Annotated in this window: 175 protein-coding genes, 3 tRNA genes and 1 pseudogene; 86 read left to right on the top strand and 93 right to left on the bottom strand. The window is 72.6% G+C overall.

Features of this window, described 5'->3' with window-relative positions; all coding sequences use genetic code 11:
• Positions 1-393 precede the first annotated feature (393 nt).
• From BCD49_RS14700 to glgB, 4 genes are all read left to right on the top strand, one after another.
• Positions 394-2,379 (top strand): alpha-1,4-glucan--maltose-1-phosphate maltosyltransferase, encoded by a 1,986-nt coding sequence (locus BCD49_RS14700; protein WP_198939438.1) that lies wholly within the window; start codon positions 394-396, stop codon positions 2,377-2,379.
• Complete coding sequence (gene treS, locus BCD49_RS14695) at positions 2,376-4,091, top strand: maltose alpha-D-glucosyltransferase (protein ID WP_007514760.1); 1,716 nt, start codon at positions 2,376-2,378, stop codon at positions 4,089-4,091. The genes BCD49_RS14700 and treS overlap by 4 nt, the downstream gene beginning before the upstream one ends.
• A gap of 690 nt (positions 4,092-4,781) precedes the next feature.
• Positions 4,782-6,290 carry a maltokinase N-terminal cap-like domain-containing protein gene (locus BCD49_RS14690; protein ID WP_051466227.1) on the top strand — a complete coding sequence of 503 codons (1,509 nt, stop codon included), beginning with the start codon at positions 4,782-4,784 and terminating at the stop codon, positions 6,288-6,290.
• A gap of 166 nt (positions 6,291-6,456) precedes the next feature.
• Entirely contained in the window at positions 6,457-8,838 is a 2,382-nt protein-coding gene (gene glgB, locus BCD49_RS14685; RefSeq protein ID WP_083401453.1) for a 1,4-alpha-glucan branching protein GlgB, read from the top strand.
• Positions 8,839-9,183: 345 nt separating this feature from the next.
• On the opposite strand, the gene BCD49_RS14680 is transcribed toward glgB, so the two are convergent.
• A complete protein-coding gene (locus BCD49_RS14680) occupies positions 9,184-10,218 on the bottom strand; it encodes a tetratricopeptide repeat protein (protein WP_007514757.1) in 1,035 nt (344 codons plus the stop codon).
• A gap of 181 nt (positions 10,219-10,399) precedes the next feature.
• Positions 10,400-10,693 (bottom strand): MTH1187 family thiamine-binding protein, encoded by a 294-nt coding sequence (locus BCD49_RS14675; RefSeq protein WP_027140470.1) that lies wholly within the window; start codon positions 10,691-10,693, stop codon positions 10,400-10,402.
• A 487-nt stretch (positions 10,694-11,180) separates the two neighbouring features.
• On the opposite strand from BCD49_RS14675, the gene BCD49_RS14670 reads away from it, so the two are divergent.
• The gene (locus BCD49_RS14670; protein WP_007514755.1) at positions 11,181-12,704 is read left to right on the top strand and encodes an ATP-binding response regulator; all 1,524 of its coding nucleotides are present in this window, start codon (positions 11,181-11,183) and stop codon (positions 12,702-12,704) included.
• Between the two features lie 234 nt (positions 12,705-12,938).
• On the opposite strand, the pseudogene BCD49_RS14665 reads toward BCD49_RS14670, so the two are convergent.
• The 5 genes and pseudogenes from BCD49_RS14665 to BCD49_RS14645 all read right to left on the bottom strand — a co-directional run.
• Positions 12,939-13,391, bottom strand: a pseudogene (locus BCD49_RS14665) (cupin domain-containing protein); the annotation flags it as partial.
• Positions 13,388-14,446: a methylmalonyl Co-A mutase-associated GTPase MeaB gene (gene meaB, locus BCD49_RS14660; protein ID WP_007514753.1), complete on the bottom strand. Its 1,059-nt coding sequence runs from the start codon at positions 14,444-14,446 to the stop codon at positions 13,388-13,390. The pseudogene BCD49_RS14665 and the gene meaB, both read right to left, overlap by 4 nt.
• A gap of 19 nt (positions 14,447-14,465) precedes the next feature.
• The gene (locus BCD49_RS14655; protein WP_007514752.1) at positions 14,466-15,656 is read right to left on the bottom strand and encodes an acetyl-CoA C-acetyltransferase; all 1,191 of its coding nucleotides are present in this window, start codon (positions 15,654-15,656) and stop codon (positions 14,466-14,468) included.
• A gap of 293 nt (positions 15,657-15,949) precedes the next feature.
• A complete protein-coding gene (locus tag BCD49_RS14650; protein ID WP_071041573.1) occupies positions 15,950-16,951 on the bottom strand; it encodes an FG-GAP repeat domain-containing protein in 1,002 nt (333 codons plus the stop codon).
• Positions 16,948-17,505 (bottom strand): SigE family RNA polymerase sigma factor, encoded by a 558-nt coding sequence (locus BCD49_RS14645; protein ID WP_007514750.1) that lies wholly within the window; start codon positions 17,503-17,505, stop codon positions 16,948-16,950. Before BCD49_RS14645 ends, BCD49_RS14650 begins: the two co-directional genes overlap by 4 nt.
• A 279-nt stretch (positions 17,506-17,784) precedes the next feature.
• On the opposite strand from BCD49_RS14645, the gene ccrA reads away from it, so the two are divergent.
• Together ccrA and BCD49_RS14635 are read left to right on the top strand one after the other, a co-directional pair.
• The gene (gene ccrA / locus BCD49_RS14640) at positions 17,785-19,134 is read left to right on the top strand and encodes a crotonyl-CoA carboxylase/reductase (RefSeq protein ID WP_007514748.1); all 1,350 of its coding nucleotides are present in this window, start codon (positions 17,785-17,787) and stop codon (positions 19,132-19,134) included.
• A gap of 289 nt (positions 19,135-19,423) precedes the next feature.
• Entirely contained in the window at positions 19,424-20,113 is a 690-nt protein-coding gene (locus BCD49_RS14635) for a hypothetical protein (RefSeq protein WP_007514747.1), read from the top strand.
• Between the two features lie 94 nt (positions 20,114-20,207).
• On the opposite strand, the gene BCD49_RS14630 is transcribed toward BCD49_RS14635, so the two are convergent.
• Entirely contained in the window at positions 20,208-20,525 is a 318-nt protein-coding gene (locus BCD49_RS14630; RefSeq protein ID WP_007514746.1) for a hypothetical protein, read from the bottom strand.
• 49 nt (positions 20,526-20,574) lie between these two features.
• Positions 20,575-21,117, bottom strand: a complete 543-nt coding sequence (locus tag BCD49_RS14625) for a YkvA family protein (protein ID WP_007514745.1) — start codon at positions 21,115-21,117, stop codon at positions 20,575-20,577.
• A gap of 552 nt (positions 21,118-21,669) precedes the next feature.
• Here BCD49_RS14625 and BCD49_RS14620 point away from each other — a divergent pair.
• On the top strand, positions 21,670-23,442 hold the full coding sequence (locus BCD49_RS14620; RefSeq protein ID WP_007514744.1) for a 3-hydroxyacyl-CoA dehydrogenase family protein: 1,773 nt from the start codon (positions 21,670-21,672) through the stop codon (positions 23,440-23,442).
• Between the two features lie 37 nt (positions 23,443-23,479).
• Here BCD49_RS14620 and nucS read toward each other — a convergent pair whose 3' ends face one another.
• Complete coding sequence (gene nucS, locus BCD49_RS14615; RefSeq protein WP_007514743.1) at positions 23,480-24,142, bottom strand: endonuclease NucS; 663 nt, start codon at positions 24,140-24,142, stop codon at positions 23,480-23,482.
• A 4-nt stretch (positions 24,143-24,146) separates the two neighbouring features.
• Positions 24,147-24,746: an HD domain-containing protein gene (locus BCD49_RS14610; RefSeq protein ID WP_007514742.1), complete on the bottom strand. Its 600-nt coding sequence runs from the start codon at positions 24,744-24,746 to the stop codon at positions 24,147-24,149.
• Between the two features lie 284 nt (positions 24,747-25,030).
• Between BCD49_RS14610 and murA the strand changes: the two genes are divergently transcribed.
• From murA to BCD49_RS14590, 4 genes are all read left to right on the top strand, one after another.
• Positions 25,031-26,305, top strand: a complete 1,275-nt coding sequence (gene murA, locus BCD49_RS14605; RefSeq protein WP_007514741.1) for a UDP-N-acetylglucosamine 1-carboxyvinyltransferase — start codon at positions 25,031-25,033, stop codon at positions 26,303-26,305.
• Between the two features lie 348 nt (positions 26,306-26,653).
• On the top strand, positions 26,654-27,343 hold the full coding sequence (locus tag BCD49_RS14600) for a hypothetical protein (protein ID WP_131803459.1): 690 nt from the start codon (positions 26,654-26,656) through the stop codon (positions 27,341-27,343).
• 220 nt (positions 27,344-27,563) lie between these two features.
• Complete coding sequence (locus tag BCD49_RS14595; protein ID WP_007514739.1) at positions 27,564-29,597, top strand: protein meaA; 2,034 nt, start codon at positions 27,564-27,566, stop codon at positions 29,595-29,597.
• Positions 29,598-29,693: 96 nt separating this feature from the next.
• The gene (locus BCD49_RS14590; RefSeq protein WP_007514738.1) at positions 29,694-31,451 is read left to right on the top strand and encodes an ATP-binding protein; all 1,758 of its coding nucleotides are present in this window, start codon (positions 29,694-29,696) and stop codon (positions 31,449-31,451) included.
• A gap of 269 nt (positions 31,452-31,720) precedes the next feature.
• On the opposite strand, the gene BCD49_RS14580 is transcribed toward BCD49_RS14590, so the two are convergent.
• On the bottom strand, positions 31,721-33,034 hold the full coding sequence (locus tag BCD49_RS14580; protein WP_063630153.1) for an ABC transporter substrate-binding protein: 1,314 nt from the start codon (positions 33,032-33,034) through the stop codon (positions 31,721-31,723).
• Between the two features lie 127 nt (positions 33,035-33,161).
• Here BCD49_RS14580 and BCD49_RS43530 point away from each other — a divergent pair, with 127 nt between their 5' ends.
• Together BCD49_RS43530 and BCD49_RS14575 are read left to right on the top strand one after the other, a co-directional pair.
• A complete protein-coding gene (locus BCD49_RS43530) occupies positions 33,162-33,326 on the top strand; it encodes a hypothetical protein (protein WP_157845202.1) in 165 nt (54 codons plus the stop codon).
• Between the two features lie 53 nt (positions 33,327-33,379).
• On the top strand, positions 33,380-33,952 hold the full coding sequence (locus BCD49_RS14575) for a cob(I)yrinic acid a,c-diamide adenosyltransferase (RefSeq protein WP_071041572.1): 573 nt from the start codon (positions 33,380-33,382) through the stop codon (positions 33,950-33,952).
• A gap of 129 nt (positions 33,953-34,081) precedes the next feature.
• Here the strand turns inward: BCD49_RS14575 and BCD49_RS14570 are convergent, their stop codons facing one another.
• The 22 genes from BCD49_RS14570 to BCD49_RS14465 form a co-directional block, all read right to left on the bottom strand.
• Positions 34,082-34,345: a F0F1 ATP synthase subunit epsilon gene (locus tag BCD49_RS14570; RefSeq protein ID WP_007514733.1), complete on the bottom strand. Its 264-nt coding sequence runs from the start codon at positions 34,343-34,345 to the stop codon at positions 34,082-34,084.
• Positions 34,345-35,760, bottom strand: coding sequence for a F0F1 ATP synthase subunit beta (atpD, locus tag BCD49_RS14565; protein WP_071041590.1), 1,416 nt, complete (start codon positions 35,758-35,760; stop codon positions 34,345-34,347). The genes BCD49_RS14570 and atpD overlap by 1 nt, the downstream gene beginning before the upstream one ends.
• 503 nt (positions 35,761-36,263) lie before the next feature.
• Complete coding sequence (locus tag BCD49_RS14560) at positions 36,264-37,160, bottom strand: F0F1 ATP synthase subunit gamma (RefSeq protein WP_007514731.1); 897 nt, start codon at positions 37,158-37,160, stop codon at positions 36,264-36,266.
• A gap of 4 nt (positions 37,161-37,164) precedes the next feature.
• Positions 37,165-38,817: a F0F1 ATP synthase subunit alpha gene (gene atpA / locus BCD49_RS14555; RefSeq protein ID WP_071041571.1), complete on the bottom strand. Its 1,653-nt coding sequence runs from the start codon at positions 38,815-38,817 to the stop codon at positions 37,165-37,167.
• A gap of 202 nt (positions 38,818-39,019) precedes the next feature.
• Positions 39,020-39,868 carry a F0F1 ATP synthase subunit delta gene (locus tag BCD49_RS14550; RefSeq protein WP_007514729.1) on the bottom strand — a complete coding sequence of 283 codons (849 nt, stop codon included), beginning with the start codon at positions 39,866-39,868 and terminating at the stop codon, positions 39,020-39,022.
• A gap of 2 nt (positions 39,869-39,870) precedes the next feature.
• The gene (locus BCD49_RS14545) at positions 39,871-40,458 is read right to left on the bottom strand and encodes a F0F1 ATP synthase subunit B (RefSeq protein ID WP_007514726.1); all 588 of its coding nucleotides are present in this window, start codon (positions 40,456-40,458) and stop codon (positions 39,871-39,873) included.
• 13 nt (positions 40,459-40,471) lie between these two features.
• Positions 40,472-40,714 carry an ATP synthase subunit C gene (locus BCD49_RS14540; RefSeq protein ID WP_007514724.1) on the bottom strand — a complete coding sequence of 81 codons (243 nt, stop codon included), beginning with the start codon at positions 40,712-40,714 and terminating at the stop codon, positions 40,472-40,474.
• A 64-nt stretch (positions 40,715-40,778) separates the two neighbouring features.
• Positions 40,779-41,672, bottom strand: coding sequence for a F0F1 ATP synthase subunit A (atpB, locus tag BCD49_RS14535; RefSeq protein ID WP_035924632.1), 894 nt, complete (start codon positions 41,670-41,672; stop codon positions 40,779-40,781).
• A 512-nt stretch (positions 41,673-42,184) separates the two neighbouring features.
• Positions 42,185-42,490, bottom strand: a complete 306-nt coding sequence (locus tag BCD49_RS45000; RefSeq protein WP_007514721.1) for an AtpZ/AtpI family protein — start codon at positions 42,488-42,490, stop codon at positions 42,185-42,187.
• 10 nt (positions 42,491-42,500) lie between these two features.
• On the bottom strand, positions 42,501-43,070 hold the full coding sequence (locus tag BCD49_RS44090) for a hypothetical protein (protein ID WP_198939437.1): 570 nt from the start codon (positions 43,068-43,070) through the stop codon (positions 42,501-42,503).
• Positions 43,071-43,249: 179 nt separating this feature from the next.
• Entirely contained in the window at positions 43,250-44,389 is a 1,140-nt protein-coding gene (locus BCD49_RS14520) for an MraY family glycosyltransferase (RefSeq protein WP_007514717.1), read from the bottom strand.
• Positions 44,390-44,413: 24 nt separating this feature from the next.
• Positions 44,414-45,070 (bottom strand): L-threonylcarbamoyladenylate synthase, encoded by a 657-nt coding sequence (locus tag BCD49_RS14515; RefSeq protein WP_007514715.1) that lies wholly within the window; start codon positions 45,068-45,070, stop codon positions 44,414-44,416.
• A 167-nt stretch (positions 45,071-45,237) separates the two neighbouring features.
• Complete coding sequence (prmC, locus tag BCD49_RS14510) at positions 45,238-46,308, bottom strand: peptide chain release factor N(5)-glutamine methyltransferase (RefSeq protein ID WP_083401451.1); 1,071 nt, start codon at positions 46,306-46,308, stop codon at positions 45,238-45,240.
• A complete protein-coding gene (gene prfA, locus BCD49_RS14505) occupies positions 46,309-47,394 on the bottom strand; it encodes a peptide chain release factor 1 (RefSeq protein WP_007514712.1) in 1,086 nt (361 codons plus the stop codon).
• Between the two features lie 161 nt (positions 47,395-47,555).
• A complete protein-coding gene (rpmE, locus tag BCD49_RS14500; protein ID WP_007514710.1) occupies positions 47,556-47,792 on the bottom strand; it encodes a 50S ribosomal protein L31 in 237 nt (78 codons plus the stop codon).
• 164 nt (positions 47,793-47,956) lie between these two features.
• Entirely contained in the window at positions 47,957-50,266 is a 2,310-nt protein-coding gene (rho, locus tag BCD49_RS14495; protein ID WP_071041570.1) for a transcription termination factor Rho, read from the bottom strand.
• 666 nt (positions 50,267-50,932) lie between these two features.
• Entirely contained in the window at positions 50,933-52,126 is a 1,194-nt protein-coding gene (locus BCD49_RS14490) for a homoserine kinase (protein WP_007514706.1), read from the bottom strand.
• Positions 52,123-53,337, bottom strand: a complete 1,215-nt coding sequence (thrC, locus tag BCD49_RS14485; protein ID WP_007514704.1) for a threonine synthase — start codon at positions 53,335-53,337, stop codon at positions 52,123-52,125. The genes BCD49_RS14490 and thrC overlap by 4 nt, the downstream gene beginning before the upstream one ends.
• Positions 53,334-54,617 carry a homoserine dehydrogenase gene (locus BCD49_RS14480; RefSeq protein WP_007514702.1) on the bottom strand — a complete coding sequence of 428 codons (1,284 nt, stop codon included), beginning with the start codon at positions 54,615-54,617 and terminating at the stop codon, positions 53,334-53,336. Before BCD49_RS14480 ends, thrC begins: the two co-directional genes overlap by 4 nt.
• The gene (gene lysA, locus BCD49_RS14475) at positions 54,614-56,080 is read right to left on the bottom strand and encodes a diaminopimelate decarboxylase (RefSeq protein WP_051466225.1); all 1,467 of its coding nucleotides are present in this window, start codon (positions 56,078-56,080) and stop codon (positions 54,614-54,616) included. The genes BCD49_RS14480 and lysA overlap by 4 nt, the downstream gene beginning before the upstream one ends.
• A 102-nt stretch (positions 56,081-56,182) precedes the next feature.
• A complete protein-coding gene (locus BCD49_RS14470) occupies positions 56,183-57,226 on the bottom strand; it encodes a DALR anticodon-binding domain-containing protein (protein WP_071041569.1) in 1,044 nt (347 codons plus the stop codon).
• Positions 57,227-57,418: 192 nt separating this feature from the next.
• On the bottom strand, positions 57,419-57,805 hold the full coding sequence (locus BCD49_RS14465; RefSeq protein ID WP_007514697.1) for a response regulator transcription factor: 387 nt from the start codon (positions 57,803-57,805) through the stop codon (positions 57,419-57,421).
• Between the two features lie 121 nt (positions 57,806-57,926).
• Here BCD49_RS14465 and BCD49_RS14460 point away from each other — a divergent pair.
• Positions 57,927-57,998: transfer RNA gene (locus BCD49_RS14460), tRNA-Arg, on the top strand.
• Between the two features lie 640 nt (positions 57,999-58,638).
• A complete protein-coding gene (locus tag BCD49_RS14455; RefSeq protein ID WP_007514696.1) occupies positions 58,639-60,768 on the top strand; it encodes a WD40 repeat domain-containing serine/threonine protein kinase in 2,130 nt (709 codons plus the stop codon).
• Between the two features lie 1,002 nt (positions 60,769-61,770).
• Here the strand turns inward: BCD49_RS14455 and BCD49_RS14450 are convergent.
• Both BCD49_RS14450 and BCD49_RS14445 read right to left on the bottom strand, forming a co-directional pair.
• The gene (locus tag BCD49_RS14450; RefSeq protein WP_116439395.1) at positions 61,771-62,628 is read right to left on the bottom strand and encodes an ABC transporter permease; all 858 of its coding nucleotides are present in this window, start codon (positions 62,626-62,628) and stop codon (positions 61,771-61,773) included.
• On the bottom strand, positions 62,625-63,371 hold the full coding sequence (locus BCD49_RS14445; RefSeq protein WP_007514693.1) for an ABC transporter ATP-binding protein: 747 nt from the start codon (positions 63,369-63,371) through the stop codon (positions 62,625-62,627). Before BCD49_RS14445 ends, BCD49_RS14450 begins: the two co-directional genes overlap by 4 nt.
• 270 nt (positions 63,372-63,641) lie before the next feature.
• Here BCD49_RS14445 and BCD49_RS14440 point away from each other — a divergent pair, with 270 nt between their 5' ends.
• The gene (locus BCD49_RS14440; RefSeq protein WP_007514692.1) at positions 63,642-64,520 is read left to right on the top strand and encodes a helix-turn-helix domain-containing protein; all 879 of its coding nucleotides are present in this window, start codon (positions 63,642-63,644) and stop codon (positions 64,518-64,520) included.
• A gap of 26 nt (positions 64,521-64,546) precedes the next feature.
• Here BCD49_RS14440 and BCD49_RS14435 read toward each other — a convergent pair whose 3' ends face one another.
• Both BCD49_RS14435 and BCD49_RS14430 read right to left on the bottom strand, forming a co-directional pair.
• On the bottom strand, positions 64,547-65,344 hold the full coding sequence (locus BCD49_RS14435; protein WP_007514691.1) for an SAM-dependent methyltransferase: 798 nt from the start codon (positions 65,342-65,344) through the stop codon (positions 64,547-64,549).
• Between the two features lie 211 nt (positions 65,345-65,555).
• Positions 65,556-66,737: a hypothetical protein gene (locus BCD49_RS14430; protein WP_007514690.1), complete on the bottom strand. Its 1,182-nt coding sequence runs from the start codon at positions 66,735-66,737 to the stop codon at positions 65,556-65,558.
• 605 nt (positions 66,738-67,342) lie between these two features.
• On the opposite strand from BCD49_RS14430, the gene BCD49_RS40615 reads away from it, so the two are divergent.
• Positions 67,343-67,702: an NPCBM/NEW2 domain-containing protein gene (locus BCD49_RS40615; RefSeq protein WP_083401450.1), complete on the top strand. Its 360-nt coding sequence runs from the start codon at positions 67,343-67,345 to the stop codon at positions 67,700-67,702.
• 120 nt (positions 67,703-67,822) lie between these two features.
• On the opposite strand, the gene argS is transcribed toward BCD49_RS40615, so the two are convergent.
• Positions 67,823-69,589 (bottom strand): arginine--tRNA ligase, encoded by a 1,767-nt coding sequence (argS, locus tag BCD49_RS14425; RefSeq protein WP_051466224.1) that lies wholly within the window; start codon positions 69,587-69,589, stop codon positions 67,823-67,825.
• 213 nt (positions 69,590-69,802) lie between these two features.
• Between argS and BCD49_RS14420 the strand changes: the two genes are divergently transcribed.
• From BCD49_RS14420 to BCD49_RS14400, 5 genes are all read left to right on the top strand, one after another.
• Complete coding sequence (locus tag BCD49_RS14420; RefSeq protein WP_007514687.1) at positions 69,803-71,587, top strand: N-acyl-D-amino-acid deacylase family protein; 1,785 nt, start codon at positions 69,803-69,805, stop codon at positions 71,585-71,587.
• Between the two features lie 290 nt (positions 71,588-71,877).
• Positions 71,878-72,462: a pyridoxamine 5'-phosphate oxidase family protein gene (locus BCD49_RS14415; RefSeq protein WP_083401449.1), complete on the top strand. Its 585-nt coding sequence runs from the start codon at positions 71,878-71,880 to the stop codon at positions 72,460-72,462.
• A gap of 193 nt (positions 72,463-72,655) precedes the next feature.
• Positions 72,656-73,600, top strand: a complete 945-nt coding sequence (locus BCD49_RS14410) for a polysaccharide deacetylase family protein (protein ID WP_106410431.1) — start codon at positions 72,656-72,658, stop codon at positions 73,598-73,600.
• A 44-nt stretch (positions 73,601-73,644) separates the two neighbouring features.
• Complete coding sequence (locus BCD49_RS14405) at positions 73,645-74,112, top strand: DUF4326 domain-containing protein (RefSeq protein ID WP_083401448.1); 468 nt, start codon at positions 73,645-73,647, stop codon at positions 74,110-74,112.
• A gap of 9 nt (positions 74,113-74,121) precedes the next feature.
• On the top strand, positions 74,122-76,395 hold the full coding sequence (locus BCD49_RS14400) for an ATP-binding cassette domain-containing protein (RefSeq protein WP_007514683.1): 2,274 nt from the start codon (positions 74,122-74,124) through the stop codon (positions 76,393-76,395).
• A gap of 42 nt (positions 76,396-76,437) precedes the next feature.
• On the opposite strand, the gene BCD49_RS14395 is transcribed toward BCD49_RS14400, so the two are convergent.
• Entirely contained in the window at positions 76,438-79,512 is a 3,075-nt protein-coding gene (locus BCD49_RS14395; RefSeq protein ID WP_035927375.1) for an AfsR/SARP family transcriptional regulator, read from the bottom strand.
• Positions 79,513-79,851: 339 nt separating this feature from the next.
• Here BCD49_RS14395 and BCD49_RS14390 point away from each other — a divergent pair, with 339 nt between their 5' ends.
• The 5 genes from BCD49_RS14390 to BCD49_RS14370 all read left to right on the top strand — a co-directional run bounded on the left by BCD49_RS14390 (position 79,852) and on the right by BCD49_RS14370 (position 89,029).
• Positions 79,852-80,898: a class I SAM-dependent methyltransferase gene (locus BCD49_RS14390; protein ID WP_007514681.1), complete on the top strand. Its 1,047-nt coding sequence runs from the start codon at positions 79,852-79,854 to the stop codon at positions 80,896-80,898.
• Between the two features lie 357 nt (positions 80,899-81,255).
• Positions 81,256-83,118, top strand: coding sequence for an ATP-binding protein (locus tag BCD49_RS14385; RefSeq protein ID WP_116439397.1), 1,863 nt, complete (start codon positions 81,256-81,258; stop codon positions 83,116-83,118).
• 113 nt (positions 83,119-83,231) lie between these two features.
• Positions 83,232-84,407 carry a metallophosphoesterase family protein gene (locus tag BCD49_RS14380; protein ID WP_071041567.1) on the top strand — a complete coding sequence of 392 codons (1,176 nt, stop codon included), beginning with the start codon at positions 83,232-83,234 and terminating at the stop codon, positions 84,405-84,407.
• 72 nt (positions 84,408-84,479) lie between these two features.
• Positions 84,480-87,848: an AAA family ATPase gene (locus BCD49_RS14375; RefSeq protein WP_071041566.1), complete on the top strand. Its 3,369-nt coding sequence runs from the start codon at positions 84,480-84,482 to the stop codon at positions 87,846-87,848.
• A complete protein-coding gene (locus tag BCD49_RS14370; RefSeq protein WP_007517029.1) occupies positions 87,845-89,029 on the top strand; it encodes a hypothetical protein in 1,185 nt (394 codons plus the stop codon). Before BCD49_RS14375 ends, BCD49_RS14370 begins: the two co-directional genes overlap by 4 nt.
• 47 nt (positions 89,030-89,076) lie before the next feature.
• Here BCD49_RS14370 and BCD49_RS14365 read toward each other — a convergent pair whose 3' ends face one another.
• The 6 genes from BCD49_RS14365 to BCD49_RS14340 form a co-directional block, all read right to left on the bottom strand.
• Positions 89,077-90,048 carry a TAXI family TRAP transporter solute-binding subunit gene (locus BCD49_RS14365; RefSeq protein ID WP_232794006.1) on the bottom strand — a complete coding sequence of 324 codons (972 nt, stop codon included), beginning with the start codon at positions 90,046-90,048 and terminating at the stop codon, positions 89,077-89,079.
• Between the two features lie 149 nt (positions 90,049-90,197).
• Entirely contained in the window at positions 90,198-91,823 is a 1,626-nt protein-coding gene (locus tag BCD49_RS14360; protein WP_007517032.1) for an esterase-like activity of phytase family protein, read from the bottom strand.
• Between the two features lie 230 nt (positions 91,824-92,053).
• Complete coding sequence (locus BCD49_RS14355) at positions 92,054-93,472, bottom strand: sensor histidine kinase (protein ID WP_027140463.1); 1,419 nt, start codon at positions 93,470-93,472, stop codon at positions 92,054-92,056.
• 7 nt (positions 93,473-93,479) lie between these two features.
• Positions 93,480-94,439: a response regulator transcription factor gene (locus BCD49_RS14350; protein ID WP_071041565.1), complete on the bottom strand. Its 960-nt coding sequence runs from the start codon at positions 94,437-94,439 to the stop codon at positions 93,480-93,482.
• Between the two features lie 395 nt (positions 94,440-94,834).
• Positions 94,835-96,160: an MFS transporter gene (locus BCD49_RS14345; RefSeq protein WP_007517037.1), complete on the bottom strand. Its 1,326-nt coding sequence runs from the start codon at positions 96,158-96,160 to the stop codon at positions 94,835-94,837.
• A 181-nt stretch (positions 96,161-96,341) separates the two neighbouring features.
• Positions 96,342-97,214: an LLM class F420-dependent oxidoreductase gene (locus BCD49_RS14340; RefSeq protein WP_071041564.1), complete on the bottom strand. Its 873-nt coding sequence runs from the start codon at positions 97,212-97,214 to the stop codon at positions 96,342-96,344.
• Between the two features lie 755 nt (positions 97,215-97,969).
• On the opposite strand from BCD49_RS14340, the gene BCD49_RS14335 reads away from it, so the two are divergent.
• Both BCD49_RS14335 and aat read left to right on the top strand, forming a co-directional pair.
• Positions 97,970-100,264 (top strand): putative bifunctional diguanylate cyclase/phosphodiesterase, encoded by a 2,295-nt coding sequence (locus BCD49_RS14335; RefSeq protein WP_007517042.1) that lies wholly within the window; start codon positions 97,970-97,972, stop codon positions 100,262-100,264.
• Entirely contained in the window at positions 100,261-101,121 is an 861-nt protein-coding gene (gene aat, locus BCD49_RS14330; RefSeq protein WP_071041563.1) for a leucyl/phenylalanyl-tRNA--protein transferase, read from the top strand. Before BCD49_RS14335 ends, aat begins: the two co-directional genes overlap by 4 nt.
• Positions 101,122-101,187: 66 nt before the next feature.
• On the opposite strand, the gene BCD49_RS14325 is transcribed toward aat, so the two are convergent.
• The gene (locus tag BCD49_RS14325) at positions 101,188-102,489 is read right to left on the bottom strand and encodes an aminotransferase class I/II-fold pyridoxal phosphate-dependent enzyme (protein WP_051466810.1); all 1,302 of its coding nucleotides are present in this window, start codon (positions 102,487-102,489) and stop codon (positions 101,188-101,190) included.
• A gap of 484 nt (positions 102,490-102,973) precedes the next feature.
• On the opposite strand from BCD49_RS14325, the gene BCD49_RS14320 reads away from it, so the two are divergent.
• A complete protein-coding gene (locus BCD49_RS14320) occupies positions 102,974-103,801 on the top strand; it encodes a methyltransferase domain-containing protein (protein ID WP_007517047.1) in 828 nt (275 codons plus the stop codon).
• A gap of 111 nt (positions 103,802-103,912) precedes the next feature.
• Here the strand turns inward: BCD49_RS14320 and BCD49_RS14315 are convergent, their stop codons facing one another.
• The 5 genes from BCD49_RS14315 to BCD49_RS14295 form a co-directional block, all read right to left on the bottom strand.
• Positions 103,913-105,616 carry a hypothetical protein gene (locus BCD49_RS14315; protein WP_232794004.1) on the bottom strand — a complete coding sequence of 568 codons (1,704 nt, stop codon included), beginning with the start codon at positions 105,614-105,616 and terminating at the stop codon, positions 103,913-103,915.
• Between the two features lie 30 nt (positions 105,617-105,646).
• Positions 105,647-106,405: an FkbM family methyltransferase gene (locus BCD49_RS14310; protein ID WP_007517051.1), complete on the bottom strand. Its 759-nt coding sequence runs from the start codon at positions 106,403-106,405 to the stop codon at positions 105,647-105,649.
• Positions 106,406-106,513: 108 nt separating this feature from the next.
• Positions 106,514-107,908, bottom strand: a complete 1,395-nt coding sequence (locus BCD49_RS14305) for a chromosome condensation protein (protein WP_158072944.1) — start codon at positions 107,906-107,908, stop codon at positions 106,514-106,516.
• Positions 107,909-107,958: 50 nt separating this feature from the next.
• A complete protein-coding gene (locus tag BCD49_RS14300; protein WP_232794003.1) occupies positions 107,959-112,170 on the bottom strand; it encodes an alpha-(1->3)-arabinofuranosyltransferase domain-containing protein in 4,212 nt (1,403 codons plus the stop codon).
• A gap of 213 nt (positions 112,171-112,383) precedes the next feature.
• Positions 112,384-115,896, bottom strand: coding sequence for a UvrD-helicase domain-containing protein (locus tag BCD49_RS14295; RefSeq protein ID WP_051466808.1), 3,513 nt, complete (start codon positions 115,894-115,896; stop codon positions 112,384-112,386).
• Between the two features lie 451 nt (positions 115,897-116,347).
• Between BCD49_RS14295 and BCD49_RS14290 the strand changes: the two genes are divergently transcribed.
• Positions 116,348-121,408 (top strand): AAA domain-containing protein, encoded by a 5,061-nt coding sequence (locus BCD49_RS14290; RefSeq protein ID WP_007517059.1) that lies wholly within the window; start codon positions 116,348-116,350, stop codon positions 121,406-121,408.
• Positions 121,409-121,452: 44 nt separating this feature from the next.
• Here BCD49_RS14290 and BCD49_RS44995 read toward each other — a convergent pair whose 3' ends face one another.
• Positions 121,453-123,363 carry an acetamidase/formamidase family protein gene (locus tag BCD49_RS44995; RefSeq protein ID WP_007517061.1) on the bottom strand — a complete coding sequence of 637 codons (1,911 nt, stop codon included), beginning with the start codon at positions 123,361-123,363 and terminating at the stop codon, positions 121,453-121,455.
• A gap of 900 nt (positions 123,364-124,263) precedes the next feature.
• Between BCD49_RS44995 and BCD49_RS14280 the strand changes: the two genes are divergently transcribed.
• A complete protein-coding gene (locus BCD49_RS14280; protein WP_007517063.1) occupies positions 124,264-125,214 on the top strand; it encodes a thiamine-phosphate kinase in 951 nt (316 codons plus the stop codon).
• A 302-nt stretch (positions 125,215-125,516) separates the two neighbouring features.
• Here the strand turns inward: BCD49_RS14280 and BCD49_RS14275 are convergent, their stop codons facing one another.
• The gene (locus tag BCD49_RS14275; RefSeq protein WP_007517065.1) at positions 125,517-127,784 is read right to left on the bottom strand and encodes a hydantoinase/oxoprolinase family protein; all 2,268 of its coding nucleotides are present in this window, start codon (positions 127,782-127,784) and stop codon (positions 125,517-125,519) included.
• 436 nt (positions 127,785-128,220) lie between these two features.
• Between BCD49_RS14275 and BCD49_RS14270 the strand changes: the two genes are divergently transcribed.
• The 3 genes from BCD49_RS14270 (at position 128,221) to BCD49_RS14260 (ending at position 133,044) form a co-directional block, all read left to right on the top strand.
• Positions 128,221-131,991: a multifunctional oxoglutarate decarboxylase/oxoglutarate dehydrogenase thiamine pyrophosphate-binding subunit/dihydrolipoyllysine-residue succinyltransferase subunit gene (locus tag BCD49_RS14270; protein ID WP_071041562.1), complete on the top strand. Its 3,771-nt coding sequence runs from the start codon at positions 128,221-128,223 to the stop codon at positions 131,989-131,991.
• Positions 131,992-132,185: 194 nt separating this feature from the next.
• Positions 132,186-132,365, top strand: coding sequence for a DUF6104 family protein (locus tag BCD49_RS14265; RefSeq protein ID WP_007518567.1), 180 nt, complete (start codon positions 132,186-132,188; stop codon positions 132,363-132,365).
• 139 nt (positions 132,366-132,504) lie between these two features.
• On the top strand, positions 132,505-133,044 hold the full coding sequence (locus BCD49_RS14260) for a hypothetical protein (RefSeq protein ID WP_071041561.1): 540 nt from the start codon (positions 132,505-132,507) through the stop codon (positions 133,042-133,044).
• 205 nt (positions 133,045-133,249) lie between these two features.
• Here BCD49_RS14260 and BCD49_RS14255 read toward each other — a convergent pair whose 3' ends face one another.
• Complete coding sequence (locus BCD49_RS14255; RefSeq protein ID WP_071041560.1) at positions 133,250-134,383, bottom strand: fibronectin type III domain-containing protein; 1,134 nt, start codon at positions 134,381-134,383, stop codon at positions 133,250-133,252.
• A gap of 156 nt (positions 134,384-134,539) precedes the next feature.
• Between BCD49_RS14255 and BCD49_RS14250 the strand changes: the two genes are divergently transcribed.
• Positions 134,540-135,631, top strand: a complete 1,092-nt coding sequence (locus tag BCD49_RS14250) for a serine/threonine-protein kinase (protein WP_007518561.1) — start codon at positions 134,540-134,542, stop codon at positions 135,629-135,631.
• On the opposite strand, the gene BCD49_RS14245 is transcribed toward BCD49_RS14250, so the two are convergent.
• Positions 135,621-136,592, bottom strand: coding sequence for a zinc-binding dehydrogenase (locus tag BCD49_RS14245; RefSeq protein WP_027140458.1), 972 nt, complete (start codon positions 136,590-136,592; stop codon positions 135,621-135,623). The two genes, BCD49_RS14250 and BCD49_RS14245, sit on opposite strands and share 11 nt — an antisense overlap.
• 131 nt (positions 136,593-136,723) lie before the next feature.
• Between BCD49_RS14245 and BCD49_RS43525 the strand changes: the two genes are divergently transcribed.
• On the top strand, positions 136,724-137,020 hold the full coding sequence (locus BCD49_RS43525; RefSeq protein ID WP_007518558.1) for a hypothetical protein: 297 nt from the start codon (positions 136,724-136,726) through the stop codon (positions 137,018-137,020).
• 51 nt (positions 137,021-137,071) lie between these two features.
• Here the strand turns inward: BCD49_RS43525 and BCD49_RS14235 are convergent, their stop codons facing one another.
• Positions 137,072-138,307, bottom strand: coding sequence for an NAD(P)-dependent malic enzyme (locus BCD49_RS14235; protein ID WP_007518555.1), 1,236 nt, complete (start codon positions 138,305-138,307; stop codon positions 137,072-137,074).
• A 715-nt stretch (positions 138,308-139,022) separates the two neighbouring features.
• On the opposite strand from BCD49_RS14235, the gene BCD49_RS14230 reads away from it, so the two are divergent.
• The 4 genes from BCD49_RS14230 (at position 139,023) to rfbC (ending at position 142,691) form a co-directional block, all read left to right on the top strand.
• Positions 139,023-139,961 (top strand): ABC transporter substrate-binding protein, encoded by a 939-nt coding sequence (locus tag BCD49_RS14230; protein ID WP_007518554.1) that lies wholly within the window; start codon positions 139,023-139,025, stop codon positions 139,959-139,961.
• Positions 139,945-140,928 (top strand): amino acid ABC transporter permease, encoded by a 984-nt coding sequence (locus BCD49_RS14225; protein ID WP_083401446.1) that lies wholly within the window; start codon positions 139,945-139,947, stop codon positions 140,926-140,928. The genes BCD49_RS14230 and BCD49_RS14225 overlap by 17 nt, the downstream gene beginning before the upstream one ends.
• 38 nt (positions 140,929-140,966) lie before the next feature.
• Positions 140,967-141,719, top strand: coding sequence for an amino acid ABC transporter ATP-binding protein (locus tag BCD49_RS14220; protein ID WP_007518550.1), 753 nt, complete (start codon positions 140,967-140,969; stop codon positions 141,717-141,719).
• A 354-nt stretch (positions 141,720-142,073) separates the two neighbouring features.
• A complete protein-coding gene (gene rfbC / locus BCD49_RS14215; RefSeq protein WP_027140455.1) occupies positions 142,074-142,691 on the top strand; it encodes a dTDP-4-dehydrorhamnose 3,5-epimerase in 618 nt (205 codons plus the stop codon).
• Here rfbC and BCD49_RS14210 read toward each other — a convergent pair.
• Positions 142,652-143,119 carry a S24/S26 family peptidase gene (locus BCD49_RS14210; protein WP_269799819.1) on the bottom strand — a complete coding sequence of 156 codons (468 nt, stop codon included), beginning with the start codon at positions 143,117-143,119 and terminating at the stop codon, positions 142,652-142,654. The two genes, rfbC and BCD49_RS14210, sit on opposite strands and share 40 nt — an antisense overlap.
• On the opposite strand from BCD49_RS14210, the gene sodN reads away from it, so the two are divergent.
• The 4 genes from sodN to BCD49_RS14190 all read left to right on the top strand — a co-directional run bounded on the left by sodN (position 143,118) and on the right by BCD49_RS14190 (position 146,352).
• Positions 143,118-143,516, top strand: a complete 399-nt coding sequence (gene sodN / locus BCD49_RS14205; RefSeq protein WP_007518544.1) for a superoxide dismutase, Ni — start codon at positions 143,118-143,120, stop codon at positions 143,514-143,516. The two genes, BCD49_RS14210 and sodN, sit on opposite strands and share 2 nt — an antisense overlap.
• 96 nt (positions 143,517-143,612) lie before the next feature.
• A complete protein-coding gene (locus BCD49_RS14200) occupies positions 143,613-144,098 on the top strand; it encodes a GNAT family N-acetyltransferase (protein ID WP_007518542.1) in 486 nt (161 codons plus the stop codon).
• A 581-nt stretch (positions 144,099-144,679) separates the two neighbouring features.
• The gene (locus BCD49_RS14195; RefSeq protein ID WP_071041559.1) at positions 144,680-145,210 is read left to right on the top strand and encodes an anti-sigma factor; all 531 of its coding nucleotides are present in this window, start codon (positions 144,680-144,682) and stop codon (positions 145,208-145,210) included.
• Positions 145,207-146,352, top strand: a complete 1,146-nt coding sequence (locus BCD49_RS14190) for an RNA polymerase sigma factor SigF (RefSeq protein ID WP_007518539.1) — start codon at positions 145,207-145,209, stop codon at positions 146,350-146,352. The genes BCD49_RS14195 and BCD49_RS14190 overlap by 4 nt, the downstream gene beginning before the upstream one ends.
• Before the next feature lie 61 nt (positions 146,353-146,413).
• On the opposite strand, the gene BCD49_RS14185 is transcribed toward BCD49_RS14190, so the two are convergent.
• On the bottom strand, positions 146,414-146,863 hold the full coding sequence (locus BCD49_RS14185) for a hypothetical protein (protein ID WP_007518537.1): 450 nt from the start codon (positions 146,861-146,863) through the stop codon (positions 146,414-146,416).
• 244 nt (positions 146,864-147,107) lie between these two features.
• Between BCD49_RS14185 and BCD49_RS14180 the strand changes: the two genes are divergently transcribed.
• Complete coding sequence (locus tag BCD49_RS14180) at positions 147,108-148,103, top strand: diacylglycerol/lipid kinase family protein (RefSeq protein WP_007518536.1); 996 nt, start codon at positions 147,108-147,110, stop codon at positions 148,101-148,103.
• A gap of 337 nt (positions 148,104-148,440) precedes the next feature.
• Here the strand turns inward: BCD49_RS14180 and BCD49_RS14175 are convergent, their stop codons facing one another.
• On the bottom strand, positions 148,441-149,166 hold the full coding sequence (locus BCD49_RS14175; RefSeq protein WP_071041558.1) for a glycerophosphodiester phosphodiesterase: 726 nt from the start codon (positions 149,164-149,166) through the stop codon (positions 148,441-148,443).
• Positions 149,167-149,881: 715 nt separating this feature from the next.
• Between BCD49_RS14175 and BCD49_RS14170 the strand changes: the two genes are divergently transcribed.
• On the top strand, positions 149,882-150,127 hold the full coding sequence (locus BCD49_RS14170) for a WhiB family transcriptional regulator (RefSeq protein ID WP_071041557.1): 246 nt from the start codon (positions 149,882-149,884) through the stop codon (positions 150,125-150,127).
• A gap of 477 nt (positions 150,128-150,604) precedes the next feature.
• On the opposite strand, the gene BCD49_RS14165 is transcribed toward BCD49_RS14170, so the two are convergent.
• A complete protein-coding gene (locus BCD49_RS14165) occupies positions 150,605-152,062 on the bottom strand; it encodes a histidine kinase N-terminal domain-containing protein (RefSeq protein WP_007518530.1) in 1,458 nt (485 codons plus the stop codon).
• A 324-nt stretch (positions 152,063-152,386) separates the two neighbouring features.
• Between BCD49_RS14165 and BCD49_RS14160 the strand changes: the two genes are divergently transcribed.
• From BCD49_RS14160 to bsaP, 4 genes are all read left to right on the top strand, one after another.
• Positions 152,387-153,598: an 8-amino-7-oxononanoate synthase gene (locus tag BCD49_RS14160; protein ID WP_241832327.1), complete on the top strand. Its 1,212-nt coding sequence runs from the start codon at positions 152,387-152,389 to the stop codon at positions 153,596-153,598.
• On the top strand, positions 153,595-154,356 hold the full coding sequence (bioD, locus tag BCD49_RS14155) for a dethiobiotin synthase (RefSeq protein WP_007515961.1): 762 nt from the start codon (positions 153,595-153,597) through the stop codon (positions 154,354-154,356). The genes BCD49_RS14160 and bioD overlap by 4 nt, the downstream gene beginning before the upstream one ends.
• Before the next feature lie 139 nt (positions 154,357-154,495).
• A complete protein-coding gene (gene bioB / locus BCD49_RS14150; protein WP_083401461.1) occupies positions 154,496-155,566 on the top strand; it encodes a biotin synthase BioB in 1,071 nt (356 codons plus the stop codon).
• 97 nt (positions 155,567-155,663) lie between these two features.
• Entirely contained in the window at positions 155,664-155,918 is a 255-nt protein-coding gene (gene bsaP / locus BCD49_RS14145; RefSeq protein WP_232794001.1) for a biotin synthase auxiliary protein BsaP, read from the top strand.
• Positions 155,919-155,974: 56 nt separating this feature from the next.
• On the opposite strand, the gene BCD49_RS14140 is transcribed toward bsaP, so the two are convergent.
• Positions 155,975-156,202, bottom strand: a complete 228-nt coding sequence (locus BCD49_RS14140) for a biotin/lipoyl-binding carrier protein (protein ID WP_007515964.1) — start codon at positions 156,200-156,202, stop codon at positions 155,975-155,977.
• Positions 156,203-156,424: 222 nt separating this feature from the next.
• Between BCD49_RS14140 and BCD49_RS14135 the strand changes: the two genes are divergently transcribed.
• Together BCD49_RS14135 and BCD49_RS46385 are read left to right on the top strand one after the other, a co-directional pair.
• Complete coding sequence (locus BCD49_RS14135; protein ID WP_241832326.1) at positions 156,425-157,204, top strand: DUF5317 family protein; 780 nt, start codon at positions 156,425-156,427, stop codon at positions 157,202-157,204.
• Positions 157,205-157,325: 121 nt separating this feature from the next.
• Positions 157,326-157,400: a 50S ribosomal protein bL37 gene (locus BCD49_RS46385; RefSeq protein WP_369299096.1), complete on the top strand. Its 75-nt coding sequence runs from the start codon at positions 157,326-157,328 to the stop codon at positions 157,398-157,400.
• A gap of 131 nt (positions 157,401-157,531) precedes the next feature.
• On the opposite strand, the gene rsrA is transcribed toward BCD49_RS46385, so the two are convergent.
• From rsrA to BCD49_RS14120, 3 genes are all read right to left on the bottom strand, one after another.
• Positions 157,532-157,819 (bottom strand): mycothiol system anti-sigma-R factor, encoded by a 288-nt coding sequence (rsrA, locus tag BCD49_RS14130; protein ID WP_007515966.1) that lies wholly within the window; start codon positions 157,817-157,819, stop codon positions 157,532-157,534.
• The gene (locus tag BCD49_RS14125; RefSeq protein WP_274535046.1) at positions 157,816-158,634 is read right to left on the bottom strand and encodes a sigma-70 family RNA polymerase sigma factor; all 819 of its coding nucleotides are present in this window, start codon (positions 158,632-158,634) and stop codon (positions 157,816-157,818) included. Before BCD49_RS14125 ends, rsrA begins: the two co-directional genes overlap by 4 nt.
• A 208-nt stretch (positions 158,635-158,842) precedes the next feature.
• On the bottom strand, positions 158,843-159,631 hold the full coding sequence (locus tag BCD49_RS14120; protein ID WP_007515968.1) for an alpha/beta hydrolase family protein: 789 nt from the start codon (positions 159,629-159,631) through the stop codon (positions 158,843-158,845).
• Between the two features lie 405 nt (positions 159,632-160,036).
• Here BCD49_RS14120 and BCD49_RS14115 point away from each other — a divergent pair, with 405 nt between their 5' ends.
• The 5 genes from BCD49_RS14115 (at position 160,037) to BCD49_RS14095 (ending at position 165,435) form a co-directional block, all read left to right on the top strand.
• A complete protein-coding gene (locus tag BCD49_RS14115; protein ID WP_007515969.1) occupies positions 160,037-160,909 on the top strand; it encodes a class I SAM-dependent methyltransferase in 873 nt (290 codons plus the stop codon).
• Between the two features lie 101 nt (positions 160,910-161,010).
• Entirely contained in the window at positions 161,011-162,372 is a 1,362-nt protein-coding gene (gene aroA / locus BCD49_RS14110; protein ID WP_051466221.1) for a 3-phosphoshikimate 1-carboxyvinyltransferase, read from the top strand.
• Positions 162,369-163,385, top strand: a complete 1,017-nt coding sequence (gene rsgA, locus BCD49_RS14105) for a ribosome small subunit-dependent GTPase A (protein ID WP_007515971.1) — start codon at positions 162,369-162,371, stop codon at positions 163,383-163,385. Before aroA ends, rsgA begins: the two co-directional genes overlap by 4 nt.
• Before the next feature lie 388 nt (positions 163,386-163,773).
• Complete coding sequence (hisN, locus tag BCD49_RS14100) at positions 163,774-164,607, top strand: histidinol-phosphatase (protein ID WP_035927320.1); 834 nt, start codon at positions 163,774-163,776, stop codon at positions 164,605-164,607.
• Positions 164,608-164,670: 63 nt separating this feature from the next.
• Positions 164,671-165,435 carry a glycerophosphodiester phosphodiesterase gene (locus BCD49_RS14095; RefSeq protein ID WP_007515973.1) on the top strand — a complete coding sequence of 255 codons (765 nt, stop codon included), beginning with the start codon at positions 164,671-164,673 and terminating at the stop codon, positions 165,433-165,435.
• A 407-nt stretch (positions 165,436-165,842) separates the two neighbouring features.
• Here the strand turns inward: BCD49_RS14095 and BCD49_RS14090 are convergent, their stop codons facing one another.
• From BCD49_RS14090 to BCD49_RS14080, 3 genes are all read right to left on the bottom strand, one after another.
• Positions 165,843-165,986 carry a hypothetical protein gene (locus BCD49_RS14090; RefSeq protein ID WP_232793999.1) on the bottom strand — a complete coding sequence of 48 codons (144 nt, stop codon included), beginning with the start codon at positions 165,984-165,986 and terminating at the stop codon, positions 165,843-165,845.
• Between the two features lie 501 nt (positions 165,987-166,487).
• The gene (locus BCD49_RS14085; RefSeq protein ID WP_007515974.1) at positions 166,488-167,564 is read right to left on the bottom strand and encodes an alpha/beta fold hydrolase; all 1,077 of its coding nucleotides are present in this window, start codon (positions 167,562-167,564) and stop codon (positions 166,488-166,490) included.
• Between the two features lie 121 nt (positions 167,565-167,685).
• Positions 167,686-169,116 carry a gamma-aminobutyraldehyde dehydrogenase gene (locus tag BCD49_RS14080; RefSeq protein ID WP_007515975.1) on the bottom strand — a complete coding sequence of 477 codons (1,431 nt, stop codon included), beginning with the start codon at positions 169,114-169,116 and terminating at the stop codon, positions 167,686-167,688.
• Positions 169,117-169,545: 429 nt separating this feature from the next.
• Here BCD49_RS14080 and BCD49_RS14075 point away from each other — a divergent pair, with 429 nt between their 5' ends.
• Together BCD49_RS14075 and BCD49_RS14070 are read left to right on the top strand one after the other, a co-directional pair.
• Entirely contained in the window at positions 169,546-170,907 is a 1,362-nt protein-coding gene (locus BCD49_RS14075; protein WP_007515976.1) for an NAD(P)/FAD-dependent oxidoreductase, read from the top strand.
• A gap of 152 nt (positions 170,908-171,059) precedes the next feature.
• The gene (locus tag BCD49_RS14070; protein ID WP_007515977.1) at positions 171,060-171,329 is read left to right on the top strand and encodes a hypothetical protein; all 270 of its coding nucleotides are present in this window, start codon (positions 171,060-171,062) and stop codon (positions 171,327-171,329) included.
• 121 nt (positions 171,330-171,450) lie between these two features.
• Here BCD49_RS14070 and BCD49_RS14065 read toward each other — a convergent pair whose 3' ends face one another.
• The gene (locus tag BCD49_RS14065) at positions 171,451-171,933 is read right to left on the bottom strand and encodes an Lrp/AsnC family transcriptional regulator (protein WP_106410173.1); all 483 of its coding nucleotides are present in this window, start codon (positions 171,931-171,933) and stop codon (positions 171,451-171,453) included.
• Positions 171,934-172,136: 203 nt separating this feature from the next.
• Between BCD49_RS14065 and BCD49_RS14060 the strand changes: the two genes are divergently transcribed.
• Positions 172,137-173,519, top strand: coding sequence for an aspartate aminotransferase family protein (locus tag BCD49_RS14060; protein ID WP_232794279.1), 1,383 nt, complete (start codon positions 172,137-172,139; stop codon positions 173,517-173,519).
• A 97-nt stretch (positions 173,520-173,616) separates the two neighbouring features.
• Here the strand turns inward: BCD49_RS14060 and BCD49_RS14055 are convergent.
• Positions 173,617-173,693, bottom strand: a tRNA-Met gene (locus tag BCD49_RS14055).
• A gap of 274 nt (positions 173,694-173,967) precedes the next feature.
• Positions 173,968-174,990, bottom strand: a complete 1,023-nt coding sequence (locus BCD49_RS14050; RefSeq protein ID WP_007515981.1) for a LacI family DNA-binding transcriptional regulator — start codon at positions 174,988-174,990, stop codon at positions 173,968-173,970.
• Positions 174,991-175,162: 172 nt separating this feature from the next.
• Here BCD49_RS14050 and BCD49_RS14045 point away from each other — a divergent pair, with 172 nt between their 5' ends.
• Genes BCD49_RS14045 through BCD49_RS14030 form a run of 4 tightly spaced genes read left to right on the top strand, consistent with a single transcriptional unit; the run spans position 175,163 to position 179,150 of the window.
• Positions 175,163-176,275 (top strand): substrate-binding domain-containing protein, encoded by a 1,113-nt coding sequence (locus BCD49_RS14045; protein WP_007515982.1) that lies wholly within the window; start codon positions 175,163-175,165, stop codon positions 176,273-176,275.
• Positions 176,276-176,324: 49 nt separating this feature from the next.
• The gene (locus BCD49_RS14040; protein ID WP_051466220.1) at positions 176,325-177,329 is read left to right on the top strand and encodes an ABC transporter permease; all 1,005 of its coding nucleotides are present in this window, start codon (positions 176,325-176,327) and stop codon (positions 177,327-177,329) included.
• Positions 177,326-178,150 (top strand): ATP-binding cassette domain-containing protein, encoded by an 825-nt coding sequence (locus BCD49_RS14035; RefSeq protein WP_007515984.1) that lies wholly within the window; start codon positions 177,326-177,328, stop codon positions 178,148-178,150. Before BCD49_RS14040 ends, BCD49_RS14035 begins: the two co-directional genes overlap by 4 nt.
• 58 nt (positions 178,151-178,208) lie before the next feature.
• Positions 178,209-179,150, top strand: a complete 942-nt coding sequence (locus tag BCD49_RS14030) for a carbohydrate kinase family protein (protein WP_007515985.1) — start codon at positions 178,209-178,211, stop codon at positions 179,148-179,150.
• 51 nt (positions 179,151-179,201) lie between these two features.
• Here BCD49_RS14030 and BCD49_RS14025 read toward each other — a convergent pair.
• Both BCD49_RS14025 and BCD49_RS14020 read right to left on the bottom strand, forming a co-directional pair.
• Positions 179,202-179,275: transfer RNA gene (locus BCD49_RS14025), tRNA-Met, on the bottom strand.
• An 83-nt stretch (positions 179,276-179,358) separates the two neighbouring features.
• Positions 179,359-182,403 (bottom strand): UPF0182 family membrane protein, encoded by a 3,045-nt coding sequence (locus BCD49_RS14020; RefSeq protein WP_007515986.1) that lies wholly within the window; start codon positions 182,401-182,403, stop codon positions 179,359-179,361.
• 143 nt (positions 182,404-182,546) lie between these two features.
• Between BCD49_RS14020 and BCD49_RS14015 the strand changes: the two genes are divergently transcribed.
• Positions 182,547-183,056, top strand: coding sequence for a PPA1309 family protein (locus tag BCD49_RS14015; protein ID WP_007515987.1), 510 nt, complete (start codon positions 182,547-182,549; stop codon positions 183,054-183,056).
• Between the two features lie 257 nt (positions 183,057-183,313).
• On the opposite strand, the gene BCD49_RS14010 is transcribed toward BCD49_RS14015, so the two are convergent.
• The 3 genes from BCD49_RS14010 to BCD49_RS14000 all read right to left on the bottom strand — a co-directional run bounded on the left by BCD49_RS14010 (position 183,314) and on the right by BCD49_RS14000 (position 185,564).
• Positions 183,314-184,390, bottom strand: coding sequence for a YlbL family protein (locus tag BCD49_RS14010; protein ID WP_007515988.1), 1,077 nt, complete (start codon positions 184,388-184,390; stop codon positions 183,314-183,316).
• Between the two features lie 105 nt (positions 184,391-184,495).
• Positions 184,496-184,951 carry a hypothetical protein gene (locus BCD49_RS14005; protein ID WP_007515989.1) on the bottom strand — a complete coding sequence of 152 codons (456 nt, stop codon included), beginning with the start codon at positions 184,949-184,951 and terminating at the stop codon, positions 184,496-184,498.
• 100 nt (positions 184,952-185,051) lie between these two features.
• The gene (locus BCD49_RS14000; protein WP_007515990.1) at positions 185,052-185,564 is read right to left on the bottom strand and encodes a molybdenum cofactor biosynthesis protein MoaE; all 513 of its coding nucleotides are present in this window, start codon (positions 185,562-185,564) and stop codon (positions 185,052-185,054) included.
• Between the two features lie 172 nt (positions 185,565-185,736).
• Between BCD49_RS14000 and BCD49_RS13995 the strand changes: the two genes are divergently transcribed.
• The 4 genes from BCD49_RS13995 (at position 185,737) to BCD49_RS13985 (ending at position 191,148) form a co-directional block, all read left to right on the top strand.
• Positions 185,737-187,110 (top strand): zinc-dependent metalloprotease, encoded by a 1,374-nt coding sequence (locus BCD49_RS13995; RefSeq protein WP_007515991.1) that lies wholly within the window; start codon positions 185,737-185,739, stop codon positions 187,108-187,110.
• A 765-nt stretch (positions 187,111-187,875) separates the two neighbouring features.
• Positions 187,876-188,028, top strand: a complete 153-nt coding sequence (locus BCD49_RS43520) for a DUF5679 domain-containing protein (protein WP_007515992.1) — start codon at positions 187,876-187,878, stop codon at positions 188,026-188,028.
• Between the two features lie 239 nt (positions 188,029-188,267).
• On the top strand, positions 188,268-189,359 hold the full coding sequence (locus tag BCD49_RS13990; protein ID WP_007515993.1) for a hypothetical protein: 1,092 nt from the start codon (positions 188,268-188,270) through the stop codon (positions 189,357-189,359).
• Positions 189,360-189,504: 145 nt separating this feature from the next.
• A complete protein-coding gene (locus BCD49_RS13985; protein WP_007515994.1) occupies positions 189,505-191,148 on the top strand; it encodes an ABC1 kinase family protein in 1,644 nt (547 codons plus the stop codon).
• Positions 191,149-191,151: 3 nt separating this feature from the next.
• On the opposite strand, the gene BCD49_RS13980 is transcribed toward BCD49_RS13985, so the two are convergent.
• From BCD49_RS13980 to BCD49_RS13965, 4 genes are all read right to left on the bottom strand, one after another.
• Complete coding sequence (locus BCD49_RS13980) at positions 191,152-192,759, bottom strand: alkaline phosphatase family protein (protein ID WP_106410428.1); 1,608 nt, start codon at positions 192,757-192,759, stop codon at positions 191,152-191,154.
• 219 nt (positions 192,760-192,978) lie between these two features.
• On the bottom strand, positions 192,979-193,272 hold the full coding sequence (locus tag BCD49_RS13975; protein WP_035924614.1) for a WhiB family transcriptional regulator: 294 nt from the start codon (positions 193,270-193,272) through the stop codon (positions 192,979-192,981).
• 91 nt (positions 193,273-193,363) lie between these two features.
• On the bottom strand, positions 193,364-193,687 hold the full coding sequence (locus BCD49_RS43130) for a hypothetical protein (protein WP_131803457.1): 324 nt from the start codon (positions 193,685-193,687) through the stop codon (positions 193,364-193,366).
• Positions 193,688-194,264: 577 nt separating this feature from the next.
• Positions 194,265-196,595 (bottom strand): ATP-dependent DNA helicase UvrD2, encoded by a 2,331-nt coding sequence (locus BCD49_RS13965; RefSeq protein WP_083401444.1) that lies wholly within the window; start codon positions 196,593-196,595, stop codon positions 194,265-194,267.
• Positions 196,596-196,789: 194 nt separating this feature from the next.
• Here BCD49_RS13965 and BCD49_RS13960 point away from each other — a divergent pair, with 194 nt between their 5' ends.
• Both BCD49_RS13960 and BCD49_RS46140 read left to right on the top strand, forming a co-directional pair.
• The gene (locus tag BCD49_RS13960) at positions 196,790-197,029 is read left to right on the top strand and encodes a mycoredoxin (protein WP_007515999.1); all 240 of its coding nucleotides are present in this window, start codon (positions 196,790-196,792) and stop codon (positions 197,027-197,029) included.
• Positions 197,030-198,031: 1,002 nt separating this feature from the next.
• Complete coding sequence (locus BCD49_RS46140; protein ID WP_335341691.1) at positions 198,032-198,457, top strand: ANTAR domain-containing protein; 426 nt, start codon at positions 198,032-198,034, stop codon at positions 198,455-198,457.
• 123 nt (positions 198,458-198,580) lie between these two features.
• On the opposite strand, the gene BCD49_RS13950 is transcribed toward BCD49_RS46140, so the two are convergent.
• The 4 genes from BCD49_RS13950 to BCD49_RS13935 form a co-directional block, all read right to left on the bottom strand.
• The gene (locus tag BCD49_RS13950; RefSeq protein WP_071041554.1) at positions 198,581-199,942 is read right to left on the bottom strand and encodes a M16 family metallopeptidase; all 1,362 of its coding nucleotides are present in this window, start codon (positions 199,940-199,942) and stop codon (positions 198,581-198,583) included.
• Positions 199,943-200,000: 58 nt separating this feature from the next.
• A complete protein-coding gene (locus BCD49_RS13945) occupies positions 200,001-201,302 on the bottom strand; it encodes a M16 family metallopeptidase (protein ID WP_007516003.1) in 1,302 nt (433 codons plus the stop codon).
• Positions 201,303-201,478: 176 nt separating this feature from the next.
• Complete coding sequence (locus tag BCD49_RS13940) at positions 201,479-202,225, bottom strand: DUF4386 family protein (RefSeq protein WP_007516004.1); 747 nt, start codon at positions 202,223-202,225, stop codon at positions 201,479-201,481.
• A gap of 194 nt (positions 202,226-202,419) precedes the next feature.
• Positions 202,420-203,292: a hypothetical protein gene (locus BCD49_RS13935; RefSeq protein ID WP_007516005.1), complete on the bottom strand. Its 873-nt coding sequence runs from the start codon at positions 203,290-203,292 to the stop codon at positions 202,420-202,422.
• 224 nt (positions 203,293-203,516) lie between these two features.
• On the opposite strand from BCD49_RS13935, the gene BCD49_RS13930 reads away from it, so the two are divergent.
• The 5 genes from BCD49_RS13930 (at position 203,517) to BCD49_RS13910 (ending at position 208,898) form a co-directional block, all read left to right on the top strand.
• On the top strand, positions 203,517-205,721 hold the full coding sequence (locus BCD49_RS13930; protein ID WP_007516006.1) for a sensor histidine kinase: 2,205 nt from the start codon (positions 203,517-203,519) through the stop codon (positions 205,719-205,721).
• A complete protein-coding gene (locus BCD49_RS13925; protein WP_007516007.1) occupies positions 205,718-206,431 on the top strand; it encodes a response regulator in 714 nt (237 codons plus the stop codon). Before BCD49_RS13930 ends, BCD49_RS13925 begins: the two co-directional genes overlap by 4 nt.
• Before the next feature lie 252 nt (positions 206,432-206,683).
• The gene (locus tag BCD49_RS13920) at positions 206,684-206,920 is read left to right on the top strand and encodes a hypothetical protein (RefSeq protein ID WP_007516008.1); all 237 of its coding nucleotides are present in this window, start codon (positions 206,684-206,686) and stop codon (positions 206,918-206,920) included.
• 202 nt (positions 206,921-207,122) lie between these two features.
• Positions 207,123-207,566: a hypothetical protein gene (locus tag BCD49_RS13915; RefSeq protein ID WP_051466217.1), complete on the top strand. Its 444-nt coding sequence runs from the start codon at positions 207,123-207,125 to the stop codon at positions 207,564-207,566.
• Between the two features lie 72 nt (positions 207,567-207,638).
• Positions 207,639-208,898: a helix-turn-helix domain-containing protein gene (locus tag BCD49_RS13910; RefSeq protein ID WP_442960490.1), complete on the top strand. Its 1,260-nt coding sequence runs from the start codon at positions 207,639-207,641 to the stop codon at positions 208,896-208,898.
• A 1-nt stretch (position 208,899) separates the two neighbouring features.
• On the opposite strand, the gene BCD49_RS13905 is transcribed toward BCD49_RS13910, so the two are convergent.
• Positions 208,900-209,922, bottom strand: a complete 1,023-nt coding sequence (locus BCD49_RS13905; protein ID WP_007516011.1) for a nucleoside hydrolase — start codon at positions 209,920-209,922, stop codon at positions 208,900-208,902.
• Between the two features lie 124 nt (positions 209,923-210,046).
• Here BCD49_RS13905 and BCD49_RS13900 point away from each other — a divergent pair, with 124 nt between their 5' ends.
• On the top strand, positions 210,047-210,862 hold the full coding sequence (locus BCD49_RS13900) for an endonuclease/exonuclease/phosphatase family protein (protein WP_027140444.1): 816 nt from the start codon (positions 210,047-210,049) through the stop codon (positions 210,860-210,862).
• 43 nt (positions 210,863-210,905) lie between these two features.
• On the opposite strand, the gene BCD49_RS13895 is transcribed toward BCD49_RS13900, so the two are convergent.
• Positions 210,906-214,592 (bottom strand): ATP-dependent helicase, encoded by a 3,687-nt coding sequence (locus BCD49_RS13895; protein ID WP_007516013.1) that lies wholly within the window; start codon positions 214,590-214,592, stop codon positions 210,906-210,908.
• Positions 214,592-218,059 (bottom strand): ATP-dependent helicase, encoded by a 3,468-nt coding sequence (locus BCD49_RS13890; RefSeq protein ID WP_241832325.1) that lies wholly within the window; start codon positions 218,057-218,059, stop codon positions 214,592-214,594. The genes BCD49_RS13895 and BCD49_RS13890 overlap by 1 nt, the downstream gene beginning before the upstream one ends.
• Before the next feature lie 157 nt (positions 218,060-218,216).
• On the opposite strand from BCD49_RS13890, the gene BCD49_RS13885 reads away from it, so the two are divergent.
• Positions 218,217-218,966 (top strand): SDR family NAD(P)-dependent oxidoreductase, encoded by a 750-nt coding sequence (locus BCD49_RS13885; protein ID WP_071041553.1) that lies wholly within the window; start codon positions 218,217-218,219, stop codon positions 218,964-218,966.
• A 47-nt stretch (positions 218,967-219,013) separates the two neighbouring features.
• On the opposite strand, the gene BCD49_RS13880 is transcribed toward BCD49_RS13885, so the two are convergent.
• From BCD49_RS13880 to ku, 3 genes are all read right to left on the bottom strand, one after another.
• A complete protein-coding gene (locus BCD49_RS13880; RefSeq protein WP_007519737.1) occupies positions 219,014-219,367 on the bottom strand; it encodes an MGMT family protein in 354 nt (117 codons plus the stop codon).
• 153 nt (positions 219,368-219,520) lie between these two features.
• Positions 219,521-220,696 carry an adenylyltransferase/sulfurtransferase MoeZ gene (moeZ, locus tag BCD49_RS13875; RefSeq protein ID WP_007519739.1) on the bottom strand — a complete coding sequence of 392 codons (1,176 nt, stop codon included), beginning with the start codon at positions 220,694-220,696 and terminating at the stop codon, positions 219,521-219,523.
• A 158-nt stretch (positions 220,697-220,854) separates the two neighbouring features.
• Positions 220,855-221,922, bottom strand: coding sequence for a non-homologous end joining protein Ku (gene ku, locus BCD49_RS13870; protein WP_007519741.1), 1,068 nt, complete (start codon positions 221,920-221,922; stop codon positions 220,855-220,857).
• 364 nt (positions 221,923-222,286) lie between these two features.
• On the opposite strand from ku, the gene ligD reads away from it, so the two are divergent.
• The 4 genes from ligD (at position 222,287) to BCD49_RS13850 (ending at position 224,897) form a co-directional block, all read left to right on the top strand.
• On the top strand, positions 222,287-223,171 hold the full coding sequence (gene ligD, locus BCD49_RS13865; RefSeq protein WP_071041552.1) for a non-homologous end-joining DNA ligase: 885 nt from the start codon (positions 222,287-222,289) through the stop codon (positions 223,169-223,171).
• 183 nt (positions 223,172-223,354) lie between these two features.
• On the top strand, positions 223,355-223,543 hold the full coding sequence (locus tag BCD49_RS13860; protein ID WP_007519744.1) for a hypothetical protein: 189 nt from the start codon (positions 223,355-223,357) through the stop codon (positions 223,541-223,543).
• A gap of 97 nt (positions 223,544-223,640) precedes the next feature.
• Complete coding sequence (locus tag BCD49_RS13855) at positions 223,641-224,333, top strand: TetR/AcrR family transcriptional regulator (protein WP_007519745.1); 693 nt, start codon at positions 223,641-223,643, stop codon at positions 224,331-224,333.
• A 336-nt stretch (positions 224,334-224,669) separates the two neighbouring features.
• Complete coding sequence (locus BCD49_RS13850) at positions 224,670-224,897, top strand: DUF3107 domain-containing protein (protein ID WP_007519746.1); 228 nt, start codon at positions 224,670-224,672, stop codon at positions 224,895-224,897.
• A 207-nt stretch (positions 224,898-225,104) separates the two neighbouring features.
• Here BCD49_RS13850 and BCD49_RS13845 read toward each other — a convergent pair whose 3' ends face one another.
• Positions 225,105-225,776, bottom strand: a complete 672-nt coding sequence (locus BCD49_RS13845) for a ferritin-like fold-containing protein (protein ID WP_071041551.1) — start codon at positions 225,774-225,776, stop codon at positions 225,105-225,107.
• Between the two features lie 747 nt (positions 225,777-226,523).
• Between BCD49_RS13845 and BCD49_RS13840 the strand changes: the two genes are divergently transcribed.
• Positions 226,524-228,161, top strand: coding sequence for a DEAD/DEAH box helicase (locus BCD49_RS13840; protein WP_116439394.1), 1,638 nt, complete (start codon positions 226,524-226,526; stop codon positions 228,159-228,161).
• A 164-nt stretch (positions 228,162-228,325) separates the two neighbouring features.
• On the opposite strand, the gene BCD49_RS13835 is transcribed toward BCD49_RS13840, so the two are convergent.
• Positions 228,326-228,706 carry a hypothetical protein gene (locus BCD49_RS13835; RefSeq protein WP_027140442.1) on the bottom strand — a complete coding sequence of 127 codons (381 nt, stop codon included), beginning with the start codon at positions 228,704-228,706 and terminating at the stop codon, positions 228,326-228,328.
• Between the two features lie 38 nt (positions 228,707-228,744).
• A complete protein-coding gene (locus BCD49_RS13830) occupies positions 228,745-229,671 on the bottom strand; it encodes a ParA family protein (RefSeq protein ID WP_083401441.1) in 927 nt (308 codons plus the stop codon).
• 145 nt (positions 229,672-229,816) lie between these two features.
• On the opposite strand from BCD49_RS13830, the gene BCD49_RS13825 reads away from it, so the two are divergent.
• On the top strand, positions 229,817-230,605 hold the full coding sequence (locus tag BCD49_RS13825) for a hypothetical protein (RefSeq protein ID WP_007519892.1): 789 nt from the start codon (positions 229,817-229,819) through the stop codon (positions 230,603-230,605).
• The last annotated feature ends 81 nt before the right edge of the window (positions 230,606-230,686 follow it).

Raw genomic sequence — 230,686 nt, 5'->3', positions numbered from 1 at the left:
AGCGAAGCGAGTACGGGGCCGGARCGCCGTGCCCGCACGGAGCGAACCAGAAACACAGCTACCCGAACGTGCCATCGGCCTGGGGCGATTCGCGGCGGCTCGGGGCCTGACCAGCGGCGACGAGGCCGTGGTGGGCGKGGATGGCCGTGAGGGCGGCGACTTCGGGCGAGCGCTGCGCACATCTGGTGGCAGATACGCGGTTTCGTYGGCCCAACCTGGGAACATCAAGCACGGGCCGACCGACCCCTTGGCGCGAACGCACCCAGGGTACGCCCTCCCGGCCCACCACATTGGGGCATCCGGTGGTCTCACGCAGTTCACGTTGGGGTGTCGCCATTTGCCATCTGGGAGGCGGATCATTGGGGCGTGGTCCGCCTGGATAAGGTCGATGTGATGATCGGACGTTCAGTAGGCCGGGTCGTCATCTCCGACGTCACCCCGGCCGTCTCGTGTGGCCGTTGGCCCTCGCGCGCGGTGATCGGCGAAACCATCACCGTAGGCGCTACCGTGTTTCGGGAAGGTCACGACCTCATCGGGGTGAACGCGGTGCTGTCCGGCCCAGACGGGCTCGGCGCACCGTTCACTCGGATGCGGCTCGTCGCGGCCGGAACCGATCGTTATGAAGCCGATCTCACCGTCACCGCGCAGGGGCTGTGGGGCTTCCGGATCGAGGCGTGGGCAGATCCCGTCGCGACCTGGGTGCACGGCATCGAGCTGAAAGTGGGTGCCGGGCAGACCACCGACGAGCTCGCCGTCGACTTCGAGGACGGTGCGCGCCTGCTGCTGCGCGCGCTGCCCGGAGTACCCGAAAGCGACCGGGCGGCTGTCGCGCGCGCCGCCGCGGCGCTGCGGGACGACTCCGTCGACGACCCCTATGCACGTATCGACCCGGCGTGTGACCCGGAGCTCACCGACCTGCTGGCCCGCTACCCGATGCGGGAGCTGGTGACCCGCTCGCCGCTGCACCGGGTCTGGGTGGACCGCGAGCGCGCGCTCTATGGGAGCTGGTACGAGCTCTTCCCCCGGTCTGAGGGCGCCTCGCTGGACCCGCCCCGCTCGGGCACCTTCCGCAGCGCGGCGGAGCGGCTGCCCGCGGTCGCCGAGATGGGCTTCGACGTGGTCTACCTGCCGCCGATCCACCCGATCGGCGAGGTGAACCGCAAGGGTCCGAACAACACCCTCGTCCCCGGGCCGGACGACCCGGGCTCGCCCTGGGCGATCGGCAGCGAGCACGGCGGCCACGACGCCGTGCACCCCGACCTGGGGACGCTCGAGGACTTCGACGAGTTCGTCGCGCGGGCCCGCTCGCTGGGCATGGAGGTGGCGCTCGACCTGGCGCTCCAGTGCGCTCCCGACCACCCGTGGGCCAAACGGCACCCGGAATGGTTCACGGTGCGCTCCGACGGTTCGATCGCGTACGCCGAGAACCCGCCGAAGAAGTACCAGGACATATATCCGCTTAACTTCGACATGGATCCGGCGGGTATCTACCAGGAGATTCTGCGGGTGGTCCGGCACTGGACCGCGCATGGTGTGCGTATATTCCGGGTGGACAACCCGCACACGAAGCCGGTGGAGTTCTGGGAGTGGCTCATACGCGAGGTGAAGGCGACGGAGCCGGACGTGCTCTTCCTCGCCGAGGCCTTCACCCGGYCGGCGATGATGCAGACGCTGGCGAAGGTGGGATTCACCCAGTCGTACACCTATTTCACCTGGCGCAATGCGAAGTGGGAGCTCGAGGAGTACGCCCGCGAACTCGTCGAGGGCGCGTACTACATGCGGCCCAACTTCTTCGTGAACACMCCGGACATCCTGAGCGAGTACCTGCAGCACGGCGGCCCGGCGGCGTTCAAAATCCGCGCGGCGCTGGCGGCGACCCTCTCCCCCACCTGGGGCGTGTACGCCGGGTACGAGCTCTACGAGCGCGTGCCGGTACGGCCGGGCAGCGAGGAGTACCTCGACTCGGAGAAGTACCAGTACCGCCCGCGCGACTGGGCCGGCGCCGAACGCGCCGGGGCGTCGCTCGCGCCTTACCTGCGCAGGCTCAACGCCGTCCGGCGTGCCCACCCGGCGCTGCACTGGCTGAGCAACCTGCATCTCCACCATGCGGACGGCGACGAGATCATCGTGTACTCGAAACGATCCGGGACCGGACCGGACGCCGACGTCGTGCTAGTCGTCGTCAACCTCGACCCGCATGCTGCCCGGGAGACGACCGTGCGACTTGACATGCCCGCCCTCGGCCTCGAGTGGTGGGACACCTTCGACGTCCGGGACGAGATCACCGGTGCCACCTACACGTGGGGCAGGGAGAACTACGTCAGGCTCGACCCGTTCGTCGAGCCGGCACATGTGCTGACGCTGGCGCGACGCTCGTGACTGGCGACGGGGAGGCGGGGGCCGGCCCGGAGACCGGCGCCGAGCCGCTGCTCGGCGACCGGCTTTCGAGCGACCCCCTCTGGTACAAGCGGGCGGTCTTCTACGAGGTGCTGATCCGGGGCTTCGCCGACTCCAACGGCGACGGCACCGGTGACATCCGCGGGCTCATCAGCAAGCTGGACTATCTGCAGTGGCTCGGCGTCGACTGCCTCTGGCTGCTGCCCATCTACGAGTCGCCCCTGAAGGACGGCGGCTACGACATCTCCGACTACTTCCAGATCCTGCCGGAGTTCGGAGACCTCGGGGACTTCGTCGAGCTGGTCGACCAGGCGCACAGGCGGGGCATCCGGATCATCGCCGACCTGGTGATGAACCACACGTCCGACCAGCACCCCTGGTTCCAGGCGTCGCGGGCGGACCCGGCGGGCCCTTACGGCGACTTCTACGTCTGGTCGGACACCGACGACCGGTACCCGGACGCCCGGATCATCTTCGTCGACACGGAGAAGTCCAACTGGACGTGGGACCCGGTGCGCGGCCAGTACTACTGGCACCGGTTCTTCGCCCACCAGCCGGACCTGAACTTCGACAACCCCGACGTCCAGGACGCCATGCTGGAGGTCCTGCGCTTCTGGCTGGACCTGGGGATCGACGGGTTCCGCCTCGACGCGGTGCCCTACCTGTACGTGCGGGACGGGACGAACGGCGAGAACCTGCCGGAGACCCACGACTACCTGCGCCGGGTCCGCAAGGAGATCGACGCCAAGTACGCGGACCGGGTCATGCTCGCCGAGGCGAACCAGTGGCCGTCGGACGTCGTGCAGTACTTCGGCAACGACGACGAGTGCCACATGGCGTTCCACTTCCCGCTGATGCCGCGCATCTTCATGGCGGTGCGCCGCGAGTCGCGCTACCCGATCTCCGAGATCCTCGCGCAGACGCCGGCGATCCCGCCGAACTGCCAGTGGGGCATCTTCCTGCGCAACCACGACGAGCTCACCCTGGAGATGGTGACCGACGAAGAGCGCGACTACATGTACACCGAGTACGCGAAGGACCCGCGTATGAAGGCGAACATCGGCATTCGCCGTCGGCTCGCCCCGCTGCTGGACAACAGCCGCGACCAGATGGAGCTGTTCACCTCGCTGCTGCTCTCGCTGCCCGGCTCCCCGGTGATCTACTACGGCGACGAGATCGGCATGGGCGACAACATCTACCTGGGCGACCGGGACGGTGTGCGTACCCCGATGCAGTGGTCGCCGGACCGCAATGGCGGCTTTTCGAAGGCCGACCCGGCGCGGCTTTACCTCCCACCGATCATGGACCCGGTCTACGGCTACCAGGGCCTCAACGTCGAGGCGGGGCAGCGGCTGTCCACGTCGTTCCTGGCCTGGACGAAGCGGATGATCGAGGTGCGCAAGCGGCACCATGTCTTCGGCCTCGGCGGCTTCGAGGAACTGGCCGCGTCGAACCCGTCCGTGTTCGCCTATGTGCGCACCCTCGGCGACGACCGGGTGCTGTGCGTCGCGAACCTCTCCCGGTTCGCCCAGCCGGTCGAGCTGGACCTGCGGAGATTCGAGGGAATGGTCCCGGTGGAGCTGCTCGGCCGCGTGCATTTCCCGCCGATCGGCGAGCTTCCCTACCTGCTCACCCTGCCCGGCCACGGCCACTACTGGTTCGCGCTCACGGCGGCCGGGGAATTCACCCCCTGAACGAAGGGCGCGTTGCGCCCGGTCCATCGGGCCGCGCGGCCGGTGGCCGCGCCGGATCGCTGGTGCCGGGAGAACTCGATGGGTTCTGGTTGAGTCAGAGCCGACCGTAGGCTGCGCTTGCCTACGGTCGGGCACGGCCGGCCATCCCCGGGAAAATCAGTTGAACAAGTGCTGTCTCCCGGCYGGCATGTCCGTTAGGTTGACTGACAGGCAGCATGCCCGTTCCGGTAGGGCCCACCACRGCCGCTGGCGAAGGCCGGCTCCTGGTGGGCCGCCGCATATGTCGGCAGAAGGCGACCCTGTGCGCCCCGGGCGGCTGCCGGCCATCGACGTCGAGTTCGACTCCAGCTGGACCGAGAGTGGGCAGCCGGAACGGTCGCCGCAAGGTCACCGGTCTTGGTTGGCCTATCGGGGGAACCACTGAACTGAACAGCGCTTACATCCGATGCATGCGGGGAGTACCTCCTATACCGATCCGCCCGCTCTGAGATCGGTTCGTTCGGGTTCGCCCGGTCGACGGGGCGGATCGTGGACCCGGCGGATCGGCCTGGCCGATCCGGCGGAGCCCGGACCCGCGGCGCCGGGGACGACGGCTCTCCGGTGGTGCGACCAGCGCGGCATCCGGTCGCGCCGCCCCTGGACCTGTGACATCGCGTAGGCCTCCGGCAGTGCGACGAATCCGTGATCGCAATGCCTCGGGCCAAAGGGAGGTCGACCGTGCGAGACCATTCCGAGCTGGGGTCTCTGCTGGCAGAGTGGCTGCCCAAACAGCGCTGGTTCGCGGGCAAGGGCCGCCCCGGTCCGCGGCTGGAGATCCGTCAGGACATCGGGATCTCGGACCGGCTGCGCCACCTGGTCGTCGAGGTCCGGTACGAGGACGGCGGCCCGGCCGACACCTACCAGGTCCCGCTGGTGATCCGGCCAGACGCACCGCACGGGCACACCGGCTTCCTGCTGGGTGAGTCGTCGGGCGGGCTGGTCTACGACGGGTTGCACGACCCGGACGGCAGCGCCGCGCTGCTCGACTTCCTCGCCGCCCAGTGCGACCGCGACGGGCTGTCGGCGCATGCCGTGACTCAGCTGACCGCGCTGCCCGCGCACTCCGTCGGGGCCGAGCAGTCGAACACGTCGATCGTCTATGGCGAGGCCTACATCCTGAAGGTGTTCCGCCGGCTCTGGCCTGGCGTGAACCCGGACCTCGAGGTGACCAGGGCGCTGGCCGCCGCGGGCAGCCCACACGTAGCCCGCCCGCTCGCCTGGCTCGAAGGGCGCCTACCCGGCCCCGCCGCCGCGACCTCCGAGGTCGCGACCTCCGAGGTCGACAGCGCCACCGCCGAGGGCACGGCGGCGGGCACCGAGACCGCCGTGACCGGCGGTCAGCCGGAGGAGTTGACCACCTTCGCGTTCATGCAGGACTTCCTGCGAAGCGGCACCGAGGGCTGGAAGCTCGCACAGACGAGCGTGCGGGATCTCTACGCCGAGGGCGACCTGCACGCCGACGAGGTCGGCGGCGACTTCGCCGGCGAGTCCGAGCGGCTGGGCCAGGCCACCGCCGAGGTGCACACGCTGCTCGCCCGCTGCTTCCCCGTCGTCGAGGTCGACCAGGCGGCGTTGCGCGCCACGGCCAGCCACCTGCATTCCCGCCTCGACGTGGCGCTCGAGGGCGTCCCGCGGCTCGCCCCCTACGAGGCCGGCGCGCGCGCCGCCTTCGAGGCGCTGGCCGCCGAGACGTCGGCGCCGCCGTTCCAGCGGATTCACGGCGACCTGCACCTCGGCCAGGCGCTGCGCACCGACGCCGGCTGGGTGCTGTTCGACTTCGAGGGCGAGCCGGCCCGGCCAGTGCCGGAGCGGCGCCGGCTGGCCTCACCGCTTCGCGACGTCGCGGGCATGCTCCGCTCGTTCGACTACGCGGCCCAGTCCATGTTGCTGGAGCGCCAGGGCGAGCAGGGGCTCGGCCAGAGCGCCCGTGAGTGGGCCGACCGCAACCGGGGGGCGTTCCTCGCCGGCTACCAGGCAGGCAGCGGTCTCGACCTGGCGGCGTTCGAGGTCGTGCTACGGGCGTTCGAGCTGGACAAGGCGATCTACGAGGTGCTGTACGAGGCGCGGCACCGGCCGACCTGGATTGAGATCCCACTCGGCGCGGTGCGCCGACTGACCTCGCTGCACCCGCCGCTGGCGACGAAATCGGCCGGGGTATGAGATCCGCATCAGCCTCGCGTGGCGGCCCCGTTCCGGGGGCATGCCACGCGGAACCGCCAGGGGACGGGCTGGCAGGCCCGGTCGGGCCCGCAGGCCCGGTCGCGCGGCCCACGGCCGCCGCGACGAGAGATTTGGTCACGTAAGCCGCACAAGCTTGGGAGAAGTAGTGATCGACACCGACGACGGTCGCCCCAGGCCATCGGCCGCCGGGCCGGCCCGCGAGAAGGTATCGGCAACGGCCGGGCAGGCCGCCGGCCCAGACAGGCAGGCAGGCCAGTCGCCGGCCCCCGAGAGCCGCCCGCCGGCCTCGTTCGCCGCGCCGGCGGTCCTCGCCCCGCCACCCAGTGTCGACGTGCCCCGCGCCGAGCTCGATCGCCTGGTCAATGGGCGCAACCACGACCCGCATGGCGTGCTGGGCGCCCACCCGGCCGGCGACTGGACGATCGTGCGGGCCCTGCGCCCGGACGCGGTGGGCGTCTGGGTGCTCGTCGGCGACGAGCGGTACGAGGCGACGCGGCTGCACAGCGGCGGCGTCTTCGCCGTCGCCGTCCCCGGGCGGGAAGTGCCGAGCTACCAGCTCGAGGTCAGCTACCCCAACGCGCGCTACGTCGTCGATGACCCCTACCGGTACCTGCCGACGGTCGGCGAGATCGACCTGCACCTGATCGGCGAGGGCCGCCATGAGCGGCTGTGGACCGTGCTGGGCGCGCAGGTGCGCCGTTACCCGTCCGAGGACGGCCGGGTGGTCACCGGGGTCAGTTTCGCCGTCTGGGCGCCCAACGCCCGCGGTGTGCGGGTGGTCGGCGACTTCGACTTCTGGGACGGCCGGGCCTTCCCGATGCGCTCGCTGGGCCACACCGGCATCTGGGAGCTGTTCGTGCCCGGCATCTCGGCCGGCACCCGTTACAAGTACGAGATCCTCGGCTTCGACGGGGTCTGGCGGCAGAAGGCCGACCCGATGGCTATGCACACCGAGACTCCACCGGCGACGGCCAGCGTGGTGTACGAGTCCGACTACTCCTGGTCGGACGAGACGTGGATGGCCGAACGCGCCGGCACGCCGTGGCACGCGGCGCCCGTATCCGCGTACGAGGTGCACCTCGGCTCGTGGCGCCGTGGCCTGTCCTACCGGCAGCTGGCCACCGAGCTGGTCGACTACGTCAAAGAGGCCGGGTTCACCCACGTCGAGCTCCTCCCGGTCGCCGAGCACCCGTTCGGCGGCTCCTGGGGCTACCAGGTCTCCGCGTATTACGCGCCGACGTCCCGGTTCGGCAGCCCCGACGACTTCCGCTACCTGGTGGACGCGCTGCACCAGGCGGGCATCGGCGTGCTCGTCGACTGGGTGCCCGCGCACTTCCCCCGGGACAACTGGGCCCTCGGCCGGTTCGACGGCACACCGCTGTACGAGCACGGCGACCMGCGCCGCGGCGAGCACCCGGACTGGGGCACCTTCGTCTTCGACTTCGGCCGCTCCGAGGTGCGCAACTTCCTGGTCGCGAACGCCCTGTACTGGTTCGAGGAGTTCCACATCGACGGGCTGCGGGTGGACGCCGTCGCCTCGATGCTCTACCTCGACTACTCCCGGCCGGACGGCCAGTGGCTGCCGAACATCCACGGCGGCCGGGAGAACCTGGACGCGGTGGCGTTCCTGCAGGAGGTCAACGCGACGGTCTACCGCAAGGCGCCCGGCGCGATGATGATCGCCGAGGAGTCGACGGCCTGGCCAGGCGTGACCCGCCCGACGCACCTCGGCGGGCTCGGGTTCGGCTTCAAATGGAACATGGGCTGGATGCACGACACGCTCGACTACATGACCAAGGCACCCGTCTACCGGATGTACCACCACCACCAGGTCACGTTCTCGATGGTCTACGCCTACTCCGAGAACTACATGCTGCCGTTCAGCCATGACGAGGTCGTGCACGGCAAGGGCTCGCTGCTCAACAAGATGCCCGGCGACCGCTGGCAGCAGCTGGCGAACCTGCGCGCGCTCTATGCGTACATGTGGGCGCACCCCGGCAAGCAGCTGCTGTTCATGGGCAGCGAGTTCGCCCAGGAGCGGGAGTGGGACGAGGCGACGACGCTCGACTGGTACCGCCTCGACGACCCGGGCCACCGGGGCGTGCACCGCCTGGTCGCCGACCTCAACCGCGCCTACCGCGCCACGCCGGCGCTGTGGACCCGCGACAACGACCCGAGCGGCTTCGGCTGGATCGACGCGAACGACGCCGAGAACAACGTCCTGTCGTTCCTGCGTCTCGGCGACCAGCCCGCCACCGGCCAGAGCGACGGCGACGGGGCGACCTTGCTCGCCTGCGTGACCAACTTCTCCGGCGCCCCGCACTACGGCTACCGGCTCGGACTGCCCCGCGCCGGGCGCTGGCAGGAGGTGGTGAACACCGACGCCATCACCTACGGCGGCGCCGGCCAGGGCAACCTCGGCGCCGTGTACGCCACCGAGGAGCCCCACCACGGCCAGCCCGCCTCGGCCCCCCTCACCCTCCCCGCCCTGTCAACCATCTGGTTCGCCTACGACGGCGAGGAGTAGGGGCCGCCGCGCCAGAGACGCCTGTCCCGTCCGGCTGTGGACCGGCCCGTTTCAAGCGCAGAGCAACCGAGCTGGCGCGGAGGTGCGCCTCCGCGCCAGCTCGGTTGCGTCACGCTTGGACGTTGTGAGACCACGGCAGGCCGTGCGGGCGGCATTCAGTGGTGGGTGACCGTGCGGCGCGGAGGCGCGCCTCCGCGGAGGCCTGCCTACGAGCGCAGCGAAGTAGGCGGGCCGCAGCGGAGGTCGCCGGAGCGCACGTGAGCGGAGGAGGACGCGGCGCGTAGGTCCCTTGGGAGCGAAGCGAGTAAGGGACCGTAGCGCCGTGCCCGGACGGAGCGAACCAGGCTAGAACAGCGCTGCGGCGAGTGCCCGGCGGGCAGGGGCTACGGCCGGGTCGGCGTCGCCGAGGGCCTGGAACAGACCGACGAGGTGCGCGCGGGCCTTCTCGCGCTCGTCGCCCGAGGCGCGCCGGACGAACGCGACGAGCTCGCTGAACGCCTCCTCGACCTGCCCCTGCGCGATCATCAGGTCGGCCGCGGCGAGAGCCGCGTCGACGTCGTCGGGGTTGGCGGCGAGCCGGCGGCGCACGTCCGCCGGGTCGAGCCCGCCGACCCGCTCGAGCAGGGACACCCGGGCGAGACCGAGGACCGCCTCCGGGTCCGCCGGCGCCTCGGCGAGCCGGGCGCGGAACGCCGTGGCGGCCGCCGGCAGGTCGCCGCGTTCGAGCGCCTCGTCGGCGGCGGCCAGGTTCGGCTCGCGCTCGGGGCCCGCGCCGCTGGCGCCCGGCACGCCGCCGAGCGCCTCGGCGACGAGCTCCAGCAGCTGGTCGAGCCAGCCGCGCACCTCCCGCTCTGGCAGCGCCCCGGTGAACTCGCCGATGATGCGGCCGCCGACGACGGCCTTCACCGCCGGGATGCCCTGGACACCGGCGGCCTGCGCGAGGCCGGGGTTGGCGTCCACGTCGATCCTGGCGAGCACCCACCGCCCGCCGTCCGCCTCGGCCAGGCGCTCCAGCACCGGGCTCAGCTGCTTGCAGGGGCCGCACCACGACGCCCAGAAGTCCAGCACCACCGGCACCTGCATCGACCGGTTGACGACGTCCTGCGCGAAGGTCGCCTCGGTCACGTCGATGACGACCGGACCGCCGGGTACCTCGCCGCCCGGGGCGCCGGGAGCCGGCGCGCCGGGAGCGGCCTGGCGCGCCGCCGGTGGAGGTGGCGGCGACGCCGGCTTCGGGTCGAGCGGCACCGCGCCAGCCAGCCGCAGCCCGCCGAGCCGGTCCGGGAGCGGGCCGGCCTGGGCACGCGAGGACTGGGCACGCGAGGGCTGTGCGCCTGGCGGGCGTCCGGGGACAGGAGGCCTACGTTGCATACCTACCATCGTGACATCTCCCACGGCGCGTTGGCCGCGGCGCCCGCGAGAGTTTTCTCCGCGTCCAGCCGGCCATCGCCCGCCGGTCAGCCTCGCGCCGCCGCCCGTGGCACCCGGGCGCCACACGAAATGATCACTATTCCCGCCCCGGGGACGGAATCGCCCCGGCCGGGACGGCGCCGAGCGGTACTCAGCGCTCCAGGTAGCGCTCGACGGTTGCCACCTTGGCATGAAGTGCGTCGACGACGCCGGGGCGGATGTCGGCCTTGAGGACGAGGCTCACCCGGCCGCCGCCGGCGGCGACCGCCTCCGTCGCCCTGCGCACGACGTCCATGACCTCGTCCCACTCGCCCTCGATGGTCGTGAACATCGAGGTCGTCTCGTTCGGCAGGCCACTGGCCCGCACCACCCGGACGGCCTCGGCCACCAGGGCGCCGACGTCCTCGCCCGCGCCGATCGGGGTCACGCTGAATGCCACAAGCATGGTCCCGGCTTACCATGCCCGCGTCGCCACGGGTTCCCGTTGTGGGCGCCCGTGGTTTCGACGCCGGCACTGGCTCGCCGCGGGCTGGACCGGTCCGGCGGCGGGTACGGAAGGTGGACCACATAGCGGGGACTACGATAAGTACCCGCCACCGGCCGCCTCGCCGTCGCCGGACACGCTTCGAACACACCCGGCGGCGGAGACGATCCAGCACGTGACATAAGCGTCAGGCCGAGCTGGCGACGGTAACGAATGGTCGCGCATCGGTCCCCGATGAAGCTACGGCTGGCCTTGCTACGCAAACCCGCCACAACACCGGATGAAGGCACGCCCTACCATTGGCCGCCGTGGGGCGGATACAGGCAGCACTGACCCGCCGAGGGGTCTCGGCTAACACTGCCGTGTCCCTCCGTCCAGCCACACCGCACCGCCGCGGCCGGTCCTACGGGATCACACGMCACGGGCAGCCCAACGGGATGTGGTCCAGGTGAGCACCCGCACGCTGTTGGACGCGCTGAACGACCTAGTGGTTGTAGTCAGCACCGACGGTCGGATCCTCGACGTCGGCGCGGCGGCGCGCGCCTTCCTCGGCGACCGGCTGGTGGGCGTCACCTGCCTGCGCGAGCTCGCCGGCGTCGTCGAGCCCTCCGTCGAGGCGGGCCCCGATGCCGTCCTGGACGCGCTTGGACGCGCGGGCGAGTGGCGCGGCTCGGCGAACCTGCTGGACATGGCCGGCAACCCCGTGCCCTTCGACGTCACGGTCCGGGCCGACCGGGCCGGCTGGGTGGTCTTCGTGGCCAAGGAGACCACCGACCGGCGGGCCCGGATCGCCGCCGAGCGGGACTCCCGGGCCAAGGACGAGTTCATGGCCCGCCTTGGGCACGAGCTGCGCACCCCGCTGAACGCCATGCTCGGCTTCGCGCAGCTGCTCGAGCTCGAGCGGCTGCCCGACGGCGTGCTCGACGACGTCCAACGGATCATCACCGGCGGCCGGCACATGCAGGCGATCATCGACGACGTGCTCGACCTCGCCAGGCTGCGCGCCGGCCGCGGCGACATCACCAAGGCGCCGGTCAACGTCCTCGACATCGTCGAGGGCGTCGTCGAGCTGGTCGAGCCGCTCGCCCAGCGGCGCGGCATCCGCCGGATCGTCCACCCCTGCGAGCCGCTGGTCGCCGACGCCGACCGACGCCGGCTCTGGCAGGTGCTGCTCAACCTGCTCGGCAACGCGATCAAGTACGGGCGCGACGGCGGCACCGTCCGGGTCGGGATCGTCCCGGTCACCGGCGGCCGGCTGCGCATCGAGGTCGAGGACGACGGGCAGGGCCTCCCCCCCGACGCCATGAACCGGCTCTTCCGCCCCTTCGAGCGGCTCGGCGCCGAGCACACCCGCACCGAGGGCAGCGGGCTCGGCCTCGCGCTCTCGCACGCGCTGGTGACGGCGATGGGCGGCGTGCTCACCGCCGCCAGCCGCCACGGCGTCGGCAGCGTGTTCGCCGTGGTACTCGACGCCGTCGACGTCCGCTACCCACACCCGGACCCGGAGCTGGACATGTTCCCGCCCGGCATCGGCGGCCGGATCCCCACCGACGCCACCATGCGCGTCGTCCACGTGAGCGGCGACCCGGCGACCCGCGCCCAGGTCAGCCAGACGCTCACCCGCACCTTCGCGGCGGACACCGTCAGCGTGCCGCGCGGTGTGCTCGCGCTCGACGCCGTCCACCGCGCCCGGCCCGACCTCATCATGATCGACCAGCAGCTCCCCGACACCACCGCGGCCGACCTGCTCGCCCATCTCGCGGCCGACCCGACGGCCAGCGCCATCCCGACGGTCGTGCTGTCCGCCGCCGACGACCCGGTCGAGGTCCTGCGCCTGCGCCAGGCCGGCGCCCGTGACGTCGTCCCCTCCCCGATGGACACCGGCGCCCTCGTCATCGCCGTCAAGGGCGCCGCGGGCACCGCCACCCACCGGGTCCTCGACCACCAGTCGGTCACCCAGTACCCCGCCTGAGACTCAGGCTGGGCCTCTACTCGCCTTCTTCTGCATCGACCCTTCCCCGGGGTCCCCCGGGGTCCCTGCCGGATCGGTGGAGCTTGCGGACGGGTCCCTGCCGGATCGGCGAAGCCGATCTGGGAGGTCGTGATCTGGGAGGTCCGGATTGGCTCCCAGTTGGGATGGGTCGGGCATGCGCGTGGGCACCGAGTCGGGGCTTGGCCGATCAGTGGGGGAGGTCCATTCGTTGTGAAGCTCGAAGTCGGCGAAGTCGAAACCGGGAGCCACGACGCAGCCGACCAGAACAGCATCGCCGGCGTCGCCGGCATCGCCGGCATCGCCGGCCATGGGCTCGGCCGTCTGCCAGTGGCCGGCGGGGACGACGGCCTGGAGGGCGTCGCCAGCCGCCGGGTCGGGGCCCAGGACGATCCAGCTGGCCGCGACGGGGCCAGGGCCCGGGCCGCCGAGGGTGAGGGTGAGCCGGCCGCCGCCCTGCCAGAGCCAGATCTCCGCCGAGGCGACCCGGTGCCAGGCGGACACCTCGCCCGGCTGGAGCAGAAAGAGGATCGAGGTGGCGACCGGGCGGGTGCCGCCGTGCGCGGGGATCTCGTCGGGGCTCGCCCAGGTACGCCGGTACCAGCCGCCTTCCGGGTGCGGGGCCAGTCCCAGCGCGTCGATCAGTGGATGACGGCCGATCGCGCTCACCGGCGCGTCCCGTCCGTCAGGGTGGCGAGCAGGTCGTCGGCGGCGGTCCAGGAGTCCAGGCGGCCCGCCACGACCTCCCGGGCGAGGGCGCCGAGGTGGCGGGTGCCGCGCGGGTCGCCGAAGCGGGCCCGCAGCGCTCCCAGGGCGATCTGCTCGATCTCGTCGGCCGCGCGCCGCTCGCGCCGGCGGACCAGCTCGCCGGTGGCCGCGAGCCAGCCGCGGTGGGCGGTGACCGCCTCGACCACCTCGGCGATGCCGCTTCCCTCGGCGGCGACGGTGCGCACCACCCGCGGCACCCAGTGGCCCGCGTCATCCGCGGCGGCGGCACCCCGGTCACGGCCGCCGTGCCCGGTGCGCCGTGACAGCGCGACCATGTTCCTCAGGTCGCGGTAGGTGTCGTCGGCGCCGGGACGGTCGGCCTTGTTGACGACCAGGACGTCGGCGATCTCCAGAATGCCGGCCTTGGCCGCCTGGATGCCGTCGCCCATCCCGGGTGCCAGCAGCACGAGGGTGGTGTCGGCCAGCGAGGCGATGTCCACCTCGGCCTGGCCGACCCCCACCGTCTCGATGAGCACGACGTCGTACCCGGCCGCGTCGAGCACCCGGACCGCCTGCGGCGTCGCCCAGGACAGGCCGCCGAGGTGGCCGCGGGAGGCCAGCGAGCGGATGTAGACGTCCGGGTCGGTCGTGTGCGCCGTCATCCGCACCCGATCGCCGAGCAGCGCTCCGCCGGTGAACGGCGAGGACGGGTCGACGGCCAGCACTCCGACCCGCCGGCCGGCCGCCCGGAAGGCGGCCACCAGCGCCGACGTCGACGTCGACTTGCCGACCCCGGGCGCGCCGGTGACGCCGACGATCTCGGCGCGCCCGGACCGCGGCGCGAGCAGCCGCGAGATCTCCCGCAGCCACGGCGAGCTGTCCTCGACCAGCGAGATCAGCCGGGCGACCGCGCGCGGCGACCGGTCCTCGACCGCCGCGGCGACCAGCTCGGCCGGGCTCCCGTATGGCGCCGACCTTCCGGCGCCCGGGCCGGGCGTGACCAACCTGGACGTCACCTGGGAACGAGCCTGGGTGTCAGGAGGCCGCCGGCACCCGCAGGATCAGCGCGTCGCCCTGGCCACCGCCGCCGCACAGCCCGGCCGCGCCGACGCCACCGCCGCGGCGACGAAGCTCCAGCGCCAGCGTCAGGGCGATGCGGGCGCCGGACATGCCGACCGGGTGGCCGAGCGCGATCGCGCCACCATTGACGTTGGTGACCTCGGAGGAGATGCCCAGCTCACGCATCGACTGGACGCCGACCGAGGCGAACGCCTCGTTGATCTCGTACAGGTCGACGTCGGCCGGGGTGAGGCCTTCCTTGGCGAGCGCCGCCTTGATGGCGTTCGCCGGCTGCGACTGCAGCGAGGTGTCCGGGCCGGCGACGAAGCCGTGGTGGCCGACCTCGGCGAGGATGGGCAGGCCCAGCTCCTCGGCCTTCGCCCTGCTCATCACGACGACGGCGCAGGCACCGTCGGAGATCTGCGAGGACGAGCCGGCGGTGATCGTGCCGTCCTTGCTGAACGCCGGGCGCAGCCGCGCGAGCGTCTCGGCGGTGGTGTCGGCGCGCACGCCCTCGTCGTCCTTGACGACGATCGGGTCGCCCTTGCGCTGCGGCACCTCGACCGGGGCGATCTCCTCGTCGAACAGGCCGTTCTTGATCGCGGCCGCGGCCCGCTGGTGCGACAGCGCCGAGAACTCGTCCTGCTCGGCGCGGCTGATGTTCAGCGGCACGTTGAAGCGCTCGGTGGACACGCCCATGCCGACCTGGTCGAAGGCGCAGGTCAGCGCGTCGTACTCGGTGGCGTCGACCAGCGGCGCGCTGCCGTACCGGATCCCGGCGCGGCCGTTCAGCAGCATGTGCGGGGTGTTCGTCATCGACTCCATGCCCCCGGCGACGACGACGTCGTACTCACCGCTGGAGATGTAGGTGTCGGCGAGCGAGATCGCGTTCAGCCCCGACAGGCACACCTTGTTGATCGTGATCGACGGCACGTCCAGCGGGATGCCGCCCTTGGCGGCCGCCTGACGCGCGGCCGCCTGGCCGGAGCCGGCCTGGATGACCTGGCCGAAGATGACGTACTGGACGGCGTCACCGGCGATGCCGGCGCGCTCGAGCGCGCCCTTGATCGCGATCCCGCCCAGCTCGGTCGCGGAGAAGCCCTTGAGCGCCCCGGAGAGCTTGCCGATCGGGGTCCGCGCGCCGGCCACGATGACCGAACCAGGCATGGCTGCCTCCCTGGAGAAAAGGATGCTGGAAGGGAAGGACGTTGTTCGCTGTGCTTGAAACCATAACGTGATCTTGGCCGACGTGCCGCCGGAGCGTGGCCAGCACCACCCCCGCCGGTCACCCGTCACCGCCGCCCGGCGAGGCCGGGCCCGCGGTCATCGCCCTCCCGCGACACGCCTGCCACCAGCGTCAACGACCTGGGTCCCGCGGGCCATCCCGTTCCCGCGCCGCGTCCGGCCGGGTGGTCCCGAGGCGCTCACGGCCTCGGCGCCCCCGTGCCTCGGTCCCAGCCTCAGGGGTTCCAGGTGCCGCAGCGCGCGTCGAAGGACGGGGTCGCGGTGGCCGCGGGCAGCGTGCTCCTCGACGGCGTGCCGACCTTGGTCAGCCCGTCGATCGTCGCGGCGACGGTGGTCGTGGTGACGTCGTAGTTCGCGCCGCCGTCCGGCGACGTGCCGACGACCAGACGCAGCCCGCTGGTCGAGCAGCTGAACCCGGTGCTCATTGTCGTGGAACCGGTCGACATGGTGCCGGCGACAACCGGCTGCGACGCGGCGTCCGCCAGCACGGAGATCTGGCCGAGCRCCATGAACCGCAGCACCGCGAACTGGTCGAGGCCGCCCGAGGAGCCGATCTGCACGACCAGCTCGGAGAAGCCGTCCCCGTCGAGGTCGGAGCCGGCCCACCGGCTGGCCGTCGCCCCGTCCGGCAGGGTGACCCTCGCGGGCGCGCCACCACGGCTCAGGGTCACCTCGACGGTGGCGCCGCTCAGCCGGACCGTGTCGGCCTTGCCATCGCCGTCGACGTCGCCCGGCATGGCCGGGCGGTCACCGGTCAGCGGCGGCCGGGTCGGGCTGTTCTGGTCGCCGGTCCCGGTGGCGTTGGGGCTCACCGGGGGCGTCGTCAGCGGGTTGATGGGTGGCGTGATGACCGGCAGGGTCGCGGACTGGCTTGGGTCCGACCCCCCGGACGTGCCACGGGGGGTCGTGCCGGAGCCGCTCGTCCCGACGCTCGGGTCGGACTGCGAGGCGACCCCAGGTGTCAGGCTCAGGCGAGCCGCCGGTTCGACGACCTGGGACGACGGCCCGGGCCGCATCAGGAGCACGGCCAGCACCACCAGCCCGGCGACCACGGCGCCACCGGCCGCGTACAGCGGCAGCCGCCAGCGGCCTCGCCGCTCGACGCCGGCCTTGATCCGCTGGTAGGCCTCCGGCGACGGCCGGATCGGGTCGACGGCGGCATGCAGTAGCCTGCTCAGCTCCTGGGGGTCGAGCTGGGACTGCTCCGAGCCGTTCACCGTAGGTCCGCCAGCTTGGTCGACAGGGCGGCCAGCCCCCGGGACGTGTAGGCCTTGACCGAGCCCACGCTGCACCCCATCACGGCGGCGGCATCGGCCTCGGACATGTCCGCGTAGTAGCGCAGGACGACGGCCTCCCGTTGGCGGCGGGGCAGCTCCCGCAGCGCCTGGATGACCGCGGCCCGTTCGACCAGAGAGTAGGCCCCCTCCTCGGCGCTGGCGGCGTCGGGCATCGGCTTGGGGGCGTGCTTGAGCGCGACGAGTCGGCGCCGCAGCGTCGAGCGGGCGAGGTTGACGACCGTCTGGCGGAGGTAGGCGAGCGCCTTGTCCTTGTCCTGGAGGCGGCCCCAGGCGGCGTGGACGCGGATGTAGGCGTCCTGGACGACCTCCTCGCAGAGGCCGATGTCGTCGAGCAGGAGGGCGGCGAGGCGGACCAGCGAGCGGTAGTGYTCCGAGTACAGGGCGGTGAGAGCCTGGTCCGCGTCCCTGGCAACGGCGCTACGGGCGGCGTCGCTCCGCGCAGGCACGGGCCGCCACCCTTCCACCAGGGTCATGGGCGCAGTCACGACATTTCTGACGCTGACCGAGCCGTGTGGGTTGTCCCCACCGTTCTACCGCTTTGCACCCAGGGGAGACAGCCTTCTCACGGAAGCCGTGCCTGTCGGCCAGTCGACCTTGTCCGGGTAGTGCTTCTGGCGGACAACCGACCGGCGCACGGGGGCGGTGTCGCCGGCCACACCTTCACCTGGACGTGGCACTTCCGCGCGACCGAGCGGCCCTCAATCGATGACACTTGCGGTGCCGCTCGCCCGCCCGACTGCCGGAGGTAGACCGTGAAGGACATCCTCGACGCCATCCTCGCCGAGGCGGCCCCAACCGAGACCCGGGAGAAGGAGTTCGGCGCGCTGGCCGTTCCCGAGTCATACCGGGGCATGGTCGTCCGCAAGGACGAGACGGGCATGTTCGAGGGCCTGACGTCCCGCGACAAGGACCCTCGCCGGTCGTTGCACCTCGACGAGGTCCCCACGCCCGAGCTGGGGCCGGGTGAGGCGCTGATCGCGGTGATGGCGTCGTCGATCAACTACAACACGGTGTGGACGTCGATCTTCGAGCCACTCTCGACGTTCGGTTTCCTGGAGCGCTACGGCCGCACGTCGCCATTGGCGAAGCGGCACGACCTGCCGTACCACGTGGTCGGCTCGGACCTGGCCGGCGTGGTCCTGCGCGCCGGCGCCGGGGTACACGCCTGGAAGCCGGGCGACGAGGTCGTCGCGCACTGCCTGTCGGTCGAGCTGGAGCGGCCCGAGGGTCACGACGACACCATGCTCGACCCGGAGCAGCGGATCTGGGGGTTCGAGACGAACTTCGGCGGCCTGGCCGAGCTCGCGCTGGTGAAGGCCAACCAGCTGATGCCGAAGCCCGGTCACCTGAGCTGGGAGGAGGCGGCGAGCCCAGGGCTGGTGAACTCGACGGCCTACCGCCAGCTCGTGTCCCGCAACGGGGCGGCGATGAAGCAGGGCGACATCGTCCTGATCTGGGGCGCCTCCGGCGGGCTGGGCTCGTATGCCACCCAGATGGCGCTGAACGGCGGCGGGATCCCGGTGTGCGTCGTGTCGTCGCCGGAGAAGGCCGACATCTGCCGCTCGCTCGGCGCGGAGCTGGTCATCGACCGCAGCGCCGAGGGCTATCGATTCTGGAGCGACGACCAGACGCAGAACCCGAAGGAGTGGCAGCGCTTCGGTAAGCGGATCCGCGAGCTCACCGGCGGTGAGGACCCGGACATCGTGTTCGAGCACCCGGGCCGCGAGACGTTCGGCGCCTCGGTCTACGTCGCCCGGCGTGGYGGTCAGATCGTCACCTGCGCCTCGACCAGCGGATTTATGCACAGCTACGACAACCGTTATCTATGGATGAACCTCAAGCGCATCATTGGGTCACATTTCGCGAACTATCGGGAGGCATGGGAAGCAAACCGGCTTATCGCCCGCGGCTTGATCCACCCGACCCTGTCCCGGGTCTACCCCCTGGAGCAGACGGGCCAGGCGGCATACGACGTGCACCGCAACGCCCACCAGGGCAAGGTCGGCGTGCTCTGCCTGTCCCCCCGCGAAGGCCTCGGCGTCCGTGACCAGGCCATGCGCGACCGCCACCTGAGTGCGATCAACCGCTTCCGCGACGCCTGAACAACTCCTCATCCCCACATCGCCAGGCTGGGCGGGGCCAGCCGAACACGACGGGCAACGACCAGGTATCCCAACGAACGCGGGACCTACGTCGAACCCGTGGGAAGGCCCTGCCCGGCGCGTCACGACCAGTACGGAAAGCGACGGTCGGAGCGAGCCTCCGGATCATCGGAAAGCGCGCTTCCGGAGAGTCCCGGCGAAGGGGTAGGGGCGATGCACGTGATGGAAGGGGGAGCGGTAGGGTGACGGCTGTGACTAGCCACGCCACCGTCTGGAATGCAGGTCTCGTATGACCGAGCACTCCGATCTCATCCCGATGGCCGGCGAGGGCGAGGGCTCCCCCGGCTTCGACCTGGTTCGCCGCGGCTATGACCCGCACCAGGTCAACTCCCACGTCGCCTGGCTGATGGAACAGCTCCGTGAGGCCGAGGCGCACCGGGCCGCCGCCGAGGCGGCCGCGTCCGAGGCCGCCGCCGAGGCCGCGCGCATCCGTGACGACCTGGCCTCGGGCCGCCCCGCCTGGGACGACTTCGGTGGTCGTATCACCCAGATCCTCATGCTCGCCGAGGAAGAGGCCGCCACTGTGCGGTCCGAGCGGACCAGGGACGCCGAGGCACAGCTCGACGAGGCCCGGCGGATCGTCTCCGACGCCGAGCACACCCGCGACCGCACCCTGCGCGAGGCGGACGAGCAGGCCGCCGGGATCGTGTCGACCGCGCGTGGCGAGGCGGAGCACATCATCGAGACCTCCCGCAGCAAGGCACACAAGCTGGAGGGTGAGTCGCAGCAGCGGCTGACCGAGCTGGAGCGCCAGCGCGACCAGGTCACCTCACAGCTCGGCGCGCTGCGCGACCAGGTCACCTCACAGCTGTCCGCGCTGCGCAACCAGCTGGCCGCCGCCACCGCCGCGATCGAGCTCCCCGGCGTGGACGAGGCCAAGGCGGTCGGCTCCAACTCCAAGGCCGGCTCCCGCATCTGAGCCCGCTCCCCCCATCGCCCGCCTGGATGGGGGCTCGGTACCCAGCCTCGTGGCCGGACGTCCGCCGGCCGGCCACGAGGGGTTCCGCCAGCGGTCAGTACGGCGCGCGGTAGGGCCGGGCGCCGGCTCGACGCCGGTTCCAGCAGGGCGTGTGCCAGTGGCGGCGGTTCTCCATCCGCCCGCTCGGCCAGGCGACCACGTGCGGGACGCCCGACGAGATCTCGTGGTCGCAGCCCGGGCACCGGTAGGCCTTCGTGCTGGCCGCCCCGGTCACCGGGCGGACCGCCCAGTCCTCGCCGTCCACCGTCACGGCGTCGACCAGCCAGTACGGCCGCCGCTCGTCCTCGCCGCCGTCGCCGGCCTTCCCGGAACGCCGGGACCCGCGCTCGGGCCGGGTGCGTCGCGGGCTCACCGCCGCCGCCTGATCACTGGATGCCTGGCCACCGGCCGCCTGCCCGGACCTACTTGCGCAGACGATCGCCGCGGGCATCCTTGCCCGGCGCCGAGGCGCCGGGGGCGGCTTCGTCCACGCGGCCGATCACCTCGCCGTCGACGACGCGGTCGGAACCGCCAGACCGGCCCCAGCCACCGACCCCGCCCACGCGCCCGAACGCGGCGGTGGCGATCGTGGTCGCGACCTTCGCCCTGCGCAGCACTCCCGCCGGGCTCGCGAGCGCGGACGACGCCCCGATGAGCGCGTGGAAGGCCCGGTCGCTCCCGCGCCAGTGCTCGCGCAGGATCGGCTCGCCGGCCCCGACCACCAGCCGGCGGAACGCGAACGCGACCACCGCGACGTCGTCCAGCTGCCCGATGAGGGGCACCAGGTTGGTGATCTTGTTCTTCGGGGACACGAGGTAGGCGAGCGCGGCCCCCGCCTCGAGCTTGGCCTGCTGCGGCACGCGCGGGTCAGCCACCACTCCGCGCAGCATGAACACCAGGTCCGGCAGGAATGTCGCGACCTCTCGGCCGAACGTGCGCAACGCGTCCTTGTCCAGCGAGGCCATCGGCCGACCTTCCTCCCCGTCCGGCCCGCCGCGCCAGCGCGCGCGGGCTCCGCCCACCATGACGCCGCGGCGAGAGCAAGCCACTGACACTCGGCCAGGCTGGTACCAGCCCGGCGCCACCTGCCGACCCATCCTAGAACGGGCGTACGACCACACAGCCCCCGGCGAACACTCGCCCTGGCCCGGGCGAGGCACCGGGAGGCGTGACGACGGGCGGCCTCGCGCCCGCGCCGCTCCTCCCCCGGCCGCGGCGGGCCTCCGGGGAGGCGCGCGTCCGGCTGGCCCACGTCCGGTTGGCGCGCCACCGCGCTCCGTGGGGACACTCCGTCGACGGCACGGGGCGACGGCACGGCCACGACGACGACCGGGCCCGTGCCGCGAGGCGGGAGGCGAGAGGCGAGCCACGGAGAGCCACGGAGAGCCGGCCATAGAAGGCACTCTGCTTGGCGATCACAAGCTTGTTCGTCACCAATCTGGGAGGATCCGGTCAGCGGCAGACTCTTCTGGCGCGCGGGCCGGGGACGCGGGCACAACTCGACACAGGGGGCTGGCATGGGTCTCGACCAGACGACGGTGGCGGTGGTCGGTCTCGGCACGATGGGCGCCGGCATCGCCGAGGTGCTCGCCAGGGCCGGCATCGAGGTGATCGGCGTCGAGAAGGACGACGCGGGCCTCGATCGCGGGCGCGGTCACCTGGCGCACTCGACAGACCGGGCGGTGCGTGGCGGCAAGCTGACCGAGCCGGAGCGCGACGCGGTGCTCGGCCGGATCCGGACGGGCACCGACCTGAGCGCCGTCGCGCCGGCGCGGCTCGTCATCGAGGCGATCGATGAGGACCTCGACGAGAAGAAGGCACTGTTCGCGCGGCTGGACGAGCTCTGCTCCGCCGAGACCATCTTCGCCACCAACACCAGCTCGCTGTCGGTCACCGAGCTCGCGGCCGCGACCGGCCGGCCGGGGCGCGTGGTGGGCACGCACTGGTTCAACCCCGCCCCGGTGATGGGCCTCGTCGAGATCATCAGCACCGTCGTCACCGACCCGACCGTGCTGGTCGACGTCACCGCCCTCGTCGAGCGGGTCGGCAAGAGCGCGGTGACCGCCGGCGACCGGGCCGGGTTCATCGTCGACGCGCTGCTGTTCGGCTACCTCAACAACGCGGTACGGATGCTGGAGGCGCGCTACGCCAGCCGCGAGGACATCGACGCGGCGATGCGCTTCGGCTGCGGCCACCCGATGGGCCCGCTCGCGTTGCTCGACCTCATCGGCCTGGACACCGCCTACGCGATCCTCGACTCGATCTACCACACGTCGCGCGACCACCTGCACGCGCCGGCACCGCTGCTCAAGCAACTGATCACGGCGGGGATGCTGGGCCGCAAGACCGGCCGGGGCATCTACACCTACGCCGCGCCCGACTCACCCGAGGTCGTGGACCAGGCGGCGCCCGGGACCGTCGCCGGCGTCGAGGCCCGCGCGGTGCGCACCGTCGGCGTCGTCGGCACCGGGACCATGGCGGCCGGCATCGTCGAGGTGCTGACGAAATCCGGCTACGACGTCATCGTCCGGGCCCGCGGCGAGGAGAAGGTCGCGGCGGTGCGCAAGCGGGTCGAGTCCTCGCTGGAGAAGTCGGTCGCGAAGGGCCGGATGTCCTCGGACGACCGGGACGCCACGCTTTCCCGGCTGCGCGGCACCACCGACCTCGGCGACCTCGCCGAGGCCGATCTGATCATCGAGGCGGTCGTCGAGGACCTCGACGTCAAGCGGGAGCTGTTCACCGAGCTGGACAAGGTCGCGAAGCCGGGCGCGGTGCTCGCCACGACCACCTCGTCGCTGCCCGTCGTCGAGTGCGCGGCGGCGACGTCCCGGCCGGCCGACGTCATCGGCATGCACTGGTTCAACCCGGCGCCGGCGATGAAGCTGGTCGAGGTGGTTCCGACGGTCCTCACCGCGCCCGACGTCGTCGCGACCGTGCTCGCCGTCGCCAGGGCCGCGCGCAAGCACCCGGTGACCTGCGCGGACCGCGCCGGATTCATCGTGAACGCGCTGCTGTTCCCGTACCTCAACGACGCGGTGCGGATGCTGGAGGCGCACTACGCCACCGTCGAGGACATCGACACCGCGATGAAGGTCGGCTGTGGGCACCCGATGGGCCCGTTCGAGCTCGCCGACGTCGTCGGGCTGGACGTGACGCTGGCGATCCAGCGCACCCTCTACCTGGAGTTCCGCGAGCCGGGCTACGCGCCCGCGCCGCTCATCGAGCACCTGGTGCGAGCCGGCTACCTCGGCCGCAAGACCGGCCGAGGCTTCCACAACCACGCGCGGTGACATTGGTTCGCTCCGTGCGGGCGCGGCGGCCTAGAAGCTAGAACAGGGTGGGGATGGAGGGTTCCAGGCCTCGTAGGGCGTCGTAGTTCACGGTGACGGCCGACAGGCCGCGGTCGGTGGCCAGCCGGCGAGCCTGGGGCGTGATCGACTGGGCGACCAGAATGCCGTGTACCGGGTGCGACAGACCCGGATCCTCGGTCATCCTGGCCACGTAGCGGGTCAGCTGCTCCACGCCGTCGATCTCACCGCGCCGCTTGATCTCGACGGCCACGGTCGAGCCGTCGCCGGCGCGGCAGAGCAGGTCGACCGGCCCGATCCCGGTCTCGTACTCGCGGCGCACCAGCGTCAGGTCGTCGCGGATCGCGTCCGGCCGGTCGGCCAGTAGCACCTGCAGGTGCGCCTCGACGCCGTCCTTCTGCAGGCCCGGGTCGCGACCGAGCTCATGGGACGAGTCGTGCATCACCTCTTCGATGGTGATCAACAAGGACTCGTCGGCCTTGTTGGTGACGCGCCAGCCGCCCTCTTCCTCAGTGAGGACACACGGCGGGCTCATCCAGTTGAGCGGCTTGTAGGCGCGGCCATCGGCGTGGATCGATACGGACCCGTCGGCTTTGACCAGCAGCAGCCGCACCGCGCTGGGCAGGTGGGCGTTGAGCCTGCCGACGTAGTCCACGCTGCACCGAGCGATCACGAGGCGCATTGGCTCACGTTATCGCGGAGTCCCCCGTCTTCCCGGTTTGGGTGACGGCAACGCCAGGTCGCCGAGGATCGTCGCCCGCCGAGGCGGCGGACTCGGGGGACTCGGGGGACGACGACGCCGAGGCGCCCGCTGCCGCCACCAGGTCGTCGAGCAGTACCTTGCGCCCGACGTAGCGGGTGGCCAGCCGATCGGCCTGCTCCGCCGGCAGGCGGCCGAGGCGCACCGGATCGCTGTTGTCCGCCATGTCGGCGCGCTTCACCACGACCGCGAGCGGGTTCGCCGCGACCCTGGCCAGGTAGACCTCGGTGGCCTCACCCGGACGCTTCGACAGGGCGTCCACGGCCGCGACGACCCCCGATGGGTATCCGCGGGCCCTGAGCTCGTCGAGGGTCACGGGCGTGTCCTCGACGACGTCGTGCAGCAGCGCCGCGAGCTGCGCGTGCACCGGGTCCACCCCGGCGGCCGGCGCGGTGCGTTCCACCGTGGCCCGGACCCGCATCGGGTGGCCGATGTACTCCTCGCCGGCCTTGTCCAGCTGCCCGGCGTGCATCTCGGACGCGAACGCGACCGTCTCCTCGAGCGTTGGCGTAGCGGGCGAATCCACGTCGGTGCCCTTCTGGCCGGTCGGTTGGGATCTACCGTCCCGTCTGACGGTCTCATCGACGGTGGCGCTCGGTGCGCTCCGGGTGCCCCAGGACCCCGGTCGCCCGGTCGGCACGGGCTCATGGACCCTTATCCTGTGGCCCCTAGGCACGCATGAGGGCCTTGCCGGCAGGGAAGGTGCGGGGAATGCCGGAGGCGACGGACGAACCCCTATCGGGTGATGGACAGCCGATGCTCTCCCCTAGGGCAGGAAGACCATGCAGACAGGCCCTAGCATCGCCTTCCGTGGAGCGCTTCGTCGTAACCGGTGGATCGAGGCTTGCCGGCCAGATCCATATTCCTGGGGCGAAGAACTCCGTCCTCAAGCTGATGGCCGCCAGCCTGCTCGCGCCTGGCACGACGACGCTGTCGGCGGTGCCGGACATCCTCGATGTCGGCGTCATGGCGGACGTGCTGACCGCGCTCGGCGCGACGGTCCACCGGGACCTGGCCGCCGGGTCGATGGCCATCGACACCCCTGCGATGCCGGGAGCGGCGGCCGACCCCGCGCTGGTGCGCCGGATCCGCGCCTCGGTCGCCATCCTCGGCCCACTGGTCGGCCGGCGCGGTGAGGCACGGGTGGCGCTGCCCGGTGGGGACGCGATCGGTTCCCGGGCGCTCGACATGCATGTCAACGGCCTGCGACGCCTCGGCGCGGTGGTGGACATCGAGGACGGCGCGCTCGTCGCCCGCTCGTCCGGCCGACTGCAGGGCGCGGCGATCTGGCTGGACTTCCCGAGCGTCGGCGCCACCGAGAACCTGCTGATGGCCGGCGTGGTCGCCAAGGGAACAACGGTCATCGACAACGCCGCCCGCGAGCCAGAGATCGCCGACCTGTGCGAGTTCCTGACGGAGATGGGCGCGCGTATCGAGGGAATCGGTGGGTCGACGCTCGTCATCGAGGGCGTGGACGAGCTGCGTCCGGTGGCACACGAGACCGTGCCAGACCGGATCGTCGCCGGGACCTACGCCATCGGCGCGGTGATGACCCGCGGGGACGTGATGATCCGCAACGGGCGCGCTGAGCACCTTGGGATCGTGTTGGAGAAGCTGACGGCCGCTGGGGCCAGCGTCGAGATCGGCGTCGACGGTTTCCGGGTAAGCGCCACGGACCAGCCGCGCTCGATCGACGTCGTCACCCTGCCGTACCCCGGCTTCCCGACGGACCTGCTTCCCCAGATCATCGCCCTGGAGGCCGTCAGCCAGGGCATCTCCCTGATCACCGAGAACGTCTTCGACAGCCGGTTCGTGTTCTGCCGAGAGCTGCTGCGCCTGGGCGCCCAGCTACGCACCGACGGTCATCACGTCGTCGTCCGGCCGTCCCCTCAGCTGGTCGGCACGTCGGTGGTCGCCTCCGACGTGCGGGCCGGAGCGGGCCTGGTGCTCGCGGGCCTGGTCGCCGAGGGGATGACCGAGGTGCATGAGGTCCACCACATCGACCGTGGCTACGCGGGCTTCGTGGAGAACCTTCGGGCCCTCGGCGCCGACATCCGCCGCGATCAGGTCACCGCGGCGGCATGAGGTGAGTGCCAAGGGGATCCGGGTCGCCAGCCGGTGGTTCCGCGCTACCCGGCCTGGCCGCCTGACGGGCGAACGGCACACCGCCGCTCTCGCCACGTAGCTTGGCGGGATACGGGAGCAACCGTCCGGCGGGCGTTGGCCTCGCCACGGCGCCCGCGAACGTCGAGGGCTACCCGGGGGGAGCCGCACCGCGACGCGGGCGCGCTACCGACCCCGGAGGCGCCGGTGGACGCGTGCCTGTGCGATCCTGCCTTTCGATTGCACAGGCCTGAGGCCTACGTCCCCGGGGTAACGACGGGGGAAGGTGTCGAGGCCGAACGGAGGCACGTGCTGGAGATGGACGTACCGATGCCGGCGGGGTCCGACGGCGGGGCCCGCGCCGCCAGCGCGCCCTGGATGACCTGGGTGGAGGATCGGCGCCGGCTCGTGATCGGCGCCGCGTTCGGCCTGGCGGTCGTGCTCGGCATAGTCATCGGCCTGGCCACCGCGCCAGACGGGAACACCTCGGCCGAGCCCGACAGCGCTGGCGCCGCCGCCGCGGCGCGGAGCCCACAGCTGCCCCCGCTCGACTGGGAGGGCAAGCGCTCCCCGGGAACCGCGGTGAACATGAAGGTCGGCGACGAGCTGCGCCCGGCCCTGACCTGGGCAACAGCGGACGCCGCGCTCGCCAAGGCCGGCAAGACCACCTTGTCTGCGGCAGTCCAGGCATCTGGCTCCACGAGCCCGGCAGGCTCGGCGGGTGCCCAGTCAGCCACGGGCGGCGCGGAGCTGACCGCCGACTCCATCACGATCCGACAGGGCGACCTCTACTACGGCGCCGTCGAGGGCTCGAGTGCGGCCACCGACGAGTTCTGGGCCGCCGGTCTCACCGAGACATCGAACACCGCCGTGTCAGTCGCCAAGCTGCACGTCTGGAAGCGGGTCGGTGCCGGGCCGTGGACCGAGGTGGCGAGCGGAGCCGGTGCCTGCGGCAGAGTAGTGCCCAAAACCCTGCTCACCATCTGGGGTCCACCGGCGCTGTGCGCCAGTCAAAGCTGAGCCTCGCACCCTCCCGGCCACCATTCCTATGGGCTCGGGGTCCGCCTACCTAGCATGAGCCGCACCACGGTCCCAGATCGCCCAGGTCAGCGGTGATTGGTGACAGTTCACTTAGCGGGCGCGCGACAGGGTGGCGCCGGTACGCTTTCGCCGTTGGCCACGATCTGGGAGGTGGCGCTTCGCCGGCGCGGCCTCCCCCAGGGTGAGGGGATGGCTGGCGATGGTTGACCAAGCCGGTCAGAGCACGGACAGCGCGGGCACCCGCCCGGAGCGGGATCGGCCGTGGATCGTCCGGACGTACGCGGGCCACTCCAGCGCGGCCGAGAGCAACACGCTCTACCGGCGCAACCTCGCCAAGGGCCAGACCGGGTTGTCGGTCGCCTTCGACCTGCCGACGCAGACCGGCTACGACCCCGACCACGTGCTCGCCCGCGGCGAGGTCGGCAAGGTCGGCGTACCCGTCGCGCACGTGGGCGACATGCGAGCGCTCTTCGAGGGCATCCCGCTCGACCGGATGAACACCTCCATGACGATCAATGCCACCGCGATGTGGCTGTTGGCTCTCTACCAGGTCGTCGCGGAGGAGCAGGGCGTCGGCCCGGCCGCGCTCAACGGGACCACCCAGAACGACATCATCAAGGAGTACCTGTCCCGCGGGACCTACGTCTTCCCGCCGGGGCCGTCGCTTCGGCTGATCACCGACCTCATCGCCTACACGGTGACCGAGATCCCTAAGTGGAACCCGATCAATGTCTGCAGCTACCACCTGCAGGAGGCCGGCGCCACGCCGGTRCAGGAGCTGGCCTACTCGATCTGCACGGTGATCGCGGTGCTGGACGCCGTGGTCGCCTCCGGACAGGTRCCGACGGAGCGGATGGGTGACGTCTGCGCCCGGATCTCCTTCTTCGTCAACGCCGGGGTGCGCTTTGTCGAGGAGATGTGCAAGATGCGCGCCTTCGGGGCGCTGTGGGATGACCTGCTGCGCACCCGCTACGGCGTCGAGAACCCCAAGCACCGCCGGTTCCGCTACGGCGTGCAGGTCAACTCGCTCGGCCTGACCGAGGCGCAGCCGGAGAACAACGTGATCCGGATCGTTCTCGAGGCACTCGGCGTCACCCTGTCGAAGGACGCTCGCTGCCGGGCGCTGCAACTGCCGGCCTGGAACGAGGCGCTCGGCCTGCCGCGGCCGTGGGACCAGCAGTGGTCGCTGCGCATCCAGCAGATCCTGGCCTACGAGACGGACCTGCTGGAGTACGAGGACATCTTCGAGGGCTCGGTCGTCATCGAGAAGCGGGTCGCCGAGCTGGTCGAGGCGGCACGGGCCGAGATCGACCGCGTGCAGGCGATGGGCGGCGCGGTCGCCGCCGTCGAGTCCGGCTACATGAAGTCCCAGCTCGTCGCCTCGCAGGCGGCCCGCCGCGGCCGGATCGAGAGTGGCGAGGACGTCGTCGTCGGCGTGAACCGGTTCACCGAGACCGAGCCGAACCCGCTGATCGCCGACCTGGACGCCGCGATCCAGACGGTCAACCCGGCGGTCGAGGCGGCGGCGAAGGAGGCACTGGCCTCCTGGCGGGCGAAGCGCGACCCGGCCGCCGTCGACGAGGCGCTGCTGGCGCTGCGCGAGGCGGCCAAGTCCGACACCAACCTGGTCCCGGCGACGCTCGCCTGCGCCCGCGTCGGTGTCACCACCGGCGAGTGGTCCGAGGTGCTGCGCGAGGTCTTCGGCGAGTACCGGGCGCCCACCGGAGTGTCCGGCGTGACCGTCGGCGCGTCGGCCGGCACCGCCGCGGGCGACGAGCTGGCCGCCGTCCGGGAGCGGGTCGCCGAGACCGGCCGCGAGCTGGGCCGCCGGGTGAAGGTCCTCATCGGCAAACCCGGCCTGGACGGGCACTCCAACGGCGCCGAGCAGATAGCGGTGCGCGCCCGCGACGCCGGTTTCGAGGTCGTCTACCAGGGCATCCGCCTGACGCCAGAGCAGATCGTCGCCGCCGCCGTCCAGGAGGACGTCCACCTCGTCGGCCTGTCGATCCTGTCCGGCTCGCACCTCGAGCTGGTTCCTCAGGTGCTCCACGGCCTGCGCGCCGCCGGCCTCGACGACCTCCCGGTCGTCGTCGGCGGCATCATCCCCGACCGCGACGCCGAGACCCTGCGCTCCGCCGGCGTCGCCGCCGTCTACACCCCCAAGGACTACGGCCTGACCGCGATCATGTCCGGCTTCGTCGACATCATCCGCCACGCGGGCGGCCTGTCCTGACACCCCCGCGCGCAACGACCGCTCACGCTCGCCCCGCCTGCAAATCGGCGCAGTTTTATATCACCCTGTCTTGACAGGGTGATATAAAACTAGTCCATGGCAGCCAGCCGCCAGAGCCTCACTCGCGAGATCGACCGAGCGCTCCAGGAGGTGCTCGGCGGGCGCAGGGCGTCCGAGCTGGAGTCGCTGACTCTGGACTTCAAGGAGCTCAAGCGGCCCGCGGCCAATGACCGCGACCCGCTCAAGGCCGCGGCCACGGACCTGGCCGAAGCTGTCGCCTGCCTGTCGAACAGCCGAGGTGGCACAGTCATCGTCGGCATTTCGGACGCCAGCTCCGGACAGGCAGCCGTAGTCGGCGTTCCGGACAATCTCGATGCCGACGAACTGCGGCGACGGATCTGGCAGCTGACCTCACCGCCACTCGTTGTCGATCTCGAGGACCGGCAGGTCAGCGGCCATCGCATCCTGTTGCTAGCTGTAGAACCCGGGTTCGACCTTGTCCGCGTGGGCGGCAAACTGCGGGAACGAATCGGCACCTCCTGCGAGCCGCTGACAGCCGCGCGAGAAGCCGCCATGCGGGAGGACCGACGGGGCTACGACTGGTCCGCCGAGCGAACGCACCTGCGTGTGGAGGATGTCTCCGCCCGTGCCGAAGAGGAGGCGCGGCGCCTTCTCGTCGAGGCAGGTGACGCGCAGAGCCGCCGACGGGCCGAGTTGAGCACCGCGGATCTGCTTCGTGAATGCGGGGTGCTGCTGGACGACGGGCACCTGACACGAGCGGGTGCATTGCTGTTCTGCGCAGCCACGGGGTTGGCCGCCGAACCATCCCTGCACTACCTGCGGCGGCGCACGCCGGCCGGTTCCCTCGCTCGTCCGCCGTCTGTCCACGACACTCCGTTGATCGTCGCGGTCGTCGACGTACTGCGTGGCATCGACGCAATCAACGAAACTACGTCCGTGACGCTGCCGACTGGCGTCCAACAGCAGTTGGAGACGATCCCCGGTCCGGCCGTTCGGGAAGCGGTCGTGAACGCGGTCGCGCACCGCGACTACCGTCACCCAGAACCGATCGTGCTCGAGCACAGCCCGAGCCGCCTCGTCGTCACCTCGCCGGGTGACCTGGTGTTCGGAGTGACCGAGGAGAACATCCTCACGCACGTGTCGAAGCCGAGGAACCGCTGCCTGATCGACGCGCTACGGGTCCTTCGCCTCGCGGAGCGAGCCGGTACCGGAGTCGACGTCATGGTCCGCGCGATGGTGCGCGCCGGGCACACCCCTCCGGTGTTTCACAGCGGCGGAGGCAGCGTCCGGGTCGTGCTCGACGGCGGCGCGCCGGCCGCCCGGCTCTCCGTCATGATCGCCAGCCTGCCGTCCGAGATCCAGGACGACACAGACGCCATCCTGGTCATCCACTACCTGCGCTCCCACCCGACCGTCGATGCCCCGACGATCGCTCCGGTCCTGCAGAAGAGCGTCGAGGAGGCCAGCGAGGCGCTCCGGCGGCTGTCCGACGACGCCTACGACCTCCTCGAGCCAGCACGCGAGACCCGCCGTTACCGGCTACCGACCTACCGGTTCCGGGAACGGGTCCGCGCCGAGCTCGGCGCCCTGCTCCCGTACCACCGCAACTCCTCGGACGAATCCGAACGACGAATAGTCGCCCACCTGCGTGAGTACGGGACCATCTCCAACCAGACCGTCCAGAACCTCCTGCTCGTGGGCAGCCAACGCGCCAGTGTCATCCTGCGCTCCCTCGCGGAGCGAGGCGTCATCGAGCGAACCGCCGACTCCCCAACCCGCGGCCCAAGCGTCCGCTACCAACCCGGTCCAGCCTTTCCCACCAAGAAGCGCTGACGGCCGCCCTGCCCTGTCCGCCGCATCAGGCTGGGCCGCCGCGACGGTGTTCCAGCTCGGCCCGAACCTCGTCGAGCGTGGACGTCTCGCCAACGGCGATGTCCTCCCGAGCTACCTCCGGTACCACGTGATGCTCGCGCGCGTCCGCACCCTACGTGGCGACTTCCACACCATCGAAAGTACGCACAGAGCCGTCCCTGGGACAGTCCGGTTCGTCCGCCACACCGTGGTATAGCGGACGAACCCCACACGGTTTGCCGAGCTACCGGTCAGGGCTGCTGGTTCAGGTTGGCCATCTGCTCCGGGGTGATGACGTCTCCGCAGGTGGCCGTGGAACTGGCCGGCTGGAACTTCGACCCGTCCAGGCTGATCTTGATGGTGTAGTAGCAGGTGGAGGTCTGGCGGAAGTTCGTCGACAGGTCGTTGCTGGCGTCGGGCGTCAAACCCGCTCCGTCGTAGTCCTTGACGGCGCGTAGGCCGGAGATGAACGACTCCCTGGTGGGGCATTTTCCGGCGGCTTCGAGGCCGCGGAGGAACAGGTCGGCGGAGATCCAGCCGTCCACCGCGATGTCCTGGGTCGGTGGTTGGATCTCCGGGGCGTACTTGTTCATCGCCTGCTCGAACTTCTGCTGCGCCGGAGTGTTGAGCTCGAAGGGCTGGGTGGTGGTGGAGATGGACACGCCGGCGAGTGCGCGGCCGTACTGGGCGAGGACGCTGTTGTCGTAGCCCAGCGGCATCAGCGCGACTTTGAGGCTGCCACCCAGGGCCACGCCGATCCTGGCGAGTTCCGGCAGCAGCTTGGCGGCATCGGCCGGCATCAGCACGCCCGCGAGGGCGTCGATGTTGTTTTCCTTGATCTGCTGGGCGACGGTCTGGAAGCTCGTGATCTCGCTGGTGTAGAACGTCTTGACGACCTTGACGTTGCTTGCCTTCAGGCTCGCCACGACCTGCTGCGTGTAGTCCCCGCCCGTGGCGCTCCCGTCGATCGCGAAGAGGGCCGCACGGGTGCCGCCCTGGTCGTGGATGTACTTGCCCAAGGTCGTGCTGGAGCCCTTCCCGAGGTAGAACCACGAGAACATGTTGTCCATCCCCAACCAGACCGGCTCGCTGGCGATGCCCGTTACCGGGACGTTGCGCTCCTGCAAAAGCTTGGCCGAGTCCGCGCCGGTGCCGCCGGGCGCATGGATGAGCCCGAAGATCTTCTCACGGTCGAGGAGCTCCTGGGTCACGGACAGGCTGAGCGCCGTGTCGCCTCCGTTGTCCCGCCAGGCGTAAGTGACCTTGCGGCCGTAGACGCCGCCGTCCTCCTCGTTGGCGGCGTGGAAGCGGGCGTCCACGCCGGCCCGGAAGGCACGCATGGAGTCGGCCCCCGGGCCGGTGTCACTCCAGACCATGCCGGCCTTGACCTCGGTGGGCGTGATGCCGGGCGCCGTCGCCGAGCACGCCCCGCCCGCCCCGCTCGCACCCGCGCCGCCGCAGGCGACCAGGGAAGCGGCCAGGCCGCTGGCACCAATCGCGAGCGCAGCCACTCTCAGTAATCGCTCGCTGGCTAGCAATAACACTTGTGGCTCCTTCGGTGTCATGGCGGCGGTACGCGCCCGAGTGGGCAAGCGTCCACCGTGCGGGAGAGAGTCGCACGTCAACACGGCCGCGGTCTCGCGCTGGGGATGGCAAATCCGGCACCTTGGTGCGTCGGCTCTGGCGTGGCCGGTGCCTCCCACGACGGCCGCGAACATCGCCTCCGGGCAGTCGGCCCGTGCCGCCGCCGACCTGCTCCAAGCGCTCAGATCCGCCGCGTCCGCCGACCCGGACTGCACCCGGTTCCCACGCTTCGGCGCGCACGACGACGCGACTCTCGTCTGGGCTCAGGTGTGATCTCGGKTGATCGAGTTAGGCGCCCGTACGCGCCTCGGCCATAGGGTCGCTCCATGGCTGTCCATCTGACGCGCATCTACACGAGGACTGGTGACGACGGGACGACCGCGTTGGGGGATATGTCGCGGACGGTGAAGACGGATCCGCGCCTGGGGGCGTACGCGGATACCGACGAGACGAACGCGGCGATCGRCGTGGCGCTGGCGCTCGGTGGGTTGTCGGACGAGGTGCGCGAGGTGCTCCAGCAGATCCAGAACGACCTGTTCGACGTCGGCGCCGATCTGTCGACGCCGGTCGTGCCGGACCCCAAGTACCCACCGCTGCGGGTGACACAGGCGTATGTCGACCGGTTGGAGGCGGCCTGCGACCGGTTCAACGAGGACCTGCCGAAGCTCGACTCGTTCATCCTGCCKGGCGGCACAGCGGGGGCCGCGCTGCTGCACGTGGCCCGGACGGTCTCGCGGCGCGCGGAGCGCAGCGTCTGGACGCTCCTCGCGGTCGACGGGGAGCGGACGAACCCGCTGACGGCCCGCTACCTCAACCGCCTCTCCGACCTGCTGTTCATCCTGAGCCGCGTCGCCAACCCCGGCGGTGACGTCAAGTGGCGCCCAGGCGGCAACGCCTGACCGGAGCTGTGAGCGGATCGCGCCACACAGCGCGCTCTCGTTGACAAGTCAGGAAACAACAGCGGCGGGGCGCGTTCGTGGTGAACGCGCCCCGCCGTGGAGTTCAGCGTGGGACCTGGCCAGCGGCCGTCAGGACTTCAGCGCCGCCGTCTCGGCGAGGATGCTGACGCCGTCCTTGGTGACGGAGATGAACCCGCCGCCGACGGTGTAGAGGAAGTCGCCCCCGTCGGTCTCCACCTTGACGTCGCCGCCGTCCCTCAGCACGCCCAGCAACGGGACGTGCCGTGGCCAGACACCGAGGTCGCCGTCGGTGGTCGTGGCGAGGACGAAGTTCGCCTCGCCGGACCAGATCTCCTCCTCCGGGGAGACGATCGCGACCCGCATCGTCGCCACTACAGGTTCTCCGCGTTCTTCTGCGCGTCCTCGATCCCGCCGCACATGAAGAAGGCCTGCTCCGGCAGATGGTCGAACTCGCCGAGGGTCATCCGCTTGAACGAGTCGATCGTCTCGGCGACCGGGACGAACTTGCCGGGAATGCCGGTGAACTGCTCGGCGACGAAGAACGGCTGCGACAGGAACCGCTGGATGCGCCGGGCCCGCCGGACGAGGACCTTGTCCTCCTCGGAGAGCTCGTCGATGCCGAGGATGGCGATGATGTCCTGCAGGTCCTTGTAACGCTGCAGGATCCGCTGCACCTCGCGCGCGGTGTCGTAGTGCTCCTGGCCGACATACCGGGCGTCCAGGATCCGGGACGTCGACTCCAGCGGGCTCACCGCTGGGTAGATGCCGAGGTCGGAGATCGACCGGTCGAGCACGGTCTGGGCGTCGAGGTGGGTGAACGTGGTCGCCGGCGCCGGGTCGGTCAGGTCGTCGGCGGGCACGTAGATGGCCTGCAGCGACGTGATGGAGTGGCCTCGGGTCGAGGTGATCCGCTCCTGCAGCACGCCCATCTCGTCGGCCAGGGTCGGCTGGTAGCCCACGGCCGACGGCATACGGCCGAGCAGCGTGGACACCTCGGAGCCGGCCTGGGTGAACCGGAAGATGTTGTCGATGAACAGCAGCACGTCCTGCTTCTGGACGTCGCGGAAGTACTCGGCCATGGTCAGCGCGGCCAGCGCGACCCGCAGCCGGGTGCCCGGAGGCTCGTCCATCTGGCCGAAGACCAGCGCGGTGTCGTCGATGACGCCGGCCTCGGTCATCTCCAGGAACAGGTCGTTACCCTCGCGGGTGCGCTCGCCGACGCCGGCGAACACCGAGACGCCACCGAACTCCTTGGCGACTCGACGGATCATCTCCTGGATGATGACGGTCTTGCCGACGCCGGCGCCGCCGAACAGGCCGATCTTGCCACCGCGGACGTACGGGGCCAGCAGGTCGATGACCTTGATGCCCGTCTCGAACATCGYGGTCTTGGACTCGAGCTGGTCGAACRCCGGGGCGGACGCGTGGATCGGCATGTAGGTCTCGGCGTCGACGGACTCGACGTCGAGCGGCTGGCCGAGCACGTTGAACACGTGCCCCTTGGTCGCGTTGCCGACCGGGACCGAGATCGGCGCGCCGGTGGCCTTGACCGGGGCACCGCGGACCAGGCCGTCGGTCTGCTGCATGGAGATCGCCCGGACGGTGTTGTCCCCGATGTGCTGGGCGACCTCAAGGGTAAGGGTGGCGGTCTCGTCGCCGAGCGTGCGCTCGACGTGCAGGGCGTGGTAGATCTCCGGGAGCTCCTCGGGAGCGAACTCCACGTCGACAACCGGGCCGATGACTCGGGCGACCCGGCCGATCCCCGTTGAGCTGGTGGTGACGGTCATGGCGTCCTCGATCTTCACTAGAGCGCCGAAGGGGGCGCGTACTGCGATTTCTCCGCGCCCCCGGAGGCCCACGTGCTACCGATGGGACCCCTAAGGGCTGGCTTGGCGCCCTCGGCCACCCACGGCGTCAGGCAGTCTCTTCTGTTCGGCAGTGCTGCGGTACCGCGTCTGTCGAGCGGTGCTGCGGTGCTGAAGTGCTGCGATATCGCGGTGATACGTGATCTTTCGGATGATGCTTGGTCTTACGGGTGGTGCCACGTCTTTCAGGTGGTGCCACGTCTTTCGGACCACATCAGCGGCGTCCGACGGGCCGAGTTCCGGGCCTCCGTCGGGCGCGTCGCCACCGGCTCGATCAGACCGCCCGCCAAACTGCCTGGCCGACGGTCCGATCGCGAACCTTTGACCTCGCTGTGGTAGTTGTCCCCACCTACCATGCCTTACGGATCCGATCCCGGCACCCCACCCGCCATCAGACGGGAGCCGACTACTACCCGCGCCGTTCGCTACCCGGCGTCCGCCAGCGCGTTCGCGCCGCCGACGATCTCCGAGATCTCCTGGGTGATCGCCTCCTGGCGGGCCCGGTTGGCCAGCCGGGTGTAGGTGCGGATGAGCTCCTCGGCGTTGTCCGTCGCCGACTTCATCGCCCGTTGCCGGGAGGCCGACTCCGAGGCGGCCGCCTCGAGCAGCGCGACGTAGAGACGGCTCTCGACGTAGCGGGGCAGCAGCGCGTCGAGCACCCCCTCCGCCGACGGCTCGAACTCGTACACCGGCAGCGGACCGCCCACCGGCGCCTCGGTCGTCTCCTCCAGCACCATCGGCAGCAGCCGGTGCGCCTCGGGCGTCTGCGTCAGCGCGCTGACGTACTCGGTGTAGACGATGTGGATCTCGCCCACGCCGCCGTCAGCCTCGTCGGTGACGAACGCCCCGAGCAGCTCGTCCGCGATCGCCTTCGCGTCCGCGTACGACGGCTGCTCGGTGAACCCGGTGAACTCGCTCGCGAGCTCCCGGCCACGGAACCGGTAGTACGTGACGGCTTTGCGGCCGACCGCGTACAGGGCCACGGACTTGCCCTCGTCGTCGAGCAGCTCCATGAGCTCGCCCGCCCGCCGCAGTGCGTTGGAGCTGTAGCCGCCCGCGAGGCCGCGGTCGGAGGTCACGACCACCACCGCGGCCCGGGTGACCCCGGACCGCTCGGTGGTCAGCGGGTGGTTGACGGTCGACTGCGACGCCACCGCGCTGATCACCCGGGTGATCTCGGCCGCGTACGGCCGGGACGCCGCGACCCGCGCGCGGGCCTTGGCGATCCGGGACGCCGCGATGAGCTCCATCGCGCGGGTGATCTTCTTCGTCGACTGGACCGTGCGGACACGCCGCCGATACTCGCGAAGCTGGCCGGCCACTGGATCAGACCTTCTCGACCGGCTTCGGGCGGTGCACCCGGATCGCTTCCTGCTCGATCTCCTCGGGCTCCAGCGCGTCGGGGGCCGCCTCGTTGACCAGCGGCTGGCCGGACGAAAGCGTGAACTGCCCCTTGAACTCGCCGATCGCCTTCTCCAGGTCGGCCACCGTCGAGTCGTCGAGCTTGCCCGTGGCCGAGATGACCTCGTAGATGCCGGCGTACGACCGGCTGAGGAAGTCGAGGAACTCGGTCTCGAACCGGCGGATCTCCCCGACCGGGATCTCGTCGAGCTTCCCGGTGGTGCCGGCCCAGACCGACGCGACCTGGCGCTCGACCGGGAACGGCTGGTTCTGCGGCTGCTTGAGCAGCTCGACGAGCCGCGAACCACGGGCGAGCTGGTCGCGCGAGGCCTTGTCCAGGTCGGAGCCGAACGACGCGAACGACTCCAGCTCGCGGTACTGGGCGAGGTCGAGGCGCAGGCGGCCGGCGACCGACTTCATCGCCTTGACCTGCGCGCTGCCGCCGACCCGGGACACCGAGGTACCGACGTTGATGGCCGGCCGCACACCCTGGTTGAACAGGTCCGACTCCAGGAAGATCTGGCCGTCGGTGATGGAGATGACGTTCGTCGGGATGTACGCCGAGATGTCGTTGCCCTTGGTCTCGATGATCGGCAGGCCGGTCATCGAGCCGCCACCCAGCTCGTCGGACAGCTTCGCGCAGCGCTCCAGCAGGCGGGAGTGCAGGTAGAAGACGTCTCCCGGGTAGGCCTCACGGCCCGGCGGGCGGCGCAGCAGCAGCGAGATCGCGCGGTACGCCTCGGCCTGCTTCGAGAGGTCGTCGAAGACGATCAGCGCGTGCTGGCCGTTGTACATCCAGTGCTGGCCGATGGCCGAGCCGGTGTACGGGGCGATGTACTTGAAGCCGGCCGGCTCGTCAGCGGGAGCCGCGACGATCGTGGTGTACGCCAGCGCGCCGGCCTCTTCCAGCGTGTTGACGACCTCACGGATGGTCGACTTCTTCTGGCCGATGGCGACGTAGACGCACTTGACCTGCTTCTTCGGGTCGCCGCTCTCCCAGTTCGCGCGCTGGTTGATGATCGCGTCGATGGCGACGGTGGTCTTGCCCGTCTGCCGGTCACCGATGATCAGCTGCCGCTGGCCGCGACCGATGGCGGTCATCGCGTCGATGGCCTTGATGCCGGTCTGCAGTGGCTCCTTGACCGGCTGGCGCTGCACGACCGTGGGCGCCTGCAGCTCCAGGGCACGCTCGCCCTCGGTCTCGAGCGGGCCGAGGCCGTCGATCGGCCGGCCCAGCGGGTCGACGACTCGCCCGAGGAAGCCGTCGCCGACCGGGGCCGCCAGGATGCGCCCGGTCCGGCGGACCTCCTGGYCCTCCTCGATGTGCGAGCCCTCACCGAGGATGACGCAGCCGATCTCGCCGACCTCTAGGTTGAGCGCGAGGCCGAGCACGCCGCCGGAGAACTCCAGCAGCTCGTTGGTCATGGTGTGCGGGAGGCCCTCGACCCGGGCGATCCCGTCACCGGTCAGGATGACGCGGCCCACCTCCTCCCGGTCGGCGGAGGTGGCCTGGAACGATTCGACGTAGTCCCGGAGGGCGTCGCGAATCTCCTCCGGCCGGATGGTCAGCTCTGTCATCGCTTCGGTCCTTCATTGCGGGGCATGGGAATCGGTCGCCCAGCATGGGTATGTCCGGCCTCGAAGAGGACGGCAAGTACGGAGTCGGCCTTTGTCGGGACCGGAACCTTCAGTTCGGAGCAGGCGAGGGACGCGAGGCCGCGCCGTCGGCGGTGACCGCCGGCGGCGTGGCCTCGTACCTGGGTCGTCATGCTCACCGGCGCTACCGCGCCAGAGCCTGGCGGGCGGCGGCGAGCCGGCGCAGCACGGACCCGTCGACGAGCTCGTCGCCGACCCGCACGACGACACCGCCGAGCACGGCGGGGTCGAGGTCGGTCTGCACCTGGATCTCGCGGCCGAAGTACCGGGACAGCGCCGTGCGCAGCCGGGTGAGCTGGTCGCCGTCGAGTGGCACGGCGGTGCGCACGACGGCGACCACGCGGTCGCGGCGCGCGGCGGCGATCCGGCTGAACTGCTCGATCCGCCGGGAGAGGTCGCCGAACTCCCGGTCGGCCACGGCCTGCTTGGCCAGCCGCACCGTCACCGGGTGCGCCTTGCCGGCCAGCAGCCGCTCGACGAGCGTCTCCTTGAGCGCCCCGGGCGCGGCCGGGTCGGTGAGCGCGAGCGAGAGCTGCGGGTTGCGGTCGAGGATCCGGCCGAACCTGAACAGCTCGTCCTCGACCTCGTCCAGCGCGCCCGCGGTTTCGGCGTCGACGAGCAGCGCCTCCACGGACAGCTCGATCAGGCCGAGCCGCAGGTCGAGCGGACGCGTCCAACGGCGCGCGACGGCCGACTTGACGACGGTGAGCGAGTCCTCGCCGAGCTGGGCCGCGAACAGCCGTTCAGCGAGGATCTCGCGGGCACCGGCGGGCACGCTCGAGTCAGCGAACGCGCGCCGCAGGGTCAGATCCTCACCGAGCAGGTCGGCGACGGCGCGCAGATCGGCACCGATCCGCCCCGCGTCCGGCCGTCTCGCCTGACCGGCCACGGCCCCGCCACCCGGCGGGACCGCGGTGATCTGGTCAAGGGTCGCCCGCGCCGCGACGAGAGCCGCCCGGCTGGGTCCCTCCACCGTCAGCCTCCCGACCCGGCGGGCGCGGCCGCGGCAGCGTCACCGGAAGCGTCGAGCGCCGCGATGAAGTCGTCGATCAGGTGGGCGTGCTCCTCCGGCCGAGCCAGCTCGTGCCCGACGATCTTGGTGGCGAGCTCGAGAGCCACCCCACCCAGCTCGGCGCGCAGCGAGTTGACGATCTGCGATCGCTCCGCCGCGAGCTGCGTCTCGCCGCGGGCCCGGATCTCAGCGACCTCGCGGTCGGCCTGGGCCCGCAGGTCCGCCACGATCTGACGGCCCTGCACGGCCGCCTCGTCGCGGATTCGCGACGCCTCGGCGCGTGCCTCGGCGAGCTGCGCGCGGTACTGCTCCAGCAGTGCCTGCGCCTCCACCTGAGCGGCCTCGGCCCGAGCCAGGCCGCCCTCGATGCGCTCGGTCCGGTCCGCGTAGAACTTCTGGATCTGGGGCTTGACCTTCCAGAAGAAGAACGCGACGAGCAGCCCGAACGAAACAATGCCGATGATGAGTTCGCCCACCGGCGGAACCAGGACGTTTTCGTCCGAGTGATCCGTGGTGGTGGCGGCGAGCAGGATTGTCGACGTGGCGCTCACGCTCGTCCTCGGATTACTTGAAGACGAACGGAACGACGAAACCGATCAGGGCGAGCGCCTCGACCAGGGCGAATCCGATCAGCATGTACCGGAAGGCGACCTGCTCTGCCTCCGGCTGGCGGGCGATGGCCTGCACGCCCAGACCGAAGATGAGACCAATGCCGATACCCGGGCCGATGGCGGCGAGGCCGTAGGCGACGGCGCCGAGGTTACCGCTGACGGCGTCGGTGGCCGCCAGAACGACGGGTGAAGCCATGTGAGGTGTTCCTTATCCTGTCGGGCACCGGGACTCACCGGTGCGGGTCGTGGTGTCCGAAAAATCAGGAGTGCGCCGCGACGGCCGCGACGGGCGCGGACTCGGGCTCGGGCGCTTCGGTGCCGTGCTCCGCGTTCGGGTCGTCGTGGCCGCCGCCGTGGGCGGCCAGCGCGCCACCGATGTACGCGGCGGTGAGCACGGTGATGATGTAGGCCTGCAGCAGGTCGATGACCAGCTCGAACCCGGTCATGATGACCGTCATCAGGAACGAGAAGGCGCCGAACACGTACGGCGGCCGCTGGATCATGTACTCCGCGCCGAGGCTGAAGATGAGGAGCAGCATGTGGCCGGCGAACATGTTCGCGAAGAGCCGGACCGCGAGCGTGAAGGGCCGCACGATCAGCGTCGACAGGATCTCGATCGGCGCGAGGATGAGCCGGATCGGCAGCATCGCCTGCGGCGCCGGGTCGACCATCTCCTTGAAGTACGCACCCGCGCCGTTGGCCCTCATACCGACCCAGTTGAAGATCACCCAGGTGATGATCGCCAGCACCATCGGGATGGCGATGCGCGACGTGGCCGGGAACTGCGCCACCGGAATGATGGCAAGCAGGTTGCAGACCGCGACGAAGCAGAACAGCACCATCAGGTAGGGGGTGTACCGTGGGCCGGTCTTCCCGATGATCTCGCGCGAGATCTGGCCGTCGATGAAGTCGTAAATCGACTCGGCGAAGTTCTGCAGCCCACGAGGGACGATCGAGGCGCGACGGTACGCGAGCCAGAACAGGACACCGACGAACAGCGCCGAGAAGATCACCAGCGCGGTGGCCTTGTTCAGGTAGAAGTTGAAGGGACCCAGGTCCACGTCAAACCAATGCGGCGGGTTGAAGACCGCGGTCGTAGGACCCTCGAAGCCCTCGTCACTAGCGGCGAGGACGGGCACGCAACACACCTCCATGATCTAAATTTCAACGCAGTGTCACCAGGCGAACCAGGCCCGCCCCACGTAGGAGGGGACCCCACCCTACCGGCACCGCAGGCTCAACCGCCCGAGTTGTACGCATCGTGAGCGCCGCCCGAGCTTAGAGACTAACGATGCCCATGGCCCATGGACATGCGTGGACCGCATGATCGCATGTCCTTCGGCCAGGCGCGTGGCCCAGCGGCAGACCGTCTCCGGCGGGGCCGACGTGTCGGCGCCCGGTACCGCGAATACTATCCACACCTCCGCCATCGCGGCACGCGCTGCGATCCGCCCCGCGTCGGGTTCATCTACACGTTGCCGCCGCTTTTCGGTCTGTTGTGCGCCCCTTGGCGTTACGGGGGCGCGCGGACACGCGGAGCGACATTTCGGACAGCGGACGATTCACCCGATCGCGCTGCGCACCGAACCGGCCGAGGCCCCCGGCTACGCACCGCCACCGACCACGCGGTCCAGCCATGGGACTCGCCCCGCGACCAGGACCCGGCCTACCGGCGCAGCGCCTGGTAGATCACCAGGTAGAGGGCCGCGGCGAGGCCGAGCACGATCCCGATCGGCAGGAACACGTTGTGCAGGCCGGTGAGCCGGTCGATGCCCCACCCGACCAGGCCCCAGAAGGCGATGCCGGCGCCGAGCGTGCCGACCGCGTTCCAGGCCTCACCCGGGGTGCGCTCCCGGTTCGGCGGCCGGCTTCCGCCCCCCGCTGGTCCGCCGCCGCCCCGCCGGGCTTTCCCGGCGCGACGGTCACCGTCGCCGCTGGGCTCCCGGCCCACGCCCCTGTTCGTCGAGCTCATCGCCTGCCCGCTACCCGCGCGAGCCGGGCGCCGACGCGCCGCGCGCCGAGGACCGGGTGGCGTGGCCGTCCGGCCGGCCGGCGGCGTCGGGGTGGYGGGCGGCGAACGTGGTCGGGTCGAAGAACGGCACCCGGGTGCGGGTGGCGGCCCACACCTCGGCACCGACCCACCCGAACACGCCAGCGAGCACCGTCCAGGCCAGCGTCGAGAGGTTCACCGCCTCCACCCCGTCCAGTGCCACCAGCAGCACCCCGAGCAGGAGGATCTTGAAGCCGTAGATGCCGAGCGCGGCCGGCAGCAGCAGCTGCGGCGCCCGGCGAGCCACGAAACCGACCGCGATCTTGCTGGCGGAGAAGAAGATCACGACGATTCCGACGCCGAGAAGCGCCGCCGCGACACCCGGCCAGCCCCGCAGGCCCGCACCGAGCGCGACAGCGCCGACGGCGATCACCGCGCTGACCATCAACCCGAGCCTGATGATCGGCGCGCTGCTCAGCGGCTGCCGAGGAGCGGCGCCCACGGGCGGCTTCGTCTCGGTCGCGCGGCCGTCGGCGGGCGCGTCGCCCACTCTTCCTGTCACCAACAGGCTCTCCTTCGTGACCGCCGGGCCTTCGTGACCGTTCAGGCCCCGCCCACTGGCGCGGACACCACCTCCACGGTATCGGCCGGCGGCCCACGCCAGCTCGGCCAAGGCGACCCCGACCACATTGGCCCCCGGCGGGACGGGCCAGGGCCGTCCCGCCCAGCCCGGACCGGGCGTCAGGGTGAGGTCGACACGCCCGCGGCGTTGGCCGCGCGCCGCGCGGTGCGTTGGCCGAGCAGGAGCAGCACCACGAGGCCAAGCAGGCCAAACCCGAGGGTCGCGAGCAGGATCGGCAGCGGCGCGGACGAGAACGACGCCGCCACCCCGCCGAACCCGATGAGCGCGGCCCAGAAGTACATGAACAGCACGGCCCTGACCTGCGACTTGCCAATCTCCAGCATGCGGTGGTGCAGGTGCATCTTGTCCGGCGCGAACGGCGAGCGGCCGGCCCTCGTCCGGCGGATGACCGCGAGGCCGAGATCGAGGAACGGCACCATCAGCACGGCGATCGGGATCGCGAGCGGGATCAGCGACGGCAGCGAGCGGGACGGGCCGGCGTAGCCGCCGTAGGCGACCTGGCCCGTCACCGAGATCATCGACGAGGCCGACAGCAGGCCGATGAGCATCGACCCGGAGTCGCCCATGAACAGCTTGGCCGGGTTGAAGTTGTGGGGCAGGAAGCCGATGCAGACACCCGCCGTGACGGCGGCCAGCAGCGCCGCCGGCGCGGCCCGCTCGAAACCGTTGAGGACGGCGAGCGAGTAGGCGAAGTAGAACGTCGCCCCGGCGGCGATCGCGGCGACGCCGGCGGCCAGCCCGTCCAGACCGTCGATGAAGTTCATCGCGTTGACGAGGACGACGACGGCGAGGATCGAGATCGGTACGGCGGTCTCCGGGCCGAGGCTGAGCGTCGTCTCGCTGTCCCAGTTGATGGCGAACGAGAACTGCACCCCGAGCTGCACCATCACGGCGGCGGCCACCATCTGGCCGGCCAGCTTGGTCAGCGAGTCCAGCTCCCACTTGTCGTCGGCGACGCCGAGCAGGCAGATCAGGGTCGCCGCGATGAGCACGGCGCGCGGCTCGGACCAGTCGCGCGAGACCTGCGACAGGAACGGCAGCCGGTCGGCGACCGCGAGCCCGGCGTAGAGGCCTGCCAGCATCGCGAGCCCGCCGAGCCGCGCCGTCGGCATGACATGTACGTCTCGGGCCCGCACCCCGGCGACGGCGCCGATGCGTAGCGCCAGCGCCCTCGCGACCGGCGTCGTCAGGTAGGTGACAGCCGCCGCGACGACGAAGACGAGCGCGTACTCACGCACGGCGCCGCTCCCCACCGCCGCAGGTCATGAGGAGACTCCCGCCGGCGCCTCGACCAGAGGCAGCACCGCGCGCAACGTCGCCAGGTCGATCGCGCCGAGCCGGACCACCCGGGGAATCTCGGTGGTGCAGTCGACGATCGTGGACGCGATGCCCACCGTCACGGGTCCGGCGTCGAGGTAGACCTCCACCTGTTCGCCGAGCTGGGCCACGGCCTCGTCCGCGGTGGTCGCGGCCGGCCTGCCGGACCGGTTCGCGCTGGAGACGGCCATCGGCCCCGTCCGGCCGAGAAGGTCGATCGCGACCGGGTGGAGAGGCATCCGCACCGCCACCGTGCCACGGCTGTCACCGAGATCCCAGCGCAGCGAAGGAGCCTGCTGCACGATGACGGTCAGGCCGCCGGGCCAGAACGCCCTGGTGAGCTCGCGTACGGGCATGGTGACGTTGTTGACCAGGCCCTCGAGCGTCCGCCACGAGCCGATCAGGACGGGCACCGGCATATCCCGGCCGCGTCCCTTCGCGGCGAGCAACGCCCGCACCGCGGAGGCGTCGAACGCGTCCGCGCCGATCCCGTACACCGTGTCGGTGGGCAGGACGACGAGGTCGCCCCGCCCGACCGCGCCCGCGGCCGCCTCCAGGCCAGTCCGCCTGGCCGCCTCGTCCGTGCAGTCGAACCGCCGCATGATCCCTCGCCGAACCTCCGTCGTGCGACCGTCTGGGCCGCCTGGACGGCGCCCAGGCGTGAAGCCGCCTGTTCCAGGGCCGGCCTGCCCCTTGGGGCACAAACCTACGCCGGGCCCGGCGCGGCGCGGCGCTCCGCCCCGCTAGATCGCCCGGCCTGTCRCCTCCCTCAGACAGCGCCTTCGGCGCGATCTGAGGACTTCAGCAGACGGCCCGTGACGAAACGATCTCGTCCCAGGAGATCGCGGTGGGTGGCGATCTCGGACCAGCCGCCGGCGGCGGCCAGCAGCTCCCGCGCGGCCGGGCCCTGGCCGTCGGCGTGCTCCATCGCGAACACCCCGCCTGGACGCAGCAGGCCCATCGCGGTCGAGACCACGGCGCGTGGGCCCGCGAGCCCGTCCGCGCCGCCGCCCCACAACGCCCAGGGCGGGTCGTGGTCGCCCACCTCGGGACTGACGACGGCCCGGTCCGCGTCCGGCAGGTACGGCGGGTTCGAGACGACGGCGTCCACCCGCCCGGCCAACCGGGCGAGCGCGCTCAGCGCGGGCACGTGCGCCCAGCCCTCGGGTGCCGGTACACCCGCCGCCGCCGGCGTGCCGGCACCCGCGACGTCGGCGGCGTGCACCGAGACGGGCAGGCCCGTCGCGGTGACGTTGTGCCGCAGCCAGCGCAGCGCCAGAGGGTCGGCCTCGACCGCGTGTACCTCCGCGCCAGGCACCTCGTCGGCGAGCGCGAGCGCGATCGCCCCCGACCCGGCGCACAGGTCCACGCAGACGAAGCGCGCCGCACCGTCCGCGGGGACGCCCGCGCCCGCCTCGCCCCCGCGGGTGGCGGCGGCAGCGGCGGCGGCCTTCAACGCGTCGATCACCCAGCCGGCGACCGTCTCGGTCTCCGGCCGGGGCACGAAGACCCCGGGTCCGACGGCGAGCGTGAGGTGACGGAAGTAGGCCTCGCCGGTGAGGTGCTGCAACGGCACCCGCCGTGTCCGGCTCGTGACCAGGTCGCGCAGCCGCTCGGCGGCGTCCGGCGCGATCTCCCGAACCAGCGGCAGCCGCCCGCGCGCGACCCCCAGCGCGTGCGCGGCGAGCAGCTCGGCGTCGTTGCGCGGGCTCGCCACACCCGCTTCGGCGAGCCGCCGCGCCGCCGAGGCGAGCTCGGCCGCGAGCGGGACGTCAGCGGCCGCGGAGCGGGCCGGCGTCGCCGGGACCGCCGGCATCGCCGGGACCGCCGGGCCGCTCACTCAGCCGTCCTCGCCGGGGTTTTCCGCGAGCCTCTCGGCGAGGTCCGCCGCGATGAGCGCGTCGAGCACGTCGTCGAGCTCGCCGTCGAGGACCTGCTCCAGGTTGTGCGCCTTGTACCCGACCCGGTGATCGGCGATCCGGTTCTCCGGAAAGTTGTACGTCCGCACCTTGTCCGAACGGTCCAGGGTGCGGACCTGGCTGGCCCTCGCCGCGGACTTCTCCGACTCGGCCTTCTCCCTCGCCATCGCCAGCAGCCGGGCGCGCAGGATCCGCAGCGCCGACTCCTTGTTCTGCAGCTGGCTCTTCTCGTTCTGGCAGGAGACGACGACCCCGGTGGGCAGGTGGGTGATACGCACCGCCGAGTCGGTGGTGTTGACGCTCTGGCCGCCAGGCCCGGACGAGCGGAAGACGTCGATGCGCAGGTCGTTCGGGTCGATCTCGACGTCGACCTCCTCTGCCTCCGGCATGACCAGCACGCCCGCCGCGGACGTGTGGATGCGCCCGGCCGACTCGGTCACCGGCACCCGCTGGACGCGGTGCACACCGCCCTCGAAGCGCAGCCGGCCGAACACACCGGGCTGGCCGGGGGGGACCTGGCCGCGGTACTTCACCGCGACGCTGACGTCGCGGTAGCCGCCCAGGTCGCTGGGGTTGGCGTCGAGGATCTCGGTCTTCCAGCCGCGCCGCTCGGCGTAGCGCAGGTACATCCGCAGCAGGTCGCCGGCGAACAGCGCTGACTCCTCGCCGCCCGCTCCGGCCTTCACCTCGAGAATGGCGTCCCGGCTGTCGTCCGGGTCGACCGGCACCAGCAGGCTCCGCAGCCGCTGGCGCAGCTCGCCGACGACGACCTCCAGGTCGGCCACCTCGGAACGGAACGACGCGTCCTCGGCGGCCAGCTCCCGGGCCGTCTCCAGGTCGCCGTTCGCCTCCTCGATCTCACGCGCGAGCTCGACGACGGGCGAAAGCTCCGCGTACCGCCGCCCCAGCGAGCGAGCCTGGGCCGCATCGTTGTGCACGGCGGGGTCGGCGAGCCGCTTCTCGATGTCGGCGTGCTCGACGAGCAGCTTCTCCAGCGCGGACGCCATCAGTAAACCTCTTCAACAAATCGGTGGTGTGAAACGGGAACGGCGCCCGCCCGGTCCATACCGGACGAGCGCCGCACCGCCGCTACACCAACCGCGGTCCCCTGCCCGATCCGGCAGGTCGGCGATCAGGGAGGTCCGGGGCGGACGCCCCGACGCCCCGCCTACTGGTTGCCGGAGACCTTCTGGCCAGGCTGGCGCTTGCCGAACCGGCGCTCGAACTTCTCCACTCGGCCGCCGACGTCCATGATCTTCTGCTTGCCGGTGTAGAACGGGTGGCACTGCGCGCACACCTCGACGTTGATCGAGCCGTTCTCCTTGGTGCTGCGCGTGGTGAACGTGTTCCCGCACGTACAGACCACGGAGGTCTCGTGGTACGTCGGGTGGATGTCAGCCTTCATGTTCCCTCTTCTCACCTGGCCGCCGGGTCGCCGTCGCAGCCGCGACGACGTGAACCGGAGCCTCCAACCGGCCCAAGTCTGCCAGACCTGGTGACTGGGTCACGGTGCCAGTGCCGTAACGCCACCGGCACCGCGCCTAATCCCATCCCAATCCGACAGCCGCCCTAGTCCTGCGACGGGGTGGACTTGGCGATCTGCATGAGGAACTCGTAGTTGGTCCTGGTCTGCTTGAGCTGGCCGAGCAGCAGCTCGATCGCCTGCTGCGGTTCGCGAGTGTGCAGGACGCGGCGCAGCTTGTGCATGATCGCCAGCTCGTCKGGGGCGAGCAGGATCTCCTCCTTGCGGGTGCTGGACGAGTCCACGTCCACCGCCGGGAAGGTCCGCTTGTCGGCGATCTTGCGGTCGAGCTTCAGCTCCGCGTTACCGGTGCCCTTGAACTCCTCGAAGATGACCGTGTCCATCGTCGAACCGGTCTCGACGAGAGCGGTGGCGATGATGGTCAGGGAGCCGCCGTTCTCGATGTTGCGGGCGGCGCCGAGGAAACGCTTCGGCGGGTAGAGCGCCGTCGAGTCGACACCACCGGACAGGATTCGCCCGGACGCCGGGGCCGCCAGGTTGTAGGCGCGGCCGAGCCGGGTGATGGAGTCCAGCAGCACGACGACGTCCTGGCCCAGCTCGACGAGCCGCTTGGCCCGCTCGATGGACAGCTCCGCCACGTTCGTGTGGTCCGACGGCGGACGGTCGAACGTCGAGGCGATGACCTCGCCCTTCACCGACCGCTGCATGTCGGTGACCTCCTCCGGCCGCTCGTCGACGAGCACGACCATGAGGTGGACTTCCGGGTTGTTCGTCGTGATCGCGTTCGCGATCGACTGCAGCACCATCGTCTTGCCGGCCTTCGGCGGGCTGACGATCAGTGCCCGCTGGCCCTTGCCGATCGGCATCACCAGGTCGATGACACGGGTGGTCAGCACGTGCGGCTCGGTCTCCATCCGCAGGCGGTCCTGCGGGTAGAGCGGGGTGAGCTTGGTGAACTCGGGGCGGCCGCGGGCCTCCTCCGGGTCCATTCCGTTGATGGTGTCCAGCCGGACGAGCGCGTTGTACTTGTCGCGGCGCGGCTCGCCCTCCTGCKGAGCACGCACGACGCCGGTGATGGCGTCGCCACGACGCAGCCCGTGCCGGCGGACCTGGGCGAGGCTGACGTACACGTCGGCCGGGCCCGTCAGGTAGCCGCTGGTCCGGACGAACGCATAGTTGTCCAGAACATCCAGGATGCCGGCGACCGGGACGAGGACGTCGTCCTCGCGCAGCACCGGCTCGTTTTCGGTTGTACCGCCCTGACCACGGCGGTTGCGGCCACGCTCGCGGAAGCGGCCCCGCCTGCGGCTGCTGTCATCGTCGTCGTCCTGGACGGCGCGGCCGCCCTGGCGGTCGGTCCGGTCAGTCTGACGATCGGTCCGGTCGGTCTGACGATCGGTCCGGTCAGCTCGGTCGGTCCGATCCGGGCGGTCGGTCCGGTCAGCCCGGTCCGAGCGGTCAGTCCGGTCGGTCCGGTCCGCTCGGTCGGTCCGATCCGGGCGGTCAGACCGGTCAGCCCGGTCCGAGCGATCGGTCCGATCGGTCCGGTCAGGGCGGTCACTCTGGCGAGCGTTCTGACGGTCCGTCTGCCGACCGTTCGAGCGGTCGGCCCGCTCGTGCCGCTCGCCCTGCGTCCGCTCGGCGCGCTCCGGACGTTCGGCGCGGTCCGGGCGTTCGGCGCGGTCCGGACGTTCGGCGCGGTCCGGGCGCTCGGCGCGGTCGGGACGCTCCCCACGCTCGGGACGCTCGCGGCCCTCCCGAACCCGCGGGGCGGCGTTCTCCTCACGGGCCACGATCGGCGCCGGCGGCTCCTCCGCCCGGGCGGGCCGCTCGGCGGCGGGCTCCGCCGGCTCCGTCTCACGGACGGGTGGCTGAACAAGCTCAGCCTGCGCGGGGCTTCCGGTGGCACGCACCACCCGCCGCCCGCGGGTACGCGGCGGGGCGTCGGTGGTGGCGGTCGGCGGGTCGCCGGCCGGCGCGGTGCCGGTGGCGGCCGGCTGCTCGCTCGCTGCCACGCCGTTCGGCGTGAGCGGCGGGCCGCCGTTCTGCGCGTTCTGGATGGCCGCGATCAGCTGGCCCTTGCGCAGCCGGCCGGTGCCCTGGATTCCCAGCGAGCTGGCGAGGGTCTGCAGCTCCGGCAGAAGCATCGCCTGCAGGCCGGTACCGCTGCGGCGGCGGCGAGGACCGGCCGAACCGCCGGCCTCCGCGTCGGCCGCGTCGGCCATGTCGGCCGCGTCCGCGGACGGCGCGCTGCCGGCCCCGGATACACCGCTGTCCATCGGCGCCGTCACCGGCGCCGGCCCTGCCGGCGCGGCCGGCTGGCTGACGGGAAGCGGTGCGGGGGGCGCCGCGGACTCACGTGCGCTCTCAGGCAGCACGTCGGTGGTGTCGCTCAAGGTTTTCCTTCCCTGAAGGAACCGGCTCCTCTCGAGCCGGGTGATGCGTATAGGCCTCCGACCATCCGATCCACCACCTACGTGGATGACAGATGAAGGAGATGTCGCCGCTGGCCGGGCCGAATGACGCGCCCGTCGGCGATGTGGAGGGCTCTGACCTCCCAGCGAACCTCCCGGCAGACCTCCTGGATCGGCTTCACCAATCCAGCAGGGACCCGGCTTCGCCGATCCGGCACCAACTCCGAGCCGCGAACGAACCCGAAATCCCCGCACCGGGGTCCGGGGCCGCCCCCGGTGAGACATCGCGGGCCAGCAGGGAAGCTGACCGGAGGTCAGCGACCAAGCTCGCCMACCACATCGCCGGTGTCGAGCCGAGGCAACGACGGCGAGGCGGGGCACCGGAATCCTGTGCCAGGACGGACTAGAGAAAGCTCCAGCCAGACCGGCGGGGCGAGCACGCGCCGCGGCGCGGCGGGTGCAGCCATCAGACTATCCAGACGGAGACACCTCGGCAACAACCTGGGGTTGCGCAGGCTTCCCGATCTGGGGTCCCCGTACTCCTACGGTACTCGCCATCCACTGCGACGCAATGGCCGTCACCCAACGTCATCAGGATCACGGCGCAAACGGTAAAAATAGGGTGCAACCACCCAACGGCCAGGTGACCTAGAGGTTCGCCACCCGGACACCGTCCCGGTCGACGGCCAACGGGAGCACGGCGAATCCCGGTGCGGCGACGCCGACCGCGCCCGCTGCCTGCTCGCCGCCGACCGCGAGCGCGAGCACGGTGGGACCGGAACCGGACAGAACGGCCGCCACCCCGGCGGCCCGCAGCCGGTCCACGAGAGCGGCCGATTCCGGGACCACCGGTAGCCGGTACGGCTGGTGCAGCCGGTCCTCGGTGGCCGCGAGCAGCAGCCGGGCGCGGGCGGCTCGCGCCGAGCGGGCGCCGGCCGCGGCGTCGACACCACCGGGCGTCCCGCCGGCCGCGACGGCGGCGGCGAGATCGGTCTGGGTGAGCGCGAGCGCCAGCAGGCCGGCGCGGCCGGCCGAGAACGCCGCGTCGCCGTGGGCGAGCCGATCCGGCAGTCGACCGCGGGAGTCGGCCGTCGAGGTGCGTGCCGAGGGCACGAAGGCGACCGGGCGCAGGTCCGCGACCGGCTCGGCCCGGTGCGCGACGGGACCGGCCGGCCCGGTCCAGGCCACGGTGAAACCGCCGAACAGGGCGGCGGCGACGTTGTCGGGGTGTCCCTCGATCGCTGTCGCCACCCGCAGCGCGGCGGCCCGGTCGAACCCGACCGCGTCCGCGGTTCGCCCGCCGGGCGCACCAGGACGCGCGGGACCGGCCCGGTGCGAGCCGTCCGTGCGGCCGGCGGCGGCGCCGTCGAGGTAGGCGGCGGTGTCGAGGACCCAGGCGGCGGCGACGCCCGCGACGATCGCCGCGGCGGACGAGCCGAGCCCGCGCCCATGCGGCACCCGGTTGACGCAGCGAACGACGAGCCCCGGCTGTGGGCGGCCCAGTTCGTCGAAGGTCGCACGAATCGCCCGTACGACCAGGTTGTCCTCGCCCTTGGACACGTTTTCGGCGCCCTCGACGGTCACCGCGAGGCCCTCCGGGCGCAGCGTCACCTCGACGTCGTCGTAGAAGCCCAGCGCGAGCCCGAACGCGTCAAAACCCGGCCCGAGATTGGCGCTGGTCGCCGGCACCCGAACCCGCACCCCAACCACTGGCGCGTCGGCACCCGGCCCGGTGCCGGCCACCGCCGGCGCGCCAGCAGTCCCGGCAGCCCCGGCCGTCCCGGTGCTGGCGGCCGCGCCGACAGCATCAGCACCGGAGACCCCGACCGAGGGCAGCGTCACGACCGCCGTAGCCCGAGCGCCTCGGCCGCGCCGGCGACCGTCGGCCGGATCGTCTCCGGCTTGGCCGCGCCGCTGATTGCCCAGTCCGGGTCCTTCAGGCCGTTACCGGTCACGGTGCAGACGATCCGCTGACCGGGGTCGACCTTGCCCTCGGCGTGCGCCGCGAGCAGGCCGGCCACGCTCGCGGCGCTCGACGGCTCGACGAACACGCCCTCCCTGCGGGCGAGCATCCGGTAGGCGGCCAGGATCTGACGGTCGTTGACCGCGTCGATCAGCCCGCCGGAAGCGTCCCTGGCCTCGACCGCGAACTGCCAGGACGCCGGGTTGCCGATCCGGATGGCCGTCGCGATCGTCTGCGGCGAGGTGACGACGCTGCCGCGCACGATCGGCGCCGCCCCCGCGGCCTGGAAGCCGAACATCCGCGGCCGTCCGGTGCCCTCGCCCGCGTCCGCCTCGAGGTAGCCGCGCCAGTAGGCAGTGATGTTCCCGGCGTTGCCCACCGGCAGGCAGTGGATGTCCGGAGCCACGCCGAGCGTCTCGACGATCTCGAACGACGCGGTCTTCTGGCCCTCCAGCCGGTACGGGTTGACCGAGTTGACCAGCGTCACCGGGTACGTGTCGGCCAGCTCGCGCGCCACCCGCAGGCAGTCGTCGAAGGAACCGTCGAGCTGCAGCAGCCGGGCCCCGTGCACCAGCGCCTGCGCCATCTTGCCCAGCGCGATCTTGCCGCTGGGCACGAGCACCGCGCAGACGAGCCCGGCGCGGGCCGCGTAGGCGGCGGCCGAGGCGCTGGTGTTGCCGGTCGAGGCGCAGATGACGGCCCTGGAGCCCTCGCCGACGGCCGCGCTGATCGCCACGGTCATGCCGCGGTCCTTGAACGAGCCGGTCGGGTTCGCGCCCTCGACCTTGAGGTGGACCTCGCAGCCGGTCAGCTCCGACAGGTGCGCGGCCGGCACGAGAGGCGTGCCGCCCTCGAGCAGGGTCACCACCGGGGTGCCGGCGTCCAGCGGCAGCCGGTCGCGGTACTCCTCGATGATCCCCCGCCAGCCGCGGCGGGCCGAGCCGGCTCGCCCGGCCGGGCCGCCCAGCGGCGGCGGGCCGGGCGTGGCCCCCAGGTCGGAGCCCCCGTTCGCGCCCGCCACCCCGGCCGGGCCGGGCTGGTCGCCGGCCGCGCCCGGCGGCCATGCCGATGACGTGGTCGTGGTGGTCATGGCTCACCTCCCTCGACCCGCAGCACCCCGGCCACCGCGCGCACGATGTCCAGACCGCGCAGGTCCTCAACAGTCGCCGCCAGCGCCGCGTCGGTGGCGGGGTGCGAGACCAGCACCAGGCTGGCATCGTCTCCCCGGCCGTCCTGGCGCACGCTGCGGATGGACACGCCGTGCCTGGCGAACGCGCCGGCGACGGTCGCCAGCACGCCGGTCTTGTCGGTCACGTCCAGGTTGACGTGGTAGCTGGTGATGGTCTCGCCCATCGGCAGGACCGGGAGCTGCGCGTAGGCCGACTCCCCGGGGCCGCGCCGGCCGGCGACCCGGTTGCGGGCGACGGCGACGAGATCACCGAGCACCGCCGAGGCGGTCGGCGAGCCACCGGCGCCGCGGCCGTAGAACATCAGCTGCCCGGCGGCCTCCGCCTCGATGAACACCGCGTTGAACGCCTCGCGCACCGAGGCCAGCGGGTGCGAGCGAGGCACCATCGCCGGGTGCACCCGCACGCTCACCCCCGGGCGTTCCGAGGAGCGCTCGGCGATCGCGAGGGCCTTGACGGTGCAGCCCATCGCGCGGGCACTGGCGATGTCGGCAGCGGTGACCGCCCCGATGCCCTCGCGGTACACGTCGTCGAGCGTCACCCGCGTGTGGAAGGCCAGCTGGGCGAGGATCGCCGCCTTGGCCGCGGCGTCGTAGCCGTCGATGTCGGCGCTCGGGTCGGCCTCGGCGTAGCCGAGCGCGCCCGCCTCCTCGAGTGCCTCGGTGAACGACGCGCCGGTCTCGTCCATCCGGGTGAGGATGTAGTTCGTGGTGCCGTTGACGATGCCGAGCACCCTGCGCACCCGGTCACCGGCCAGGCTCTCGCGCAGGGGACGCAGCAGCGGGATCGCGCCGGCGACCGCCGCCTCGTAGTACAGGTCGACGTCGGCCGCCGCGGCGGCGTCGTGCAGCGCCGATCCGTCGGAGGCGAGCAGCGCCTTGTTCGCGCTGACCACGGATTTGCCGGAGTTCAGCGCACCGAGCAGCCAGCTGCGCGCGGGCTCGATGCCGCCGACCACCTCGACCACGATGTCCACGTCGTCGCGGGCCACCAGGCCCGCCGCGTCCGTCGTGAACAGCGAGGCGTCAATGGGCACGTCCCGCTCGCGGCCGAGCCGGCGGACCGCGACGCCCACGAGCTCCAACGGCTCGCCGACCCTCGCGGTCATGTCGGCGGCCTGCTCGTGGAGCAGCCGGACGACCTCGGAGCCGACCACGCCGCAGCCCAGCAGCGCGACCCTCATCTCCCGGCCTCCCCAGGTTTCGAGCCCTCGCCCGCGGCGCCGTCGGTGTCGTCGACGTCGACGTCGAGGCGCAGCAGGTCGTCCTCGGTCTCGCGGCGGACGATCACCCGCGCCGCGCCGGCGCGCACCGCGACCACCGGCGGGCGGCCCACGTGGTTGTAGTTGCTGGCCATGGAGCGGTGATACGCGCCCGTGGCCGGGACGGCGACCAGGTCGCCGGGGGCGACATCGGCTGGCAGTGGCACGTCGTGCGCCACCACGTCGCCGGACTCGCAGTGCCGGCCCACCAGCGTGACGACATGGTGCTCGGCGTGGCCCGGCCGGGAGACCAGCCGGGCGGTGTAGCGGGCGTCGTAGAGCGCCGTGCGGATGTTGTCGCTCATCCCCCCGTCGACGCTGACATAGGTGCGAAGCCCGGGCAGCTCCTTCACGGTGCCGACCCGGTACAGCGTGACCGTCGTCGGCCCGACCATCGCCCGGCCGGGCTCCACGGCCAGGCGCGGCACCCCAAGCCCCGCGCCGGCGCACTCCTTGCCGACGATGGTGTGCAGCCGGTCGGCGACCTCCGCGACGGCCAGCGGCGCGTCCTCGCCGGTGTAGGCGATGCCGAGGCCGCCCCCGAGGTCCAGCTCGGGCAGCTCCACGCCGTGCTCGTCACGCACGGCCGCGAGCAGGCCGACCATCCGGTGCGCGGCCAGCCCGAAGCCGGCCGTGTCGAAGATCTGCGAGCCGATGTGGGCGTGCAGGCCGACCAGCTCCAGCGCGTCCGCCGCCCCCAGCACCCGGCCGACCGCGGCCATGGCGGCGCCGCTGGCCAGCGAGAACCCGAACTTCTGGTCCTCCTGACCGGTGGCGATGTACTCGTGGGTGTGCGCCTCCACGCCCGGGGTGACGCGGATGAGCACACGCTGGCGGGCGCCGGCGGCGCGGGCGATCTCGGCGAGCCGGTCGATCTCGGCGAACGAGTCGAGGACGATCCTCCCGACGCCGTGGGCGACGGCCCGGCGCAGCTCCTCGACCGACTTGTTGTTGCCGTGGAAGAGCAGCCGCTCCGGCGGGAAGGCGACCGAGGCCGCGACGGCCAGCTCACCGCCGGTGCAGACGTCGAGGCTCAGACCCTCGTCCGCCACCCAGCGGGCGACCGCCCGGCACAGGAACGCCTTGCCCGCGTAGTACACCTCGCCATCCGGGAATCCGGCCCGCCAGGCCCGGGCGCGGGCGCGGAAGTCGTCCTCGTCCAGGAAGAACGTCGGCGTGCCGAACCGGTCGGCCAGCTCGTCGACGCGCAGCCCGCCGAGCCGCAGCACCCCGTCCTCGTCGAGCGCGGCCGTCGCCGGCCACACCTGTTCCTCCAGGGGTGTCCCCGCCGAAGACGCCCCCCCGGGGATGGCGGAGCCCCGCGTGGCCGCGGGCCCGTCCGCCGGCATGGCGGGGGCGGCGGCGCCGGGAGAGGGTCGCGACATCGGGCTCACACTCACATCCGTTCCGGGGGGGCCAGCAGATTCGTCCGGGGCGACGGCCCCATGCGCTCCAGGGCGACAGTCACACGTGCTCCGGGGCGGCTGTCACAGTCGCTCCGGGGCGCGGACGCAGAGCAGCCGTAGCCCGTTCGCGAGAACGACCTTCGTCGCCTCGACCAGCAGCAGCCGGGCGCGGGTCAGCGGCGTCGGCTCCTCGTCCCCCCGCGGGAGTACCCGGCAGGCGTCGTAGAAACGGTGATAGGTCCCGGCCAGCTCCTCGAGGTAGCGGGCCAGCCGGTGCGGCGCGCGCGACGACGCGGCCGCCGCGAGCACACTCGGCAGCTCGCCGAGCGCCCGCAGCAGGTCGACCTCCCGGGGGTCACCCAGCAGCGACACGTCCACGCCGCCCGGCACCGGGACGTCACCGCCCGCCGCCGGGATACCCAGCTGGGTCGCATGGCGCAGCAGCCGACAGGTCTCGGCGTGCGCGTACCGCACGTCGAAGGCCGGGTTCTCCGGCACCTGCCGGCCGACCAGGGCCAGATCGAGGTCGAGTGGCGCGTCCAGCGGCTGCCGCGCCAGCGAGTACCGCGCGGCATCCGTCCCGACGACTCCGGCGAGATCCGCCAGCGCCGCGGCACCGGCCTGGTCGGCGGGACCCGCCGGGCTCACGTCGAAGCCCGCGGCGTCGAGCAGCCGGGCGAGGGCAGCGGCGGCCACCAGCCGCCTGGCCGGGGCGAACGGCGACCTGTCTGCACAGGAGGCGGCGGCGAACGCGGCGTCGGCCTGGATGCCGCGGCGCGTCTCGGCCCGGCCGTAGGCGTCGCCCGCCCGCACGACCGTGCGAGCGAGCTCACCGAGCGCGGCCGGCGCCAGCCGGATGTTGAGAAACCCCGGACCAGCCACCTCGACACTGGCGATCCCGCGACCCCGGCACAGCCTGGCGGCGAGCAGATCCGCGACCTCGCGCGCCGGGCGCCGGGCGGCCCTGGCGATCTCCAGCGCCGCGACCGAGGCGTAGTCGCCATGCTCCGAATTCTTCGGACGACGCACCGGGACCGTCRCCGGCACCGCGACGTCGATCGCGCCGTCCGCCACGGCGTCGCGGACGGCCGACACGATCGCGTCGGCGACGTCGGCGGGGGTCATGCCCGCGATGCTATCGGCGCGTCCGGACAGTCGGTGCGAACACAGAATCCGACAAGATCACAACGGCACTGTCGGGCGGCCGCTGGACCGCCGCCCGACAGCTTCTCACTTAGGCCAGATTGTCAGACGGGACAGCCAGTTCGCCCGGCCGATTCACCGGACCGGCCCACCCGACCCGCGACGCGCGACGCGTCAGACCGGCTGGCCGGCCGCGAGCCGTTGCACGACACCGATCAGTTCGTCGGGGTCGAAGGGCTTCGTGAGGTAGCAGTCGACGCCGACGCGGGCGCCACGGCGCAGGTCCGCCTCCCGGGCGCGAGCGGTGAGCACGACCACCTTGATGCCCGCCGTCGCCGGGTCGGCCCGCAGCCGGCTCGCCACCTCCCAGCCATCCACCTTGGGCATCATGAGATCCAAGGTGATCACTGCCGGGTCGATCTCACGGATCCGCTCCAGGCAGTCCTGCCCGTCCACGGCGGTGTGGACCTCGAACCCTTCCAGCTCCAGGTTGACGACCACGAGCTGGCGGATCACCGGGTCGTCGTCGACGACCAGGACACGTGGAGGTTCGTAGTGCACGCCGGAAGCTTACGGCGCGGCCGCTTCCCGGTCCGCCGTTCAGACCTGGTACGGTATGCCTCGTTGCCAAGGCGATCCGGCAACCGCGCGGGGCCTCACCGCCCCGCCCCGTAACCGGTCCGCCCCCGTAGCTCAGGGGATAGAGCACTGCCCTCCGGAGGCAGGTGCGCAGGTTCGAATCCTGCCGGGGGCACGCGATCGGCCTTGCCTGTTCGTAAACCCCTTTGGGGTTTACTCCCGGGCTCCCGCGTCATGTTGCTCCGGGGCCGAGCCCCGGACCCCGCGCCAGGGAGGCTTCGCCCCYTGGACCCCCGTTTTGGGTCGGGGAGGCTTCATCCTCTGGGTCAGGGAGGCTTCGCCCCCTGCACCCCCATTTTGGGTTGGGGAGGCTTCGCTCTTTGGGGCAGGGAGGCTTCGGCCCTGGAGCCCATTGTGGGGTGGGGCGCCTTGGGCGTGGGGGTGGCGTGGTGCGCATTTTTCCTGCCGGGTACGGATGAGGTGGCCGGGTCGACTGTGCGCAGACCTTCGGTTGGCTCTCGGCGTTATTTGCTCTTGGCCGGGTTGTGGAGCTCGCGCCGGGTGAGCTTCGCCCCCTGAGCACCCTTTTGGGGTGGACTGCGTCTGGCTTTACGGCAGCGACGCAGGGCAGACGGACGACTCACGTCTGAACTACCGCTTGGCTGGTCGGGTGGCCGACGGTTGCTCTCCCCTATCTGTGGCGCCGCTACGATCGCAAGCCACATAGGGGACATCGGGGAGCTCGCAATGGTGAACAGCGGTCGCCGGAGTCGGCGTGTGACGGCTTCCACACGTTGATCGTCAACGAGACACGGGTGGCCGCGGCGTTGCCGGGCTACGAGCTGGGCGCCCAGCTCGGGCAGGGCGCGTTCGGGCTGGTGCTGGCGGGCCGGCACCAGGAGCTGCACCGCGACGTCGCCATCAAGGTCCTGCCGGCCGGGCCGGACGGGACCATCGAGCGCGGCCGTGCCGAGGCTCGGCTGCTCGCCGCCCTGGACCACCCGCACATCGTCCGGGTCTACGACGCCGTCGCGACGGACGATCTGCACCTGATCGTGATGGAGCTGCTGGCCGGGGGGACCCTGTCCCGCCGCCGCAAGGGCATGGCGGCCGAGACCGCGTGCGCCGTGGGGCTGGCCGTCGCCGACGCGCTCGGCTGCGCGCACCGGGCCGGGGTGCTGCACCGCGACATCAAGCCGGACAACATCCTGTTCGACGCCGCCGACCTGCTCAAGGTCACCGACTTCGGCATCGCGAAGATCGTGGAGGGGGCGTCGACCACCGCCAGCGCGGTCATCGGCACGCCGCGGTACATGGCGCCCGAACAGCTGCTGGGCGCCCGGCTGAGCCCGGCCACCGACCTGTACGCCCTGGGCGTGCTGCTCTACGAGCTGCTCACCGGCACGTCGCTGTTCGGCCCGGCCGTGTCCGGCCAGGCGCTGGCCCACCACCATCTCCACGTCGCCCCCGCGCCGCCGGCCGGGGTGCCAGGCCCGGTGGCCGACGTGGTGATGCGCACCCTGGCCAAGGACCCCGCCGACCGACCGCAGACCGCCCACGCCTTCGCTCTCGCCCTTGCCCAGGCCGCCGCCGAGGTGCACGGCCCGGGGTGGACCAGCCGCGCCGGTATTCGGCTGCGCCTCGACGAGGACATCCGCGCCGCCACCGAATCGCCCACCGCCCCCGTCGCCGTGGCGCCGCTCGCCATGGCGATCTCCCCGCCGGGGTCCGGCAACACCGTCGTACTCCCCACCCAGCGCGCCGAACGCCCGCTGTCGGATGGGACATCGAACAGCCCGCCCACCCGGCGATCCGGCCGCTCGTGGAGCCGGCTACACCGTCACCGCCTGCCCTTGGCCGCCGCGGCCGTCCTCCTGGCCATCACCGGCACCGTCCTGGGTCTCACCATCCCCAAGGACGCGGATTCCGTCATCCCCCTCAAGACGACCAGCACCCTCCCCTCGGTGCGGCCCACGTCTCGTCCCACTCTCAGCCCGCTGGGCTCCCCCCTGATCGGCCACACGGGCGACGTGCGGTCGGTGGCGTTCGCGCCAGGCGGGCGCACTCTGGTCAGCTCCAGCGACGACGGCACGGTGCGGCTGTGGGACATCTCCAAGCGGAACGCGCCCGAGGCACTGGGCGCCCCCCTTACCGAACACGCCGACAACGTGTACGGCGTGGCGTTCGCACCGGACGGGCGCACCATCGCCAGCGCCAGCGCCGACAACACGGTGCGGCTCTGGGACGTCTCCAATCTCAGCGCGCCCAAGCCACTGGGCGCGCCCCTCACCGGCCACACCGGCTATGTGTATTCGGTGGCGTTCGCGCCGGATGGGCGAACCCTGGCCAGCGCCAGCTTCGACACCACGGTGCGGCTGTGGGACGTCTCCGACCTCAGCGCGCCCAGGCCACTGGGCGCGCCCCTGACCGGCCACACTCACTGGGTGTTCTCGGTGGCGTTCGCGCCGGACGGGCGCACCCTGGCCAGCGCCAGCGACGACGGCACGGTGCGGCTGTGGGACATCTCCGACCTCAGTGCGCCCCAGCCACTGGGCGCCCCGCTCACCGGCCATGCCGGCCACGCGTACTCGGTGGCATTCGCGCCCGATGGCCGGACCCTCGCCAGCGCCAGCAACGACGGCACGGTACGGCTGTGGGACGTCTCCGACCTCAGCGCGCCCAGGCCACTGGGGGTCCCCCTGATCGGCCACACCAGCTGGGCGACCTCGGTGGCATTCGCGCCGGACGGCCGGACCCTCGCCAGCGCCAGCGACGACACCACGGTGCGGCTGTGGGACATCTCCAAGCGAAGCGCGCCCCAGCCACTGGAACTCTCCATCACCGGCCACACCAGCCATGTGAATGCGGTGGCGTTCGCACCGGACGGCCGAACGCTCGCCAGCGCCAGCAACGACTACACGATTCGGCTCTGGGAGGTGCGCTGACGCGAAACCGGGCCTCCTCGCCGGAACCCCTTTGGGCGGAGGCCGAGCGCGGAGGCGGTTCAGGTAGCTGTCCGCGGATACCCGCGGCTCGGGGTCACAGCCCGTCTCGGGCAGGGGCTCAGTTGAGGGAAACTATTTACATGGGGCGTCTCGTCCGTACGGCCGTATTGGCTTCGCTTGCCATATGGCTGTTCTGTCTCGCCGTACTGATCATCATGCTCGCGAGCGAGGCTGTGTTGGGCTGCCCGCCCCTCCTGCATGACTCCGACTACGGCGAGACGCACTGGATCTGGACGCCGCCAGGAAACCGGTGCACCTGGTCACTTCCTGAGGGCACACATGTCGAGTACCCATCGACGGCAAGGTACGGAACGCTCGCGCTGTTCGTTCTCTGGCCAGTGGGCACCCTCGCGGTGGCCGTTGCCGCACGGCGCCATCGCCAGGACACCGCTCCGTAACAACTGAGCACGGGACGGTCGGATGACGGCCGGCGCACTGTTCCACCTGCCCGATTCCCACCGAACGTCTACTCGGGCCGCCGATGTGTCTGGAGTGGGTCCTCGGGCCGCAACGTCGTGGCCGGGTTGACAGCCAAGCCGGTGGGCAACAGCGGACAAGCACAGACGCCTGGGGCCGTCCTCAGACCCGTGGCCTGCACCGGTGGACGGTGGTGGACGTGGGCGCATGGAGCACTGAAGATCTCACAATCCCCCGGTTGCGTGGTGACCGTTCCCCGGCGGGGCGCCAGAGGGTCTGGCGGGAAGCCCTGAGCTAGACCGCCTTCCGCCCTTCGCGCATGTACCGCTCCATCACGGCACGTCCCTCGTCATACCGCTCCCGCATCAATCGTCGGTATCTTGCCGAGGCGCGCTGATCCGCCGAGCGCGACGCCACCGCTCGTAGTACTCGCCGAACGTCGTCTCCCGCTGTTCCCGCGCCACGTGCGTCCCGCGCCGAAGGTCACGTCGACCTCGCCGGGGTCCGGTCAGCCAAACCCTGTGGTCACGAACGGCGGCGGGGGGTGTACCAGGTGCCGACGGCTATGCGGGCGGCCAGCCCGAACAGCCAGWACACCGCCAGGCCGAACAGGGAGGACACCATGATCGCGGCGAACAGCGGGGCGGATTGCAGGCGCTGGGTGTAGTCGTCGATGAGGCTGCCGATGCCCGGCTGCCCCTGCCGGAAGAAGAAGTCGCCGACGATCGCGCCGATGACCGACAGCCCGGCAGAGATGCGCAGCCCTGTGAACACCGCGGGCAGGGCGCTAGGGAGCTCGAGGTGGACGAGCCTTGCCCACCGGCCGGCCTGGCGCAGCGTGAACAGGTCGTGCTGCCCGGCGTCCGTCGACTGGAGCCCGAACAGGGTGTTGGTGGTGATGGGGAACAGAGCGACCAGGACACACACGACGGTGCGGGACCAGAATCCGTACCCCAGCCAGAACCCGATCAGCGGCACGATCGCGAGGATCGGGATCGTCTGGAGGACCACCGCCCAGGGGTAGAAGGACCGCTCGACCCAGCCCGCCTGGCTCATCAGCACAGCAAAGATCACTCCGAGGGCGGCGGCGATGGCGAGCCCGACGAACGCGACCTTCGCCGTCGCGCCCAGTCCCCTCAGGGTCTCGTGGAAGGTGGTCCAGTCCCCGAACCCGTCGGTGACGACCTCGTGCGGCGGCGGCAGCAGGAAGCGGCGGCGGGGGGCCAGCGCGAGGTAGCTCACGGCGTACCAGACGCCGACGACGGCGGCCAGCACCGCCAGCGGCGGCCCGGCCGCGCGGGCCACGCGGCGCGGGCGGCCGGGCGGGCGGCGGGGGTTCTCGGCCGCAGGGAGCGCGAGCGGTGCCTGGGCGGTCGCGGTCACGTGAACGACTCCTGTAGCGCGGCCGAGACGGTCCGGGCGACGGTGCCGAAGGCGGCGTCGAAACGCAGGTCGGCGGGCCGCGGGTAGGCGAACGGGACGTCGACCTGCGCGATCACCCGCCCCGGCCGGGCCGACAGGACGACAACCCGGCCCGCGAGCCAGACCGCCTCCACGACCGAGTGGGTGACGAACAGGCCCGCGAACCGCTCGCGGGCGTGCAGCCGCTGCACCTCCTCGCCGAGCCGCTGCCGGGTGATCTCGTCGACCGCACCGAACGGCTCGTCGAAGAGGAACAGCGACGGCCGCACCGTGAGCGCCCGGGCGAGCGAGACCCGCATCCGCATGCCCCCGGACAGCGCAGTCGGCCGGTGGCGCTCGAACCCCTCGAGCCCGGTGAGGGAGATGGACGCGGCCACGAGTTCGCGCCGCCGCTTCTTCGGCACGCGGTCGAGTTGGGCGAGCAGGCCGACATTGCCCTCGACGGTGCGCCACGGCAACAGCGTGGAATCCTGAAAAACGTAGCCGGGAGGGTTGGGCCCGACGGCAACGGTCCCGCTGGAGGGCTCGGTCAACCCCGACGCGATCCGCAATAGCGTGGACTTCCCCGCGCCCGAAGGCCCGACCACCGCCACGAACTCGCCGTCGGCTACCGTCAGCGACACCCCCCGCAACGCGTCGGTGCCATCGGGAAAGGTCTTTCCCACGTCGTCGAACGCCAACGCGATCCCCGGGGCAGCGGGCATCGTCACTCCCCTCTGGCCACGGGGTCGGGCTGCCGGCGGCATGCCGACGTCCTTCCCGGACGAATCGTAGCCCCCGATGCKGGACGCTACCGGCACACCCTGGCGCCGCCCCCGGGTCACGGCCGCGAAACAATCCCGGAGCGCGGGCCGCCCGGCCTGCGCGGGCACTCCCAGGCCGGATTGTCCCGGCGCTGTTGGTGAACCCGGCCACATGGACTGCCATCATCATCCGGTACGCTGCCAGCAATGTGGCCGGATGAAGGCGGAGGAATGACGCTGCAACGGGCGAGCGGGCCGATCGTACGCCGCGTTGTACTGGGCACGCAGCTACGGCGACTCCGGGAAGCGAAGGGCATTAGCCGGGCGGACGCTGGCTACACCATTCGGGCGTCCGAGTCAAAGATCAGCCGGTTGGAGCTGGGCCGGGTCAGTTTCAAGGAACGCGATGTCGCCGACTTGCTGACCCTGTATGGCGTCACAGACGAGAAGGACCGCTCGCCGCTGCTCGAACTCGCCCGTGAGGCTAACGAGCCCGGTTGGTGGCAGGGTTTCGCCGACGTGATGCCGGGGTGGTTTCAGCCATACCTGGGCCTGGAGGAAGCCGCGATCCTGATCCGGACCTACGAGCTTCAGTTCATCCCCGGCCTGTTCCAGACCGAGGACTACGCCCGCGCCGTCATATCCGGAGGTCACCAGGCGGACAACGCCGACATCGTCGAACGCCGGGTCCAGGCACGGATGAGCCGGCAGGCCATTCTCGACCGGCCAGACCCGCCCCGGGCATGGGCGGTGATCGACGAGGCGGCACTGCGGCGCTCGGTCGCCGGGCCGGCCGTCATGCAAGGCCAGCTCGAACACCTGATCGCTCTGAACGCGAACCCGAACATCATCATCCAGGTGATTCCGTTCGGCGTCAGCCCCCACCCCGCCGAGGGAGGCGCATTCAGCATTCTACGATTCGGCGAGCCGGACATCGCCGACGTCGTCTACGTGGAGCACCTCACGGGCGCCATCTACCTCGACAAACCGGAAGACGTCATCCGCTACATGCTCGCCATGGACAACCTGGCGCTCAAAAGCACGACGCCCGACGACACGATAAAAGTTATCCAAAAAATCGCCACACTCCACTCACAGCACGCCGTGTGACACCCGTTCCGACTGGACGGCGGACGTCAGGGCTTCCGGCCGACGCCGCACAGGTCGTCGATCGGCAGAGGCGGTTCGGCCGAAGGGGCGGGCCGCCACAACGGCGTCGAGACCAGACCCGGCTCGATGAGTTCGAAACCGTCGAGGAAACGGGCCACCTGCTCGGGAGTGCGCATGTGGTACGGGAATTTCTCGTGCTCGTGGAGATCGTGGATGGTGTCGGCGCGGTCCTCGCCCATGATGGCGTAGGTGCCGTCCTTGAACACGAGGTAGCTGCCGGAGGGAAGGGCGTCGCGCAGTTCGCGCACGATCGCGTACGCCTCGTCGAGGTCGGCCACGTTTCCCATGATCCCGAGCATGATCAACCCAATTGGTTGGGTGAAGTCCAGGGTCTCACGGGCAGCCCTGAGGATCTTCTTCGGCTCGCGGACGTCGGCGTCCACGTAGTTCGTGGCCCCCTCGGGCGCGCCGACCAGCAGGGCCCGCGCGTGCACCAGGACCAGCGGATCGTGGTCGACGTAGACGATCCGTGACTCGGGGGCGATCCGCTGCGCCACTTCATGGGTGTTGTCGGCCGTCGGCAGGCCGGTGCCGACGTCGAGGAACTGCCGGATACCCACCTCTCCGGCCAGGTAGGTGACCGCGCGGCCGAGAAAGGCCCGAGCCTGCCGGGCGATCTGCACAATCTCGGGAAGCAGCTCGTAGAGCCGGTCGCCGAACTCACGGTCGACCGGATAGAAATCCTTCCCGCCGAGCCAGTAGTTCCACACTCGCGCCGAGTGCGGCACGGTGATGTCGACGCCGGGTGACGAACCTTCGTTCATGGGTGACGTTCCCTTCGCAGCCTTATCAGGGGAGGCCACAAGACCCCGATACTCATCATACGGATCGTCCGAGGCGGCCCTGCCCGGACGTCGCCTTTCTTCCGTCGCCATTCCGGCCGGTCACCCGGCTCACCGCCTCGCCAGGCAGGAGTGACGGGCGGGGGCCGTCCCGGCCGGGACGGCCCCCGCCCGTCACTTACGTCAACGTCCCTTACTTCAACGTCACTGTCTTGTCGAGGAACTCGTTGGTAACCAGGTCCGAAGGAGCCAGCCCCGGCTTCGGCTCGCTACCCTTCGCGGTGAAGACCGGGACCAGCCGGCCGATCAGCGTCTGTACCCGGGCCGTGTCGAAGCTACCCAACACTCCGTCACTGCCGTCGGCGATCAACCCGAGTTGCTTCTGCGTGGCGTTCCCGTACGCGAGCAGCTCCGGCGAAAGGGTGAACCCACCCGTGTGCAGCGTGCCGACGACCTTCAGCAGGAGCTGATTCACCGGCGCCGGATTGGCGACGTAGTCCCGCTGCGCCTGTTGCAACAGCGGCACCAGCTTGGCCAGGCAGGCGTGCTGGGCCGACACCTTGTCCGGCCGAACGGCCAGCGCGGAGATGTACGCCGGGTATTCGTCCTGCAGAAGCAGGTGCTTCACCGGCTTGCCCCACGCCTTGACATCGTGCTGGAGCAGATAGGGCTCGTTGGTCACGAACGCCTGCTGCACGATCTTGCCATCGGCGGCGACGAACCGGTCCGGAGATCCCTGATAGGAGGTGTCGACCTGGGACTTGGCCAGCGACCCCTCCCGGATGAAGACGTCGGGAAAGGACGTCCCGCTCGCGCTGGCCAGCACCGTCGCGCCCGACTGGCGGATCTCGGCAACGCTGGTGAAGTTCCACTCCGGGTTGCCCCAGATCAGCGCCAGCGGAGACTTCTCGTAGGGCGCGAAGACGGCGACCGTCGGCTGCCCCCCGGAAGCCTGCACTGCCTCGTCCGTTCCCACATAGCCGGCCAGGATGCTGTCGTCCTGAGCCAGTAGCGAGGTCACCGGCTGGAAGCCCGTCGCCGGCCCGCCGGCGCGCACCTGGAGCCTCACGCCGGTAGCGCCCAGCGCTCCCTCGACCCGGTTCTTGCTCACGTCGATCGTCGGGTTCGGGCCGAGAAGCTGGTACAGGTACCCGTCAGGAAGGCCGGGCCACCAGTTCGCCTGAATGACGACTGTGGACGGGCAGATCCCCTTCAGCGGCGTCGTGTAACGCGACGCGGCGGCGGACCCCGTGGCGGACGGGCTCACCCCACCGGGCCCGCTCGACGAGTCGGAACAGGCGGTCAAGCCGAACGCAAGCGCCGCGACGCATCCGCCGACCGCCACCCAACGGCGGCGAAACCTCGAAACTCGCACCGGTCCAGAGCTCCTCAACACTGTGAAACATGCGAACACCGGCGGTGAGAACACCAGGCTTTCGATGCTCCCGACTTCGTGGCGGGCCGTCTCGGCCCACCGTCAGGATTCCACACCGGCGAGGACAGGACGGCACGAGGTATCAATTTTCCGAGATTCGCAGACAAGGGCGATAGCACGCCTCCGTCACCCCGCCCAACCGGGCGTCGGCGAGGGGTTGGTCACTTATCGGCTGCCGCCCTTCTCGTCCCTCGGCCGGCGGCTGCCCACCACAACCGCCGACCATGGCGGTCTCGTCGTCGCCGCCGCCCGGCGACACCGTCGAACTGCTCACCAAGCGGGGCGAACACCCATCGTCGGGTGGGTATTGAACAGCCCGCCCGCCCGTCGGTCCCCGAGCCGGCTACGGCGCTTCCCGCCTCTGGCCGCCGCCGGCCACGTACTCGGTGGCGTTCGCGCCGGCTGGAACTCCGGGGCACGGCCGGGCACCGCGGCGACGGATGGGGCGCCGACGGTCCACGAACCACAGGGACGGCTGGAGCCGAATCTGGTCAACTCTCGCCGACAGGTGACGCCCGTTCTCAGGATCTGGGGCATCCCCGTGCCTGTCGACCGCCCATACCGGAAGCGTCCTGGTCCCCTCAAAGTACGGATACAGCGGCGATACCTCGACGTACGCTAAATACGATCTTGGGCGGGATGCTCACCGCCTCCAGGCGACGGTCGGCCTTTCGGACGACGCGACCAGCGGCACCACTTACCTGATCGAGATATTTGGTGACGGCCGCCGGCTGGCCTCGAACACGGTCAAGTTGGGCAACTCGGTTCCCCTCGACATCGACGTCACAGGTGTCCTGCGGCTGCGGCTCATGACGACAAAGGTCCAGGCTGACTACTGGGACCAGTCGGTGTCGGTGTTCGGAGATGCTCGTATCACCGGTATCCAGGGTGACGCGCCGAGCTGATCAAACGGCCGTCCAGGTACGGTCGCCCACGCCGCGGGGCCGACCTTGGACAGCCGACCCGCACGGCCGGGCACCCGCGTCACATCCGGGCGCCCGGCCGTCCTGGCACGGGCTCCGGCGTCACATGCGTTCGGGGGCCGTGATGCCGAGGAGTGACAGGCCGTGGCCGAGGGTGCGGGCCGTCAGCTGGCAGAGAGCCAGCCGGTTGGAGCGGACGGGCTCCTCGGCGTCGAGGACGCGGCAGGACTCGTAGAAGGCCGTGAAGTCCCGCGCGAGCTCGTACAGATACCCAGCCAGGCGATGTGGCTCCAGGGTCGTACCGACCTCGGTCAGCGTGGCGCCGTAACCGTCGAGCTCGAGCGCCAGCGCACGTTCCGCGGGTTCCAGGGCCACGCCGGAGTCGACGCTGGCCTCCGGATCACCCGCCTTGCGCAGGATCGACCGGATCCGGGCGTGCGCGTACTGCAGGTAGACGCCGGTGTTTCCGGTCAGCGCGACCATGCGATCGGGGTCGAAGACATAGTCCTTGAGCCGCGACGTCGACAGGTCGGCGTATTTGACCGCCCCGACGCCAGCCAGCTCGGCGATCTGGTCGAGGTCGGCGGCCGCCAGCTCCGGGTTCTTCTCCGCGACGACGGCACGGGCATGCGCGACCGCCTCRTCGAGAAGGTCCATGAGCCGCACGGTGCCGCCCGCCCTCGTCTTGAACGGCCGGCCATCCTTGCCGAGCACGGTGCCGAACGGGACGTGCTCGGCGTCGATGGCGTCGGTGAGCCAGCCCATCCTGCGGGCGGCCTCGAAGATCATCTTGAAGTGCAGGGCCTGCCGGGAGTCGGTGACGTACAACAGGCGGGTCGCCTTGAGGTCATGAACGCGGTAGCGGATCGTCGCCAGATCCGTGGTGTCATAGCCATAGCCACCGTCGCGTTTGCGAACCATCAGCGGCACCGGGGTGCCGTCCGGACCGGTGACCTCCTCGGAGAAGATCACCAGGGCGTCGTCGCTCTCCACGGCGAGCCCGGCCTTGACCAGTTCGTCGATGGTCTCCGCGAGCATGGGGTTGTAGAACGACTCGCCCACCGAGTCCTCGGGGCGTAGCAGGACGCCCAGGCGGTCGTAGATGACCCGGAAGGCCTTCTCGGACTCGGCGACGATCTCCTTCCACTTGGCGAGGGTGGCCGGATCGCCGGACTGAAGGCCGACCACCCGTTGCCGGGAGCGGTCCGCGAAGGCCGGGTCGGCGTCGAACTCCTTGCGGGCGGCCTTGTACAGCTCGTCCAGGGCCGACACGGCCGAGGTGCCGGCGGACAGCTCGTCCTGGTGCCAGGCGGACTCGGGATGCTCGTCGAGGTACTGGATCAGCATCCCGAACTGGGTGCCCCAGTCCCCGAGATGGTTCTGCCGGACCAGGTCCGCGCCCAGGAAACCCAGGACCCGGACGAGGCTGTCGCCGATGATCGTCGTCCGCAGATGCCCGACGTGCATCTCCTTGGCGATGTTCGGCCCGGAATAGTCGACCACGGTCCGCCGGCCCTCGTCCGGCAGGCCGACGCCCAGGCGAGCGCTCCCCAGCCGCGCCGCCACCTGCCCCCAGACCGCGGCGTCGGGAACCCTGATGTTGAGGAAGCCCGGGCCAGAGACCTCGACCGTGCCGATCGGCCCGTCGGCGAGCGCCGCGACCAGCTCGGCCGCGAGGTCCGCGGGCCTGATCCGAGCCCGTTTGGCGAGAGCGAGCGCGGCGTTGGCCTGGAAGTCCGCGTGCTCCGACCGGCGTACCACGGGGTCCGCTCCCGCGAGCTCGGGGCGCGCTCGGCCGATCGCGCCGGACACGGCGTCGGCGACCTGACCGAGCAGCGGCAGCACCTCGTGGTTGCTCACAGAGAACATCCTTCCTTCGTCGCCTCCCATTGTTCCAGCCAGGTCCATCGGTTAAGGACGGCGACGAAGCGACGGCCATCCGCGCCACCACCCAACGGCGCCACTTCCGTTGAGCTGTGATGTGGGTCATACTGTGGATATTGTATAAATCTGCCTGGCGACGGTCCGGTCGCGCGCCGACATCGCCCCAGGTCAGCTGGATCCGAAGCGGAGCTKCCCGAGATGCTGGATTCCAAGATCGTTGGCGGCCTGGTGGTGGACGGGACGGGGACGGCGCCGTTCCGGGCCGATGTCGGCGTCAAGGACGGGCAGATCGTCGATGTCCACCGGGTGGCCGGCGCCGGCGCCGGTGCCGGCGGGATCGAGACCGAGGCCGCCGAGACGATCGACGCGACCGGCAGGTACGTACTTCCAGGGTTCGTGGACATCCACACCCATTACGACGGACAGGTCACCTGGGACTCGCTGCTGGAGCCGAGCAGCTCGCACGGGGTCACCACCGTGGTGTCCGGCAACTGCGGCGTCGGCTTCGCGCCGGTGACCCCCGGCCGCGAGCCATGGCTGATCGAGCTGATGGAGGGCGTCGAGGACATCCCGGGCACGGCGCTCACGGAGGGGATGACCTGGGGCTGGGAGTCCTTCCCCGGCTACCTCGACCGGCTCGCCGACCGGGAGCTCGCCGTGGACTTCGGCGTCCAGGTCGCGCACGGGCCGGTCCGGGCCTACGTCATGGGCGACCGCGGCGCCCGCAACGAGGCCGCCACCGCCGACGACATCGCCGCCATGGCGCGTCTCGTCCAGGAGGCGGTCGAGGCCGGCGCGCTCGGCTTCTCGACGTCGCGGACGGTCGCCCACCGGGCGATGAACGGCGAGCCCGTCCCGGGCACCTATGCCGCCGAGGACGAGCTGTTCGGGCTTGGCCGGGCGATGGCGCGCGGCGGGCGGGCCGTCTTCGAGCTGGCGCCGACCGGCTCCGCCGGCGAGGACCTCGTCGCCCCGGCCCGCGAGCTCGACTGGATGCGCCGTCTCGCCAAGGAGATCGACCGCCCGGTCTCCTACGCGCTGCTCCAGGTCGATGCCGCCCCGACCATGTGGCGTGAGCTGATGGAGTCCTCCGCCGCCGCGTTCCAAGCGGGATCGCCGCTGTACCCGCAGATCGCCGCTCGCCCGTTCGGGATGCTCATCGGTTTCGCCGGCCACCACGCCTTTACCCACCGGCCGTCGTTCCGCGCGCTCGCGCACCTGTCTCCGGCGGAGCGCGGCTTCGAGCTGGCGAAGCCGGCGGTCAGGAAGGCGATCCTGGCCGAGGAGGACCTGCCGGTCGACCGCGCGAGGCAGTTCGACGGCATGAAGGACCTGATCGCCTTCAGCCTGGACCGGCTCTACGCGATGGGCGATCCGCCCGACTACGAGCCGACCCGCGAGCAGACGGTCGCCGCCATCGCCGAGCGGCGCGGGGTCGGCGGCCTCGAGGCCCTCTACGACCTGATGCTGGAGCAGGCCGCCGGCACCGACCATCCGGCGACGTCCATGCTGATGATCCCGTTCTTCAACTACGCCGAGGCCAACCACGACGTGATCCGCGAGATGCTCACGCACCCGGCCGGCGTCTCCGGCCTGTCCGACGCCGGCGCCCACTGCGGCATGATCTGCGACGCCTCCTACCCGACGTTCCTGCTCACCCACTGGGTCCGCGACCGCCACCGCGGCGCCCGGCTACCGCTGGAGCACGTCGTCAAGAAGCAGACCTCCGACACCGCCGCCCTGTTCGGCCTCGGTGACCGCGGCGTCCTCGCCCCCGGCAAGCGGGCCGACCTCAACGTCGTCGACCTCGACCGGTTGACCCTGCACACCCCGCGGATGGCCTACGACCTGCCCGCCGGCGGCCGCCGCCTGGTCCAGGACGCCTCCGGCTACGACCTCACCATGGTCGCGGGCACGGTCACCCGCCGCGACGGTCTTGACACCGGCGCCCGCCCCGGCCGGCTGATCCGCGGCGCCCGCTGATACCCCGACGACCACCCCGACGACGCGGAGGGCGTCGGGGTTGGTAGGTCGCTCCTGGGGCGTTCATCAAACGGGTCTTTCGACCCCCGTGCCGAGCATCAGTGGGCCTTTCGCTGCGCGAAAGGCCATGGCCGGCCGCGCCGAACTCCCCTACCCGGAGTCGGCGGGCAGGTGTTCGCTGGTGGAAGCGAGGTGGAGCACCTCGGCCCGCCGACGCGCCGAACGCGACGGCAGGCGGTCAGTCGAGGACGGTTACCCACGAGGACACGCGGGCAACAGGCGGGACAGACATGGAAACGACAACCAGGGCCCCTCTGGAATCCGTCACGGACAAGGTCGTCAGAGCACGGGACAAGGTCGTCAGAGCACGGGACAAGGTCGTCAGAGCACACCCCACAGGGCGGCGGCTCACGCCTGACATGATCTGGCGCGCGCTCGGCAAGGCGTCGTTCGCGACCGTCTCGCACGTCACCCCATCCGGGCAGCCGCGCTCGAGCGGAGTCCTGTACACGGTCACCGACCGGCGCCTCTACGTGGTCACCGGCGTGGAGAGCTGGAAGGCGAAGCACATCGCGGCCACCGGGCACGTCGCGGTGACGGTGCCGGTACGCAGGGGCGGGCTCCTGTCGCTGCTGGCGCCGATTCCGCCGGCGACGATCAGCTTCCACGGCCGGGCGGTCGTGCATCCCGCCTGTTCCCTGGACGACGRCTCGCCGGCCGCGAAGCTGGTCTCCAGGGTGCCGCCGGAGCGCAGGGCGGAAAGCCGCGTCATCGAGATCGCCCCCGAAGGCGACTTCGTCTGCTACGGCATCGGCGTGCCGTTGCTCCGGATGCGCGACCCGGCCCAGTCCCGCGCGCGGGTGGCTGTCTCCTGACGTCCACGGAAGCTCAGGACGCGTTCACCAGGCAGGTGGCTGACAGGTGGGCGAGCGCCCGATCGGCCGGCGGCCGACACACGGCTGGGAGACGGTCATGCCGGCACGGACAGCTCAGGCGGACGGGGCCGCCGCCAGGCGCGAAGGCGCCGGGACGCGCAACCCCGTGGCCAGGTACAGCGTCGGATCCACCATGACGCGCGGACGCCGTGTCACCGCTCTGTGCGCGTTCGCCGCGTGCCTGGCCGTGCTCCCGGCCTGCGGCGGGGACGGGAAGGGCCAACCGGCGGGCACGACGTCCAGCCCCACTGGCGGCCTGGCCACCGCCACCGCCACGGCTTCGCCGGGTGGCACCGGCCAGGCGACGGCTTCGCCGACTGGGCCGACCCCGAGCGGGCCCGCGAGCCAGCAGCCGTCCCGGCCCGCGACGCCACAGCCAGGCACAACGAAGCCAGGCACGGCGGGGCCGCCGCCGACGACGACGCAGGGGACCGCGCTGCCGGCGCGGCTGCTCGGGAAGGACTGGGAGCGGATCCCGACGGACCGCAAGATCGTCGCGTTGACCTTCGATGCCGGCGCCAACGCGGACGGCGTCGCCCCGATCCTCGCGACGCTCGCGCGCGAGCATGTTCCGGGCACGTTCTTCCTCACCGGGCAGTTCGCCAACAGCTACTCGTCGAAGGTGCGCGACATCGCGGCGTCCGGCGGCCGGATCGGCAACCACTCGTCGACCCACCCGTACTTCACGAAGCTCGACGACGCCGCGCTGCGCAGCGAGGTGCTGGGCGCCCAGCACGACATCCAGGCGGCGAGCGGCCGGGATCCGCGGCCATTGTTCCGCTTCCCCTTCGGCGACCGGAACGCCCACGACATCGCCGCTGTGAACGCCCTCGGCTACGTGCCGGTCCGCTGGACGGTCGACACCCTCGGCTGGCAGGGCACGTCCGGTGGCCGCAGCGCCGCGTCCGTCACCGCCCGCGTCGTCGACGCGCTCCAGCCCGGCGAGATCGTTCTCATGCACCTGGGCTCCCACCCGCAGGACCACTCGACACTCGACGCCGACGCACTGCCCGGCATCATCAGCGCCCTGCGCGACCGCGGCTACGGCTTCGTCACCCTCGACACCCTCCTCGGATAGCCCCCGAACTGCCTGGAGCGGCCGGAGCCGGGAAGAAGACCGTCATGGACATCCAGCGACGATCAGACGGCCCGCGACGATCAGACGGCCCGCCGACGCGCGTCCGGCTTTCGCGCGCGCCAGGCTGGCGCATGCCCACGGGCGCTGTCAAGGTCGACCGCACCACCCCCTGGGGCAACCCGTTCGACCATCGCGGTCCCGGCCGGGACCGCACCGTCGCCATCCGCGAGTACGCCGCCTGGCTCGGCGGCGAGGGCCCCGACGAGCTGCCCGCCGGCCACCGCGCCGTCTCGCGTTCCTGGGTCCTCGCCCACCTCGACGAGCTCGCCGGTCACCCGCTCGCCTGCTGGTGCCCCCTCGACGGCCCCTGCCACGCCGACGTCCTCGCCGCGCACGCCCCCACCAGCGGGCCCGCACGACCTCCACCAGCCGCCACTGAGGTCGTGGCCGGCAGGCCGCGCTCGTCGCCGAGGGGTGAATTGCGGTCACGATTTGTCCGGACCGGTGGATAGCTTGGCCTTATGCACGCCGCCGACAGTCACGACCTCATCCGTGTCCACGGCGCTCGCGAGAACAACCTGAAGAACGTGAGCGTCGACATTCCCAAGCGCCGGCTGACCGTTTTCACCGGCGTGTCGGGCTCCGGTAAGAGCTCGCTCGTCTTCGGCACGATCGCGGCCGAGTCACAGCGGCTCATCAACGAGACCTACAGCGCCTTCGTGCAGGGCTTCATGCCGAGCCTGGCCCGCCCCGACGTCGACCTGCTCGAGGGGCTCACCACCGCGATCATCATCGACCAGGAACGCATGGGCACGAACTCCCGGTCGACGGTGGGAACCGCCACGGACACGAACGCGCTGCTGCGGATCGTGTTCAGCCGGCTGGGTGTGCCAAGCGCCGGACCAGCGTTCCACTACAGCTTCAACCTGCCCGCCGGCGCCTGCCCGCGGTGCGAGGGCATGGGCTCGGTGACCGACATCGACCTCGACGAGCTGTTCGACCGGGAGAAGTCCCTCGCTGCGGGCGCAATCACCATCCCCGGTTACACCGTCGACGGCTGGCAGGTCCGCGTCTTCACCGCCTCCGGGTTTCTCGACCCGGACAAGCCGATCCGGGACTACAGCGAGCGGGAGCTACGGGACTTTCTCTACAAGGAGCCCGTCAAGGTCAAGGTCGAGAGCATGAACCTGACCTACGAGGGTCTCGTCCCGCGAGTCCAGAAGGCGTTTCTTCAGAAGGACAAGGAGGCGTTGCGGCCACACGTCCGGGCTTTCGTGGAACGGGCGGTCACGTTCACCGCCTGCCCGGAGTGCGGGGGCGCCCGGCTGAACCAGGCCGCGCTCGCCTCCCGCATCGGCGGCGTCAACATCGCGGACGCCTGCGCGATGCAGATCAGCGACCTCGCCGACTGGGTGCGCGCGCTCGACGGGTCATCGGTCGCGCCGCTGCTGGCGACCCTGCGGGCGACTCTCGACTCGTTCGTCGAGATCGGGCTCGGCTACCTCGGCCTCGACCGCCCGTCCGGGACGCTGTCCGGCGGCGAGGCGCAGCGGACCAAGATGATCCGCCACCTCGGGTCGAGCCTGACCGACGTCACCTACGTCTTCGACGAGCCGACCATCGGGCTGCACCCGCACGACATCCAACGCATGAACGACCTGCTGCTGCGCCTGCGCGACAAGGGCAACACCGTGCTGGTCGTCGAGCACAAACCGGAGACCATCGCGATCGCCGACCACGTCGTCGACCTCGGCCCCGGCGCCGGGAACACGGGCGGGACGGTGTGTTTCGAGGGCACCGTCGCCGGGCTGCGGGCGAGCGGCACCCGCACCGGCCGCCACCTCGACGACCGGGCGGCGCCGCGGACCGTGACCCGCGCGCCCACCGGGAAGCTGGCGATCCGCGGCGCGAACCGGCACAACCTGCGCGACGTCGACGTCGACATCCCGCTCGGCGTCCTGGTCGTCGTCACCGGGGTCGCGGGGTCGGGCAAGAGCTCCCTCATCCACGGCTCGATCCCGAAGAGCGCCGGTGTCGTCTCGGTGGACCAGGCCCCCATCCGAGGCTCACGGCGCAGCAACCCGGCGACCTACACCGGCCTGCTCGACCCGATCCGGAAGGCCTTCGCGAAGGCGAACGGGGTCAGGCCCGCCCTGTTCAGCGCCAACTCGGCGGGCGCCTGCCCGAACTGCAACGGCAACGGCGTCGTCTACACGGACCTCGCGATGATGGCCGGGGTCTCGACCGTGTGCGAGGAATGCGAGGGACGGCGCTTCCAGGCCGAGGTGCTCACGTACCGGCTCGGCGGCCTGGACATCAGCGAGGTGCTCGCCCTGTCGGTCGACGAGGCGGCGGAGTTCTTCGCGAGCGGGCCGGCGAGGACGCCGGCGGCGCACGCCGTCCTCGCCCGGCTGGCCGACGTCGGCCTCGGCTACCTGCGCCTCGGCCAGCCGCTCACGACCTTGTCCGGCGGGGAGCGCCAGCGGCTCAAGCTGGCGATCCACCTGGCCGAGACCGGCGGCGTCTACGTGCTCGACGAGCCGACCACGGGTCTGCACCTCGCCGACGTCGCGCAGCTGCTGGGGCTGCTGGACCGGCTCGTCGACGCGGGCGCGTCGGCGATCGTGATCGAGCACCATCAGGCGGTCATGGCACACGCCGACTGGATCATCGACCTCGGCCCGGGCGCAGGCCATGACGGCGGGCGGGTCGTGTTCGAGGGAACCCCGGCCGCCCTGGTCGCGGCCCGCTCCACGCTCACCGGCCAGCACCTCGCCCAGTACGTCGACGCGTAGCCGTCCCCAGCCGCCGAGGCTACGGCTACGGCTGGCCAGGGCTCAGGTCCGGCCGAGGTTGCGGGTGATCGCCTGCCGGGCGGCGGCGAGGACCTCGGCCCGGCCGGGACTCGCGGCAGGGGACGGCATCGTGCCGCGCGGCTCCTCGTCGCCATCGGCCACCCGGGCTGGGAGGTCCTGGTCGGCGACGGCCGAGTGGTCGGCGACGGCCGAGGCGTCCGGAGCGTGGTCGGCGGCGGCGGCGAGCAGGGCCGCGGGGGCGTGGTCCCCGAGGCGGCGCAGCAGGTCGGCGAGGTTGCGCAGGGTAGTCCACAGGTGTATCCAGTTCCCGGTGCGGGCGAAGTAGTCGATCACTTCGCGGTAGCCGGCCAGCGCCTCGTCGACCCGGCCGGCACGGGCTCGCACGGTCAGCAGCCCCACGGCCGCGATCCCGACGAGGAAGGTGGCACCGGAGCCGCGGGCCAGGTCGATGGCGGCGGTGTACCGCTCCTCGGCGCTCTCGTCGCGGCCCGCGTGGTTCTCGACCTCCCCGGCGACATAGGCGTCCCAGGCGCGCGATGACGGTGACACGGACACCACCGAGCCGCGTTCGTTCAGTCTCCGGGCACGCTCCAGGTCACCCGCGTAGGTCGCGGCGAGGGCGGCGACACCCAGGTTCTCGCGCGGGCGGCAGTCGAGCTCGAAGGCCGCGAGGGAATGTTCGATCGTCTCGGCATACGCGCCGCGGGCCAGGGTCGAGATCGACAGTGGCAGCAGGCAGCACGACCGGGCCGCGTCGTCGGTGGCAAGCGCCAGTCCGATGCGCGCGAGCCGCTCGGCCTGGGCATATGCGCCACGGTGGTACAGGGCGTCGGCGGCCGCGCCGAACACCGGGGCGGCGTGCCGATGGGTGGCCATCGCGGGGTCGGCGGCCAGTTCCTCGGCCCAGCCCCGGATCTCGATGAGATCGCGGTAGGCGATCGCGTCGTACAGCGTGACGACCAACGCGGCCGCCGCATCGAGATCCCCGCGGTCGCGGGCCAGCCGCCAGGCGGCCCGCAGGCTCGGCAGCTCGCGGCGCAGGGCCGCGTCGGCCTCGGGCTCGCGCTCCGTGCGCACCACGGCGTCGAACCATCCCGCGAACCGGCAGGCCCAGCGCAGCAGGTGGCCGGCGGCGGCCTCGTCCTCGCCGGCCGCTGCGAGCCGGTCCACGCCGAAGGCCCGGAGCGTTTCGAGCATCCGGTACCGCGGCTGCCCGGCGGCGAAATCCGCGTTGATCATGGAAGTGTCGACGAGGCGGGCGACGGCGCCGCCGGGATCGCCGGCCAGGCCAAGGTCCGCGGCGAGCCGTTCGGCGGTGTCGAGGCCGACGCCGTCGACGAAGACCGACAGATGGCGGAACAGGCGCCGTTCGTCAGCGGTGAGCAGCCGGTAGGACCACTCGATGGTCGCCCGCAGCGTTCGGTGCCGCGGGTCGCCGCTGGGCCGGCCACCGCCGAGCAGGTCGAGCGAGCGGTCCAGCCGATCTCGCAGGTCGGAGAAGGAGAAGGCCGAGAGCCGGCCCGCCGCGAGCTCGATGGCCAGTGGCATCCCGTCGAGCCTGCGCACGATGTCGGCCACGGTCCACAGCTCGCCCGGCGTCGGCGCCAGCCCGGGCCGCACCCGGCCGGCCCGCTCGAGGAAGAGCGCCACGGACGGCACGCGGGCAAGGCCGGCCGGGTCGACGGGATCCGTCTGGCCGCCACGGTCCGTCGGGTTGGCGGAGTCCGGCAGGCCAGCTGGGTCCGCTGGGTCCGCTGCAGCCTCGAAGCCGGCCGGAGCCGCGAGCGCCTGGCCGGACGGGCGAGGAAGCGGCAGCGGCGCGAGCCGCCAGACGTACTCCGCGGCCAGGCCCAGCGGCTCGCGGCTGGTGGCGAGCACCGTCAGCCGTGGGCACCTCGACAGCAGCGCGCCGACCGCGTCATGTGCCGCGTCGAGCAGGTGCTCACAGTTGTCGATCATCAGCAGGCCGGGACGCGCGCCGAGGACCGCGGCGCAGGCCGCCAGGACGTCGCCCTGGACGACCTCCAGGTCCAGGGCCGCCGCCAGCGCATGCGGCAGCGCGGCCGGGTCGGTGACGGGCGCGAGCGGCAGCACCGTCGCGACGTCACTCGACCGGGCCACCTCCAGCGCGACTCTGGTCTTGCCAACGCCGCCGGGCCCGACGAGGGTCACCAGCCGTTCCGTGGCAAGCAGCCGGTGCAGCGCCCCCACCTGCCCGTCGCGGCCGAAGAGCCGAGTCGCCGGGTGCGGCGCCGACCGGAACATCGGGGGCATCGGGGACGGCGAGGGCATCGGGGGTGCGGGCCTCGGGGACGGCGATGGCGGCGCGGGGGCCGCCATCGAGGGTGGCGGTGGCCCAGCGGCCCCGGCGGCGACGTCCCGCACCAGGGCATCCAGCGCCGGGGACGGATCCAGGCCGGTCTCCTCGACGAGCTGGCGCCGGTAGGCGGCCGCGACACGCAACGCCTCCGGTGCCTGGCCGGTCGCCGCCAGCGCGCGCATTGACAGCAGCACCGCGGGCTCGCGCAGCGGCTCGGCGGCGACGGACGCCGCGGCAAGGCCGGCGACCGCGGCCGCCTCCCCCTCGGCGAGTCCGGCCGCGACCAGCGCGTCGATCACCTCCCGGCGCAGCCGCGCGCAGCCCTCGATGGCGGCGGCGATCGGCTCGACGTCGCCGAGATCGGCGAGGACCGGGCCGCGCCACAACCCGTGTGCCCGGCGCAGCCGCGCGAACGCGCCGGCCGGATCCCGCCGCGCGGCGGCCAACAGGGCACGGGCTTGCGTCAGGTCCAGACCGTCGTCGCCGAGCTCCAGCAGATAGCCGTCGGGAAGCGTGCGCAACCGGCCGGCCGCCGCGGCCAGCTGCCCGCGCAGCCGATGGATCTGGCTGTGCAACGCCTGGCGGCCCGACTCCGGGACCTCCGCCGGCCACAGCGCGTCCACCAGCCGGTCGACCGGAACGATCCGGCTCTCGGCGAGTGCCAGCAGCACGAGCACGGCGCGCTGCTTCGGGCCGCGCACGTCGACCGGCACGCCGTCGACGACCAGCCGCAGCGGACCCAGCAGTTCCACCCGCACCGGCGCGAACCCATCCACCGTCGCCCACCCCCAGCGCGCCAGCATTTCCCGTCCCAGCCGCGATGGGGCGGACCTGACGAGAACCCGTCAGCCCTCCGAACCGTCGGCCCGTGGACGCCGTCCGAGGCCAGCGCGTCGTGGTTCCGCCTCGATCGGCCTTACGGCCGGCGCACCTCGTTCGAACCGGCCGCGTGGGCTCGATCAGAACCTGCCGCGAGCGCCACGTTAGCGGCGTGTCAGCGCATGCAAGTCGCGTGCAAGGCCACCGGCCGAATCTTTCCCTCGTCGGCCGGCACCAGCCCCGGCGGACGACGAGACGCGGACGGAACTACGAAGCACGGAAATGAGGAGACAGTCATGGACCACGCCAGGGTGATGGACTTCCTCGGGAGGGCCGTCAACGATCTCTCGGCCACCCACGCCGCCGGCTCGGTGGTGATTGGTCATCGGCTGGGCCTCTACCAGGCGCTCGCCCAGGGCCCCGCGACGCCGGAGCGGTTCGCCGAGCGCACCGGCTGCAACGAGCGATACCTGACCGAGTGGCTGCGGGGGCAGGCCGCCGGCGGCTATGTCGGCTACGACCCGGCTAGCGGTGAGTTCTCGCTCACGCCGGAGCAGGCGTTCTGCCTGGCCGACCCGAACGGTCCCAACATCCCGGGAGCGTTCCTCCTCTCGCTCGGCATGCTGCGGGCGGAGCCCCAGATCAGCGAGGCGTTCCGCACCGGCGCCGGTTTCGGCTGGCACGAGCACCACGAGGACGTGTTCCTCGGCTGTGACGCGTTCTACCGCCCCGGTTACGTGGCCGAACTGGTTCCCAGCTGGATCCCCGCGCTCGACGGGGTGGACGCGAAGCTGACCGCCGGGGCGCGGGTCGCGGATCTCGGCTGCGGGCTGGGGTCCTCGTCGATCCTGATCGCCGAGGCCTACCCGCGCACCACCGTCGTCGGTCTGGACTACCACGCCGAGTCGATCGAGCTGGCCCGCAAGAAGGCCGCCACCGCCGGTCTCGCGGACCGGGTCACCTTCGAGGTGGGCACGGCGCAGACGTTCACCGGCGGTGACTTCGACCTGGTGGCGATGTTCGACTGCCTGCACGACCTGGGCGACCCGGTGGGCGCCGCCCGGCGGGTGCGCGAGGCGCTGGCCCCGGATGGGACCTGGCTGCTGGTCGAGCCCTTCGCCGCGGACACGGTGGAGGGCAACTTCAACCCGGTCGGGCGCGCGTACTACAGCGGCTCGACGTTCATGTGCGTGCCCAACGCGCTCTCCCAGCCCGGCGGTCACGCGTTGGGCGCGCAAGCGGGCGAGGCGGCGATCCGGCGGGTGACGGCCGAGGCTGGCTTCACCCGGTTCCGCCGGGCCGCCCAGACCCCGTTCAACATCGTCTACGAGGTCCGCCCGTAACCGCCCTGCCGCGGGAAGGGCGCGCCGCCTCCAGGGTGCTCGATCTGTCCGTCAGGACGATCACAGCCCCTGGAGGAACCGGCGGCGGGGAACCACCGAGAGCCACGCGCCGGCGAACTGTCCGGACCGCGGCATATGGTGCGGTCGGTTCGGGCTCCGCGGCCAGCCCGCCCCACGGCCACGGATCGGATGTGGCGAGACACGCCGAAGTCGGGCGAACGTGCCACGGTCGCGTCCGGCCGGATAATGCGGAGCCGGGGTGATCGCGGTCCGGGCGTGCACGCTCCGAGCACGAGCACGAGGACGCGCGGCGGGCGCTGGGCGACAGACGGCGCGACGGTGGAGGTGACGGACCCGGTGACGGTGACGGAGGCTGGTGGCCGCAATGGCGCGCCGTCGAACGGCACGCGCCAGGCGACTCCGGACGACGCGGCCCTCGCGCCGGCCGGGCCGGCTGCCGCCCCCACAGCGGTCACCCCCCCGGTCGGGCGGGTGATGGGCACCGAAGAGGCGACCCCGCTGCTGTTCCACGTCGCGCTGAACGAGGGCAGCTACCTGCAGCTGGACGACGTGGTCGTCACGATCCGCACCGTGCCCGGGGTCGGACCGGTGATGACGGCCGGTGTGGTCACCCAGGTCGAGGCACGGCACGAGGGCGCGAGCTTCGACTCGGACGTATTCCTGATCGCCGAGGGTGTGCTGCCAGCCCAGGTGCAGGAGATCGCCGAAGTGACGACGACGCGCCTCGAACCGGAGATCTACGTCCCGCCCCGCCCGGGCGAGCTGGTGYGCCGCGCCACCGGCGACGAGCGGGCGACCGCGCTCTACTTCGACCAGATGGACCGCCGCATCCCGGTCGGCCTGGGCCGCGACGGCAGCCCGATCTACGTCAACCTGGAGTTCCTGGACGGCACCCGCGGCGCGCACGTCTCCATCAGCGGCATCTCCGGCGTCGCGACGAAGACCAGCTTCGCGCTGTTCCTGCTGTATTCGGTCTTCCGCTGTGGCGTGCTCGGCCGGGCGGCGGTGAACGCGAAGGCGCTGGTGTTCTCGGTCAAGGGCGAGGACCTGCTGTTCCTGGACCGGCCGAACATCCGGCTGACAGACGAGGTCCGCGCGGTCTACGACCGGCTCGGGCTGCCGGCCGAACCGTTCGCGTCCGCCGGCTTCTTCGCCCCGCCGCTGCCGGGCGACACCACCGGCCGCCCGCACGTCGCGGCACGGACGTCCGGCGTGAGCGCGTTCTGGTGGACCCCGCTCGAGTTCTGCCGGGAGGAGCTGCTCCCGTACGTCTTCGCGGACTCCGAGGACGATCGCCAGCAGTACACGATGGTCGTCCACCAGGTCACCAACCGGCTGCGCCTCGACGCCGTCCCGTTCGGCGCGGACGGCGGCGTCAAGGTCGAGGGGCAGGTCCTGCGGACCTACGAGGAGCTCGTCGACTTCGTCATCGACCGGGTGAACGACGAGGGCGCGCGGGCGAAGTGGGCAGGGCCGGCGACCGGCGCGGGCACGGTGAACGCGTTCGTGCGCCGGCTGCGCTCGTCGCTGCGGGCGCTGCGCACGGTCATCCGGGCTGACCTGCCGGACGCCGCGGGCCGGCGGGTCAGCACGGCCGGCCACCAGGTGACCGTCGTCGACCTGCACAACCTGCCGGAGCGGGCGCAGCGGTTCGTCGTCGGCGTGGTGCTCGCGGCGGAGATGCGGCGCAAGGAGGACGCGGGCCCCGGCGGGCTGCTGTTCACGATGCTCGACGAGCTGAACAAGTACGCGCCGCGGGACGGGACGAGTCCGATCAAGGAGGTGCTGCTCGACATCGCGGAGCGCGGCCGGTCGCTGGGCATCATCCTGGTCGGCGCGCAGCAGACGGCGAGCGAGGTGGAACGGCGGATCATCGCGAACAGCGCGATCCGGATCGTCGGGCGGCTCGACCCGGCGGAGGCGGCCCGGCCGGAGTACGGGTTCCTGCCGCCGAGCCAGCGCGCCAGGGCGACACTGGCGAAGCCGGGCTCGATGTTCGTCACCCAGCCGGAGATCCCCGTCCCGCTGGCCGTCACGTTCCCGTTCCCCGCCTGGGCGACCCGGCCGTCGGAGGCGGGCGACGACGACGCCCTCACAGCGCCGGCGACGGCCGCCGGCGGGCCCGCGGTGCCCGCGCCGTCCCGCCCGGACCCGTTCGGCCAGCTACCCGACCCCGACGACGACCCGCCGCCCTTCTGACCGCGCGACCGCGCGACCGCCTGACCACCTGATCGCCCGACCGCCTCCACCGCACCGCTCGTCCAACGGCCGGCACGCCCCGCGCCCGGCCGCGCCGCGAAGGACAGCTCGCCATGAGGTTTCTGCACACGTCCGACTGGCACATCGGCAAGTCGCTGAAGGGCCGCAGCCGGCTCGACGACCAGGAAGCGGTGCTGCGCGAGGTCGTCGGCATCGCCCGCGCCCAGGAGGTCGACGCGGTGCTGGTGGCGGGCGACGTCTACGACTCGGCGGCGCCGTCCGCGGAGGCGCAGCGGCTCGCCGTCCAGACGCTGCTCGGCCTGCGCGGCACGGGCGCCGAGGTGATCGTGATCGCCGGCAACCACGACCATCCRCGCTCGTTCGAGGCATACCGGCCGCTGATGCACGCCRCCGGGATCACGATGGTCGGCACGGTGCGCAGGGCGGACAAGGGCGGGGTCGTCCCGTTCACCGCCCGCGGCACCGGCGAACCGGTCCGGGTGGCCGTGCTGCCGTTCCTGTCGCAGCGCTACGCGGTGCGCGCCGCCGAGCTCGTGACCCAGACCCCGGCCGAGAACGCGGCGAGGTACGACCAGATGGTGCGCGACCTGCTCGCCGCGCTGTCCCGCGGTTTCGACGACGACGCCGTCAACCTGGTGCTCGCGCACCTCACGGTGACCGGCGGGAGGTTCGGCGGCGGCGAGCGGCTGGCGCAGTCGATCTTCGACTACTACGTGCCGGCGACGGCGTTCCCCGCCGACGCGCACTACGTCGCGCTCGGCCACCTGCACCGCCGCCAGACGCTGCCGGCGCCCTGCCCGGTCGAGTACTGCGGCTCCCCGCTCGCCGTCGACTTCGGCGAGGAGGACTACACGCCGGTGGTCCGGGTCGTCGACGCGTCGCCGGGCGTCCCGGCGAAGGGCGTGGACATCCCGGTCACGGCGGGGCGGCGGCTGCGGACGGTGCGCGGCGCCGTGGCGGAGCTCGCGGAGGCGGCTGCCGAGTACGGCGACGCCCTGCTGCGGGTGTGGGTACGCGAGCCGGCGCGCGCCGGGCTGCGCGAGCAGGTACTGGAACTGCTGCCGAACGCGCTGGAGGTGCGCATCGACCCGGAGTTCGCCGCCGCGGCCACCGGTTCGCGGCCCAGCCGCCTCGCGGACGGGGGGCAGCGCGGCCCGACGGACCTCTTCCACGAGTACCTCGGCACGCAGAACATCGCCGACGACCGGGTGGAGGCGCTCTTCGCCGCCCTGCACGACGAAACTGTCGGAGCCGACCGGCATGGTTAGCCCGACGGCCCCGGTCGTCGTCGCTGGTCGGGAGGCCGCCGGGGGCCGACGGGCGCCGGAAGGAGAGAGCTGATGCGACCGGTGCTGCTGGAGATCGCCGGTTTCGGCTCGTTCCGGGACCCGGTGGCGGTGGACTTCGCGGATGCTGACTACTTCGCGCTCGTCGGGCCGACCGGGTCCGGCAAGTCGACCGTCATCGACGCGATGACGTTCGCCCTCTACGGTTCGGTGCCCCGGTGGAACGACCGGCGGATGGTGTCGCTGGCCCTTGCCCCGACGGTGGCGCGCGGCACGGTGCGGCTGGTGTTCGACGCGGCCGGCAGCCGCTTCGTGGCGGCCAGGGAGCTGCGCCGGATGGCCAGCGGCGGGGTCACGGTGCGCAATGCCCGGCTGGAGAAGCTCGCCGACCCGGCCGGGCTCGGCGCCCCCGGCGACCAGACCGAGGTGGTCGCGGCGGACTCCGAGGTGAGCAGGGCCGTCGAGGCGCTGCTCGGCCTGAGCTTCGAGCACTTCTGCGTCTGCGTCGTGCTCCCCCAGGGCGACTTCGCCGAGTTCCTGCACGCCAAGCCGGCGGACCGGCAGAAGATCCTCACCAAGCTGCTCGGCCTGGGCGTCTACGACGAGATCCGCGTCGCCGCCAACAACCGCGCGACCGAACAGCGCCACCGCGCCGAGGTGCTCGACAGACAGCTCGACGGCTACCGCGACGCCACCGAGGAGGCCGAGGCCAGCGCCGCCGGCCGGGTGGACACGCTCGTCGAGGTCGCCGGCCTGGTCGACGCGGCGCTCGCCGACGTCGCCGCCAAGGCCGGCGCCGCCCAGGAGGCCACCGCCGAGCTGGACCGGGCCCGCGCCGAGCGGGACCTGCTGGCGGCGGTCCGGACGCCGGCCGGCGTCGCCGAGCTGACCACCCGGCTGACCAGCGCGAGCCGGACCGCCGCCGAGACGGCCGAACGCCGGCAGGCGGCCGAGCGGGCCGACACCGCGGCCCGCGACGACCTGGCGGCCGCGCCCGCACGCGCCCCGTTGGAACAGGCCAGCCGTGACCACGACGAGCTGGGACGGCTGCTCGCGGCCCAGCCCGAGGCCCAGGCCACCCACACGGCCGCCCGCGCGGCCCTCGACCGGGTCACCGCCGCGGTCGCCGAGACCCGAGGTGCCCGGGACACCGCGGCAGTCGCGCGGGACGAGGCCGCCCGGCGGGCACGGGAGGCGGCCGACGAGGTGACCCGGCTGCGGGCCGACCGCGACCTGCTGGCCGGTGTACGCACCCCACCGGGTGTCGTCGAGGTCGCGGGGCTGCTGCGCGCCGCCCAGCGCGCCGCCGCCGAGGCCGCGCGGCACCGCCAGGCCGCGGAGCGGGCGGACGACGACGCCCGGGCCGCGCTCCTCACCGCTCCCGACCGGGCCGTTCTGGAACGGGCCCGCGAGGCGCATCACGAGCTCGACCGGCTGCTGCCGGCGCGCGCCGAGGCCGACCGGGCGCACGTGGCCGCGCGCGGCGCCCTGGCCGCGGCGATCGCGGCGGTCGAGGATGCCCGGCGCGGTCACGGCGACGCGGCCGCGGCGCTGGATCGGGCGCGGACGGACGACCTCGCCGCCGCGGTCCGCCCGCATCTCGTCGCCGGCGAGCCGTGCCCGGTGTGCGAGCAGAAGGTCGTCACCCTGCCCGCCACCGCCGGTCACGAGACGGCGCTGGAGTCGGCGCGCGCGGCGGCGGACGCGGCCAGGGCGGAGCTGGAGGCCGCCGAACGACGCTCGGCCGACGCCGGCCGGGCCGAGTACGAGGCCAGGCTTCGCCTGCGCCAGCTCACCGAGCGCGAAGGCGAGCTACGGCGCGCGCTCACGGACGCGCCGGACCAGGACGGCGTCGCGGCGGGTCTGGCCGAGATCGCCCGTCGCGAGCAGTCCGCCGCCCGGGCGGCGCGTGAGCTGGCGGCGGCGCGCCAGGACGCGGACACGGCCGAGCAGGCGGCCGCCGGGCTCGCGGCGGCGGGCGCGAGGGCGCGGGCGGAGCTCGCGGCGGCCCGCGACCCGCTGGTCGCCCTCGGCGCGCCCGGCCTGGTCGACGAGCCCGGCGATCCTGCCGGCCCCGCCGGCGGGGCCGGCGGGACTGGGACCGATCTGGCCGGAAGCTGGGCTCGGCTGGTCGGCTGGGCTGGGGAGCTCGCCGCCGAGCGGACGACCCAGCTCGCCGGCGCGGCGGCCCGCGAGGCGACCGCCCACGAGGCCCACGCCGCCGCCGAGCGCGCCCACGGCCAGGCGTCGGGGGCGGCGGACCGGGCCGAACGCGACCAGGTCGCGGCCCTGCACGACGAGCGCACCGTCGCGAGCCGGCTGGAGTCCTTGAGCACCCGGATCACCCGGCTGCGCGCCGCCCTCGCCGACGCCCCCGCGGCCGCCGAGGTTGCGGCGGCGCTCGCCGAGCTGGACCGGCTCGCGCTGGCGGCCAGGGACGCCGACCAGCTGTTGCGCGCGACCCGGGCGGAGGCCGACGCCGCCGGCACCGAGCTGCGCCGTGCCCAGGACGAGCTGCGGGACGCCCAGGCCGTGCTGGCCCGGGCCCGCGACCAGGTCGTGGCACTCGGCGCGCCGGCGCTGGCCGTCGACGACCTGCTCGCCGGCTGGACGTCACTCACCGGCTGGGCCGGCGCCGGGACGGCCGCGCGGGAGCGCCGCCTGCCGGGCCTGCGCGACGCCGTCACCCGCGCCGGGCAGGCCAGGGACGGCGCGACACGGGCGCTGGCCGAGCTGCTCGCGGCCCACGGCATCCAGCCGGCCGCGGCCACGGCCGCCGACGCCGCGGCGCGCGCGGTGTCCGCGGCCCTCGAACGGGCCAGGGCGGACCGGGACCGGATCGCCGAACGGCGCGCCGAGGCCGCCGGGCTACGTGACGGGCTGACCCGGGCGCGAGAGGCGGAGCAGGTCTCCCACCAGCTCGGGACGTTGCTGCGTTCCAACGGATTCCAGCGCTGGCTGGTCGCCGCGGCGCTCGACACCCTCGTCGCCGACGCGTCGCTGACGCTGGCGGAGCTGTCGGGTGGGCAGTTCGAGCTGACCCACGCGGACGGCGAGTTCATCGTCGTCGACCACGCCGACGCCGACTCCGAGCGCCCGGTACGCACCCTGTCCGGGGGGGAGACCTTCCAGGCCAGCCTGGCGCTGGCGCTGGCGCTGTCGGCGCAGCTCACGATGATGGCGGCGGCCGGCGCGACCCGACTCGACTCGATCTTCCTCGACGAGGGTTTCGGCACCCTCGACGACGCGACGCTCGACATCGTCGCGACCACGCTGGAGAACCTGGCCGGCGGCGGCGGGGGAAGCGCCGGGCGGATGGTCGGCATCGTCACGCACGTCCGTGCGCTGGCCGAACGGGTTCCGGTCCGTTTCGCGGTGAGCCGCGACCAGCGCACCTCCACCGTCACCAGGGAGAACGCTTGACGACCACCACGGGCCTCACCCCGCCGGCCGCGGCGCCGTCGGCCGCCGGGGGCATGCGGTTCAGCGTCGACGCCTGGGATCCGAGCTACGGCACCAGCGTGGCCGGGGACGACCTCGCGGACTCCAGCGCCCGCGTCGAGGTGAACCTGGAGGTCAGGGCCGCGGCGTGGCGTCCCATGGCCGTGCCGTCGGCCAGGGCTCGGTCCGTCGCCGTGCCCTCCGCCGTGCTGTTCGTGGACGGCGTGCGCCGGGTCGAGGCGAGGGCCTGGATCCATGACCTCGCGCCGGACGGTGCCGCGGCGGCCTCCGCCGCGCCGGCCATCTGCGCCTCCTACGCCGGCGGCGTCGTCTGCTGCTGCGGCGAGGGCGCCCACCTGCTCGGTGCCCATGTCCGCCGCGGCCTGTTCACCGCCGCCAGCCACGCGACCGACCTGCGCACCGGCGGCGGCCGGTACCGCGTCAGGATGGCCAAGGACGGCCCCGACGGCCCGACCCTGGCCCTGCAGCAGGAGCTGCTCGAGCTGGAGGTCCGGACCGCCGGCAAGGCGCGCCGTGCCCACCAGCTGATCCAGACCATCGACGACGATGACGCCCTGTTCGCGGACGCCCTCGCGGGTGAGTTCGGCGTGGACGCCGACGGTCAGCCGTGGCCCGACCAGGGCGCCACCGACCAGCACCCCACAGACCAGCGCACCGCCGACCAGGCCGGCGGGCGGGCGGACGACCTGCTCGTCGTCGACGGCCCGCTGCGCGGCCGGACCCGCCTGCCCCGCACGCTGGGCTTCGTCAAGACCCATCACACCCAGTACCTGCCGGCGGCGCAGCACGCAGTCGTCGGGGCGCTCGACCGGGCGGAACGCACGCCGATCTTCCTGCTGAACAACCGCCGGGACGCCAGCTGGGACCGGTTCAGCTGGTATCTGCGTCTTCCCAGCCGGCCCGGCGCTCCCTGGGCCGGCGTCGCCCGCGTCGAGTGCCGAGCCGACCTGGCCCTGGACGAGGCGGTCGCGCTCGCGGACCTGAGCCAGGCGGTGCTGCCGCGGTTCGCCTCCCAGGAGTTCAAGGACGGCCGCGCTCCCCAGAACCTTTACCCCATCGCGGGGCTCGAGCGGGCGCTGCGCCGCCGCCTCGGCGACGCCCAGCTCCTTTACCGTTCCCTGCGCCGCGCCGCCGTCGGCTGACGGCGCGAACCGGCTGACGTCCGCGCGGTCGTCGGCCGACGGCGTTCTCAGCTCTTGGTGGCCCGGTAGTAGCGCAGGGCGCCGTCGTGCAGGGGGATGGGTGACGTGGCTATGGCGCTGCGCCGGTCCAGCGCGTAGGCGACCGGCACCCGGTCGGCGATCTCGGCGCGGGCGTCGAACAGGATTCTGGTCACCTCCTCGACCAGCCCCGGATCGGTGTCCGCACGAGTGATGAGCAGGTCGGGCACGGCGACCGTCGGCGTGTCGACGGCGTCGCCAGCCAGCGGGTAGGTATCGGCGAGGATCGCGCCGGAGCGGTAGACCGGGTCCCACTCGGCGTGCAGACCGGCGGCGAGCTGGCCGAGCGGGACCAGGCGGATCGGGGTCTGCTGGGCAAGCTCTGTGATACCGGTGGTCGGCAGGCCGCCTGACCAGAAGAACGCGTCGAGGTCACTGTCCTGCAGCGCGACCACCGACTCGTTGATGCCGAGCCGGCTGGTGCTCAGCGTCGCCGGGTCGATCCCCGCGACGGCGAGCATCCGTTCGGCGATCAGTTCGGTGCCCGACCCGTCCGAGCCGACCGACACCCGCTTGCCTGCGAGGTCGGCGATGGTATGGATCGGGGCGTCCGCGCGGACCACCAGGTGCACGTAGTCGTCGTAGATCCGGGCCAGTGCGCGGATCGGCACCTGGTGGGTGAACGGCGCCCGCCCGGCCACGGCCGCGGAGGCGGCGTCGGCAGCGGTGAACGCGAAGACGTTCGCCGACCGGGCGACCTGGCGCACGTTGTCGACCGACGCCGTGGTGGCCATCGCCTGCGCCTGCACCCCGCCGAGGCGGCGGTTGACGGCCGCGGCGAGCTCCACCCCGTAGGTGTAGTAGATGCCCTTGGTTCCGCCGGTGAGGATCATGATCGTGCCGTGCCGGTATTGGTTGTCCTGCTCGTCCCTGGCGACCGCCGCGACGGTGATGGCCATGCCGGTGAGCACCGCGGTGGCGGCGGCCACGACGGTGAGCACGCGCCGACGCGTCAGCCACCCGCGTGTCGGACGCCCCAGCCGTAACCGCTGCATGTCTGGACGACGATACCGGCGGGTGCTTGGGGACGGCAGGCCGTGGCCTGGCTGGCGCCTGCCAGCCAGGCCACGGGGACGCCTGTCTGCCGGGGTTACCTCTTGCCAGTGGTGACGGTGATGGTCACCGTGGCGGTGCTGGAGTAGCTGCCGTCCAGCTTGGACACGTCCACCACCAGGAACGAGCCGTCGTCCTGCTTGCCGTTCGGCAGGACCTTCGCCTTGAGCTGGAACGGCGCGGCGCTGTTCGTCAGGCCGGAGATGCCGAAGTCGCTGTCGTTGGCGACGACCAGCGTCCTGCCGCCGTCCGTCGTCGCGACTCCCTCGACCTTGTCGTGGCCGAAGAAGCCACCCGTCGGGTCGAGCGTGCTGACCAGGCCGGCGAAGTCGACGTACAGCGACTTCTTCACCGGGGTGATGCCGGCGGCGGTCAGCGTCGTGAGCGCGGCGGCGGTGGTGGACTCGCCGACAGTGCCCTCGATGGTCTTCTGGGCCGAGCCGAGAAGCAGGCCACCCTTGCTGGCGGCGTAGGTGGCGCCCGGGATGTTGGCCTTCGGGCCGACGTCGGTCGCGCCGGCCAGGTCAATCTTGAAGAACCGCTTGAACACCCCGGGCTCGAACTTCCCGTCGCGCTCGTCGACGAGGAACGTGCTGTTGGACAGCGCGGTGATCTCCGACACGGCGCCGGCGTTCACCTTCGGGTCGTCCAGCAGGTAGAGGTACTCGTGCGTGGCCTTCGTCCGCAGGTCGTAGGTCACGATCCGCAGCGGCGGGACGTTCACCGGCTTCCCGGACAGGTCAGGCTGCTGCAGCGCCGACTGCACGATCCCGACCAGCGTGTCGCCGTCGGGCGTGATGGTCAGGCCCTCCATGCCGCGGTTGGGCATACGGTTGCTCAGCTCCGCGGGCAGCGAGCCGTCGAACGGCGAGAGCCGCCCGATCTGCCGGCCGTTCGCGTCGAAGTGCGTGATGTACGGGCCGTACTCGTCGGAGATCCAGAAGGTGCCGTCCCGCAGCGCCACGATGCCTTCGGGGTCATAGCCGTAGGGGCTCGCCGCGAGCGTGTTGCCGTTCAGGTCCAGGATCGTCTCGCCGGTGGTCGCCTCAGTGCTGACCCGGCCGTTGTACGGGGAACCGTCCGCCGCGCGCAGCGGGATCGACCCCTCGAGCGTCGCGACGCCGTTCTTGAGCCGGAACTTGCCGATCGCGGGGGTGAAGTCGGGCAGCGGCTCGACCTTCACGCCGTTCGGGCCGTCGACGTTCGGGCCGCGGTCCGTGATGCCGTAGAACTCGTCGTTGCCGCCGCGCGGGGCCGGGTAGAGCGCGGAGCCATACGCCCCACCGCCGATCTTCACGCCGCCGATCGTCGCCAGTGGCGGCAGCTGCGTGTCGTACCGCGTGACGGCGTCACTCACCGTGTAGGAGAAGGAATCCGTGCCGGTGAAGCCGGGGTTCGGCTTATAGGTGAACGTGCCGTCCGGGTCGAGTGCGAGCGTGCCATTGGCCGGCTTGGTATTCGTTACCAGCGCTAGATTCTTGCCCTTGTCGTTACGCAGGATGCTGTCCCCGTGGCCACTGGCGGTCAGCGTGCCGCCGGCCTGGACCTGATAGCTGTCGTCCTTCGCCAGCGGCTCGTCGCCACCGGCCTGGGCGACGCCGGCGCCCAGCAGCGCGACGGCCACCGCCCCCGCCGCGGCCGAGGTGAGACGTATGCGGTTCATCCAGTTCCCCCACTGTCCGTCGCGTGCCCGACGGCACGCCGTCGGCGAGCCTCCATCTCGCCGATGGCCAGCGCCGGTCCCCGGGGTGGAGCGATGGTTAACCGGTAAAAACGTGTTGTTTCGACCTGCCGGGACTCCCTGGGCGACGAGCCCGGCGGGCGGCGGCCCAGGCCGGGCTCCGTGTCGAGCCCGCTGTCACCCGGCCGCCAGCCAAACGCGGAACCGGGACGTCAGGAGGCCGGTACCTTCACCAGGGGTGCGGCGGCCGCGAGAGCGGCGACGGGACGGCGCGGGACGCGCAGCGTCACGGCCAACCCGGTCGGCTCGGCCAGCGCGACCGACAGGGTTCCGCCGGAGGCGCCCAGCAGCGCGATGGCGATGCTCAGCCCCAGCCCGGAGCCGCCGACGTTGACGTTGCGCGGGCTGCGCCAGAATCGCCGGCCGACGGCGGGCAGCTCGTCGGGCGCGACGCCGGGGCCCTGGTCGCGCACGACCACCCGCACCGAGTCGGCGTCCCGGACCACGGCCACCTCCACGGCGGAGCCCGCCGGCGAGAACTTGATCGCGTTGTCGACCACCGCGTCGAGGGCGCTGCCGATCGCCGTGCGGTCGGCGTACCCCATGGCCTCGGACAACCCGGACTGGACGAGGACGACCTGCCGCGACGTCGCCACCGGCCGCCAGGCGGAGAGCCGCTCGCGGGCGGCCGCGGCGACGTCGAACAGTGCCGGGCGAGTGGCCGCGTGCTCGGCCTGGGCGAGCGCGAGCAGCTCGTCGAGCACCTCGGTGAGCCGGCGGCCCTCCGTCCTGGTCTCCTCCAGCTCGTCGAGCCACTCCGGGGGCAGGCCCAGCCCGATGTTCTCGATCCGCAGCAGCAACGCCGACAGCGGGTTGCGCAGCTGGTGGGACGCGTCCGCGACGAACGCCCGCTGCTGGGAGATCACCTCCTGCACGTGGTCGGCCATCTCGTTGAACGCGCTCGCGAGCCGGCGCAGCTCCGGCGGCCCGACCCGCTCCGAGACCCGGGTGGACAGCTGGCCGGTGGCGATGGCGTGCGTGACCGCGTCCAGGCTGTCGATCGGCGCGAGCAGCCACCTGGTCAGCCGCAGCGCGACCGCGAGGCACAGCAGCAGCGCCGCGATCTCGCCGAGGCCGAGCAGCAGCCAGCGGCGCAGCACCTGGCCGCGCAGCCGGTCGGTCGGGGAGACGGTCAGCACCGCCCCGATCACGTCACCGCCCGAGAGCACCGGCTCGGCGATCACGAGCGGCCGGTCCTGCCAGGGCCAGATCTGCGCCGGGTTCTCCCCCGCCCGCCCGCGCAGCGCCGCGTTCAGCTGCGCGCGCACCCGGGGGTCGGGGATGGAGGGCACCGGTCGGGAGGCCGCGCGCACGATGACGTCGCGGCCGTAGACGATCGCCTCGACGCCGTACACCTGGTCGTAGCGGACGAGCTCGCCGGCCAGCGCGCGGGTGCCGTCTGGCCCGGGGCTCTGCCCGGCCATGCCGGCGAACCGGGTGGTGTCGCCGAGCCGGTCGAAGAACATCGCCTGCTGGCGACCCTCCGCGATGCTGCGCGCCAGCGGGACGCCGAGCACGACGAGCGCCGCGGTCATCAGTGACAGCAGGATCACCAACAGCCTGGCGCGCACGGGACGGTCAGGCCCGCCGGCGGCGTTTCACGGCGGCCGCGGCCGCCGAGGMGGCCAGCTCTGGGACGTCCACATCCTGCTCGACCGCTGCCACGGCGGCGGTCGCGCCCGGCTGGGCGACCTTGGCAGGCGGTGGCGCCGGCGCGCCCGCCGCCGCCAGCCGGTAGCCGACGCCCCGGACCGTCTGGACGACGCACGGGTCACCCAGCTTGGCGCGCAGCGAGGCCACATGGACCTCGAGCGTGCGGGACGCCGACTGCACCGACGAGCCCCAGACCTCGCTGATCAGCTGCTCGCGCCGGAACACCACGCCCGGGGCCCTGGCCAGCTCGGCGAGCAGGTCGAACTCCTTGCGGGTCAGGACGACGGCCCGCCCGTCGTCGGCCGTCACCTCGCGGCTGTCGAGCTGGATGCGCAGGCCGCGGGTCTCGACGACCCGACCGACCTCCACCACACCGGCGCCGGCGGCCGAACCCTGCGGACTCGCGCCGCCGGCTCTGGGCCCCTGCCGGATCGCCGAGGCCGATCCGGCGGGCGCAGAACCGTCCGGCCGGGTGGCCGCCCCGCCCGGGTAGGCGGCGGTGTCGGCCTCGGCGGGGGCGAGCGGGTCGGGCCGGGAGCGGCGCACCACGGCGTGGATCCGGGCGATCAGCTCCCGCAGGTCATAGGGCTTGACGATGTAGTCGTCCGCGCCGAGGTAGAGCCCGTGGATGCGGGCGGACAGCTCGGTCCGCGCCGTCACCATGATCACCGGGGTGTTGGACACCTTGCGGATCCGGCCGCAGACCTCGAAGCCGTCGCGGTCGGGCAGTCCGAGGTCGAGCAGCACCAGATCGGGCCGGGTGTGCATGAGGTCCAGGGCACGCGCCCCGGTGCGGGCCCTGACGATGTCGAAGCCGTGCCGGCCGAGCACGCTGGACAGCGCCGCAGCTACGCGGTCATCGTCCTCCACGATCAACAACCGCATGGGGCACTCCCGTCCGGCGACGCCGCGCGCCCACGCGCGGCCCGCCCTCCTGGCATCACCGCCGCGGCCGGCCCATCGTCGCGCCGCCCGTCCTGCCTCGACAAGCTAGCACTCCCGCCAGCCGTGCTCCCGCGTCACGTTAATTCGGATCGCACGTAGCTCAAGACCACGTCCGGGTGGATGGCCGGCCGCCTGCCGGCGAACCGCGGTCACCACTGGGATAAAGCCGCTCAGCCGAACCGGGCCGTCCGAGCCATTTTCCCGGCCGCGGTGGTTGGCGACATCTTGTTCCGCATTCCCGACCGCCAATGGGGATCCACGATTAGGAAAGGCGACAGGATGCGCCGACCAGCGGCCCGGACGGGTTTCCGCCAGCCGGCGCTGGGGATGTCGGCTCAGCCGGCGGGAGCCGGCAACGTGTCGTCGGCCGGGACAGGTACCGCGACCCGGCGGCGCGCTGGTCGCCCGCGCGGCGAGGCGTCCGCCGGCCCGGCGTGGACCGTCGCGGACAGGAACGCGGCCACCAGGCAGAGGAACGCCGCGCCATACCAGGCGGCCGTGTAGGTGCCGGTGGCCTCGCGCACCCAGCCCGCGGCGACGGCCGCCACGGCGGCGCCGAGCTGATGGGAGGCGAACACCCAGCCGAAGATCACCGGGGCACGTTCGGGCCCGAACACCGACCGGCACAGCGCGATCGTCGGTGGCACCGTCGCCACCCAGTCCAGCCCGTACACGACGATGAAGGCGATCATGCTGGGATGCGGCTCGGACGAGAGCAGCAGCGGCAGCCCCGCGAGCCCGAGCCCACGCAGCGCGTAGTACGCGACGAGCAGGTAGCGGCTGTCGAAGCGGTCGGTCAGCCAGCCGGACGCCACAGTCCCCACGATGTCGAAGATCCCGACGACGGCCAGCAGCCCGGCGGCGGTGACCTCGGGCATCCCGTGGTCGTGCGCCGCGGGTATGAAATGCGTGCCGATCAGACCGTTGGTGCTCATGCCGCAGATGAAGAACCCGCCGGCGAGCGCCCAGAACGCCCGGCTCCTGACCGCGGTGGCGAGCCCGGTCAGCGCCGCGCCAGCGGCCCGGGCCGCGCCCACCGCCGGCTTGGGGCTGCCCGACGCGTCGAGCGCGGCCGGGTCCGAGGGCTCCGGCTCGGGCGCCGCCCCGTAGGGACGCAGGCCGACGTCGCTCGGATGGTCACGGATCCCCGCGATGACGAGCGGGATCACGGCCGCCGCGGCGACCGTGACCGTCAGCGCGGCGGCGCGCCATCCGTACCGGTCGACCAGCACCGCGAGCACCGGCAGGAAGACCAGCTGCCCGGTCGCTCCGCCCGCGGTGAGCACACCCACCACCAGGCCGCGATGCCGCTCGAACCACCGGCCGGCGATCGTCGCGGCGAACACCAGCGCCATCGAGCCGGTGCCGAGGCCCACCAGCACGCCCCAACAGACGATCAGCTGCCAGGTGGCGGTCATGAACACGGTCAACCCGCTGCCGGCCGCGACCAGCAGCAGCGCCACGGCCACCACCCGCCGGATCCCGAACCGTTCCATCAGAGCCGCGGCGAACGGCGCCGTGAGCCCGTAGAGGACGAGGTTCACGGAGACCGCCGAGGAGACGGCCGCCCGGGACCAGCCGAACTCCTCCTGCAGCGGCAGGATGAACACGCTGGGCACCGCGCGGAACCCGGCGGCCCCGACGAGCGCGACGAACGCCACCGCGGCCACCACCCAGGCGCGATGAAGCCGGAGGGCCTGAGATCGCCGCGTCCGCGGCGTCCTGGGACCCTCCGGCTTCGAGGACGCTGGTCGAGGGGCCTGCTCGGGCGCGGAGGTCACCAATCCAGCATGCCGGACATACCGGCCACCCGGTGCCCCCACGACGTCAGCCGTCTCCCTGCTACAGGTCGGCCACCTGGCCGATCACCTCGGAGCCGAGGATCTCCAGCGGGCGGATCCTGACCACGTCGGTGACCCCGCCGATGACCTCCTGGATGCCCAGGGCGGCCAGCCGCTCCAGGTCGGCGAGGATCGCGCCGACGTTCTTGCCGCCCTCGCCCGGGTCGAACGCGTAGTAGGCCGTCTTGATGATCTCGTCGTAGTCGCGCCCCACCGCCTCGCAGTKCCCGCGCAGCACCGCGAGCTTGTGCTCGAGGTCCGGGCCGGAGAAGAGGTTGCAGGCCTGGCCGTAGCGGGCCACCAGCCGCAGCGTCTTCTTCTCGCCGCCGCCGCCGATCATGATCGGCGGGTGCGGACGGCTCAGGCTCCGCGGCACGTCCAGCGGCCGAGCCAGCTGGTAGTGCTTGCCGGCGTAGGGGCTCTCGTCGTCCGACCACATCGCCAGGCAGATCTGGAGCGTCTCCTCCAGCCGCTCGAACCGCTCCGCGACGGGCGGGAACGGGATCCCGAGGCCGGCCGCCTCCTCCTCGTTCCAGGCGGCGCCGATGCCCAGCCACGCCCGCCCGCCCGACAGCACGTCGAGCGTGCTGATCGTCTTCGCGAGGACGCCGGGCTGCCGGTAGACGGTGCCCGTGACCAGCGTCAGCAGCTTGACGCGCTCGGTGATCGCGGCCAGGTAGCCCAGCGTCGTGTAGGCCTCCAGCATGTCGTGCTCGGGCGGGCCGACGAACGCGATCTGGAAGAAGTGGTCCATCACGGCCAGTTTGTCGAAGCCGGCCGCGTCGGCGGTCCTCGCGATCTCGGCCAGATCCGCGCCGAGCCGCGCCGGCCCGCCGGGCCAGGTGAAGTCGGGGATCTGAAGTCCAATCCGCATCAGGCGTGGCCCTTCTCCGGGTGGGCGGGCGCCGGAGCGCTCGCCGGTCGGACGCCGAGCGCCCGACCTGCGTGGTCAGGGGTCTGTGCACCGCCGCGCGGCCGCCCACGGCCTGTGCCCGGCGGGTGGTGCTCTCTGCCCGGGCCAGGCCCTGACGGCCCGCGCATGCTCGACGGCGGGCGGGGTATCCCGGCCGGGGCACACCGACCGAGATGCACGACTGCCCACGACCCTATGCCCGCCATGACTATGACGTCGCCGCGCCGATACCTTCGCCGCACCCGCTTCGCCGCGCCAAGCCCCTCGGACCAGGCGCGGCCCGTCAGTCGTGCTGCAGGCCAGGTGCCGAGATCCGAGCCGCGGCCCGGGGCCCAACGGGCGGACGCCTATCCCCCCGGCGGGTTGTCCACGCCAGCCACCCGCCACGCCCCGTACCAGCGACACCCGCCGTCGATGACCGTGAAGCAAACAACGAGAAGCCGACCAGTGACAGAGGTCGTCCAGAACGCATTCAGCACGCTAACTTCGCCCAACGCGCGAACAGGCCATTATCGCCGGGGAAACACCGACCCTCTGGTTCTCGCCGGAATCGGCGACAATTGCCGCATGTCGAGGCCCGCCCGTCACCAGGTCCGGCGATTCAACGACGGGCGGTGTTCCTGGGTCGCCGCGGCCGAGGCACGGGTGTCCGCACGGATCGCGCCGCCCACCGGACGACCACGCGACGTCGGCGCGGGCGACGGCGAGCGCGCGAGGTGATCACCACCGGGCCCCCGTCGCGCCGGTACCGGATGATCCGCGTCGGCCAGCTCCTGCTGCTGGTCGCGGCCGTGACGCTGGCGGCCGCCGGCTTCACCGCGGCGCCCTGGCTCGACGTGATGGCCTGGCCCCTGCGCAACACGTTCAGCCTCGCGGTGGGCCTGCTGTGCGTCCTGCGCGCCGTCCTCATCCGCGGCGACCGGGCGCCCTGGGCGATCCTCGGCGGTGGGTTGCTCCTCTACGGCGCGGCCACGCTCTGCTCGTCCCTCACCGGGTACGTCGTCGAGGGCAAACAGCAGGCCATCCCGCCGTCTGTCATCGACGCCGGCTGGCTGGCGTTCTACCCGGCGTGCTACGCGGCCGTCATCCTGCTGCTGCGCCACCGCCTGCTACGGCTACCCAGGAGCCTGCTGCTCGACGGGCTGATCGGCCTGCTCGGGGTCGCTGCGCTCACCACCGGCCTCGGCGTGGTCATGAAGAGGCGCGAGCCCGAGCTGGGGCTCGGCGACCTGCTCATCGCGCTGGTCTACCCGCTCGCCGACCTGCTGCTCGCGCTGCTGGTGCTCAGCGTGTTCGGCCTGCTCGGCCGCCGCGCCGGGCGGGTGTGGTGGCTGCTCGGCTGCGGCCTGCTGTGCTTCGTCGCGGCGGACACCGCGCTGGCCTCCCAGACGGCGACCGCGGGCGGCTTCTCCCCCGGCGGCCCGTCGGACGTCCTGTGGGCGCTGTCCCAGCTGCTGCTGGCGTTCGCCGCCTGGCAGCGTCAGCCACGCCAGCCTCCGGCCAGGGCCGCGGGCTGGGGCATCATGCTCATCCCGACGGTGCTCGCCCTCACCGCGCTCGGCATTCTGGTGGCCGGGCCGACCGTGCGCCTGCCGCTGGCCGCCGTCCTGCTCGCGGCCTGCACGGTGATCGCCGCGCTCGCGCGGGCGGGCCTCACGTTCGTCGAGATGCAACGGCTGGCCGAGTCCAAGGCGCTGGCACTCACGGATGACCTCACCAGCCTGCCCAACCGGCGCGGGCTGGACGAGAGGCTGCGCGCGGCCATCACCCGCGCGGCCAGCGCGGGGCACTCGCTCGCCCTGCTGCTCCTTGACCTCGACCGGTTCAAGCTCGTCAACGAGTCGCTCGGTCACCCGGTCGGAGACGAGGTGCTCATCGAGGTCGGCGGGCGCATCGCCACGGCGCTGCGCCCCGGGGACGTGCTCGCGCGGCTCGGCGGCGACGAGTTCGCCGTGCTGCTGGAACGGACCGACGGCGTCGGCGCGCACCTGGTCGCCGACCGGGTGCGCGCGGCACTCGAGGGCGACTTCCACGTCGGCACGCTCACGATCCCGGTGGCGGCGAGCATCGGCGCCGCGGTCTACCCCGACCAGGCCGCGGACGCGGACGAGCTGCTGAGGCGCGCCGACATCGCCATGTACGCCGCCAAGAAGCGGCACACCGGCGTGGAGCACTACGACCCGAGGGCCGCCGACGCGTCGCTGATCGAGCTCACCCTGACCGAGGCCCTGCGGGTCGGCATCAGCGGCGACCAGATCGAGGCGCACTTCCAGCCGAAGGTCGAGATCGCCACCGGCCGGATCCGCTCGGTGGAGGCGCTGGCCCGCTGGAACCACCCGGACCGCGGCCTGCTCGCCCCCGACTCGTTCGTGCGGCTCGCCGAGCACGCCGGGCTGATGCGCCCGTTGACCACCGCCGTGCTCGACCAGTCGTGCGCCCAGCTGGCGAGCTGGCGCTCCGCCGGCCTCGACGTCACGGCCGCGGTGAACATCTCCGCGACCGACCTGCTCGACCGGGCCTTCCCCGACCATGTGCTCGGCCTGCTCGCCGCGCACGGCCTTGGCGCCGACGCGCTCGAGCTCGAGCTCACCGAGACCACGCTGATGCTCGACCGCGCCCGTGCCACCGCGGTGCTCACCGAGCTGCACGATCTGGGCGTGCGCATCGCGGTGGACGACTACGGCACCGGCTACTCGACGCTGGCCTACCTGTCCGGCGACTTCCCGGTGGACGTGCTCAAGCTGGACAGGTTCTTCGTCAGCCGGCTGGAGTGCAACGACGTGGCCCGCAAGATCGTCCGGTCGACCGTCGACCTCGCGCACGACCTCGGCCTGCGGGTGGTCGCCGAGGGGGTCGAGACGGAGCGGGGGCTCGCGCTGCTGCGCGAGTTCGGCTGCGACCTGGCCCAGGGGTTCTACGTCGGCGAGCCCGGACCAGCCGAGCTCATCACCGCGAGGCTCACCGCGGCCGCGACGCCCGCCGGGCCTCCCGGCACCGTCGCGGGGCCGTGAGCCTCACCGCTAGGCCAGCCCGACCCGGCCCGAGCTGGTGGGACACGCTGCCGCTGACCGAGGGGCCGCCCGACGCGCCGGTGGCGCTCGGTGGTGGCGCCACCCCGGACGCGCTCATCGGCGCCTACCGGGCCGGCGTGTTCCCCTGGCCGACCGAGGACGAGACCGATGACGACCAGCCCGACGACCGGACAGCCGGGCAGCTGYGCCAGCTCGCGCTCGCGCTGCGCGCGGTGGGCCGCGGGCTCGGGCGTCGGCCCCGGCCGGGCTACCTGCCCTGGTGGTGCCCCGACCCGCGGGCGGTGATCCCGGTCGGCGCGGTGCRCACCACCCGGTCGCTGCGCGGTCGGATCCGGTCCTGCGGATGGACGACCACGATGGACCAGGCCTTCGACGAGGTCGTCAGCCGCTGCCGGCGGGCCGCGCCCGAAATCTGGATCACCGACGAGCTGCGGGCCGGCTACACCCGGCTACACGCGCTCGGCTGGGCGCACAGCCTCGAGGTGTGGGCGGGCGACCAGCTCGCCGGCGGCGCGTTCGGCATCCTGGTCGGCGGGKTCTTCGTCGGCGAGTCGATGTTCCACAGCGAGACCGACGCCTCCAAGGTCGCGCTGGTGGACCTGGACGCCCGGTTCGCCGCCGCGGGCGGCCGGCTGCTCGACGTACAGATCGCCAGCGACCACCTGGGCCGGCTCGGCGCCGTCGAGATCCCACGGGACGACTACCTGGCGACGCTGCGGGCGGTCCGTGACGACGACGTCCGCCTCGTCACCGACCGGCTGCCCGTCGCCCGGCTGCTTCACCCGCCGCCCGCGGATCCGGTCCCACCGGTCGCCTCGCCCCCACCGGCTGTCTAGCCCGGGCTCGGCCCCGGGCTCGTGGCCCGCCCTCGGCGCCCTGTCCCGGCCCGCCGCCGGTACGTATCAGACCGCCGGATCGTCGTCGGAGCCGTCCGCCGGGTTCTCGTCGTCCGCGACCCGGCGCAGCGGGAACCGGTCCGCCGCCGCGGCGATGACGCGCAGCAGCTCCTCGATCTCCTCGTCCGTGTTGACCGCCGTCACCGAGAGCCGGAAGCCGGTCTCGCCACGCGGCACGATCGGGTACGGCACGAGAGTGGCGAGAATGCCCTGCTCGAAAAGGAAGCGCCCGAGAGGCTCGATGAGGTCGGGATCGGCCAGCGGCACCTCGACGATCGGAAACCCGGTCGTGTTCAGCGTGTTCAGGCCGAGCGCGCGGATGCCGTCGAGCACCCGCGCCGTCCGCCGGTACAGCTCGGCTCGCCGTTCGTCGCCGTGGGCGGCATTGAAGCGCAGACCCGCCTGCGCGGTCGCGAGCGAGGCCACCGGCGGCGGGCCTGAATATGTATATGGCCCCGCGGTGATCCGCAGGAAATGCCTGATCTCGGGTGGACAGGCGACGAAGGCCAACAGCGACGAGTAGGCCTTGGAGAAACCGCCGACGAGCACCACCCCGTCGTAGTCGCCGCCGAGGTGTCGGACGATGCCGTTGCCCCGCGATCCGTAGGGCGAGAGCTCGTCGGCCGACCGCTCCCCCAGCACGCCGAAGCCGTGGGCGTCGTCGATGTAGAGCACCGCGTCGTACCGGCGGGCGAGCTCGACCAGCTCCGCGAGCGGCGGACCGTTGCCGGTCATGCTGTTCACCCCGTCGACGCAGATGACGCGGGGGTAGCGGTCGCTCGCCGCGAGCTTGCGGGCGAGGCCAGCCAGGTTCTCCTCCCGGAAGCGTATGACCCGGGCCCCGCGGGCCGCGGCCATCCGGGCGCCCTCGTGGATCGTCTGGTGAGCCCGGAGCTCCAGGAACACCGCGCCGGTCCCGGCGAGCGCTGGCAGCACGGAGATGTGGATGTGGCTGATGGTCGGCAGCAGCAGGGTGTCCTCGGCGCCGAGGAGCTCGGCGAGCTCCGTCTCGATCTCCCCGAACAGCCGCGGGTTACCGACCAGCCGGCACCAGCTGGGATGGGTTCCCCACCGGGCGATGTATTCGGGGACGACCGCGCTGATCTCGGGTTCGAGGTCGAAGCCGAGGTAGTTGCAGGAGGCGAAGTCGATCAGCCAGTGGTCGCCCACCCGGATGCGGCGGCCGTCGATCTCGTCCACGACCGGGTCCCAGAACGGGACGCGGCCACGCAGCCGGTGCATCTCGGCGAGGCCGCCCGGCGGCTGGGCCAGCACCCGGCCGAAGGCCGGTGCGAGCGATCTCCTCATGGTCGGGACCGCCACCGATGCCGGGCCCTCGACTGTGCGCGCGGACACGAACACGATCACCCCCTGCGTGACCACCGGCATGGCCCCGGCGCGGGCATAGATCGTCTCGCGGGTCCGGGCAATACGGGCGATACGAATCTTGTGGCAAATCAGGCTTTACGTATTTCAACGATAGCGAAGGGTACCAATTACGTCTATAGATATCCGTCCGCAGTCTGATCAACGACAGTCCGTCCGATGTCGACGATGCCGCGACCGCGCGAACGCCGAGGTGGGCCAAGGTGGGCGGCCGGCCGCCGACGGCCGACCGCCGGGAAAGACATTCGAACGGTTCGGCGAAGGAGGGCCTACGCTGAGTTCGATCTCACGCCGCGACAGTCCGGGCTGAGGCTGTCAGGGCGGCGGCGAGAACCTCCGGCGGACCGCCTCCGCGGTGACCCTGCCCACCGCATTCGGCGCGCCGGACGGGTGTTAGGGTCCGCCTATGGTTGACTTGGCCCCAGATCCGCTACCGGCCCCGACGGCGCAGACAGCCGAGTCGGCGGCGCCGGGAGCGGCCCGGCCGCGGGCGGCGGCGCTGCCCTCCGTGCCGTACAACGGCTGGGGTCTGCGTCGTTCCTGGACGCTCTTCTCCGAGCACCGCAAGAAGCCCGTGGACCCGCCGCCCAGCTTCTACCGGCTCATCGCCGCGGACTCGGTGCGCCAGCTGTCCCGGTACACCTCGGTCGCCGGCCAGGACGTCCTCGACGTCGGTGGCGGCCCTGGCTACTTCCGGGACGCGTTCCTCGAGGCCGGCGCCCGCTACTGCTGGGTCGAGCCGGACGTCTCGGAGCTCGCGGTCACCGACGTCCCGGGCCGGATCCGGGGCAGCGCGCTCGCGTTGCCGGTCCGGACCGACTCGTTGGACATCTGCTACACGTCGAACGTGCTGGAGCACGTCCCGGACGCCGCGCAGATGTGCTCGGAGCTGGTCCGGGTGACCCGCCCCGGCGGGCTCATCTACCTCAGCTACTGCACCTGGCTGTCCCCGTGGGGCGGCCACGAGACCTCGCCGTGGCACTACCTCGGCGGCAACCGCGCGCTCGCCCGCTACGAGCGGGTCAACGGCGAGCCACCCAAGAACATCTTCGGCGAGACCATGTTCGCCGCGTACGTCGGTGACACCCTCGCGTGGGCTCGCTCCCGGCAGGACGTCGTCGTCATCGACGCCCTGCCGCGGTATCTGCCCGACTGGTCCAAGCCGATCCTGAAGGTGCCCGGCCTGCGCGAGCTCGTCACCTGGAACCTGCTCCTGGTGCTCCGCAAGATCTGACACCGGACGGGCTGACCCCCCGGACCAGGCGGTGGCCCGCCCGGACGAGGCGGTGGCCCGCCGCTACGGCGGGYGGCGGGCCGGAACCGGAACCGGAACCGAAGCACCGGGTCAGGATCCCAGCAGCACCCGTAGGTCCACCCGCATCAGCCACTGGTCCAGCTTGAACGGCGGATAGGGCCACGTGAGGCCGTCCAGCACCATCTGGTTCACGGGCAGCCACAGGATGCGGCGTTTCGCGTCGACGCCGCCGCGCCGCACCCCGACGTACCTGGTCGTCGGCCCCCGCAGCTTCGTCAAGCCCGTGTCGACCGTGGCCTTGATCGAGAACGTCATCTGTTTGCCGGCGCCCTCGGGCCGAACCGCCTGAAGCAGCCCGTCCAGCCCGACCAGCAGGATGGTGTCGGTCGCCGGATCGGTCGTCAGGCTGCGTACCAGGCCGCCGCGGCCGGTTCCCGCCACCAGATACTCGGGCCGGCACTCGATGCCGAAGGACTGGGTCCAGTCACCGGTGGCGGGCGCCCGTAGCACCAGGCTTCGCTCCCGGCCCAGCTTCGGGTACACGGCCATGGGGTCCGCGCGCAGCCCGTCCGCCTTCGTGCGTGCCACGTAGAGGTTCCCGGCCGAGTCGAAACAGGCTGACTCCATCCGGGACCAGTCCTGCACGGCGCGCACCGCGGTGCTCTTCGGGACGATCCGCCCGGCGGTGGCCGAGTAGGAGAACTCCTGGATGGGGAAGGGCTGGAACGTCCCGCCCTCATCCCGGCAGTCGCTGATGAGCACGAACCGCTCGTCGTCGGGCTCGCTGGACGGGTCGGCGACGACCTCGCGCGGGTTGACCACGACCCGGATGCCCACCGGCGACGTCGGCGGATACTGCCACCACGCGCGCAGCCGCCCCGTCAGGTCGAGGACGGCGAGGGCGCCGGACTGGGTGCCGGTCAGCGGGTCTCCGAAGTACTGCGCGACCACGAGGTGACCCGAGCGCGGCAGCCGGGCGACGGAAGCCGGCCCGCGCGCGGACCGCGGCGCGAGGGCACCCGCCATGGGAAAGGCCTGGGCGGCCGTGGGGCTCCCGGTCCGCGTCGCCAGCTCGCCGGCCGTCAGGGACAGCGACCGGTCGTACCGCCAGGTCCTGCTGGGTCCCGGGCGCAGCTGTCCGAAGGTCGGGTACTCCCCCTCGGTCAGGACGTTCCAGCCGTGGAACGGCACGGCCGAGACGAAGACCAACCGCTCGCCGCCCTCGGGATCCGGAACGACGAGCACGTCGCTGACGTCGGCGCCGCCGATGCCCCGCTTCGCCGGGTCCGGGCTGGAGATCGCGGTACGCCCCGCGGTCGAGGGGATCACCAGCCGACTGAACCGGAGCCCGGCCTGGTCGAAGACCGCCAGCTCCATGGTCGACCCGGTCGGCCGGGTCTGGTCGTCCGTGAACGGGGTGGTGCTCATGAAGACCGTGCCATCGGCGGCCACCGTGGTCATGTAGGCGGCCTGGCCGGGGCCGAACCCGAATCCGGGCACGTCGATCGTGACCGCCGGTGCGTGATCGGCCAGCTGGCCGAACGTCCCCGGCGCCCCGTAGACGGTCAGCGGCCCCGACCCGGCCGCCGTCTGCCTCTCGGGGCCCAGCACGCGCACCGCCGCCGTGCCGGCGCCGGCGATCGCGGCTCCGAGACCGGCGGCACCGACGAGCAGCCGGCGGCTGGGGCCGCGCCGGGGCGGCCGCCCACCGCTGGATCCCGGCGCGGCGGACGTCGTCGCCTGCCGCGCGGCCGGGCGCGGTTGAACGCCGTCTGATCGCCGAACCGGATTCACGCCCTGCTCTTCTCGACCGGCTCGACCGGCTCAGTTCTTGCCGGTGCGGGGACGGAAGACCAGCGTGTTCACATAACGGTCACCGGTCTTGCTGATGATTGCGCGCAGGTAGCTCTGCCCAGCGACGTCCGCCATCGCGCGTTGGTGCCCGACGAGGTCGAAGTCCGCCAGCGGCTGCCAGAGGCCGTCCTTCAGATAAATGCCCTCATAGCCCCAGCTGTCGATCAGGCTCAGGGTGTCGGCGGCCGGCGAGTGCCGCTCCTCGACCTCGACGATGAGATTCGGCTTCCAGCGCCGGACGATGCCCTCCGCGCCGCGCAGCGCCGCCAGCTCATGCCCCTCCACGTCGATCTTGACGAGACCGACGTCGGACACGTCGAGACTGTCCAGCCGGATCGTCTCCACCTCGGTCGACCGGCCGAAGTCTCCCTGCTGGTGCAGCGAAGCCCGGCCCTCGGTGCCCTTGCCGCCCGGTGGCAGCCAGAGGGTGGCCGTCCCCGCCTCGTCGGAGGCCGCGGCACCAACCACGGTCACGTTGGGGGGCGCCGTCCGCCGCACGAAGTCGGCGAGCTCCGGGTTGGCCTCGACCGTCACCACCGACTTCGCGGCGCGGGCCAGCCAGTGCGTCCACGGCCCGTACCAGGCGCCGACGTCGAGCGCGGTCTGGTTCGGTCCAACGAACATCTTGACCAGGCCGAGAACGGGTTCGAACCGTCGGTGCGCGTAGGCGACAGTGGTCGCGAAGACCCGGTCCGGGATGCGCTCGGCAAGGGCACTTTTCAGTTCCATGGACAGCTCCGTTTCAAGCGATGAGACAGCCGCTGGCCGAGAACGCCGCCGCGCGCGCCCAGAGCCGATCGTTGTCCGCCAGTGACGGGTGGCMCGTCGCGACTTCCATCATGAAGTGGGGCCGCGGCCCGACAACAGGCCGGATAGGACATCGTCCACAGCGTCCCGGAAAACCTGCGCAAACGCCACGATTCCGRCATGGTCGAACACGGCCAGGTGGTACGCGAAGGTGATGTGCAGCGACTTCTCCCCGCGGGTCACACAGATCATCAGCCCCTGCGGCGGTCCCGCGGTCCCGAGAAAGTACACCGTGACGATCCGCGGGCCGTCCGGACCGACGGCGAGGCCCGCCGGCACCCAACCCAGGTTGCTGACCGTCACGGCCGGCGCGAGCACGACCCGCACCGCGCCGACCGCGGCCCGCAGCACCGTCGTCAGGACGCGGGCGGGAACGACGGCGGCCATCGCCGCGGCGATCGCTCCGGACCGACCCGCCGCGGTCTTCGCGCCCTCGGCCTTCACCCGCGCGCTCTGCTCGAGAACCCGGTACGCGAGCGACGCCGGATCGGCCCGGTCACCCGGGGACGAGGCGATGATCGCCTGGCCGGTGTGGTTCCCGAGCGCCTCGACGGCGCCGGGGCCGGGCGGTGGCACCGAGGCCGGCATCCGCGCCCGGAGCGCCCCGGTACGCCGGCCGTGCCGGGTATTCCAGCGCTCGACCGCGAGATGCGACGCCGCGAGCAGCAGGTCGTTTACGGTCGGCCGCGGACCGGCTGGCACGGACACCACCGGCACGGGCATGATCAACGGATACTGGCCGTATCCAACCGCGCCGGCCGCGCCCGTCGGCACCAGGTGCCGCGCCCGGAGGCCCAGCCGGTCACTCACCCACCGCCGGGCGGCGCGGGCCAGCCCACGCGACCGCCGCGCCGCGCCGCGCCGTTTGGTGGGACTCCTCGGCCCGGTGGCTGTGGTCCTCGCGATGGCTGTGGTTCCGCTGGTGCTCCGTGGCACCGGCGGCGGGTCCGAGGGCGGCGGGGTGGACGGCGACACGGCGCCGAGGATCTCGGTGAACAGCGCCAGCGCGCTGCGTCCGTCCAGCACCAGGTGATGGGCAACCATCGCGACCACATCACCCTCCTGCCGGTGCAGCAGGAGGAACCGCATCGTCGACGGCGCGAGCAGGTCGAAGGGCAGCGAGAACAGCCATTCGACCCTCGGCCAGATCTCGCCGCCCGCCGGCGTCTCCTCGTCGAGCAGGACGGGATGCGGGCCGTCCGGGCGCGACCAGCCGTGCGCCCCGACGGGGTCCGCGAGGGGCGCACCGAGCTCCGGGTGCCGGGCGTACACGACGGCCGCCGCCGCCCGCAGCGACTCGGCGTCCAGCGCCCCGTCCGTCTCGGCCACGACCCCGATCAGCAGCGGGGCCGATCGCCGATCGGACGCAATGATCATCTTCTCGGCGAAGGTGAGCGGGCGGGCGCCGACCGACGGCCGGGCCACCGCCGGCRCCACCGCCGAGACGGGCCGGGACGACCGGCCCGAGACCCGGCTCACCGCGGGTCCCGGCCGCGGCGGTCGAACTCCGCGCCGTCGGTCTCGGCGGGCGGCTCGTGCTCCGCGCCCACCGCCCTTGACCGCGCCCGCTCCGGGAACCAGCTGAACGAGCTATCGGCCACCGGCGATGGTCCCGTCTCCGAGCGGGGCTCACCGTCCTGGTCCAGGTCGTCCGGTGGACCGGACGCCCCCGCGTCGCCGGCTGGCAGGTCGCCGGCTCCGCCGTCCGCCGCCGGTCCCGGCCCGGCCGGAGCCTGGGCACGCGACGCCAGCGCGGCCACGGTCGCGGCGAACGCCACCACGCCGGCGGCCTGCACGTACCAGCTGAACGCGCCCTGGCCGGAGCCCGGCACGGCGTTCGGCCAGGCGGAGACGCCCACCCCGGCAGCGATCATGAATACCAGGGCGGCCCAGCCCAGCACGGCCGGGAGGCGACGGCCGATCAGGACCAGGACCGGGACGAGGAGGGCCACCGGCCCGGCGACGAGGAACACGGCGACGGTGGCGAGCGCGCCGCCGGCGACCACGCCGGGGAGGCGCCCGAGACGCGACACCAGCGGAACCTTCGCCGGGTCGAGGCCGAGCGGGTAACCGTCGGGGTCCACGGACCGCCGAAGCCGCCATCGGGCGGGGACCAGCACCAGCGCGAGCAGGACCAGCAGCAGGCCGCCGCCGGCGACGAGGCTCTTGCGGTAGGTCTGCCCGGGGTTGTTCTCGATCAGGACCGTGCCGCCGGCGCCCGCCGGCACGATCCAGCCCTGCTGCCAGCCGTCGAGACGCACGGGGACCAGGGTCTGACCGTTCAGCGTCGCGGTCCACGAGGAGTTCGCGTTCTCGCGCACGGCCAGCAGCGCCCGCGTCCCGGCACCGATCTCGACGCTGCGGCGCTCGGGCGTCCAGTCGGCGACCGTCGTCGAACGAGCCTTGTCCGCGCTGGTCTTCGCTCCGGTTCCGACGAGCGTCAGCGCCCCCACCAGCAACGGCATCCCCGCGCTGTCGATCGAGACCAGGTGCTGGCCGGCCTGGAACGGGATCGTCCCGTCCGCGGTGCACACGCTCATACGCATGGGCCGGCCCTTGGCCACGTCGGAGAACCTGCCGTCGACCCGGGTCTCATAGCGGGTCCCGTCGACGATCACTCCCGGGCCGTTTCCRCAGGGCAGCGCGAACGGCGTGTCGGAGTCCGGCACCGCGGCGGCCGACGACGTCACCGCCGTCACCTGCCCCAGCACCGTGAAGCTCATCGGCCGCGGCACGTCGAACCGCCGGGAAAGGGCGACCTCCTCGGAGCCACCGAACAGCTGGGTGACGTCCACACCCATCCGGTCGAAGGTGTATGCGACCTGGCCCTCGGCCGCGGTGAACAGCCCGGCGGCGTCCGAGGGGGTCTGGGCATAGTGCTGGACCCGCACCCCTGGCAGGGTCAGCTCGCGGATGCCCGCCCCGTAGGCCCCGGTCCCCGGCCTGGTCACCTGGTCGAACGTGACCCGGAACCAGGTGCTCGGGCCGGCGGGGACGGCGAGCCGCTGCGCCGTTTCGACGGGATCGACCTTCGTGACCACCGAGCCCGCCTGGGTGGTCACCCGGATCGCCCCCACCGCGGGACGCCAGGTGCCTTCCTCCAGCAGTTGCACCTCGAGGTAGGGCAGGGTGGTCGCCCGCGGAAGGGTCACCTCGAGCCAGGCGCCCACGGACCCCTTCTTGGGGTCCGAGATCCAGGAGGTGAAGGGGACGCCGTCGAAGGCCGCGGCCGGCGCGGTGTCCGGCAGGGCCACCAGGCTCGACCCGTAGGAGGACGCCCGGACCTGTATCCCGTCCGCGTAGCCGGCGACCGTCTGGTGGTCGGCACCCGGTACGTCGATCCACTGTTTGGGCGTGGTGGTCCGGCCCGCGGCGTCCTCGTCCGGCCCGAGCAGGTAGGACGTCCCGCCGTGGATGACGCCGTAGTCGGTGTCGCGGCGTTGGAAGGTGTCGGTCACCACCAGCGCCGTGGTGGGCCCGACGATCTCGTCCACGGACGGCGCCAGCGCCTGGGCGGCCGACGGCGCCGCCGTGCCCCCGCCGCCGTTACTGGCCGCCTCGCCGGGCAGCCCGGTGAGATCGCTCGCGAGCACGACGGCCCGGTCGGTGCCCAGGACTCCGTGCGCGGCCAGCTGGACGGTGGACTCGGCGCCGCCCGACACCACCATGGCGGTGTCCGCGGGATACGCGGCGACCTCGGACGCGCCGCCGGGCACGACCCAGACGTCCAGCGCCGGCACCCGCTCGGTCGGCTTGGCCAGGGCCGGGACCAGCCGGTCCTTGGCGCTTGCCCTCGCCCGGACCTGTGGGCCGAACGAGGCCGCCTTGCGCAGTCCCGAGCTGTCCAGGGCCCGGTACACCTGCTCGGTGGACGGCGGGATGTCCCAGTTCTGGTCGTCGAGGTCGTTGCGGATCAGCACCTGGCCGACCCCGGCGCGCGCGAGGGCGACCGCGAGCCCCGGCGCGTCGCCCAGCTCCAGCTGCCGCTCGATGCCGTCCATCCACCTGGTCATCCCGGTGTTGCCCAGCGGGACGAGGGCACGGGACGCCCAGGGCGTGCTGGCCAGCCACGACATCGGCTCGTCGAGGGGCCGCCCCCAGCCGTACTCGCCGAACGGCGCGGCCGGGAGCACCAGGGTGCGTCCCCCGGTGGGGTTGTCCGCGAGCCAGTCCGCCGCCTGCCGCCAGTAGCCGGGAACCTCCTTGAAGGTGCCGGCCTGGAACATCTGGCCTGTGTAGGCCGGCGTCATTCCCGTCACCAGGGCGGCGACAGTGACCACGACGGCACCCACCGACAGCGGACGCAGCCGTCGGCGTCGGCGATCCGGCGCCGGTTCGTCGGCCCCGCGTTCCCGGCGGCGGCCGGTGACCGCGACGTCCAGGGCATGGGCCATCCCCAGGGCCAGCGGCAGGTGCACGACCGGCTGGAACTTGTAGATGTTGCGCAGGAAGGCCAGCTGGTCGGCGAGCAGCACACGCAGCCCGCCCGAGAGCGGGCTGCCCGGCTGCCCCGGGTAGGCCGCGGACACGGCGACGACGCCGACCGCGAGGCTGACCAGCAGGAACCGCCGCGCGGGCAGGTCCCGCCGGGCGAGCCCCCACAGCCCGATGCCGGCCGCGACCGCCGACCCGATGACCGGCACCGGGTCGGTGACGGTCGCCGAGGCCGCCGGCAGCCAGGGGCGCGGGATCCGCAGGTAGGCGAGCCAGTCCGTGGTCCCGCGCAACGCCTCGGCGACCGAGGAGGTCGACGTGGTGGTCGCCGCGGTCTCGGTGAACGGCAGGAAGTTCAGCCCGTACCGGCTCTGGATCACCAGCGTGAGCAGCCACCAGAGGGTCGCGAGAACGACCGAGAGGGTCCACCACGCCCGCAGCGCCCAGGCCCGCCGGGTCCCGCCGGCGAAGACGAGCAGGACGCCGGGGAAGAGCAGGACGCACAGTGTGACGCTGGCGTTGATGCCGCCGGTGCAGAAGACGGCCAGGCCGGACAGCGCCGCGGCGCGGCGCGGCGACAGCCGGCGATCGCGCGCATCGACGCCGTCGGCGGCGGGCGCACCCCCGGAGGCCGCGCCGGGCGGCGGCCCGGCCGACCCGGTGTCGGCGCCGCCGGCCCCGTCCGGTCGCAGCGCCAGCACGAGCGGCAACGTGATCCAGGGCAGCATCGCCGCCCCGGTCAGCGCGACCGACGCGGCGCCGATCTTCCCGATGAACATCGGTGACAGCGCGTACCCGACTCCGGCGATCACCCTGGTCGTCGGCCGGCCGATCCGGAGCGCGTCGGCGAGCCGCACCGCTCCCCAGGCCGCCACCGTCAGGATCAGGGCGAGCCACAGCCGCTGGGTCATCCACGGGGGGAGGTGCAGGACCTTCCCGAGCAGGAAGAACGGCCCCATGGGGAACAGGTAGCCGACGTACTGGTTCGGCAGGAACCCGAAGTCGGCGGACGAGTTCCACAGATGGGTCGCACGCTCCATGAACCGCAACGGATCGAGCGCGACATCCATCTTGGTGTCGGCCACGATCCGCCCGGGCTCCTGCAAAAGGCTCAGCACGACGAAGCCAGCCGTGACGAACAGCAGCGTCAGCCGGGGCGTCCGTTCCCGCTTCCCAGGCGCGCTCACGGCAGCGTCGGGCGCCGGTCCCTCGGCCACGTCCGGCTCGGGGATCTCAAGCTGATCGAGCGACAACAGCTCAGTCGGTCGGTTCGGGATCGCGCGCTCCGTCACATTGGGGGGACATGCGCCAGTCATGCCCTTCTTTTCTTCATACCTCGCGCGGCATCGGCGGCCGCCGCCGGCCGTCGACGTCGCCGCGGCCCCGGACGCCGGCAGGCTCGCCCGGTCCGCCGGTATCGTCCGCCATCCACGCCCAAGCCGGCGTCGACAGGCACGGAAACCTCGTCACAGCAGGCGAAGCTGCTGGCCGGCGGGACGGGGCCGGGGCTCGCGCTGCCCGGGGCGGCCGGAGCGGCGGTCCAGCAAAACCGCGTCCAGGTCGGCCAGGAACGGCGACGGCGCGCGGGCGGCCGTCCGGCGGGCGCCGGAGCCTGCGCCGGTGACATGGCTGAGCACCAGCCGGCCGCGCGCCCTGGTGACACCGACGAAGAACAGCCGCCGCTCCTCAGCCAGCGGCCCGTACGCCGGGTCGCTGGTCGTGCCGTCCGCCGCGCCCTTGACTCCTGTTCCCTTGCTCCCGGCCGTGGCGCGGCCCGGACCGCCCCAGGTGAGCGGGAGCAGGCCGTCCTCGCAACCGACGATGAAGACGAGCCCGAACTCGAGGCCCTTGGCCGCGTGCAGCGTCAGCAGCGAGATCCGGTCGGCACGCGGGTCCAGGGTATCGGCCTCGGTCGCGAGCGAGACCGTGGTCAGGAACCCGGCCAAATCGTCGCCGGCAGCCGCGGCCGCCGGCGCCAGCAGCTCGACGCCGAGCCGGACCTCCGCCTCGGACGCGGCCGCGGCCGGCCGGACCGCCGCGGTTCCCACGGCCAGCATGGTCCCTTCGGCCAGCGCGGTTCCTTCGACTGCCGCGGTTGCTTCGGCCAGCGCGGTCTCTTCGGCGGCTTCGGCGGCTTCGGCCGCGAGCACCGCGGTGAGCGCCGTGCCGCGGCCCGCGGCCCGCTCGGCCGCCCGGGCGGCGGCGTCGCGAAGGGCGGCCGAGACGGAGCGGGCCGGGCCATCGCCGTGCCCACGCAGCTCGGCCAGCAGCGCGGCGACGCCGGGGGCGTCGGCAAGCGGGCCATGAGAACGACGCTGGAACGGGAAGCCACGCTTCGCCAGGGCCGCCATCACCGGCTCGGCCTGGCGCGACGTCCGGTAGAGCACAGCGATGTCGGCGAACGACAGCAGGCTGCCCGCCGAGCCGTCGAGCCCGGAGTCGAGAGCGTGGAACGACGTTCCGCCGAGCGCTTCCTCGATGGTGTCGACGACGGCGAGCGCCTCCTCGGCCTCCGTCGCGCACGCCCGCACGAGTACGGGCTCGCCGCCGGGGCCGGCCCGCCGGCGCGGTTCCGGCCGGCTGCCCGCGTTCTTCGCCCGCGCCGACGCCGCGTCCGGCCCGTCGGGGTGGACCGCGACCAGCGACCGGTCGGGCACGAACGTCGCCGGCGCGATCGCCGAGCGCGCGGCGGCGACGATGGTGGCGGTCGAGCGGTAGTTGCGGGTCAGCGACGCCCGCCGTGCCGTGGGGAAGTCCCGCTCGAAGCGCAGGAAGAAGCCGACGTCGGCGCCGCGGAACGAGTAGATGGCCTGGTCCGGGTCGCCGATGACGCACAGGTTGCCGTCTGGCGGGCAGAGGATCCGCAGCAGCCGGTACTGCGTCTCGTCCACGTCCTGGTACTCGTCGACCCAGACGTGGCGGAACCGCTGCTGGTAGTGCGCCGCCAGCTCAGGCTCGGCCGTCAGCAAGGCGAGCGGCAGCGCCAGCAGATCGTCGAGGTCGACGAGGCCGTGCTCACGCAGGGCGGCGTCGTAGCGCGCCAGGGCGCCGGCCAGCTCATCCCCGCGCACCGGCTCGCCGAGCGCGCGGCGGCGCTTGAGATCACCGATCCGGCGCGCGGCGGCCGCGCGGACCGCCACCGTCGCGTCCCCCAGGGCCTCCGCGAGCAGCTCGGCACGGACCGCCTCGTCGGCCACCTGCACGCCGGGGCCGCGCGCGAGCCGGGCGTGCTGCTCACGGATGACGAGCAGCCCCAGCCCGTGGAACGTGGTGGCGGTGACGCGCTCGGCGTCGGGGCCGAGCATGCCCGCGAGCCGCTCGGCCAGCTCCCCGGCCGCCCGCCGGGTGAACGTCACGGCCAGGCACTCGCCCGCCGGGACGCCTCGCTCCAGCACCCGGTACGCGACGGCGTGCACCAGCGTCCGCGTCTTGCCGGTGCCCGGGCCCGCCAGGATGACCAGCGGGCCGTCCGGGACGGCCGCCGCCGCCCGCTGGTCGGGGTCCAGCCCGTCGAGCACCGACGAGCCTCGCTCGGTGGGTGACGTCTCGGGCCCCACGAGGTCGGTCCGGGTATCCGCCTCCGGCGACCGTTCCTGGCCGGGCGGCGCCACGGCGGACCGCCGCTGGCGCTTCGGCTTCGCGGCGGCCGCCGGCGAGTCCAGGTCGAACAGCGTCGCCGCGTCGCCCGCCAGCTCACCCGGGCCGAACATCCGGATGACGCCGTACTCGCCGTCGAACCCGGCCTCGCGCACCACCTCGCCGCGGCGAAGGCGGCCGACGGCCTCGACCAGCTCGGCGGAGCCGACCTCGCCGATCGCGGCCAGCTCGACGTCGCCGAGGATGCCCAGCTCCGGGCCGAGCCGCTCGACGAGCGCGCCGACCTGGGCGGCGACCGCCTTGCTCTTCGGCCCGACACCAAGGATCTCGCCGACGATCTCCGGCAGCGCGACGAACGAGCGGAACCGCCCCGCCGTGGTGGGAGCCGTGCTGCGCTCGCGGTCCGCGAGCGCGTCGACACGGTGCAGCACGCCGACGGTCAGCGGCTTGCCACAGGCGGGGCAGGCGCCTCCGGTGGCCTTCGTCTCCTCGGGGGTGAACCGCACCCCGCAGGCACGGTGACCATCGTGGTGGTACTTGCCCTCCTCGGGGAAGAACTCGACGGTGCCGGCGTAGCCGTCGCCGGTGCGCAGCGCGTCCCGGACGGCGAAGTAGTCGAGCTCGCAGGACAGCGCCGTCGCCTCGCGGCCGAGCATGGGCGGCGAGTGCGCGTCGGAGTTGCTGACGAGGCGGTAGCGGTCGAGGCCGGAGATCCGCCAGAACATCTCCGGGTCGGCGGACAGGCCGGTCTCCAGCGCGAAGACCTCGTGCGCTAGGTCGCCGTAGCAGTCGTCGACGGCGTCGAAACCGGACTTGGAGCCGAGGACCGCGAACCACGGCGTCCACACGTGCGCCGGCACCAGGTAGCTGGCGGGGTGGGACTGCAGAGTGATCTCCAGCAGGTGCCGGGAGTCGAGGCCGAGGATCGGGCGCCCGTCCGCGGCGAGATTCCCGATCTTGGCGAGCGCGCCGGTGATCCGCCCGGCCGACTCCCGGTCCGGGGCGTAGAGCAGGTGGTGGACCTTGCGGGTCTTGTCGCCCTTCTTGTAGATCGTGGAGATCTCGGTGGAGAGCATGAACCGGGTCGCGGTTCGGCACGACGCCGGCAGCCGCCGCAGCACGTCCCGCTCCAGATCGGGCGTGAGGCGAAACAGCCCTGGCTCGGCCGGCACCAGCTTCTCCTCGAGCTCCCGCGCCCAGGCCGGGTGCGTGAAGTCCCCCGTGCCGACGACGCCGATGCCCTTGCGGGCCGCCCACCAGGCGAGATGCTCCAGGTCGCAGTCCCGGCTGCACGCCCGTGAGTACCGGGAGTGCACATGCAGATCCGCGTAGAACGGGAGCCGCGTCTGCCCACCGCGGGGTCCCGCGCCCGGCCCGTCCATGTCCGGCGGCCCGCCCGTGTCACCATCGGGCGGCCCGTCCATGTCACCCATGTCACCCGTGTCACCCGCCGCGTCCGTCACCCCTGCTCCCGCCACGTCGCTCCAGACCTCCCCGCCCGCCTACCTCCCCGACCGCCGGTCTCGGCTCGCCGACCTCCCAGATCGCCGATCCGGCGGGACTCCGGTCCCGGGCCACCCCAGACCAGCCAGGCGGCGGACATTCTCCCGCGCCGCCGTGACGGCGGCGGTGCCCCCTCGGCCTGAGCCACCCGGGGACGACGGGGCGCGACGCGTTCGCCGAGCCGGTCCGGCCGTCTTGCCCACCGTCCCCCCACCGGCAGCCCGCCGCGCGGTCGCCGCGATCACGTCGCCCGGGGGCGATGGGTGAGCCGCGCGGTAGCCCGCGCGGAAGCGTAGGGGATTATTCGGAGCGTTCGGGCGCGGAGGGGTGATGACGACGGGACCGTCGGGGGATCAGGAGCGGTTCGCCATGCTCACCAACCGGTGCCACCGGCTGGTGCGGTTCCTGCACGAGGTGGCGCTGTCCCAGTCCGACCAGGTGACAGCGGTCGAGGACAACCCTCTGGTGGTGTGGCTCGCGCAGCTGCCGGGCGGCCTGTCGCTGTTCGAGCACGCGACCGCGGGCGAGGTCGCGCTGGAGGCGCCGGCCGCGGCCGTGCTGCCCTCGCCGCCGCCGCTGCCGGACGCGCTGGCCGGCTGGGTGGTGCTGCCCGAGCCGGGCGACGTGCCATCGGACTCGCCGCCGCTGCGCGAGACCAGCCTGCGCTCCCGGGCCGGCTGGCCGGACGGGATCCCGCTGCGGCCGGGCGGCCAGCCGGTGGTCGAGGGCTTCGGTGAGCCGGTCCGGCTCGTCGACCGTCCCGAGGTGCCGCAGGCCTACCAGGACTGGCTGCCCACCTGGCAGATCTGGGCCGCCCGGGCGCGGGCCGACGCGGACCGCCGCGCCCTGCACGGCGTGCTGCACAGCGTGGCCGGCCGGCTCGCGCAGGAAGGCGACGGGCTGGAGCTGGTGCTCGCCACCGGCCTGCTCTCCTGGCGCGCGCCCGACGGCCGGACGCTGCGCCGCCATCTGCTGACCACGAGGCTCGCGGCCGAGGTCGACCCGGTCACCTCGGCGATCCGGCTGCGCGTGCCGGACGGCGTCGCCACCAGGCTCGAGGACGGCCTGCTGAACGGGCTGCCCGTCTTCCACGGCGAGCGCACGAACGCGTTGCACGAGCGGCTGCGCGCCCGCCCGGCCGCGCCGTTCGGCGGCGAGGACGAGCGGCTGCTGCGCGACTGGCTGACGCTCGCCCTCGATGTCGGCCATGACGGGTACTCGGCCGCCTGGCCGCCGCCCGGCCCGCCGACCGACCGGCCACGCGTCGACCTCGCCCCCGCGCTGGTGCTGCGCGCCCGCGGCAGCGCGACGCTGCTCACCTACTACGAGCAGATGCTGGACGCGCTGCGCGGCGAGGGCCGCCCGCCGCTCGGGCTCGTCCAGCTGGTGGAGACGCTGGAGGCCGACGAGCGGCTGGCCTGGCTCGCCGCCGAGGGCGCGACTCCCCCCGGCCGTCTCTCCGAAGACCCACTGTTCCCGCTGCCGGCCAACCCCGAGCAGGCGCACGTCATGGAGCGGCTGCGGCACGACAGCGGCGTGATCGTCGAAGGCCCACCGGGCACCGGCAAGACGCACACCATCGCCAACCTGGTCGCGGCGCTGCTGGCCGAGGGGCAGCGGGTGCTGGTGACCAGCCAGAAGGCGCAGGCGCTGCGGGTGCTGCGCGACAAGCTCCCGGAGTCGCTGCGGCGGCTGTGCGTCTCGCTCGCCGAGGCGGAGGACCCGGGCGCCGCCGACCTGGCGGCGAGCGTGAGCGCGCTCGCCGCTGAGAAGGCCGCCTACCATCCGGACGGCCAGGCACGCCGGATCGACGAGGCCCGCGCTCGCCGCGACGCCGCGATCGCCCGCCGCGACGAGCTCGTGGCGGCCATCCAGGAGGTACGCGCCGCCGAGGCGGTGGGGCACCCGGAGGGCGAGGTCGCTCCCGGCTGGTCGGGGACGCGCGGGGCCATCGCCGCCCGGCTTCGCGGCGAGCGCGCCGAGCACGGCTGGCTCCCACTCCCGGTCCCCCGCGGCCCCGCCGGCGAGCCGCCGCCCGCGCCGCTGGCCGCCGAGGAGGCCACGGAGCTCTGGGCGCTGCTGAGCGCCCCCGCCGCGGCGGCACCCGGTGACGAGACGGCGGTCGACCGCCGGCGCCCGAGCGCGCCCGGCACAGGTACCCCAGGGAAGTCCGCCACGCCGGGCGGCGGCGCGCTGGCCGACGACGCGCTGAAGGACGACGCGCTGGAGGACGACGACATCGGCCTGGGCCCGGTCTCCCTGCCGAGTCCCGAGGCCCTCGGCCGGCTGCTGGAGCGGGAGCGGGCCGCGGCCGCGGAGGCGGACGCCGCCACCAGGGCCGCCGCCGGGTCCGCGGCTGGCGAGGTGGCCGCCGCGCTCGGTGTGCTCGACACCGCGGGCCTGGACCGGCTCACCGCCGCCGTACAGGCCGTCACCCGGGCGCTGGAGGAGGCCCGCCGGACCACCCGGCGCGCACCCTGGATTCCGCGCGCGCTCGACGACGCGCTCGCCGGCCGCGACGGCGCCGTGTGGGGGAAGGTCACCTCGGCGGCGCCGGCGCTCGCCGAGGCGACCGAGGCGCTCGCCACGCTCGGCCTGCATGCCGTCACCCTGCCGGCCGCCGCGTCCCAGGCCCCGGCGGGCACGACCGACCCGACGGGGACACCGGCCGCGCGCATGCTCGCCGCCGCCGAGGCGTTGCGCGGGCACCTGGACCAGGGCGGCAGCCTGCGCCGGATGTTCCGTTCCCGGGTCCAGAAGGACGCGGCCGACCTGCTCGCCGAGGCCACGGTCGACGGTCGCGCGCCCAGCACGCCCGAGCTGTTGGACCTGGTACTCGCCCGGTTGCGCGCCGAGGTCGCGATCGACGCCGCCGCCAGGGCCTGGGCACTGGCGGGGGTCGCCGTCGGCTTCGGGTCCGGCGACGCCCGCGGGCCGGGCGAGACGGCTGGCTCACCCGCTCCGACCGGCGCCGGGGGCCGTCCCGGCCAGCCCGCGGGGCAGGGCGCGCCCGGCGAGCCAGGGGGCGAGATCGTGGCCCCCGAGATCCGGCTCGCCCGGCTCACCGAGGCGCAGGACGCGCTGGCCGTCGTCGTCGCCGTCCTCACCGCCCGTGACCAGGTCCACTCCCTGCTGGCGTCGCTGGGCGCGGAGACCGGTGTGCACCTGGCCGGCCCCGGTCTCGGCAGCGGCCTGGTCGACCTTGGATCGACCGACGCGTTGCGAGCCCTGACCGGGGCTCTGGCGCTCGCCCGGCTGCGCCTGGCCGCGGCCGAGGCCCGGGCGGAGATCGAGCGGCCGCGGGCCGAGGTCGAGGCGGCCGCGACCAGGAGCGGATTCCCCGCGCAGCTGCACCGGCTCGCGGGCGCGCTGGCGGCCCGTGATCTCGCCGAGTACCAGCTGGCGCGCGCCGGGCTGCTGGCCGCGGTCGGTGCCCGGCGGGAGGCCGCCCGCCGCACCGTCCTGCTCGAGCGACTGACCAGCGCCCACCCGGCGCTGGCGGAACAGCTGCTCTCCGCCGCGGCCGCCGTCGGCACGGCCGACCGGCGTGGCGCCTCCGAGCCCGTGGATGACGACGAGTGGCGCCATCGCCTGGCGCGGTTCGAGGCCGCCTGGTCCTGGGGGCTGGCCGCCGGCTGGCTCACGGCCTCCCGGACCGGCCGGGCGACCACCGCCGGCGCGCCTGACCTCGACGCCCAGCTCGACGCCGCCGAGGACGCCGTCGCCGCCACCACGGCCGAGCTCGCCGGCGCCAAGGCCTGGAAGCACTGCCTGGAGCGGATGGGCACCCGGGAGTCGGCCGCGCTGCGGGCCTACGCGGACGCCGTCGCCGGCGGCGGCCGGTTCACCGGCCGGCACGCCGACCGCTACCGGCAGGCCGCCAGGGAGGCGATGGCGATCGCCCAGACAGCCGTGCCCGCCTGGGTCATGCCGATCGCCGACGTGCTCGCCACGATCCCGGCCGTCCGCGACAGCTTCGACGTGGTGATCGTGGACGAGGGCAGCCAGGCCGGTCTGGACAGCCTGTTCCTCCTGTGGCTGGCCCCCCGAGTGATCATCGTCGGGGACGACCGGCAGTGCGCCCCGGCGCCCGCGCCGGTGAGCGCGGCGCGCGCCGGCGCCGGCGCGGAGGGCCCGGTCATCGACGACGATGACCTGGACCCGATGTTCCGCCGCCTCGACGCGTTGCTGCCCGACCTGCCCGGCTGGCTGCGCGTCTCCTTCACTCCCCGGTCGAGCCTGTTCAGCCTGCTGCGGACCCGGTTCGGTGAGGTCATCCGCCTGCGCGAGCATTTCCGCTGCATGCCGGAGATCATCGAGTGGTCGTCGGCGATGTTCTACCGGGACGCACCGCTGGTGCCGCTGCGGCAGTTCGGCGCCGACCGGCTGCCGCCGCTGCGCGCCCGCCACGTGCCGCACGCCTACACCACCGGTGCCGGCGCCGCGCTGCGCAACCCGGCGGAGGCGGAGGCGCTGGTCTCGGAGGTGCTGAGCTGCGCGGCCGACCCACGCTACGACGGGGCCTCGTTCGGCGTCGTCGTCCTGCAGGGCACCGGGCAGGCGGAGCTCCTGCGCTCGCTGCTCGCCGCGCGGATGTCGGCCGCCGAGCAGCAGCGCCGCCGGCTGCGGGTCGGCACGCCCCCGGACTTCCAGGGCGACGAGCGCGACGTGGTGTTCCTCTCGATGGTGGTCACACCGGACACCGCCACCCCGGCGCTGAGGCGGCAGGAGTACCAGCGGCGGTTCAACGTGGCCGCCTCACGCGCCCGCGACCAGATGTGGCTGTTCCACTCGGTCGGCCTCGAGGACCTGCGGCCCGACGACCTTCGGCACAGCCAGCTCGGCTACGTGCTGGACCGCGGCCGTGCCCAGTGGGCGGACGTCGACGAGCCACCACGGCTCGACCAGGTGCCGCCGGACATCCCGCATCCCCGCTTCGACTCGCTGTTCGAGCAGCGTGTCTTCCGCGAGCTCACCGCCGCCGGCTACCGCGTCCTGCCGCAGGTCGAGGTGAACGGCCGGCGCATCGACCTGGTCGTCGCGGGCGGCCGGGCGAGGCTCGCGGTCGAGTGCGACGGCGACGAGGCCGGCACGCCGACGCAGGTCGCCCACGACTTCGCCAGGGAGCGGCAGTTGCGCCGGGCCGGCTGGCCGTTCTGGCGCGTCCGCCAGTCCGACTTCGAAAGCGACCAGGCGGCGGCGCTGGCCAGCCTGTGGCCGCGTCTGTCCGCCGCCGGCATCGGCCCCGCCGGCGGACGGACGGGAACACCCGAAGCGGCCTTCGCCGACCAGCTGGCCGGCCCGGCCGGCGCCGCGCCGAGCGAGCTCGCTCGGCGGTGGTCCCCGATCACGCTGTCCGAGCTCGACGGCCTGGACGACGACCCGGCCTGAGCGCGCCCACCGGACACTCCTCGCCCGGCGGCGGGCCCGGGCGGTCAGCGGCCGGCGGTGGACGGGCTGTCGGGGGCCGGGCGACCGGTCGCCTTGCCCGCGCCGCGCGGCGCGGGCTCGCGACCTGGCTGCCGGACTCCGGCGGCACGGGCCTCGCCATGATCGCGCGACCGCTGGCCGATGACACCCGCGGGCTGGCCGCCGGCCGCGCGGGCTTCGTCATGATCGCGCGACCGTTGGCCGGCACGCGGGGACGGGCGGGACGAGCCGGTGGTGGCCTCCTGCTGGACCGGGATCGCCGGCACGTCGCCGTCCTCGTCCCCGTCCCCGCTCAGGGCATCCGGGGTCACGCCGGCGGGCTCCGGGTCGAGCCTGTCGCCACCAGGTGCGGGGACGACGTGCCCGTCGACAGCTGACTCGTCGGCAATGCGGCCGTCGTCAGCGGACCCGTCGGGAGCGGACCCGTCGACAGCCGCGCCGTCGGCAGCGGACCCGTCGATGGCGGCACCGCCGGCGGCGGGTCCGTCCACGACGGGCCCGTCGGCCGAGCCCTCGGAGGCCGCCACCTCCTGCCCGTCTCCATCCGCGTCCGCGGGGTTGGCTCCGGTGGCGGGTGCCTTGGCGGTCCCGGCGCCCGTGGACGGCCGGCCGCGGCCGCCGCCATGACGGGTGATGGTGTCGCGGGACCCGTTGTCCGGGATCTCGGCGTCGATCGCGGTGTCCAGGTCGAGCCCGTCGTCCTCCTCGTCACCGCTGCCGACCAGCCGGCCGAGCGCGGCACGGGGCAGCCGCGGCCGGGGCGGCGTCTCGCTGAAGTCGGCCCGCCGCAGCCGGCAGTAGGCGGTGTGCACGCCGTTGACGACCTGGCTGATCCCGAAGTCGGCCGCCGCCGTCAGGTAGGCGAGCGCGGCGGCGCGCTCCAGCCCCAGCCGGCTGGAGATGAACAGCACCGCCGAACGGGCGGCCCGCCTGACCGCCTCGGTGACGTCGACGTCCAGCCCCAGCGTGAGCCAGGACGTCTCCGTCTCGACGAACGGCTCCCGCAGCGCGCCGAGCGCCGCCCGCGCGGCCGGCTCCCGCAGGGTGGTGAGCCGGAAGGTCGCCCGCAGCGGTCCCTCCAGCGCGGTCAGCCCGACCTTGCCGTCTCCGGCCGCGTAGTGCGGGTCCCCGACCGCGAACAGCGCCCCGGGCACCTGGACCGGCAGGTAGAGCCGGGCGCCGATTCCCAGCTCCCGGCAGTCCAGCGCCCCGCCGTGCAGCCCGACCGACGTCGACGGGACCGTGACCGCCGCCTCGCCGTCACCCTCGGCGCCGGACTCCGCGCCGGTGTCCACGGCCACCGCCATGATTCCCATGAACGGCGTGAGCGGGAACCGTACCCGCGCGCCGCCGACCGTCGCCGCGTCGAGCGCGCCGAACAGCTTGCCGCGCCGGCGCTCGACCGCGCAGAAGCTGCTGACGGTCCGGAAGCCGTGCCAGTGCCGGGAGTCGGCGTCCTCGTCCGGCGGCGGTCCCTCGGGAAACTCGCCGGCGAGCAGGCCCTGCCCGTGGCGGTTGGAGATGACGCCGTACCGGGCTCTGGGCAGCAGCGACACCACCTCGATCCGCAGCACGTCACCGGGCTCGGCGCCGCGGACGTGCACGGGGCCGGTGACGATGTGCGGGCCGTCGATGCCGAAGCGGTGGGGTATCCCGGACGCCGCGATCGCCCTGGCGTCCTCGAGGACCTCGGCCGAAGTGACGCCGTGGCGGCCGAAGAACGCGTCGGGGTCGCGGCCCTGGTCCTCCAGGATGCCCTCCTGGCTGACCGTGTCGATGGTGACGGTCGAGCCCGTGTCCACGGTCAGCACCGGCCTGGTACGCGCCGTCGGCAGCTCCCCCCAGCGGACCGTCTCCGGGGTGGACGGCAGGTAGTGCTTGCCCTCGACCTTTCCCTTCCCTGGCTGCAGTGCCACCGGCGCCCTACCGTCGCCTGGTCCCGGCCTGCCCGCCGGTGTCCGGCGAGGCGCCGGGTACCTGCCCGGGGTGCGTCCGCGGCCTCGGCGTCGAGGCGTACGCGGCCGGCACCGCCGGGCGATACGGGCGGCAGGGGATGACGAGCGGCACGGCCGTCAGAGTCCCAGCGGGATATGACGGTCAGATGTCAGCGATGTTGCCATCGACGGCATCCCATCATGGCCCTGCCCGTCGAACGTCCAAGGTGCCGCCGGGACGGAACATCGGGAGCCGTCGGCGCCCAGCCCACGGACGCCGCTCGGTACCCGCCGGAGCAGTGCCGATCCCGCGCCAGCGGGACCGCTTGCCCGGCCATCCGGCCGCCGGCCGCGCCTTCCTCGGCCAGCCGCCTCGCCGATCGTGACGCCGCACACGCCCCGCCCGCCGACGGCGTGGTGGCGGCCCGGCGACGGCCCGGCGACGACCCGGCGGCGGCTGAATCGCGCTACCGGCCGTGGCGACCGCGCCGCGACGCCGGACCCGCGAGCCGTCCGTGGTCGACCGTGTGGCCGACCACGGACGGCCGCTCCGGCGCGACGCCACCGTTTCCCGCCCGGATTCGGCGCACACACGTCAAAGGATTCCGGCCGGACGTCGCACACAAAGAAAAACGGCGGCCCGATACCGCGGAAACCGGCGCTATTCGTCGTCCCGATAGACGACGCCCGCGTCCGGCGCCGGACCAGCCAGCCGGCTTGGCCGCGAGCGGGCTGGTCCGCGTACATCCGCGTACCTCCGCGCGCGGATTCACGAAGAACGCCGCATTCGGCGCGAGTGATGTACGCGATTGGCGCAGGACCGGCGACGGACCGCGCGGCTAGAGTGCCGGGCGTGCTCCCCTCCCCACCCGCCCACTTCCGATGACGGGCGTCGTGGCCGATCTCGGCGAGTTCGGCCTGATCAGGGCGATCACGGCCCGCTTTCCCGGCGGCGACGGGTTGCTGATCGGCCCGGGTGACGACGCGGCGCTGCTCGCCGCCCCGGACGGCCGCGTCGTGGCCACCACCGACCTGCTGTTGGAGGGCCGGCACTTCCGCCGCGACTACTCGTCCGGGTACGACGTGGGCCGCAAGGCCGCGGCGCAGAACCTCAGCGATGTCGTGGCGATGGGAGCCCGGCCGACCGGTCTGCTGGTCGGCCTGGCCGCGCCGGGCGACCTCCCGGTCGCCTGGGTGCTGCGGCTCGCCGACGGGCTGCGCGACGAGTGCGCCGAGCTCGGAGCCGTCGTCGCCGGCGGGGACGTGAGCTCGGCCGACCGGGTGATCCTCGCCATCACCGCGCTGGGCGACCTGGGCGGCGCCGAGCCCGTCCAGCGCTCCGGGGCGCGCCCGGGTGACCGGGTCGTGCTCGCCGGCCGCCTGGGCTGGGCTCAGGCCGGCCTGGAGCTGCTGGACACGAGCGCGGGCGACCCCGTCGAGCTCCTGGACGCCCACCGCCGTCCCGCGCCGCCCTACGCCGCCGGCCTGGCGCTGGCGGCCGCGGGCGCGAGCGCGATGTGCGACGTCAGCGACGGCCTGCTGGCCGACGTCGGCCACATCGCCACCGCGTCGGGCGTCCGCGTCGAGCTGCGTTCGGGCGCCTTCGACGTCGCCGAGCCGCTGCGCACGGCCGCCACCCGCCTGGCCGCCGACCCGCTGCGCTGGATCCTGACCGGTGGCGACGACAACGCCTTCGTCGCGTGTCTCCCGCCGACCGTTCCGCTGCCGGCCGGCGTCACCCTGATCGGCGAGGTGTCCGAGGGCTCCGGAGTCCTGGTCGACGGCAGCCCCTACCGGGGGGCGCAGGGCTGGGACCACTACCGACGTCCCTAGAAGACCAGTGTCCCAAAAAAACAAGATCGCGCCCCCGAAGGGGCGCGATCTTGACGAAAAGCACCGGCCCGCCAGGTCGCCTCACGGGGCAATGTCGCTCGTAGCGACGTGTTTTAGGTCCGGGGGCCATGATGCGGACCGGCACGGTCATGCTAACGACGCAGGCCACGAGACTGTTCCCGGCGCCGGACGACGGGGCGAAAGTCCCTACTGTGCGCAATGTCTGTCGCACAGCGTCACTCCGCCACGCCGCCCGGCATCGAGAACGCACAGCGTGGAGACGGCCCGGCGTCGGGACACCGTCAGTCGGCGGGACGGGTGAGGCAGAGCGTGCCGACGGAGTCGACGCGCGCGGTCCAGCCGGGGCGGACCAGGCAGGTGGCCTCGGCGAACTCGACGACGGCCGGGCCGACCACCGTGTCGCCGGGGCCGAGCGCGGCCCGCGCGACCACGTCGACCTCGCGCCAGCCCGCGGCGGCGGTCTCGCGGCCGGGCTCCCCCGCCAGCCGGCCGGGACCAGCCTCGTGGCCGCCCAGCCAGACGCCGCGACGGGTCCGCGCGGCGGCCGGGTCCGCCGGCTCGGCGGCGAGGGCGGGGCGCAGACCGGGGACGGTGGCCACCAGCCGGACGGCGACGACCTCGACGTCCCGGTCGGGCGCCGCATGGCCGTAGCGGCGGACGTGGGTCTCCTCGAAGGCGGCACGCACGGCGGTCGCCAGGGCCACGTTCGCGCCGGCCGGATCGTCAGCGTCGCCGGGCGTGGGTGACCCGGCGGAGACGGTCAGCTCGTGCGCCTGCCCCGCGTAGCGGCAGTCCACCTGCCGTTCCAACAGCAGGCCGTCCTCACCGCCCCCCTCGTCCTCGCCCGCCTCGTCGCCGTCCCTCTCGTCGCCGTCCCTCTCGTCCCCACCGCCGGAGCCCTGGGCCGTGGCCGCCGCCTGGCCGGCGAGCCGGCCGAAGGCGCCGGCGAGGTCCACGTCGCCGAGCCGCCCGCGCAGCGGCGCCGTGTGGTCACGGCGCACGTCCCCCAGCGCGAGCCCCAGCGCGGACAGCACGCCCGCGGCCCTGGGCACCAGCACCGTCGTCATCCCGAGCGCCTCCGCGAGCGCGCAGGCGTGTGTCCCGCCCGCGCCGCCGAACGCGACCAGCGCCAACGTGCGTGGGTCGAGGCCACGCTCGATGGAGACCACCCGCAACGCCCTGGTCATCTCGGCGTCCGCGACGGCGACCACCCCGGCGGCGGCGGCGAGCGCCGAGAGGCCGAGGCGCGCGCCGAGGCGCTCCAGCGCCGCCGCCGCGGCCGGCGCGGACAGGGTGACCGTGCCGCCGAGGCTGGCCCCGTCGCCGAGGTAGCCGAGGACGAGGTCGGCGTCGGTCACCGTCGCCTCGCGCCCGCCTCGCTGGTAGCACGCCGGCCCGGGATCGGCGCCGGCGGAGGCGGGCCCGACCCGCAGCGCGCCGCCCGAGTCGACCCAGGCGATCGAGCCGCCGCCCGCGCTGACGGAGTGCACGTCCACCGCCGGCAGCATGATCGGAACTCCGGCCAGCACCGACTCGGAGGTGGTCAGCGCCCGGCCACCGAGCACCGGCGCGACGTCGGTCGAGGTGCCCCCCATGTCGAACGTCAGCAGGTCACGCACCCCGGACAGACCGGCGACGTAGGCCGCGCCCACCACCCCGCCCGCCGGGCCGGACAGCACGCACGTGGCCGCGTGCGCGGCGGCCTCGGCGAGCCGCGCCACCCCGCCCGAGGACTGCATCACGAGTGGCTCGCCGATTCCCACCGCCGCCAGCCGGCCGCGCAGCCGGGTGAGGTAGGCGGAGAGCTTCGGCGTCAGATAGGCGTCCGCGGTGGCGGTGGCGAACCGCTCGTACTCACGGAAGGCGGGCAGCACCTCGCTGGAGGCGACGACCGTCACCCCGGGTAGCCGGGCCCGCAGGCTCTCGGCCAGCCGCCGCTCGTGCTCCGGCCAGGCGAACGAGAACAGCAGGCAGACGGCGACCGCCTCGAGCCCGTCGACCGCCGCGACCCGCTCGACCACCCGGGCGGTCTCGCCGGCGGTGAGGGCCTCCAGCACCCCGTCCGGTCCGCAGCGCTCGCGCACCGTGAACCGCAGCTCGCGCGGGACCAGCGAGGCGGGCCGGTCCCTGGTCAGGTCGTAGAGCGACGGCCGGTTCTGGCGGCCGATCTCTATGACGTCCCGGAAGCCGTGGGTGGTGACCAGCGCCGTCCGGGCACCCGCCCGTTCCAGCAGCGCGTTGGTCGCGACCGTCGTGCCGTGGGCGAACCGCTCGACCCACCCGGCCCGCTCCCCGGCGCCCGACGGGTCCGGCTGGCCGCCGAGCGCCGCCGCGGCGAGCGCGGCCAGGACGGCTACCGACGGGTCGGCCGGCACGGAGGGCACCTTCGCGAACAGCGTCCGCCCGTCCGGCGCGACGGCGGCGAGGTCGGTGAAGGTGCCGCCGACGTCGATCCCCACCCGGAAGCCCGGCGGCTCCGCCGCGCCCGGCTCGCCCAGCAGCCCAGCCGCCGCGGCGGCTCCCGTACCGTCCCGTCGCTGCGCCACCACGCCGGGCAGCGTCGCACGCCGCCACCGGCACCGGACGCGGGGAGGTCCGACACTTCCGTCGAGCCGGGCGACGGGCCGGCGGGCGGGTCGTGATGCTGGGAAACTCACATCGGCGGCGCCCGCGAGCCAGCGGGTAGCCACTCAACCACGACAGGCGATGCCGTACGCCACCGATGGGGGAGACAACCAGAATGCCGCGCCGTCGATGCCCCGACGGATGCCTCAGGGCAGCCCCGCGACCACGCCTCGCCACCATCGACCACCCCGGCGGGCGCGGTGACGCCGCCGCGAGCGGCGTCATGCTGATATGCCGCAAAGGGCAGCGCCAGGGGCCTTCGGCCCGGCGAGTAGCCTAGACAGGCGGTAGCGGAAGGGCCTTTCGAAGGCCCCTTTCGACAGAAGTGAAGTCTCCACCTGGATAGAGGCGATTGGCCCCGTGACAGCACCGACGGTACCCGCGTCAGGACCTGACTTCGGAACCAACGAGTGGCTGGTGTTCGAGATCTACCAGCAGTACCTCGCGGATCCGGACAGCGTGTCACCCGAATGGCGTGAGTTCCTCTCCGACTATCACCCGAGCGCACCCACCGCGACCGACAACACGGACCCGGAGAGCGCTCGCGCGGTCATCGACACCACGCCAGCCGAGTCACCGACCGCGGCCGCCGGGGCGCCCGCGGCCCAGGCCCCCGCCGCCCCGTCCACTCCTGTCAAGCCCGCCCCCGCGGCCGCCGCGCCCGCGCCCGTCACTCCCCCGCCGACGCCCGCGCCCGCCGCGAAGGCGGCGGCGCCGAGCGCGCCCCCGGCCTCCCCCTCCGGTTCCGCCGATCGAGCGGGGACGGTGACCCAGACGACGCTGCGGGGAGCCGCGGCCCGGGTCGTCACCAACATGGAGACGTCGCTGCACGTGCCGACGGCGACCTCGGTGCGCGTCGTGCCGGCCAAGCTGATGATCGACAACAGGATCGTCATCAACCGCCACCTGGCCCGCTCCCGTGGCGGCAAGATCTCCTTCACCCACCTCATCGGCTTCGCGATGGTGAAGGCGCTCGTCGACTTCCCGGAGATGAACAACTCCTACGCGGTGGTCGGCGGCAAGCCGGCGCTGGTGACGCCCGAGCACGTCAACCTGGGCCTCGCCATCGACCTCGTCACGGCGAAGGGCCGCCAGCTCGTCGTCRCCGCGGTCAAGGAGGCCGAGGCGATGGACTTCGCCCAGTTCTGGGCCGCGTACGAGGACATCGTGCGCCGCGCCCGGGCGGGCAAGCTCACCACCGACGACTTCACCGGCGTCACGATCAGCCTGACGAACCCGGGCGGCCTCGGCACCGTGCACTCGGTGCCGCGGCTGATGGAGGGCCAGGGCACGATCATCGGCGTCGGCTCGATGGAGTACCCGGCCGAGTTCGCCGGCGCGTCCACCGAGACGCTCGCCCGGATGGCGATCTCCAAGGTCACCACGCTGACCAGCACCTACGACCACCGGATCATCCAGGGCGCCCAGTCGGGCGAGTACCTGCGCCGGGTCCACCAGCTGTTGCTCGGCGAGGACGAGTTCTACGACGAGGTCTTCCGCTCGCTGCGGGTCCCGTACGAGCCGGTCCGCTGGGTCACCGACATCCCGACCAGCCACGAGGGCGATCTCGACCACAGCGCCCGGGTGCAGGAGCTGATCCACGCCTACCGCGTGCGCGGCCACCTGATGGCGGACACGAACCCGCTCGAGTTCACCATCCGCAGCCACCCGGACCTCGACATCCGCAGCCACGGCCTCTCGCTGTGGGACCTCGACCGGGAGTTCCCGGTCGCCGGGTTCGCCGGCCACCGGACCATGACGCTGCGCGACGTGCTCGGGGTGCTGCGCGACTCGTACTGCCGCCGGGTCGGCATCGAGTACATGCACATCCAGGAGCCGGACGAGCGCCAGTGGATCCAGGCCCGGGTCGAGCGCTCCGCGGAGCGGCCGGACCCGGCGGAGCAGCTGCACGTGCTCGATCGGCTCGGCGCCGCCGAGGCGTTCGAGTCCTTCCTGCAGACGAAGTACGTCGGCCAGCGCCGGTTCTCTCTGGAGGGCGCCGAGTCCGCGATCCCGCTGCTCGACGAGGTCCTCTCGCGCGCGGCGAGCATCGGCATGGACGAGGTCGTCATCGGCATGGCGCACCGCGGCCGGCTGAACGTGCTGGCGAACATCGTCGGCAAGTCCTACCGGCAGATCTTCGCCGAGTTCGAGGGCCACCTCGACCCGCAGACCGCGCACGGCTCCGGCGACGTGAAGTACCACCTGGGCGCCGAGGGCGTCTACAGCGGACCCGACGGCAGGCAGGTGCCGGTGTCCGTGGTCGCCAACCCCTCGCACCTGGAGGCGGTCGACCCGGTCCTCGAGGGCGTGGCGCGGGCCAAGCAGGACATCCTGGACAAGGGCCCGGAAGGTTTCACCGTCCTGCCCGTGCTCGTGCACGGCGACGCGGCGTTCGCCGGCCAGGGCGTGGTCGCCGAGACCCTGAACCTCTCGCAGCTGCGTGGCTACCGCACCGGCGGCACCGTGCACCTGGTCATCAACAACCAGGTCGGCTTCACCACCTCGCCGACCTCGGGCCGCTCGTCGGTGTACGCCACCGATGTCGCCCGGATGGTGCAGGCCCCGATCTTCCACGTCAACGGCGACGACCCGGAAGCGTGCGTCCGGGTGGCGACGCTGGCGTTCGCCTACCGGCAGGCGTTCCACAAGGACGTCGTGATCGACATGATCTGCTACCGGCGCCGGGGCCACAACGAGATGGACGAGCCGTCGTTCACCCAACCGCTGATGTACGACGAGATCGCGGCGAAGCGGTCCGTGCGCAAGCTCTACACCGAGGCGCTGATCGGCCGTGGGGACATCACCCGCGACCAGGCCGAGGAGGCGATGAAGAGCTACCGCCTGGAGCTGGAGAAGGCGTTCGCCGAGACGCGCGACGCCACCGGTGACCGGCCGACCCCGCAGCCCCGGATCGTCACCACGGCGGAGGACGCGGCCGCCGCCGCGGCCGTCGGCACGGCGGTGCCGCTGGAGGTCGTCAAGCAGGTCATCGACACCCAGGTGAACCTTCCGGCCGACTTCACCATCCACCCCCGGTTGCGCCCGCAGCTGGAGCGCCGCGCGCAGATGATCGAGACCGGCACGATCGACTGGGCCTGCGCCGAGACGATCGCGCTCGGCAGCCTGCTGCTCGATGGCCGCTCGGTCCGGCTCACCGGCCAGGACAGCCGGCGCGGCACCTTCGGCCAGCGCCACGCCGTGCTGGTCGACCGATACTCCGGCGAGGACCACACGCCGCTGCGGACGCTGCGCCGCGCCGACGGCGGCCAGGTCGGCACCTTCTACGTCCACGACTCGCTGCTGTCCGAATACGCGGCGATGGGCTTCGAGTACGGCTACTCGGTCGCGCGCCTGGACATGGCCGTCCTGTGGGAGGCGCAGTTCGGCGACTTCGCCAACGGCGCCCAGTCGATCATCGACGAGTTCCTCTCGGCCGGCGAGGCCAAGTGGGGCCAGCGCACCGCGCTGACCCTCCTGCTGCCGCACGGCTACGAGGGCCAGGGCCCGGACCACTCGTCCGCCCACATCGAGCGGTTCCTGTCCCTGTGCGCCGACGAGAACATGACGGTGGCGTATCCCTCGTCGGCGGCGAGCTACTTCCACCTGCTGCGCCGCCAGACGCTCTCACCGGTGCGTCGCCCGCTGGTGGTGTTCACGCCGAAGTCGATGCTGCGGCTGAAGGCCGCGACGTCGACCGTGCAGGAGCTGACCTCGGGCTCGTGGCGGCCGGTGATCGACGACGCGACGGTCGCCGACCCGGCGGCCGTGCGCCGGGTGCTGCTCTCGGCCGGGAAGGTGCACTGGGACCTGGCCGAGGCGCGGAACAAGCGGGACGACAAGGGTCAGTTCGCGCTGCTGCGGGTCGAGCAGCTCTACCCGACCCCCGGTGCGGAGGTGGCCGAGGCGCTGCGCCGCTACCCGAACGCGACCGACATCGTCTGGGTCCAGGAGGAGCCGGCGAACCAGGGCGCCTACCCGCACATGGGCCTGCACCTGCCGGAGTTCCTGCCGGCCGGCCTGCGGCTGCGCCGGGTCTCGCGCAAGGCCTCGGCCGCCCCGGCGTCGGGCTCGTCGAAGGTCCACGAGAAGGAGCAGCGCGCCCTCATCGAGGCCGCCTTCGCGGTCTGAGCCGGTCGCCGCGACGGCCGCACGACGGCCGTCGCGGCCTGGCAAGGTCGGCTGGCACAAGGTCGGCTGGCACAGGGTTTGCTGGCACAGAGCCGGGCACCGCAGGGCGAGGCGGCCAAGTCGGCCTCGAGGCGCCTCGGCGGGCGGGCAGGGACGGCCGGGGCGGGTAGCCAGCCGAGGGAAGCGAGCGGGCGATGTACTTCACCGACCGGGGAATCGAGGAGCTGGCCGCGCGCCGCGGCGAGGAGACCGTCACCCTCGAGTGGCTCTCCGACGCCCTGCGCACCTTCGTCGACGAGCACCCCGAGCACGAGGCCGCCATCGAGACCCTCGCCACCTGGCTGGCCCGCCCCGACGACGACCCCGACCTTTAGGACGCGATTCCACCAGTCGGGTAAGAAAAGAAGCGAAACGGACAGTTTCCAACGCTCGAATAGCGCTCGAATAGCGCTCGCGCGCGAGCCGATTTCCACCCCGCTCCGGTTTGTCGTAATTGTCTGCTATGCATGACGGATGCGGGCCTACATCGACGAGTCGTACGAGGCGGGACCGAACGGTCTCTACGTCCTCGCGGCTGTACTCGCCCCTGACGATGACACGATGCTCCGCAACGCGATGCTTGAACTGCGGCAACCCCGCACGCGCCTCAAACTGCACTTTCATGGCGCGGAGCCTGAACGTCAGGCCCGGTATCTGGACACCGTTGGCCGTATGGCCCGGTACAAGCTCGCCATCGTCGTACGACCGTGCAAAAGACCGGAGCGAGCCCGCAGGATGGCGATGATCCGGCTGCTATGGKAGCTGAGAGACAAGGCCGACGCGCTTCTGATCGAGTCACGAGGGTCGCAGAACAAGGACGACGTAGCGCTCCTCAGAGCAACCCAAAAGACGCACGGAACCTTTCGCTACGAGTTTCCACTCGGCCGCGACGAGCCTGTGCTTTGGGCAGCCGACATCCTTGCAAGCGGGATCTTCCACGTTCACCAGCGGAAACAGGCATGGATGCTCGACAGGCTCGGCCACGTAGCCCAGCACCACGTTGAGGTTGACTGATCAAAAAACGCAAACGCCGGGGTCCCGTCGTAAGGCGGGCTCACCCGGCGCCACTTCCGGCAGGTCAACACCTGCCGACGCCACAACTATACCTCGGTATACGGCTCGCGCCGCAAGGCGTCGCCGGRTCAGGGCGAGCCCTCGAAGAGCCACCCGCCCGAAGGAGGCGCAGACACATGGCCAGGCGACCACGGGTGCGCCGAGGTCACGCGGTGGCGGTGACGATGTTCGACGGCGCTCCCCTGCCTGCTCGGTTCGACCCGACGATCCGGAACTCGTACGTGTGGYCGGCGGCCAGTTGCTGGACGGTGTAGCACTGCTCCTTGATCGGGTAGGGCATGGTGGTCCATGCCTCGCCGGCGGTCGTGTCCCGGTACTCCAGCACGTACTCGGCGGCGTCCCTGGCCGCCTGCCAGCACAGCTTGACCGTGCCCTGACCAGGTGCGGCCGTCAGGTCAGTCACCGGACCGGGCAATGACACCCCTGGGTCGATCGAGACCGTCACGGTGTTCGACGGCGCGCCCTTGCCGGCACTGTTCGACCCGACRATCCGGAACTCATATGTATGACCCGCGACCAACTGCTGGACGGTGTAGCACCGCTCCTTGATCGGATAGGGCATCGTGGCCCACGCCTCGCCGGCGGTGACGTCGCGGTGGYCGAAAAGGTAAAGATCCGCGCCTGCCGCCGAATGCCAGCACAACCTGGCGGTCGCCGCCCMGGGTACGGCGGTCAGGCCAGTCACCGCGCCGGGCAGGGGTGGCCCCGCGGTGACGGTGACGGTGTTCGACGGCGCGCCCCGGCCAGCACTGTTCGACCCGAGAACGCGGAACTCGTACGCGTGCCCGGTGAGTAGCTGTTGGACGGTGTAGCACCGCTCCTTGATCGGATAGGGCATCGTGGCCCACGCCTCGCCGGCGGTCACGTCCCGGGACTCCAGCACGTACTCGGCGGCGCCGTCGGCCGGCTGCCAGCACAGCCGCGCGGTTCGGTTGCCGCTGGAACCGGTGAGCCCGGCGACCGCGCCCGGCGGCGCGCCCGGCGGGCTTGGGTCAGCGCTCGGATCAGTGCTCGGTCCGGGCACCGCCCCACCAGCCGTGGTCCTGAGCGCGCTCGGCGATCGCGGCGGCGGCTCGGCGGTGTCGGATGGCCCGCCAGCGTCCACCCGCGCCGCGACCAGACCGGTGGCGGCCGCCGCGAGCGCCGTCGCGAGGATCACGGCGGGCAGCCGCCGGCCACTGAACAGCCAGCCGCGCAGCAGGCCCGCGGCCAGACCGACCTGGGCGGCCACGGCGGCGCTCAGCCGGCCACCAGCGCGTTCGACTTCGGATCCCAGCATAATTACCTCAAACTGTCCAATACCCGGGCAGTCACGAGCTTATTGTCAGCATTGCATTCTCGGCGGGAGCCCGGATCGGTATCCGGCGAGCTCACGGGATGCGACCGGTACTCGGGCTGGACCGTCGACCGGCGGAACTAGGGGGCAAAGCAGACCGTGACCACGGACGTCGACGGGTCGGGCGGCCGCGTGGTTGCCGGCCGGTACCGGCTGCTCGAAAAGCTTGGTTCCGGCACGCATGGCACCGTATGGCGGGCGTTCGACGAGGTTCTAGAGGTACAGGTCGCCGTCAAGGAACTGCGATTGGACAACACGGCCGGCGACGCCGACGACCAGCTCGCGTTCGCCCGGGTCGAACGCGAGGCTCGCATCGTCGCGAAGCTGCGAGATCATCCACATGTCGTCACGGTGCTCGACGTCGTCTCGGATGGTGGCCTGCCATGGATCGTCATGGAACTCGTCGAGTCGAGGTCACTCGCGCAGCTGGTGCGCGCGACCGGCCCGCTGCCGCCGGAAAGGGTCGCGGACATCGGAGTGGCGGTGCTCGCCGCGCTCGTCGCGGCGCATGGCCTGGGAATCACCCACCGGGACGTCAAGCCGGCGAACATTCTGATCGGCACCGGCGGCCGGGTGGTACTGGCCGATTTCGGAGTCGCGTCCCACGACGGGCAGCCGACGATTGCCGGCGGCCCGGTGGGCACCCTCGCCTACATCGCGCCGGAGCAGTTCGCCGGTGTGCGGGGGAAACCGGCCGGCGACCTGTTCTCGCTCGGCGCCACGCTCTACTTCGCCCTCACCGGCGCGTCGCCGTTCAGCCGGTCGACCGAGGCCGCGACCATCGAGGCGGTGCTCCACCACGATCCGGCCCGGCCGGCCGGGCCGGACCGGCTGGTGGACGCCGTGCTCGGGCTGCTGGCGAAGGACCTCGCCGGCCGGATCACGGCGGGCGAGGCGGCCGCCGCCTTCACGGCCGTCGCCGATTCCAGTACCGAGCCAGCGACGGTGACGCGGGCGTGGTCGGCCGGCAGCGGCCCGACGAGTCTCCCCAGGCCCGCGCTCGATCGAGCGGTCGGTGTGTGCCTGCTGGTCCTCACCACGGCGCTCGCGCTCGCTCCGTGGCCGGCCGCTGGCCTCGTCGGCCTCCCCTGGTGGGGCTACTCGGCCGCGGCCGTCATCACGGTGTTCTTCGGCTCCTGGGCGGTCGCCTTCGGCGCCGTCCTGATCCGGCCGTCCGCGCTCAGACGGTGAGGACGAGCTTGCCGAAGACCTCACCCTGAGCGATGCGCTCGAAGGAGGCCCGGGCGTCGGCCAGCGGCCGGACGTCGTCTATCAGCGGCCGCACGCCCGTGCGGTCGAGGAAGTCGACGAGCGCGGCCAGCTCGTCGCGGGTGCCCATCGTCGAGCCGACGATGTTGAGCTGCAGGAAGAACACCCGGTTCAGCTCGGCGGGCGGGTTCGGGCCGCTGGTCGCGCCGGAGCAGACGACCGTGCCGCCCGGGCGCAGCGACTTCAGCGAGTGGCTCCAGGTGGCCGCGCCGACCGTCTCGATGACCGCGTCGACCCTGGCCGGCAGCCGGGCGCCCGACTCGACCGCGACGTCGGCACCCAGCTGCAACGCCCGCTTGCGCTTGGTCTCGTCACGAGAGGTGACGAAGACGGTGTGGCCGGCGGCCTTGGCGAGCAGCAACGCGGCGGTGGCGACGCCGCCGCCAGCGCCCTGGATGAGCAGCTTGCCGCCGTCGGCGGGCAACCCCGACTTGGTGAAGACCATCCGGTAGGCGGTGAGCCAGGCCGTCGGCAGGCAGGCCGCCTCCGCCCAGGAGAGCGACGCGGGCTTGGGCACGAGGTTGCGGGCGGGTACCGCGACCTGCTCGGCCAGCGTGCCGGGGTGCAGCTCCGAGAGCAGCGTCCGCTTCGGGTCCAGGGTCTCGTCACCGCCGCCGGCCGCGGGATCGCCGATCACCGCGTGGACGATGACCTCGGAGCCGTCGGCCGCCACGCCCGCGCCGTCACAGCCCAGGATCATCGGCAGGCGCTCGGCCGGCAGGCCGACGCCGCGCAGGCTGAACAGGTCGTGGTGGTTGAGCGCGGCGGCTCGGATGGAGACGGTCGCCCAGCCGTCCGGCAGCGCCGGCTCCGGCTGCTCTCCGACGGCCAGACCGGCCAGCGGGTCGGACGGGTCGGTCGTCTCAGCGGCGGCGGCAAGCACGGACAAACCGTAGGGCGCCCAGCCGGGCGACGCCACCGGAAGTCCGGTCAACGGGACAACCGGTGTCCGGTACCGGCCGATGCTGGGAGGCTGAGTCGCGGTCTGTCGTTGGATGTGCTGGACTCGTCATCATGGTGGCTCTTGAACCGACGTCGCCCCCGACCGGTCCTGTGGACGCGGGCCTCCCGGCGGCCCAGCCCACGGCGGCATCTGGACGGGGACAGTCGTCGCGCGGTCCGCGGTGGCGTCGCCGCCGGCCGGTGCTCGACCCGGAGCCGCCGACACTGACGTTCACCGACGACGGCCGACCGGTGATCACCGTCACCCCGACCGACTTCGTCGCCTGCTCCTACAAGAGCTGCGGGACGTTGCGCCCCATCGAGGAGGTCACCGCGAAGGCTCCCTGCCCAGGCTGCGGCAGGCGTTAGGCAGGGCTCTGAACGCCCTGCCTAACGCGCCTCCGCCTGGCGGCGGGACACCTATCGGCGGGCCACACCCTCCGCCTTGGCCGCCGCGGCGACCGCGGCGGCGACCGCCGGGGCGACCCGGGTGTCGAACGGGCTCGGGATGATGTGGTCCGGCGCGAGCTCGTCGGCGATCACGTCGGCGAGCGCCCGGGCCGCCGCGAGCTTCATGCCCTCGGTGATCCGGCTGGCCCGCACGTCCAGCGCGCCCCGGAAGACGCCGGGGAAGGCGAGGACGTTGTTGATCTGGTTCGGGAAGTCGCTACGCCCGGTGGCGACGATGCTCGCGTACTTGTGGGCGACCTCCGGCAGGACCTCCGGGTCGGGGTTGGCCATCGCGAAGATGATCGAGCCCGGCGCCATGGTCGCGACGGCTTCCTCGGGGACGGTTCCCGAGGACAGGCCGATGAAGACGTCCGCCCCGGCCAGCGCCTCGTTGATCGAGCCGGTCAGCCCGGTCCTGTTGGTGATGGCCGCGATGTCCGCCTTGACCGACGTGAGGTCGCCCCGGTCCGCGTAGATGATCCCCTTGCGGTCGCCGACCGCGATGTCGCCGATGCCGGCGGCGAGAATGATCCGGGTCACCGCGATGCCGGAGGCACCCGCGCCGGACACGACCACCCGCAGGTCGGACAGCTGCCGGCCGGTGAGCCGGGCGGCGTTCTCCAGCGCGGCGAGCGCGACGATGGCGGTGCCGTGCTGGTCGTCGTGGAAGACCGGGATGTCCAGACGCTCCTGCAGGCGCCGCTCGATCTCGAAGCAGCGGGGCGCGGAGATGTCCTCGAGGTTGATCCCACCGAAGCTCGGCGCCATCCGGGCGACCGTGTCGATGATCTCGTCGGTGTCCTTGGTGTCCAGGCAGATCGGCACCGAGTCGACGCCGGCGAAGTGCTTGAACAGGGCCGCCTTGCCCTCCATGACGGGCATGGCGGCGGCTGGGCCGATGTCACCGAGGCCGAGCACGGCGGTGCCGTCGGTGACCACGGCGACCAGGTTGCCGCGCCAGGTGTAGTCCTCCGCGAGGGCCGGCGTCTCCTCGATCGCCAGGCACACCCGGGCGACGCCCGGGGTGTAGGCGAGCGAGAGGTCGTCGGAGTTCTCCAACGGGGACGTCACTTCGAGCGCGATCTTCCCGCCGCGGTGCAGGGCGAACACCGGGTCGTCGTCCGAGGTCCGCGGGCTCACGGGCACGACGCCCGCGATGGGATTGGAAGGCTGGTCGAGGGTCTGGTGGTCTGCGGTCGCTGTCACGGTAGTGCTCCTGGGTACGGGCGGCCCGGCTGCCTGCGTACGGCCCGGGGTCGTCGAGGGGCTGTTGTCTGCGGTAGTCCGGGGGTCGCCCACCGTGAGAAGTGATGTCGGGCACAGCCCGGCGTCCGGGGGCGGGCGGGCCGTCCCCATGGGCGGAGCTCTCGGCCGCGAGGGAGATGACCTGAGCGGMTTCCCCGCCAGTCTGCCGCGCGGACCAGCGGGAACCCCGGCGGCGAGCGGGGTGAGCCGGCGGGGGTGGGACCGGGGGTCGCCCGGGGCACCTTCAAATATTGCACGTCAGCGTCGGTATGCGGCGGGCGGCCGGCAAGATCCGATCGTTCGACTACATACGACGATCACACCGACGACATCCCATCGAAATGTCTTGCAACGTTACCGAAGCATCCATGTAGCACTACTGACACGTAACCACGCTTGGGTGAAGGCCCAGGACGTGCGCCGCCGTTGTCGCCTGCCCACCCGAATACGGACAGACGGAACGGGCGACCGGCACCCCCAGATCGCTTCGCGATCCGGCCGGGCCCCGGGCCGCGCGCCGTGACGGGGGGTGCATCCAGCGCCAACCAGCCAGCCGGGTGGTCCGCGACCGGGCAGCCGATGAGCGTGCTCACGCCTGCCCGCCAGCCGACCACCAGCCAGGTCAGCGCGCAGGAGCCGTCCGCACCGGGAATCGGCTGGAACTGAGAGGATCGGCATGCGCCTTCGAACACACCGGATCATGGGCGGCGGCCTGGGCCACCGGGCCGCGCGCAGAGCGGTGGCCGCGACCGCGGCGGCCGGCCTGCTCGCCGTCCTCGCCGCCTGTGGCGGTGGTGACGACTCGTCCGACGGTGGCGGCACGACGGCGGCTCCCTCCGCGAACCCCTCCGTCGTGGCCACGCTGCCCGCCAAGTACGCCGGGGGCACCCTCAAGGTGGCCGCCGACGCGTCCTACGCGCCGAACGAGTTCTTCGACACGGACGGCAAGACCGTCATCGGCATGGACGTCGACCTGATCCAGGCTCTCGGCGCGGCGCTCGGTGTCAAGGTCGAGGTCGAGAACGCCGGCTTCGACGACATCATCCCGGGACTCGCCGCCGGCAAGTACGACATCGGCATCTCGTCCTTCACTGACACCAAGGAGCGCGAGGAGGTCGTCGACTTCGTCACGTACTACTCGGCCGGCACCTCGTTCTTCACCAGCGCCGCCAAGCCCGCCACCCTGACCGGGCTGGACGACCTGTGTGGCCTGACCGTCGCGGTGGAGACGGGCACCGTCCAGGCCGACGACGCCGCCGCGCAGGACACGAAGTGCAAGGGCGCGGGCAAGCCGGGCGTAACCGTCCAGGCCTACCCGGACCAGAACCAGGCGAACCTGGCGCTGACCGCCGGCCGGGCGCAGGTGTCGATGGCCGACTCGCCGGTCGCCGACTACCAGGTGAAGCTGTCCGAGGGCAAGCTCAAGTCGGTCGGCACGCCCTACGGCACGGCTCCGTACGGCATCGCGGTGCCGAAGAACTCGGGCCTCGCCGAGCCGCTGCTGGCGGCGCTGAAGGCGGTCATGGCCGACGGCTCCTACCAGAAGACGCTGGAGAAGTGGGGCGTGCAGGAAGGCGCCATCACGGATCCAAAGATCAATGGCGCCGTCAGCTGACAAGGCGCCAGGCGGTGAGCCGGGGGTGCAGGCCCCCGGCTCACCGGCCGTCCCGGTGACCGGGGCCGCCGGCGCCGGCGCACCGACATCCGATGCGATCAAGGCGGTTCCGGTCCGCCACCCGGGACGCTGGGTGGGGGTCGCGGTCCTCGCCCTCCTGGCCGCGATGCTGGTGCACGCTCTGGTCACCAACGAGGCGTTCAACTGGGACCTGGTCTGGAAGTACCTGTTCTCAGAGCAGATCCTGCGCGGCCTGTGGGCGACTCTCTACCTGACGCTCTACGCCATGGCCATCGGCGTGGTCGGCGGGGTGCTGCTCGCCATACTGCGGCTGTCGCCGAACCCGGTCCTGCGCTCGGCCTCCTGGCTGTACACGTGGTTCTTCCGTGGCACGCCGGTGATGATCCAGATTCTGTTCTGGGCGTCGATCGGCGCGCTTTACMCGAGGCTGTCCATCGGCGTCCCGTTCGGCCCCGAGTTCGCCTCCGCCGATTCGAACTCACTCATCCCGCTGCTGGGCGCGGCCATCCTCGGCCTAGGGCTCAACGAGGCGGCGTACATGGCCGAGATCGTGCGTGCCGGCGTCGGCGCCGTCGACACCGGCCAGGCCGAGGCCGCCCAGGCGCTCGGCATGAACCAGGCGCAGACGATGCGCCGGATCGTGCTGCCGCAGGCGATGCGGGTGATCATCCCGCCGACCGGCAACGAGACCATCTCGATGCTCAAGACGACGTCGCTCGTCAGCGTCATCGCCTACACCGAGCTGCTCTACGCCGCCCAGATCATCTACAGCCGCAACTTCCAGACCATCCCGCTGCTGATGGTCGCCGCGATCTGGTACCTGGCGGTCACATCGGTGCTCAGCGTCGGCCAGTACTTCCTGGAACGGCACTACGACCCGGCGGGCCGCAACCGGATGGGGCCCGGCCGTCCCATGCGCCGCGACCAGAGCGGGGTGGTCACGTGACCAGCGAGACATCGGCAGCGGCGGGGAATGGCACGCCGATGGTGCTCGCCGAAAGCATCCGCCGCGCCTTCGGCCACAACGAGGTGCTCCGYGGGATCGACCTGCGGGTCGAGCCGGGCGAGGTGCTCTGCCTGATCGGGCCCTCGGGCTCGGGCAAGACGACCATGCTGCGCTGCATCAACCACCTGGAGAAGATCGACTCGGGCCGGCTGTGGGTGGACGGCGACCTGGTCGGCTACCGGGAGCACCGCGGCCGGCTGCACGAGCTGCGCGAGCGCGAGGTCTGCCGGCGCCGCGCCGACATTGGCATGGTCTTCCAGCGCTTCAACCTGTTTGCCCACATGACGGCGCTGGAGAACATCATGGAGGCGCCGCTGCGGGTACGCCGGGAGAAACGCTCCGAGGTCGAGAAACGGGCCCGCGCCCTGCTGGACCGGGTCGGTCTCGGAAACCGGTGCGAGGCCTACCCGTCCCAGCTCTCGGGCGGGCAGCAGCAGCGGGTCGCGATCGCCCGGGCGCTGGCGATGCGGCCCAAGCTGATGCTGTTCGACGAGCCGACCTCGGCGCTCGACCCCGAGCTCGTCGGCGAGGTGCTCGACATCATGCGGGATCTCGCGGCGGACGGCATGACGATGGTCGTCGTCACCCACGAGATGGGCTTCGCCCGCGAGGCGGCCGACACCGTCGTCTTCATGGACGGCGGCGTCGTCGTCGAGAGCGGCCCGCCCGGCCAGGTGCTGGTCAACCCCCGGCACGAGCGGACCCGGTCGTTCCTGTCGAAGGTCCTGTAGTCACCGGTCCGGGCAGAAGGTTGTTGTTGGTTCGCTCCGGCGACCTCCGCGGAGGCCCAACCACGTTCGCTTCGCTCCGTGGCCGTGCCTCCGCGGAGGCACGGCTCCGCGCCGCACGGTCACCTCTCGCTTGACTGTGCAAGAGATCAGGTCGGGCTGGTGCGGGACCGCTTGGTGGGCAGGGGGGGCACCCGGGATCGACACCGAATGCACATCGCGTTGACCCAAATGCGGAGACGTGAGCGATTCCAACGCGGGCCGTATGCGGGTGCCGTGCCTACGGAGTCACACCATGGCGGAATCGGGTGGGAGACTGCGTACGGATTGCCTGCCGACCCGGTACGGTCCGCAGGCGTGGATGTCACCGAACTGTCCGTACCGGACGCGTGGGTCTTCACCCCCCGCCAGCACACCGACGGCCGCGGCACGTTCCTCGAATGGTTCCGCGTCGACGCGCTCGAGAAGGCCATCGGCCACCCGCTCCGGCTCGCACAGGCCAACCACAGCGTCAGCCGGGCTGGCACGCTGCGGGGCGTGCACTACGCCGACGTGCCGCCCAGCCAGGCGAAGTACGTCACATGTGTGTCCGGCCGGGTGCTGGACTGCGTGGTCGACATCCGCTCCGGCTCGCCGACGTTCGGCCAGTGGGACGCGGTCGTCCTCGACGACGTCGACCGGAAGGGGGTGTACGTGTCCGAGGGCCTCGGACACGTCTTCCTCGCCCTCACCGACGGCGCTCAGGTCTCGTACCTGTGCTCCACCTCGTACAGCCCGGGACGCGAGCACGGCGTGCACCCGCTCGATCCCGATCTCGGCCTGCCCTGGCCAGCCGACGTCACCCCGCTGCTGTCCGACAAGGACGCAGACGCGCCGACCCTGAAGGAGGCGGACGCGGCCGGGCTGCTGCCCCGTTACGCCGACTGCCTGGCCTTCTACGCCGATCTGCGCAGCCAGGCCGGTCGAGGCCAGTAGCGCAGCACCACCCGGCCGAGCACATCGTCGGTCGCGATCATGCCGAACGCGGCGCTGTCGGTACCTATGCCCACGTTGTCCGACCGCAGCCACCAGCCGTCGTCCACGTCGCCGAAGGCGATGCGTTTCACCCCGAGGCCTCGGCCCGCCGGCAGCCGGGCGATCACCACGTCGCCCGGCCGGGGCGCGCGTCTCCACCAGACCAGGCAGGCGTCACCGTCACGCAGCGTCGGCGTCATCGACGCGCCGCGAATGGAGACCGCCCCCACGGGAACCGAAGGCCGCACAAGGGTAGGTTGCCAGAAGGTGGGGACACGGGCCGCCGCCCCCGTACGGTGCCATCGCGGCGGACGGGCACGCGGTCTGTCTCGCGCCGAGGCGCCGCCCGTGCCCCCGACGGACGAATGTGCGAGGAAGGACGGCGGCATGAGCCTGCTGCACCCCACCACCCGGGTGAGCGCGCACTGCGACCTGCCCTGCGGCGTCTACGACCCGGCGCAGGCCCGGATCGAGGCCCAGTCGGTCAAGGCGATCCAGGAGAAGTACCAGGGGAACGAGGACCCGGTGTTCCGTTCCCGGGCGCTGTCCATCAAGGAGGAGCGCGCCGACCTGGTCAAGCACCACCTGTGGGTGCTCTGGACCGACTACTTCAAGCCGAACCACCTGGAGAAGTACCCGCAGCTGCACGACCTGTTCTGGCAGGCCACCAAGGCCGCCGGCGCCGCCGGCGCGAAGGCCTCGGTCGACCCGGCGGACGGCCAGAAGCTGCTCGACAAGATCGACGAGATCGCCAAGATCTTCTGGGAGACCAAGGCCGCGGCCTGATCCCAGGCGCGGCCCCGTCGCCGGCCTCCGGTCACCCGACCGGAGGCCGGCGACGTCCGTTTGGGGCGGGTGGGCTTCGGATGAGGAGGCAGGTCAGTGATTCGTCCCGCCGTACCGGGTGACGTACCGGTCGTGCTGGAGCTGGTGCGGGCGCTCGCGGAGTACGAGCGGGAGCCGGACGCGGTGAGGATGACCGAGGCCGACCTCGCCGCGGCGCTCTTCGGGGAGCCGCCGGCCGCGGCGGCGCTCGTGGCCACGGCGGACGGCGCCGGCGCGGCGCCCGTGGTGGGGTTCGCGATCTACCACGAGACGTTCTCGACCTGGACCGGGCGGACGGGGACGTTCCTCGTCGACCTGTTCGTCGCCCCGGAGCACCGTCGCGGCGGCCACGGACGGGCCCTGCTGGCCGCGCTGGCGGCCGTCGCGCGCGACGGTGGCCACCAGCGCCTGGAGTGGGACGTGCTGGACTGGAACACCTCCGCGCAGGCCTTCTACCGATCGCTCGGCGCCGCTCCCCAGCAGGGCTGGACGACGTGGCGGCTCGACGCCGACGCCATCGCCGCCCTCGCCGGGAGCGCATAGCGGACCGGGGAACACCTCCGCGCCCGGACGCCTTCCATCAAGGGGTCCGGACTTGCGCACCACACCCACCACCCGGGCTGGCGAGATGGCAAACATTTCTGATCACCCGACCTGCGCCATCAGGGCAACGCTGGGTACCGTGGGGACAGCGAGCGGCACGGAGTCGGGCATTGGGCGCGGCCGTGGTGGTCCGGCGCGCGGCGTTGCGCGCCCACCCGGCCCTGGTCGGCGCCACACGGGCCACAGCGGGCCTGGGACCGCTTCCCGGGGCTTTTCCTGGTAGCGCGGGCGGGGCGGACCGGACGCGGAGCTCCTCAGGGCCGTCGGTGGCGTTTGTGGGGAGGCGGCATGCTGGATATGCCATCGATGACCGCCATGACCCGAGGTCACGCTGGCGCGGCTGCGGGTTAGCCGGGCGGTGGCCGGCTGTCGAGCGCCGCAGCCCGTCGCGACGAACCGGCACCGAGGCCGGATGATGTAGGCGGGCGGTTCCACCCGGGAGCCTCGACGCGACCGGACAACACAACCACCTCCAGCGGCGAGGCCCGCCGTTGGAACGACGTAGTCACTGGGGGTAGAACGTGGATCCGACGCCTTCGGCCGGCGGCACGGTGAGCTCCGGCGGTGTCCACGGCGGCGGGCTGCGCGATGTCGTGCAGCTCACCCTCCCGGCCGCGAGCGCGTACCTGACGGTCCTGCGCACCGCGACGGCCTCGCTCGCAGCCCGGCTCGACTTCACCCTCGACGACATCGAGGACCTGCGGATCGCCGTGGACGAGGCGTCCGCGTTGCTGCTGGTCTCGGCCGTTCCCGGCTCGGCGCTGGAGTGCGTGTTCGCGCTCTCGCCCGGCGTCATGCGGGTCACGGTCTCGGTGGACARCCTGGACGGCGAGCCGCCGTCGAAGGACACGTTCGCCTGGACCGTCCTGGACGCGCTCGCCGGCGAGGTGTCCAGCTCCACCGGGCCTGGCCAGCGGGTGACCATCGAGCTGGCGAAGCGGCAGGGCGCCCGTGCCGACCTCGGCGAGCCGGCCGGCCACGTGCGCAGCCGCAGCGCCGAGTCGACCGAACTTGGCCAGGGCGCGAAGCTCGGTGCCGTGGGGACCTCATGACTTCGCCAGGACGCAATGCCGCCGCGAAGCCTCCGCCGCTGGTCGATGACCAGCCCGCCGGTGGCTTCGGTGGGTCGACCAGCCCGCGCGACCGGGTGCCGGCCCTGAGCCAGCGCGCCGTCGGGCCGGACGAGGTGCTTCCCGACCCGCCCGAGTCCGCCAGCGCGCGGCGGCCGTCGCCCGAGCCCCCGGCCCGCGGCGACGCCGGGGACGCCGGGCTGGCGAGCCAGCCGCAGCCCGGGGCCGGCGAGGACGGCCTCGAGCCCGAGGACGCCGTGACCAACCGCGAGAACACCGGAACCGAGCCACCTGACGTGAACGAGCCCGAGGGCGCGAAGCCCGAAGCCCAGGAGCGGGAAGAGCACCCCCCGGACCGGACCAGCTCCCCCGACCGGGCACGCGCGCGCCTGATGTTCATCCGGCTGGTGGAGCTGCCCGAAGGCGACAGCGAGCGATCGGAGATCCGCGACCAGCTGGTCAGGATGCACCTGCCGCTCGTCGAGTACCTCGCCCGCCGGTTCCGCAACCGCGGCGAACCGCTGGACGACCTGGTCCAGGTCGCGACCATCGGCCTGATCAAGTCGGTCGACCGGTTCGACCCGGAGCGCGGCGTCGAGTTCTCGACCTACGCGACCCCGACGATCGTCGGGGAGATCAAGCGGCACTTCCGGGACAAGGGCTGGGCGATCCGGGTTCCGCGGCGGCTGCAGGAGCTCAAGCTGTCGCTGACGAAGGCGACCTCGGAGCTGTCCCAGTCCCTTGGCCGGTCGCCGACGGTCGCTGAGATCGCCGCCCACCTCCAGATGAGCGAGGAGGAGGTCCTCGAGGGGCTCGAGTCGGCCAACGCCTACTCGGCCGTCTCGCTGGACGCGCCCGACTCCGGCGACGACGAGTCACCGGCCGTCGCGGACACGCTCGGGGTCCAGGACGAGTCGCTGGAGGGCGTCGAGTACCGCGAGTCGCTCAAGCCGCTGTTGGAGAAGCTGCCGCCTCGGGAGAAGCGCATCCTGCTGCTGCGGTTCTTCGGGAACATGACCCAGTCCCAGATCGCCACCGAGCTGGGGATCTCCCAGATGCACGTGTCGCGCCTGCTCGCGCGCACGCTGGCCCAGCTGCGCCGCGGTCTCCTCGAGGACGGCTAGCGACAGCTCCGGCGAGAACCCCCTGAAACCCGGGTATCACGCGCCGGGCAGTCTTGGAAGATCAGGCCTCGGGATCGCCGTCGGGCGGGCGGTGCAGACCCGTGGCCACCAGCGCGACGAGGATCGCCACGGCCACCACCAGTAGCGGTACGCCGTAGCCGTAGAGACCATTCTGGATCATCGCGGCGCCGACCGGCACGCACAGCAGCTGGATGACGATGACCGGGGACTTCGTCGCCGCGCGGTTGACCACCAGGGTCCGGGCGAGCACCACCACCACGAGCCCGCACACGAGCGACAGCACACCGCCGAACTCCGCGCGAGCGAGGTCGTCGACGCCGCGCCCAAAGCCCCGTACCACCTGGAGGACGCCGAGGCCGACGAGCAGCAGGCCCTCGGCCGCGACCAGCGCGGCCGCCAGCGTCAGCGGGCGCGGAGCCGCCGTCAGCGCGGCAGCCGTCTCGCGCGCCCAGGCTCCGGGTCGAGTACCCGGGGTCTCGCCACTTCCCATGCCGTTGACCTTACGGGGCCGTCTCCCGACTGATTCCGGTCACGTCCCCGCGGTTGGCCCCGGGTGGCGGGACGGGCGCAGCACGGCTGTTACGCCGCTCCGTTGCTGTCAGGTGACGCAGACACGTCTACCAGGCAACCGCGCGTGCCACAGCCGGCCTTGACGACATTCCCATACTTCATTGTCATTGTGAGACATTCCGCATGCCGACGCCGGAAAGCGGCGCGGTACTACCGTGGTGGGCATGCGAGGGCTCCTGGTCGTCAATCCAGCGGCGACGACGACCACGGAACGGGTCCGGGATGTCCTCGTCACGGCCCTGTCCGCCGACGTCGCGGTCGAGACCGTCATCACCAAGGGGCGCGGGCACGCGGCCGAGCTCGGTCAGCGAGCCGCTGAGACCGGCATCGACGTGGTGATCGCGCTCGGCGGCGACGGCACGGTGAACGAGGTCGTCAACGGCCTGCTCCACGCCGGCCCGCGGCCGGACACGCCGGCGCTCGCCGTCGTTCCCGGTGGCAGCACCAACGTGTTCGCCAGGGCACTCGGCTACTCCGCCTCCCCCGTCGAGGCGACCGGGGAGCTGCTGGCCAACCTGCGCGACGGCGAGAGCCGCGTGGTCGGCCTCGGCCACGCCCGGTGGGCCGACGAGGCACGCTGGTTCACGTTCTGCGCGGGGATGGGGCTGGACGCGGAGGTCGTCGGCCGGGTCGAGCGCAAGCGCTCGGGCGGTCGGCCGAACAGCGCGGGGCTCTTCCTGCGCAGCGCGGTGGCCCGGTACAGCCGCGGCATCGGCCGCGGCCGCCACGGCGTCACCCTCGACCTCGAGGCCAGCCCGGACAGGCGCTCGGCTGTCGCTGAAGCCCAGGACGGTGCCGAGGACGGCACGGCCACACCGGATCGCGAGGTGACGGTCGCCATCGTCTGCAACGCCGTCCCGTGGACCTACCTGGGCGGCCTCCCGGTCCGCGCCTGCCCGGACGCGTCGTTCGACACCGGGCTGGACCTGCTGGCGCTGCGCAAGGCACGCCTGTCCAGCCTGCTGCGCACCACCGGTCAGATGCTCGCCGGCGACCGCGGCCCACACGGCCGCAACGTGATCCTGGAGCACGACCTCACCAGGATCCGGATGACCTCCACGCCCGCCGCCCCGTTCCAGATGGACGGCGAGTACCTCGGCGAGCACACCGAGGTCGAGCTGACCGCCCACCCCAGGGCCCTGCGCGTCATCGCTGCATAGCTGGTTCGCTCCGTGCGGGCACGGCGCTCCGGCCCCTTGCTCGCTTCGCTCCCAAGGGACCTCCGCGCCGTGTCCTCCTCCGCTCACGGGCGCTCCGGCGACCTCGCTGCGGCCCGGCCCACGTCGCTTCGCTCGTGGGCCGGGCCTCCGCGAGGCGCGCCTCCGCGCCGCACGGTCACCTGGCGCCGAACGTCACCAAACCAAGGACCAGGCCCGAGCCAAAACCAGAACCTTGCCAGGGGCACGTCGCTTCGCTCGTGGACGGGGCTCCGCGCCGCGCGGTTACGGCTCGTTTGATGGTTGCGGGAAACCGGGCGGGGTTGTCATGAGTTCGCGGTCAGGGGCGATGGTGGGTGGCGCGCAGGGTGCGGACGATGTCGGCGGGGGCGTCGCAGATGATGCCGTCGACGCCTGTGTCGCGCAGTCGTAGCGCCGCCCGTTCGCTGGTCACGGTCCAGGTGACCAGGCGGATCCCGGCGGCGTGGGCGCGCTCGGCGGCGTCGGCGGCGGCGARCACGGCCGAGGTGTGGGCATGCAGTTCCGCGTGCCCGGCGGAGCGGACGTAGGAGAGCCCGCCGTTCACCGACATCCGCGGCATGGTCAGGAACGCCGTGCGCACCCCCGCGCCGCTGCCCCGCACATGCTCGATCGCGAACCAGTCGAACGACGACACGGTCACCCCCGTGTCGGGCCCCGTCAGCCCGCGGGCGCCCAGCAGCTCGACCAGCGTCTGCGCGGACCGCTCCCGGGGCGCGTCGAAGTCCGGCTGGCCGGGCTGGTTCTTGATCTCGATGACGATCCGTCCTCGGCCACCCCAGGCGTCCAGCACGTCATGCAGCGTCGGTATGCCCCTCGTCACCAGCTCGGCCGTGGAGCGACGGATCACCGCCCGGCCCCCGAGCCGGGGCAACCGCGCGTCGTGCACGCAGACGAGGTCGCCGTCGGCCGTGCGCCGGATGTCGACCTCGATGCCGTCCGCGCCGGCCGCTAACGCCGCATCGACCGCCGCGGCCGTATTCTCGGGCCCAGGGTTCCGGCTGCCGCGATGCCCCAGTACCTCCATGCGGCCTCCCCACGATCCGCCACCAGACCACGTCCCGGAGCCATCCTGCACCGGACGCGCCGCTTCTGCTCAGTAGGCAGATCGGTGGAGACCGCCACATCTCGCCGCCGCGCCGACCGCCCTCCCTCGGCCATCCGGCCCGGATCCCGGTCGGGCACCGGATCGATCGGGGATCGGGGATCGGGACGGGACGGACGCCCGCCTCGGCCGACGAGGCCGACGAGGCCGACGAGGCCGACGAGGCCGACGAGAGCACGTCGGTACCGCGATCCGGGCGGTGGGACGAAATGCCTAGTTGGCATGGTGGATCCGCGGGGGACAGGGCATGGCCTGGACGGACTATCCGGACAACACCCCGCTCATGGAGCCAACTGCCCATGGCCACCAGGCATCCAGACACCCTGGGCTAGTCATCCGGAGCGCAGCCGATCGTGGTCCGTCCGTGTCCTTAACGGACAAGTGCAGGCCAGAGATGGTGTGAACGCGGTTGCAGGTTCTTGCGCCCCTGCCGGTTCCGGTGGGAGGGTGGCGAATGTCCGAGGTGGATGGACCACATACACCCGGGCGCACTCCTGCACGCAGTTGACTAGACGACACCGGGGTCGCGACGAGAACGGGGCTCGCCGCGTGTCACGTCTCGACGTGACGCAACCTCGGGCGCCAGTCGAGCGTCTCCTGTGCAGTGTCGCCCGCTACGACAGAGGGAGTAGGACGCATGGACTGGCGCCACAGAGCGCTCTGCCGTGACGAGGACCCCGAGCTTTTCTTCCCCATCGGGACCACCGGGCCTGCTGAGCGCCAGATCGACGAAGCCAAAGCCGTATGCCGACGTTGCGCCGTTACCTCCGACTRCCTGAACTGGGCGTTGGAGACCGGCCAGGACGCTGGCGTCTGGGGTGGCCTGAGCGAGGACGAGCGGCGTGCCCTGAAGCGCCAGGTGCTCCGGGTCCGCACCGCCTGATCACCGGCGGCATCCTCGGCCAAGGACCGGCCTCCGGTCCGCCCAGCGCCGGGAACGCACACCAGCTGCGCCTGGGGGGTCAACTCCCCCCGTGAGTTCGGGCCACGCTCGACGCACGGGTCCACAGGCCAGCCGCCGACAACGCCAGAACCTGGCCACATAACGCAGGAATCGCTGGCCGGCACCACGCGCGGCTCAGCGGTAGTTGCATCCGTGCCCATGTCACGCAGCGCAACCAGTCGGTGCGCTTCTGACCACGGCACTCTCGGCCGTTCTGTCCACATGGCCGCCGTTTCCAACCGGCGCGCCACGGACGGAGCGGCCGATGCCATTTTGAGGGCTTGGAGCGCCCCCAAACCTGGAAGGGACGTCCGGTCGGCGGAACCGGAGCGGCACGCAACGTGAGCGCTCGACGCGCGCTCGCTGACGGCACACTCCACGAGCGGGGTGATACCCCGCCTCCAACGCCCCAAACACTCAAGCCGAAGAAATTGGGATCGAGAGCAACGCCTCGGTCCCGCGCTCGGCACCGGCCTGCAGGCGGATGGTGCCCTGCATCTCCCCGAGCACGAGCTGACGGACGATCTGCAGGCCGAGCCGCGGCGAATGCTCCAGCTGGAAGTCGTTCGGCAGCCCGGCGCCRTCGTCGGCGACCACGACATCGAGCCGGCTGGCCGTACGCCCCACCCGGATCTCGATCGAGCCCGCCGACCCCTCGAACGCATGTTCGACAGCATTCTGCAAAAGCTCGGACAGGACAAGGGCCAGCGGCGTGGCGAGCGCGCCCGAGAGCATCCCGAACGAGCCCACCCGCCGGGTCGTCGCCCGCGTCCCAGTGGTCGCGAGATCGACCGTGACCGAGGTGATCTGGTCGGCGATCTCGTCGAACGGGACCGACTCACCCAGCGTCTGCGAGAGCGTCTCATGCACCAGTGCGATCGACGTCACACGGCGGACCGACTCCCGCAGCGCGTCCCTGGCCTCGTCGACCTTCGTGCGGCGCATCTGCAGCCGCAGCAGCGCCGCCACCGTCTGCAGGTTGTTCTTCACCCGATGGTGGATCTCCCGGATGGTCGCGTCCTTGCTCAGCAGCTGCGCCTCCCGGCGGCGCAGCTCGGAGACGTCCCGCACCAGGACCAGGACCTCCCTGGTCTGGCCCGGGAAGAGCGGAATCGCGCGCAGCAGCACCACGGTGCTACCGACCGCGAGCTCGACCTCCACGGGCCGGCGCCGGCCGATCGCGTGCCACACCGCGGGCGTCGTCGCCGGCAGGTTGAGCGCCCGGTGCACCGAGCGCAGGTCCTCACCGGTGACGTTGCCGGTGTAGCCGAGCCGCCGGTAGGCCGACAGCGCGTTCGGGCTCGCGAAGATGACCTTGCCGGCGCCGTCGAGGCGGACCATCCCGTCACCCACCCGGGGTGCCTCCGGGAGCTCGGCGGAGCTGCCCCGGAACGGGAACAGCCCCTCCGCGACCATCAGCGCCAGGTTGTTGGCGCACTGCAGGTAGGCGGACTCCAACGCGCTCGGGGTGCGGGTGGTCGCGAGGTTGGTGTCCCTGGCCAGCACGGCGATGATCCGGTCACCGTGCCGCACCGGGATGGCCTCGGTGCGCACCGGCACGCCGCCGTCCCACTCGGGCTCGCCCTCCCGGGCGATCCGGTGTTCCCGCCACGCGTTGCGCACCACCCAGCGGTTGATGACGACGCTGCCGACCTCGTCGTTGTGATAGGCCGTAGGGCCGGTGGTCGGGCGCACCTGGGCCACGACGAGGAACTCCGTGTTGCCGCCCTTGACCGCCCGCTGGCTCGAGGTACGGCTGGGAACCAGCAGGAGCAGGTCCGCGAAGGAGAGATCAGCCAGCAAGGCCCAATCGGCGACGAGCGCGTGGAGCTGGTCGATGTCGTCGTCGTTCAGGTCGGTGCTCGCGCGCAGCATGTCGGCGAGGGTTCCCACGGCAGGCAGACTGCCAGAAGATCCCGCCTGCTGAACAATCACGGTGCCCGAACGATCTCCCGGCCGCCGCCGGCGCGCCCACGCTCGCCCCGCCCGGTTCCAGGCCCACGGCGTGTCCCGCACCCGCGCATCCAGGGCAAAGAGAGAACTTCCGTCGACCGCGGATCTTCGACACCGCCGTCGCCGAGGCCGAGGACGACGCTGTGGCCCCTCTGACACCCGGCCCGCGACCAGGACTCGACGCTGGGCCGCCGTACAAGGCCCTTAGGCGATTCCTGGCTCACAGCGCCAAGGGTCCTGGCCCTGGTGGCGTCATACAGTCGCGACGTGACCGTGGACCAGCGACTTTCCGCCCCGCCCGCCCCGCTCGCCTGGCTGGACGCGAACGCCCGGGCCCGCCGCGAGGCCGGGCTACGCCGGTCGGTACGGCCCCGGCCCGCGCTGGACGACCAGGTTCGCGTCGACCTGGCCGGCAACGACTACCTGGGCCTGTCCCGGCACCCGGCCGTGATCGAGGCCGGCGTCGAGGCGCTGCGGGTCTGGGGCGCGGGCTCCACCGGCAGCCGGCTGGTGACCGGCTCGACGGCGCTGCACGCCGAGCTGGAGGACGCGCTCACCGCGCACACCGGGTTCGCGGCGGCACTGGTCTTCGCCTCCGGATACGCCGCGAACCTCGGCGTCGTCACGGCGCTGGTCGGCGCCGGCGACCTCATCGTCTCCGACGAGCGCAACCACGCCTCGATCGTCGACGCCTGCCGGTTGTCCCGTGCCGACGTCGCGATCGTGCCGCACGTGGACGTCGCCGCCGTCGACAACGCCCTCGCGCACCGCCGGTACCGCCGGGCCCTCGTCGTCACCGACTCGGTCTTCTCCGCCGACGGCGACCTCGCCCCTCTGGCCGAGCTGCACCAGGTCACCCGCCGCCGCGGTGCGGTGCTGCTGCTGGACGAGGCGCACGCCCTCGGTGTCGTCGGCCCGGGCGGGCGGGGGGCGGCCGCCGCGGCGGGCCTCGCCGGCGAGCCGGACGTCATCGCCACCGTCACGATGTCCAAGTCCCTGGGCAGCCAGGGCGGGGCCGTGCTGGGGCCGGTCGAGGTGCGCGACCACCTGATCGACACGGCCCGCACCTTCATCTTCGACACCGGCCTCGCGCCGGCGGCGGCCGGCGCCGCGCTCGGCGCCCTGCGGCTCCTGGTCGCCGACCCGGGCCTGGCCACCCGCAGCCGCACCAGGGCGGCGGAGCTGGCCCGGCTGGCCGGCGCGCCGACGCCCGCGGCGGCGGTCGTCTCCGTCGTGCTCGGCGCGCCCGAGCGGGCGGTCGCGGCCGCCGCGGCCTGCCGGGAGCGGGGCGTGGCCGTCGGCTGTTTCCGTCCTCCGACGGTGCCGCCGGGGACGAGCCGGCTGCGGCTGTCCGCGCGCGCCGACCTCACCGACGACGACGTGGCCCTGTTCGCGGCCGCGCTGGCCGGGGCGCTGCGGGCCGCCGACGGTGCCGGCAGGCCGGCGACCGGGACATGAGCATCCTCGTCGTCACCGGCACGGGCACGGAGGTCGGCAAGACGGTCGTCACGGCGGCGGTGGCCACCCTGGCGGCCGGCCGGGGCGCGCCGGTGGCGGTGGTCAAGCCGGCGCAGACGGGCGTCGCACCGGGCGAGCTCGGCGACGCCGACCTGGTCCGCGACCTCACGGGCATCAACGACGTGCACGAGCTCGCCCGCTACCCGGAGCCGCTCGCCCCGGCGACCGCGGCCCGGCGCGCGGGGCTGCCCGCCCTCGACCTGGTCGCCGTGGCCGACACGGTGACCAAGCTGGCGGCCGATCGCCGGCTCGTGCTCGTGGAAGGAGCGGGCGGGCTGCTGGTCCGCTACGACGACGACGGCCGCACGCTCGCCGACCTGGCCCGACTGCTCCGGGCGCCGGTGCTCGTGGTCACCCGCCCGGCGCTGGGCACCCTGAGCGACACTGCCCTCACGCTGGAGGCACTGGCGCACCGGGGTCTGGAGCCGGCCGGCGTGGTCATCGGCAGCTGGCCGGCGGACCCGGGCCTCGCCGAGCGGGCCAACCTCACCGATCTCGAGGCGGTCGCCGGCCGGCCGCTCGCCGGCGCGCTCCCGGCCGGAGCCGGCCTGCTCGGCCGGGCGGAGTTCCGCGAGGTCGCCCTACGCTCACTGGCTCCGTCCCTCGGCGGCACGTTCGACTCCGCCGCCTTTCGCGCCGGCGTGCCAGATACCACGTCCGCCAGACGCGCGCCGCGGGCGGGCCGGGTTCGACAATGAGCGGGCTGGCGGGGACGAACACGACGACGCCAGCTCACCCGACGGCCCCGATGCTCGCAACGGGCTTCCAGGCGCGCGAGGCTTCGCTGTCGCCGCGCACCCCGCAGCCATGGACTCGATGATGACGCCACTGTCCCCGATGCCGGTTTCGGCGGCTGGAGCGAACGAAGTGACCCCTCCCGTGACCACCATCAGTCCGGCAGCCCTGCCGCCGGCCGCCGCAGAGCTGCTCGCCACCGCCCGCCAGCAGGTCCTCGTGGCGGGCCGAGGCCTGGACGAGCGGCAGGTGCTGGCCGTCCTGGAGCTGCCGGACGAGGCGCTGCCCGAGCTGCTCGCGCTCGCGCACGAGGTGCGGATGCACTGGTGCGGCCCCGAGGTCGAGGTGGAGGGCATCGTCAGCCTGAAGACCGGTGGCTGCCCGGAGGACTGCCACTTCTGCTCGCAGTCCGGGAAGTTCGACTCGCCGGTCCGCTCGGCCTGGCTGGACGTGCCGAGCCTGGTCGAGGCGGCCAAGGCGACGGCGGCGACGGGCGCGACCGAGTTCTGCATCGTCGCGGCGGTGCGCGGGCCGGACGCCCGCCTGATGGCCCAGGTCCGCGAGGGCGTCGCCGCGATCCGCGCGGCCGTCGACATCAACGTCGCCTGCTCGCTGGGCATGCTCACCCAGGAACAGGTCGACGAGCTCACCGCCATGGGCGTGCACCGCTACAACCACAACCTCGAGACGGCCCGCTCGCACTTCCCGAACGTGGTCACCACGCACAGCTGGGAGGAGCGGCTAAACACCTGCCAGATGGTGCGCGCGGCCGGGATGGAGCTGTGCTGCGGCGCGATCCTCGGCGTCGGCGAGAGCCTCGCCCAGCGCGCGGAGCTCGCTGTGCAGCTGGCGGCGCTGGAGCCGGACGAGGTGCCGTTGAACTTCCTCAACCCGCGGCCGGGCACGCCGTTCGGTGACCTGCCCCCGGTCGAGCCGCGCGAGGCGCTGCGCACGATCGCGGCCTTCCGGCTGGCGCTGCCGCGCACGATCCTGCGTTACGCGGGCGGCCGGGAGATCACCCTCGGCGACCTTGCCGACAGGGGCATGCTGGGCGGGATCAACGCCGTCATCGTCGGCAACTACCTGACGACGCTCGGGCAGTCCCCCGACGTCGACCTCGCCATGCTCGACCGCCTGTCGATGCCGATCAAGTCGCTGCAGGCGACGCTGTGACACGCAGGCGCGAGGCATAGGGCGTAGGGCACAGGCACACGGACGCGGCGAGCCCGGGCGCGAGACCGGCGTCCGGGCGACCGCGGGGGATCAGACAGTGACGAGGAACGAGGACCAGGTGCCAGGCCCCCACGACGTCCCTTCGCCGTCCGGCGCGCTTCAGGCCGCGCCGATCGTCTACTGCGACCGGTGCGGGGAGCCGGCGGGCGTGGGCACCCATGACCGTTGCGCGCTGGCGCGCACGCTGGAGCCACCCCGCTACTGCCCCACCTGCCGGCGGCGGCTGGTCGTCCAGGTCGTCCCCACCGGCTGGACGGCCCGCTGCGCGGAACATGGCGTCACCGCCAGCTGAATGGCGTCACCGCCAGCTCACGAGTGGCAAGCATGGCCAGCAGTAGGGCTAGGACCTCAGACCGGCGTCGACTCCACGATCGCGATGAGGTCGCCGTCCTGAACGACGTCGCCCTCCCGGACGGCGATCTCGGCGACCGTGCCGCCGTCCTCGCTGATGACCGGGATCTCCATCTTCATCGAGTCGAGGATCACCAGCGCGTCTCCGGCGGCGACAGGATCTCCCACCCCTACGACGACCTTCCAGACGTTCGCCACCATTTCGGCGCGGACTTCCTCGGCCATGGTCATCCCTTCGGGGGCACGGTGTGCGTCGCACACGACCAGAGATCCGGCTGCTGACCGGCCGCCGATGTCACTGGCCCTCCGGTCCCTCCGCCAGCGTAGTGGGTTCGGGGCACGGAACACCGCGAACATCGGGCGCCACGCGCGGCCACCGTCGGTCAGCGCCGAACCTGGCCGCGGACCCCGGGCAGACCCCCACGGAAGCGGTGGAAGTGCGGCGGCTTGCAAACTACGGGTGTGTTCGTTCTCCTCGTCCTCGCTCTGCTCATCGGCCTGCTGGTCGCTCGGCTGCGCGGAGGGACCCTCGAAGCGCTGGGACGCATCCGGATTCGGCTCGGCTGGCTCGCCGCCGGCATCGTCCTGGCGCTGGTGGTCGCCGCGCTCGCGGACAGCGCCCGGACCGTGGGCTGGATCGCCGCCGCCGTACTCGCCGCCGCCCTGACCGCCGCCAACCGGCGGGTTCCCGGCCTGCTCCTGCTGTTCTTCGGACTGGCCCTGAACGCGGCGGTGATCGGGGTGAACCACGGCCGGATGCCCGTCTCGACGGCGGCGATCAGTTCGGCCGGGGTCGCACGGGATGATGTGGCGTCCTCCCGGTACTACACGCTCGCGGACCACGACACCCGGCTGCGCCCGTTCAGCGACGTGATCCCGTTCCCCTTCTGGGTGGCTCCGTCGGTGCTCAGCGCCGGGGACGTGCTGATCGTGTCCGGCGTGGCGCTGTTCGCGGGGCTCACGCCCGTACGGGCGAGCCGGACGCTGCGCGCGCGGGGGGCCGAACGGGCTCGCCGCCAGCGGCGGCGAGCCGCGGCGTCGACCGACGGGGATGGCTCCGTCGACGGCGTGGACGCTCCGGAGGACCTCGACGGCCCGCCAGCCACCGTTCGCCGGCGGCGCCGGCCGGCGGCGGCCCTGCCCGCCGGCCGCTCGGCGGACGCCTCCGCTGGGACGCCTTCCGCCGCGTCCGACCCCTGGGAACCGGGCCACCAGACCGACCCTTGATCAGACGGGTCTCCGGCCTTCCACCGCCGCCCCGGGCTACATTGTCGGACGCGATGCTTTCGACGGCGGGCGCCGCGCGCCCGCCGTCCAACGCGGTGATGAGCAGAAAGGAGATCGCGGCATGGCGAAGAAGAAGCGTAAGCGGCGCGCCCGCGCGAAGAGCAAGGCCAACCACGGCAAGCGCCCCAACACCTGATAGGCGCCCCCAGCGGTCCGTTGTGCGGCCCTACCTGGGGATACCACCGCCTGGCCGCCGAGCGGCACAAGCGACGCTCGACGGCCGGCCGGTGGCGCGGTACTTCGCACGCGCCACCGGCCGTCCAGGCCCTATTCGGCGCCCAGCTCGCTCGTCACGTCGGCATCGACCCGCGCGGCGCGCAGGCGGGCCAACAGATTGGCGCGCAGCGAGTCGGGAGCCCGGTCGCCGCCGCACTTGCGGGCTACCAGCAGCTTCACCTCGTGCTCGACGCCGAACTCGCGCAGGCAGGGCGAGCACTCGTCGAGATGAGAGCGGATCAGGTTCTGCTGGGTTCCGTCACATTCGCCGTCAAGGTACAGAAAAACCGCGTCGAGAACCTTGCGGCAGTCGATGTCATGCGGGTGACCGCAGCTCACGAGACACCGCCCTCGGTTCCGGTGGAACCGGCGGGAACCAGCCCGCGCTCCCTGGCGTACTGCTCCAGCGACTTGCGCAGGCCGCGCCGGCCCCGATGCAGCCTGGACATCACCGTACCGATGGGCGTGCCCATGATCTCGGCGATCTCCTTGTAGGCGAAGCCCTCCACGTCGGCCAGGTACACGGCCATCCGGAAGTCCTCGGGAAGCGCCTGCAGCGCCTCCTTGATGTCACTGTCGGGCAGGTGCTCGAGCGCCTCCATCTCGGCGCTCTTGAGACCCGTCGAGGTGTGCGACTCCGCCTCCGCGAGCTGCCAGTCCTCGACCTGCTCGGTCGGGCTCTGCAGCGGCTGGCGCTGGCGCTTCCGGTAGTTGTTGATGAACGTGTTCGTCAGGATGCGGTACAGCCAGGCCTTGAGGTTCGTGCCCTCCTGGAACTGGTGGAAGGCCGCGAACGCCTTGACGAAGGTCTCCTGGACGAGATCTTCGGCATCCGCCGGGTTGCGCGTCATCCGCAGGGCGGCCGCGTACAGCTGGTCGAGGTAGGGAAGGGCGTCACGCTCGAATCGCGCGCCCCGCTCCTCGGTGGTCTCGTCGACCAGGATCACTCCCTCACCGCTCGGGTGGCCCGGGAGGCGATCCTCCCCGGCCAACATCGCGGGCCGCCGGGAAGCTGACTGAGCGTCAACAACCATGCTGGTCCGCCGGCCGCCCGTCGTCGCCACCGGCGCGATCTCGCCGGCCGTCGGCGGGTTCTTCTCCGTCGTCACGTCCCCTGACGGGCCCTCGCCCGTCGGGGCGTCGCGGCCCGCCATCTCTTCCCATCGCGGGATCGGTTGCGCCGAACGGCTGTCACCGGTCTTACGTGGTGACGATACCCCGCTCAGCGGAGGTACGCCCGTCCACGAACCGGCCCCGCGGGCCTCCCACGCGCCTGGGTCGCCCACCATCGCAGTCGGGGCGGTGGGCCGGCGCAGCTGGCTCTCAGACGTCAATCTGACCTCCGTGACCTTGGCTTCCGCCTCAGCCAACCACGGATCCGCCTCCGGGATTCCCGGAGATCCACCCGGCCGGGGCTCCCTCCGGTCGGCATGGGGCCGCGGGAGGCACGGGAGACGTAGGAGACACGGGAGGCACGGCCAGCTGCCGCAGCAGCCAGGTCGCCCCGAGCATGGCGGCCTCCTCGACCACCTCCCCGGCGGCGCGACCGTCCCGGACCCGGACCTTGAACGAATGGTCGGCGCCGGCCACGACGACCACCTCGATGCCGCGCCGCGCGTCCGGCTCCGGCAGGCCGAAGGAGTCCCGTTCACCCTGGATCACGCGCACCGGCACGCCGGCGCCGGACAGCTCCGCCTGGCGCGAGGGCCGGTCGCGGGCAGGGATCCCCGGCCGCGCCGGCCGGGACGGTGGGTTCAGCGGGAACCCGAGCGCCAGCACCGCGCAAGCCCCGACGGCGCTCGCGGTGCGCACCGCGACCCGGGAACCCGTGGACGCGCCCGCGAGTGCCAGCCGGCGCGGCGTGCCCGCGCCGGCCGCCACGTCGCCGATGAGCGCCGCGACCGCGGCCATGAGCACCGCGTCGAGGCGCGCCGGGCGGTCGGGCGCCTTGCGGCCGGCGACCCGGTAGGGCATCTCGAGGCGCCCGACGGTGACGCCCGCGGCGACGAGCAGCTCAGTCAGGCGCCGCAGCGGCGGCGTGTCGGTGCCGGACCCGGCGCCGTGCAGCAGCACCACCACCGGTGGGCCAGCCGCACCGCCGAGCGCGCCGTCACCGCTGGAGACGAGGTACTGGTCAGCGCCGGGAACCACGAGGAGCCGTCCGCCGTCGACACAAACAGTGGTTTGCGCCGTGGCCGATGTGGCCATAGCGATCTGGGCGGCCGGACCTGTCGGCCGTCCACCCGGCAGACCTGCTGGATCGCCGACCTGACAGCTCGGCTTCGTCGAACTGTCGGGAACGTCGTCGCCGATCCAGGAGGAACCCCGGGTCCGGAGGCAACCTCGGGGCACCGCGCCCTCGACGGTTCGAGTCATGAGATCAGGTTGTGCTGTGAGCCCCACCAGAGTCCTCCCGGTGACATCACGGGCGGTCTTGCCGCATGCGCCCTGTGCGGCTGGAGGAACGACGATCGCAGACCCGCCGACGTTTGAGACTTCCGCCCCCGGTCTGTGACATGCCTCGCATCACGGCCCTTCGAAGGGTAGGAATGGTTCATGCTTTCTGGTCGCGGCGCTGATTCTGAGCTTGGTGATCCGGAGTATCGTCGCCCGCTCGCGCCCACCGTGGTCTGCGAGGCGCCCGCGGGCAGCGATGACCCCTACTGGTCGTTCTATGACGAGGTCGCCTCGGTCCAGCTGCGCGAGTGGCTGCCGGGCGCGCCGTCCAGGGTGCTCGACGTCTCCGGGCAGCGCGACCGGTTCGCGCGGCAGATGGTGGCGGCCGGTCACCAGGTCGTCCGCGTGCTCGGYGACACGACACAGGTCACGAACCTGCCGGCGGATCCGTCGGACTACCGACCCCTCAGGTCGCTGATCTCCCAACAGGCCTCCCAGCGGACTGGTGGCCGCCCCGGCGCGCTGCGCAGCGTGGTGGGCGATGCCCGCAGCCTCGACTGGTTCGCGCCGGCGTCGTTCGACGCGGTGCTGGCCGAGGGGCGGGCACTGTCGTTCTGCCTGGCCACCGAGAGCACCCTCGAGGAGATCCACCGGCTGCTGCGGCCGGGCGGCCAGTTGCTGCTGTGCGTCGACTCGTTGCTGCTGGGCCTGGCCCGGCTGGCCGAGCAGCACCGCTGGGCCGAGCTCTCCGACGTGCCGCGGGCCGACGTCGTGCTCGTCCCGGCCGAGGACGGCACGATCACCCGGTGCTTCTGGCCCGAGGAACTCAAGGCCGTGCTGACCAGCGCCGGCCTCGAGGTCGACTGGGTCCGGCCACGCACGGTGCTGTCCGTCGAGGCGGTGAAGCGGGCGCTGTCCGCGGACATGTCCTCGTTCCCCACCCTGGTTCGCACCGAGGTCGAGCTCGCCGCGGAGCGCGAGGGCGAGTCCATCGGTATCCACCTCATCGCCTCCGCGAGAAGACCGAGCTAGATCGCGGCCTGCGTCGATTCGCCCGCGTTCAGACGCCCGACCGACGTCGAACGGACATCCAACCCGCGGACCGGTCGGCCAATCGGCGCGGGCACGAGGGCATGCTAGGGGGCGTGACGACAGCGACACGCGTTCCGGCCGACCCATGGCCAGCGCCGAGGGCGAGCGGCCCCGTGCGGGCAGTGGTGCGGGTACCCGGCTCGAAGTCCGGGACGAACCGGGCTCTGATCCTGGCCGCCGCGGCGGACGGCGTCTCCAGGCTGCGCGGCGCGCTGCGCTCCCGGGACACCCTGCTCATGGCCGGCGCGCTGCGGACGCTCGGTGTCGGGGTGGACACGGAGCCCTCCCCCGGCGCCACGGGCGCGGACTGGGTGGTGCGCGGCGGTCTCGGCCACGGTGACGGCGGCCCGGTAGCGGTGGACTGCGGCAACGCGGGCACCGTGGCGCGCTTCACTCCGGCGCTCGCCGCGCTGACCCGCGCCGACACGCGCTTCGACGGCGACCCCCAGATGCGCGAGCGCCCCCTCACCCCGCTGCTCGACGCGTTGCGCCAGCTCGGCGCCGTCATCGACGGCGACGCGATGCCGTTCACCATCCACGGCAAGGGCCGCGTCCCCGGTGGCTCCGTGACGGTCGACGCCTCCGGCTCCAGCCAGCTGATCTCCGGCCTCCTGCTGGCCGCCCCCGGCTACGACCGGGGTGTCGAGGTCAGCCACGTCGGCGGCCGGCTGCCCTCCGGCCCGTACCTGGACATGACGGTCACCGACCTGCGCGCCGCGGGCGCCACGGTCGAGGCCACACCGGCCTCCACCGGCCGCCCCCCGGTCTGGCGGGTGGCGCCCGGCCCGCTGCGCGCCCATGACCGGGCGATCGAACCGGACCTGAACAGCGCCGCCCCGTTCCTCGCCGCCGCGGTCGCGACCGGCGGCGAGGTGCTGATCCCGGACTGGCCCGAGGTCACCACCCAGCCCGGCCGCATGCTGCCCGCCCTGCTGGAGCAGATGGGTGCCCATGCCGAGCGGACGCCCGCGGGCATGCGCGTGCGCGCGGGCGACGGCCTGCACGGGCTGGACGCCGACCTCGGCGACGTCGGTGAGGCGGCCCCGGTCCTCACCGCGCTGGCCGTGCTCGCCGACTCGCCGTCCAGGCTGCGCGGCATCGCCCACCTGCGGCTGCACGAGACCGACCGGCTCGCGGCCCTCGCCGACCAGCTGGGCCGGCTCGGCGCCGACATCACCGTCACCGAGGACGGCCTGGCCATCCGGCCCGCGCCGCTGCGCGGCGCCCGGCTCGATCCGCTCGCCGACCACCGGCTCGCCATGACCTACGCCGTGGTGGGTCTCGCGGTGCCGGGGGTCACGGTCGACGACATCGCCACGACGGGCAAGACGGTGCCCGAGTTCCCGGCCATGTGGGCGGCGATGCTCGCCGGCCCGCACCTGGCCTCAGACAACACTGGATGAGCGGCGCGCGACGAAGTGGGCGCGACCTCGACGAGGACGACGTCCGCACCCGCCCGGGACGCGGCTCGCGGCCGCGCACCCGCGAACGCCCCGACCACGCCGATGCCGTGGACGCGGTGGTGGTCGCCGTCGACCGTGGCCGCTACAGCTGCCGGCGCACCCTGCCGGACGGCCAGGCCGACCCCGCCGGCGCCGTGGTCGCCGCGATCCGGGGCGGGGACCTGCGCCGGGTGCCGGTCGTCGTCGGCGACCGGGTGTCGCTCGTCGGCGACGTGTCCGGCGATCCGGGCGCGCTCGCCCGGATCGTGCGCCGCGCCGAGCGCACCAGCGTGCTGCGGCGCACCGCCGACGACTCCGACCCGGCCGAGCGGCCGATCGTCGCGAACGCCGACCAGCTCGTCATCGTGACGGCGCTCGCCGACCCTCCCCCGCGCACCGGCCTGATCGACCGCTGCCTCGTCGCCGCCTACGACGGGGGCCTGGCCCCGGTGCTCTGCCTGACCAAGGCGGATCTCGCGGACGACGAGACGCTGCGCGACCTGTACCGGCCGCTCGGAGTGACCATCGTCACCAGCCGGCCGGACGTCGACCCCGCCGGGCTGCGGGCGCTGATCACCGGCCGGGTGAGCGTGCTGTTCGGCCACAGCGGCGTCGGGAAGTCCACCCTGGTGAACCGGCTCGTCCCGGACGCGGCCAGGGAGATCGGCGTGGTGAACGCGGTGACCGGTCGGGGCCGGCACACCTCGTCGGCCGCGGTGGCGCTGCCGGTACCAGGCGGCGGCTGGGTGGTGGACACCCCGGGGATTCGCTCGTTCGGGCTCGGGGCGGTCAGCCTGGCCAGGGTGCTCGCCGCGTTCGCCGAGCTGGCCGAGGCGGCCGCCGACTGTCCCCCCGGCTGCACCCACGCCGAGGGCCTGGCGGACTGCGCCCTCGACGAGGCGGTCCGTTCCGGCCGCGCCGACGGCGCCCGGCTCGCAAGCCTGCGCCGCCTCCTGGCCGCCCGAGGCGGATGAGACCCAGCACTCGCTTCCCGCCTTACCTGCCCGCGGGGTCCCCGTGGATCGCCCTCCAGCCATGGACCGGCAGCACGCCATAGACCCGCCTGGCCCCAGACATGGGCGATCCGCGAGGAAGGAGGAATGAGATCTGTCTCTCATTCTTTTTTCTGGACCTACCCGCCCGTAAGTCCCCTCGGCTTGCCCTCATGGCCGCTAATCGGCGGTACCGCACATGTCAGGCTTAGTTCAAACGACGGGTGCTTCGAGCGAAGAAGGCCGCCAGACTGCGCCAGCCACAGATCACAGATCGGCATGACTCCCGCAATGGAGGAGCGGCGGGAAAGGAACCGTAGGCTCTACAGCCGTGAAGCTGTCTGACCCGGCGGCGGCCGACTCCGCCACCATTTCCGGCTCGACGACAGAGCTGGCGTCGGGTGGCTGGCCCACGCCAGCCGACGATCTGGCCCTGGCGCTGAGCCTCGCCGACGCCGCCGACAAGATCACACTTGCTCGGTTCCAGGCGGTGGACCTGCGGGTGGAGTCGAAGCCGGACAACACCCCGGTGTCGGACGCGGACACGGCCGTCGAGTCGATGATCCGGGAACGGTTGGCGGCGGTCCGACCGGCCGACGCGGTGCTCGGCGAGGAGGAGGGGCTGACCGGCGACGCCCAGCGGCGCTGGATCCTCGACCCGGTCGACGGCACCAAGAACTTCGTTCGCGGCGTCCCGGTCTGGGCCACGCTGCTCGGGCTCGAGGTGGACGGCGAGATGGTCGTCGGTGTCGCCAGCGCCCCGGCCATGGGACGACGGTGGTGGGCGGCCAGTGGTGGCGGCGCGTTCACCCGCACCGCCACCGGCGACACCAGGGCCCTGCGGGTGTCCTCGGTGTCCCGGCTGGAGGACGCGTTCCTGTCGTTCGCCTCGTTGGAGGGCTGGACCGAGCGCGGGCGCCTCGACGAGCTGCTCCACCTCGCGGGGCAGGTCTGGCGGACCAGGGCATACGGCGACTTCTGGTCCCACATGATGGTGGCCGAGGGTGCCGTCGACGTCGCTCCGGAACCGGTGGTCTCGCTGTGGGACCTCGCCGCCCTGCAGGTCATCGTCGAGGAGGCCGGCGGCCGGTTCACCGACCTGCGCGGTCGGCGCGGGGCCGGGCACGGAACGGTGCTCTCGACAAATGGCCACCTGCACGAGGCGGCACTGGCCTCCTTCGCGGCGGGCGGCCCCGCGCGCTGACGCCTCGCGGCCGCTCGGTACCGACCTTCGCTCGGCGAGAGCGACGACGTGGACGGTGACGCCATGGACGGCCAGGACGCCCGGCCGGAGCCGGCCGCCCGGCGCGGGCCGATCGGCTTCGCGCACCGGGGGGCGCCCGGGTGGTACCAGCGGGAGAACACCCTGCCCGCCTTCACCCGCGCGCTGGCTCGCGGGGCGACCGGGCTGGAGTCGGACGCCTGGCTCGCCGCCGATGGAGTGCCGGTGCTCCATCACGACCAGGCGTTCGGGCCGCCGAGGCTGCGGCGCGACGTGACGGCGCTGCCCGCCGACGCGCTGCCGAGCTGGCTGCCGACGCTGTCCGCGTTCTACCGGACGCTCGGCACCGGCTTCGAGTTCAGCCTGGACGTGAAGACGCCGGCGGGCAGGGCGGCCGACGCGACCGTGGCCGCGGTGCTCGCCGTGGCGCGGGCGGCCGGCGCGGACGCGCCGCGGCGGCTGTGGCTCTGCGGCCCGTTGGGCAGCCTGCGCGTCTGGCGCGAGCTCGACCCAGATGTGCGCCTGGTCAACTCCACCTCGATGCGCGAGATCCGGGACGCCGGCGGGATAGGTCGCTATGCCCACGAGCTACGCGCCGCCGGGGTGGCCGCGTTGAACCTGCGTTCCCGGGAGTGGGTGGCGCCCACCGCCCCGATGGCCCAGGTCCTGCACGACCACGGCCTGCTCGCCTTCGGCTGGGACGCGCAGCGCCCGACCACGCTCGCCCGGCTGCTCGGCTATGGCCTGGACGCCGTCTACTCGGACTACGTCGACCGTCTCGTGGCCGCCACGACCGGCCGCGCCACCTGACGCCTCGGCGCTGGGCCCCTTGGGCCCCGGGCGGGGGCCGTGCGGTGGTCAGGCTGGCGCCGCGGCGAAATGAAGCGGACATTGCCGTACAGAATTGGCCGGCACCTGTCAGCAATGCGACGACGGCGACGGCCGGCGCGCCGAAATCCGGCGGCGTCACGGCGCGGGCGCAACCCGCGAACAACGACAGCGGATCCGCCGGTACGCGAGGTGTCCCGGCTCGAGGCCGGCGAATCGCCGGCGGGGCGACCGCCGGATCGGCGAAGCCAGGTTCCCGCCGGATCGACGAAGCCCGAAGTTCCCGCCCGATCGGCGACAGGGTCCCTGCCGGATCTGCGAAGCAGATCTGACAGGTAAGCGATCGGGGAGGTCCGCGATCGCGAGGTTAGCGAACTGGCGGGTTAGGTTCAGTCGTCGTCGGCGACCGCAACTTTCAACATCTGCGACGGAAAGCCAGTCCGCTGCGCGACGTTATCCACCGAGTAACCCTGCCGGACCAGGTCACGAGCCTGCTCGAGGGTCCAGCCGCGGCCCGGATCGAACCGCGTCACCACAACATCGCTGGCCCCCCGGCGTTCATCCGGCCAGCTGAGACGTGCACGGCGTGCCAAGGATCGACCTCCGAATAGTCCATCGGGGTGTCCACATGACCCCTTCGGCGAACAAGGCAGCTCACGCAGTGCCTCGTCACCAGTCTCGTCACCAGCCTTGCCGCCGGGACTGGCCACCAACATTGGTCAGATTGCCGGTGGCCGACGGGTCTAACTCTACGGTAGCGCTTCCTGGAGACTAAATGTGGAACTTACCCGTGCCGCTTGTCACGGACCGTGGCGTTACGAGCAGTCGACCATCGTGGACGACTCGGCACTGACCGGTGCACGGCGCCCGATACGGCTGGGGCCGCACGATGCGACCCGTTCGGACGCGCATGTCGCCGCCGCCCGGATGACGCATGATCCACTTTTCTTTGGTCACCGCCGTCCCGCTCGCCGCCGCCGTCGAAAACCGCCGCGGCGCCTTCAGACAGACATGGCGTTCGTCCAGGCGCCGACTCACCCAGCATTGAAGAAACGTCCCGACGGCCCGGAAGGTTCGCGCCTCGCGGCATGGTTGCCGCCCGCGCCCCGGCCAGGTGGCGAGGACGGTGCCACCCTGATCTCACCCGCGAGGGGCTCATCGGGCGGCAGGGAGCGCGAGCGCAGCAGCGCGCGCCATTTGCGGGCCGAGTGGCTCGCTGGACGAGTGGTGGCCAGGAAGTCCTCCAGGACGGCCTGGAACCGGGCGGGGTCGGTGTGGTGCGGGAAGTGGCCGGCGTCGGGGAAGATCTCCAGCCGGCTTCCTGGCATGGCCTCATGGGCGATCCGGGCATGCGTGACAGGAATCACAGCATCATGCTCGCCCCAGATGATCAGCGTCGGCATCCCCTGCGCCAGGTAGCAGCGGTCGAGCATCGTGATCGCCTGGCCGCGGGAGTCCGCGGCGGCCCGTAGCGTGCGCAGGAACGCCGCCCGCGCGCCAGGCACGGTCAGTGCGTCGAACAGCCGGCCGAGATCGGCCGCGTCCCGGCCGAGGTCGGCCCCCAGCAGACTGAGCGCACCGAACAAGCCCCGGCCAGCGAGGCGGGCCGGGGGCAGCCGAAGCAGCGAAAGCAGCGCCTCCCCGCCCGGCATGGCCGCCAGCCGCAGGGCAAGGTGCAACTGGGGCCCGACGCCGCCGGTACCGACCAGCACCAGCCGCTCGCAGCGCTCGGGGAACTGGTAGGCGAACTGCATGGCCACGCCGCCGCCCAGCGAGTGACCCACCACCGTCACCCGCTCGATGCCCAGCACGGACAACAGGTCGCGCATCCCGCAGGCAAACCCGCCGAGGGAGTAGTCGCCGCGCGGTTTGTCGGAAAGGCCGTGGCCGAGCAGGTCGGGCGCGATGACCGTGTGCCGGCGGGCGAGCCTGGACAGCACCGGCTCCCAGGTCGCCGAACTGTCTCCGATGCCGTGGATGAGCAGCACGGCCGGGCCGCGCCCGGCGCGCAGGTAGGCGCGGCGATAGCCGTGCACCGTGACGAACCGATGCGACCGCCGGCCTGTTCGCTCCCCACGTCCCTCCGAGCCGGCCGTGCTACCTGCCCGCATCGCGACCACCGCCTCCGTGCCCCTGAGGGCTGACGGAGGTACGCGGGAGGAGCAGACCGCGCCCTCCGCCGACACCGCGCCGACGCCGCTCGCGGACCCTGGGGTAGAGCCTCCGCGAGGCCTAGAACTCGAGGTTATGCATGACGTGCTTGATCCGCGTGTAGTCCTCGAGCCCGTAGATCGAGAGATCCTTGCCGTAACCGCTCTTCTTGAAACCGCCGTGCGGCATCTCCGCGACGATCGGGATGTGCGTGTTCACCCACACACAGCCGAAGTCGAGGCGACGGGTGACCCGCATGGCGCGTCCATGGTCGGACGTCCACACGCTGGACGCCAGCCCGTACTCGACACCGTTGGCCCATCGAACCGCCTCGTCCTCGTCCGAGAACCGCTGCACGGTCACGACCGGCCCGAATACCTCCTGCTGGGCGAGCTCGTCGTCCTGGCGCACGCCGGCAACGACCGTGGGTGGGTAGAAGTACCCCGGACCATCGACCGCCACGCCACCCGCCACGACCTCGGTGTGCGCGGGCGCCCGCTGGACGAACCCGCTCACCCGCGCGAGCTGGTTCGCGTTGTTGAGCGGCCCGACGGCGGCCTCGAGGTCCGACGGCGGGCCGATGCGGGTGGCGCGGGCGGCCTCGCCGAGCGCCGCGACGAGGTCGTCGTAGATACCGGGCGCGGCCAGCACCCTCGTGGCCGCCGTGCAGTCCTGGCCAGCGTTGAAGTAGCCGGCGCCGGCGATCCCCTCCGCCACCCGCGCCGCGTCGACGTCGTCGAACACCACGACCGGCGCCTTGCCGCCGAGTTCCAGATGCACCCGCTTGAGGTCGTCCGCCGCGGCCTTGGCGACCTCCATGCCGGCACGGACGCTGCCGGTCACCGAGACCATCGCCGGCACCTTGTGTGAGACAAGGGCCCGCCCGGAGTCACGGTCACCGCAGACGACGTTCAGCACGCCCGGCGGCAGGAACTCGGCGGCGATCTCGGCCAGCAGCAGGCTGCTCGCCGGGGTGGTGTCCGACGGCTTGAGCACCACCGTGTTGCCGGCCGCGAGCGCGGGGGCGATCTTCCAGATCGCCATCATGAAGGGGTAGTTCCAGGGGGTGACCTGGCCGCAGACCCCGATCGGCTCGCGCCGCACGTAGCTGGTGTGCCCCGCCAGGTACTCCCCGGCGGCGCGGCCCTCCAGCAGCCGCGCGGCGCCGGCGAAGAACCGGACCTGGTCGGCCGACGGCGGGATCTCCTCGTCCAGGGTGAGCTGGACTGGCTTGCCCGTGTTGCGGCTTTCGGCCGCGACGATGTCGTCCGCCCGCTCCTCGATCGCGTCGGCGAGCCTGAGCAGGGCGCGGGCGCGCTCGCTCGGCGTCGCGTCCCGCCACGACTCGAACGCGCCGGCCGCCGTGGTGACGGCCCGGTCGATGTCGGCGGCGCCCGAGAGCGGCGCCTCGGCGTACGGCTCGCCGGTCGACGGGTCGACGATCGGCATCGTTCGGCCGTCGGCCGCCGGCACGTGCTCGCCGCCGATGAAGTTGCTCAGAACCGTGCCCATCCGCCCGCTCCCATCCCCGACGTCAGCCCACCGCGGTCCCCACACCCGCTGGGCTCAGACTCCACCACATTCCGGTTTCCGGCACGTGGCCGCGCGGTGCGAGAACGTGACGGACCTACGGATGCCGTCTTCGGACCGGGCAAGTACGGTCGAAGACGACAGTTGACCGCAGAGTAGGGCACGGATACCGCGCTCGGATAGAGGTCGCCGAGCACGTCGCCCGCCAGATGGCCGAGGGTCTCCACCTGGCCGAAGGTCGTCGAGACACGATGGCGAACGGCCCGCGCGAGAAGGTGGCCGCGGCCGCCGCCGGTCCCGCCGCGCCAAGGCGTCGGGGTTCCGAGGTAGAACACGGATCGCACCTCCGCTCGGCCGTGCCGGCCGGACGGAATCCGGTGCGTGTCCCGTTTCGAAGGGTAGGCAGGGCAGGTGGCTGACGCGGCTCGGATCCTCCAGCGGATACGCCGCCGCCCGGCGCGCCCGTCGACGGCGCTGCCGGCCTCGCTGTGGACCGACCAGCTCCTGGCGCCCGTGACGCCACGGCCGCCCGTACGCGGCGACCTGCGCGCCGACGTCTGCGTCGTCGGCGCCGGCTTCACCGGGCTGTGGACCGCGTACCATCTGGCCGCGCTCGCCCCGGAGAAGCGCGTGGTCGTGGTCGAGAGCGAGGTCGCCGGGTTCGGCGCGTCCGGCCGCAACGGCGGCTGGTGCTCGGCGCTGTTCCCGGTCGCCTCGATCGCCGACCAGATGCGCCCGGCGCTGGCCGCCACCGTCGACCAGGTCGGCGCGGTCGCCGCCGCCGAGGGCATCGACTGCGACTTCGCCAAGGACGGCTACCTGTGCCTGGCCACCACGCCCGCGCAGGAGGCGAGGCTGCGCGCCGGAGGCGGCGGCTGGCTGACCGCCGACCAGGTGGCCCAGCGGGTGCGCATCCCGGGCGCGCTCGGCGGCGTGTTCGACCCGGAGTGCGCCGCCCTGTCACCCGGGAAGCTGGTCAGGGGGCTGGCGGACGCGGTCGAACGGCGCGGCGTGACGATCTTCGAGCACTCGGCCGCCCGCGCGATCAGCCCCGGGCAGGTCGAGCTCGACGGTGGCACCGTCCGGGCCGACGTCGTGATCCGGGCGACCGAGGCATGGACGCCCCGGTTCTCCGGTCACCGCCGCGAGCTCGTGCCCGTCTACTCGCTGGTCATCGCGACCGAACCGCTGCCGGCCGCGGCCTGGGACGAGATCGGCTGGCGGGAACGGTTCACGCTGAACGACGCCCGCCGACTGATCATCTACGCCCAGCGCACCGCCGACGGGCGCATCGTGCTGGGCGGCCGGGGGGCGCCCTACCACCTCGGCTCGCGGGTCAGGCCGTCCTTCGACCATGAGGACGCCGTCTTCGAGCACCTGCGCCGCACCCTCGGCACCCTGTTCCCCGCGGCGGCGCGCGCCGAGATCACCCATCGCTGGGGCGGCCCGCTCGGCGTGCCCCGCGACTGGACCCCGTCGGTGCGTTTCGACCCGGCCACGGGACTCGGCAGTGGCGGCGGCTACGTCGGCGACGGCGTAGCCGCGAGCGCCCTGGCCGGGCGGACGCTCGCCGAGCTGGCCGCGGGCCTGGACACCCCGAACACGAGGCTTCCCTGGGTGAACCGGCCCGCCCGGCTGTGGGAGCCCGAGCCGCTGCGGTGGCTCGGCGTCAACGTCGGCCGTCTCGGCGCCGCGACGTCCGACGCCCGCGAGAACCGCACCGGCCGGCCGTCCCATCTCGGCAAGGCCGTGGACCGTCTCACCGGCCACTGACGGCTCCTGCCCGCCCGTCGTCCGCGGGAGATCTCCGGCGAAGGGGCCGAATAGTCGCAAAAGTCAACCGACGCACAACCAGAGGGTGGTTTCAGGAGTCCCACAGAGCGCGATGGCCGGATGTCAGCCGGCCCAGATAGTGGGGACGGCCCATGCCTCAGGTCGAACGTGAACCAGCCGACGACACGATGGTGACCCGCCTCGGCGGTTCCGAGATCACGGTCCGGCCGGAACCGCCAGCGGGCCGCGACAACGGGGCCATCATTCTGCTTCGCCTGGTCTCCCCGATGTTCGACACACTCGCGGTCGCCTACCTGGGCCCAACCGAGGCTCGGGCCCTCGCTCAGGCGCTCCTCGCCGCCGCGGACACCATCGACCCGACCGGTCCCGGCGGCTGGCGCACCCCGCCCCGCCGTCGGTGACGAGCGCGGTCAGGCYGACAGTTACCAAGCCTTCGTGGACGGCGCCCTGGTAGAAGGCGTCTTAACGGACAACGCCGTGCCGGACGGCGCTTTGAGTGACCGCGCTTTGAGTGACCGCGTCTTAGCGGACACCCCAGGTGTAGGTCTGCTTCACCAGGCGAAGGTAGACGAACGTCTCGGTCTCCCTGACCTGAGGAAGCGCCCTGATGTGGTCGTTGACCAAGGAGATCAGGTGCTCGTCATCCTCCGCGACGATCTCCAGCAGCAGGTCGAACGACCCGGCTGTGATCACGACGTAGTCGACCTCGGGCAGCTCCGCCAGGGCGTTGGCGACCTCCCTGGTGTCGCCGGTCACGCGCACCCCGATCATCGCCTGACGCCGGAAACCCACCCGCAACGGATCGGTGACCGCGACGATCTGCATGATTCCGGCGTCGAGCAGCCGTTGCACCCGCTGGCGCACGGCGGCCTCGGACAGCCCGACCGCCGCGGCCATCGCCGCGTACGACCGCCGGCCGTCCTGCTGGAGCTGTTCGATGATCGCCTTGTTGACGTCGTCCAGCAGGGGCTCGGACGAGGAACGACCACTCGGCGCCCTGCGCATCTGCACTGTTTCCTCCTCGCCGGCCGCACGTCATCGTATGACCACTCGATTCTGACCACGATGCGGTGACGAAAGGGGAATCTATCGACGGATTCCATCGCTGACCGGACAGTCGGCTACGCTTTCAGCATCGAACTGTTCGTCGCGAGCCTTGGAGGGCCGCCGTGACCACGGCTGACACACGCAACCAACAGGCCGCGGGGATCTCGGCGGCGACGCTCACCGAGCGAGCCACCGAGCTCGCCCGCCGCGAGGAGTCGCGGCTGGAGGCGGCCACCCCCGGCTCCGGCGCGCTGCACGAGCGCGCGCTGCGCACCATGACCGGCGGCGTCCCGTCGTCGTACCAGGAGCGCGACCCGTGGCCGATCTACCTGACCCACGGGCGCGGCTCGCGGGTCTGGGACGTCGACGGCAACGAGTACGCCGACTTCCACAACGCGTTCGGCTCGATGGTGCAGGGCCACGCGCACCCGGCGATCGTGCGCGCCGTCTCGGAACGGGTCGCGTTGGGCAGCCACTTCGCGATGCCGACCGAGGACGCCGTGGTGGTGAGCGAGGAGCTGGCCCGCCGGTTCGGGCTGCCGCGGTGGCGCTTCGTCAACTCGGGCTCCGAGGCGACGATGGACGCGATCCGGATCGCGCGCGGGCTCACCGGCCGGGAGACCATCGTCAAGATCTTCGGCTCGTACCACGGCCACCACGACTACGTGATGGTCTCGATCGGCGCCCCCTACGCCGACATCGGCCCGGCGGACGACATGAACTCGCTCGGCTACGGCGCCGGCATCCCGGAGGCGGTCATCGACCTCACCGTCCCCGTGCCGTTCAACGACGCCGCCGCGATGGAGCGCCGGATCGAGCGGCTCATCGACGAGGGCCGCAAGCCCGCCTGCGTGATCATGGAGGCGGCGATGATGAACCTCGGCGTCATCCTGCCCGAGCCCGGCTACCTGGAGGCGGTCCGGGACCTCACCCGGCGGCTCGGCATCGTCCTGATCTTCGACGAGGTGAAGACCGGCCTGTGCGTCGCGCCCGGCGGCGCTACCGAGCGGTTCGGCGTCACGCCGGACATGGTGACGCTCGCCAAGGCGTTGGGCGGCGGCCTGCCCTCCGGCGCGATCGGCGCCACCGAGGAGATCATGGAGGTCGTGGCGGCCGGGAGGGTGAAGCAGGTCGGCACCTACAACGGCAACCCGCTGACGATGGCGGCGGCGCGCGCGAGCCTGTTCGACGTGCTCACCCCGGCGGCGTACGCGCATCTCGACCGTCTGAACGACCGGCTCATCGCCGGGTGCGACGCGCTCCTCGCCCGCCACGGCATCCCCGGCTACACGGTCGGTATCTCCTCGAAGGGCTGCGTCCACTTCACCGACGCGCCGATCCGCGACTACACGACGTTCATGGAGCACCAGAACGCGGCGCTGCCCGAGCTCGCCTGGCTCTACAACGCCAACCGCGGCGTGCTGATGGCCCCGGGACGCGAGGAGGAATGGACCCTCTCCGTCCAGCACACCGACGCCGATGTGGACCGTTACTTGGAGAGCCTGGACGCCATGTGCGCCGACCTCGCCCGAGCGGCCGGCTGACTCGGCCCGCGCACCCCGGAGGACAGCCTTCAGAAACAGGAAAAGCCGGCGCATCTGCGCCGGCTTTTCCTGCAGGGACCCGTATCCGGTCCTTTGTTGGTAGCGGGGACAGGATTTGAACCTGTGACCTCTGGGTTATGAGCCCAGCGAGCTACCGAGCTGCTCCACCCCGCGTCGTTACGACAACTATACACGCCCCTCGGCACGTGGACAAAACGGCGGACTTCAAAGGAAGCCGTCTCGAGGAGCTCGTAGACCTACCCACGCAACGCGGCCGGCTCGGTCAGCGACGGCGGGCGTGCCTCGTCCCGGGCGCGGGCCCGGAGGATACCGACGCCGTGGACGCCTCGTCGCCCTGATGTCACGGTGGCCGTTCCTCGAACGCAGTGTCGGTTCAGATCAGCTCGCACGCCAGGAGGACGCGAGCGCGATCTGGCGCGGGCTGCCGTCAGGCAGACGTGACCGGCACGGGGATCAGCCCGGACTCGCGCTCGATGAGCCGGGTCGGCACCACCACGGTCCGTGGCGTGGGCGCTTCGCCGTGCATGCGGGCGAAAAGCAGCTGTGCCGCGGTCGCGCCGATCTCGGCCACCTGCTGGCTGACCACCGTGACAGCCGGGCTCATCAGATCGGCCAAGGGGAAGTCGTCGAAGCCGACGACCGCGACCCTGCGCTCGAGGGCGCGCTCACGCAGCGCCCTGACGACGCCGACCGACAGGTCGTTGCGGCCGGCGAACACCGCGGTAGGCGGATCGGCGAGATCGAGGAGCGCACGGGTCGCCGCCGTCGCATCGGCGGCGGTAGCCAGGTCCTTGACGACGACCCGCTCGTCGACGGGCAGGCCAGCTTCCGTGATCGCTTCGATGTACCCGCGGAGCCGCTCCCGCGCGGTCCACAGCCGACCGCGGTCGGTCAGACACGCGACGCGAACGTGGCCTCGGCCAAGAAGGTACTCGGTCGCCCGGTGGGCGCCGTCCCGGTTGTCGACGACGACGGTGTCGACCGCGAGGCCCGCCGCGGGCCGGTCCACGGCGACGACGGGGAGGCCCGCTCGGACCTCCGGGAGCAGGTAGCTCTGGTCCGGGCTGGCCGGCATCAGCACGAGCCCGTCGACGCGCCGCGTGACCATGTCGTGGACGAGAACCTGCTCGCGGTCCTCGTGGTCGTCGAGGCTCGACGCGAGCACCGCGACGCCGAGCGGCCGGGCATGGTCGTCGATCACGCGCAGCAGCTCCGCGGCGTACTCGTTACGGAGGTCATGGAGCAGCACGCCGATCGTCTGGGTGCGCACCCCGCGCCGTAGGTTGCTCGCCGCCAGGTTGTGCCGGTAGTCGAGCTGCTCGACGGCTCGGCGGACCCGCTCGACCAGATCGGGTGATACCCCCGGCTCGCCGTTGACGACCCGCGAGACGGTCTTGAGGCTCACGCCAGCCAAGGCGGCGACGTCCGTCATGGTGGCGCGCTTGCGCATGCGCGGCCTCCCTCCGAAAACCAGTGGGACCGGGTCCTGACAACGCTGTCAATCATACCCAGCATCCAGACATATGAGGCTTGACACGGGGCCATCCGGCTAGAACTATCGCCTGACAACGTTGTCTGGTCCGGCCGAGGTCAGCCGGACAGCCGAGAGAAGGGCCGCCACGATGCACCGAACCCGCCACACCCGACCCACGGCGTCCGGCCGGGTCCGCTCCCGCGTTCACCGAATCGCCTGCGCGGCCGTCTTACTGTCCGCCGTCACCGCCACGGCGGCCTGTGGCGGCTCCGGGTCCGGCTCCGGGTCCGACACGGTCTCGGTCTCGCTGATCACCAAGGACTCGATCAACCCGTTCTTCGTCGCGATGCAGGAGGGCGCCAAGAAGGCCGCCAAGGAACAGGGCGTCGACCTCACCGTCGGCGCGGGCAAGGAGGACGGCGACGAGGAAGGCCAGATCACGCTCATCGAGAACGCGATCGCGGCCGGCCAGGACGGCATCCTCATCACCCCGAACGGGCCGGGCGTGAACTCCGCGATCAAGAAGGCTCGGGACGCCGGCCTTTACGTGATCGCGCTCGACACCCCGCCCGACCCGGCCGACACCGTCGACATCACCTACGCGACCGACAACTTCAAGGCCGGCGAGCTCATCGGCCAGTGGGCGGCCAAGACCATGAAGGGCCAAGACGTCGTGATCGCGATGCTTGACCTCTTCAACGACAAGATCGTTTCCGTGGACTACAACCGCGACCAGGGCTTTCTGACTGGCATGGGGATCGACGTCAAGGACAAGACCAAGAACGGTGACGAGGCCAAGACCGGCACCTACAGCGGCGGCGGGTACACGATCGCCTGCAACGAGCCGACCAACGGCGCCCAGCCCGACGGCAAGAGCGCCATGGAGCGCTGCCTGGCCAAGAACCCGAACATCAACCTGGTCTACTCGATCAACGAGCCGGCCGGGATCGGGGCGTCCGAGGCCCTCGCGGCGGCGGGCAAGAAGGCGACCATCGTCTCTGTCGACGGCGGCTGTCTCGGCGTCAGCAAGGTGAAGGACGGCACGCTCGCGGCCACCTCGCAGCAGTACCCGCTCAAGATGGCCCAGCTCGGCGTCGAGGCCATCGCCCAGATCGCCAAGGGCGGCGCGAAGCCGGCCACCTCGCCGGGCCTTGACTTCTTCGACACCGGCGCGGCGCTGGTCACTGACAAGCCGGCGGCGGGCGTCGACAGCATCGGAACCGACGAGGCCAGCAAGATCTGCTGGGGCACCGTCAGCTGAGACCGGGACGGAGGAACCTGTGTCAACCACCATCCCGCACCAGCCAGCCATGGCGGCTGAGGCCTTCGCCGCTCGGCGCCGGTCGCCGACGCAGTCGGTTCAGCACCTCCTGCACGGGCATCCCACGATCAGCCCGATCCTCGTGCTGGTGGCCTCGTTCGTCGTGTTCACGATCGTCAACCCGAGGTTCTCCTCCGCGCAGTCGCTCTCGTTGGTTCTCCAGCAGGTAGCGATCGTGGCGGCGCTGGCGATCGGCCAGACGCTGATCATCCTGACGGCGGGCATCGACCTTTCCGTCGGCGCGCTCACCCTGCTCTCCATGATGGTGATGGCCAAGCTCGCCGCCGAGCAGGGCCTGCCGGGCGGGCTCGCGATCGCGATCGGCGTCGCCCTCGGCGCGCTGGGCGGCCTCGTCAACGGCTTGCTCGTCATGCGGTTGAAGGTGCCGCCATTCATCGCCACGCTCGGCACGCTGAGCGTCTTCACGGCGCTTGGGCTGCTCTACTCCAAGGCGCGCAGCATCCAGGCGTCGTCCATGCCCGACGTGCTGAGCTGGACGGGCGACACCTTCGGCGCGGGCCGGTTCCGGATCACCACCGGGGTCGTGCTCGTCGCGGTGATGTACGTCCTCGCGGCTTACGCGCTCGGCCAGACGGCCTGGGGCAGGCACGTCTACGCAGTCGGCAACGACGCGGAGGCGGCGAGGCTCGCGGGCATCAGAGTAGGCCGGGTGCTGCTGTCGGTGTACGTGGCGGCCGGGGTGATCTTCGGGATAACCGCGTGGATCCTCATCGGCCGCGCCGGGGCCGCCAGCCCCAATGCGCTGACAGACGCGAATCTCGAGAGCATCACGGCCGTCGTGATCGGCGGAACCAGCCTCTTCGGCGGCCGCGGTGTCGTGGTCGGGTCGCTGATCGGCGCACTGATCGTCGGGGTGTTCCGCAGCGGCCTGTCACTCGCGGGGGTCGACGACCAGTACCGCGTGCTGGCCATCGGCATCCTCGTCATCGCCGCCGTGGGTGTCGACCAGTGGATCAGGAAAGTGCGAGCATGAGCACAACGATGACCAAGCCGTTAGCCGCGGCCGAACGCCGGGTCCCCGCCCTCGAGGCCCGCGGGCTCGTGAAGACCTTCGGCCGGGTGGTCGGCCTCGACGGCGTCGACCTCGACCTCTACCCGGGCGAGGTTCTGGCCATCATCGGCGACAACGGCGCCGGCAAGTCCACCCTGATCAAGTGTCTCACCGGGGCCTACATCCCCGACGCCGGCGAGATTCTGGTCGACGGCTCCCCGGTGCAGTTCAAGCGCCCGCAGGACGCCCGGGCCGCCGGAATCGAGACCGTCTACCAGACGCTCGCGGTGGCACCGGCCCTCGACATCGCGAGCAACCTGTTCCTCGGGCGCGAGGTGCGCCGTAAGGGCGTCCTCGGCTCCGTCCTGCGCATGCTCGACAAGAAGGAGATGCGCGCCAGCGCCGAGCGCTCGATGACCGAACTCGGCATCGGGACCCTGCAGAACATGGGCCAGGCGGTCGAGACCCTCTCCGGCGGCCAGCGGCAGGCGGTCGCGGTGGCGCGTGCCGCGGCCTTCGCCAGCAAGCTCGTCGTCCTCGACGAGCCGACGGCCGCGCTGGGCGTGAAGGAGACGGCCCAGGTGCTCCGCCTGATCGAGGAGGTGAAGAAACGCGGGCTCGCCGTGATTCTGATCAGCCACAACATGCCGAACGTGTTCGAGGTGGCGGACCGGATCCAGATTCAGCGGCTCGGGCGGTCGGCCGGGGTGATCACGCCGAGGTCGCACACGATGTCCGAGGCCGTCGCGATCATGACCGGCGCCACGACGCTGGCCGAGACCCCGGGACGTGCGGCGCCATGACGATCGACGCCGGCATGCCGCTCCAGGCGATGACCGCGGCTGCCGTGGCCAGGGCGCGGTGAGGCCCGGGAGCGCACTGGTCGTCGGCGAGGCGCTCGTTGACGTGCTGCACGGCGCGTACGGCTCGCTTCGCGAGCGACCTGGCGGAAGTCCGGCGAATGTCGCGGTGGGGCTGGCCCGGCTCGGCCATCCGGTGACGTTGGCCACCCGGCTCGGGACGGACCGCCGGGGCGCGCGGCTGGCGGCGCACTTCCGCGACGAGGGCATCGAGCTGCTCGCCCAGCGCGGACCGCGGACGTCGACTGCCCAGGCACGGCTGCGGGCCGACGGCAACGCGTCATACGTCTTCGACCTCGACTGGGACGTCGCTCCCGACCCTCCAGCCGCGCGGCCCGTGGTGGTACACACCGGATCGTTCGGTGCCGTGCTCCCGCCCGGTGCCCAGCACGTGGCCGAACTCATCCGCGGCCTGGCCCCAGCCGCGACCGTTACCTACGACCTCAACCTACGCCCGGCCGCGATGGGAGCCGTCGAGGGTCTGCGGACACGGGTCGAGCGCATCGTGCGACTCGCGGACGTGGTCACCACGTCCGACGAGGATCTCGCGCACCTGCTGCCGGGGCTGGCGCCTGCCCAGGCCGCCGAACGACTCCTCGGGCTGGGGCCGAGTGCGGTGGTGGTGACGCTAGGCGCCCGCGGGTCGCTGTGCGTCACGCCGGGCGCGGTCGTCGCCGCGCCCGCCCACCGGGTCGAGGTCGTGGACACGATCGGGGCGGGAGATGCCTTCTGCGCGGGGGTGATCGACCGGCTCTGGCGCCTGGGCCTGCTCGGGTCCGCGCGGCGCGAGGCTCTCCGGACTCTCGACGACAGCGGGTGGTTCGACGTACTGACCCAGGCCTCCGTCGTCGCGGCGCTGACGGTGGGAAGGGAGGGTGCCGACCCGCCCACCCGCGCCGAGCTGGACGCAGCCCTGGGCGTGTCCGCGGGAGGGGAGATCTGACGCATCACAATATTCAGGCCCGGAGATCCACGATCTCCGGGCCTGAATTCGTAGCGGGGACAGGATTTGAACCTGCGACCTCTGGGTTATGAGCCCAGCGAGCTACCGAGCTGCTCCACCCCGCGTCGGTGAAACCACCGTATCAGACGGTCGGCGGGGGCTGTCAAAACGATGGGGCCGCCGGCTGGGCGGCCCCATCGCGATGCCGCTAGCCGGACGGACCGGCGCTGGGCGACGGTGTCGTCGTGGACGGCGGCGCGGCCGAGGGTGACGGCGAGGCCGAGGGCGTGCTGGCGCCTGTCAGCCCGTTGATCCGGGCGATCGCCTTGTCCTCGGCCGTCCGCGCCGCGCCGAAGGCCGCCCAGTCCGGCGGGGACTTCTCGAGTGCCTGCTCCTCGTCCGTGCGGGCCCTGTTGAGGTCGGTGATCGCAGACAGCAGCTCGGGGCTCGCGCCGGCGGGAGCCTGGGTCGGTGACGCGCTCGTCGAGGGTGAGGGCGACGGTGACGTGGTGGTGCCGTCCTGGGCCAACGGCGGCCCGGTCCCGCCGCCTCCGCCAGTGGTACCGGCGCCGGCCGCGGCCGCTCCGGCCCCGTCGCCGAACACCTTGACGAGCGCGGCCTGCAGCGAGTCCTCCAACGCGACCTTGTCGCCGAACACGACCGCGACGCCCTGCAGGGTCGGATACCTGGACGCGTCTCTGGCCTGGACGTAGTAGGGCTCGATGTACACGAGGCCGCCGGCGACCGGCAGGGTGAGCAGGTTGCCCTCGATGGTCTCGATCGTGGTGTTGGAGCTGTTCCCTCGCCAGGCCAGGAGCTTCTGGGCTGCCGGGCCGTTGGTCTCTATCAGGTTCTGCACCTGGGCCGGCCCGTTGATCGTCACCCCCTGCGGCAGGCGCAGTACCTCGAACTTCCCATAGTTACCCGGATCGCTGGAGACAGCGACGTACGCGGCCAGCTTCGATGACCGTCTGGAGATCAACGGCGACGTCAGGTTGAACGACGGCGATTTCTGGCCGGGCAGCTGGCTGTACACGTAGAAGGGCGGCTGATCCTTGTTCGCGTCATCCGGCGCCGGCGAGACGCCCCAGAAGTCCTCCTGCGAGTAGAACGCCCGGGGATTGGTCACGTGATAGTCGGCGAGCACGTCCCGTTGCACCTTGAAGAGGTCCTCGGGGTAGCGGAAGTGCGCCTTCAACGCGGTYGGAATCTCCTTGGCCGGCTTCACCGTGCCGGGGAAGGCGCGCATCCAGGTCCGCAGCACCGGGTCCTTCTCGTCGAAGGCGTAGAGCGTCACGGTCCCGTCGTAGGCGTCGACGGTGGCCTTGACCGAGTTGCGGAGATAGTTGATCTGATTCGAACCCTGCTGGGTGCGGTTCTGCCCGGTGACCGCGTCGGCGGTGACCTCGCCGAGGGCGTTGCGGTCGGAGTACGGGTAGCCGTCCGACGTGGTGTAGCCGTCGAGGATCCAGGTCACCCGGCCGTTCACGACCGCCGGGTACGGGTCACCGTCGAGCGTCAGCCACGGCGCGACCTTGGCGACCCGGTCGCGTGGGTTGCGCTCATAGAGGATCCGCGAATGGTCGGTGATGTCGGACGAGAAGAGGATGTTCTTCTCCCCGAAGCGGACAGAGAAGACGAAACGGTTGAACATGGAGCCGATCGAGACCCCGCCATCGCCGTCGTAGCTCGTGGTCGCCTGGTTCTGGGAGTCACCCGCGCCGTCGATCTCGGCCTGCTTCGTGCCGACGATCGAGTACTCCGGTGAGAGCTCCCCGAAGTAGATCTGGTTCTTGGTTATGTTGAACGGACCGGTCTGCGGCAGGTTTCCCACGGTGAAAACGGGCTTACCGCCCTCGACGGTGTTCGCCGGCGCCGCGACGAATCCCTTGCCGTGCGTGTAGATCAGGTGCTCGTTGATCCAGTTGCGCTGCGCCGGCGCGAGCCCGCTCTGGTCGAGCTCGCGAACGGAGACGACGTAGTCACGGGTGGCGCCCGAGCCGGTGCCGACCGTGTACCGGTCGATGTCGAGGGTGTCCGGGAAGCCGTAGTAGTTGCCGAACTGCTGGAGCTGGGTGAAGGTCCGCGACAGCTTGTTCGGGTCGAGCAGCCGGACATTGGAGACGGTTCCGACATCGTCGGCGACGGCGTCCGCGCTCACGTTCGTCGCCGGCCGGTAGTCCTGCGGTTTCACGTCCGCGATCCCATAGGCCGCGCGCGTCGCCTCGATGTTGCGGGTGATGTACGGCGCCTCCCGGGACGCCTCGTTCGGCTTCACCTGGAACTGCTGGACGATCGCCGGGTAGATACCGCCGATCACGACCGAGGACAGCACGAGGATTCCGGCGCCGAGCAGCGGCAGCGTCCACCCGCGCTGGAAGATGTTGTAGATGAACAGGCCCGCGCAGGCCAGCGAGATGAACAGCAGGATGAGCTTCGCCGGCAGCACGGCGTGCACGTCGGTGTAGCCCGCGCCCGTCGACACCACCCCGCGCGACGAGAAGACCGACCCGAACCGGTCCAGGTAGTAGCCCCACGCCTTGAGCAGCGCGAGCAGCCCCAGCAGCACCGACAGGTGTGCCTTCGCCGCCGGGGTCACCCGCTCCATCGACGCGCTGGCGGTCCGCTCCCGCGGGGGCTGGATGCGGATGCCCCCGAACAGGTAGTGGGTGATCACGGCCACCACCAGCGAGAGGATCACCGCGCTCAGCAGGAAGCCGAACAGGAACCGATAGAACGGGTACGTGAAGGCGTAGTAGCTGATGTCCCGGTGGAACTGCGGGTCACGCACGCCGAACGACTGCCCGTTGACCCACTGCAGCCAGGTTCGCCACCGCCCGGCCGCCGACAGGCCGGCCGCGAGGCCGAACAGCGCCGTCACCGTGAGCAGGACGATGAGCAGGTACGGCTCGACCGCGGACCGGTAACGCTCCAGGTTCTGCTGCTCCACCGACAACGGCCGCACCGGCGGGCGCAGCCGGTAGGCCAGCACCAGGTTGGTGCCGACGGCGACCGCCATCACGGCGCCGAACAGCACGAACAGCAGCACCCGCGTCCACAGGACCGTGGTGAAGACCTTGCTGAAGTTGACCGACCGATAGAACAGCAGGTCGGTGTAGACCGGCGTGAGCGCGAAGAACAAGATCACCAACAGGACGACCACGAGCAGCGGCACGATCACGCGTAGCCGGGTGATGAACGGCCGGCGGACCGCGCCCTTCGGCGCTCCCCGCTCAGACGGTTGCGCTGCCACAGTGCATCCTCCGTGCCCTCAGGCTCTGGCCCGCCTTCCCCCGAGTCGACCTGGCGCTCGGGCTTTGGCCCACTACGGGCAACCTACGCCAGCAGTCCGGGGTGGCCCGAGAGGCGTCTGGGCCGATCAGAGAGGATGGGCCCGTGACGAGCCCAAATCTCCCGGAGCTGACCGAGGTCGTGCTCGAGCTCGAGCGGTACGTCGCCACAGGCGGCTGGAACCAGCCTCACCGGCTCTTCGCGCTCGCACACACCGCGGACCTGCTGGCCTACGACCCGAGCCTGACCGATCACCTCGGCGAGGCGGCGTCACGGCAGCTGACCCCCATCGAGCAGGAGAACCTCCCCGAGGGCCCGCTCGAGCAGATGCTGGGCACGATCGGGTGGCCGGACGAGGTCGAGGGCTGCGTGCTCGTCACCGAGCTGGTGGTACTGCCGCCGAGCGCCGAGGAAGAGATTCCCTACGAGGATCACGAGATCGACGTCTGGGCGACCAGGCATCCGGAGCGCCAGGACATCCGGGTCGCCGTCGCGGTCACCCGCTCGGGCAAGTTCACCTCGTGCCTGCGCCGCCGCAACGACGAGCGCGAGATCGTCGTCGACCCCGACATCGCCGACGCCCTGTTCGACGGCCTCTTCGCCACTTTTTTGTAAGGCCCAGCCACGAGCGAAGCGACGTGGCCCCGCCGAGCCTGCTGTGGTTTCGCAACGTTCCAGCGGATCGCGACCGAGCTGGCGCGGAGGCGCGCCTCCGCGGAGGCATCCCTACGAGCGAAGCGACGTAGGGGTGCCGCAGCGGAGGTCGCAGGAGCGCGCGTGAGCGCAGGAGGACGGCGCGCGGAGGTCCCATGGGAGCGAAGCGAGTACGGGGCCGGAGCGCGCCGCCCGGACGGAGCGAACCATCAGCACAGTCAGCAGGTCGGGATCGATGACCTCTGGGGGCCGCCGAGCTTCTCTAGGGCGTCGAGGGCGTTCGAGAGCTTGTCGACCTTGATCAGAGTCAGACCGCTCGGGGCCATCTTCTTCGCGTCCGCGCAGTTGTCCGCGGGGACGAGGAACACGGTCGCGCCCGAGCCGCGGGCGCCGAGGATCTTCTGCTGGATGCCCCCGATGGGGCCGACCTTGCCGGTGGTGTCGATCGTGCCGGTACCAGCGATGATCCGGCCGCCGGTGAGCTGCCCCGGCGTGAGCAGGTCGATGATGCCCAGGGCGAACATCAGCCCCGCGCTCGGTCCGCCGACGTCCGAGATCCGGATTCGAACGGTGAACGGGTAGGTCCGCTTCTCCGTCGTCGTGATCCCGATGATCGGCCGGGTCTTGTCGTCGGGAGCCGTTCCGGTGGTGATGACGGTTGTCGTCGGGGTGCCGCCACCGTTCGACGAGGACGACGAGGAGGACGACGTCGCGCCGTGCTGGAAGGTGATTTTGACATCCTCGCCCGGCTTGGCCTTGCCGATCTCTCCACGCAGCTCGACCTGGGAATGCACCGGTGTGCCGTTGACCTCGGTCACGATGTCACCGGGCGACAGCTTGCCCGTCGCCGGCGAGTCGGTGGGCACGGCGACCACGACGACGGAGGTGCCGGTCGACTCGATGCCCAGCTCGGTCAGCGCCGCCGCGGTCGCCTGATCCTGGGAGTCCAGCATCGCCTGGGTGTTCTCCTGCTGGATCTGCTCCTGGGTCGAGCCAGGCGGCTCGATCAGCTCCCGGGGAACGACCGCGCGATCACCGTCGACCCAGTCCTCGAGGGCGCCCAGCAGGTTCAGCCGGGGCGTCTCCTCGACGGTGGTGAGTTCCAGCTTCCCGCTGGTCGGGTACGTCTGGCGCCCCTTGATGTCGATCAGCGTCACGCCCTTGACGCTGCCGAGCGTGTCCGTCACCGGCCCCGGGGCCAGCGTCACGAACGGCACCGGAAGCCACAGCCCCGCTATCCCCAGCACCAGCGCGAGCACCGACGCGACGACCAGGGTCTGAGTCCTGCGGGCCATGTCCCGCAGTCTACGTAGGCCTAGATCCCGACAGTGGCTCCCACCGACCGGCCCTGGCCCACGCAGACATCCCGGGCGCTGACCAGGGATGTCCGCGCGTCCGGCCTAGCGAGCCGGCTCGCTTCCCAGCGGTCCGGTCGCCTCCGGCACCGCCCGCCGCCGCGCGAGCTCGGCGTCCGCCGAGTCCTTCGGTGCCCTGTCCTCCGACGCCCTGTCCTCCGGCATCCGGTCCCCCGACGCCCTGTCCCCCGGCACCTGGTCGTCGACGACCCGCGCGGCCGGGACGACGGCTTCCACCCGTGGGGGCCTGGCCGGCCGCCCAGCCATCGCCTCGCGGGCAGGGGCCGCAGCCTTGGCCCCCCGGACGGCGTCGCCCGGATAGACCGCGTCCTTCGGGGCGCTTCCGGCGGAGGGATCGACGGGTCTCGCCAGCGCGTCCATGCTCCGGCGGTAGCCCTCGATGGTGATCATCGCTTCTCGGGCTCGCTTCGGACGACCGCGCAGCGCGGTCCACAGCAGCGCCAGCAGTAGCGCCGCGGGGGGAATCAGAAGCAACCACATGGCGGCCTCGACGCGAGGAAGGGGAAGCGAACGAAAAGGGGGTTGACCAGGAGAGTTGGGATCAGCGAGGTAGATGATCAGGATCTGTCCAGGCCCAGCTCTATCGTAGGTGCCCACTTGAGCAGGCGCCTACCCATTCCGAGGTGCCATCGGCGAACAGCTGCCGCTTCCAGATGGGCACCCGGCCCTTGACCTCGTCGATGAGCTGGCGGCACGCGGCGAAGGCCTCGGCCCGGTGCGCCGCCGACGCGGCCGCGACGACCGCGATGTCCCCGATCGTCAGCAGCCCGGTGCGGTGCACCACGGCGACCGCCAGCACGCCGCGGCTCGCGGGGGCGCCGGTCGCCCCCGGAGCGGCGCCGTCCGCGACCTCGCGGGCGACGGCTGTCATCTCGCGCTCGGCGAGCGGGTGCGCGACATACTCCAGCTCGACGACGGGACGCCCGTCGTCGTGGTCACGGACGGTCCCGACGAACAGCGCGGTACCGCCCGCCCCGGGCAGCGAGACCGCGGCCAGGCACTCGTCCACCGACAGCGGGGAGTCCCGCAGCTCGGCGACGACGAGCGCACCGCCGTCCGCACCGACCGAGGAGGCGGCCAGGGAGATGTCCATACGGCGACGGTAGCCGTTGTGACCAAACCGAGGCTTTCTTGATCATGAGGTCTGGTGGCGGCCTGGCCCACGCCCGATGGGTCGCTGGTACGGGCGCTCGGCGCCCGAAACGGCCGACGCCGCACTACGGTGGATACATGTCCGCACAGCACGCAGCGAGGGTGTCGAGCCGATGAGTAGCCAGTTTCCGTTCGGCTTCACCCCAGGTGATGGGGGCGGGGACCCTGAGAAGGGGCCGCTCGGCCCGTTCGGCGGCGCGGCGCCGTTCTTCGCCGAGTTGGAGAAACTGCTGTCCTGGCAGGGTGGCCCGGTCAACTGGGAGCTTGCCCGGCAGGTGGCGGCCAGGACCGTCGGCTCCGACGACCCGGCGATCACCGCGGCGGACGAGGAGAACGTCGCCGGCGCGCTGCGCATCGCCGACATCTGGCTCGACCCGGTCACCTCCCTGCCGGCCGGCGGATCGACGGCCCGTGCCTGGTCCAGGCAGCAGTGGATCGAGGCGACGCTCCCGGTCTGGCGGACGCTGTGCGACCCGGTCGCCACGAAGGTGGTCGAGGCGATGCGCGCGGGCCTGTCCGGTGGCCTCGCCCAGCTCGGCGGCGCCGAGGGCCTGCCGCCGGAGGTCGCGGCGGCGCTGCCGCCCGGCCTCGACCTCGGCCAGCTGATGGCGGCCGGCGGCCCGGTCGTCGAGATGATGAACCGGGTTGGCGGAATGCTGTTCGGCGCCCAGGTCGGCCAGGCGATCGGGACCCTCGCCGGGGAGGTCGTGTCGTCGACCGAGATCGGGCTCCCGCTGGCGCCAGTCGGGACGGCCGCGCTGTTGCCGGCGAATGTCGCCGCCTTCGGCGAGGGCCTCGGCATCGAGGCCGAGGAGGTCCGGATCTACCTGGCGCTGCGAGAGGCCACGGCGACGCGGCTGTTCGCCCACGTCCCGTGGCTGCGCGCCCACCTGCTCGGCACCGTGGAGGAGTACGCCCGCGGCATCACCGTCGATCAGGAGGCGCTGGGCCAGGTCATGCGGATGGTCGACCCCACCATGATCACGGATCCGGAGAAGCTCTCCGAGGCGCTCGGCGAGGACGTGTTCGCCGACGCCACGACGCCGGAGCAGGAGGCGGCGCTCGGCCGCCTGGAGGTCGCGCTCGCCCTCGTCGAGGGCTGGGTCGACCACGTCACCGACATCGCGGCCAGCGAGCACCTGCCCGCCGCCGCCCGGCTGCGCGAGATGGTGCGTCGGCGGCGAGCCGAGGGCGGCCCTGCCGAGCAGACCTTCGCGACCCTGGTGGGCCTGTCCCTGCGGCCGCGGCGGCTGCGAGAGGCCGCGGCGCTGTGGGAGGCGCTGCGGGTGGCGCGCGGTTCCGACGGGCGCGACGCCGTCTGGGGCCATCCGGACCTGTTGCCGTCGGCGGACGACCTGGCCAACCCGGAGGGATTCGTCTCCGGCGCCACGGCGAGCCTGCTGGACCCGATCGCCGAGATCGAGAAGCTGCGGGACACGCCTCCCAACGAGGGTCCCGACGAGCCGGATCCCGACGCGTCGGCATAGCCGGCGGGTGACGCACCCCTGCTGAAGGAGCGCGCCGGGTGCGTCCCGGCGCGGACACCTCCGGGCCAACGGTTGCCAACCGGGATCAGCCGCCCGCCTACCCGGTCCCGGGTGCCGTGCGGCGATACCGGCCCGTCGACTAGGCCGACCTGACATCACCTCAGCGTCACCACCAGGAAGCCTTCGGTGGTTCGGTCGTTTCGCGGAGAGAAAGCGCGAGCGTCGGGCTTCGCCACAGACGTCCCGCTCCCGCACGCAACGTATCCGTGACGATCCGGAGCAGGGTCGCGCGGACCACCGCCGGCGTCTCCTCCCCGGCGAACGCCGGACCCTCGGCGGACGCGCCGGGCGGTCACCGCTGCCCGGACGGTGGTCTCGGGACCGTGCCGCCGAGCGGCCCACTGACCACGCCTGGTGTCCGGCTCGGGAGGATGGGTCCTGCCGCCGCGTGACCGCCAGGCCCAGAGGACAGACCGCACAGACCTCTGGGTGGACAGGAGATCCGGGCGGCGGGCGCGGGCCGGCCAGCTGAGGATCGGCCCCGCGCCCGAGACGGCCCGTGCCAGGGGCCGGGACGCGACCCTGCTCCCTTCGCGCCCCCCGGCTCGTCCTGGGCGGGCAGCCAGCCGACGCGAGCCCACCCGGGTTCGGCGAAGCCACGCGGCGAGCGCCGCCGTCGGCCGTCTCGAGCACCGTGTCCGAGCACCACTGGGCGTCCGCGCCCGGCGACGTGGCCGGGTGTCGGACCTGGGAAGGGAGATCCACGTGGCCGACAGCTACGAGGGTTACTGCGTCAAGTGCAAGGAGAAGCGCCACTACGAGGGTGAGGTGCGGATCAGCGAGTCGGGCCGGCGGATGGCCAGGGGGACCTGCCCGGTCTGTGGGTCGACGATCAACCGGATCCTCGGCAAGGCCTGACGCCCGGGCGGTGGACGCGGCGGAGGCGGGTCACCGCACACCGCCGACGACGCGCTGACGTGGCTGTCAAACCGCCACTGTCCACAGTCGTGCGCGCGCGGATACCGAGACGGCGAGCGCTGTGCGATCGTGCGCGCTGTCAGGGCCGGCGGTCCGGGGGACCGCGCCCACATCCCGCGACGTGCGTCCAGCGCCTCGCCGTCCGCCGGGCGGCGCCGGCCCGGGCGAGGAGGTGCGCCATGCGCCCGATGCTCAAGCCAGGCCTGCGCCGCCTGTGGCGGGACGGGTCCACCCTGCAGCTCGGGGTCGACCCGTCCCGCGCCCTCGTCCTGCCCGGGGTGACACCCGGGCACGTCGCCGCCCTCGATGCCCTGGACGGCTCTCGTGCCGGCACCCGGCCGGCCACCGGCGCCGACCAGGCCACCGCCGCGTTGCTCGGTCTGCTGGGCGAGGCCGGGCTGCTCGACGACGCCGCGCCGGACGGCGTCGAGCAACCGCCGCTGCCCGCTCTCGACCGCGATCGCCTGCGGCCGGATCTCGCCGCTCTCTCGCTGGCCGCCAACCATCCCGGCGGCGCGCACCGGGTGCTCGCCGGGCGGCGGGGCGCCCGGGTCCGCGTCCGGGGCGCCGGCCGGGTCGGCGCGCACATCGCCACGCTGCTCGTCGCCGCCGGCGTAGGGCGGGTGGTCGTCGACGATGCCGGACTGGCCGGCCCAGCCGACGTCTCCCCCGGCGGGTTGGGTCTCGACGCCATTGGCCGGCCCCGCGCACTGGCCGCGATGGCGGCGCTGGGCCGGGTGACCCGGCAGCCGGCCCCCGGCGCCCCAGGGGGCTCCGGAGACGCCGCCGCGCCGTTCCACCCGAACCTGGTCGTGCTGGCCCCGGTCGGGGTGCCCGTGCTACGCCCCGACGAGTCGCTGGAACTGGCGCGCGCCGGGGTGCCTCATCTGCTCACCGGCATCCGGGAGACCACCGGGGTGGTCGGGCCGCTTGTCGTGCCTGGGCGAACGTCGTGCCTGCACTGCCAGCACCTGCGGCGGTACGCGGCTGACGAGGCCTGGCCGCTGCTGGCCATGCAGCTCGCCCGGCGCGCCGAGAGCGGCCCGGACCCGTGTGATGTGACGCTCGCCGCACAGGTCAGCGCGCTCACGGCCGCCCAGGCGCTCGCCTTTCTCGACGCCGGGCCCACCGCAGCGACGCTGCCGGCCACGGCCGCGGGAACCTTGGAGATCGCGACCCCCGACTGGCGCGTCCGCCGGCGCAGCTGGCGGCCACACGCCGACTGCCCCTGCGGCGCAGCCGATGCCTCGACGCGGCCGGATTCCGGCTGACCGCGCCCCAGCCGCCCCACACCCGGTCGCCGAGACCTCGCGTCCGGTCTGGTGGCCGGCGGAATGGTACGTCGACGCACCGCCCCGCCGGCCGGTGATCTCCGAATTCGGGGTGCCTGCTGCGCGGGAGGTGGACGATGGGGGGGTGTCCGACATCCCCCGCCGGGCCGTCGTGCGGACGGCCCGGCTCGCCACTCTCCCCCTTGGCTACGCCGGCCGGGCGACGCTCGGCGTCGGCCGCCGTCTCGGCGGCCGACCCGCCGAGGCCGTCGCGACGGAACTCCAGCAGCGCACCGCCGAGCAGGTCTTCCGGGTCCTGGGCGAGCTCAAGGGCGGCGCGATGAAGCTGGGGCAGATGCTGTCGGTCTTCGAGGCCGCGCTGCCCGACGAGGTCGCCGGCCCCTACCGGGCGGCGCTGACCAAGCTGCAGGAAGCCGCCCCACCGCTGCCCGCCGCGACCATCCACAAGGTGCTCGCCGCCGAGCTGGGCCCGGACTGGCGGGAGCTGTTCGCCTCGTTCGACGACGTGCCCGCGGCGGCGGCCAGCATAGGGCAGGTACACCGGGCGGTCTGGTCGGACGGACGGCCCGTCGCGGTGAAGGTGCAGTACCCGGGCGCCGGTCCGGCGTTGCTGTCCGACCTGACCCAGCTCGGCCGCGCCGCGCGCCTGTTCGGCGCGCTCGCGCCGGGGCTGGACGTCAAACCACTGATCGAGGAGCTGCGGGCGCGGGTCGCCGAGGAGCTTGACTACCGGCTGGAGGCGAGCTGGCAGCGCGCGTTCGCCGAGGCCTACCAGGCAGACCCCGACATCGCCATCCCCTGGCCGCTCGCGGCCAGCGACCACGTGCTCGTCGCCGAGTGGCTCGACGGCCTCCCGCTCGCGGACGTCATCGCCAGCGGGGACCAGACCCAGCGAGACCGGGCGGGGCTGTTGCTGTGCCGGTTCCTCTACTCCTGCCCGGCGCGCTCCGGGCTGCTGCACGCCGACCCACACCCCGGCAACTTCCGGCTGCTGGCCGACGGCCGGCTCGGCGTGCTGGACTTCGGCGCGGTGGCGCGGCTGCCGGACGGGCTGCCCGAGGTGATGGGCCGGCTGACCCGGCTCGCGCTCGACGCCCGTCGCGCCACCGCCACCAGCGGCGCTGTCGCCGCCGCGGGCACGAAAGGCGCGGGCACGGGTGCGGCCGGCGTGGGCAAGGCCGCGGCCCTCGCGGAGGAGGACGCCGCCGAAGAGGTGATCGAAGGGCTGCGCCGGGAGGGGTTCATCCGGCCGAACGTCACGGTCGACGCCCAGGAGCTCCTGGAACATCTCGGCCCGCTGCTCGACGCGCTCGCCGAGGAGGAGTTCACGTTCTCCCGCCAGTGGCTGCGAGAACAGGCACTGCGGCTGGCGGACTGGCGCTCGCCGGCCGCCCAGGTCTCCCGCCAGCTCAATCTGCCGCCGTCCTACCTGCTGATCCACCGGGTCACGATGAGCGGGATTGGCCTGCTCTGCCAGCTCGGCGCCACGACGTCGCTCAGGGCGGAGATGGAGCGCTGGCAGCCCGGCTTCGCGCCACCCGGCTCGGCCGCCGCCCGGCACGCGACCAGGGCGAACCGTCCCGGCCGCCCGCTGCCGACGGTCGCCGTCACGCCCGGCGGTGGCGCCGGCGCCACCGTGAGGCCGATCGACCCGATCCTGTTCGACCCGCCGCCTCAGCGCCGGGCCCGCGCGCCCCGCGCACCTCGGACACCGCGCCAGCGCGGCACCGAGCCCGCGGCGGTCCAGCCGGACCAGCCGGAGCGCTAGGCGTCAGCGCGTGGTCTCGGTGTCACCGGGGCGGCGCTGCTCGGGCGGCAGCTCGCCACGGCCGAGGTCATCGCGCTCACCGAGGTAGAGAAAGCCATAGGCCTCGTCCCGAAAGGTGACACCGGCGGCGCGCAGTACCTCGTCCCAGTCGCCGGTGCAGGTGGTCCGCGCGCCCTCGCTGCCGTGGTCGGCGGTGAGCATGATCGCGACCCGATCGGTGAGGCCGCGGGCGTCCAGCAGGTCCAGGAAGACGCCGAGGCGGCGATCCGAGTCCAGGAGCGAGGCCCGCGCCTCGGCCGAGTACGGCCCCCCGCCGTGGTGGCCGGTGTCGGTCACGGTGGTGTTCCACCAGGTGAAGGCCGGCGGGTCCTCGCTTCCCCACAGGTCGAGCACCTGCTTGAGCCCGAGCGCGTCGACCCGGCTGGACCAGCCGTAGTCCCGGTCCGCGGTCGCCCACTCCTGGCTGGTGTGCGGGTCGTCGTCGCCGCGCGGCAGATGGTCGGCCATCCCGCCGGCGCCGTCGAGGCTCTCCAGCGCCCGGACCAGCTCGAAGGTCGAGTAGGTGGCGCCTCGGTCGATCGGCTCGTTGACGCACGCGGTCATCGCGTCCGGGCGGGCGGCGGCGATCGCCTCGAACACCGTGCGGACACCGGGCCGCAGGTGCTGGCAGGCGGTGTGCCAGACGCTCACCTCGTTGGTGACGACCTGCTCGCCGGTGGCCCGGTCGAAGTAGACGTTGTTCAGGATTCCATGCCGGCCAGGGCCGACGCCGGTGAGCGCCGACGTGTGGTTGGTCAGCGTCACGCTCGGGAACTCAGCCACCGCGCCACCGGTCAGGGCGCAGCCGCGCGCGAGCAGCCGGGCCACGTTCGGCAGCCGGCCCCGCGCCGCCAGCGCGAGCAGGTCGTTGCAGTTGGTGCCGTCCCAGAGCAGGCCGACGACGTGGCGCGGCAGCGCCGTCCCGGCGAGGTCGTCGGCAAGCAGGTCGGCCAGCGCCGCGCCCTCGACGTCCGGCATCGGGGCGCCCGCGAGCGCGGCCAGCGTCGGGCCGACGTCGACGACCCTGGCGTGCCACGCCAGCAGGCCGCGGGCGCGCACACCGGCGCCGGACAGCACCAGCGGAGCGCGCGACTGGCCGGCGTCGAGTGATCCGTGCTCGCCGAGGTGGCCGCCGCGCTCCGGCCAGTAGTGACCGGGGGTGTGCATGACGACGACGTCGGGCGAGCGGGTCGGGTCGGCGAAGACCGAGGCGAGCCGTGGCCCGGCGAGCGGGTACGAGTTGCGCTCGTTCGGCGGCGACGGGTCGGCGAGCGCCTCGGCGCACCCCACCGCGTGCAGCGGGTCCCGCGTCTCGACCGGGTTGCGGCCGCGCAGCACCTGCCACGGGCCGTCGGGCGCGGCGGCTGGCACCCGAGCCGCGCCGTGGGAGTTGGCGACGTGCAGCCAGCCGTCGTCGACCCAGGCGACCAGGTCGACGATGTGATCCAGCTCGGGGGACGTCAGTACGTCCGTGGCCAGGGCCCGCTGAGCGGACCGCGACGAGGTGAGAGAGCCGGACGGGTTCCGCCCGGCGCCGGTCTGGACGGGGTAGGTCCGCTCACTGCTTGGCACGATCGGAACACTACTGGCGCACACCGTACCGAGAGGCGACGCGCGCCTCACCCCCGAGGGGCGAATCACCGAACACCTGATGGCGCGGTCGGGGTACGAGATGGAGCTGGCCGCCTGGCTCGCCCCGTGCGGGCGGCCAGGCGGCCAGCGATGAAGGTACGGATGATGGGAAACCCGTCGGCTGTGTGATCGAAATTCATGATCGCACGGTCACGGGGTCTAGGCCGCGATCACCTTGCGGGGACGGCCGCGGGGGCGCTTGTACGGGACCACGACGCCGGTGACCACGAGCTCACCGCCCCACACGCCCCAGGGCTCGTGGCGGTCGAGCGCGGTCGCCAGGCAGGCCAGGCGGATAGGGCAGTCGCGGCAGATCGCCTTCGCGGACTCGACGTCCGCCGGCGACTCCGCGAAGAACAGGTCGGGGTCAGCGTCCCAGCAGGGAAGCGAAAGACGCTCCCGCTCGATCCGGGCAACGATCGAGGGGTCGAACACCGGTGTCACCTCCGACACGGGAATCTCTTCGGTGCGGTCAGAAGGGAAAAACACAAAGGCCGCGGGCCCCAGTGGGGTCCGCGGCCTCGGGTTCTGGCCTAGGTGCCGGCTACACCGGCGGTTCCGTCTGGGACGGACCCCTGCTGTCTGGGTGACGTCGCGTGGACGCCTGGGTCTTGGCCTGGAGCTTGTTCGTGTGGGCAATGGCGGCCGTCTGGAAGGCGGACTTGTCCCGTGCGGCCGCGGCGATGACGCTCGCGCCACGCCGTGCCGCCGGGGCGACGGTCGGCTTCGCGGCCGGAACGACGCCGTGACGGGCCTCATCCGCCAGCGCATATGCCATCGGCTCGGTGGCCGCCGACAGATCCGCCATGAGCGGGAGGGCCGACGCCGGGATATCCATCCCGCCCCGCCAGGCCGGTGCGTCCGTCACGCCGAGTCCACGCCAGAAACCGCCTGCCACGGCGGTTTCGAGCGATCCGCGCGCGGGACCTGACAGGACGCCGACCTCGCGCGGACGCGCGATGACCGCCCCGAGCTCGGCACAGCCGGCGCCGAAGACCGCGATACGAATGCCACTGAGCACCCCTATCGCCTCCCTTCGCGCGGCCGGTCCGCTCTCGCGGCCGACATCCGTCATCGGTTCCAAGACCCGGAGCTACGACGATCACTGGGACGGTGATCCGCGGGATGGTGACCCAGGGACCGTGGCCCAGCGCTCAGCGAGCACCAGCTCCGGTGTTCATGGGTAACGGTAGGGGGACCTCGGAACGGCGACAACTTATTTTTCAAGTCGGCCAGGCGACACCACGGGTAACACCCGTCGAGCCGAACCAATCGTCCGTTACGTCAAGCAATGACTCATGCCGGTACCGTCACCGACGAGGTGGGCGCGCGCCCGTGAGGCGCCGGCGATCCGCCGGCCGGCGTCCGGCGATCGGCATCCGGCCGTCGCGTCCGGCGTCCGGCGGTCGGCGGTCGGCGGTCGGCGGTCGGCGGTCGGCGGTCGGTCAGCGTGGCCCGGTTACCAGGGCGAGCACGTCGGCGCCGTAGCTGTCGAGCTTCACCTGGCCGATCCCCGGGATGGCGACCAGTTCGGCGACCGTGCCGGGCCGGCTCTCGGCGATCGCCTCCAGCGTCGCGTCGGTGAGGATGACGAAGGCCGGCCTGCCCAGCTCCCGCGCCTTCCCCGCCCGCCATTCCCGCAGCCGGTTGAGCAGGTCCCGGTCGACCTGGCGGGGACAGGTCGCGCACCGGCCGGTGCGTGCCGCTACCCCGGTGAGCGCCTGGCCGCACACCCGGCAGCGCACGGCGGCCCGCCCCTTTGGCCTGGCCGCCCCGTTAGCGGCGCCGCCTTCCCCGCCGCCCCCGCTCGGGCCCGCCCCCGCGGTCCGGCGGCCGGCGGCCGCAGGCCTGGCACCGGCCGGGCGCAGCCCGTCGAGAAACCGCGACCGCCGCCGGGGCCGCCCACCCGCGGTGCGCGCGAGCGCCCAGGACAGGGCCAGGTGCTCCCGCGCCCGGGTGACGCCGACATAGAGCAGCCGCCGTTCCTCCGCGATCTCCTCGTCGGTCTGCGCGTGCACGATCGGCACCATCCCGTCGGTCAGGCCGACGAGGAACACCGCGTCCCATTCCAGGCCCTTGGCCGCGTGCAACGAGGCCAGCGTCACCCCTTCGACGGTGGGGACGTGCTGGTGGGCCGTCCGGTCGGCGAGGTCCGCGACGAAACGCTCCAACCCGGCGTCGGGCTCGGCCACCACCAGGTCGACGGCCAGCCGGTGCAGGGCGGCGAGGTTCTCCCAGCGTTCCCGCTCGGCCCCGACGGTGGGCGCCGTCGCCCGCCAGCCGGCGCCCCGCAGCACGTCGGCGACCGTCTCCGCGAGCCCCGCCGGGCGGTCCGTCTCGGCGGAGCGCAACGCGGCGCGCAGCAGCCGCACCGCGTCCCGCACCTCCGGCCGTTCGAAGAACCGCTCGCCGCCCTTCACCAGGTACGGGATGCCGGCCGCGCCGATCGCCTCCTCGTAGGCCTCGGAAGCCGCGTTGATCCGGTAAAGCACGGCGATCTCGCTGGCCGGTACTCCGCCGGCGAGCAGCGTCCGGATCCGGGCCACCACCGCCCTGGCCTCGTCCGCCTCGTCCACGCATTCGACCAGCGCCGGCTCCGGGCCGTCCGGACGCATCGCGACGAGACCCGGTTGCCCTGCCGCCACCCCACCMACGGCGGAGACGGCGGCGCGGCCGGCGTCCCCACCGGGACKGGCACCCGCCGGGCTCGTCGGGCCCGCGGGACCTGGGGGGCCTGACGGGGCCGCGCCGAGCAGCGCGTTCGCGAGGCCGACCACCTGAGGGGTCGAGCGGTAGTCGCGGACGAGGTGGACGACGGTCGCGGCCGGGAAGCGGCGCGGGAACCCGACGAGGTAGCGCGGCGAGGCGCCGCTGAAGGAGTAGATGGTCTGGTGCGGGTCACCCACGACGCACAGGCTGTCCCGGTCCCCCAGCCAGGCGTCGAGCACCCGCTGCTGCAGCGGGTTGACGTCCTGGTACTCGTCCACGACGAAGTGGCGGTACCGCGACCGCAGCTCGGTGGCGACCCAGGAGTGCTCCTCGATGATCGCCGCGGTCAGCAGCAACAGGTCGTCGAAGTCCACCACACCGGCCGCGCGCTTGGCCTGTTCGTAGTCCGCGTACAACCGGCTGACCGCGTCCGCCGGCCAGACGGTCTCGCGCCCCGCCGCCTCGGCCGTGCGCGGGTAGTCCTCGGGCGTCACCATCGTGGCCTTCGCCCACTCGATCTCGGAGGCGAGGTCGCGCAGCTCCCCCCGGTCGGGGCGCCGGGACGACCGGGCGGCGGCCTTGGCGATCAGGGGGATGCGGCTCTGGACGAGGGCGGGCAGCGCCGCGCCGGCGACCTTGGGCCAGAAGTACCCGAGCTGGCGCAGCGCCGCCGCGTGGAACGTCCGGGCCTGCACCCCCTCCACCTCCATCCCCCGCAGCCGGGAGCGCAGCTCGCCGGCGGCCCGGTTGGTGAAGGTCACCGCGAGCACCTGCCCGCCGGGCACTCCCTGCCGGGTGAGGTGGGCGATCCGGTGGGTGATCGTCCTGGTCTTGCCCGTTCCCGCACCGGCAAGGATGCAGACCGGTCCGATCGGCGCGAGCACCGCGGCGCGTTGTTCCGGGTCGAGCCGCCATTCCTCGGACCCGTCGACGCGGCCGTCGAGTGAGCCGTCGGCGGGCGCCCCGTCGGCGGCCGGGGGCGGCTGGTCGGCATCAGCCGACCCGGCCGACCCGGCCGGGCGGTACGTACGGGACGTGCGCGAGACGGCRGCCAGCTCACCGGACATGACCTGAAACGTAGTCACCGGCGGCGGTGGGAAGCGGCGGGGYCGTCGGCGGGTTGTGGATGGCTGGCACCCGGTCGCGGGTGGTCGCGGCGTGGGAATGCATCCCCGTCTGACCGGGTATGTCGGTTGTTGGCTCGTGACGGCAGGGCTACAGGCAGGCCGCGCTTTGCTCGGCCGAGGCGAGAGGATGATCAGTGCTCACGATGTACAGCACCAGCTGGTGTGGCTACTGCAAGCGGCTGAAGCGCCAGATGGATGATGCAGGCATCCGGTATGAGGTCGTCGACATCGAGTCCGACCCCACTGCCGAGCAACTGGTCCGCGATGCGAACAACGGCAACGCGACCGTGCCCACGGTCGTCTTCCCGGATGGGACTGTGATGACGAATCCGTCCCTCCGTCAGGTCACCGAGAAGGTCACTTCTGCCGCATAACGGATACGCAGAGCAACGAGAAAATCGGTGCTCGACGCCCTCCGGACGCATACACGGCCGGCTCATGGGACGGTGTCCGTCACTGCCCGTGAAGTTTGTGGGAGAGTTCGGCCTGTGTCGTCACCACCCTCAGGACAGGCGCGCAGCACCGTGGACGCTGCCGCGCGGGCCGCGCAAGCCCTCCACCACATGGAGGCGACCGGGTTCGTGGAAATTTCCACGACAACGGCCACCTACCTAGAGGTGGTTGGGACGCTGCCTGGTCTGGAACCGGGAACGCAGTACCCGCGGTCGGCGAGTCTGGTCGCCCGCGTGCTTGACGGTGCCCCAGCCATTGGCACCAATGTGGGGATGGAACCGAGCCTGGCGGACACGGTCGAACACGAACGCCTCGGAGTGGGYAGTCACGTCGTCGTGCCGGTCCTTACCCGGACGGGTGAGCTCGCCGGGTTGCTGGTCGGTCTAGACCGTGGCGCGGTCGAAGTTGTGCCCACGGCGCTGCCATTGCTCCGCGGCATAGCCGACGGTCTGGGTGCCGCGTGGCCAACTGGCGATGCCCCGCCCGCGGCGGCCCCCCTTTCGGCGGCATCGCCGGCGGCGGCGCCCTCACCGGCGGCGCCGAGCCCGGCCGGTGGCCCATCCACGAGCGCCGTCCCCAACCCCGCCGTACTCGGAGCGCCGCGACCGGGGTCTGGTCAGCGACCCGCGCCGTCGGCGGAGCCCACGACCCCGGCGGGGTCGCCGGTCTCCGGCGCGGGGCACGACGGGCCAGGCCAAGCCCTGCCCGGCGCAGGTGTCGCCGGAACGGGCAAGGCGCCCCGGCCCGGACCCCCACCCCGGCCGGGACCCCGGCCCGCGCCGCCTCCCCGGCCGGTCGCCCCACGCCCCGCGCAGCCGTCGACGGCGCCGCCCGGCGCGGCACCGGCCACGGACGGCGAGCTACGGCTGCGCCGGACCAGCGCCGGCTGGGTGGTCGAGGGCCCCGGCACGGACGTCCGGCCGGTGGGTGACCTGATCTCCGCGATGGTGCTGGCCGATCTGCTGGCCGAAGACCTGAACCCGCCCGGCCGGCCGCGCCGCGCCGACCGGGAGCTCGGCGAGGTCGAGAAGCTGCGGCTGTCGGTGGTCCAGCTGGAGCACGCGCTCGCCTCCAGGGTGATCGTGGAGCAGGCCATCGGCGTGCTGGCCGAGCGCCACCACATCAAGCCGCGGGACGCGTTCGAGCGGCTGCGGCGCACCGCGCGAGGCATGGGCAGGCGGGTGCACGACCTGGCCCGCCAGGTCGTCGACTCGGTCAGCGACCCGCGGATCGCGCTGCCGGGAGAGCTCGGCGGCCGGCCGGGACCGGGGCCCGCGGCCGGGCCGGGTCCCGGCCCGGGCTCAGCGCCCCGGCCCGCCCCACCGCGTGCCACCCCGACTCGCCACTGACGCGAAGGACGAAGCGGACCGCCGGAATCGGTGAGACCGATTCCGGCGGCCAGCGGCCAGGGGACGGTTCCAAGGTTGGTCGCTGGCCCGGGTGGCGCCGCACCCCGGCCCGCGCAGGACTGGCTAGGAGCTCCGCTGGGAGGACGAGTCGGCCACGGCCGTCACAGACCCGAGCGCCGCGACCGCGCCCGTGATCTTCTCGGCGTCCCCGACGAGCACCGTGATGAGCCTGGTCGGCGCGAGCAGGCCGGCGGACACGGCGAGCACCTCCTCGGCGGTCACTCTGGTCAGCGCCGCCGGATGGTCACGCAGGTACTCGACCCCCATGCCCGCGCCCGCGAGCCCCGACAGCGTCGAGGCCAGGCCGGCGGCCGTCGCGCTGCCGAGCGCCATCGTCCCGACCGAGTACTGCCGGGCCGCCTCCAGCTCGTCGGATGACGGCGCGAGCACCGCCATMCGGCCGAGCTCGTAGAAGATCTCCAGGAGCGCCGGGCCGGTGACGTCGGTCGCGACGTCGGCGGCGACCGTGAACCGGGAGCCGGCCAGGTAGTGGTCCACGCCGCTGCGCGGCGAGTAGGTGTAGCCCTTGTCCTCGCGGATGTTGTCGACCAGGCGGGAGCTGAAGTAGCCGCCAAAGATCGTGTTGGCGAGCCGCTGAGCCGGGTAGCCGGGCTCGTGCCGGTCGAGGGCACCGCCGCCGAGGCGGATGTTCGTCTGCACCGCGCCCGGCCGGTTCACGATCAGGATCGGACCGGTCGCCAGCGCCGGGAGTGCCGGCACGGCCTCGGGCTCGCCACCGGACCAGCCGCCCAGCGCCGCCTCGACGGCGTCGTGCGCCGCCGCCGGGTCGACGTCGCCGACCAGGGTCAGGATCGCGCCGCGCGGCGAGATCCTGGCCGTGTGCAGATCACGGACCGCTCCGACGCCCACCCGGGCGAGCACGGCCGGCTCGACCACCGCGCTGCCGTACGGGTGCCCGGGGAACAGCCGGCGCAGCAGCGCCTCCCGGGCGATCACGGCCGGCTGGCTGAGCGCCATCGTGGCGTCCTCGACCACCCGGTCGCGCTCGCCGCTGAACTCGTCGTCCGGGTAGCTCGCCTCCGTCAGCACCTCGGCGAGGATGCCCAGCAGCGGGTCGAGATTGGTGGCCAGCGCCGAGCCGACGACCGCGAGCCGGTCGGCGTCGACGCCGGTGGAGAGGGATCCACCGAGGGCCTGCACGGCGGTGGCGATCTCGACCCGGTCCCGCTTCGCCGTACCGGTGAACAGCGTCTCGGCCAGCAGCTCGGCCCGCGCGGCGTGGTCCGCGCCGAGCCCGGTGAACGGGATCCGCAGCCGCAGCTCCACCAGCGGGACGCTGGTGCGCGCGACCACCAGCACACGCAGCCCGTTCGGCAGCGTCCGCTCCACCACGGTCGGGAGCTCCGCCGRCACCGTCGGGCGGACGGCCGGGATGACCCCGGCCCGTTCGGTCGTCGTCGTCAAAGCCCCCGCCGTCCCGTCGCTAGTTGTCCTTGACCAGTCCCCGGGCGCTCGCTCGTCGTCACGACGCCGCCCCGGCCTTCAGCTCCAGCACGGAGCGTCCCTGCGCCCGCAGCGCTGCCGCGGCCGCCGCGACGGCGTCACCGGTCACCTCGGACAGCAGTGCCGGCAGCTCGTTGAGCATCTCCGGACGGCCCCGGTGCAGCTCGAAGGCGCCGAACGCGAGCGCCCGACCCAGCGCGTCGTCCGCCTCGCGCAACAGCCCCGAAGCGACGCGGGCCCGCACCCGTTCCAGCTCGCCGTCGGCGAGGCCGTCGGTCGCGAGCCGGTCGAGCTCCTCGTCGATCGCGGTGAGGATCCCGGCGGCCGGCGACTCGGCCGGGTGACGGGCCTCCACGGTCAGCAGCAGCGGGTCGCGCTGGTCGAACGGGTCACCGAAGGTGCCGACGTAGCTGCTCACGCCGATCACCGAGCGGTCGGTCTGCACCAGTCGCCGCTCGAGGCGGCTCGCGTCGCCGGACGTGAGCACGTCGGTCAGCAGGAAGTTGGCGAGGAACGCGGACAGGTCGGTGTCCGGGTCCGGCACCCGGTACCCGATCGCGAGCGCCGGCCGGGGCGCGAGCTTGTCGACGAGCTCACCCCGCCGCTCCTCGGACCGGATCGGCTCGGCGAAGCTGCGCCGATCCGGCACCGCGCGGGCGGCGATGTCGGCGAAGTACCGCTCCACGAGCTTCAACACGTCGTCGGGGGCGAAGTCACCCGCGATCGTCAGGACGGCGTTGCCCGGGGCGTAGAACTTCTCGAAGAAGTCCTCCGCGTCGTCGAGGCTCGCCGCCTCGAGTTCACTGAAGTCGCCATAGCCGTTGTGTGCGTTCGGGAACGTGTCGAACGCGACCGGTGGCAGGGTGATCCAGGGGAAGCCGCCATATGGGCGATTCATCACATTTACGCGGATTTCTTCCTGGACAACGGCGATCTGGTTGTCCAGGTTCTCGCGGGTGATTTTCGGGGCCCGCATCCGGTCGGCCTCGAGGAAGAGCGCGAGCTCGAGCGCACCGGACGGAAGTAGCTCGTAGTAGTCCGTGTGGTCCGGATGCGTCGAACCGTTGAAGATTCCACCGGCGGCCTGCACGTACTTCGGGTGTTCGGCCTTCCCGACGTTCTCACTGCCCTGGAACATCATGTGCTCGAACAGGTGCGCGAACCCGGTACGGCCCTCCGGCTCGGACCGGAAGCCGACGTCGTAGTGCACGGCGACGGCCACGACCGGCGCCGTCGTGTCGGGGGCAAGTACGACCCGCAGTCCGTTGTCGAGCCGGGTCTTCTCCAGTGGATAGGCGGGCGAGGGAAGCGACGAGGTCATCGTTGCGGACGCCGTCGGGCCGGTGCCGGTACGTGAGGACACATCTGGTCACGCTACTGCCCAGGACGGTTCACCGGCAGCGGTAGCGCCAACCGGCGGGCCTGGGGCGCCCACGCGCTTTGGCGGACGGAACACAGCGCCGATGACGCGGTTCGTCCGCCAAAGCCAGGTGAAGGTCAGTGGGCTGGGGCCCGGGTGGTCGGGGTGGCCGAGGCCGTCGAGGCCGTCGCGATGGCCGGGTCGGCGATCGGGCTCGCGCCAAGGGCGAGGGCCGGGAGACCGCCGCGCAGGATGGTGACGGCGCAGACGGCGAACCCGACGAGCAGGAGCGCGTTCGCGACGGTGCCGACGACGCCGCTACCGCCGCCGGCGAAGTTGACCGGCTCGTAGGCGACGAACAGCGCCGCCGCCCAGCGGGGCACGGCCCGCGACCGCCACAGCGCGATGCCGAGGCACACCATCGAGACCAGGCCACCGATGAGGCTGAACAGGACGAACGCCTGGAACTGCGCCGAGCCGCTCAGCTGGTGCATCAGCGCGGCGCCGGCCGCGTGGTCGGTCTCCGCCGCCGCCGCGCGCACGTTGTCGGCGCTGACCAGGCCGACCCAGGCGCTGCCTGAGATGATCCCGAGCCAGCCGGCGACACCGGCGAGCCGGCGGGCCCGGGGGAACGCCAGCAGCGCGGTCACGGCGGTGGCCGCGCCGAGCAGCAGGATCAGGATCTCCGCGGCAAGTCCCGCGTCGACCCGGCCAGCATGCGCGGCGAACCTGTCGATCGAGGCGACGTCATCGCCGTCCCCGCTCGCGGGAAGAACGGTGGTCGCCAGGACGGCGCCCAACCCGGTGAGGAGCAGACAGGCCGCGGCGAGCAGCCGGCCAACCGGCGAGGTGGGCGGTACGGCGGGCGTTGCGGAGGTGGGCATGGCAACTGTTCCTTCCAGGGCGTCCAGGACTGATCGCAGCCCAGGACTGGATCACTTCGAGCGCGGGATGTGGTCACGGCGTCGAGCGACGCCGGTCCGCGATGAGGAATCGGAATGGTCCGGTCTCCGGCCGTGCGCCGCCCGGGCGCACGGCCGGACCGGCCGGCACCCGTGGTGCCGACGGGGCAGCGGGGTCAGCTGACCTCGAAACCGCTCGCGAGGATGGTGGCGAACTCCGGAGGCGGCCCGACGGGAGTGGCGACGATGTAGCGGCCGGGGCTGAGCGTGGCCAGGCCGTAGGCCGGGTCGGAGCCGGTGGGCTGGGCCACCGCGACGACGTCGGCGATGTCCTCGAGACTGGCCTTGCCGGCCCGCACGTCGGCCGCGGTCGCGGTCTGGCCGTCGCGGACCTTGCCGAGCAGCAGGATGAAGCCGGCCTTCGCCGGATCGGTGCCGGTGTTGGCGAACTTCATCGCCACCGGGCCGGCGGGCAGTGTCGCCGGCACGCCGGCGAGGGCGGTGCCGTCGCTGTTGGTCACGTCGAGGGTGGTGTAGCCGCAGGAGTCGTGCGCCCAACCGTTGACGGCGGTAAGCGCGGCGCTGAGCGAGGCGTCCTCGGTGGAGACCGGCTTCCCCTCCTTCGCGCCCTGCACAACCGTGGCCAGCACGTCGACCTTGCTCGTCAGGTCTGCCGGGACACCGGCGCGCAATGCGGTGACCTGGGTCTGCAGCGGCGTCGCCCAGGCGGCCAGCTCGGCCGCGGACGCCGGCGGGCCGTCCGGATCGATCCCGGGGATGTTCACCCAGTCGCTGGCCAGCACGGCGGCGCAGGCCGCCTGGGTGTCGTTGGCCGTGGCCGCCGCGGGCGTACCCGCGGCGGCGGGCGACTCGGCAGAGTCGGACGAGTCGGAGCAGGCGGCGAGCAGGACGGCCGCGCCGAGGCCGAGAGCGCCAGCGGTGACGGTCCAGCTGTGTCGACTGAAGAGCCCGCGGCCGCGCGAGGCTCCGCTGTTGTCGCGCGGCCGCGGGCGACGGCGGGCCTGGCCGCCGATGCTGTGGGTCTTCATCGTTGTCTCCTGATCGGATCCTGGCCGGACCGGTCCGGCTGACCGGTCGCTGTGGCAGGGCGATCATTCGGGCGCCTCGTTCCCGCCGGCACGTGTACGCCGTCCCGCCGGCGCCGGGAGGATTTCCCGGCCCGGACGGGAACGCCTGTGCCCCACACTGGTGCGACCTGGTGCGATCACATGGACCGACCCGCGCCCGGGAAGCCCGAGCACAGGGAGCAGGCGTGGATGTGACCTCTCAGGACCAGCCGCGGCCGACCGACCCGCGGTCACGGTGGCGATGGCTTGCGCATGCCCTCGCCCTGACCATCCTGGCGCTGGTCGCCGTCGGCGTGGTACTCGTCCTCGCCACCCCGAGTGGGGTCATCGCTCCGGGTGGGGACTCGGCGCGCAGGTCCGGCTGGACCCAGATCACACTCGCGGTTCCCTTCCTGGTCGCCGGCTGGCTGCTGGCCTCGCGCCGGCCGGAGGTGCCGTTCGGCTGGTTGGCACTCGCCGCAGCGTTCGCCCACGCCGGGGGGGCGGCCGGCGGAGGCTGGCTGATGGTCGCCGTGTACGGCGGGCACGACCTGCCGGGCGCGCTGCCCGTGTCGATCATCACCCCCGCAGCCATGGCGACCGAGCCGGTCGTGATGGCGACTACCTGGGCGACCTTTCCCTACGGCCGGTTCCCGCGCGGGCGGATCGGCTGGCTCGCCGCCATCAGCATCGGGCTGTGCGCCGTGGGCTGGCTGCTCGGGCCGCTGTGGACCGGCAAGCTCGTCGACCCGCCGCCCAGGTACGCGAACCTCACCAACCCGATCGGCGTTCCCTTCCCCGAATGGCTGCCGGTGCTCCTGTTCGCGTCGGGACTGCTGCTCGGGTCGGTCGTCATGGTGGTGCGCTGGCTGCGGGCCGAGGGCGAGCTACGCCAGGTGCTGCGCTGGCTGGCCGTGGTCAATGTCATCGCCATCGTGGGGACGCCGTTCGTCGTGGCGTTGCCGGCGGGCGAGATGATCGCCGACGTCGGCACCGTCGTCGAACTGGTCGTCATCGTCGCCGTGGTGCTCGCGAACCGGGTGTACGGCATCGAGATCGTGCTCAACCGCGCGCTCGTCTACGTCCTGCTCACCGCGTTCGTCGCCGCGGTGTACGCGGCCGGCGCCGCCGTGCTCGCCGCGTTCGGGCAGGCGGTCGGCGGCCCCTGGTCGGTGGCGGCTGCCCTCGGTGCCGCGTTCAGCCTGGCTCCGGCCCACTCGCGGGTGCAGCGGATCGTCAACCGCTTCCTCTACGGCGAGCGCGACGAGCCCTACACGGTGGCGACCCGGGTAGCGGCCCGGCTGGAGGCCGCCGGCAGCGTCGAGGCGCTGTTGCCAAGCCTGGTGGAAGCGCTCGCCGGAACCCTGCGCCTGCCGCGCGCGACCGTGGAGCTGCGCGGCGACGACGGATCGGTCCGGGCCATCACCTATGCGGACACCGGAGACGCGGGGCGCGAGGCCGACCGTTCCGGGCGTGAGGCCGCCGCTCGTTTCCCGCTCGTGCACCAGGGCGAGGACATCGGCGCGCTCGTCGTGGGGCTGCGATCCGGGCAGAACGCGCTCGGCTCGCGCGAAACCAGGCTGCTCGCCGACATCGCCCGCCAGGTCGCGGTGGCCGCCAGCAACGTCCGGCTCACCGAGGCGCTGACGCGCTCCCGGGAACGGATCGTCAGCGCCGCCGAGGAGGAACGCCGCCGGCTGCGCCGCGACCTGCACGACGGCCTCGGGCCGGTCCTCACCGCCGCGGCGAGCAAGGTGGACGCGGCCCGCAACCTGGCCGGCCGGGACCTGCCCCGGGCTACGAACCTGCTCGCCGACGTGCGCCGCGACCTCACGTCGGCGCTCGGCGACCTGCGCCGGCTCGTCTACGCGCTGCGCCCGCCCGCCCTGGACGAGCTCGGCCTGCTGGCGGCGCTGCGTGAGACGCTGCGCGGCACCGCGGTGCCGGTGACGCTGGCGGCTCCGGACACGCTGCCGCCGCTGCCCGCCGCCGTCGAGGTCGCCGCGTACCGGATCGTGACCGAGGCCGTGACCAACGTCGCCAGGCACGCGGGCGCCACCCGGTGCGAGGTGACGATCGGCTGCGCCGAGACGCTGACCATCGAGATCCGCGACAACGGCCGGGCGAGCGACGCCGCTGGAACCGTGACCGCCTGGTCGCCGGGGGTGGGACTGACCTCGATGCGGGAACGGGCCACGGCGCTCGGCGGCGCCTGGAACGCCGGGCCGACCGCCGCTGGCGGCCGCGTCCTGGTCGAGCTTCCCCTCTCCCTGGCCGGCAGCGCCGTGCCACGGCCCGCGGGCAGCACGGAGGTCATGGACACTTCAGCCGCCACGGACGACGCAAAGGTCACGGGCGTCGTCGGCGTCGTCGGCGCGACGAGCGTCCAGCTGGCCGGGAGCGCGGGATGACGGAGACGAACGAGGGCGCTAGCCCCCCGGAAGCGGCGGTGCCTGGCGGCGGGGCCGAGGGCTCGGCGGCGGACATCCGCGTGGCGATCGTGGACGATCACCGAATCGTGCTCGACGGGCTGGTGGTGCTCCTCGACTCGATGGACGGCCTCACCGTCGTGGGCGAGGCGACCTCGGGCGAGGAGGCCGTCGGGCTGGTCGGGCGGCTGCGCCCGGACGTCGTCCTCATGGACATCGAGATGCCGGGGATCGGCGGGGTCGAGGCGACCAGGCGGATCGCGGCCGCGCATCCGTCGGTGGCGGTGGTGATGCTGACCATGTACGGCGAGGACGAGTTCGTCTTCGCCGCGCTGCGCGCCGGTGCCCGCGGCTACCTGCTCAAGGGCGCCCAGCAGGAGGACGTCGTGCGCACCGTCCGCGCCGCGGCGCGTGGCGACGCGGTGTTCGGGCCGGACGTCGCGCAACGGGTGCTACGCACCTTCGCCGAACCGCGGCCAGCCGCCAAGCCCTTCCCCGAGCTCACCGACCGGGAGCGGGAGATCCTCGCCCTACTCGCGAACGGCTGGCCCAACGGCCGAATTGGACGCCATCTTGGCCTCACCGCGAAAACCGTTGCGAACAACGTTTCAAATATCCTCGTAAAGCTCCACGCCACAGATCGCGCCGCAGCAATTCTCGCCGCCCGCCGAGCCGGTTTTGGCGATCCATGAACTAAATCCCGGTGCACTGTCCAGCTCTTTGACATCGCCGCCGGCCGCCCTATAGTGGCGACATGTCCAGAGACGGAGATACTGTCGGGATCCCTGACAGGAACACTCGGCTGCGCCCCGCGCGGCGGCGGCAGCAGGCGTCACGCGCGCACGATGGGGTGACCACGAGCTCAACCGGGCGGCAAAACCAGTTGCCGCCTGGTACTACCGTGGATACAGGGGACAGGTACGGCCGAGAGACGGAGGGGCATCATGACAACCGCCGCCATACCTCTGGAGGAGGACGACTCCTTCGACGACGAAGACACCGTGGTCGAGGTGACCGCCGAGGACCTGCATCAGGCGTGGCTGAACGCCCTACAGGTCGCGGGGTATCCGTATGAAGAACTCGAGGAGCAGGCCAGAACCGGAGCGTTCAAGTCCGCGGCGGCCCACCGGTCCTGGCATATCGTCAAGAGCCTCCTCCCCTGGCGTGAACCTCCTGCGTGAGACACAGAGGTTCTCCGACGACCTGAGCAGGTTCCTCAACGGCACGATCTGCAGTGGGATCCGGATAGGAGGACGACTGTCGACGGAAAACACCGACCATGCCTGGGTCAGCTATCGTCCGAACAATCAGCGGTTCGTGGGACCCCGAGGCATTCCGATTTCGGTAGGCCGCGCGCCTCGGTGCTGGCTCGACGTTAGCTTCGTGACGAGTGTCGACGGCTTCGGCGAGCACCTCATGGTCGTCACGTCCTACGTCGGGCTATACGCCGACGCCGAGCTGACACAGGTCCTGCTGCACTACGACTACGAACGCGACAAGCGGGACGGGTACCCGGACTCGCACCTCCAGATTCCCGCGACGTCCGATTCTTGGACGTCGCTGCTGACCCGATGCCCGGACGCCAAGGACGAGCTGGGTCATCTGCACCTACCGACCGGTGGCCGGCGGTTCCGGCCGACGGTCGAGGACGTCGTCGAGTTCCTGATCGTGGAGCGGATCACCGAGGCGCGCGGCGGCTGGCGGGATGTGCTGGCCCGATCCCGAGACGCCTTCCTGACCCGTCAGCTCCGCGCCGCCGTCCGGCGCCTCCCCGAGGCAGCCGCTGACCAGCTGACGCAGATGGGCTACGCGGTCGCGACGCCGTAGGAGACCAGGCAGACGGTGCATCCGCCCGCATGCGCGGGCGGCGCCGGCAGATCGGCGGCCCGGGCGGCTACCGTGAAGGTCGTGGATGCGACTGTTCCTGAGGGACAGTTTCCGGCCGGCCTGAGGGCTCTACTCAGCTCCGAGTTGGCCTCCGTGGGCGAGGACATCATCGCGGCGATCGCGGCGGAGGTGCCGGCCTATGCCCGCCCACTGGAGGGGCGGTTCGGGCGGGGGGTACGGGCGGGTGTCGCCGAGGCGCTGCGCCGGTTCCTCGCGATCGTCAACGGCGGCCCGGACGATCCGGCCGACGTCGCCGCCAGCCGCGAGATCTACGTGCGGCTGGGACACGGCGAGTTCCACGCCGGCCGTTCCCTGGACAACCTGCTCGCCGCCTACCGGATCGGTACCCGGGTCGCGTGGCGGCGGTTCGCCGACGCGGCCCTGCTGCGCGGTGGGCTGGACGCGGCCGGCCTGGTAACCCTCGGCGAGACGCTCTTCGGCTACATCGACGGCGTCTGCGCCGCGTCCACCGAGGGATACGCGCTGGCCCAGTCCGCGGACGCGGGCGCCCGGGAGCGGCTGTGGGACCGGATCGGCGAGCTGCTGCTGTCCGGGGCCGACCCGGCGGCCGTCGAGGAGATGGCCCAGGCCGGGTCGGTGCGGATCCCGGACCGCCTCGCCGCGGTGCTGGTACCAGCGCGCGCCGGCAGCCGTCACGAGCTCGGCCTGCCCACCGGCTGCCCGAACACCACACATGGCTCGGACCTGTGGCTGTTCGTGAACGGGGACGACACGCGCGGCCAGCGGTTGGCCGGACAGCTCGCGGGCCGCTCGGCCGTCGTCGGCCCGGCGGTGCCCTGGGCGCGGGCGGCCGCGAGCGCCGAGCGGGTCAGGTTCGCGCGCGAGGCGCGCGACGACGGGCTGCTGCCGGCGGATCCGAGTGGGAACCCGCTGTTCACCGACGACCACCTCGCGACGCTGCTACTCACCCGCGACCCGACGCTGCTCGCCGACCTCACCCATCRCCGGCTCGCCCCGCTCGCGGGCCTGCCCGAGCGGACCCGGCAGCGGCTCGCCGCGACACTGCTGCACTGGCTGGCCCTGCGCGGCCAGCGCGCGCTGATAGCCCGCCACCTGCACATCCACCCACAGACCGTCCGCTACCGGGTCCTACAGCTGCGCGACCTGTTCGGTGACGCCCTCGACGACCCGGACGCCCGCTTCGAGCTGGAGCTCGTCCTGCGCGCCGGAGCTGCCACGATCATCGGCGACGAGGGCGGGCACGACGACGAGAGCGAAGGCCCTCGAAGCCGGCCCGTCCCCGCCGACTAGGTCAGGTTCGCGGCTCACCCGCGAGCTCGCGGATCGCCGCGCGGAAGAAGTCGACGTCGACCGTGAGACCGACCGAGACCGGAGCTCCGATGCCGTCGGCGTTGCCGTCCGGCCCGCGGCCGGGAGCGGCCCCGGACGCCGCGGGGATCGCGGAGATCTCGGGTTCGGCGCGGTGGCGCCGCCAACCCAACTGGCGTAGGTCCACGACCGTCTGGCCCCAGGCGGCGCTGCCACCGGTGTCGACCGCGACCGGCAGCGTCTCGACGCCGAGGATGTCCGGTCGGACGACGGCCATCGCCGCCAGCAGGTCGTGGCAGGGCGTCTCGCCCTCGGCGCACAGCGAGCCGGCGTTGCGGCGGTAGAACGACAGCGGCCCGTAGAGGAAGGCCGACGCGGCGGTCCGCCGCGCCGCGAGCGCGGCGAACTCGACGTCGCGCAGGGTCGCCTCGTGGGTGACGTCCAGGCCGACCATCACCGGTGGCGCCGACCAGCCGGCGGCGAGCGCCGTGGCCGCGGCGAGCGGGTCGTTCGCGACGTTGGCCTCGGCGCTCGGCCGGGCGTTGCCCTGGGCGCGCGCGCTGCCGCCCATCAGCGTCAGCCGGCTCGAGGCGGCCGCCGCCGCGTCGGCGCGTACAGCCGCCGCCAGGTTGGTCAGGGGCCCCAGCGTCAGCAGTGACGCGCCCCGGCGCATCTCCCTGACCAGCACCTCGACGGCGGGTGTGTCCTCGTCGGCGCCGCGGCGCGGGTCGGCGAGCCCGACGTCACCCAGCCCGTCCTCGCCGTGGATGAACACCGGCCGGGTGATGGGCGGCGCCGGGTCCGTCGGTTCCGCCCCGACGTACACCGGGACGTCGGGGCGGCCACCCGCCTCGAGGATGATCCGCAGGTTACGGGCGGCCTGGCGCACCTCGACGTTGCCGCCCACCGCGGTGACGGCCGCGATCTCGACGTCCGGCCGCCCGCACAGCCAGACGATCGCCGCCGCGTCGTCGATCCCGCCGTCGCTGTCGATGACAAGTCGCATCAGTACCGCTCCTCCCACACCGTCCCGCGCTCAGACCCGGACCATCCTCGCGCAACCGGCGAATCCGGCTTCCTGGCCAGGCGCGCCCGCGGCCAGCGGGGGCCGATCGGTTACCGTGCGGACCGTGCGGCTGGGGACGTTCAACGTGATGAACGGCCGCTCGCCGAGGGACGGGAACGTCGACCTGGCACGGTTCCGCGCGGCCGTCACGTCCCTGCGCTGCGACGTGCTGGCGCTGCAGGAGGTCGATGTCGGCCAGCCCCGGTCCGGGGGCGCCGATCTGGGCGCGGTCGCGGCCGACGCGTTGGGGGCCGGGGAGGATGCCTGGCGGTTCGCGGCGACCGTGTACGGCATCCCGGGCCTCGGCTGGCGGCCGGCCGACGGGGTCCGCTCCCCCGACGAGCCCGCCTACGGCATCGCGCTGATCAGCCGTTTTCCCGTCCGTGGGTGGCAAGTGGTGCCGCTCGGGCGGGCGCCGGTGCGCTCGCCGATCGCCGTGCCCGGGCCGGACGGGCGGCCGCGGCTGATCCTGCTGGCGGACGAGCCGCGGGTCGCGATCGTCGCCAGGCTGGCCACACCCGCCGGGTCGCTCACCGTCGCGAGCACGCACCTGTCCTTCGTTCCCGGCTGGAACGCCTCGCAGCTACGCCGCCTCACCCGGGCCCTGCGCGCCGACGACACCCCCGACGGCGTCGGCGAGGCGACGGTGATCCTCGGCGATCTGAACCTGCCGGGGCCGCTGCCGCGGGTGCTCACCGGCTGGCGGCGGCTGGCCGCCGCGCCGACGTACCCGGCGCACGCCGCGCGGGTGCAGTTCGACCATGTCCTTGCCCGCGGCGCCGTACCGCCGGTCGTCGCCGCGCGGGCCGAGCAGACGGCGATCTCCGACCACCGGGCCCTGCTCGTCGACCTCGCGTCGGCCGGCGACGGCGGTCCGTAGCCGGCTCAGCGATCGGTGGGCGGCTCAGCGATCGGTGGGCGGCTCAGGGGGTGCGGGGCGGCCGCAGGAGGCCGACGAGGTCCGCCTCGGTCGGCAGTTCCGGGCGGGTCAGGCGGCTGTCCCTGACGTAGTAGAAGGCCCCGTCGACGGCGCCCGGCGGGATGCCGCGCAGCCGGGCCCAGGCCAGGCGGTAGAGCGCGAGCTGGACCGGGTCGGCGGCGGTCGCGCCGGTCTTCCAGTCGACCACCTCGTAGCGGCCGCCACCCAGGTCGTAGACGGCGTCGATGCGGCCGCGCACCACCCGGCCGCCGATCGGCAGCTCGAACGGCGTCTCGACGGCCAGCGGGCGCCGACCGCCGTACGGACCGGCGAGGAAGGCCTCCTTCAGGACGCGCAGCTCCGCGTCGTCGAGGTGGTCGTCCTCGGCGCCAGGCAGGTCCTCGTGGTCGAGCAGCGGGCGGCGATCGAAGATCTCCTCGACCCAGGTGTGGAAGCGGATACCCCTGCTCGCCGCGGGGACGGGCCGGCGCGGCAGGGGGCGGACCAGCTCCCGGGCGAGCCCGTCCGGGTCCGCGCGCAGCTTCATCACCTGCGTCGCCGTGAGCCCTGTCGGCAGCGGCACCCGGCGGACCGGCGCGCGCGCGGCGAGCTCCTCGTCGAGCAGCAGCCGGGTCTCCTGGTCCAGGGCGTCGAGCAGCGCCCGCTCCTGCGCGGTCATCCCGGCGCGGTCGTCCGCCGCGGCGATCTCGGCGACGGCCGCCACCGTGGCGGCGGCGCTCCTGACCTCCGGGGCCCCCAGCACCTCCGGAGCCCCCAGCACATGCGGTGCCTCGGGAACCCCGGCAGCCGCGGCCGCGGCGAGGACGGCGGCGGTCGGCGTACCCGTGAGCAGGTCGCGGACCGCGTCCGCGGCCTCCCGCCGGGCGCCCCCCGCGGCCGCGTCCATCGGCGCCGGCCAGACGTACTCCGGCGGCGTCTCGAGCGCGGGGTTGGTCTTCTCCAGGGGGATGTCGGCCCAGTGGTCCACCCGGCCGTTGCCCACCCGCTGGGCGTGCCCGCGCAGCTCGTCGAGGAACGACGACGGGCCGCGCGGCTTCTTCTGGGTGGGGCCCCACCAGTGGCCGCTGGTGATCAGCGCCGAGCGTGCCCGGGTGAACGCCACGTAGGCGAGGCGGCGCTCCTCGTGCTCCGCCTGCTCCCTGCACTGGTCGGCGAACCGGTCGAACGCCGCCCGGTCGTCGGCGACGGCGAACTCCGGCAGGTCCTCGGCGTCGCCGCGCAGCGGGGTCGGCAGCACCGAAGGCGAGGTCGTCCACCGCTCGCCGACGGTGCTGTCGGGGAACGACCCACGGCTGATGTTGGGCACGGCGACGACGTCCCATTCCAGGCCCTTGGCGCCGTGCATGGTGAGCACCTGGACGGCCTTGCCCGCGCCGGCGACGTCGGCGTCCAGCCCCCGCTCGTACTGCTCGCCGGCCCGCAGGAAGCTCAGGAACGAGGTGAGCGAGGCTCGCCCGCTCGCGTCGTCGTAGCCGGCGGCCGAGCGGTCGAAGTCCGCCGCGACCCGCAGGAAGGCCGCGAGGTTCTCCCGGCCCCGGGTCCCGCGCGGCGCGGCGAGCTCCAGCTCGACGTCGAGGCCCGTCGCCTCGACCACGCGGTGGACCAGCTCTACCAACCCCGCGCCGGTGTGCGCGCGCAGCTCGGCGAGCTCCGCCGCGAGCGCGCGCACCCGCCGGGCGCCCTCGGCGGAGATCTCGTCGCCCGGGTGGGCGAGGGCGTCGGCCAGCGAGACGACGTCGCTCGGGTCGACGTCCGCGACCGCGTCGTCCAGCGCCCCCGCTCCCGCCGGCCCCGCCGGCGCCGGCGGGTTTCGCGTGGCGGGGGCGGCGCGCAGAAGCTCGGTCGCCCGGCGGCCGAGCGCGGCGAGGTCTCGGGGGCCGAGCCGCGGCCGCGGCCCGGTCAGCAGGCGGATCAGCGACGGGTTCGCCGTGGGGTCGTCGAGCACCTCCAGCGTCGCCCGGATGTCGGCGATCTCGGGCTTGGACAGCAGGCCGCCGAGCCCGAGCACCTCGACGGGCAGGCCCTCGTCCGTCAGCGCCGTCACCAGCGCCGGCACGTCCGACCAGGACCGGGCGAGCACGGCGCACTCCCGTGGCGGGCATCCCGCCAGGACCCGCTCGGCGAGCTGGCCGGCGACCCAGCGAACCTCGTCGGCCCAGGTGGCGTGCAGCGCGACCACGGTCTGCCCGGCGAGCAGGGACTCCGGCCGTGGCCGCAGGACGGTGACGGACCTGGTCGGCAGGCGCTCGGCGACGGCGTTGGCGAGGGTGAGCAGCCGCCCGCCACTGCGCTGGTTCACCGACAGCTGGTAGGTCGCCGCCGGTGTGCCGTCGGCCTGGCGGAAGTGCTCGGGGAACCGGTCGAGGTTGCTCGCCGAGGCGCCGCGCCAGCCGTAGATGGCCTGCGCCGGGTCGCCGACGGCCGTGACCGGGTGCGCCGCGCCGAACAGCCCGGCCAGCAGCCGGCGCTGGGCCACCGAGGTGTCCTGGTACTCGTCCAGGAGCACCACCGAGTACTGCCTGCGCAGCAGCACGCCGACCTCGGGCACCTGCTCGGCCAGCTGGGCGGCGAGCGTGATCTGGTCGCCGTAGTCGAGCAGCTCCCGGTGGCGGCGGGTGGCGCGGTAGTCCTTGACCAGCTCCGCTAGCTCGAGGCGGCGACGCGCGGTGAAGGCCAGCCTGCGCAGGTCCCGTACCAGGGTGGCCGTGTTCTGCCGGGCGCGGGCGCGTTCCGTCGCCGCGAGCACGTCCGCGAGCCAGCGCCGGTCGAAGGCGATCAGCTGGTCCGGGTCGACGAGGTGCTCGCCGCACTGGCCGTCGAGGGCCACGACCGCCTCGACGAGCGCGGACATGGAGCCGGTGAACGCCTCGACGCGGCCCGGGTAGCCGCGGGCGACGTGCGCGGCGAGCTGGTATCGGGCGGCGGCGGGCAGCAGGACGCAGTCGGGCTCCAGGCCCAGCCGCAGCGCGTGGTCGGCGACCAGCCGGCTGGCGAACGAGTTGTAGGTCGCGACAGTCGGTTCGCCGACGCCGCCGTCCGCACCCGCGACGGCCAGGCGCGCGCGGCGCAGCTGGGCCAGGGCCCGGCGGACCCGCTCGGCCAGCTCGCCGGCGGCCTTGCGCGTGAAGGTGAGGCCGAGGATCTGCTCAGCGGGCACCCCGACCGCGGCGACCAGCCAGACCACCCGCGCGGCCATCACCGACGTCTTGCCGGAGCCCGCGCCGGCGACGATCACGCCGGGGGCCGCGGGCGCGCAGATCGCGTCCAGCTGCTCCTCGGTGAAGGGAACGCCGAGCAGGCCGCGCAGTCCCTCCCTGGTCAGCCGGCCCGGCTCGACGGCGGTGGCCTCGCCCCCGCCACCCCCGGTCTCCTCCCCCTGTCCGGGACGGTCGCCTGGCGCGGCCGCCTCGAACCAGTCCTCGAGGACCGCGTCGGCGTCCGCGCCGCCGCCGAACCCGGGGAGGGCGGGCTGCGGCGGGCCGGCCGGCCGGGCCGGCCGCGTCCCGAGCGCGACGGTCGCCACCGGGACGGCGCCGACGGGCAGGGCGGGCAGGGCCTCGTCCGCGCGGCGGGTGGCACGGTCCCCGGCGGGGCGCTCGGCGACGCCGGGAGTCGGCTCGTCGAACGCCTGCTCGTCGAACGCCTGCTCCGGAAGCGGTGACGCGTCCATCACTCGACCACCTGCCTGCCCTCGGCGGGCCACGCGGGGCAGGAACGCCGGAACGAGCAGTAGTCGCAGCTCGGCCCCGGTGTTGGGGTGAACGTCTCGGTGGTGATCGTGCGCACGGCCTGGCCGAGCAGTTCGTCCACCCAGGACCGTCCGGCGGGCAGCGCCTCCTGCCGCTGGACCTGGGGTGAGCCGGTGGGCGCGCCCGGCTCGCGGGGGCCCACCCGGTCCCCGTCCGCGTCGCGGCGGAGGAGGACGAGCTCGGCGCCACCGGGCACGGCGCGCCGATCGCCGGCCTCCGTGGGCCGCACCGCCTCCGGCCGGTCCGGCGAGGCCGGTGTCTCCGGCCGGTCCGCCGGGTCCGGTTGGGAGGTGGACGTCGGCGCGACCTTGTCGTCGACGGCGCCCTCGCGGACGGCGAGCTGGTAGGTGCCCAGCTGGACGTGCTCGGCCAGGTCGCGGGTGCCGACGGCCGCCCGGCCGGTCTTGAAGTCGATGACGTGCACCCGGCCGGCGTCGTCGAGCTCTAGACGGTCGATCGAGCCGCGCAGCCGGATCGGGCGTCCGTCGACGGTCAGGTCGATGCCGAACCGCTCCTCCGAGCCCACGACGACCCGGCCGCGCTCGGCCGCGTGCCAGTCGAGGAACCGGGCGAGAGCTTCCCGCGCCGCCGCGCGCTCCTGGTCCGAACGCCAGCGGGCCTCGAAGGCGAGGTGCCGCCAGACCGTCTCGAGGCGGGCGTCCAGGGCGGCGAGGTCGGCCGGGGTACGGCCCGCGGTGACCTCGTCGACGAGGGCGTGCACGACCCGGCCGAAGCTCTGCGCCGTCGTCGCCGGGCGCCCGGCGTGCGCCTCGTGCTCCAGGAACCAGCGCAGCGAGCAGTCGCGCAGGCTCGTCAGCGACGACCCGGACAGCCGGATCGGCTCGTCCGCCGGGACGACCGGAACGTCGGACGAGGTGACGTCACGCACGCCCCACCAGCGGTCGGGGTGCGCGGCGGGCACCAGCGGCCGGCCGGCATGGTCGGCGGCCGCCGCCAGCGCCGCGAGCCGGCGGCGGGCCGCGCGGCGCAGCGCCGGGCTGGCCGTGGCCTCGACCGACGCCCGGCGCAGGGTGGCGACCAGGCTCGCCAGGGTGAGCGGCCGCGGCGTCCAGGACGAGCCGTCCGCCACCGCGACGCCCAGCTCGGTGAGGAACTCGCTGCGCCGGGAGCCGTTCTCGGCCGTCGCGGCGCCCTCGCCCGCGGTGTCGACGGCGGTGACGACCAGCCGGCGCCGCGCTCGGGTGACCGCGACGTAGAACAGCCGGCGCTCCTCGGCCCAGCGGTCACGGGGAGTTTCCGGCGGGCGCAGGCCGCCTCGCTCGGGTGTGTCCAGCTGCTCGGTGCCGAGCAGCGAGTGCTGCGCGCGCAGGTCGGGCCACGCTCCGTCCTGGACCCCGCGAACGACGACGATGTCCCATTCGAGGCCCTTGGCGCGGTGCGCGGTGAGCAGCCGGACCGCGTCCGGGCGGATCTCGGCGCCCGCCCGGTTGTCGGCGGCGAAGTCCTGGCTGGTCAGGTCCGCGATCAGCCCGCGCGCGCCTCCGCCCGGCCCGCGCCGCTCGCCGAGCCGGTCGACCGCGTCGAACAGGGCGACGACGGCGTCGAGATCGGCCTCGGCCGCGCGTCGCCTCGCGCCATAGCCACTGGCGGAGGCCCGCCGCAGCCGCGCCGGCCAGTCGGTGCCCTCCCACAGCGCCCAGAGCGCGTCCTGTGGGGTGCCGCCGGCCCGCAGCCGACGGCGTACCTCACGCAGCAGCGCGCCGGCCTCGGCCACCGGGCGGGCGAGGTCGGTGTCGAGGTCGTCCGGAATCGACGCGGGGTCGGCCAGAGCGGCCCGGACCATCTCGGCGGACGAGGCCGGCCCGCGCACGGCACCGACCTCGGCTGCCGCCGCCTCGGTCACATCGGCCGTCTCAGCGGCCTCGGCCGTCTCTGCCGCGCGGGCGTGTTCACGCAGCGCGCGGCCAAGGGCCCGCAGGCCGGTCGGATCCGCGCCACCCAGCGGGGACAGCAGCAGCGCGCGGGCGTCCGCCGCGGTCAGCGACGCGGGATCGTCGGCGCAGCGAAGAGCGGTGAGCAGGAGCGCCGCCGCCGGCCGGGCCGCCAGCGGCGGCTCGTCACCGGTCAGGTCGACGGGTACCCCGGCCGCCGTCAGTGCCCGCGCCACCGGCGGCAACGCGTCGGCGGATCGGGTCAGCACCGCCATCTCATGCCAGGCCACCCCGCCCGCGAGGTGCTCGCGGCGCAGCAGGTCGACGATCGCCTCGGTCTCCGCTGCCTCGGACGGGAACGACAGCGCCTCGACCTGGCCGGCCTGGTCCGGCTCGGCGGGGACGAGCGCGCGGTGGGCCCGCAGGGCGGACGCTGGCAGGCCCGACATCGGCAGCCGGCTGGCGACCTGCCGGCTCGCGGCCAGCACAGCCGGCGCCATCCGCCGGCATACCCCGAGCGCGCGCACGTCCGCTGGCGAACCGTCGGCGCGCGGGAACCGACTGGGGAAGTCGAGCAGGCCGCGCACCCGCGCGCCCCGGAACGCGTAGATCGACTGGTCCGGGTCGCCGAACGCGACCAGGTCGGCCCCGCCCGCCGTCAGCGCGGCCAGCAGCCGCTCCTGTGCCGGGTCGGTGTCCTGGTACTCGTCGACGAGGACGGCCCGGTACCGGGCCCGCAGCGGCTGGCCGAGCTCCGGGTCCTCGACGAGCGTCGCCGCCCGGTGGCCGAGCTCCGGGTAGTCGACCGCGCCGTCGTAACCCAGATTGTCCAGGTAGTCCGTGTAGAACTCGGCGAGCGCCGACCAGTCGGGCCGCCCCGCGCGGGCGGCGAGCGCCTGCAGACCGGCGGGGTCGAAGCCGAGCTCACGGACCCGGGCGAGCAGCGCCTCGACCTCCTCGCCGAAGCCCCGGGTACGCAGGCACACGTCGAGCGACGCCGGCCAGCGCGGCCGGCCGAGCTCGCGCGAGCCCTCGATCAGGTCGCGCAGGCGGGTGAACTGCTCCGGGCCGGTCAGCAGCCGCGGCGACAGATCGCCCGGACGCGGGAACTCCCGCAGCACCGCGTAGCACCAGGAATGGAAGGTCCAGGCCACCGCGCCGCCGACGGGCACACCGACTCGCGCGGTGATCCGCTCGGAGAGCTCCCGCGCGGCCCGCCGGCTGAACGTCAGCACGAGGATCGAGCCGAGATCCACCCCCGCCTCCACCCGGCGGGCGACGGCCTCGACCAGCGTGGTCGTCTTTCCCGTGCCCGGCCCCGCGAGCACCAGCAGCGGCCCGCCCCGGTGCTCCAGCACCGCCCGCTGGGCCTCGTCCAGCCGCGCCGGCTCGGCTGGGCGAGACCCAGCCGGCGCCGACCGGTCGAGCCGGTAGCGGCGTACGTCGGCGCCCGGCCGCGTCAGGGCGACCGGCGGCGTCACGGCGGACGGCGTCACGGTCGTTCGTGTGACGGCGGACGAGGTGGACACGGATACAGCAGACCACGTGACTCCGACAGTTTCGCGATCGCCCCGAGCGCGCCCGGCGCGCCTGGCCCGCGCCGGCCTCCCACCGGCGAGGCCCGTCGGCGCTCACTGTGGGAGTCTGCACGGTATGGGAGAGTGCGCGGACAAGGTGGCGCTGGTTACCGGGGCGGGCGCGGGCATCGGGGCGGCGTGTGCGCGCCTGCTCGGCGCCGCGGGCGCGCGCGTCGTCGTCACCGACATCGACGAGGCCGCCGCCAAGAAGACCGCCGACGAGCTCCAGCACGCGGGCGCCACGGCACTCGCCATGGGGCTGGACGTGACCGACCCGGACGCGGTGACCGAGGCCGTCGCGGCGGCGGCGCGCGCGTTCGGCAGGCTCGACCTGGCCGTGAACAACGCCGGCATCGCCCTGCCGCGCCAGYCCGTCGACAAGATCCCGGTCGACGACTGGCGGCGTGCCATCGAGATCAACCTCAACGGCGTCTTCTACTGCCTGCGCGCCGAGATCCCGGCGATGCTCGAGGCGGGCGGCGGCTCGATCGTGAACATGGCGTCGGTGCTCGGTGTCGTCGGCTTCACGGACGCCGCCGCCTACTCCGCGGCGAAGCACGGCGTCATCGGCCTCACGAAGACGTCGGCGCTGGAGTACGCCACCCGTGGCATCCGGATCAACGCGGTCGCGCCGAGCTTCGTCGATACCGCGATGATGAACCAGGAATCCGGGCGCAAGATGCGCGGCGCCGCCCTGCTCGCGCCCATGGCCCGCTTCGCCACCGTCGACGAGGTGGCCGAGATCGTCCTCTTCCTGCTCTCCGACCGCTCCTCCGTCGTCACCGGCAGCGTCTACCTGGCCGACGCCGGCTACACCGCCAGGTAGCCGACCCGGCGCGGCCAGGCGTCAGGGCCACGTCAGGTCGGCTCGCCTCAGGCCGGCTGGCCGTCCCAGCGGGCGAGACGGAGATCCACGCGGTCGCCGCCGGGGCGTAGCGGGGTGCTGTCGGCGATCAGGCGGGTGATGGCCTCCACGGGAGCGGAGGGGTTGGGCTCGCCGCTGGCGCGGATCACGCGATGCCACGGGACGTCCTCCTCGTGGCCGAAGCGGGCGAGCACCGCGCCGACGTGCCGGCCGGTGCCGCCGCCGACGTACTCGGCGACGTCGCCGTAGGTCATCACCTTGCCGGCCGGGATCTGGGCGACGGTGTCGAGCACCGCGCGGGCGTACTCCCCCGGCCGCCCGCCGACGTGGACACGGATTCGGGTGCCCAGCCCGGCGGACACGCTCGCGGGCGCGCCCGCTCCCCGACCATCAGGCCTAGGTCCTCGCATGGGGGCAGCATGCCAGCGAGGTCCGACAGCCCCGCAAACCGGCCGAGGGCCCCGGTACCGACCAGGTTCGTCGGCACCGGGGCCCTCGTGACGGGCTGGATCGGCCTAGTAGACCGGGAGGGTCTTGTCGACCTGGGTGGCCCAGGCGGTGACGCCGCCCTGGACGTGCACGGCCGACGAGAAGCCGGCGCCCTTCAGGGTGGCGAGCGCGTCGGCCGAGCGGACGCCGGACTTGCAGTAGACGACGACCCGCTTGTCCTGCGGCAGCTCCGACAGGTGGGCGGGCAGGTCACCCTTGGGGATCAACCGCGCGCCGGGGATCCGGACGATCTCCCACTCGGCTGGCTCACGGACGTCGACCAGCTCGATCGCGGCGCCCTCGTCCAGCCACTCCTTGAGCTCGGACGCGGTGATCGTCGAGCCGGCGGCGGCGAGCTGCGCCTCCTCGGAGACCACGCCGCAGAACGCCTCGTAGTCCTCGATGAGCGTGGTGATCGACGGGTTCTTGCCGCACAGCGGGCACTCCGGGTCCTTGCGGACCTTGATCGTGCGGTAGCTCATCTCCAGGGCGTCATAGACCATCAGCCGGCCGACCAGCGAGTCGCCCACGCCGGTCAGCACCTTGATGGCCTCGGTGGCCTGGATCGAGCCGATCGACGCGCACAGCACGCCGAGCACCCCGCCCTCGGCGCAGGACGGAACCATGCCGGGCGGCGGCGGCTCCGGGTAGAGGCAGCGGTAGCACGGGCCGTGCTCGGCCCAGAAGACGCTGGCCTGCCCGTCGAACCGGTAGATCGAGCCCCAGACGTAGGGCTTGCCGAGCAGCACCGCGGCGTCGTTGACCAGGTAACGGGTCGCGAAGTTGTCGGTGCCGTCGACGATCAGGTCGTACTGGCTGAAGATCTCCATGACGTTGTCGATGTCGAGTCGCGTCTCGTGCARCACGACGTTGACGTACGGGTTGATCTCCCGAACGCTGTCGCGCGCTGACTCCGCCTTGCTCCGGCCGACGTCGGACTGGCCGTGGATGATCTGCCGCTGCAGGTTCGACTCGTCGACGGTGTCGAACTCGACGATGCCGAGCGTCCCGACCCCGGCGGCGGCCAGGTACATGAGGGTCGGCGATCCGAGGCCACCCGCGCCGACCGCCAGGACCTTGGCGTTCTTGAGGCGCTTCTGCCCGTCCATCGCGACATCCGGAATGATCAGGTGTCGGGAGTATCGGCGGACCTCGTCGACGGAGAGCCCGTCGGCGGGCTCCACCAGAGGTGGAAGGGACACGCGTGCTCCTTGCTATCGGCATCGCCGGGCGGGGACAGCCCCTTCGACGATGCCACAGTTGACTCCACCGCCGGCCTGCCCAGCCAAGGGTGGAGGTCCACGACCTGAGATGCAGCGCGCCCGCGAGGCCAGATGTTCCCGGCGCTGCCGGAAGGCGGTCAGGCCGAGCGGCGAGTGGACGCCTTGGCCGGCGTCTTGGCCGGCGCGCTCTTGCCCGGAGCCGTCTTCTGCCCGGTCGACGCGGACTTCGACGCCGTCTTGGCCGGGGCGGACCTGGACGAGCCGGTCTTGGCGGCGGCCTTCTTGGCGCCGGACCTGCCCTTACCCCCGGCCGCCGCCGGCTCCTTGGCCTCGACCTCGACCTCGGCCGGCTCCACTTCGGCCGGCTCCGCTTCCTTACCGGCTCGCGCTTCCTTGCCGGCCCCGGCCGGCGGCGCGGCGCCGCTCGACGGTCGGCCTGCCCGCGCCGCCTCGATGCTGGCCCGCAGCGCGGCCATCAGGTCGCCGGCCGGCGCGGCCTTCTCCTGCTCCGGCGGAGCCACGATCTCCCTGCCGGCGATCTTGGCGTCGATCACCTGCAGGAGCGCCGCGCGGTACTCGTCACCGAACTTCGTCGGGTCGAAGTCGCCGGCGAGCGTCTCGATCAGCGAGCCCGCCATCGCCAGCTCCTGCGGGCGGACCTCGATGTCCTGCTCCACGAACGGGAAGTCGGGCACGCGCACCTCGTCCGGCCAGAGCATGGTCTCCAGCACGAAGACGCCGTCGCGGACCCGCAGCGTCGCCAACTGCTCGCGCTGCCGCAGGGCGATCTTCACCAGCGCGACCCGCCCGGACGACTCCAGCGCGTCGCGCAGCAGCACGTACGGCTTGGCCGCCAGCTTGTCCGGTTCCAGGTAGTAGCTCTTCGCGAAGTAGATCGGGTCGACCTGCTCCAGCGGCACGAACTCCAGTACCTCGATCGCTCGGGACGTCGACAGCGGCAGGTTCGCGAAGTCCTCGTCCGTCAGGACGACGGTCTCGCCGTCCGTCAGCTCGTAGCCCTTCGCGATCTCGGAGTACGGGACCTCCTCGCCATCGGCCGCGGCGACCCGCTTGTAACGAATTCGAGACCCGTCCGAGCGTCGGACCTGGTGAAAGGCGACGTCCCGTTCCTCGGTGGCCGAGTACAACCTCACAGGGATCGAGACGAGGCCGAAGCTGATGGCGCCCTTCCAGATCGAACGCATGTTTCAGGTCACCTCCCGTCACTCTCATGGTGAGGCACGCGCCGCGTCGTGTCTGCCGGATCACGGAAACTTATTCGAACATATGTTCGTTCGATTCCGTTGACCTGCGCTTTTACCCGAGCCCGGGCCGCCGACGAGGCGGCCAGCGCCGCGCCCGGCACCGATGAGTGGAGGCCACGAACGCCGTCGATAGAAGGAAGCCGGACCGCCGCGCAAGGGAGCCAGYCAGCCGCGTCCCCGCGCCGTCCGCGCGGGTGCGGTCGGAATGAGCCCGCCTGGGCGCTTCCCGCGAGACGCTGGGTCGTGCCGAGGCGTTCCGGCGGCTGGTCGGCACGGACGTGAGGGCAGAGCGCGGGAGGCGCGAATGGGTGAGGCGAGCGGCGCGAGCACCACCGTCGAGGTGGCCGGTCGGCGGCTGAAGCTGTCCAATCTGAACAAAGTGCTCTATCCGGCCACTGGGACGACAAAGGCCGAGGTCATTGACTACTACACCCGGATCGCCGACGTCCTGCTCCCGCACCTCGCCGACCGCCCGCTGACGGTGGTGCGCTTCCCCGAAGGGGTGGCGGGCGAGGGCTTCTTCAGCAAGAACGCCCCCGCGCACCGCCCGGACTGGGTGCCGGTCGCGACCCTGCCGTCACCCGGGTCGACGAAGAACCRCCGCACGATCGACTATCTGGTGGCCGATGCCCAGGCCACGCTGGTGTGGCTGGCGAACCTCGCAGCGCTGGAGATGCACACCCCCATGTGGCGGGTCTCGACCGGCAGACCGGACATCCTCGTCGCGGACCTCGATCCCGGTCCAGGGACCGATGTGCTCGACTGCGCGCGGGTCGCGCTGCTGCTGCGTGACGTCCTGCCCGAGCCGCTGTGCGTGAAGACCAGCGGGTCCAAGGGCCTGCAGGTGTACGGCAGGGTGGATGACGGGCGCGAAAGCATGCGGGTGCGCGACGACATGCGGATCATCGCCGAACGGCTGTCCAAGGACCATCCGGACCTGGTGGTGTCGAACATGCGCAAGGACCTGCGCGGCGGCCGGGTGCTGCTCGACTGGTCGCAGAACAACCCCGCGAAGACGACCGTCTCCGTCTACTCCCTGCGAGCCAGGGCCGCGCCGACGGTCTCGACCCCGGTGACCTGGGACGAGGTCGCGGCCGCCAAGGAGGCCCGCGACCTCGCCTTCACCGCTGGCCAGGTCCTCGACCGCGTCCAGGCACACGGAGACCTGTTCGCTCCGCTGCTGTCCTGACGATCGGCACCATCTCCAGCGCCCGTCCCGACGACCGACGCCGAAGGCCGAAGGCCGACCAACGCCAACCACCACCAACCACCGCCGACCACCGAGGGGCCCGGGTCGGAGCCTGCCCGGACGGGCGTTCAGGCCGCGCTCGCCTGGGTATGCCGTGGTCTCCCGCTATGACGTGGAGGGACCATGAGCGCACCGACCGAACTTCCGCTCGACGTGCCGGACGCCGACGCCGCGGAGCAGGCGCGTGAAATGCGCGAGACCCGTCTGGACGACCCGCCGGCCCCGCCGCCCGTTGCCGCCGAGGCCGATGAGTACGACGCGGTCGAGCAGAGCCTGGAGGTGGAGGAGGAGGACGAGGACGCCTACCGCTGACAGCCGCTTGGTGGTGGCGCGGGTGGCGTGTCCCCCCGAGGCGGGGCACCCGGCCACCTGGGTGAGTAGTGTTGTCGAGATCGAACAGGAGGTGGTTGTGACCGTCGAGCCGGCAGCGCCGCAGTCGCGCCCAGGCAGGACGCCCCGCCTCCCGCGCACTGCCCGTCGCTTCCAGCTGCTCGGCGCCGCGCGCGAGGTATTCGTCGCGCAGGGCTACCACGCCGCCGCCATGGACGAGATCGCCGAGCGGGCCGGCGTCAGCAAGCCCGTGCTTTACCAGCACTTCCCCGGCAAGCTCGACCTGTACCTGGCGCTGCTCGACGAGCACTCCGAGAAGCTCGTCAGCAGTGTGCGTGAGGCGCTCGCGTCGACGACCGACAACCGCCTGCGGGTGGAACGCTCGGTCCGGGCCTACTTCGACTTCGTCAACGACCCGAGCGGCGCCCACCAGCTGGTGCTGGAGTCCGACCTGCGCAGCGAGCCGGCGGTCCGCAAGCGGGTCGAGGACGCCTTCGCCCGGTGCGTGCGCGCGATCGCCGCGACGATCGTCGCCGACACGGGGCTGTCCCAGGACGAGGCCGACCTGCTGGCGGTCGGTCTGGTTGGGCTCGCCGAGACGTGCTCGCGCTGGTGGCTCGTACGCGGTGGCACGGTGGCGCCGGAGCGAGCTGTCGAGGCGATGAGTGAGCTCGCCTGGCACGGAATCGGCGGCTACCCCCGCAGCTCGGCCGCCGCGGCCACCGCCGACGACGCCGAGCCGGCCGCGGACGTCGACGCCGACGCCGGCTGATTCGCGCGCCCGGCACCGCGACCCGTTCTCGGGCGACGCACGAGCGGGCGATGGCCGCTGTGCCGGGAGCGAACACGACGACTCGGGTCAGCCGCCGGGGCTACCAGGGCCATAGTGTGTCCGGTAATCGCCCGGCGGCGGTGCGCGCCCGCCGGCCACGTTCGTCGCTCATCCGGCGGACGCCCCGGACGAAGACGCTCCACCAGGGACCGGTTGACGCCGATCCCTGGGGACCCGGCCGCGACAATGGCGAAGTCCCCCCGCGGCCGGAGGCCCGACGGCAACTACCGACGGCAACTATCAGCCCGCAGTGCAGACGAAGGCGAGGTCATCCGGGTGGAGGTCAAGATCGGCGTGCAGAACGTCGGCCGGGAGCTGGTGCTCGAGAGCGCTCAGACACCGGACCAGGTCGCCGAGGCGGTCGCCGCGGCCCTCGCCGCGGACAACGGACTGCTCTCCCTGGTGGACGAGAAGGGCCGGAGGGTGGTCGTCCCGGCCGCCAAGCTGGCCTACATCGAGATCGCGGAGGCCGAGTCCCGCCGCGTCGGCTTCGGCTCTTCCTAGAGCATCAGCGCTTCCTAGCGCGTCAGCTCGATCTGGAGCTCGAAGCCAACTGGAACCGCGGCAAGCTGGAACTCGGAGCTAGCCGGCACAGGGATCACGAGCCACTGGGGCGCGACCGTGAGGTCGCGCCCCAGTGGCGTTCCGGGAGGACGGACCCCGTTCGGTTCCGGGTTGGACAGACCCGCCCATGAGGACGGGCCGGGCGCGTCAGGACGACAGGCCCAGCGCGGCCATCCGCTCCGTGTGGGCTTTCATGATGCTGTTGAAGATCGCTGCGACCGTCTCCAGGTCGCCGACGCCCACGAGCAGGCCGGTGAGGGCGTCGCGTTCCACGGCGACCTGCTGGGCCTGGTTGAGCGCCTCACCGACCAGGCGGCGCGCCCAGAGGGCCAGCCGACCGGCGGCCACCGGGTTGGCGGCAATCGCGGCCCGGACCCGGTCGACCACGAAGGCCGCGTGCCCGGTGTCGGCGAGCACATCGAGCACGAGCGCCCGGGCGTCGTCGTCGAGCCGGTGCGCGATCGCGCGGTAGAAGTCCGCCGCGATGCTGTYGCCCACATAGGCCTTGATCAGGCTCTCCAGCCAGTCGGCCGGAGCGGTCATGGCATGGAAGGCCGTCAACGGGCCGATGAACGGCGCCATCGCCGCCTCCGGGTCGACGCCACGGCCGGCGAGCGCCATGCTGATCGCCTCGAAGTGCGTGAACTCCGCCGCCGCCATCGCCGCCAGCGAGATCTTGTCGGAGAGCGTCGGTGCCATCCGCGCGTCGGTGGCCAGCCGCTCGAACGCGGTGAGCTCRCCATAGGCGATCAGCCCGAGCAGGTCGACGACGGCCTCGTCGACGACCCCCCGCTCGACGACCACGCCAGCGGTCGCCATTCCACCGGTCAGGTCATCCCGGGCCGGGTTCGCGGCCTCGTCCGGAACTGTTCGCGGAAGCCCGGTCGTGGGCGCCGTTCGCGGGTCTCGCGGAGCGGCAGGGGCACCTGGGTGCCCATCGGTCCCTGTGGACCCCGCAGCCCCCGGAAGCACTGTGCTGTCCGTCACGTACCTCAACTCCCAGGCTGATTGATCCAACGTCGTCACCCGACGTGTTACCCGTTGGTGCCGCTCGCTCCTCGCCACCCGGCCCACGGCAACGGGCCAGGTCATGTTCCGTCTGAGTAACGCTGGACGGGCCACGATCGTCGCGAAGCGCGCCCATCAAGCGGTCACACAGGCTATCCTTGTTGTAGCCGGTGGTCATCACAGACCGATCGGCCGCCGAAGGCAACGCGTCGCCCCGGTCCCCGGGCTGCTGGGCCAACCTGCTGGCTTCGAAATCACTGGTTTCGAGGCCGCTGGCCCACCCCGCTCGATCGGGTCGCTGGCGCGGCCCGGCACGTCGCGAGCGGCGCCTCAACGTCGGACACCGCTCAGGAGTAGACCAGGAGCGACCCGCTGTCCGTCACAGCCACATCCCTAACCATCACCGAAACCACCTCCGCAACTGACGCTGCCCCGGCCGGCGCGGACCCTGCCTCTTCGGAGCAGGTAGAGGTCCCGGCGACCGTCGAACCAAAGATCACTTTCGCCGATCTCGGCGTTCGTCAGGAGACGGTCGACGCCCTCACGGCCGCCGGCATTATCCACCCCTTCCCCATCCAGGAGCTGACGCTCCCGCTCGCGCTCGCCGGTACCGACATCATCGGCCAGGCGCGCACCGGCACCGGCAAGACGCTGGGTTTTGGCATCCCCATCATCCAGAAGGTCATCGGCCTGGACGAGGGCGCCGATGGCCGCCCGCAGGCGCTCATCGTCGTGCCGACTCGTGAGCTGTGCATCCAGGTCACGGCCGACCTCGAGCGGGCGGGCGCACGCCGGCAGATACGCGTCCTGTCGGTGTACGGCGGCCGGGCCTACGAGCCGCAGCTGACCGCCCTGCGCACGGGCGTCGACGTCGTCGTCGGCACCCCGGGTCGTCTGCTGGACCTCGCCCGTCAGCGCGCGCTCAACCTGGGCAATGTCGCGACGCTGGTGCTCGACGAGGCCGACGAGATGCTCGACCTCGGTTTCCTGCCGGACGTGGAGCGCATCGTCTCGCTGCTGCCGGCCGGTCGCCAGACCATGCTGTTCTCGGCGACGATGCCCGGTCCGGTGATCGCGCTCGCTCGTCGCTTCATGATCCGGCCGGTGCATGTCACCGCCGAGCAGCCCGACGAGGGCCGCACCGTCCCGACCACCAGCCAGCACGTCTTCCGCGCGCATGCGCTGGACAAGATGGAAGTGCTGTCCAGGGTCCTGCAGTCCGACGGCCGCGGGCTGTCGATCGTGTTCGTGCGGACCAGGCGCACCGCGGACAAGGTGGCCGAGGACCTGTCGAACCGAGGCTTCGCCGCCGCCGCCGTGCACGGCGACCTCAACCAGGGCCAGCGCGAGCAGGCGCTGCGCGCGTTCCGGGCCGGCAAGATCGACGTGCTGGTGGCCACCGACGTCGCCGCCCGCGGCATCGACATCGGCGGCGTGACCCACGTCGTCAACTACCAGTGCCCGGAGGACGAGAGCGTCTACCTGCACCGGATCGGCCGCACCGGCCGGGCCGGCGGCAGCGGCGTCGCGGTCACGTTCGTCGACTGGGACGACCTGGCCCGTTGGCAGCTGGTGAACCGGGCGCTCGCGCTCCCGTTCGACGCGCCGCTGGAGACGTACTCCACCTCCCCGCACCTGTTCGAGGCGCTCGGCATCCCGGCCGGGTCGACCGGCGTGCTGCCTCGCGCAGCCCGTACCCGCGCCGGGCTGGCCGCCGAGGAGATCGAGGATCTCGGTGGCGGCCGCAAGGCGCGCCGCGGCGGCCGGCCCGCCGCGGGCCAGCCGGGCGACACCGACCGTCCCGCGGCAAGGGAAGCGGCGGCCTCCCGGACCAGGACGCGTCGGCGCACCCGCGGCGCCGGCGCGGCGGCAGCCGCCGCAGGGCTGGCTGAGGACGCGGACGGGGCCGACGAGGGCACCGTCGCGCTCGAGGTCCTCGCGGCCGACGGCGCAGGCGACGTCACCGGTCGGGCGACCGGCGAGCTCGGGGCGGCCGACCTCGCCGACGGCGTCGAAGGCGCCGACGTGATCGACGCCGACGAGCAGGGTGCCGACGGCACGCCCGCGCGCCGGCGTCGGCGGCGCCGCGGCGGCCGCGGCCGCTCGGGCCGCTCCGCGGGCGCGGACACGCTGGACATCGCGCCGGCCGACGACGACGAGGACAGCGCGCCGGAGTCCCGCGCCGAGTCGGCCTGACACGGCCTGATCGCACAGTCTGGGAGCGGGACCCCTCGGGTCTCGCTCCCAGACTGCTTCTGGCTCCCGGACCGGTCTTGGTCCGAGGCCGCGCCTCAGTTGTGGGCCGCGCCTCAGTTGTGGGCTCCCGGTTCGGCCGTTTCGGCGCCCGGCCGCGGACGCGATCAGCTCCTGGCGACGCTCAGCGTCAGCCGGACCCACGCGACGCGGCGACAGGCAGGGCAGCGCAGCAGCGACGGGTGACGCGGCCGGATGACCGGCAGATGCAGGCTCGGGGTGAGCAACGCCAACGCGCGCCGGGCGCCCACCATCGTCGCCTGCCTGCACCGGGAACAGTGCACGGTCACGCCTGAGCCGTGCGGGGCGGGCGGGTGCTCGCCGCTGTAGAGAGCACGCTTGCCGTGCACGTCACGGCCGATGGCGCCCGGCCGGGACGCGGATGACGGCGAGCCAGGCCCAGGTGGGCGCCCGGTGCGCGGCCGCAGCCGGTCGAACCCGGCCGACGCGTCCCGCGCCCGGCTGCCCGCGCCCTCAGCCACACTCACGGCTCCAGCCGTGCTCTCGACTCTGGCCATGTCCCCGTTCACCGGCCGATGCGCGACAGCGCGACCGAGGCGGCCACCTCAGGCGAGCCGTCCACCAGCCCACCGTCGACCAGCTCGTCGTCTTCGGCCAGGTGGTCGTCCGCCCGGCCGAGGACGGGCAGCGCACCGGCGAGCAGCGCCTCTGGGCCGACGCCGGGCACCGGGCCTGGTCCGAGCCCCGCGATCGTGCGGGCGTGCTCCCGATAGGCCTGCGCGCCCTTCGACCGGGCCGCGGTGGTGAGGATCGAGCGGCCGATGCCCGGTGCCTCCGCGAAGCGCACCGAGCGGGCGACCGGCGGTTCGAGCACGCTGACCTGGTAGCGGGCCGCGACGTCGGCCAGCACCGCCCGGCTGTGCGCGGTGCGGCCGTCGAACAGGGTCGGCAGCACGCCACGAACCCGGAGCTTCGGGTTCGTGAGGCGGCGGACGTCGTGCACGGTGTCGAGCAGCTGGCCGACGCCGCGGTGCGACAGCGTCTCGCACTGCAACGGGATGATCACCTCGTCGGCGACCGTGAGGCCGTTGATGGTCAGCACGCCCAGCGACGGCGGACAGTCCACCAGGACGAAGTCATAGTCGTCGACGATCTCGGCGAGGGCGAGCCGCAGCACGTGCTCCCGCCCGGTGCGCGAGAGCAGCACCGCCTCGCAGCCGGCCAGCTCGATGGTCGCCGGCAACAGGTCCGACCCGTCGGCCGTGCGCAGGACGACGAGGCCCGCGGACAGGCGCCCGAGCAGCACGTCGTGGACGGACAGCTCGAGAGCGTCCGGGTCGAGGCCAAGCGAGAACGTCAGACAGGCCTGCGGATCCAGATCGACCAGCAGAACTCGCTGGCCCAGCTCGGTCAGGGCGGCGCCGAGGCTCGACACAGAGGTCGTCTTGGCGACGCCACCCTTTTGGTTGGCGACAGCGAGAACGCGGGCCACGACGGAGAGTGTGTCAAGCGTGACCGTGTGGTCACAACCTGCCTCGCCCGTAAGTGTCACGCCGACTACTTAGGTCCCGCGCGCGGTGGGTGCGCGGACCGCCCGGCGCGGAGATCGACGGCGCGACCGCCTACAGTCCTGCACCGTGCCTCAGCTCCCCCGGGTCGCCGTGCTCGGCCCCGATCTGACCGGCGCGGTCGGGCTGGCCGCCCTCGTCGACGGCGGGATCGACGCCACCTACCTCGGGGCGCCGACGCCGGCCGCCGAAGAGCTGCTGTCCAGACGCGCGCTCACCGCCCGCCGCGTCGCCGGCCCGGATGACCACGGCGACGAGCCCGTTTCGCCGAGCGCCCCGAGCGAGGGCGGCGCCGACTTCGCGCCCGTCGTCAGCCGCGCCGGCGCGCGGGAAGACCCGCGGCGCGGCTTCCAGATCAGCCTCGACGGCCGGTCCCTCGGAAGCTGGGACGCCGTCGTGGTGACCGCGGCGACGGTCGCCGCCGTGCGGACCGTGATCGGTGTCGACGACCCCTGGTACGGCGGCGTCTTCCATCCCCGGGCCGACGGTGTCTACCTGATTGGCGGCTCCGGGGGCGGCGGGGTGGCCGGCGCGGCGGCGGGCGGGCCGGCCGGGCCGCGACCCGCGGGTGAGGCGGGTGAACTGGCCGAGGAGGACGAGGCGCCAGCATCGGGCCCTGGCGGGCGGCTCGTCTGGGCCCAGGCCAGCTGGGTCGGCGAGTACCTGCGCGGGCGCTATCTGCTTCCGGCCTACCAGGCGATGCTCGACCACCCGGGGCTGCGTCGCGTGGGCCTGCGCCGGCGGGGCACCTGCGGCTACCTGCGCGCCCTGGAGCGCGAGCTGCGCGCCGGCCGCGCCCGCGCCGCCGCCGCGGGCTATCCGCTCCCGATCCCCGCCGCCGGCCCGGGGCCGGCCTAGGCCGTGTCTGACGGCCTCCGGCCACGCGAGGCTCCGCCATCATCGCGTGGCCTTTGGCCTAGGCCGTGTCTGACGGCCTCC

Source organism: Pseudofrankia sp. EUN1h (genome assembly GCF_001854645.1).
GTDB classification, from domain to species: domain Bacteria; phylum Actinomycetota; class Actinomycetes; order Frankiales; family Frankiaceae; genus Pseudofrankia; species Pseudofrankia saprophytica.
The sequence above is the reverse complement of the archived record's forward strand: the minus strand, read 5'-3'. Positions and strand labels throughout refer to the sequence as shown.

Coding starts and splice junctions, on each gene's coding strand:
- BCD49_RS14690 (WP_051466227.1), top strand. CDS start 4,782: ATGCCTCGGGCCAAAGGGAGGTCGACCGTGCGAGACCATTCCGAGCTG.
- BCD49_RS14680 (WP_007514757.1), bottom strand. CDS start 10,218: ATGGTAGGTATGCAACGTAGGCCTCCTGTCCCCGGACGCCCGCCAGGC.
- BCD49_RS14675 (WP_027140470.1), bottom strand. CDS start 10,693: ATGCTTGTGGCATTCAGCGTGACCCCGATCGGCGCGGGCGAGGACGTC.
- BCD49_RS14655 (WP_007514752.1), bottom strand. CDS start 15,656: ATGCCTGGTTCGGTCATCGTGGCCGGCGCGCGGACCCCGATCGGCAAG.
- BCD49_RS14635 (WP_007514747.1), top strand. CDS start 19,424: ATGACCGAGCACTCCGATCTCATCCCGATGGCCGGCGAGGGCGAGGGC.
- BCD49_RS14625 (WP_007514745.1), bottom strand. CDS start 21,117: ATGGCCTCGCTGGACAAGGACGCGTTGCGCACGTTCGGCCGAGAGGTC.
- BCD49_RS14620 (WP_007514744.1), top strand. CDS start 21,670: ATGGGTCTCGACCAGACGACGGTGGCGGTGGTCGGTCTCGGCACGATG.
- nucS (WP_007514743.1), bottom strand. CDS start 24,142: ATGCGCCTCGTGATCGCTCGGTGCAGCGTGGACTACGTCGGCAGGCTC.
- BCD49_RS14600 (WP_131803459.1), top strand. CDS start 26,654: ATGCCGGCGGGGTCCGACGGCGGGGCCCGCGCCGCCAGCGCGCCCTGG.
- BCD49_RS14590 (WP_007514738.1), top strand. CDS start 29,694: ATGGCAGCCAGCCGCCAGAGCCTCACTCGCGAGATCGACCGAGCGCTC.
- BCD49_RS14580 (WP_063630153.1), bottom strand. CDS start 33,034: ATGACACCGAAGGAGCCACAAGTGTTATTGCTAGCCAGCGAGCGATTA.
- BCD49_RS14540 (WP_007514724.1), bottom strand. CDS start 40,714: ATGGCTTCACCCGTCGTTCTGGCGGCCACCGACGCCGTCAGCGGTAAC.
- atpB (WP_035924632.1), bottom strand. CDS start 41,672: ATGGAGGTGTGTTGCGTGCCCGTCCTCGCCGCTAGTGACGAGGGCTTC.
- BCD49_RS45000 (WP_007514721.1), bottom strand. CDS start 42,490: ATGAGCTCGACGAACAGGGGCGTGGGCCGGGAGCCCAGCGGCGACGGT.
- BCD49_RS14515 (WP_007514715.1), bottom strand. CDS start 45,070: ATGCGGCGGTTCGACTGCACGGACGAGGCGGCCAGGCGGACTGGCCTG.
- prfA (WP_007514712.1), bottom strand. CDS start 47,394: ATGGCGTCCGCGCTGGAGAAGCTGCTCGTCGAGCACGCCGACATCGAG.
- rpmE (WP_007514710.1), bottom strand. CDS start 47,792: ATGAAGGCTGACATCCACCCGACGTACCACGAGACCTCCGTGGTCTGT.
- thrC (WP_007514704.1), bottom strand. CDS start 53,337: ATGACCACCACGACCACGTCATCGGCATGGCCGCCGGGCGCGGCCGGC.
- BCD49_RS14480 (WP_007514702.1), bottom strand. CDS start 54,617: ATGAGGGTCGCGCTGCTGGGCTGCGGCGTGGTCGGCTCCGAGGTCGTC.
- lysA (WP_051466225.1), bottom strand. CDS start 56,080: ATGTCGCGACCCTCTCCCGGCGCCGCCGCCCCCGCCATGCCGGCGGAC.
- BCD49_RS14445 (WP_007514693.1), bottom strand. CDS start 63,371: ATGCCCGCTGCCCCGGGGATCGCGTTGGCGTTCGACGACGTGGGAAAG.
- BCD49_RS14440 (WP_007514692.1), top strand. CDS start 63,642: ATGACGCTGCAACGGGCGAGCGGGCCGATCGTACGCCGCGTTGTACTG.
- BCD49_RS14435 (WP_007514691.1), bottom strand. CDS start 65,344: ATGAACGAAGGTTCGTCACCCGGCGTCGACATCACCGTGCCGCACTCG.
- BCD49_RS14420 (WP_007514687.1), top strand. CDS start 69,803: ATGCTGGATTCCAAGATCGTTGGCGGCCTGGTGGTGGACGGGACGGGG.
- BCD49_RS14410 (WP_106410431.1), top strand. CDS start 72,656: ATGACGCGCGGACGCCGTGTCACCGCTCTGTGCGCGTTCGCCGCGTGC.
- BCD49_RS14405 (WP_083401448.1), top strand. CDS start 73,645: ATGGACATCCAGCGACGATCAGACGGCCCGCGACGATCAGACGGCCCG.
- BCD49_RS14400 (WP_007514683.1), top strand. CDS start 74,122: ATGCACGCCGCCGACAGTCACGACCTCATCCGTGTCCACGGCGCTCGC.
- BCD49_RS14390 (WP_007514681.1), top strand. CDS start 79,852: ATGGACCACGCCAGGGTGATGGACTTCCTCGGGAGGGCCGTCAACGAT.
- BCD49_RS14375 (WP_071041566.1), top strand. CDS start 84,480: ATGCGACCGGTGCTGCTGGAGATCGCCGGTTTCGGCTCGTTCCGGGAC.
- BCD49_RS14360 (WP_007517032.1), bottom strand. CDS start 91,823: ATGAACCGCATACGTCTCACCTCGGCCGCGGCGGGGGCGGTGGCCGTC.
- BCD49_RS14325 (WP_051466810.1), bottom strand. CDS start 102,489: ATGAGGAGATCGCTCGCACCGGCCTTCGGCCGGGTGCTGGCCCAGCCG.
- BCD49_RS14320 (WP_007517047.1), top strand. CDS start 102,974: ATGGTTGACTTGGCCCCAGATCCGCTACCGGCCCCGACGGCGCAGACA.
- BCD49_RS14310 (WP_007517051.1), bottom strand. CDS start 106,405: ATGGAACTGAAAAGTGCCCTTGCCGAGCGCATCCCGGACCGGGTCTTC.
- BCD49_RS14295 (WP_051466808.1), bottom strand. CDS start 115,896: ATGGACGGGCCGGGCGCGGGACCCCGCGGTGGGCAGACGCGGCTCCCG.
- BCD49_RS14290 (WP_007517059.1), top strand. CDS start 116,348: ATGACGACGGGACCGTCGGGGGATCAGGAGCGGTTCGCCATGCTCACC.
- BCD49_RS14280 (WP_007517063.1), top strand. CDS start 124,264: ATGACGGGCGTCGTGGCCGATCTCGGCGAGTTCGGCCTGATCAGGGCG.
- BCD49_RS14265 (WP_007518567.1), top strand. CDS start 132,186: ATGTACTTCACCGACCGGGGAATCGAGGAGCTGGCCGCGCGCCGCGGC.
- BCD49_RS43525 (WP_007518558.1), top strand. CDS start 136,724: ATGGTGGCTCTTGAACCGACGTCGCCCCCGACCGGTCCTGTGGACGCG.
- BCD49_RS14230 (WP_007518554.1), top strand. CDS start 139,023: ATGCGCCTTCGAACACACCGGATCATGGGCGGCGGCCTGGGCCACCGG.
- sodN (WP_007518544.1), top strand. CDS start 143,118: ATGAGCCTGCTGCACCCCACCACCCGGGTGAGCGCGCACTGCGACCTG.
- BCD49_RS14210 (WP_269799819.1), bottom strand. CDS start 143,119: ATGCCGCCGTCCTTCCTCGCACATTCGTCCGTCGGGGGCACGGGCGGC.
- BCD49_RS14190 (WP_007518539.1), top strand. CDS start 145,207: ATGACTTCGCCAGGACGCAATGCCGCCGCGAAGCCTCCGCCGCTGGTC.
- BCD49_RS14185 (WP_007518537.1), bottom strand. CDS start 146,863: ATGGGAAGTGGCGAGACCCCGGGTACTCGACCCGGAGCCTGGGCGCGC.
- BCD49_RS14180 (WP_007518536.1), top strand. CDS start 147,108: ATGCGAGGGCTCCTGGTCGTCAATCCAGCGGCGACGACGACCACGGAA.
- bioD (WP_007515961.1), top strand. CDS start 153,595: ATGAGCATCCTCGTCGTCACCGGCACGGGCACGGAGGTCGGCAAGACG.
- bioB (WP_083401461.1), top strand. CDS start 154,496: ATGCCGGTTTCGGCGGCTGGAGCGAACGAAGTGACCCCTCCCGTGACC.
- BCD49_RS14140 (WP_007515964.1), bottom strand. CDS start 156,202: ATGGCCGAGGAAGTCCGCGCCGAAATGGTGGCGAACGTCTGGAAGGTC.
- BCD49_RS14125 (WP_274535046.1), bottom strand. CDS start 158,634: ATGGCGGGCCGCGACGCCCCGACGGGCGAGGGCCCGTCAGGGGACGTG.
- aroA (WP_051466221.1), top strand. CDS start 161,011: ATGCTAGGGGGCGTGACGACAGCGACACGCGTTCCGGCCGACCCATGG.
- rsgA (WP_007515971.1), top strand. CDS start 162,369: ATGAGCGGCGCGCGACGAAGTGGGCGCGACCTCGACGAGGACGACGTC.
- BCD49_RS14095 (WP_007515973.1), top strand. CDS start 164,671: ATGGACGGCCAGGACGCCCGGCCGGAGCCGGCCGCCCGGCGCGGGCCG.
- BCD49_RS14085 (WP_007515974.1), bottom strand. CDS start 167,564: ATGCGGGCAGGTAGCACGGCCGGCTCGGAGGGACGTGGGGAGCGAACA.
- BCD49_RS14080 (WP_007515975.1), bottom strand. CDS start 169,116: ATGGGCACGGTTCTGAGCAACTTCATCGGCGGCGAGCACGTGCCGGCG.
- BCD49_RS14070 (WP_007515977.1), top strand. CDS start 171,060: ATGCCTCAGGTCGAACGTGAACCAGCCGACGACACGATGGTGACCCGC.
- BCD49_RS14065 (WP_106410173.1), bottom strand. CDS start 171,933: ATGCGCAGGGCGCCGAGTGGTCGTTCCTCGTCCGAGCCCCTGCTGGAC.
- BCD49_RS14050 (WP_007515981.1), bottom strand. CDS start 174,990: ATGCGCAAGCGCGCCACCATGACGGACGTCGCCGCCTTGGCTGGCGTG.
- BCD49_RS14045 (WP_007515982.1), top strand. CDS start 175,163: ATGCACCGAACCCGCCACACCCGACCCACGGCGTCCGGCCGGGTCCGC.
- BCD49_RS14040 (WP_051466220.1), top strand. CDS start 176,325: ATGGCGGCTGAGGCCTTCGCCGCTCGGCGCCGGTCGCCGACGCAGTCG.
- BCD49_RS14035 (WP_007515984.1), top strand. CDS start 177,326: ATGAGCACAACGATGACCAAGCCGTTAGCCGCGGCCGAACGCCGGGTC.
- BCD49_RS14010 (WP_007515988.1), bottom strand. CDS start 184,390: ATGGCCCGCAGGACTCAGACCCTGGTCGTCGCGTCGGTGCTCGCGCTG.
- BCD49_RS14005 (WP_007515989.1), bottom strand. CDS start 184,951: ATGTGGTTGCTTCTGATTCCCCCCGCGGCGCTACTGCTGGCGCTGCTG.
- BCD49_RS14000 (WP_007515990.1), bottom strand. CDS start 185,564: ATGGACATCTCCCTGGCCGCCTCCTCGGTCGGTGCGGACGGCGGTGCG.
- BCD49_RS13995 (WP_007515991.1), top strand. CDS start 185,737: ATGAGTAGCCAGTTTCCGTTCGGCTTCACCCCAGGTGATGGGGGCGGG.
- BCD49_RS13990 (WP_007515993.1), top strand. CDS start 188,268: ATGCGCCCGATGCTCAAGCCAGGCCTGCGCCGCCTGTGGCGGGACGGG.
- BCD49_RS13945 (WP_007516003.1), bottom strand. CDS start 201,302: ATGACCTCGTCGCTTCCCTCGCCCGCCTATCCACTGGAGAAGACCCGG.
- BCD49_RS13940 (WP_007516004.1), bottom strand. CDS start 202,225: ATGCCCACCTCCGCAACGCCCGCCGTACCGCCCACCTCGCCGGTTGGC.
- BCD49_RS13935 (WP_007516005.1), bottom strand. CDS start 203,292: ATGAAGACCCACAGCATCGGCGGCCAGGCCCGCCGTCGCCCGCGGCCG.
- BCD49_RS13925 (WP_007516007.1), top strand. CDS start 205,718: ATGACGGAGACGAACGAGGGCGCTAGCCCCCCGGAAGCGGCGGTGCCT.
- BCD49_RS13920 (WP_007516008.1), top strand. CDS start 206,684: ATGACAACCGCCGCCATACCTCTGGAGGAGGACGACTCCTTCGACGAC.
- BCD49_RS13905 (WP_007516011.1), bottom strand. CDS start 209,922: ATGCGACTTGTCATCGACAGCGACGGCGGGATCGACGACGCGGCGGCG.
- BCD49_RS13895 (WP_007516013.1), bottom strand. CDS start 214,592: ATGGACGCGTCACCGCTTCCGGAGCAGGCGTTCGACGAGCAGGCGTTC.
- ku (WP_007519741.1), bottom strand. CDS start 221,922: ATGCGTTCGATCTGGAAGGGCGCCATCAGCTTCGGCCTCGTCTCGATC.
- BCD49_RS13860 (WP_007519744.1), top strand. CDS start 223,355: ATGAGCGCACCGACCGAACTTCCGCTCGACGTGCCGGACGCCGACGCC.